Source organism: Streptomyces sp. NPDC051104, assembly GCF_040682835.1.
Taxonomy (GTDB): domain Bacteria; phylum Actinomycetota; class Actinomycetes; order Streptomycetales; family Streptomycetaceae; genus Streptomyces; species Streptomyces cynarae.
In genome coordinates, this window is record NZ_JBFBBS010000006.1 from 112,412 (window position 1) to 308,567 (window position 196,156).

Annotated in this window: 175 protein-coding genes, 1 tRNA gene and 4 pseudogenes (1 of these 180 only partly in view); 79 read left to right on the top strand and 101 right to left on the bottom strand. The window is 71.5% G+C overall.

Annotation, left to right across the window (positions count from 1 at the left end; genetic code table 11):
* The 6 genes from pheS to infC all read right to left on the bottom strand — a co-directional run.
* Window positions 1–1,112: the 5' portion of a phenylalanine--tRNA ligase subunit alpha gene (gene pheS, locus AB0N14_RS11800; RefSeq protein WP_366025497.1), read on the bottom strand. The gene continues 10 nt to the left of window position 1, outside the view; the window shows 1,112 of its 1,122 coding nt (coding positions 1–1,112); it begins with the start codon at window positions 1,110–1,112; the stop codon falls past the left edge of the window.
* Between the two features lie 139 nt (window positions 1,113–1,251).
* On the bottom strand, window positions 1,252–2,388 hold the full coding sequence (locus AB0N14_RS11805) for an ATP-binding protein (protein WP_366025498.1): 1,137 nt from the start codon (window positions 2,386–2,388) through the stop codon (window positions 1,252–1,254).
* A 50-nt stretch (window positions 2,389–2,438) separates the two neighbouring features.
* Complete coding sequence (locus AB0N14_RS11810; RefSeq protein WP_366025499.1) at window positions 2,439–3,299, bottom strand: RNA methyltransferase; 861 nt, start codon at window positions 3,297–3,299, stop codon at window positions 2,439–2,441.
* A 455-nt stretch (window positions 3,300–3,754) separates the two neighbouring features.
* Window positions 3,755–4,138 (bottom strand): 50S ribosomal protein L20, encoded by a 384-nt coding sequence (gene rplT / locus AB0N14_RS11815; protein ID WP_189309714.1) that lies wholly within the window; start codon window positions 4,136–4,138, stop codon window positions 3,755–3,757.
* A gap of 113 nt (window positions 4,139–4,251) precedes the next feature.
* Window positions 4,252–4,446 carry a 50S ribosomal protein L35 gene (gene rpmI / locus AB0N14_RS11820; protein WP_007829094.1) on the bottom strand — a complete coding sequence of 65 codons (195 nt, stop codon included), beginning with the start codon at window positions 4,444–4,446 and terminating at the stop codon, window positions 4,252–4,254.
* A 185-nt stretch (window positions 4,447–4,631) separates the two neighbouring features.
* Complete coding sequence (gene infC / locus AB0N14_RS11825) at window positions 4,632–5,285, bottom strand: translation initiation factor IF-3 (protein ID WP_366025651.1); 654 nt, start codon at window positions 5,283–5,285, stop codon at window positions 4,632–4,634.
* Window positions 5,286–5,655: 370 nt separating this feature from the next.
* Between infC and AB0N14_RS11830 the strand changes: the two genes are divergently transcribed.
* Window positions 5,656–6,051: a DUF1844 domain-containing protein gene (locus AB0N14_RS11830; RefSeq protein WP_366025500.1), complete on the top strand. Its 396-nt coding sequence runs from the start codon at window positions 5,656–5,658 to the stop codon at window positions 6,049–6,051.
* Between the two features lie 27 nt (window positions 6,052–6,078).
* Here AB0N14_RS11830 and AB0N14_RS11835 read toward each other — a convergent pair whose 3' ends face one another.
* A complete protein-coding gene (locus AB0N14_RS11835; RefSeq protein ID WP_366025501.1) occupies window positions 6,079–6,810 on the bottom strand; it encodes an SseB family protein in 732 nt (243 codons plus the stop codon).
* Between the two features lie 151 nt (window positions 6,811–6,961).
* Between AB0N14_RS11835 and AB0N14_RS11840 the strand changes: the two genes are divergently transcribed.
* Window positions 6,962–7,915, top strand: coding sequence for a serine hydrolase (locus AB0N14_RS11840; protein ID WP_366025502.1), 954 nt, complete (start codon window positions 6,962–6,964; stop codon window positions 7,913–7,915).
* A gap of 24 nt (window positions 7,916–7,939) precedes the next feature.
* On the opposite strand, the gene mycP is transcribed toward AB0N14_RS11840, so the two are convergent.
* Together mycP and AB0N14_RS11850 are read right to left on the bottom strand one after the other, a co-directional pair.
* Window positions 7,940–9,112 (bottom strand): type VII secretion-associated serine protease mycosin, encoded by a 1,173-nt coding sequence (gene mycP / locus AB0N14_RS11845; RefSeq protein WP_366025503.1) that lies wholly within the window; start codon window positions 9,110–9,112, stop codon window positions 7,940–7,942.
* A complete protein-coding gene (locus AB0N14_RS11850; RefSeq protein WP_366025504.1) occupies window positions 9,109–10,845 on the bottom strand; it encodes a hypothetical protein in 1,737 nt (578 codons plus the stop codon). The genes mycP and AB0N14_RS11850 overlap by 4 nt, the downstream gene beginning before the upstream one ends.
* A 290-nt stretch (window positions 10,846–11,135) precedes the next feature.
* Here AB0N14_RS11850 and AB0N14_RS11855 point away from each other — a divergent pair, with 290 nt between their 5' ends.
* Window positions 11,136–12,338 carry an amino acid deaminase/aldolase gene (locus AB0N14_RS11855; RefSeq protein ID WP_366025505.1) on the top strand — a complete coding sequence of 401 codons (1,203 nt, stop codon included), beginning with the start codon at window positions 11,136–11,138 and terminating at the stop codon, window positions 12,336–12,338.
* 89 nt (window positions 12,339–12,427) lie between these two features.
* Here AB0N14_RS11855 and AB0N14_RS11860 read toward each other — a convergent pair whose 3' ends face one another.
* Genes AB0N14_RS11860 through AB0N14_RS11870 form a run of 3 tightly spaced genes read right to left on the bottom strand, consistent with a single transcriptional unit; the run spans window position 12,428 to window position 15,995 of the window.
* Entirely contained in the window at window positions 12,428–13,219 is a 792-nt protein-coding gene (locus AB0N14_RS11860) for a 3-oxoacyl-ACP reductase (protein WP_366025652.1), read from the bottom strand.
* Window positions 13,220–13,221: 2 nt separating this feature from the next.
* Window positions 13,222–14,613: an aldehyde dehydrogenase family protein gene (locus AB0N14_RS11865; protein ID WP_366025506.1), complete on the bottom strand. Its 1,392-nt coding sequence runs from the start codon at window positions 14,611–14,613 to the stop codon at window positions 13,222–13,224.
* Between the two features lie 11 nt (window positions 14,614–14,624).
* Window positions 14,625–15,995: a glutamine synthetase family protein gene (locus AB0N14_RS11870; RefSeq protein WP_366025507.1), complete on the bottom strand. Its 1,371-nt coding sequence runs from the start codon at window positions 15,993–15,995 to the stop codon at window positions 14,625–14,627.
* Window positions 15,996–16,071: 76 nt separating this feature from the next.
* On the opposite strand from AB0N14_RS11870, the gene AB0N14_RS11875 reads away from it, so the two are divergent.
* Both AB0N14_RS11875 and AB0N14_RS11880 read left to right on the top strand, forming a co-directional pair.
* The gene (locus tag AB0N14_RS11875; RefSeq protein WP_366025508.1) at window positions 16,072–16,818 is read left to right on the top strand and encodes an FCD domain-containing protein; all 747 of its coding nucleotides are present in this window, start codon (window positions 16,072–16,074) and stop codon (window positions 16,816–16,818) included.
* Window positions 16,819–16,872: 54 nt separating this feature from the next.
* Complete coding sequence (locus AB0N14_RS11880) at window positions 16,873–17,565, top strand: gamma-glutamyl-gamma-aminobutyrate hydrolase family protein (RefSeq protein WP_366025509.1); 693 nt, start codon at window positions 16,873–16,875, stop codon at window positions 17,563–17,565.
* Between the two features lie 306 nt (window positions 17,566–17,871).
* Here the strand turns inward: AB0N14_RS11880 and AB0N14_RS11885 are convergent, their stop codons facing one another.
* The gene (locus AB0N14_RS11885) at window positions 17,872–18,807 is read right to left on the bottom strand and encodes a LysR family transcriptional regulator (RefSeq protein ID WP_366025510.1); all 936 of its coding nucleotides are present in this window, start codon (window positions 18,805–18,807) and stop codon (window positions 17,872–17,874) included.
* Window positions 18,808–18,877: 70 nt separating this feature from the next.
* On the opposite strand from AB0N14_RS11885, the pseudogene AB0N14_RS11890 reads away from it, so the two are divergent.
* A pseudogene (locus AB0N14_RS11890) lies at window positions 18,878–20,076 on the top strand (TDT family transporter).
* On the opposite strand, the gene AB0N14_RS11895 reads toward AB0N14_RS11890, so the two are convergent.
* The 4 genes from AB0N14_RS11895 to AB0N14_RS11910 form a co-directional block, all read right to left on the bottom strand.
* Complete coding sequence (locus AB0N14_RS11895) at window positions 20,003–20,722, bottom strand: helical backbone metal receptor (RefSeq protein WP_366025511.1); 720 nt, start codon at window positions 20,720–20,722, stop codon at window positions 20,003–20,005. The pseudogene AB0N14_RS11890 and the gene AB0N14_RS11895 overlap by 74 nt on opposite strands.
* 37 nt (window positions 20,723–20,759) lie before the next feature.
* Complete coding sequence (locus AB0N14_RS11900) at window positions 20,760–21,335, bottom strand: XRE family transcriptional regulator (RefSeq protein ID WP_366025512.1); 576 nt, start codon at window positions 21,333–21,335, stop codon at window positions 20,760–20,762.
* 433 nt (window positions 21,336–21,768) lie between these two features.
* A complete protein-coding gene (locus AB0N14_RS11905; protein WP_366025513.1) occupies window positions 21,769–24,384 on the bottom strand; it encodes an ABC transporter permease/substrate binding protein in 2,616 nt (871 codons plus the stop codon).
* A complete protein-coding gene (locus AB0N14_RS11910; protein ID WP_366025514.1) occupies window positions 24,377–25,465 on the bottom strand; it encodes a betaine/proline/choline family ABC transporter ATP-binding protein in 1,089 nt (362 codons plus the stop codon). The genes AB0N14_RS11905 and AB0N14_RS11910 overlap by 8 nt, the downstream gene beginning before the upstream one ends.
* A gap of 191 nt (window positions 25,466–25,656) precedes the next feature.
* Between AB0N14_RS11910 and AB0N14_RS11915 the strand changes: the two genes are divergently transcribed.
* The 4 genes from AB0N14_RS11915 (at window position 25,657) to AB0N14_RS11930 (ending at window position 30,312) form a co-directional block, all read left to right on the top strand.
* Window positions 25,657–26,595 (top strand): 5'-3' exonuclease, encoded by a 939-nt coding sequence (locus AB0N14_RS11915; RefSeq protein WP_366025653.1) that lies wholly within the window; start codon window positions 25,657–25,659, stop codon window positions 26,593–26,595.
* Between the two features lie 112 nt (window positions 26,596–26,707).
* Window positions 26,708–27,553, top strand: a complete 846-nt coding sequence (locus AB0N14_RS11920) for a siderophore-interacting protein (protein ID WP_366025515.1) — start codon at window positions 26,708–26,710, stop codon at window positions 27,551–27,553.
* A gap of 219 nt (window positions 27,554–27,772) precedes the next feature.
* A complete protein-coding gene (locus AB0N14_RS11925) occupies window positions 27,773–29,329 on the top strand; it encodes an amino acid permease (RefSeq protein WP_366025516.1) in 1,557 nt (518 codons plus the stop codon).
* A gap of 41 nt (window positions 29,330–29,370) precedes the next feature.
* Window positions 29,371–30,312: an RluA family pseudouridine synthase gene (locus AB0N14_RS11930; protein ID WP_366025517.1), complete on the top strand. Its 942-nt coding sequence runs from the start codon at window positions 29,371–29,373 to the stop codon at window positions 30,310–30,312.
* A 4-nt stretch (window positions 30,313–30,316) separates the two neighbouring features.
* Here the strand turns inward: AB0N14_RS11930 and AB0N14_RS11935 are convergent, their stop codons facing one another.
* From AB0N14_RS11935 to AB0N14_RS11960, 6 genes are all read right to left on the bottom strand, one after another.
* The gene (locus tag AB0N14_RS11935; RefSeq protein WP_366025518.1) at window positions 30,317–31,846 is read right to left on the bottom strand and encodes a cytochrome P450; all 1,530 of its coding nucleotides are present in this window, start codon (window positions 31,844–31,846) and stop codon (window positions 30,317–30,319) included.
* Between the two features lie 182 nt (window positions 31,847–32,028).
* Window positions 32,029–32,649, bottom strand: a complete 621-nt coding sequence (locus tag AB0N14_RS11940; protein WP_366025519.1) for an ATP/GTP-binding protein — start codon at window positions 32,647–32,649, stop codon at window positions 32,029–32,031.
* A complete protein-coding gene (locus AB0N14_RS11945) occupies window positions 32,630–33,049 on the bottom strand; it encodes a DUF742 domain-containing protein (RefSeq protein WP_366025520.1) in 420 nt (139 codons plus the stop codon). The genes AB0N14_RS11940 and AB0N14_RS11945 overlap by 20 nt, the downstream gene beginning before the upstream one ends.
* Window positions 33,046–33,453 (bottom strand): roadblock/LC7 domain-containing protein, encoded by a 408-nt coding sequence (locus tag AB0N14_RS11950; protein ID WP_200421319.1) that lies wholly within the window; start codon window positions 33,451–33,453, stop codon window positions 33,046–33,048. Before AB0N14_RS11950 ends, AB0N14_RS11945 begins: the two co-directional genes overlap by 4 nt.
* Window positions 33,450–35,075: an ATP-binding protein gene (locus AB0N14_RS11955; protein WP_366025521.1), complete on the bottom strand. Its 1,626-nt coding sequence runs from the start codon at window positions 35,073–35,075 to the stop codon at window positions 33,450–33,452. The genes AB0N14_RS11950 and AB0N14_RS11955 overlap by 4 nt, the downstream gene beginning before the upstream one ends.
* Before the next feature lie 408 nt (window positions 35,076–35,483).
* A complete protein-coding gene (locus AB0N14_RS11960) occupies window positions 35,484–36,110 on the bottom strand; it encodes a helix-turn-helix domain-containing protein (RefSeq protein WP_366025522.1) in 627 nt (208 codons plus the stop codon).
* A gap of 192 nt (window positions 36,111–36,302) precedes the next feature.
* On the opposite strand from AB0N14_RS11960, the gene AB0N14_RS11965 reads away from it, so the two are divergent.
* From AB0N14_RS11965 to atzF, 4 genes are all read left to right on the top strand, one after another.
* Window positions 36,303–37,127 (top strand): urea amidolyase associated protein UAAP1, encoded by an 825-nt coding sequence (locus AB0N14_RS11965; RefSeq protein WP_366025523.1) that lies wholly within the window; start codon window positions 36,303–36,305, stop codon window positions 37,125–37,127.
* Entirely contained in the window at window positions 37,124–37,741 is a 618-nt protein-coding gene (locus tag AB0N14_RS11970) for an urea amidolyase associated protein UAAP2 (RefSeq protein WP_366025524.1), read from the top strand. Before AB0N14_RS11965 ends, AB0N14_RS11970 begins: the two co-directional genes overlap by 4 nt.
* Complete coding sequence (locus AB0N14_RS11975) at window positions 37,738–41,259, top strand: 5-oxoprolinase/urea amidolyase family protein (RefSeq protein ID WP_366025525.1); 3,522 nt, start codon at window positions 37,738–37,740, stop codon at window positions 41,257–41,259. Before AB0N14_RS11970 ends, AB0N14_RS11975 begins: the two co-directional genes overlap by 4 nt.
* A 65-nt stretch (window positions 41,260–41,324) precedes the next feature.
* Window positions 41,325–42,977, top strand: coding sequence for an allophanate hydrolase (atzF, locus tag AB0N14_RS11980; protein WP_366025526.1), 1,653 nt, complete (start codon window positions 41,325–41,327; stop codon window positions 42,975–42,977).
* Between the two features lie 94 nt (window positions 42,978–43,071).
* Here atzF and AB0N14_RS11985 read toward each other — a convergent pair whose 3' ends face one another.
* From AB0N14_RS11985 to AB0N14_RS12035, 11 genes are all read right to left on the bottom strand, one after another.
* Window positions 43,072–45,924, bottom strand: a complete 2,853-nt coding sequence (locus AB0N14_RS11985) for a DEAD/DEAH box helicase (RefSeq protein ID WP_366025654.1) — start codon at window positions 45,922–45,924, stop codon at window positions 43,072–43,074.
* A gap of 111 nt (window positions 45,925–46,035) precedes the next feature.
* Window positions 46,036–46,986, bottom strand: coding sequence for a twin-arginine translocase subunit TatC (gene tatC / locus AB0N14_RS11990; RefSeq protein ID WP_366025527.1), 951 nt, complete (start codon window positions 46,984–46,986; stop codon window positions 46,036–46,038).
* A gap of 47 nt (window positions 46,987–47,033) precedes the next feature.
* Complete coding sequence (gene tatA, locus AB0N14_RS11995) at window positions 47,034–47,315, bottom strand: Sec-independent protein translocase subunit TatA (protein ID WP_200421327.1); 282 nt, start codon at window positions 47,313–47,315, stop codon at window positions 47,034–47,036.
* A 465-nt stretch (window positions 47,316–47,780) separates the two neighbouring features.
* Window positions 47,781–47,975 carry a hypothetical protein gene (locus tag AB0N14_RS12000; protein WP_200421328.1) on the bottom strand — a complete coding sequence of 65 codons (195 nt, stop codon included), beginning with the start codon at window positions 47,973–47,975 and terminating at the stop codon, window positions 47,781–47,783.
* An 11-nt stretch (window positions 47,976–47,986) separates the two neighbouring features.
* Window positions 47,987–48,247, bottom strand: a complete 261-nt coding sequence (locus AB0N14_RS12005; protein WP_366025655.1) for a hypothetical protein — start codon at window positions 48,245–48,247, stop codon at window positions 47,987–47,989.
* A gap of 77 nt (window positions 48,248–48,324) precedes the next feature.
* Window positions 48,325–49,353 carry a WYL domain-containing protein gene (locus tag AB0N14_RS12010; protein ID WP_366025528.1) on the bottom strand — a complete coding sequence of 343 codons (1,029 nt, stop codon included), beginning with the start codon at window positions 49,351–49,353 and terminating at the stop codon, window positions 48,325–48,327.
* 17 nt (window positions 49,354–49,370) lie between these two features.
* Window positions 49,371–50,324: a WYL domain-containing protein gene (locus AB0N14_RS12015; RefSeq protein ID WP_366025529.1), complete on the bottom strand. Its 954-nt coding sequence runs from the start codon at window positions 50,322–50,324 to the stop codon at window positions 49,371–49,373.
* 351 nt (window positions 50,325–50,675) lie between these two features.
* Window positions 50,676–51,047, bottom strand: a complete 372-nt coding sequence (locus AB0N14_RS12020; protein ID WP_103839080.1) for an FKBP-type peptidyl-prolyl cis-trans isomerase — start codon at window positions 51,045–51,047, stop codon at window positions 50,676–50,678.
* A gap of 70 nt (window positions 51,048–51,117) precedes the next feature.
* Window positions 51,118–52,122, bottom strand: coding sequence for an FKBP-type peptidyl-prolyl cis-trans isomerase (locus AB0N14_RS12025; protein ID WP_366025530.1), 1,005 nt, complete (start codon window positions 52,120–52,122; stop codon window positions 51,118–51,120).
* 139 nt (window positions 52,123–52,261) lie between these two features.
* The gene (gene pafA, locus AB0N14_RS12030) at window positions 52,262–53,623 is read right to left on the bottom strand and encodes a Pup--protein ligase (RefSeq protein ID WP_019754142.1); all 1,362 of its coding nucleotides are present in this window, start codon (window positions 53,621–53,623) and stop codon (window positions 52,262–52,264) included.
* 9 nt (window positions 53,624–53,632) lie between these two features.
* On the bottom strand, window positions 53,633–54,892 hold the full coding sequence (locus AB0N14_RS12035; RefSeq protein ID WP_366025531.1) for an MFS transporter: 1,260 nt from the start codon (window positions 54,890–54,892) through the stop codon (window positions 53,633–53,635).
* 151 nt (window positions 54,893–55,043) lie between these two features.
* On the opposite strand from AB0N14_RS12035, the gene AB0N14_RS12040 reads away from it, so the two are divergent.
* A complete protein-coding gene (locus AB0N14_RS12040) occupies window positions 55,044–56,057 on the top strand; it encodes a LacI family DNA-binding transcriptional regulator (protein WP_366025532.1) in 1,014 nt (337 codons plus the stop codon).
* 79 nt (window positions 56,058–56,136) lie between these two features.
* On the opposite strand, the gene prcA is transcribed toward AB0N14_RS12040, so the two are convergent.
* The 6 genes from prcA to arc form a co-directional block, all read right to left on the bottom strand.
* The gene (gene prcA / locus AB0N14_RS12045; RefSeq protein ID WP_366025533.1) at window positions 56,137–56,898 is read right to left on the bottom strand and encodes a proteasome subunit alpha; all 762 of its coding nucleotides are present in this window, start codon (window positions 56,896–56,898) and stop codon (window positions 56,137–56,139) included.
* 61 nt (window positions 56,899–56,959) lie between these two features.
* Window positions 56,960–57,805 (bottom strand): proteasome subunit beta, encoded by an 846-nt coding sequence (prcB, locus tag AB0N14_RS12050; protein ID WP_366025534.1) that lies wholly within the window; start codon window positions 57,803–57,805, stop codon window positions 56,960–56,962.
* Window positions 57,757–58,350, bottom strand: coding sequence for an endonuclease VII domain-containing protein (locus AB0N14_RS12055; RefSeq protein ID WP_366025535.1), 594 nt, complete (start codon window positions 58,348–58,350; stop codon window positions 57,757–57,759). The genes prcB and AB0N14_RS12055 overlap by 49 nt, the downstream gene beginning before the upstream one ends.
* Before the next feature lie 45 nt (window positions 58,351–58,395).
* The gene (locus AB0N14_RS12060) at window positions 58,396–58,614 is read right to left on the bottom strand and encodes a ubiquitin-like protein Pup (protein WP_366025536.1); all 219 of its coding nucleotides are present in this window, start codon (window positions 58,612–58,614) and stop codon (window positions 58,396–58,398) included.
* 188 nt (window positions 58,615–58,802) lie between these two features.
* Entirely contained in the window at window positions 58,803–60,314 is a 1,512-nt protein-coding gene (dop, locus tag AB0N14_RS12065) for a depupylase/deamidase Dop (protein WP_366025537.1), read from the bottom strand.
* 234 nt (window positions 60,315–60,548) lie between these two features.
* Entirely contained in the window at window positions 60,549–62,315 is a 1,767-nt protein-coding gene (arc, locus tag AB0N14_RS12070; RefSeq protein ID WP_366025538.1) for a proteasome ATPase, read from the bottom strand.
* A 243-nt stretch (window positions 62,316–62,558) separates the two neighbouring features.
* Here arc and AB0N14_RS12075 point away from each other — a divergent pair, with 243 nt between their 5' ends.
* On the top strand, window positions 62,559–62,864 hold the full coding sequence (locus tag AB0N14_RS12075; protein WP_103839089.1) for a ferredoxin: 306 nt from the start codon (window positions 62,559–62,561) through the stop codon (window positions 62,862–62,864).
* Window positions 62,865–62,943: 79 nt separating this feature from the next.
* Here AB0N14_RS12075 and AB0N14_RS12080 read toward each other — a convergent pair whose 3' ends face one another.
* From AB0N14_RS12080 to AB0N14_RS12090, 3 genes are all read right to left on the bottom strand, one after another.
* Window positions 62,944–63,519: a hypothetical protein gene (locus AB0N14_RS12080; RefSeq protein ID WP_366025539.1), complete on the bottom strand. Its 576-nt coding sequence runs from the start codon at window positions 63,517–63,519 to the stop codon at window positions 62,944–62,946.
* Between the two features lie 298 nt (window positions 63,520–63,817).
* Window positions 63,818–64,720: a tRNA (adenine-N1)-methyltransferase gene (locus AB0N14_RS12085; RefSeq protein ID WP_366025540.1), complete on the bottom strand. Its 903-nt coding sequence runs from the start codon at window positions 64,718–64,720 to the stop codon at window positions 63,818–63,820.
* A 38-nt stretch (window positions 64,721–64,758) separates the two neighbouring features.
* Window positions 64,759–66,453 (bottom strand): site-2 protease family protein, encoded by a 1,695-nt coding sequence (locus AB0N14_RS12090; RefSeq protein WP_366025541.1) that lies wholly within the window; start codon window positions 66,451–66,453, stop codon window positions 64,759–64,761.
* A gap of 206 nt (window positions 66,454–66,659) precedes the next feature.
* Between AB0N14_RS12090 and AB0N14_RS12095 the strand changes: the two genes are divergently transcribed.
* Together AB0N14_RS12095 and AB0N14_RS12100 are read left to right on the top strand one after the other, a co-directional pair.
* On the top strand, window positions 66,660–67,646 hold the full coding sequence (locus AB0N14_RS12095) for a RecB family exonuclease (RefSeq protein WP_366025542.1): 987 nt from the start codon (window positions 66,660–66,662) through the stop codon (window positions 67,644–67,646).
* Between the two features lie 14 nt (window positions 67,647–67,660).
* On the top strand, window positions 67,661–68,332 hold the full coding sequence (locus tag AB0N14_RS12100; RefSeq protein WP_366025543.1) for a response regulator transcription factor: 672 nt from the start codon (window positions 67,661–67,663) through the stop codon (window positions 68,330–68,332).
* A 66-nt stretch (window positions 68,333–68,398) separates the two neighbouring features.
* Here AB0N14_RS12100 and AB0N14_RS12105 read toward each other — a convergent pair whose 3' ends face one another.
* From AB0N14_RS12105 to metH, 4 genes are all read right to left on the bottom strand, one after another.
* Complete coding sequence (locus AB0N14_RS12105) at window positions 68,399–69,982, bottom strand: ABC transporter substrate-binding protein (protein WP_366025656.1); 1,584 nt, start codon at window positions 69,980–69,982, stop codon at window positions 68,399–68,401.
* 167 nt (window positions 69,983–70,149) lie between these two features.
* Window positions 70,150–71,754, bottom strand: coding sequence for an ABC transporter substrate-binding protein (locus AB0N14_RS12110; RefSeq protein ID WP_366025544.1), 1,605 nt, complete (start codon window positions 71,752–71,754; stop codon window positions 70,150–70,152).
* Window positions 71,755–72,191: 437 nt separating this feature from the next.
* Entirely contained in the window at window positions 72,192–72,890 is a 699-nt protein-coding gene (locus AB0N14_RS12115) for an HAD family phosphatase (protein WP_366025545.1), read from the bottom strand.
* A 290-nt stretch (window positions 72,891–73,180) separates the two neighbouring features.
* Window positions 73,181–76,705 carry a methionine synthase gene (gene metH / locus AB0N14_RS12120; protein ID WP_366025546.1) on the bottom strand — a complete coding sequence of 1,175 codons (3,525 nt, stop codon included), beginning with the start codon at window positions 76,703–76,705 and terminating at the stop codon, window positions 73,181–73,183.
* A gap of 278 nt (window positions 76,706–76,983) precedes the next feature.
* Between metH and AB0N14_RS12125 the strand changes: the two genes are divergently transcribed.
* From AB0N14_RS12125 to AB0N14_RS12160, 8 genes are all read left to right on the top strand, one after another.
* On the top strand, window positions 76,984–77,748 hold the full coding sequence (locus AB0N14_RS12125; RefSeq protein WP_366025547.1) for an IclR family transcriptional regulator: 765 nt from the start codon (window positions 76,984–76,986) through the stop codon (window positions 77,746–77,748).
* A gap of 389 nt (window positions 77,749–78,137) precedes the next feature.
* Window positions 78,138–78,932: an MIP/aquaporin family protein gene (locus tag AB0N14_RS12130; protein ID WP_366025548.1), complete on the top strand. Its 795-nt coding sequence runs from the start codon at window positions 78,138–78,140 to the stop codon at window positions 78,930–78,932.
* 87 nt (window positions 78,933–79,019) lie between these two features.
* Window positions 79,020–80,558 (top strand): glycerol kinase GlpK, encoded by a 1,539-nt coding sequence (gene glpK, locus AB0N14_RS12135; RefSeq protein WP_366025549.1) that lies wholly within the window; start codon window positions 79,020–79,022, stop codon window positions 80,556–80,558.
* A 6-nt stretch (window positions 80,559–80,564) separates the two neighbouring features.
* Complete coding sequence (locus tag AB0N14_RS12140; protein ID WP_366025550.1) at window positions 80,565–82,172, top strand: FAD-dependent oxidoreductase; 1,608 nt, start codon at window positions 80,565–80,567, stop codon at window positions 82,170–82,172.
* Between the two features lie 140 nt (window positions 82,173–82,312).
* Window positions 82,313–83,074, top strand: coding sequence for a nucleoside phosphorylase (locus AB0N14_RS12145; RefSeq protein ID WP_366025551.1), 762 nt, complete (start codon window positions 82,313–82,315; stop codon window positions 83,072–83,074).
* The gene (locus AB0N14_RS12150) at window positions 83,071–84,372 is read left to right on the top strand and encodes an amidohydrolase (protein ID WP_366025552.1); all 1,302 of its coding nucleotides are present in this window, start codon (window positions 83,071–83,073) and stop codon (window positions 84,370–84,372) included. The genes AB0N14_RS12145 and AB0N14_RS12150 overlap by 4 nt, the downstream gene beginning before the upstream one ends.
* 161 nt (window positions 84,373–84,533) lie before the next feature.
* Window positions 84,534–85,205, top strand: a complete 672-nt coding sequence (locus AB0N14_RS12155; protein ID WP_366025553.1) for a FadR/GntR family transcriptional regulator — start codon at window positions 84,534–84,536, stop codon at window positions 85,203–85,205.
* A 179-nt stretch (window positions 85,206–85,384) separates the two neighbouring features.
* Entirely contained in the window at window positions 85,385–86,359 is a 975-nt protein-coding gene (locus AB0N14_RS12160) for a PAC2 family protein (protein ID WP_366025554.1), read from the top strand.
* A gap of 52 nt (window positions 86,360–86,411) precedes the next feature.
* Here the strand turns inward: AB0N14_RS12160 and mshC are convergent, their stop codons facing one another.
* The 4 genes from mshC to AB0N14_RS12180 form a co-directional block, all read right to left on the bottom strand.
* Complete coding sequence (gene mshC / locus AB0N14_RS12165) at window positions 86,412–87,641, bottom strand: cysteine--1-D-myo-inosityl 2-amino-2-deoxy-alpha-D-glucopyranoside ligase (protein ID WP_366025555.1); 1,230 nt, start codon at window positions 87,639–87,641, stop codon at window positions 86,412–86,414.
* A gap of 284 nt (window positions 87,642–87,925) precedes the next feature.
* Window positions 87,926–88,744, bottom strand: coding sequence for an SCO1664 family protein (locus AB0N14_RS12170; RefSeq protein ID WP_366025556.1), 819 nt, complete (start codon window positions 88,742–88,744; stop codon window positions 87,926–87,928).
* A complete protein-coding gene (locus AB0N14_RS12175; RefSeq protein WP_200421355.1) occupies window positions 88,708–89,298 on the bottom strand; it encodes a DUF3090 domain-containing protein in 591 nt (196 codons plus the stop codon). Before AB0N14_RS12175 ends, AB0N14_RS12170 begins: the two co-directional genes overlap by 37 nt.
* Window positions 89,299–89,420: 122 nt before the next feature.
* The gene (locus AB0N14_RS12180) at window positions 89,421–90,107 is read right to left on the bottom strand and encodes a histidine phosphatase family protein (protein ID WP_366025557.1); all 687 of its coding nucleotides are present in this window, start codon (window positions 90,105–90,107) and stop codon (window positions 89,421–89,423) included.
* A gap of 71 nt (window positions 90,108–90,178) precedes the next feature.
* Here AB0N14_RS12180 and corA point away from each other — a divergent pair, with 71 nt between their 5' ends.
* A complete protein-coding gene (gene corA / locus AB0N14_RS12185; RefSeq protein ID WP_366025558.1) occupies window positions 90,179–91,186 on the top strand; it encodes a magnesium/cobalt transporter CorA in 1,008 nt (335 codons plus the stop codon).
* Here the strand turns inward: corA and AB0N14_RS12190 are convergent.
* Both AB0N14_RS12190 and AB0N14_RS12195 read right to left on the bottom strand, forming a co-directional pair.
* Window positions 91,164–91,949 (bottom strand): ferritin-like domain-containing protein, encoded by a 786-nt coding sequence (locus AB0N14_RS12190; protein WP_366025559.1) that lies wholly within the window; start codon window positions 91,947–91,949, stop codon window positions 91,164–91,166. The genes corA and AB0N14_RS12190 overlap by 23 nt on opposite strands.
* A 222-nt stretch (window positions 91,950–92,171) precedes the next feature.
* Entirely contained in the window at window positions 92,172–93,227 is a 1,056-nt protein-coding gene (locus AB0N14_RS12195; protein WP_366025560.1) for an LLM class F420-dependent oxidoreductase, read from the bottom strand.
* A gap of 147 nt (window positions 93,228–93,374) precedes the next feature.
* On the opposite strand from AB0N14_RS12195, the gene AB0N14_RS12200 reads away from it, so the two are divergent.
* Window positions 93,375–94,358, top strand: coding sequence for an aldo/keto reductase (locus AB0N14_RS12200; RefSeq protein WP_366025561.1), 984 nt, complete (start codon window positions 93,375–93,377; stop codon window positions 94,356–94,358).
* Window positions 94,355–96,607 carry a helix-hairpin-helix domain-containing protein gene (locus AB0N14_RS12205; RefSeq protein ID WP_366025562.1) on the top strand — a complete coding sequence of 751 codons (2,253 nt, stop codon included), beginning with the start codon at window positions 94,355–94,357 and terminating at the stop codon, window positions 96,605–96,607. Before AB0N14_RS12200 ends, AB0N14_RS12205 begins: the two co-directional genes overlap by 4 nt.
* Window positions 96,608–96,691: 84 nt before the next feature.
* On the opposite strand, the gene AB0N14_RS12210 is transcribed toward AB0N14_RS12205, so the two are convergent.
* Window positions 96,692–97,396: a hypothetical protein gene (locus AB0N14_RS12210; protein WP_366025563.1), complete on the bottom strand. Its 705-nt coding sequence runs from the start codon at window positions 97,394–97,396 to the stop codon at window positions 96,692–96,694.
* 47 nt (window positions 97,397–97,443) lie between these two features.
* Here AB0N14_RS12210 and AB0N14_RS12215 point away from each other — a divergent pair, with 47 nt between their 5' ends.
* Entirely contained in the window at window positions 97,444–97,632 is a 189-nt protein-coding gene (locus tag AB0N14_RS12215) for a DUF5703 family protein (protein ID WP_030053310.1), read from the top strand.
* A gap of 94 nt (window positions 97,633–97,726) precedes the next feature.
* Here the strand turns inward: AB0N14_RS12215 and AB0N14_RS12220 are convergent, their stop codons facing one another.
* The 3 genes from AB0N14_RS12220 to AB0N14_RS12230 all read right to left on the bottom strand — a co-directional run bounded on the left by AB0N14_RS12220 (window position 97,727) and on the right by AB0N14_RS12230 (window position 100,341).
* A complete protein-coding gene (locus AB0N14_RS12220; RefSeq protein WP_366025564.1) occupies window positions 97,727–98,461 on the bottom strand; it encodes a chaplin in 735 nt (244 codons plus the stop codon).
* A gap of 169 nt (window positions 98,462–98,630) precedes the next feature.
* On the bottom strand, window positions 98,631–98,864 hold the full coding sequence (gene chpH / locus AB0N14_RS12225; protein WP_103839114.1) for a chaplin ChpH: 234 nt from the start codon (window positions 98,862–98,864) through the stop codon (window positions 98,631–98,633).
* Window positions 98,865–99,015: 151 nt separating this feature from the next.
* Window positions 99,016–100,341, bottom strand: coding sequence for a M20/M25/M40 family metallo-hydrolase (locus AB0N14_RS12230; RefSeq protein ID WP_366025565.1), 1,326 nt, complete (start codon window positions 100,339–100,341; stop codon window positions 99,016–99,018).
* A gap of 183 nt (window positions 100,342–100,524) precedes the next feature.
* Here AB0N14_RS12230 and AB0N14_RS12235 point away from each other — a divergent pair.
* The 3 genes from AB0N14_RS12235 to AB0N14_RS12245 all read left to right on the top strand — a co-directional run bounded on the left by AB0N14_RS12235 (window position 100,525) and on the right by AB0N14_RS12245 (window position 102,984).
* Window positions 100,525–100,609: transfer RNA gene (locus AB0N14_RS12235), tRNA-Leu, on the top strand.
* A gap of 88 nt (window positions 100,610–100,697) precedes the next feature.
* Window positions 100,698–102,425 carry a DNA polymerase/3'-5' exonuclease PolX gene (polX, locus tag AB0N14_RS12240; RefSeq protein WP_366025566.1) on the top strand — a complete coding sequence of 576 codons (1,728 nt, stop codon included), beginning with the start codon at window positions 100,698–100,700 and terminating at the stop codon, window positions 102,423–102,425.
* Between the two features lie 88 nt (window positions 102,426–102,513).
* Window positions 102,514–102,984: a DUF5709 domain-containing protein gene (locus tag AB0N14_RS12245; protein WP_366025567.1), complete on the top strand. Its 471-nt coding sequence runs from the start codon at window positions 102,514–102,516 to the stop codon at window positions 102,982–102,984.
* A 1-nt stretch (window position 102,985) separates the two neighbouring features.
* Here AB0N14_RS12245 and AB0N14_RS12250 read toward each other — a convergent pair whose 3' ends face one another.
* The 3 genes from AB0N14_RS12250 to AB0N14_RS12260 form a co-directional block, all read right to left on the bottom strand.
* Window positions 102,986–104,101 carry a CapA family protein gene (locus AB0N14_RS12250; protein WP_366025568.1) on the bottom strand — a complete coding sequence of 372 codons (1,116 nt, stop codon included), beginning with the start codon at window positions 104,099–104,101 and terminating at the stop codon, window positions 102,986–102,988.
* A gap of 62 nt (window positions 104,102–104,163) precedes the next feature.
* Window positions 104,164–105,450, bottom strand: coding sequence for a phosphoribosyltransferase family protein (locus AB0N14_RS12255; protein WP_366025569.1), 1,287 nt, complete (start codon window positions 105,448–105,450; stop codon window positions 104,164–104,166).
* A 12-nt stretch (window positions 105,451–105,462) separates the two neighbouring features.
* Window positions 105,463–105,774, bottom strand: coding sequence for a dsRBD fold-containing protein (locus AB0N14_RS12260; RefSeq protein ID WP_366025570.1), 312 nt, complete (start codon window positions 105,772–105,774; stop codon window positions 105,463–105,465).
* A gap of 133 nt (window positions 105,775–105,907) precedes the next feature.
* Here AB0N14_RS12260 and AB0N14_RS12265 point away from each other — a divergent pair, with 133 nt between their 5' ends.
* On the top strand, window positions 105,908–106,324 hold the full coding sequence (locus tag AB0N14_RS12265) for a YchJ family metal-binding protein (RefSeq protein WP_366025571.1): 417 nt from the start codon (window positions 105,908–105,910) through the stop codon (window positions 106,322–106,324).
* Window positions 106,325–106,359: 35 nt separating this feature from the next.
* Here the strand turns inward: AB0N14_RS12265 and AB0N14_RS12270 are convergent, their stop codons facing one another.
* The gene (locus AB0N14_RS12270; protein ID WP_366025572.1) at window positions 106,360–107,061 is read right to left on the bottom strand and encodes a FadR/GntR family transcriptional regulator; all 702 of its coding nucleotides are present in this window, start codon (window positions 107,059–107,061) and stop codon (window positions 106,360–106,362) included.
* Window positions 107,062–107,191: 130 nt separating this feature from the next.
* Here AB0N14_RS12270 and AB0N14_RS12275 point away from each other — a divergent pair, with 130 nt between their 5' ends.
* The 4 genes from AB0N14_RS12275 (at window position 107,192) to AB0N14_RS12290 (ending at window position 111,076) form a co-directional block, all read left to right on the top strand.
* A complete protein-coding gene (locus tag AB0N14_RS12275) occupies window positions 107,192–107,722 on the top strand; it encodes a gluconokinase (RefSeq protein WP_366025573.1) in 531 nt (176 codons plus the stop codon).
* A gap of 135 nt (window positions 107,723–107,857) precedes the next feature.
* Complete coding sequence (locus tag AB0N14_RS12280; protein ID WP_366025574.1) at window positions 107,858–109,255, top strand: gluconate:H+ symporter; 1,398 nt, start codon at window positions 107,858–107,860, stop codon at window positions 109,253–109,255.
* Window positions 109,256–109,268: 13 nt separating this feature from the next.
* Complete coding sequence (locus tag AB0N14_RS12285) at window positions 109,269–110,030, top strand: glucose 1-dehydrogenase (RefSeq protein WP_366025575.1); 762 nt, start codon at window positions 109,269–109,271, stop codon at window positions 110,028–110,030.
* Window positions 110,031–110,044: 14 nt separating this feature from the next.
* On the top strand, window positions 110,045–111,076 hold the full coding sequence (locus AB0N14_RS12290; protein WP_366025657.1) for an L-idonate 5-dehydrogenase: 1,032 nt from the start codon (window positions 110,045–110,047) through the stop codon (window positions 111,074–111,076).
* Here the strand turns inward: AB0N14_RS12290 and AB0N14_RS12295 are convergent.
* Window positions 111,073–111,423 (bottom strand): MerR family transcriptional regulator, encoded by a 351-nt coding sequence (locus AB0N14_RS12295; protein ID WP_366025576.1) that lies wholly within the window; start codon window positions 111,421–111,423, stop codon window positions 111,073–111,075. The genes AB0N14_RS12290 and AB0N14_RS12295 overlap by 4 nt on opposite strands.
* A 59-nt stretch (window positions 111,424–111,482) precedes the next feature.
* Between AB0N14_RS12295 and AB0N14_RS12300 the strand changes: the two genes are divergently transcribed.
* Window positions 111,483–112,388 (top strand): NAD(P)-binding domain-containing protein, encoded by a 906-nt coding sequence (locus tag AB0N14_RS12300; protein ID WP_366025577.1) that lies wholly within the window; start codon window positions 111,483–111,485, stop codon window positions 112,386–112,388.
* Here the strand turns inward: AB0N14_RS12300 and AB0N14_RS12305 are convergent.
* The 5 genes from AB0N14_RS12305 to AB0N14_RS12325 all read right to left on the bottom strand — a co-directional run bounded on the left by AB0N14_RS12305 (window position 112,342) and on the right by AB0N14_RS12325 (window position 118,299).
* Entirely contained in the window at window positions 112,342–112,977 is a 636-nt protein-coding gene (locus AB0N14_RS12305; RefSeq protein ID WP_366025578.1) for a cytochrome b/b6 domain-containing protein, read from the bottom strand. The genes AB0N14_RS12300 and AB0N14_RS12305 overlap by 47 nt on opposite strands.
* On the bottom strand, window positions 112,961–113,710 hold the full coding sequence (locus AB0N14_RS12310; RefSeq protein WP_366025579.1) for a molybdopterin-dependent oxidoreductase: 750 nt from the start codon (window positions 113,708–113,710) through the stop codon (window positions 112,961–112,963). The genes AB0N14_RS12305 and AB0N14_RS12310 overlap by 17 nt, the downstream gene beginning before the upstream one ends.
* Before the next feature lie 128 nt (window positions 113,711–113,838).
* Complete coding sequence (locus tag AB0N14_RS12315; protein ID WP_366025580.1) at window positions 113,839–115,389, bottom strand: APC family permease; 1,551 nt, start codon at window positions 115,387–115,389, stop codon at window positions 113,839–113,841.
* 82 nt (window positions 115,390–115,471) lie between these two features.
* A complete protein-coding gene (locus tag AB0N14_RS12320) occupies window positions 115,472–116,425 on the bottom strand; it encodes a hypothetical protein (protein ID WP_366025581.1) in 954 nt (317 codons plus the stop codon).
* 218 nt (window positions 116,426–116,643) lie between these two features.
* Window positions 116,644–118,299 carry an FAD-binding dehydrogenase gene (locus AB0N14_RS12325; protein ID WP_366025582.1) on the bottom strand — a complete coding sequence of 552 codons (1,656 nt, stop codon included), beginning with the start codon at window positions 118,297–118,299 and terminating at the stop codon, window positions 116,644–116,646.
* Between the two features lie 367 nt (window positions 118,300–118,666).
* Between AB0N14_RS12325 and AB0N14_RS12330 the strand changes: the two genes are divergently transcribed.
* From AB0N14_RS12330 to AB0N14_RS12360, 7 genes are all read left to right on the top strand, one after another.
* Window positions 118,667–119,560, top strand: a complete 894-nt coding sequence (locus tag AB0N14_RS12330) for a DMT family transporter (protein ID WP_366025583.1) — start codon at window positions 118,667–118,669, stop codon at window positions 119,558–119,560.
* Between the two features lie 78 nt (window positions 119,561–119,638).
* Entirely contained in the window at window positions 119,639–120,157 is a 519-nt protein-coding gene (locus tag AB0N14_RS12335; protein WP_366025584.1) for an NUDIX domain-containing protein, read from the top strand.
* Window positions 120,158–120,195: 38 nt separating this feature from the next.
* Window positions 120,196–120,588, top strand: a complete 393-nt coding sequence (locus AB0N14_RS12340; protein WP_366025585.1) for a DUF202 domain-containing protein — start codon at window positions 120,196–120,198, stop codon at window positions 120,586–120,588.
* Window positions 120,585–120,908 carry a DUF202 domain-containing protein gene (locus tag AB0N14_RS12345; RefSeq protein ID WP_366025586.1) on the top strand — a complete coding sequence of 108 codons (324 nt, stop codon included), beginning with the start codon at window positions 120,585–120,587 and terminating at the stop codon, window positions 120,906–120,908. The genes AB0N14_RS12340 and AB0N14_RS12345 overlap by 4 nt, the downstream gene beginning before the upstream one ends.
* A gap of 100 nt (window positions 120,909–121,008) precedes the next feature.
* Entirely contained in the window at window positions 121,009–121,920 is a 912-nt protein-coding gene (locus AB0N14_RS12350) for an MBL fold metallo-hydrolase (RefSeq protein WP_366025587.1), read from the top strand.
* A 176-nt stretch (window positions 121,921–122,096) separates the two neighbouring features.
* The gene (locus AB0N14_RS12355; RefSeq protein WP_366025588.1) at window positions 122,097–123,119 is read left to right on the top strand and encodes a phosphotransferase family protein; all 1,023 of its coding nucleotides are present in this window, start codon (window positions 122,097–122,099) and stop codon (window positions 123,117–123,119) included.
* A gap of 6 nt (window positions 123,120–123,125) precedes the next feature.
* Window positions 123,126–124,349 (top strand): acyl-CoA dehydrogenase family protein, encoded by a 1,224-nt coding sequence (locus AB0N14_RS12360; RefSeq protein ID WP_366025589.1) that lies wholly within the window; start codon window positions 123,126–123,128, stop codon window positions 124,347–124,349.
* 75 nt (window positions 124,350–124,424) lie between these two features.
* Here AB0N14_RS12360 and AB0N14_RS12365 read toward each other — a convergent pair whose 3' ends face one another.
* From AB0N14_RS12365 to AB0N14_RS12375, 3 genes are all read right to left on the bottom strand, one after another.
* Window positions 124,425–125,018: a TetR/AcrR family transcriptional regulator gene (locus tag AB0N14_RS12365; RefSeq protein ID WP_103839136.1), complete on the bottom strand. Its 594-nt coding sequence runs from the start codon at window positions 125,016–125,018 to the stop codon at window positions 124,425–124,427.
* Window positions 125,019–125,188: 170 nt separating this feature from the next.
* Complete coding sequence (locus tag AB0N14_RS12370; protein ID WP_366025590.1) at window positions 125,189–126,838, bottom strand: AMP-binding protein; 1,650 nt, start codon at window positions 126,836–126,838, stop codon at window positions 125,189–125,191.
* On the bottom strand, window positions 126,835–127,599 hold the full coding sequence (locus AB0N14_RS12375; RefSeq protein ID WP_366025591.1) for an SDR family oxidoreductase: 765 nt from the start codon (window positions 127,597–127,599) through the stop codon (window positions 126,835–126,837). Before AB0N14_RS12375 ends, AB0N14_RS12370 begins: the two co-directional genes overlap by 4 nt.
* Before the next feature lie 148 nt (window positions 127,600–127,747).
* Here AB0N14_RS12375 and AB0N14_RS12380 point away from each other — a divergent pair, with 148 nt between their 5' ends.
* The gene (locus AB0N14_RS12380; protein ID WP_366025592.1) at window positions 127,748–128,980 is read left to right on the top strand and encodes a DUF1343 domain-containing protein; all 1,233 of its coding nucleotides are present in this window, start codon (window positions 127,748–127,750) and stop codon (window positions 128,978–128,980) included.
* A gap of 88 nt (window positions 128,981–129,068) precedes the next feature.
* Window positions 129,069–130,412 carry a serine-threonine protein kinase gene (locus tag AB0N14_RS12385; RefSeq protein ID WP_366025593.1) on the top strand — a complete coding sequence of 448 codons (1,344 nt, stop codon included), beginning with the start codon at window positions 129,069–129,071 and terminating at the stop codon, window positions 130,410–130,412.
* A gap of 26 nt (window positions 130,413–130,438) precedes the next feature.
* On the opposite strand, the gene AB0N14_RS12390 is transcribed toward AB0N14_RS12385, so the two are convergent.
* On the bottom strand, window positions 130,439–133,237 hold the full coding sequence (locus AB0N14_RS12390; RefSeq protein WP_366025594.1) for a penicillin acylase family protein: 2,799 nt from the start codon (window positions 133,235–133,237) through the stop codon (window positions 130,439–130,441).
* Between the two features lie 225 nt (window positions 133,238–133,462).
* Between AB0N14_RS12390 and AB0N14_RS12395 the strand changes: the two genes are divergently transcribed.
* Window positions 133,463–134,065 (top strand): hypothetical protein, encoded by a 603-nt coding sequence (locus tag AB0N14_RS12395; protein WP_366025595.1) that lies wholly within the window; start codon window positions 133,463–133,465, stop codon window positions 134,063–134,065.
* Window positions 134,066–134,344: 279 nt separating this feature from the next.
* Here AB0N14_RS12395 and soxR read toward each other — a convergent pair whose 3' ends face one another.
* Window positions 134,345–134,809, bottom strand: coding sequence for a redox-sensitive transcriptional activator SoxR (gene soxR, locus AB0N14_RS12400; protein WP_366025596.1), 465 nt, complete (start codon window positions 134,807–134,809; stop codon window positions 134,345–134,347).
* A gap of 115 nt (window positions 134,810–134,924) precedes the next feature.
* Between soxR and AB0N14_RS12405 the strand changes: the two genes are divergently transcribed.
* Window positions 134,925–135,386, top strand: coding sequence for a MaoC family dehydratase (locus tag AB0N14_RS12405; RefSeq protein ID WP_366025597.1), 462 nt, complete (start codon window positions 134,925–134,927; stop codon window positions 135,384–135,386).
* A 25-nt stretch (window positions 135,387–135,411) separates the two neighbouring features.
* Here the strand turns inward: AB0N14_RS12405 and AB0N14_RS12410 are convergent, their stop codons facing one another.
* The 3 genes from AB0N14_RS12410 to AB0N14_RS12420 form a co-directional block, all read right to left on the bottom strand.
* Entirely contained in the window at window positions 135,412–136,038 is a 627-nt protein-coding gene (locus AB0N14_RS12410; protein ID WP_366025598.1) for a TetR/AcrR family transcriptional regulator, read from the bottom strand.
* Window positions 136,039–136,107: 69 nt separating this feature from the next.
* The gene (locus tag AB0N14_RS12415; RefSeq protein WP_200421396.1) at window positions 136,108–136,395 is read right to left on the bottom strand and encodes a YiaA/YiaB family inner membrane protein; all 288 of its coding nucleotides are present in this window, start codon (window positions 136,393–136,395) and stop codon (window positions 136,108–136,110) included.
* Window positions 136,396–136,455: 60 nt separating this feature from the next.
* Window positions 136,456–137,607 (bottom strand): acyl-CoA dehydrogenase family protein, encoded by a 1,152-nt coding sequence (locus AB0N14_RS12420; RefSeq protein WP_366025599.1) that lies wholly within the window; start codon window positions 137,605–137,607, stop codon window positions 136,456–136,458.
* A gap of 87 nt (window positions 137,608–137,694) precedes the next feature.
* On the opposite strand from AB0N14_RS12420, the gene AB0N14_RS12425 reads away from it, so the two are divergent.
* The 3 genes from AB0N14_RS12425 to AB0N14_RS12435 all read left to right on the top strand — a co-directional run bounded on the left by AB0N14_RS12425 (window position 137,695) and on the right by AB0N14_RS12435 (window position 140,384).
* Complete coding sequence (locus AB0N14_RS12425) at window positions 137,695–138,336, top strand: TetR/AcrR family transcriptional regulator (RefSeq protein ID WP_366025600.1); 642 nt, start codon at window positions 137,695–137,697, stop codon at window positions 138,334–138,336.
* A gap of 56 nt (window positions 138,337–138,392) precedes the next feature.
* On the top strand, window positions 138,393–139,094 hold the full coding sequence (locus tag AB0N14_RS12430; RefSeq protein WP_366025601.1) for a winged helix-turn-helix domain-containing protein: 702 nt from the start codon (window positions 138,393–138,395) through the stop codon (window positions 139,092–139,094).
* Window positions 139,095–139,451: 357 nt separating this feature from the next.
* Window positions 139,452–140,384 (top strand): DMT family transporter, encoded by a 933-nt coding sequence (locus AB0N14_RS12435; protein ID WP_366025602.1) that lies wholly within the window; start codon window positions 139,452–139,454, stop codon window positions 140,382–140,384.
* Window positions 140,385–140,406: 22 nt separating this feature from the next.
* Here AB0N14_RS12435 and AB0N14_RS12440 read toward each other — a convergent pair whose 3' ends face one another.
* The 7 genes from AB0N14_RS12440 to AB0N14_RS12470 form a co-directional block, all read right to left on the bottom strand.
* A complete protein-coding gene (locus AB0N14_RS12440; RefSeq protein ID WP_366025603.1) occupies window positions 140,407–141,492 on the bottom strand; it encodes a Zn-dependent alcohol dehydrogenase in 1,086 nt (361 codons plus the stop codon).
* A 5-nt stretch (window positions 141,493–141,497) separates the two neighbouring features.
* Window positions 141,498–142,895: an aldehyde dehydrogenase family protein gene (locus AB0N14_RS12445; RefSeq protein ID WP_366025604.1), complete on the bottom strand. Its 1,398-nt coding sequence runs from the start codon at window positions 142,893–142,895 to the stop codon at window positions 141,498–141,500.
* 106 nt (window positions 142,896–143,001) lie between these two features.
* Entirely contained in the window at window positions 143,002–144,258 is a 1,257-nt protein-coding gene (locus tag AB0N14_RS12450; RefSeq protein ID WP_366025658.1) for an MFS transporter, read from the bottom strand.
* 37 nt (window positions 144,259–144,295) lie between these two features.
* Window positions 144,296–145,708 carry a citrate:proton symporter gene (locus AB0N14_RS12455; RefSeq protein WP_366025605.1) on the bottom strand — a complete coding sequence of 471 codons (1,413 nt, stop codon included), beginning with the start codon at window positions 145,706–145,708 and terminating at the stop codon, window positions 144,296–144,298.
* Between the two features lie 123 nt (window positions 145,709–145,831).
* Window positions 145,832–148,111, bottom strand: a complete 2,280-nt coding sequence (locus tag AB0N14_RS12460; RefSeq protein ID WP_366025606.1) for a molybdopterin oxidoreductase family protein — start codon at window positions 148,109–148,111, stop codon at window positions 145,832–145,834.
* A gap of 345 nt (window positions 148,112–148,456) precedes the next feature.
* Entirely contained in the window at window positions 148,457–149,077 is a 621-nt protein-coding gene (locus tag AB0N14_RS12465) for a TetR/AcrR family transcriptional regulator (protein ID WP_366025659.1), read from the bottom strand.
* Window positions 149,078–149,161: 84 nt separating this feature from the next.
* Complete coding sequence (locus AB0N14_RS12470) at window positions 149,162–149,809, bottom strand: nuclear transport factor 2 family protein (RefSeq protein ID WP_366025607.1); 648 nt, start codon at window positions 149,807–149,809, stop codon at window positions 149,162–149,164.
* Between the two features lie 184 nt (window positions 149,810–149,993).
* Between AB0N14_RS12470 and hmgA the strand changes: the two genes are divergently transcribed.
* Genes hmgA through AB0N14_RS12485 form a run of 3 tightly spaced genes read left to right on the top strand, consistent with a single transcriptional unit; the run spans window position 149,994 to window position 153,262 of the window.
* Window positions 149,994–151,313, top strand: coding sequence for a homogentisate 1,2-dioxygenase (gene hmgA, locus AB0N14_RS12475; RefSeq protein WP_366025608.1), 1,320 nt, complete (start codon window positions 149,994–149,996; stop codon window positions 151,311–151,313).
* A gap of 26 nt (window positions 151,314–151,339) precedes the next feature.
* Complete coding sequence (locus tag AB0N14_RS12480; protein ID WP_366025609.1) at window positions 151,340–152,089, top strand: GntR family transcriptional regulator; 750 nt, start codon at window positions 151,340–151,342, stop codon at window positions 152,087–152,089.
* Window positions 152,090–152,101: 12 nt separating this feature from the next.
* Complete coding sequence (locus AB0N14_RS12485) at window positions 152,102–153,262, top strand: type ISP restriction/modification enzyme (protein WP_366025610.1); 1,161 nt, start codon at window positions 152,102–152,104, stop codon at window positions 153,260–153,262.
* Window positions 153,263–153,352: 90 nt separating this feature from the next.
* Here AB0N14_RS12485 and AB0N14_RS12490 read toward each other — a convergent pair whose 3' ends face one another.
* Window positions 153,353–154,069: a TetR/AcrR family transcriptional regulator C-terminal domain-containing protein gene (locus tag AB0N14_RS12490; RefSeq protein ID WP_366025611.1), complete on the bottom strand. Its 717-nt coding sequence runs from the start codon at window positions 154,067–154,069 to the stop codon at window positions 153,353–153,355.
* Window positions 154,070–154,131: 62 nt separating this feature from the next.
* Between AB0N14_RS12490 and AB0N14_RS12495 the strand changes: the two genes are divergently transcribed.
* The 3 genes from AB0N14_RS12495 to AB0N14_RS12505 are packed head-to-tail and all read left to right on the top strand — an operon-like array spanning window position 154,132 to window position 157,093.
* Complete coding sequence (locus AB0N14_RS12495) at window positions 154,132–155,076, top strand: ATP-binding cassette domain-containing protein (RefSeq protein ID WP_366025612.1); 945 nt, start codon at window positions 154,132–154,134, stop codon at window positions 155,074–155,076.
* Window positions 155,073–155,852: an ABC transporter permease gene (locus tag AB0N14_RS12500; RefSeq protein ID WP_366025613.1), complete on the top strand. Its 780-nt coding sequence runs from the start codon at window positions 155,073–155,075 to the stop codon at window positions 155,850–155,852. The genes AB0N14_RS12495 and AB0N14_RS12500 overlap by 4 nt, the downstream gene beginning before the upstream one ends.
* Window positions 155,853–155,896: 44 nt before the next feature.
* Entirely contained in the window at window positions 155,897–157,093 is a 1,197-nt protein-coding gene (locus AB0N14_RS12505; protein ID WP_366025614.1) for a CaiB/BaiF CoA-transferase family protein, read from the top strand.
* 31 nt (window positions 157,094–157,124) lie between these two features.
* On the opposite strand, the gene AB0N14_RS12510 is transcribed toward AB0N14_RS12505, so the two are convergent.
* From AB0N14_RS12510 to AB0N14_RS12520, 3 genes are all read right to left on the bottom strand, one after another.
* Window positions 157,125–157,394, bottom strand: coding sequence for a hypothetical protein (locus AB0N14_RS12510; RefSeq protein WP_103845391.1), 270 nt, complete (start codon window positions 157,392–157,394; stop codon window positions 157,125–157,127).
* A gap of 126 nt (window positions 157,395–157,520) precedes the next feature.
* Complete coding sequence (locus AB0N14_RS12515) at window positions 157,521–158,345, bottom strand: anti-sigma factor (RefSeq protein ID WP_366025615.1); 825 nt, start codon at window positions 158,343–158,345, stop codon at window positions 157,521–157,523.
* Window positions 158,342–158,884: a sigma-70 family RNA polymerase sigma factor gene (locus tag AB0N14_RS12520; protein WP_366025660.1), complete on the bottom strand. Its 543-nt coding sequence runs from the start codon at window positions 158,882–158,884 to the stop codon at window positions 158,342–158,344. Before AB0N14_RS12520 ends, AB0N14_RS12515 begins: the two co-directional genes overlap by 4 nt.
* A 205-nt stretch (window positions 158,885–159,089) precedes the next feature.
* Here AB0N14_RS12520 and AB0N14_RS12525 point away from each other — a divergent pair, with 205 nt between their 5' ends.
* The 4 genes from AB0N14_RS12525 (at window position 159,090) to AB0N14_RS12540 (ending at window position 165,908) form a co-directional block, all read left to right on the top strand.
* Entirely contained in the window at window positions 159,090–160,610 is a 1,521-nt protein-coding gene (locus AB0N14_RS12525; protein ID WP_366025616.1) for a DUF4331 domain-containing protein, read from the top strand.
* 103 nt (window positions 160,611–160,713) lie between these two features.
* Complete coding sequence (locus AB0N14_RS12530) at window positions 160,714–162,606, top strand: tetratricopeptide repeat protein (RefSeq protein ID WP_366025617.1); 1,893 nt, start codon at window positions 160,714–160,716, stop codon at window positions 162,604–162,606.
* The gene (locus tag AB0N14_RS12535; protein ID WP_366025618.1) at window positions 162,603–164,234 is read left to right on the top strand and encodes a sulfite exporter TauE/SafE family protein; all 1,632 of its coding nucleotides are present in this window, start codon (window positions 162,603–162,605) and stop codon (window positions 164,232–164,234) included. Before AB0N14_RS12530 ends, AB0N14_RS12535 begins: the two co-directional genes overlap by 4 nt.
* A gap of 72 nt (window positions 164,235–164,306) precedes the next feature.
* Window positions 164,307–165,908, top strand: a complete 1,602-nt coding sequence (locus AB0N14_RS12540) for a serine/threonine-protein kinase (protein ID WP_366025619.1) — start codon at window positions 164,307–164,309, stop codon at window positions 165,906–165,908.
* 39 nt (window positions 165,909–165,947) lie between these two features.
* Here the strand turns inward: AB0N14_RS12540 and AB0N14_RS12545 are convergent, their stop codons facing one another.
* Window positions 165,948–166,748, bottom strand: coding sequence for an SGNH/GDSL hydrolase family protein (locus AB0N14_RS12545; protein ID WP_366025620.1), 801 nt, complete (start codon window positions 166,746–166,748; stop codon window positions 165,948–165,950).
* A gap of 320 nt (window positions 166,749–167,068) precedes the next feature.
* On the opposite strand from AB0N14_RS12545, the gene AB0N14_RS12550 reads away from it, so the two are divergent.
* The 6 genes and pseudogenes from AB0N14_RS12550 to AB0N14_RS12575 all read left to right on the top strand — a co-directional run bounded on the left by AB0N14_RS12550 (window position 167,069) and on the right by AB0N14_RS12575 (window position 174,332).
* Complete coding sequence (locus tag AB0N14_RS12550) at window positions 167,069–167,398, top strand: hypothetical protein (RefSeq protein ID WP_366025621.1); 330 nt, start codon at window positions 167,069–167,071, stop codon at window positions 167,396–167,398.
* A 94-nt stretch (window positions 167,399–167,492) separates the two neighbouring features.
* A pseudogene (locus AB0N14_RS12555) lies at window positions 167,493–167,700 on the top strand (cellulose biosynthesis protein CelD); the annotation flags it as partial.
* Window positions 167,701–168,069: 369 nt separating this feature from the next.
* Window positions 168,070–168,888 carry a glycosyltransferase family 2 protein gene (locus tag AB0N14_RS12560; protein WP_366025622.1) on the top strand — a complete coding sequence of 273 codons (819 nt, stop codon included), beginning with the start codon at window positions 168,070–168,072 and terminating at the stop codon, window positions 168,886–168,888.
* Window positions 168,885–169,880 (top strand): glycosyltransferase family 2 protein, encoded by a 996-nt coding sequence (locus tag AB0N14_RS12565; RefSeq protein WP_366025623.1) that lies wholly within the window; start codon window positions 168,885–168,887, stop codon window positions 169,878–169,880. Before AB0N14_RS12560 ends, AB0N14_RS12565 begins: the two co-directional genes overlap by 4 nt.
* Window positions 169,877–170,677, top strand: coding sequence for a polysaccharide deacetylase family protein (locus AB0N14_RS12570; RefSeq protein ID WP_366025624.1), 801 nt, complete (start codon window positions 169,877–169,879; stop codon window positions 170,675–170,677). Before AB0N14_RS12565 ends, AB0N14_RS12570 begins: the two co-directional genes overlap by 4 nt.
* Window positions 170,670–174,332: a lipopolysaccharide biosynthesis protein gene (locus AB0N14_RS12575; protein ID WP_366025625.1), complete on the top strand. Its 3,663-nt coding sequence runs from the start codon at window positions 170,670–170,672 to the stop codon at window positions 174,330–174,332. The genes AB0N14_RS12570 and AB0N14_RS12575 overlap by 8 nt, the downstream gene beginning before the upstream one ends.
* Window positions 174,333–174,389: 57 nt before the next feature.
* On the opposite strand, the gene AB0N14_RS12580 is transcribed toward AB0N14_RS12575, so the two are convergent.
* Window positions 174,390–175,811: a xylan 1,4-beta-xylosidase gene (locus tag AB0N14_RS12580; protein ID WP_366025661.1), complete on the bottom strand. Its 1,422-nt coding sequence runs from the start codon at window positions 175,809–175,811 to the stop codon at window positions 174,390–174,392.
* A 177-nt stretch (window positions 175,812–175,988) separates the two neighbouring features.
* On the opposite strand from AB0N14_RS12580, the gene AB0N14_RS12585 reads away from it, so the two are divergent.
* Both AB0N14_RS12585 and AB0N14_RS12590 read left to right on the top strand, forming a co-directional pair.
* On the top strand, window positions 175,989–177,083 hold the full coding sequence (locus tag AB0N14_RS12585) for a DUF5925 domain-containing protein (protein ID WP_366025626.1): 1,095 nt from the start codon (window positions 175,989–175,991) through the stop codon (window positions 177,081–177,083).
* 83 nt (window positions 177,084–177,166) lie between these two features.
* Window positions 177,167–177,955, top strand: a complete 789-nt coding sequence (locus AB0N14_RS12590; RefSeq protein ID WP_366025627.1) for a DUF72 domain-containing protein — start codon at window positions 177,167–177,169, stop codon at window positions 177,953–177,955.
* 161 nt (window positions 177,956–178,116) lie between these two features.
* On the opposite strand, the gene AB0N14_RS12595 is transcribed toward AB0N14_RS12590, so the two are convergent.
* Window positions 178,117–178,485, bottom strand: a complete 369-nt coding sequence (locus AB0N14_RS12595) for a GntR family transcriptional regulator (RefSeq protein ID WP_200421426.1) — start codon at window positions 178,483–178,485, stop codon at window positions 178,117–178,119.
* Between the two features lie 71 nt (window positions 178,486–178,556).
* On the opposite strand from AB0N14_RS12595, the gene AB0N14_RS12600 reads away from it, so the two are divergent.
* Together AB0N14_RS12600 and AB0N14_RS12605 are read left to right on the top strand one after the other, a co-directional pair.
* Window positions 178,557–179,486 (top strand): GNAT family N-acetyltransferase, encoded by a 930-nt coding sequence (locus AB0N14_RS12600; RefSeq protein WP_366025628.1) that lies wholly within the window; start codon window positions 178,557–178,559, stop codon window positions 179,484–179,486.
* Window positions 179,467–179,967 (top strand): DUF402 domain-containing protein, encoded by a 501-nt coding sequence (locus AB0N14_RS12605; RefSeq protein WP_366025629.1) that lies wholly within the window; start codon window positions 179,467–179,469, stop codon window positions 179,965–179,967. The genes AB0N14_RS12600 and AB0N14_RS12605 overlap by 20 nt, the downstream gene beginning before the upstream one ends.
* Before the next feature lie 48 nt (window positions 179,968–180,015).
* Here the strand turns inward: AB0N14_RS12605 and AB0N14_RS12610 are convergent, their stop codons facing one another.
* Complete coding sequence (locus AB0N14_RS12610; RefSeq protein ID WP_366025662.1) at window positions 180,016–180,441, bottom strand: class I SAM-dependent methyltransferase; 426 nt, start codon at window positions 180,439–180,441, stop codon at window positions 180,016–180,018.
* Between the two features lie 91 nt (window positions 180,442–180,532).
* Complete coding sequence (locus AB0N14_RS12615; protein WP_366025630.1) at window positions 180,533–181,444, bottom strand: helix-turn-helix transcriptional regulator; 912 nt, start codon at window positions 181,442–181,444, stop codon at window positions 180,533–180,535.
* Window positions 181,445–181,660: 216 nt separating this feature from the next.
* Between AB0N14_RS12615 and AB0N14_RS12620 the strand changes: the two genes are divergently transcribed.
* The 3 genes from AB0N14_RS12620 to AB0N14_RS12630 are packed head-to-tail and all read left to right on the top strand — an operon-like array spanning window position 181,661 to window position 184,612.
* Window positions 181,661–182,638, top strand: a complete 978-nt coding sequence (locus AB0N14_RS12620; protein ID WP_366025631.1) for an aldo/keto reductase — start codon at window positions 181,661–181,663, stop codon at window positions 182,636–182,638.
* 55 nt (window positions 182,639–182,693) lie between these two features.
* Window positions 182,694–183,722, top strand: a complete 1,029-nt coding sequence (locus tag AB0N14_RS12625) for an alcohol dehydrogenase catalytic domain-containing protein (protein WP_366025632.1) — start codon at window positions 182,694–182,696, stop codon at window positions 183,720–183,722.
* Window positions 183,723–183,760: 38 nt separating this feature from the next.
* Window positions 183,761–184,612, top strand: coding sequence for an aldo/keto reductase (locus AB0N14_RS12630; protein WP_366025633.1), 852 nt, complete (start codon window positions 183,761–183,763; stop codon window positions 184,610–184,612).
* 218 nt (window positions 184,613–184,830) lie between these two features.
* Here AB0N14_RS12630 and AB0N14_RS12635 read toward each other — a convergent pair whose 3' ends face one another.
* Entirely contained in the window at window positions 184,831–185,457 is a 627-nt protein-coding gene (locus AB0N14_RS12635; RefSeq protein ID WP_366025663.1) for a class I SAM-dependent methyltransferase, read from the bottom strand.
* A gap of 172 nt (window positions 185,458–185,629) precedes the next feature.
* Here AB0N14_RS12635 and AB0N14_RS12640 point away from each other — a divergent pair, with 172 nt between their 5' ends.
* The gene (locus tag AB0N14_RS12640) at window positions 185,630–185,764 is read left to right on the top strand and encodes a hypothetical protein (protein ID WP_366025634.1); all 135 of its coding nucleotides are present in this window, start codon (window positions 185,630–185,632) and stop codon (window positions 185,762–185,764) included.
* A 43-nt stretch (window positions 185,765–185,807) separates the two neighbouring features.
* Window positions 185,808–185,918, top strand: a pseudogene (locus tag AB0N14_RS12645) (VOC family protein); the annotation flags it as partial.
* A gap of 10 nt (window positions 185,919–185,928) precedes the next feature.
* On the opposite strand, the gene AB0N14_RS12650 reads toward AB0N14_RS12645, so the two are convergent.
* From AB0N14_RS12650 to AB0N14_RS12660, 3 genes are all read right to left on the bottom strand, one after another.
* Window positions 185,929–186,402, bottom strand: coding sequence for a GNAT family N-acetyltransferase (locus AB0N14_RS12650; RefSeq protein ID WP_366025635.1), 474 nt, complete (start codon window positions 186,400–186,402; stop codon window positions 185,929–185,931).
* 174 nt (window positions 186,403–186,576) lie between these two features.
* The gene (locus AB0N14_RS12655; RefSeq protein WP_366025636.1) at window positions 186,577–187,434 is read right to left on the bottom strand and encodes an alpha/beta fold hydrolase; all 858 of its coding nucleotides are present in this window, start codon (window positions 187,432–187,434) and stop codon (window positions 186,577–186,579) included.
* A gap of 192 nt (window positions 187,435–187,626) precedes the next feature.
* Window positions 187,627–188,073, bottom strand: coding sequence for a MarR family winged helix-turn-helix transcriptional regulator (locus tag AB0N14_RS12660; protein ID WP_366025637.1), 447 nt, complete (start codon window positions 188,071–188,073; stop codon window positions 187,627–187,629).
* Window positions 188,074–188,172: 99 nt separating this feature from the next.
* Between AB0N14_RS12660 and AB0N14_RS12665 the strand changes: the two genes are divergently transcribed.
* Window positions 188,173–188,547, top strand: coding sequence for a cupin domain-containing protein (locus tag AB0N14_RS12665; protein WP_366025638.1), 375 nt, complete (start codon window positions 188,173–188,175; stop codon window positions 188,545–188,547).
* Window positions 188,548–188,550: 3 nt separating this feature from the next.
* On the opposite strand, the gene AB0N14_RS12670 is transcribed toward AB0N14_RS12665, so the two are convergent.
* The 6 genes and pseudogenes from AB0N14_RS12670 to AB0N14_RS12695 form a co-directional block, all read right to left on the bottom strand.
* Window positions 188,551–189,525: a hypothetical protein gene (locus AB0N14_RS12670; protein ID WP_366025639.1), complete on the bottom strand. Its 975-nt coding sequence runs from the start codon at window positions 189,523–189,525 to the stop codon at window positions 188,551–188,553.
* A complete protein-coding gene (locus tag AB0N14_RS12675) occupies window positions 189,522–192,953 on the bottom strand; it encodes a DNA polymerase III subunit alpha (RefSeq protein WP_366025640.1) in 3,432 nt (1,143 codons plus the stop codon). Before AB0N14_RS12675 ends, AB0N14_RS12670 begins: the two co-directional genes overlap by 4 nt.
* A 238-nt stretch (window positions 192,954–193,191) precedes the next feature.
* Window positions 193,192–193,362 carry a hypothetical protein gene (locus AB0N14_RS12680; RefSeq protein ID WP_366025641.1) on the bottom strand — a complete coding sequence of 57 codons (171 nt, stop codon included), beginning with the start codon at window positions 193,360–193,362 and terminating at the stop codon, window positions 193,192–193,194.
* A gap of 188 nt (window positions 193,363–193,550) precedes the next feature.
* A pseudogene (locus AB0N14_RS12685) lies at window positions 193,551–194,441 on the bottom strand (slipin family protein).
* Between the two features lie 173 nt (window positions 194,442–194,614).
* The gene (locus AB0N14_RS12690) at window positions 194,615–195,520 is read right to left on the bottom strand and encodes a S1 family peptidase (protein WP_366025642.1); all 906 of its coding nucleotides are present in this window, start codon (window positions 195,518–195,520) and stop codon (window positions 194,615–194,617) included.
* Between the two features lie 228 nt (window positions 195,521–195,748).
* A partial coding sequence (locus AB0N14_RS12695) for a DUF1684 domain-containing protein (protein WP_366025643.1) occupies window positions 195,749–196,156 on the bottom strand: 408 nt, incomplete at its 5' end.

Here is a 196,156-nt window from a genome sequence, read left to right on the forward strand (position 1 = left end):
ATCCCGAACGGCCGGGTGAACCGGACGTCACCCTCGACCATGTCTCGCATGTCTTCGACGTTGTGGCGGAACATCAGCATCCGCTCGATGCCGAACCCGAAGGCGAAGCCGCTGTACTTCTCCGGGTCGACGCCGCAGGCGGTGAGCACCCGCGGGTTGACCATGCCGCAGCCGCCGAGCTCGATCCAGCCCTCGGACGAGCAGGTGCGGCAGGGCCGGTCGGGGTTGCCGACGGACTCGCCGCGGCAGACGTAGCACACCATGTCCATCTCGGCGGACGGCTCGGTGAACGGGAAGAAGTTCGGCCGCAGCCGGGTCTTCATGCCCTCGCCGAACAGCGACTGGACCATGTGGTCCAGCGTGCCCTTCAGGTCCGCCATGGTCAGGCCCTCGTCGACGGCGAGCAGCTCGACCTGGTGGAAGACCGGGGTGTGGGTGGCGTCCAGCTCGTCGGTGCGGTACACGCGGCCGGGGCAGATCACGTAGACCGGCAGCTCGCGGTTGAGCAGGGAGCGGATCTGCACGGGTGAGGTGTGGGTGCGCAGCACGACACCGGACTCCGAGCCGCCGTCGGGCGCCTGCACGAAGAAGGTGTCGGCCTCGCCGCGGGCCGGGTGGTCCGGGCCGATGTTCAGGGCGTCGAAGTTGAACCACTCGGCCTCGACCTCGGGGCCCTCGGCGACCTCGTAGCCCATGGCCACGAAGACGTCCTCGATGCGCTCCGAGAGCGTGGTCAGCGGGTGGCGGGCGCCCGCGGGCACGCGGTCGTAGGGCAGCGTGACGTCCACCGACTCCTCGACCAGCACGCGGGCGTCCCGCTCGGCCTCGAGTTCGGCCTGGCGGCCGGCGAGGGCCTTGTTCACGGCGCCACGGGCCTGGCCCACGCGCTTGCCGGCGTCGGCCTTGGCGTGCGGGGGCAGGGCGCCGATCTCGCGGTTGGCGAGAGCCAGCGGCGAGGTGGGGCCGGTGTGGGCGACCTTGGCCTCGTGGAGCGCGTCGAGGGAGTCCGCGGCGGCGAAGGCGGCGAGCGCCTCGTCCCGCATGCGCTCGATCTCTTCCGGTTTCAAGGCCTCGACCTCGACAGGGTCGTACGACTTATTGGGTGCCGACATCTCTTCCCGTGCTTCCGATTGGCTGGCTGACGGTCCCCGTCACCGACTCGTGGACGAATCGTCTCCGGATATTGGGACGCAAAGGTGCCAATGGCCGAGTCTAACGGGGCTGGGGAAAGTGAATGCGCCCGTGGGTTGCTCAGGCCAGATAAGCCGGTGCCCCCACGGGCAACGTAAATCGGAACTCGGCGCCGCCGCCGCGGGCGCGGCCGACCGTGATGGTGCCGCCGTGGGCCTCGACGATGCCCTTGACGATGTAGAGCCCGAGACCCGTGCCCCCGCGCTTGCTGCCCCGCCAGAAGCGGGTGAAGACGCGGTTCATGGACTCCTCCGGGATGCCGGGGCCCTCGTCGCTCACCGTGACCGACGTGCCGGTGTCCTCCCCTTCGCGGGGCGACACCGAGGGCGTGATGTCAATCGTGACGGTTCCCTCCCCGTGGCGCACGGCATTTTCGAGGAGGTTGCTGAGCACTTGGTCGATCTTGTCGGGGTCGGCCCACAGGGTGGGCAGGGGCTGCTCGATGCGCAGCAGGAAACGGTCGGCGGGCTGCCCGGCGGCGACGTATGCCTGGATGTGCCGTCCGACGGCCGCTCCTATGTCGACGGGCTGGCGGCGCACCTCCAGCCGCCCGGAGTCGATCCGTGAGATGTCCAGCAGTTCGGCGATGAGCCGGGTGACCCGGTCCGCGTCGGCGTCGACGGTCTCCAGCATGAGCCGCTTCTGGTCGTCGGTGAAGCGTTCCCACTTGGCCAGGAGGGTGGCGGTGAAGCCCTTGACGGAGGTGAGCGGGGAGCGCAGTTCGTGGGCGACGGTGGCGATCAGTTCGGCGTGGCTGCGTTCGGTACGTCGGCGGGCCTCGGTGTCGCGGAGGGTGACGACGACGCGGCGGATGGGCCCGGTGGGGCGGGTGCGCACATAGCGCGCGGAGACGAGGACCTCGCGCCCCCCGGGCAACAGGAGGTTGCGCTCCGGCTGCCGTACGCGGATCGTGAGCCCCCCGTAGGGGTCGGTCAGCTGCCACCAGCGCCGCCCCTCGAGATCTTCCAACGGCAGGGCTTTGTCGAGCCGCTGCCCGAGGGCGTCGGCGGCGCGGACGGCGGTGATGCGCTCGGCGGCGGCGTTGAAGCAGATGACGCGCGCGTGCTCGTCGGCGATGACGAGCCCGTCGGGGAGTTCGTCCGGGTCGATGCCGAGCTCGGCGAGATCGCCGTACCGGGACCCGGGGGCGCGGTGCGCGTCCCGTGCCTCCGGTACTCTGCTCGTGCCGACCCTCATCCCCGTACCCCACCTCTCGTCAGGCCGTGGGCCCCGAGCCCGCCACCCTACTAGCCGTGAGTGACGGAGCGGCACCCTCCGGGGGCGCGCTGTGCACGGGCGGACGCGTAGAGACATACGGCCGCGGCGGTCGCGAGGTTCAGGCTCTCGGCCCTTCCGTGGATGGGCACACGGACGACGGCGTCGGCCAGCTCCCGTGTCTCCTCCGGCAGTCCCCATGCCTCGTTGCCGAACACCCAGGCGGTGGGCACGCCCATCGTGCCCTTGTCGAGTTCGTCGTCGAGGTCGTGATCGCCCGCGCCGTCGGCGGCGAGGATGCGCACGCCGGCGTCCTTGAGCCGGGCCACGGCCCGCTCGACGGGGACGCCGACGGCGACGGGCAGGTGGAAGAGGGAGCCGACGGATGCGCGGACGGCCTTGGGGTTGTACACGTCGACGGAGGCGTCGGTGAGGACGACGGCCTCGGCACCGGCGGCGTCGGCGCAGCGCAGGACGGTGCCGGCGTTGCCCGGGTCGCGCACGTGGGCGAGGACGGCGACCAGGCGGGGGCGGGCCCTGAGGATCGAGTCGAAGTCGGTGTCCAGAAACCGGCAGATCCCGACGAGGCCCTGCGGGGTCACGGTGGTGGAGATGTCGGCGATGACCTGCTCGGCGGCGAGGTGGACGCGGGCGCCGGCGTCACGGGCCGCCCCCACGATGTCCGGGTACCGCTCCGCCGCCTCCGGGGTGGCGAACAGCTCGACGAGGGTCGCCGTGCCCCCGCTCCGGTGCGCCGCGCCCTCCCGCACGGCCTGCGGCCCCTCCGCGAGGAACAGCCGCTCCTTGCCCCGGGAGTTCCGCTTCGCCAGCCGCCGCGCGGCGCTGACGCGGGGGGAGCGGGGGGAGATGAGCTCGGGGGTGGCGGGGGGCATGCGGTTCACTTTCGGAAGCTCAGGGGTCTTTGTGGCGTGACAGCCGGCTCTTTTCCGCCGCGACGGCGTTCAGCCACGACGGCGGTTTTCGGCGGTGCCGGACTGTCCCTCGCGACGCGCAGCGTGTCGTGCCGTACCGCAGGGGGTTGTCGCTCACCGGCGCTCGCAGGGCGCCTCCCCCAAGCTCTTCGAGCAGGGAGTGCCCCCAGCGTCCACCCGTGCCGCCCTGGGGTCCCCCCAGGCCGTCAAGGCTCTGGGGGAGGCACGACTGCCCGCGGCTGCGGCGGCTGCGGTGCTGCGGCCGCCGCGGTACTGCGGCGGCTGCGGCTGCGGCTGCGGCTGCGGCTGCGGCTGCGGCTGCGGCTGCGGCTGCGCAGACACAACCGGACCCGCAGGCCGTCGTAAGCCTGCGGGTCCGGTTCACATCCGGCTGAAGCCGGCGCAGCGCCGTCGCGTCACGCAGCCTTGGGCGCGTTCACGTCCGCCGGCAGCGCCTTCTGCGCGGCCTCGACGAGCGCGGCGAACGCGCTCGCGTCGTTGACGGCCAGCTCCGCCAGGATCTTGCGGTCGACCTCGATGTTCGCGGCCTTCAGACCCTGGATGAAGCGGTTGTAGGTGATGCCGTTGGCGCGGGCAGCGGCGTTGATGCGCTGGATCCACAGCTGACGGAAGTCGCCCTTGCGCTTCTTGCGGTCGTTGTAGTTGTAGACCAGCGAGTGGGTGACCTGCTCCTTGGCCTTGCGGTACAGGCGCGAACGCTGACCGCGGTAGCCGGAGGCCTGCTCGAGGATCGCCCGGCGCTTCTTGTGGGCGTTGACTGCCCGCTTGACGCGTGCCACTTGTTAACTCCTTGTAGCGGGGCCGTGGTGGTCCTCACACGGCCCGAAACGATTGGGTCCCGGTCCTGACGTACGTACGGCGCGGACTGATCAGAAGATCGAGCGCCGTGGCGTCACTTGCCGAGAAGCTTCTTGATCTTCTTGGCGTCGCCCGGGGCCATCTCGGCGTTGCCGGTGAGGCGACGCGTCAGACGGGACGACTTGTGCTCGAGCAGGTGGCGCTTGCCGGCGCGCTCACGGAGCACCTTGCCGGAGCCGGTGACCTTGAAGCGCTTGCTGGCACCGCTGTGCGACTTGTTCTTCGGCATAGCGCCGTTCTCTCCTCGTCGGTGGCACTCCGGTGCCCGGTCGCAACAACCGGGCACGATGGAGTGTCGCTCTTGTATCGGTTACATCCTGGGACTGGCGTCCCGGGCTTTCCGGGGTCCGTACGTCCGCCCTGCGGCGGTCGTACGTCCGTACGTCCGGCTCCCCCGGGGCTCACGCCCCGGGATCAGGCCTCGGCGGAAGCCTCGGCCGGGGCCTCGGCGGTCTCAGCCTCGGTGTCGGCGGGGTTCTGCGAGCGGCCGGGGTTGGCCTTCGCTTCCGCCTTGCGGGCTTCCTGCGCCTGGCGAGCCTCGGCCATCGCCTCGGTCTTCTTCTTGTGCGGACCGAGAACCATGATCATGTTGCGGCCGTCCTGCTTCGGGTTCGACTCCACGAAACCGAGGTCCTGGACGTCCTCCGCGAGGCGCTGCAGCAGTCGGTAGCCCAGCTCGGGGCGGGACTGCTCGCGGCCACGGAACATGATCGTGATCTTGACCTTGTCGCCCTGCTTGAGGAACCGGACGACGTGACCCTTCTTGGTGTCATAGTCGTGCGGGTCGATCTTCGGCCGGAGCTTCATCTCCTTGATGACCGTGTGCGCCTGGTTCTTGCGCGCCTCACGGGCCTTCATGGCCGACTCGTACTTGAACTTCCCGTAGTCCATGAGCTTGCACACGGGCGGACGGGCGTTCGCCGCGACCTCGACCAGGTCCAGGTCGTACTCCTGCGCAAGCTCCAGGGCCTTGGCAAGCGGCACGATGCCGACCTGCTCGCCACTGGGACCGACAAGTCGCACCTCGGGAACGCGAATCCGGTCGTTGATGCGGGGCTCGGCGCTGATGGATCCTCCTCGGTAGCACCTACGGCCGCCTGGCGGACGGCCGCGTATATGTCTGGTTTGACATGACGACCAACCATCGCGGCGCATGAAAAATGCCCCGGACGGGACACAGGCGGGACTCCGAGCTTTCCGGAGCACCGCCGCGGTGGACCGCGGGGCGCGATTTCGGGCGACTCCACCGTCCGTACGGAACGGTGGTGGCCGCCTGACCGGTGACCCGCCGCCCCTCGGGGCGGCCAGGTGGGAGATCGGAGCCTCCACTTGTGGGCCGGGCAATCAGGTGTCCGGCCGGTCGTCAGTCAAGGCTAGCAGCTTCGGTCGGCCAGGGCTAATTCAGGCGAACGCACGTCCGGCACCTATCGTGTGGTGCATGAGTGACACCTCCCCCTCGGAATCCGATGCCCCCGCGGAGTCCCCGGATTCCGCCGTGCAGCCCGACTTCGACGCCATGGCCCGTGACATCGCGGAAGTGCCCGCGGTCGAGGTGATCGTGACGGTCGCCGTCAACCTGATGAGCGCAGCCGCCGTGAAGCTCGGTCTCACCGAGGAGGGCGACAAGTACAAGGACCTGGACGAGGCCCGCAAGCTGGTGCACGCCCTCGCCGGGCTGCTCGACGCGAGCGCGACGGAGATCAGCTCCTTCCACGCGGCGCCGCTGCGCGACGGCCTGAAGTCGCTGCAGCTGGCGTTCCGCGAGGCGTCCGTCGTCCCGGACGAGCCGGGCCAGGGCCCGGGCGAGAAGTACACCGGGCCGGTCTACGGCTAGAGCCGACCCGCGACCGTACGAAGATCGTCAAGAACGCACGAACAAGGGCTCGCCCGGGGGCGTCGCTCCGGCCGGCAGGACTGCCAGGTCGAGGCCGCGCACCAGGCGGGCCCTCAGTGTGTCGTCGGCGGCCATCCGCTCGGCCACGGCGCGCGCGGCCTCGGCCGGGCTCGCCGCCGGGTCCAGGACGAGCGCGAGGATGCCGTCCGCCCGGCCCGGGCCGAGGTAGGCGCGCCGCACGGCGGGCTCGGCGGCCACGGCGGCGCGTACGGCACCGGTGACGGCCGGGTCGGCGAGCGGGTCGGTCGTCGTACGGCCCTCGGCGAGGGCCAGCAGCGCGGGGCCCGTCAGTTCGAACGGCACCGGCCCGGACAGGTCCAGCACGATCGTGTCTGCCTTCTCGTGCGCGGCGGCCTCGAGGGCCTGGTGCAGCGGGACGGCGACCGGGCGGGCCGCGGGGTCCCAGCGGGCCAGCGCGTCCGTGGAGGTGAAGGCGGGCAGGGCGGTGCGGCCGCCGGCCTTCAGGGTCGGTACGGCCATCTCGCTGGTCTTCTCGCGGCGCAGCCCCTTCTCGTCCTCCTCCACCTCGCCGAGGATCGCGACGACGGGGACGAGGAGCCGTGCGCCCTTCAGTGCGTCGAGGACGGGCCCCACGGCGGTGCGGTCCTCGGCCCAGGCGGCGAGCGCCACGCTCAGCCGGGGGTCGGCCGAACCGTCGTCGTCGGAGAAGCCGGAGTCGGGAATGTTCTTGTTCGCCACGGTCACCGACCCTATCGGGGGGTCTTCGCCGGGGTCGTGCCGCCCCTGAGACACGGCGGTCACCGCTCTCACCGGTTTCTCAGCGTCTCCTGACACACCTCTCACGCCCGTCCCACGGCGTGCACAGCGCGGGTGATGACCATCGGCGGCCATGGAGTCCCCGAGAACCCACCGTCGCCGCCGCGCCCGCGCCCGCGCCTGGCGCCGGTCGTTCGTCTGTACGGCGCTGGCGGCAGCCGTCGTGGCCGGCGGTACGGCGACGGGGACGGTGTACCTGAGGGAGCGGGCGCACGCCGACGCGGGCGCCGTATCGTCGGCGTCGTCCGTGACGCCCTCGGCGTCGGCCTCGTCGAGCCAGGAGGCGTCGGTGGAACCTGCCGCGGGACCCTCGGTGGACCGGGACGCGCTGCTGAAGCGGGCGATGACGTCGGTGGCCGTCGAGGACACGGCGCACGTGGCCGTGGCGGTCCTCTCGATGGATTCAGGGGAGAGCGCCGCGTACGGAGACGGCACCTTCGACACGGCGAGCATCGTGAAGGTGGACATCCTGGCGGCGCTGCTGCTCCAGGCGCAGGACGCCGGCCGGCACCTGACCGCGCAGGAGAAGGCGTACGCCACCGCGATGATCGGGAACAGCGACAACGCGTCCGCGTCGGCTCTGTGGACCGCGATCGGGGGCGCCGACGGCCTGGACAGCGCGAACAAACGCTTCGGTCTGACGGACACGGTCGGTGGTGAGGGCACGCTGTGGGGGCTCACGCAGACCACGGCGGCGGACCAGCTGACCCTGCTCCGGCAGGTGTTCGGGGACGACTCGCGGCTGAGCGGGGCCTCGCGGTCCTACCTGCGGGGGCTCATGGGCGACATCGCCGAGGATCAGCGGTGGGGGGTCTCCGCGGCGGCGGACGGCTCCGCGTGGGCGTTGAAGAACGGATGGCTGGCGCGGAGCACGACCGGGCTGTGGGACGTCAACAGCATCGGACGGGTGACGGCCGGCGGGCGCGACTTCCTGGTGGCGGCGCTGTCCGACGGGAACTCGACGAAGGAGAAGGGGATTTCCGTGGTGGAGGCCGCGGCGCGAGCGGCCGTCGCCGTCTTCGGGTGAGAGCGCTGTAGCACCGCGGGTCGCCTACGGGGCGCTTCTGCGGCCCCTCCACAGCAGTACCGAAGCCACCAGCAGCGCCACGCCCAGGGCGCCCGCCAGGGGGCCCGCCCAGCCCGGGGAGTCCGAGGCGGCGCCGGCCGTGTCCGGGCCGGAGCCGAAGTACTCCTTGCCGTACGCCGCCGGGTGCAGGTTGTCCGGCCTGAGGCCGGCCGCCGCCTTGATGGCTGCCGCGGGGTCGATGAAGCCGAAGCCGCGGGAGTCGTCCCGTCCGCCGGTGGGGGGGTTGCGGGCCGTCTTCGCCAGGAGTTGCTTGATCTGGGCAGGGCTGAGTCCCGGATGGGCCGCCTTGATGAGCGCCACGGCGCCCGAGACGAAGGCGGAGGCCGCGCTCGTGCCCCAGCCCTCGTAGTACTTGCGGTCCGGTTCGGCGATGACGACGTCGACGCCGGGGGCGCTGACCGTGGCGTACCAGCGGCGGGTGGAGAAGGAGGCGCGGGTGCCGTCGCTGTCGACGGCGGTGGCGGCGATGACGCCGGGGTAGGCCGCCGGGTACGAGGTGTGGTCGCCGAGCTCGCCGCCGTTACCGGCCGAGGCGACGACGACCGTGCCCTTCTTCAGCGCGTACTGGATCGCCTCGTCCTCGGCCGCTTCGGGGTGCGCGGAGCTGGAGTCGTCGCCGAGGGAGAGGTTGATGACGTCGGCGCCGTGGTCGGCGGCCCAGCGGATGCCTTCGGCGAGTGCGCTGCCGCGGGTGTTGCGGGCCTTCGTACGGGCCGGGTCGCCGTCCTCCAGGATGACGCGGACGGGGAGGATCTTCGCCTCGGGGGCGACGCCGATGACGCCGTCGGAGTCGTCGATGCCGTGGCCGTGGCCGTGGCCTGCGATGATGCCGGCCATGGCGGTGCCGTGCACGGCCCAGGCGGGGTCGCCGCGGTGGGCGCCGAAGCCGACCAGGTCCTTGGCGGGGAGGACGTTGCCCACCAGGTCGGGGTGGGTGTCGTCGACGCCGGTGTCGAGGACTGCGACGGTGATGCCCTTGCCCTTGGTCGTCTGCCAGGCCTGGTGGACGTGCAGGGCGTCGAGGGCCCACTCCTGGGCTCGTATGCCGTCGGCGTGGGCGGCGGTGGCGGGCAGCACGGCGAGGGCGGCGGCGATGAGGGGGGTGAGCAGGCGCGCGCCGGTCGTACGGGCGCTCATGAGGGCTTCTCCGTGGCCGAGGTGAAGGTCTTGCGCAGGGCCACCTCGATGCGGTCGGCGAGGCCGGCCGCGTCATTGCCGAGCCCCGCCTGGGCGGGGGCCGTGGTGGCGCCCGTCTTCATGGCGTTCTCGGCCGGCTCGGGTTCGGTGACGGTGCGGCCGTCGGCGAAGCCGGAGACGGCGTAGACGACGACGGGGGCGTCCGTGAGGACGGATATCGTCCAGGACGCGCGCTGGGCGTCGCCGAAGCCCGCCGCGACGGTGCCCTCGGCCGCGTACGGGCGGGGCATGAGGTCGGTGCGGCGGTCCAGGCCCTCGTCCTTGAAGCGGCTGGCGAGGGCGCCCATGGCGGCGGCGTCGGCCCGTGTGAACAGCAGTCCGACGGTGGTGACCTGACTGCTGGTCGCGTCGGTGTAGGTGGCGCGCAGCAGGCGCAGGCAGCCCACAGGGGCGAGGGCCTTGCGCAGGAGGGGGTCGAAGGCGTCCGTGCAGCCGCCGTCGGGGGCGACGGCGATACGGGTCCAGGTGCGGTCGGCGGCGCCGGGGCCGGCGCCCGGGCCGTTGACGGTGGGCGGGAAGAGCCGGTCGACGGAGACGCTGTGCCACAGGGTTCCGGCGAGGGCGTACGCGCCCCGCGCACCGTCCGGTGAGTCGTCCCCGGTGAGCCAACTGCCGGTCACGGCACCGCCGATGAGGCCGAGCCCGAGGACGAGGCAGGCGGCGGACGCGGCGACCCGGGGGCGGATGCGGGCGCCCAAGTGCAGCCGCGGCCCGGAGGGTTCGACACCGCGCGTGTCGGGGTGGGCGAGGGTCACGAAGGGCCGCGCCGGTTGGACGGGTCGCAGCCGCGCAGTGGTCTCCACGATGCCGGGGGCGTCGGCGGCGTGGGCGGCGCCGACGGCCGGGGGCGCGTCGGGGAAGCGTGCGGTGGCCGCCGGCGGGGGCGGGCCGGGGGTCTCGGCGTGCGGGTCGCGCCGGACGTCCGCGAGCCGGTGGGACTCGGGGGCGGGCCGCGCCGACGGTTCGCGGTCACCACCGGATGCGCCCTCGGAGACGCCGGCGGGCCGCTGGGGCGCATCCACGCCGAGCCTGAACGGCCGCGCGACGGCACCGGTTCGGGCGGACGCACCGGCCGCACCGGGACCGGCCGGGGGACGGCCCGCACCGAAACGGGCCGGGTGCCCGGCTGCGGCGGAGCGCCCGGGTGCGTCCACCGTGTCCGGCCGGCGAGAGCCGCCCTCCGCACCGGAAAGCCCGAAGAACTCGTCCGCGCCCGGCCGCACCGTGGCCGCGGCGGCGCCGGACCCGGTCGCGGTCCGCGTCCGGGGCGGCTGCTCGGGGCGAGGCGGGACCGGCGGGAAGAGCGTGCGGGCAGGCGGAGTTCGCCGCGGCGCGGCTGGGGCCTGCGGGCCGGAGAGGGGTGCCGCCGCGGGCGGCTGCTCCGGGCGGGGCGGGATGGTTCCGGTGGAGCCGTTGCGCTGCGTGGGCCGAGGTCGGTCGCCTTCGGGCGCGGAGGTGCCGTTCGCCTCCGCGGGAGGGACACCCGGCGGCGTCGACGGGCGCGGCGGAGGCACGGAGGCGTCGGAGTGCGTCGCCGGGCGGGGCGCAGTCGCCGGCTCGTCCGGTGCCGTCGACGGACGGCGTGGAGTCACGGGGTCGCCCGGCTGCGTGGCCGGGCGGGGCGGGGTCGAGGGGCGCGGAGGGATGGAGGCGCGGTGCGCTTCCGTGCTCATGCACCCCCCGTTTCGTTGTCGCCGGGCCTCCCGGGAAGTCCCGGGTGTTCGACCGCCCAGGGCGGACGGCCGGTAGGCGTGGTGCGGACGCCGGCCCGTCCTGGGCAGACATACCCGCGCGAGCGAGCGCCCATCCCAGGCGTACGCGCCCGAGCGGAGCAGCCGCTTGCCCACGTGCGCGTCACTCTACGGGTTGATCCACCTCGAACGGGAACCGGTCCGCGTCACCGGCGGCATCTGCCCGGATCGTCCCCCTACCCTGCGGTAATCACATCTGGCAGGCTGCGTCCATGACTGCCCGCGCCGCAGACCGGGCCCGCTACGACCGGGCCACCGCTCATCTCGACGCCCCTGTCGCGATCGTGGACCTGGAGGCGTTCGACGCGAACGCCGACGACCTGCTCCGCCGGGCCGGCGGCAAGCCGATCCGGGTGGCCAGCAAGTCAGTACGCTGCCGCGCTCTGCTCGAACGCGTGCTCGCCCGGGACGGTTTCGCCGGCATCCTGTCCTTCACGCTCGCCGAGTCCCTGTGGCTGGCCCGCTCCGGTTTCGACGACGTCCTGCTGGCCTACCCCTCGGCCGACCGCCAGGCGTTCGCCGAACTGACCAGCGACCCCAAGCTCGCCGCCGCCGTCTCGGTGATGATCGACGACCCGGCCCAGCTGCGTCTCATCGACGACGCCCGCCGGGGCGGCACCGAAGAGGTGCGCGTCTGCCTGGAGTTGGACACCTCGCTGAAGCTGCTCGGCGGCCGGGTCCGCGTCGGCGCGCGCCGCTCGCCGCTGCACTCCCCCGAGCAGGTCGCCGAGATGGCCCGCACGGTGCTCCGCACCCCCGGTTTCCGGCTGGTGGGCATCATGGCGTACGAGGGCCATGTCGCCGGTGTCGGCGACGCGGTGGCCGGGCGTCCGGTGCGGTCGCGGGCCATCCGGCTGATGCAGGCCACGGCGCGCAGCGAGCTCGGCCGGCGGCGCGCGGAAGTGGTGCGCGCGGTCCGGGCCGTGGCACCTGACCTGGATTTCGTCAACGGCGGCGGCACGGGCAGCGTCCAGTACACGGCCGCCGAGGACGCGGTGACCGAGATAGCGGCGGGCTCGGGGCTGTACCAGCCGCGGCTGTTCGACAACTACACCTCGTTCCGCGGCCGTCCGGCCGCCCTGTTCGCCCAGCCGGTGGTGCGCAGGCCCGGCGTCGGGGTGGTGACCGTGCTGGGTGGCGGCTACCCCGCGTCGGGAGCCGCGGGCCCCGACCGGCTGCCCGTGCCGTATCTGCCCGAGGGGCTGAAGTACGACCCGCAGGAGGGGCCGGGCGAAGTGCAGACGCCGCTGCTGGGCTCGGCCGCCGACGACCTGCTCATCGGCGACAAGGTGTGGTTCCGGCACGCCAAGGCGGGCGAGCTGTGCGAGCGTTTCGACGCGCTCCACCTGGTCGAGGGCGACCGGGTCACGGCGACCGTGCCGACGTACCGCGGCGAGGGGCACACCTTCCTCTGACGCGACCACCGGCACCGGCGCCAGGCGCCGGTGCGCCCTTGGGCCGCCCCTGATGCCGCCGTGACCCGGGGTCACGAGGCCAAGGCCCGCTACAGGGGCGTGACGTACGCGCCCGCGATTCCGCCGTCCACCAGGAAGTCGGTGGCGTTCACGAAGGACGAGTCGTCGCTGGCGAGGAACGCGACCGCCGCGGCGATCTCCTCCGCCTCCGCGAACCGGCCGACCGGGATGTGCACCAGGCGGCGCGCGGCCCGCTCGGGGTCCTTGGCGAACAGCTCCTGCAGGAGCGGGGTGTTGACCGGCCCGGGGCACAGCGCGTTGACCCGGATGCCCTCCCGCGCGAACTGCACGCCCAGTTCGCGGGACATGGCGAGGACGCCGCCCTTGGAGGCCGTGTACGAGATCTGCGAGGTGGCCGCGCCCATGCGGGCCACGAACGAGGCCGTGTTGATGACGGAGCCCTTGCCCTGGCGCCGCATGTAGGGGATGGCGGCCTTGCAGCACAGGTAGACGGAGGTCAGGTTGACCTCCTGGACCCGCTTCCAGGCCTGAAGGCCGGTCTCGAGAATGGAGTCGTCGTCGGGCGGCGAGATGCCCGCGTTGTTGAAGGCGACGTCGACGGACCCGTAGGTGTCGTAGGCCGCCTTGAACAGCGCCTCCACCTGCTCGGGGTCGGTGACGTCGACCTTCACGAACAGCCCGCCGACCTCCTCGGCGGCGGCCTTGCCGCGGGTCTCGTCGATGTCGCCGCAGACGACGTTCGCGCCCTCGGCGGCGAGGCGGCGCGCACTGGCGAGACCGATGCCGCTGCCGGCACCGGTGACGACGGCGGTGCGGCCGACCAGGCGGCGGCAGATGTTGTCAGAGGTCTGCGAGGTCACTGTCACTGTGCGGGGCCCTCCGTGCTGATGAAGACGTTCTTGGTCTCGGTGAAGGCGGTCAGGGCGTCCGGGCCGAGTTCGCGGCCGATCCCCGACTGCTTGAAGCCGCCGAAGGGGGTCCAGTAGCGGACGCTGGAGTGGGAGTTGACGGACAGGTTGCCCGCGCGGACGGCCTGGGAGACACGCAGCGCGCGGCCGACGTCCCGGGTCCAGATGGAGCCGGAGAGCCCGTACGGCGTGTCGTTGGCGAGCCGGATCGCGTCGGCCTCGTCCTCGAAGGGCAGGACGACGGCGACCGGGCCGAAGACCTCCTCGACGGCCACGCGCGCGTGCGGCTCGACCCCGGTGAGGACGGTCGGCGGGAACCAGAAGCCCCGCCCCTCGGGTGCCTTGCCGCGGATCCCTTCGGCGTCCGCGGAGACGTACGAGCGGACGCGCTCCAGCTGGGTCCTGGAGATCAGCGGGCCCATCTGGGTGTGCTCGTCGGCCGGGTCACCGACGAGGACCGACTCGACGGCGGGGGCGAGGAGGTCGAGGAAGCGGTCGTAGGCGGAGCGCTGGACGAGAATACGGGTGCGGGCGCAGCAGTCCTGGCCGGAGTTGTCGAGGAACGACATGGGGGCGGTCGCCGCGGCGGTCTCCAGGTCGGCGTCGGCGAAGACGATGTTGGGGCTCTTGCCGCCGAGTTCGAGGGTGACGCGCTTGAGCAGGGCGGAGCCCTTCGCCAACACCTGTTTGCCCACGGCCGTCGACCCGGTGAAGACGATCTTCGCCACGCCCGGGTGCTCGACGAGCGCGGCGCCCGCGACCGGGCCGTGGCCGGGCAGCACCTGGAACAGTCCTTCGGGCAGGCCCGCCTCCAGGGCCAGTTCGGCCAGGCGCAGGGCGGTGAGCGGGGTCGTCTCGGCGGGCTTGAGGAGCACCGCGTTGCCCGCCGCGAGTGCCGGGGCGGTGCCCCATGCCGCGATCGGCATCGGGAAGTTCCAGGGCGCGATGACGCCCACGACGCCGAGCGGTTCGAGGATCGTGACGTCCAGGCCGCCGGGGACGGGGATCTGACGCCCTGCCAGGCGCTCGACTCCGCCGGCCGCGTAGTCGAGCAGATCACGGACGTTGCCCGCCTCCCAGCGGGCGTTGCCGATCGTGTGCCCCGCCTCGCGGACCTCCGACTCGGCCAGTTCCTCGAGGTGTTCGTCGACGGCTCGGGCGAACCGGCGCAGCAGCCGGGCCCGGTCGCCGGGCGGGAGCGCCGCCCACCGTGACTGCGCCCGCGCGGCCCGTACGACGGCGGCGTCCACGTCGGCCGCGGTGGCGGCGGGGACGGTGGCGACGACCTCCTCGGTGGCCGGATTCAGCACCTGCAGCTCGAGCTCGTTCGACACGACGTTCGGCACGAAAGAACCCCTCACATGCGTTCGAAGGAGCGGCGCAGCTCCCAGTCGGTCACCGCGGCGTCGAAGGCCGCCAGTTCGACGCGGGCCATGTTGCTGTAGTGCGCGACCACCTCGTCACCGAAGGCGGCCTTGGCGAGGGCGCTGTTCTCCCAGAGTTCGGCGGCCTCGCGCAGGGTGGTGGGCACGTGCGCGTACTCGGCGGTGTAGGCGTTGCCGGGGCACGGCTCGGGCAGTTCCAGCTTCTGCTCGATGCCGTGCAGTCCGGCCGCGACCAAACCGGCGACGGCGAGGTGCGGGTTGACGTCGCCGCCGGGGACCCGGTTCTCGAAGCGCGTCGAGCGGCCGTGGCCGACGACCCTCAGGGCGCAGGTGCGGTTGTCGTACCCCCAGGCGATCGCGGTCGGGGCGAACGATCCCGGCTGGAAGCGCTTGTAGGAGTTGATGTTCGGCGCGTACAGCAGCGAGAAGTCGCGCAGGGCGGCCAGCTGCCCGGCGAGGAAGTGCCGCATGACCTCCGACAGCCCGCCGGGGTCGCCGGGCCCGCCGGCCATGGCGTTGCGGCCGTGCTCGTCGGCGAGCGAGAGGTGGATGTGGCAGGAGTTGCCCTCACGCTCGTTGTACTTCGCCATGAAGGTGATCGAGACGCCTTCCTGGGCGGCGATCTCCTTGGCTCCGGTCTTGTAGACGGCGTGCTGGTCGCAGGTGACGAGCGCGTCGTCGTAGCGGAAGGCGATCTCGTGCTGGCCGGGGTTGCACTCGCCCTTGGCGGACTCGACGGTCATCCCGGCGCCGGCCATCTCGTTGCGGATGCGGCGCAGCAGCGGCTCGATGCGGCCCGTGCCGAGTACGGAGTAGTCGATGTTGTACTGGTTGGCCGGGGTCAGGCCCCGGTAGTTCGCGTCCCAGGCCTGCTCGTAGGTGTCCTTGAAGACGATGAACTCCAGCTCGGTGCCGACCTGGGCGGTGTAGCCGAGAGCGGCCAGGCGCTCCAGCTGGCGGCGCAGGATCTGGCGGGGGGCGGCGAGTACGGGCGAGCCGTCGTTCCAGGCGAGGTCGGCGATGACCATGGCCGTGCCCTCGTGCCAGGGCACCCGGCGCAGGGTGCTCAGGTCCGGGTGGAGGGCGAAGTCGCCGTAGCCGCGGTCCCAGGAGGACATGTCGTAACCGTCGACCGTGTTCATCTCGGTGTCGACGGCGAGGAGGTAATTGCAGCCCTCCGTGCCGTGCTCCAGCACCTCGTCGAGGAAGAAACGCGCGGCGAACCGCTTGCCCTGGAGGCGCCCTTGCATGTCGGGGAAGGCCAGGACGACAGTGTCGATCTCGCCGCCCGCGACGAGGGTGTGCAGCTCCTCGAGGCCGAGCGGGGACGTGCGGTCTGCCACAGGAGGTCTCCTTCGGGTCCGCCGGGAGTCATAAGGTATTTCCCAGAACCATTGCTTGGGAAGGGGGCACGGCCGGATGTCGCAGGCGGGACCCGACGGCCTTACCGCAGGCGTGCGGGACCGGTTGACGCCGGTGCTGCGGCCGGTGCGGGCGGGCAACGGCTTCGAGGAGGCGCTGGAGCAGATCCTCCAGGTGGTCCGCCTGGGGCTGGTGCCGGGCGGCGAGCGGCTGCCCGCGGAGCGGGAGCTGGCGGAGCGGCTGGGGATCAGCCGGGTGACGCTGCGCGAGGTGCTGAAGGTGCTCCAGGACCAGGGCCTGGTGGAGTCGCGGCGCGGGCGCTACGGCGGCACGTTCGTCCTGCCGCGCGTGGACGCGGGCGGCGAGGACGAGCTGCGCCGGCGCATCGAGGAGGTCGACATCGAGGACGTGCTGCGGTTCCGTGAGGTGCTGGAGGTGGGGGCGGCGGGCCTGTGCGCGACGCACGGCCTCACGGACGAGCAGGCGGCACGGCTGCGGGAGGCCCTGGTTCGCACCCAGGACGCACCGCTGACGGAGTACCGGCGCCTGGACACGCTGCTGCACCTCACACTGGCCGAGCTCGCCGGGTCGCCGTCGCTGACGGCGCAGTACGCGTCCGTACGGGCCACGGTGAACGAACTGCTGGACTGCATCCCGCTGCTGGTGCGCAACCTGGAGCACTCGCAGCGGCAGCACGAGGCTCTGGTGGAGGCGGTGCTGGACGGGGACGCCGACGGGGCGCGGGAGATGATGCGGGAGCACTGCGCGGGGACGGCGGCGCTGCTGCGGGGCTTCCTGGCCTGAGCACCGCCCTTGTAAAGGTATTACCGTTGACCATTGTAGCTCTGGGAGGCCCCTATGACCGGACGGCCGCTGATCGGCGTGAGCACGTATCTGGAGGCCGGGGCGCGCTGGGGCGTCTGGGAGCTGGAGGCGGCGCTGCTGCCGGCGGGTTATCCACGACTGGTACAGCGGGCCGGCGGGCTCGCCGCGATGCTCCCGCCGGACGATCCGGCGCAGGCGGCGGCGACGGTGGCCCGGCTGGACGGTGTGGTGATCGCGGGCGGCCCGGACGTGGACCCGGCCCGCTACGGCGCGGAGCGCTCCCCGCGCACCGGGCCGCCCGCGCCCGAGCGGGACGCCTGGGAACTGGCGCTGATCGGGGCGGCGCTCGCGTCCGGCACGCCGCTGCTCGGCGTCTGCCGCGGGATGCAGCTGCTCAACGTCGCCCTGGGCGGCACACTCGTGCAGCACCTCGACGGGCACGTCGTCCAGGTCGGCGCGTTCGGCGGGCACACGGTCGAGCCGGTGCCTGGCACGCGCTACGGGGAGGTGGCACCGGAGTCGGTGTCGGTCCCGACCTACCACCACCAGGCCGTGGACCGCCTCGGGGACGGACTGGTGATCTCGGCGTACGCGGAGGACGGCACACCGGAGGCGGTCGAAGTGCCGGGTGCGGCCTGGGTGCTGGGTGTGCAGTGGCACCCGGAGATGGGCGAGGACGTCCGGGTGATGCGGGCGCTGGTGGAGGCGGCGTCCGCCCACGCCTAGGCCGCGCGCAACCCTGGCGCTCATCTTCCGCGTCAGGCCTGGCCTCGTCCCCGCGTCAGGCCTGACCTCGTCCCCGCGTCAGGCCTGACCTCGTCCCCGCATCAGCCCTGGCCTCGTCCCCGCATCAGCCCTGGCCTCGTCCCCGCGTCAGGCCTGGCCTCGTCCCCGCGTCAGGCCTGGCCTCGTCCCCGCGTCAGCCCTGGCCTCGTCCCCGCATCAGCCCTGGCCTCGTCCCCGCATCAGGCCTGGCCTCGTCCCCGCATCAGGCCTGCCCTCTGTGCCGGTCAGCCCTGCCCTCTGTGCCGGTCAGCCCTGCCCTCTGTGCCGCGTGAGCCCCAGCAGATCCCGTCCCGGGCCCGTCGGACGGTGCCCGGTGCGCCATACGGCTCGCAGCGCGCGGTTCAGGCGTACGCCGTCGACCGGGACGCTCACCAGGCGGCGGGCCGAGAGCTCCTCGCCCACGGCGAGTTCGCTGAGGACCGCGGGGCCCGCGCCGCTTACCGCCGAGGCCTTCACCGCGGTGGTCGACGACAGTTCGAGCAGGGGGCGGGCGAGGCCGCCAAGGGCCGCGTCCAGGACCTGACGGGTGCCCGAGCCCTCCTCCCGGAGGATCAGGGGGGTCGAGGCGAGTTCCCCGGCCGTGAGCGGCCTGCGGCGGCGTGCCCACGGGTGTCCCGGCGCCGTCACCACGATGAGCCGGTCCCGGGCGACGACCGCCTCGTCCAGGCCCGCCGGCACGGAGAGCCCCTCCACGAAGCCCAGGTCGGCCTCGTCCGCGAGGAGCCGTTCCGCGACCGCCGCCGAGTTCCCGGCCAGCAGCGACACCGCCGTGTCGGGCCGCTGGGCGCGCAGGGCGATCAGCCAGCCGGGCAGCAGGTACTCCGCGATCGTCATGCTCGCGGCCACGCGCAGCCGTGAGTCCCGCCGGCCCCGGAGCGCCTGTACACCCGCGTCGAACGCCTCCGCCGCCTCCACGATCCGCCGCGCCCAGTCGGTGACCAGCGCCCCCGCGGCGGTCAGCCGGGACCCCCGGGGCGAACGGTCCACCAGCGCCACCCCGAGCTGCCGCTCCATCGACCGGATCCGGCTGCTGGCCGCCGGCTGGGTGATCCCCAGCTCGCGCGCGGCCCGCCCCAGGCTGCCCAGCCGGGCCACCGCGAGCAGCAGCTCCAGTGCCCCCAGATCCGGTACCCGGTGCGCCAGACCCGCCCCCGGAAGCCCTGCCTCGACACCCTCAGCCATAAACACAGCTTATGCCCACATAGAGGCGCGGTCCCTGGTGCCGGCCTCTGCCCGGCGGGACCGTGTATCCATGGTCACCGCAGCTCAGCCCCCAGGGCCCGTCTCACGGAGATCCGTGAGGAGCGCCCTCCCCCTGCCCGCCCGCCCCCGGCGTGCCGCCGCCGTCCGCCACCTCGGACCGAACTGGTACGCCTCCGTGATGGGCACCGCAATGGTGGCGACCGCCGGCGCCGGTCTGCCCGGCGCCGTGCACGCGCCGGGACTGCGGACCGTCTGCACGGCCGTCTGGGCGCTGGCGTCGGCTCTGCTCGCGGCCCTGCTCGTCGGCCGCGCCCTGCACTGGGTCCACCACCGCGACCAGGCCCGCGCCCATCTCCTCGACCCCGCCGTGGCCCCCTTCTACGGCTGCCTGGCCATGGCCCTGCTCGCCGTGGGCGGCGCGCCACCCTGGCCGTCGGCCGGGACTGGATCGGTGCGCGCCCCGCCGTCGCCGTGGACGCCGTCCTGTTCACCACGGGCACTGTCATCGGTCTCGTCGCCGCCGTCGCCGTGCCGTATCTGATGGTCGCCCGGCACCGCATCGAGCCGCACCAGGCGAGCCCTGTGTGGCTGCTGCCGCTGGTCGCCCCCATGGTCTCCGCGGCCCAGGGTCCGCTGCTGGCCCCGCATCTGCCCACCGGCCGGCCCCGCGAGACGCTGCTGCTCGCCAGTCTCGCCCTGTTCGGGCTGAGCCTGCTGGCCACGCTCGTGACCCTGCCGCCGATCCTGACCCGGCTCATCACCGCGGGACCGCTGCCGCTCCCCCTGACACCGGCCCTCTTTCTGGTGCTGGGCCCGCTCGGCCAGTCCACCACCGCCGTCGGAACCGCCGCGGACGTCGCGCGCGGCGCCGTACCGGCCCCGTATGCCGAGGGCTTCGCCGTCCTGGCCGTGCTGTACGGCGTCCCGGTCATGGGCTTCGCCCTGTTCTGGCTGGCGCTCGCGGCCGCGCTGGTGGTGCGGGCCCTGCGGCAGGGCATGGGCTTCGTCATGACCTGGTGGGCGTTCACGTTCCCGGTCGGCACCTGTGCCACCGGCGCGGAGGTGCTGGCCCGGCGCACGGGGCTCGGCGCCTTCGACGGGCTCGCGGTCGGCCTGTACGCGCTGCTCGTCGCCGCGTGGGCCGTGGCCGCCGTCCTGACCGGTCGGGGTGTCCTCAGCGGCGAGCTGCTCGCAGCGCCCGGGCGAGGACGTGTGGCGCCTGCGTCAACGAGGGTCCGTACCAGGTGAGGTGACGCCCGCTGACCAGCGCGCACGGCAGCCCTTCGAATGCCTCCGGACCGTCGTCGGCGGTGAAGCGGTACGGCTCGTCGGGCAGCACCACCAGGTCGGGGGCGGAGTCCCGCAGCTCCTGAAGGGGCACCTTCGGATAGCGCTCCGGGTGCGTCCCGTACAGGTTGCCGATGCCGAGCCGGGCCAGGACGTCCCCGGCGAAGGTGTCCCGGCCCAGCACCATCCAGGGCCTGCGCCAGACGGGGACGACGGCGGTCCTCCGGGTCCCCGGCTCCGGCAGCCGTGACCACGCCGCCTCCGCCTCGTCCAGCCAGCGGGGCCGGGCCGGCGCGCCGCACGCCGCCACCACCCGCTCCAGTTCGCGGAAGGCCTGGGGCACGTCCCGCACTTCGGTGACCAGGACGTTCAGGCCCGCATCGCGCAGGGCGGCGAGGTCCGGTTCACGGTTCTCCTCCTCGTTGGCGAGCACCAGGTCGGGGGCGAGTCCGACGATCCGGTCGACCTTCGGGTTCTTCGTGCCGCCGATCCGGACGACGTCGAGGTCCGCCGGGTGGGTGCACCAGTCGGTGGCGCCGACCAGGGCGCCCGGCACGGAGGCGGTGACGGCCTCGGTCAGCGACGGCACCAGTGAGACGACCCGCATCCTGCCTCCTCGGGCCCAGGCGGTGACGGCAAGCAGGTCAGCGGCGGCGCGACCGGTCCTCGACCGCCTCGACGTGGTCCGCGACCGCGACCACCACCACGCGGGTGTCCGGCACGGTCGCCCGCCAGCGGTGCCGCACTCCCCCGCTCAGGTACAGCGTGTCTCCCCGCCCGAGCCGGTGCGCCCGGCCCTCCGCCTCTATCTCGACGGCGCCCTCGACGACGTACATCAACTCGTCGTTGCGGTGCTGGAATTCGCGTCCCTCGTCGTGGTCCCCGATGAACTCCATCGCGTGCAGCTGGTGGTGCCCGCGCACCAGCGGGCGCACCCGGGCCTGCCCCGGCGGGACCGCTTCGTCGTCGGCGCGCAGCACGTCCACGCTGCACGCCGGGTCGGCCGCGGCCAGCAGGTCGACGGCGGTGGTGCGCAGGGCGTCGGCGATCCGCTCCAGGGAGGGCCGGCTGGGACGCGCCCGCTCGTTCTCCACCTGGCTCAGGAAGGGCACCGACAGGCCGCTGCGCTCGGCGACGACGGCGAGGGTGAGCTCCAGCGCGCGGCGCCGCCGCCGTACGGCCGCGCCCACCCGAAGGGGCTGCTCTTTGTGGTCGCCCATCGCTCCGGCTCCCTCCCTCGCTCGTCGGTCCACTGCTTCTTCTGAGTTGTCTGCACCCTACGCATGTTCGGCAAACCGTTTCATGCGCCCGTCACATCGGTGTCATATACAAGAGTGGTGAAGGTCAGGGTTCGCGCCACCGGACGAGCCGTCCCGCCTCCCCGCGCACGCCGCGCTCACCTGCGAGGAAACGGCTGACCAGAGGCGCGGGGCGGCCCGCGCGAGGTACCGGAGGCGTCGCGGACCGGTCAGGGAGGAGAGCCGTACGGTCACGATCGGTGAATTGGGCCGTTGCGGGGTTGTCCGGATTCTTCTTGTACGGCCTCGTACGGCGCTCGTACGGGAGTACGGAGCCGCCCGGCGCGGTGAGGGCGCCGGGCGGCTCGCGGTCCTGGGAGTGCTCCGGGTGTTCTCCCGGAGCACTACGGGCGGGTCACTGCGGGGTCATCCGCTGCACGATGTCCGGGTGCTGCTGCACCCACGCGGCCACGGCGGCCTCCTCATGGCCCTGGCCGCGGTTCTTGATCGCGCTCTCCAGGCTGCCCAGCTCCGCCTCGCTCATCCTGAAGTTCCTGATCCACTTGGTGAGCTGCGGGTACCGGTCCGGGAACGCCCGGGCGGCGATGGTGCGGATCGTGTTGCCCTCGCCGAACAGCTTCCTGTCGTCCGCCAGCTTGGTGAGCTTGAACTCGCTGTACGCCCAGTGCGGCGACCACAGGACGACGGCGACCGGCTTCTTCTGCGCGTAGGCACGCTTCAGCTCGGCCAGCATCGCGGGCGTGGAGCCGTCGACGACCTGGTACTCCTTGTCGAGGCCGTAGCCGGGCAGGACCTTGGTCTTGAGCAGGTTCATCTCGCCGGTGCCGGGCTCGATGCCGATGATCTTTCCGCCGAAGGTGCTCGCCTTGCCCTTGAGGTCCTCCAGGGACTTCACGTCCTTGACGTAGGAGGGCACGGCGATCTCCAGGGAGGTCGGCTGATACCAGGTGCCCAGGTCCGTGAGCCTGTCCTTCGTCTTGTCCCAGTAGTTCTTCTGGGCGTACGGCAGCCAGGCGTCGAAGTTGAGGTCGAGGTCGCCGCCGGCCAGTCCCGTGTACACCGGGCCGACGTCCATCTGCTTCAGGTTGAGCTGGTAGCCGCGCCGCTGAAGGACGTTCTTCCACAGGTAGGTGACTGCGACGTCCTCGTCCCAGGGGAACCAGGCGACGTTCAGCGGCCGCTTGGCCTCAGCCGGCCCGCCGGCCGTGGACTTCTGCACCGGGGCGAGCTTGTCGACGACGCCCGGGTTCTTCTTCAGCCAGGCCCGCACGGCGTCCTGCTGCCTGCCCTTCCCGGCCTTGTTGATCTCGGCTTCCAGGCCGGTGACCTGCTTCTCGTCCATCTTGAAGTTCTTCAGCCAGGTCCCGACGACCGGGTTGTCCTGGGCGAATCCCTTGCGGGCGAGCGTGTGCACAGAGTCGCCCTTGCCCCAGGCGCCCTTGGGGTCCTTGAGCTTCTTCAGGGCGTAGTCGTTGTAGGCCCAGTGCGGCGACCAGAGCGTGACGACGAGCGGCTTCTTCTGCTCGTAGGCGCGCTTGAGCTCGGCCAGCATCGCGGGCGTGGAGCTGTCGACGACCTGGTACTCCTTGTCCAGGCCGTACTTCTTGAGGACCGTGCTCTTGAGCAGGCTCATCTCACCGGCGCTGGACTCGATGCCGGTGATCTTCCCGCCGAAGGTGGCGGCCTTGCCCTTGAGGTCCTCCAGCGAGTCGATGCCCTTCATGTAGGAGGGCACGGTCAGCTCCAGCGACGTCGGGCCGTACCAGGAGCCCAGGTCGTCGAGCCGGCTGCCGTACTTCTTCCAGTACTGCTGGTGCGTGGTGGGCAGCCAGGAGTCGGTCTCGAAGTCGATGTCGCCCTGCGCGAGCGAGGTGTAGAGCGGACCGGCGTCGAACTGTTTGACGTCGACCTGGAAGCCGCGCCGCTCCAGGACCTCCTTCCACAGGAACGTGGAGGCGACGCCCTCGTCCCAGGGGATGTAGCCGATGGTGATCTTCTTGCCCTGGCCGACGTTCTGCGCATCGGCGGCGGTGGCGGACTTGCCGCCGCCCGCGAAGACGCCCATGCCGCCGGCGACCAGCGCGAGCACCACCACGCCGATCACGGCCACGGCGGGCCGGGGCCGGTAGGACCAGATCTTCAAGGCCTGCGCGGCGCGCAGCCGGGCGGCGGCGCGGCGGCCCAGCGGGGAGACCTGGGTGCCGAGGGCGCTGGTCATGCGGTCCAGGTAGATCGCCAGGATGACGATGGCGACACCGGCCTCGGAGCCGAGGCCCACGTCGAGCTGGCCGATGGCCTCGTTGACGTCGCCGCCGAGGCCGCCGGTGCCGACCATGCCGGCGATGGCCGCCATGGACAGACCCAGCATGATCACCTGGTTGACGCCGGCCATGACGGTCGGCAGGGCGAGCGGGAGCTGGACGCGCAGCAGCGTGTCGCGCGGGGTGGTGCCGAACGCCTCCGCGGCCTCCACCAGCTCCTTGTCGACCTGGCGGATGCCCAGCTCGGTCATGCGGACGCCGGGTGCGAGGGCGAAGATCAGGGTGGCCACGATGCCGGCGGGCGCACCGGTGCCGAAGAACAGGATCGCCGGGATGAGGTAGATCATCGCGGGCAGCGTCTGCATGAAGTCGAGCACCGGCCGCACGAGGCCGCCGACCCGGCTGGAGCGGGCCGCCCAGATGCCGACGGGCACGGAGACGACGAGCGCGATGAGCGTCGCCACGAGGACGAGCGACAGGGTCACCATCGCGTCGCCCCACAGCTGAAGGGAGTCGATGAAGGCGAAGCCGGCGAAGGCGAGGACACCGGCGGCCGTGCCGCGCAGCCAGAACGCGATCACCGCGAAGATGCCCGCGAGCAGCAACGGCTCGGGGGCCTGCAGGACGGCGTTGATGCCGTCGAAGGCGCCCAGGAAGACGGTCTTGCAGAAGTCGAACAGCCACGCCATGTGGTGCAGCAGCCAGTCGACGAGGGAGTTGACCCAGTCGCCGAACGGGATCCTAGGCACGGGCGACCACCTTCCCGCCGTGGGCGTCGCGCCTGTCGTCGCAGGGGGCGGGGTCGGCGGCCTCGTTGCCGAGGAAGCCCACCAGCCGCTCCTGCGGTACGACACCGATGAGCCGGTTGCCCTCGTCGACCACTGCGACGGGATGGGAGAGCCGGGCGCTGATCGCGCACAGCTCGGCGAACGGCGTGTCGGGGGTCGCGGTCTCACAGCCGCAGCCCGGGTCGTCGCCGGTGACGGTGGTGTCCATGACCGCGCCGGCGGTGAGCACCCGGGAGCGGTCGACGTCCTGGGTGAAGGAGGCGACGTAGTCGTCGGCGGGCCGGACCAGGATCTCCTCGGCGGTGCCGATCTGCACGATGCGGCCGTCCCGCATCACGGCGATGCGGTCGCCGAGGCGCATGGCCTCGTTGAGGTCGTGCGTGATGAAGACGATGGTCTTCTTCAGGGTCTGCTGCAGCTGCAGCAGCTGGTCCTGCATGTCGCGGCGGATCAGCGGGTCGAGCGCGCTGAACGACTCGTCCATCAGCAGCAGGTCGGCGTCCGTGGCGAGCGCCCGGGCCAGGCCCACGCGCTGCTGCATACCGCCCGACAGCTCGTCGGGCCACGACTTCTCCCAGCCGGCCAGGCCGCACAGGGCGAGCGCCTCGTCGGCGCGCTTCAGGCGCTCGGCGCGGGGCACGCCTTGGACTTCCAGGCCGTACGCGGCGTTCTCGCGGACGCTGCGGTGCGGGAAGAGCGCGAAGTGCTGGAAGACCATGCTGATCTTCCGTGCGCGGACCGCGCGCAGCTCACGGGGGCCGAGGGCGGTGAGGTCCTGGCCGTCGAAACGGACGTGTCCGGCGGTCGGCTCGAGCAGGCCGTTGAGCATGCGCAGCAGCGTGGACTTGCCGGATCCGGACAGGCCCATGACGACGAAGATCTGGCCCGGCTCCACCTTGAAGGACGCGTCGATCACAGCCGCGGTGGACCCGTCGGCGCGTAGTTCCTCACGGTCGGCCCCCTGCCGGAGCCGTTCCACCGCCCGATCCGGTCGTCTGCCGAACACCTTGTACAGGTGCTCGGTCTCAAGCCTGGAAGACACAGGTACCTCTCGTCTCGAAGCCTCCGAGCCGCTGCAAACGTTGAAACTGCAACTGGCATCGCTTCGAAGCGCCCCTGCCCCCGGTCGCCAAGGCCAAACGCAGGGGTGGCCCAGTTCACAAGGCGTTTACTTCTGCCACGTATGTGCACGGCACGCCCACGGAAGGGGCATTGTCGGCGCCGTACGGCATGATGCGGAACGTGACGCAGAGAACTCGACGGCTCATGCTCCTCGACACCGCCTCGCTGTACTTCCGCGCCTACTACGGCGTGCCGGAGTCCGTGAAGGCCCCCGACGGCACGCCCGTGAACGCCGTACGCGGGCTGCTCGACTTCATCGACCGCCTGGTGAAGGACCACCACCCCGACGACCTGGTGGCCTGCATGGACGCGGACTGGCGCCCGCACTGGCGGGTGGAGCTGATCCCCTCCTACAAGGCGCACCGCGTGGCCGAGGCCCACGAGGCGGAACCGGACGTGGAGGAGGTGCCGGACACGCTGTCCCCGCAGGTGCCGGTGATCGAGGACGTCCTGGACGCGCTGGGCATCGCGCGCGTGGGCGTCGCGGGGTACGAGGCGGACGACGTGATCGGCACCTTCACGGCGCGCGCCAAGGGTCCGGTCGACATCGTCACCGGCGACCGCGACCTGTACCAGCTGGTCGACGACGCGCGCGGGGTGCGGGTGCTGTACCCGGTCAAGGGCGTCGGCACGCTGCAGCTCACCGGCGAGGCGACGCTGCGCGAGAAGTACGGCGTGGACGGGCGGGGTTACGCGGACCTGGCGCTGCTGCGGGGCGACCCCAGCGACGGGCTGCCGGGTGTCGCGGGCATCGGCGAGAAGACGGCCGCGAAGCTGCTCGCCGAGTTCGGCGACCTGGCCGGGATCATGGCCGCGGTCGACGACCCGGCGTCGAAGCTCACACCGGCCCAGCGCAGGCGGCTCACCGAGGCACGGCCGTATGTCGCCCTCGCGCCCTCGGTCGTCCGGGTCGCCGAGGACGTACCGCTGCCGGAGGTCGACACGGCGCTGCCGCGCACACCGCGCGACCCGGCCGCGCTGGACGTCCTTGAGGCCCGCTGGGGTCTGGGCGGCTCACTGCGGCGGCTGCTCACCACGCTCGGGGCGTGACGGTTCCGGGAGGAAGTGTCATCCCGTTCTCAGGGGAGAGTCGGGAATGAGGTGTTGACTGGCGGGAGATGCTAACTTAGGTGAACCTAACTCAGGGAACCGGGAGGCCGTCATGGCAGAGCGCCCCGCAGGCAAGGCGCGCAGGGCCCACACCGCGCAGGTCGTCCGCACGCAGCGGCTGACCCCGCACATGCAGCGGGTGGTGCTCGGCGGCGAGGGGCTCGCCGGCTTCGCGGCGGGCGGCTGCACCGACCACTATGTGAAGCTGCTCTTCCCCCCTGCCGAGGGCATCACCTATCCGGAACCCTTCGACCTGCAGCGCATCCGCGAGGAGTTGCCGCGCGAGCAGTGGCCCGTGACACGGACGTACACCGTGCGCGCCTGGAATCCGGATCACCGCGAGCTGACCCTGGACTTCGTGATCCACGGCGACGAGGGGCTCGCCGGGCCGTGGGCATTGCGGGTGCAGCCGGGCGAGACCGTGCGGTTCTTGGGGCCGGGCGGTGCCTACGCACCGGACGCGAGCGCCGACTGGCATCTGCTCGCCGGTGACGAGAGCGCGCTGCCCGCGATCGCGGCGACCCTGGAGGCACTGCCGGACGGCGCCCGGGCGCACGCGTTCGTGGAGGTCGCCGGCCCCGAGGAGGAGCAGAAGATCGACTCCGATGTGGAGGTGGTCTGGCTGCACCGCGGGAACCGGCCGGTCGGCGCGGCGCTGATCGAGGCCGTACGGGCGCTTGAGTTCCCCGAGGGCCGGCCGCACGCGTTCGTGCACGGCGAGGCCGGTTTCGTGAAGGAACTGCGCCGGCTGCTGCGCGTCGAGCACCGGGTCCCGCGCGAGGACCTCTCCATCTCTGGCTACTGGCGACTCGGGCACAACGAGGACGGCTGGCAGGCGTCGAAGCGGGAGTGGAACGCGCGTATGGAGGCGGAGCAGGAGGGTGCCTCCGCCGCGTAGGACACCGCGGCCGGACACTCAAGGCGGCGGCACTCCGGATGCCCGGGGTGCCGCCGCTTTGTCGTGCGGTGCTCTCACGAGGGCGTGAGGACTTGGGTCCGGCCCCGACACCGCGGCGTGACGCCGGTGAAACAGGTGCTCCCTACGTTCGGTCGCCCGACAGCAATTTCTGTCGCCCGACAGGAACTCTCGCGCGCAGTGCGAAAGCAGGTTGCCGCCATGACGAGCACCGCCCCCGCCGACGTCCGCCCCGACCCTCCGGGCCCCGAGGGAGCCGCCGACCTGGCGCGCTTCGGCTACCGCCAGGAACTGCACCGCAGCCTGGGCCGGTACGCCTCCTTCGCGGCCGGGTTCTCCTTCATCTCCGTCCTGACGACCGTCTTCCAGTTCTTCGCGTTCGGGTACGCGTTCGGCGGGCCCGTCTTCTTCTGGACCTGGCCCGTGGTGATGGCGGGCCAGGTGCTGGTGGCCGCGTGCTTCGCCGAGCTGGCCGCCCGCTACCCGATCTCCGGCGCCATCTACCAGTGGTCCTCGCGCCTGTCGAACGCCACCTTCGGCTGGTTCGCCGGCTGGATCATGGTGATCGGGCAGGTGGTCGTGGTCGCCGCGGCTGCGCTGGCGCTGCAGATGGTGATGCCGCCGCTGTGGTCCGGCTTCCAGCTGGTGGGCGGCGACCCGTCGCCCACCTCGCCCACCGGCGCGGCGAACGCGGCGGTCCTCGGCGTCGTCCTGCTGGCGCTCACCACGCTCGTGAACGTCGTCGACAACCGGGTGATGTCCGCGGTCAACCGCATCGGGGTCACCGCCGAGATCATCGGCGCCTGCCTGATCGTCGTGCTGCTGCTCACCCATTCCCGGCGCTCCCCCGGCATCACCTTCCACACCGGCTCCGGCACGGGCGGACTGCTCGGGGCGCTGCTCGTCGGGTCGTTCACGGCGGCGTACGTGATGATCGGGTTCGACAGCGCCGGCGAGATGAGCGAGGAGACCCACAACCCGCGCCGCACCGCGCCGCGCACCATCCTGACCGCGCTCGGCGCGGCGGGCCTGCTCGGCGGGCTCATCGTCCTCGGCGGCATTCTCGCCGCACCGAGCCTGACGGACGGCCGGCTCGGTACCGACGGTCTCAGCTACGTCCTGACCAGCAGCCTCGGCGACGGGGTGGGCCGGGTGCTGCTCGCCGACGTCGTGGTGGCGATCGCGGTGGCGACGCTGGCGATCCAGACGGCGGCCTGCCGGATGCTGTTCTCCATGGCCCGCGACGGCCGGCTGCCGTTCGCGCGGCGGCTCGCACGGGTCAACCCGCGCACGGGCATGCCGAGCGCGCCCGCCCTGGTGGTCGGTGTCCTCGCCGCCGCCCTCCTGCTGCTCAACTTCGCCTCTCCGGACGCCTTCCTGGCGATCGGCACCACCTGCATCGTGATGCTGTACCTGGCCTACGCGATGGTGACGGGCCCCCTGCTGCTACGGCGCCTGCGCGGCGGCTTCCCGGCCGGCGGCACGGACGAGGAGGGGGCCCCGCTGTTCTCGCTGGGCCGCTGGGGCATCCCGGTGAACGCCCTCGCCCTCCTCTACGGCCTCCTGATGACCGTCAACCTGGCCTGGCCCCGAGCCGCCGTGTACGACCCCGCGGGCGGGCACTGGTACTTCCGGTGGTTCACGCTGCTGTTCCTCGCGGCGACGGTCGCCGCCGGCGCCGCCTACCGGGCGTACCGGAGGCGGACCCACGCTTCCGCTCCCGTACCGGAGGCGGCGGTGCAGGAGGCGACCGCCTAGGCCTTCGCACCCCCTCCGGCCGCCTCGTACGCTGGAGCCCCATGAGACGCCGACCCCGTACCCCGCCCTCTCCCCTGCCGCAGCGCCGCGGGGTGGATCCCGTGCGGGTGCGGTTGCCGTTCGACGGGGGATGGGCCACCGTGCGCGAGCATCTCGTGGCGCGGCTCGCGGCCGGGGACGGGGTGATCGACGGGATGCTCGCGGCGGGGCTCGTCGTCGGGGCGGACGGGCGGCCCGTCGCCCCGGACGCGGCGTATGTGCCGGGCATGTATGTGTGGTTCCACCGTGCGTTGCCCGACGAGCCGCGTGTGCCGTATCCGGTCGACGTGGTGTACCGGGACGAGCACATCGCCGTCGCCGACAAGCCGCACTTCCTGGCCACCACCCCGCGCGGCAGTCATGTCGCCGAGACCGCGCTCGCCGGGCTCCGGCGCGACCTGGGCATCCCGACGCTGACCGCCGCGCACCGGCTGGACCGGCTCACCGCCGGGCTGGTGCTGTTCACCGTGCGGCCCGAGGAGCGCGGCACCTATCAGTCGCTGTTCCGGGACCGCCGCGTCACCAAGGAGTACGAGGCCGTCGCCCCGTACGACCCCGAGGTCGCCCTGCCCCGTACCGTGCGCAGCCGGATCGTGAAGGAGCGCGGGGTGATGACGGCCCGGGAGGTGCCGGGCGAGCCCAACGCGGTCAGCCGGATCGAGCTGCTGGAGCACCGCGCCGGGCTCGGGCGCTACCGGCTGCTGCCGTACACCGGACAGACCCACCAGCTGCGCGTGCACATGAACGCGCTGGGCCTGCCGATCCTCGGAGATCCGCTGTATCCGGTGGTGGACGCCCCCGCGCCGGCCGGTGACTTCCGGCGCCCGCTGCAACTGCTGGCGCGGGTGCTGGAGTTCACCGACCCGGTCACGGGGCGCGCTCACCGCTTCGTCAGCGAGCGGGTGCTCAAGGCCTGGTCCTCCTACGAGGCGTGGGCGGGGTAGCGGCTCAGCGGCTCCGCCACCAGCGCAGCACGCGGCGCCACAGTCCCGGCCGGGGCCGCGGCTCGGCGGCCGGCTCGGAGGGCGCCGGCGGGGCGGCCGGCGGGGCGGCCGGCGGCGGGGGCGGAGCCGGCAGCGGGTCCGGGGCGGCAGTGGCGCTCCCGGCAGCGGACGCCGTCGTGATCTCCCAGTCGGTGCGCTGCGCGGGCGCCGGCCGCAGCGACGGCTGCTGCGTCACGTCCTGCGGCGGCTTCGGCTGGAACCGCACCGGCAGCTGCACCAGGTGCCGCGACGCGATGGACGCGGTCCAGTTCAACTCCTCCTCGTGGCAGTCGAGTTCCAGGTCGGGCAGCCGCGTCAGCAGGGCGTCGATGCCGGTGTCGGCGATGGCACGCCCGATGTCCTGGCCGGGGCACTCGTGCGGGCCGCCGCCGAAGGCGAGGTGGGAGCGGTTGCCCTGCATGTTGGCCGAGAGGTCGGGCCGCACCCGGGGGTCGACGTTGCCGGGCGCGATGGCGAAGAGCAGTCCGTCACCCTTGCGGATGCGCTGCCCGCCCAGTTCCGTGTCCTGCTTGGCGAAGTAGCCGAGGATGCTGCTGAACGGCGGCTCGTCCCACAGGGACTGCTCGACCGCCTCGGGCACCGTCATCTGGCCGCCCCTGAGCTGCGCCCGGAAGCGCGGATCGGTGAGGATCATCCGCAGCACGTTGGCGAGGAGGTTGGCGGTGGCCTCGTAGGCGGCGATCAGGACCACCCGCAGGTGCTCCCTGATCTCGTCGTCGGTGAGCCGGGCCGGGTGGTTGATGAGGTGGGTGGTGAAGTCGTCGTCGGGATCGGTCCTGCGGCGGGCGACGAGCCGGCCGAGGGCGTCCACGATGTACTGATTGCTGGCGATCGCGGTCTCGGTGCCCTTGAGCATGTCGCGGGCGGCGTGCACGATCCGGTCGCTGTACTCCTCGCCCATGCCGAGCACCTCGCACATCACCGCCATCGGGAGGTGGTCGGCGAACTGGCCGACGAGGTCTGCCCGGCCCTGTTCGCAGAAGCGGTTGACGAGGTACTGCGTCGCGCGGTTGATGAACCGGCGCAGGCCCCGGTAGTCGATGGTCGACATGGCGCCGGTGACCGCGCCGCGCAGCCGCAGGTGCTCGTCGCCCTCGGCGTACGAGCAGATGGGCTGCCAGGCGAAGTGCGGCGTCAGCGGGTGGTCGGGCTTGACCTCGCCGCTCACCAGCGGAGCCCAGATGCGGCTGTCGCGGGTGAAGTGCGCGGGGCTGCGCACCATGTGCAGGTTCTCCGCGTGCCCCAGCACCACCCAGATCGGCACGTCGTCGTGGAGCAGCGCGGGCGCCACGGGGCCGTGTTCGGCGCGGAGTCTCTCGCACAGGGCTCCCAGGTCCTCCGCCTCGGGACCGTAGAGTCGGCGCACTCCGCCGGGGCCGAGGCCGTGGGCCGGACAGCCGGGCGGCGGGACGGCCGAGGAGGCGTCCGTGCCGGTGTGGTCGCTGCCGGTCAGGGAGGGGGATTCAGGCGTCACGATGGTCGCTCCGGAACGTCAGGTCGAACCTGTGTCTTGGGGTCAGGGTGGGGAGGGGAATGGGCACGAGACATGGGGACGGCGACGCGGGCGCTCTCAAGCGGTCGCGATCGCCTTCACGCGGGGGCGCGGGCGCCTTCACGCGGGGCGCGGGCGCCTTCACCCGGCGGCGGCGAGCGTCTTCACGCGGGGGCGCGACGCATCGCCAGGGAGTGCAGGAAGCGCATCAGCGTCATCAGGACCTCGCGGCTGGAGGCCCGGCGCCGGGCGTCACACTCCGTGATCGGGATCTCGATCGGCAGGTCGAGTGCCCCGCGCAGCTCCTCGAGGGGGTAACGGGGCGCGTCGGGAAAGGAGTTGACGGCGATCACGAAGGGCACGCCGCGCTCCTCCAACCGCCCGATGACATCGAAGCTGACCTCGAGGCGGCGGGTGTCGAGCAGGACGACGGCGCCGAGCGCGCCTTCGAACAGGCCGTTCCACAGGAACCAGAAGCGTTCCTGGCCCGGAGTGCCGAACAGGTACAGCACCAGCTGCTCGGTGATGCTGATCCGGCCGAAGTCCATGGCCACGGTGGTGGCCGTCTTGCTGTCGGAGCCGTAGTTGTCGTCGACTCCGATGCCCGCCTGGGTCATGGTCTCCTCGGTCGTCAGCGGCCTGATCTCGCTGACGGAACCGACCATGGTGGTCTTGCCGACCCCGAATCCGCCCACGATGACGATCTTGACCGCGGCCTGCGTGGTGTGCGGCAGGTGGTCCTCGGGGGGCGGCCCCGGGACGGTGTCAAAGCTTTTGAAGTCCATGCATCACCGCTTCGAGGAGGGAACGGTCGGGCACCTCCGCCTGCCGGACGATCGGGGCGCGCGCCTGGACCAGTTCGGCCGCCAGCAGGTCGGTGATCAGCATGGTCACCACACTGAACGGCAGACTGAGGTAGGCCGAGATCTCGGCCACGGACAGGGGGGCCTGGCAGAGCCGGAGCAGCGCCGACTGCTCCGGCGTGGCGGCGGGCGGCGGGTCGGCGCTGGTCACGATCAGGGTGACCAGGTCGATGGGGGCCCGTTCGCCCCCGTCGGCCGCGCCGGCGAGGATGTACAGCCGCTCGGGCTGTTTCCCCTCGCCTTCCGCCGCGCCGCCTTCGGTGACAGGCTCCGGGGGAGGCTGTTCCTGGGGATGGCGCCGGCGCCGTTGCGGAGGAGTCATACGGTCTGCCCGGTCCGTCGCGGCGGACTCGTCAGGTGGTCGCCGATGCGGACGACGAGATCGCGCATGCGGTTGCTCATCAGGCCGGCCTCGGCGACCACGTCGGAGAGCACCGCCAGATAGGCGTTCGGACCGGCCTCCATCATGTAGAAGTAGCCGCCGTCGATCTCGATGATGACCATGCGCATCCGGCCGTCGCTGTCCGGCATCTCGGCCGCGACCGCCCCGGCCAGGCTCTGCAGTCCGGCGCAGGCCGCGGCGACACGGTCGGCGGCGTCCGGGTCGCCGCCGTAGCGGGCGATGCGCAGTCCGTCGGCGGAGAGCACCACGATCTGGTGGATGCCCGGCACGCCGTCGGCGAGTTCCTTCAGCAACCAGTCCAGGTTGCCTCGCTGCTGGATCACTTCGGGTCCCCCTCGTCGTCGGCCTGGGCAGCGGCCGGCTCGTCGGTGCTGGTGGTTGCGTGCGCGTCGTCGTCCGGCGGCCCGGAGGAGAAGGCGTTCGGGTCCGGGTCGGCCTTGAGGCCGGCGAAGAACGCCTCCACCCACATGCCGGGCGGCGGCTCGTCCTTCTTCTTGCGTTCGCGCTCGGGCCTGACGGGCGCGTGGCTCCTGGCCTGGATGGCCTGGGCGGCGGCTTCCGCGGCGGCCGCCTCGGCGATCTGCTGGCTCAGCGGGATCTTCACCCGGCTGCGGCGCTGCGGCAGACCGTTGGCCGTCCACTCGGTGACCACGGGAACGTCGTCCTCCAGGGACAGCCGCTCCCTGACCCGAGGCCCGGTGGTGGGGCGGCGGGGCTTCTCCTTGCGCTTGGGCCCCTCGACGCCGTCGTTGTCCAGGGTCGGAATGGAGGTGATGCCGATGCCGTGGGCCTGCCCGGGGGCGGGGTCGGTGGTCGTCATGTCGTTCGGGACGACGAGGATGGCGCGGACACCGCCGTACGCCGACTTCCGCAGCGAGACCTCCATGTTGAACATGGACGACAGGCGGCCGACGACGGCGAGGCCCAGGCGCGGGGCCTCACCGAGCTGCTGGACGTCCACGCCGGCCTGGGCCTCGGCGAGCATCCTCTCGACCTTGGCGCGGCTCTCCCCGCTGAGGCTGACTCCGCCGTCCTCGATCTCGACGCAGACACCGGTCTGCACCTCGGTGGCGGTGACGTGCACCTTGGTGTTGGGCGGCGAGTAACGCGTGGCGTTGTCGAGGAGTTCGGCGGCGGCGTGGATGATCGGCTCGACCGACTCGCCGCTGATGTTGACCTTGGCGATGGAGTGCAGCTCGATGCGGCGGTACTCCAGGATCCGGCTCATCGCGCCGCGCAGACAGCTGTACAGCGGCACGGGCTGGGGCCACTTGCGGCCGGGGCGGCCGCCGCCGATGACGGCGATGGAGTCGGCGAGGCGGCCGATGAGCGCGTTGCCGTGGTCGAGGCGCAGCAGGTCGTCGAAGACCTCGGGGGTCAGGCCGTGGTCCTCCTCCATCTCCCGCAGCTCGTTGGCCTGCTGGTGGACGATGGCCTGGACGCGGCGGGCGATGTGGACGAAGGCGCGCAGCGCGGAGTCGCGCCGCGCGATCTCACGGTCGATGACCTGCAGCACGGTTTTCAGCAACCGGCGCTGCGCGTCGGGGATCCCGCGGAACTCCGGGGTGCCGTCGACGAGCTGGGTCAGCACCTGTCCGGGCGAGATGGCTTCGCGCAGCTTGGCGACCGCCCTGGGCACGATCTCGGTGCGGAGGTAGTCGAGGTCGTCGTTCTGCGAGGCGATCCGCCGCTCCAGGAAGGTGGTGCGCTCCGCGCACTCGGCGCGCAGCGCACGCAGGGCGCGTTCACGGTGGACCGTCACGGCCGCGACGGCGGTCACCAGGACCGTGGCGATGGCCCCGCACCAGCCGACGGCGGTCCGGGCCGGCCCGGTGAGCACGGCGACGGCGGCCCCCGTCGCCGCGCACATCAGTATGAACGGCATCAACAGCGCGCGTGCGTAGGGAAGTTCGCGGCCACCGGGAGGCGATTGAACACTCACCATGTATGCCCTCTGAGACGGAATCGGCTGGATCGGGGGATGCTTACGAGGAAAAGACGGGTAGGTACCGGATCGAAACGGGGTGACAACTGGATCTTCGGTATGTTTGGGAACAGGCGCACGAATACCCCTCAACTCGGTGCGCCGCGGGCGAGCTTAGTCCGACCGGATCATCGCCATGTCATATTCGGCAAGCACCTGAAATGCCCATCGCGGCAGGAGTACGCTCGGCATTTTTCATACGGTGTGCTGCGATTCGAACACGCATCGTCACCACGTACGGGCAGGCGAGACGGCTCCCCCGCGTAGGTGAATCCCCCCCTGCGATGCAGTGGACTTGATGACCTGAGACCGAGACCCCGAGACCTCGAGGCCCTGAGGCCCTGAGGCCCTGAGGCCCTGAGGAAAGCCTCAGATTCCGGCGATGCGCAGCGCCGCGTCCGCCGTGGCCTCCGCGAAGACGGACACCGGGCGGTCCGGGTCGGAGCGGTGGACCAGGATGACGCCCTCGATGAGCCCGAAGACCAGATCCGTCCGCAGATCCAGCTCACCCTTGGCGAGGCCGGAGCCCGCACGGGTGGCCGCGATCAACTGCCGGTAGGAGTCCCTGAGTTCCGCGCGCACCGCGTGGAAGCCGGCGAACCGCTCGGAGCGCACCTCGGGCAGCAGGTAGAGACCGCCCAGGTTGTGCGGGCCGCCGCACAGCAGCTCGACGTCGGTGCGGCACAGCTCCCACAACCGGTCCTCGGCCGGGGCGGTGTCGTCGGCGAGCAGGTCGCGCGCACAGGACAGCGAGGGCGTGACGGTGGACTCCAGCAGCTCGGCGAGCAGTTCCTCCTTGCCGGACACGTAGTGGTACATGGAGGCCTGCCGCATCCCGGCCCGCTCGGCCACGGCGCGCGTGGTGGTGGCGGCATACCCGCGGGTGGTGAACAACTCGGCGGCGGCCGTGAGGAGCTCGTCGCGCGGCGACAGTCCGCTGTCGGGCCGCCGCTCCGCCCGCGGCCTGCCGACCCGCCGCCCACCGCCGGTTCCCATGCGGTCGATCCTCGCACATGACGCCGTACGGCGATCTCGGCGCGGTGCGACGACAGCACCGCCCGGTGCCCGCCGTGAGGGACCGGAAACCAACCCGCAACGCCCGGGACACGGCGGCGACCCGGCCCCCGCCTAATTTCTGTCGGGCGACAGAAATCACCGCAGCAGTCACCCGACCCCGGAGGTCCCGCGATGGCGACAGCGACCACCTACGGAGCACGCGACCACGCCCGGGCACAGGAGGGCGCCCGTGCCGAGGCCATGCCCGTCGTGCCGGCGAGCGCCTGGCCCGCGCCGCCCTGCGAGGCGGGCCACCTGGTGTGGGCGGAGACCGTGGCGGGCGGCAACTACACGCACCGGGTGCTGGCCCGCGGCACCGAGCTGCGCCTGACGGATCTGCGCGGCGACGCCTGCGCCCATCTGCTGCTGTTCGTCGCCGACCGCCCGTGGGAGCGGCTGAACGTGGCCGACACGGTCAAGGTGCAGTGGAACGCGTACCTCGGTGAGGGGCAGCTGCTCCTGTCCGACCAGGGCCGCGTCCTCGCGTCGGTCGTCGCCGACACCTCCGGGCGGCACGACGCCCTGTGCGGCACCTCCACGCTCGCCCGCAACACCGAGCGCTACGGGGACGGCACCCCGCAGTCCGCGTCCCCCGCCGGACGCGAGTTGTTCAAGCCGGCCGCCGCGAAGAACGGGCTGGAGCCGCGCGACCTGCCGCCGTCGCTGTCGTTCTTCCAGGGCGTGGAGATCCGCGAGGACGGCGCCCTCGACTTCACGGGCTCCGTCGGCCCCGGCGGCAGCGTCACCCTGCGCGCCGAGCAGGACGTCACGGTACTCATCGCCAACGTCCCCCACCCGGTCGACCCGCGCCCGGACTACGTGTGCACCCCGCTGGAGGTCCTCGCCTGGCGCTCGGAGGCGACCCGACCCGGCGACCAGCTGTGGGAGGCCACCCCCGAGGGCCGCCGTGCCTTCCTGAACACCGCCGAATTCCTCGCCGCGAGGGGGCTCGCATGAAGAACGTGAAAACCGTCGTTCCGGCCCGTGCCGCCTGGTCGTCCGTCGTACGCACCGGCGAGACGCTGACCGTCACCGACCTGTACGGCAACCAGGCCGTCGACTTCCTCGTCTACGACGCACACGACACGTCCGTGCGCTACAGCGCCCCCGACACGATCCAGGCGCAGGGCACCATCTTCCTGACCACGGGCAGTGTGCTGCTGTCCAACGAGCACACCCCGCTGATGACGGTCGTCGCGGACGACGTGGGCCGCCACGACACGGTCGGCGGCGCCTGCTCCAAGGAGTCGAACACCCTCCGGTACGGCCACCACACCTGGTCGCAGCACGCCTGCGTGGACAACTTCCTCGCGGAGGGCGCCAAGTACGGCCTCGGCAAGCGCGACCTGGTGTCCAACATCAACTGGTACATGAACGTACCCGTCGAGAAGGACGGCACCCTCGGCATCGTCGACGGCATCTCGGCCCCCGGCCTCTCGCTGACCCTGCGGGCGGAGCGGGACGTCCTCGTGCTCGTCTCCAACTGCCCCCAGATCAACAACCCGTGCAACGGCTTCGAGCCGACGGCGGTGGAGATGACGATCGGAGCCGACCGGGGGGACACCGCATGAGCTTCGGCACGCTGCTGGTCGCGAACCGGGGCGAGATAGCCGTCCGGATCCTGCGCACGGCCCGCGAGCTCGGCCTGCGCACGGTCGCGGTGTACTCCGACGCGGACCGCTCGGCACCCCACGTCCGTCTCGCCGACCAGGCGGTACGGCTGGGTCCGGCGCCCGCGAAGGAGTCCTACCTCGATCCGGACCTGGTCCTGAAGGCCGCCAAGGACACGGGCGCTGGTGCGATCCATCCCGGCTACGGCTTCCTGTCCGAGGACGCGGCGTTCGCGCGCCGCTGCGAGGACGCCGGGATCGTGTTCGTGGGACCGACCCCCGGACAGCTGGAGCTGTTCGGCACCAAGCACACCGCGCGGGCGGCGGCCCAGGCGGCGGGAGTCCCGCTGGCACCGGGCACGAGCCTGCTCGCCTCCCTGGCGGAGGCGCTGGACCAGGCCGAGGTGATCGGCTATCCGGTGATGCTCAAGGCCACCGGTGGGGGCGGCGGCATCGGTATGTCGGCTTGCCGATCCGCCGACGAACTGACCGAGGAGTGGGAACGGGTGCAGCGGGTCGCCGCCGCCTCCTTCTCCACGGCCGGCGTCTTCCTGGAGCGGCTCGTCGAGCACGCCCGCCATGTCGAGGTGCAGATCTTCGGGGACGGCGCGGGGAAGGTCGTCGCCTTCGGCGACCGCGACTGCTCCCTCCAGCGCCGCAACCAGAAGGTCGTGGAGGAGGCACCGGCGCCGGGACTCCCGCCCCACATACGGCGGCAACTGACCGACTCCGCCCGCGACCTGTGCGCCTCCGTCGGCTACCGGTCCGCCGGCACCGTCGAGTTCGTGTACGACGCGGCCCGCGAGGAGGCGTACTTCCTGGAGGTCAACACCCGCCTCCAGGTCGAGCACCCGGTCACCGAGGAGATATACGGCGTCGACCTGGTCGCCTGGATGCTGCGCCTGGCGCGCGGCGACCACGGCGTCGTACGGGACCCGGGCCCGCCCCGCGGCCACGCAGTCGAGGCCCGCCTCTATGCCGAGGACCCCTCCCGCGACCACCGGCCCGGCGCCGGACTGCTCACCCGGGTCGAGTTCCCGCAGGGCGTGCGCGTGGACGGCTGGATCGAGACGGGTACGGAGGTCACCACCTCCTACGACCCCCTGCTCGCCAAGGTCATCGCCTACGGTCCGGACCGGGAGCACGCGCTGCGGCGGCTGGACGAGGCCCTGGCCCGCACCCGGGTCGACGGCATCGAGACCAACCTGGGCCAGATCCGGGCGGCCCTCGCGGCCGATGCCTTCCGGTCGGCCACGCACTCCACGGCGACCCTCGCCACCGTCACGGACCCGACCCCGCGTATCGAGGTCGTGTCGGCCGGAACCCTCACCACCGTGCAGGACTGGCCGGGCCGCACCGGCTACTGGCAGGTCGGCGTGCCCCCGTGCGGCCCGATGGACGACCTCTCCTTCCGGCTCGGCAACCGGGCGCTCGGCAACCCGCAGGGCGCGCCCGGCCTGGAGTGCACGCGCCAAGGGCCGACGCTGCGCTTCACCCATGCCACCACCGTGTGCGTCACGGGCGCCCCGGCACCGGTCACGGTGGACGGTGCGCCGGTCGCGCAGTGGGAGCCGGTGACGGTGCCGGTGGGCGCGGTCCTGGAGATCGGGGCGCCGTCCGAACACGGGCTGCGGACCTACGTCCTGTTCGCGGGCGGCGGCCTGGACGTGCCCGCCTTCCTCGGCAGCGCGGCCACCTTCACACTGGGCCGGTTCGGCGGCCACGGCGGCCGGGCGCTGCGCACGGGAGACGTCCTGCACGGCGGCACGGTGACGACGGGCTCCCCGGTGCCGGCCGCCGACCGCCCGGCCTTCACCTCGTCGTGGCTGCTGGGAGCCCTGGAAGGCCCCCACGCGGCACCGGAGTTCCTCACCGAGGACGACATCCACGACTTCTACGGCGCCGAGTGGAAGGTCCACTTCAACTCGGCCCGCACCGGAGTACGCCTGGTCGGCCCAAAGCCGCGCTGGGCCCGCCCGGACGGCGGCGAGGCGGGCCTGCACCCGTCCAACATCCACGACACGCCGTACTCGGTCGGCGCCGTCGACTACACGGGCGACATGCCGGTCCTGCTCGGCCCGGACGGCCCGTCGCTCGGCGGCTTCGTCTGCCCGGCGACCGTGCCCACCCGGGAACGCTGGAAGCTCGGCCAGCTGCGCCCGGGCGACACCGTCCGCTTCGCACCGCTGGCCGACGACGGCACGCCCCGGCCCGCCATCGTGGACGGCGGCGTACTGGCCCGGGACGGCGACGTGACGTACCGGCGCAGCGGCGACGACAACCTGCTGGTCGAGTTCGGGCCCATGCAGCTGGACCTGGCGCTGCGGATGCGGGTGCACGCGCTGATGGAGGCGGTGTCGCAGGCGTGCCTGGAAGGAGTCACCGACCTCACCCCCGGTATCCGCTCCCTCCAGATCCAGACCGACCCGCGCCGGCTCGCCCAACCCGAACTGCTCGCGTTCGTCAGGGAGATGGTCGCGTCCCTGCCTCCCACCGACGAACTGGTCGTCCCCTCCCGCACGGTCCACCTCCCCCTGTCCTGGGACGACCCGGCCACCCGTGAGGCCATCGCCCGCTACATGGCGGGCGTCCGCGACGACGCGCCCTGGTGCCCTTGGAACATCGAGTTCATCCGCCGCGTCAACGGCCTGCAATCGGTGGAGGACGTCCACCGCACGGTCTTCGACGCCGAGTACCTGGTCCTGGGCCTGGGCGACGTCTACCTGGGCGCCCCGGTGGCCACACCGCTGGACCCGCGCCACCGCCTGGTGACCACGAAGTACAACCCGGCCCGCACCTGGACCGCCGAGAACTCGGTCGGCATCGGCGGCGCCTACCTGTGCGTGTACGGCATGGAGGGCCCCGGCGGCTACCAGTTCGTGGGCCGGACGACACAGGTCTGGTCGGGATGGCAGCAGCGGGGCGCCTTCGAGCCGGGCTCCCCGTGGCTGCTCCGCTTCTTCGACCGCATCAAGTGGTACCCGGTGAGCGCGGAGGAACTGCTCGAACTCCGCGCGGACATCGTCTCGGGCCGCTTCGTGCCGCGTATCGAGGAGGGCGTGTTCTCCTTGGCGGAGTACGAGGCGTTCCTCACGGGGAACGCCGCGGCGATCGCCGAGTTCAGGTCGCGTCAGCAGGCCGCCTTCGCCGCGGAACGCGCCGCCTGGGAGGCGTCGGGCGAGTTCACCCGAGCGGAGACGGCGGCCGCACCAGCGCCGCGGTCCGAGGTGACGGTTCCGCCGGGTGGCCGGCTCGTGGAGGCCGACTTCGCCGCGTCCGTGTGGCAGGTGAACGTGGAGCCGGGCGACGAGGTGACGGCAGGACAGCCCCTGCTGGCCCTGGAGGCGATGAAGATGGAGTCGAGGGTGCACGCGCCGATGCCGGGCGTGGTGACGGAGGTCCTCACCAAGCCGGGCGCCCAGGTGGAAGCGGGAGCCCCCTTGGTGGTCCTCGGCCCCCTGCAGCCGACGGCAACGTAAAGGAGCCCGGTGGTGTGTACCCACCGGCGGCAGGCCGACGAACCCGCACCAGCCCAGGAGCACAGATGTCCACCCTGACCCGAGTCCGCCAGGCATACGCCCGCATCCAAGCCGCCAACCGCCCCGAAATCTGGATCGACCTCCGCCCCCAGGAAGCGGTGGAAGCCGAAGCGAGCGCCATGGACGCCCGAGTGGCCGCAGGCGAACACCTCCCCTTGGCCGGCAGGCTCTTCGCGGCGAAGGGCAACATCGACGTCAAGGGCCTGCCCACCACAGCAGGCTGCCCGGCCTACGCGTACGCACCCGAAGAGGACGCCCCGGCCGTGGCACGCCTGCGCGAAGCCGGCGCCATAGTGATCGGCACAACGAACCTGGACCAGTTCGCAACCGGTCTGGTGGGGACGCGCTCCCCCTACGGCGCTGTCCGCAATGCCTACGATCCGGCGAGGATCAGCGGCGGCTCCAGTTCCGGCTCAGCCGTAGCGGTAGCGCTGGGCATCGTCGACTTCGCCCTGGGCACCGACACCGCGGGCTCGGGCCGCGTCCCGGCCGCCTTCAACGGCATCGTCGGTCTGAAGCCCACCCGCGGCCTCGTCCCCACGTCCGGTGTCGTCCCCGCCTGCGCCTCGATCGACTGCGTGACGGTGTTCGCCCGTACGCTCCCGCAGGCCGAGCAGGCCCTGGCCCACATGGCCTCCCCGCCCGACCGCGCGCTCCCGCCGCTCCCCCAGCGGGCTCCGGGTCCGTGGCGCATCGCGGTGCCACCGCTCGCCGACCTCGGCGAACTGGACGAGGGCTGGGCGGAGGCCTACGACGCCGCGGTCGGCCGGCTCGCCGACGCGGGCGCCGAGGTGCGCAACATCGACCTGGCTCCCTTCACGGAGGCGGCCGCGATGCTGTACGAGGGCGCGTTCGTGGCGGAGCGCTATACGGCGATCGGGAGCTTTGTCGACAAGTTGATCGCCGAGGGTGGTGCGGGCCTGGACCCGACGGTCGCCGGCATCCTCACCCGTGCCCGCGACATCCCGGCCCACCAGCTCTTCACCGACCAGGTCCGACTGGCCGCCCTGCGGGCCCGCGCCCTGGCGGAGCTGGCCGACGCGGACGCCCTGTTGCTGCCCACCGCGCCCGGGCACCCCACCCTCGCCGAGGTCGCCGCGGACCCACTGGGCGCCAACGCCCGCCTGGGCCGCTTCACCAACTCCACGAACCTGTTCGACCTGGCGGCGGTGGCCGTCCCGGCGGGCGAGGTGAACGGACTGCCGTTCGGCGTGATGCTGATCGGCCCGGCGTTCACGGACGAACGGCTGGCCCGGATCGCCCGAGTGCTGGAACCGGAGACGTACGTGGCCGTGGTGGGCGCACACCTGTCGGGCCAGCCCCTGAACCCCCAACTCCTCGCACTGGGCGCCCGGCTGGACCATGCGACGACCACAGCCCCCGTCTACCGCCTGCACGCCCTGCGCACCGACCCGCCGAAGCCGGGCCTGGTGCACGTCGGCGAGGGCGGAGCGGCGATCGAGACGGAGGTCTGGCGCCTTCCGGCAGAAGGCCTGGGGCGCCTGCTCGCCACCCTGCCCCGCCCGATGGCACTGGGCAGCGTGGAACTGGCCGACGGAACGCACGTACCGGGTTTCCTGTGCGAACCGAGCGCGCTGGCAGGCGCCGATGACATCACTGCGTACGGCAGCTGGCGGACGTATGTGGACCGAGCGTAGGGCGACGGGGTCAACGGGCGCGGGGCTGTGACACTGTGCGGCTCCGAGGCGTGAGCGCGACCAGCCACAGCGAACCCGCACCCGCCAGACAACCTCACCCCACCGACGAGTAGGCCACCACACCCCGCAGCAACTGATCAACTGCCTTCCGCGCAGCCTTGGCCACTGTCGAGCCCTCCACAGGAGAAGCCGCCGCGATCTGCCCCAGGACGTCGATCACCTGCTTGCACCACCGCACGAAGTCACCGGCCGGCATCTCCGCCTCGTTCAGGACCTCGTCCAGGCCCTTCCCACTGGCCCACATGTACGCGGCCCAGGCGAACCCGAGGTCGGGTTCGCGCTGGCCGACGCCCTCGGTCTGGTTGATGCGGAACTCCTCCTCCAGGGCGTCCAGACGGCCCCAGATCCGCACCATCTCGCCGAGCGCGGCCTTGGCCTTGCCCGAGGGCAGCTTCGGCGCCAGCGCGTCGTCGCCGACCCGGGCCTCGTACACCAACGCGGAGACGCACGCGGCGAGTTCGGCCGGGGCGAGCCCCTCCCAGACACCGGCGCGCAGGCATTCGCTGGCCAGCAGGTCGAGTTCGCCGTAGAGCCGGGCGAGCCGCTTGCCGTGCTCGGTCACCTCGTTGCCGCGCAGGTAGTCCAGTTCCGTCAGCAGAGCCACGATCCGGTCAAACGTGCGCGCGATCGTGTTCGTGCGGCCTTCGATGCGATGCTCCAGCTGCTTGGTGTCGCGCAGCAGCCGGTGGTAGCGCTCGGCCCAACGGGCGTGGTCCTCACGGTCGTTGCACCCGTGGCAGGGGTGGGCGCGGAGCGCGGCGCGCAGCCGGGCGATCTCGCGGTCGTCGGCCGCCTGGGAGCGCCGCTTGCGTTGCCGCTCCGGCGGGATGTGCCCGGCCTTGGTGCGCAGCGCGGAGGCGAGGTCCCGGCGGGACTGCGGGGAGCGCGGGTTGAAGGACTTGGGGATCCGCATCCGCTCCAGCGGTTCGACGGGCACCGGGAAGTCCACCGCGGCCAGCCGCTTGACCTGCCGTTCGGCGGTGAGGACGAGCGGGCGCGGGCCGTCCTGGTACTCCAGGCCCCGGTGGCCGTTGGAGCGGCCGGCGGGCAGACCGGGGTCGAGGACCAGGGCCAGGCCCGCGTACTTGCCGGTGGGGACGTGGATGACGTCGCCGGGCTTGAGCTTCTCCAGGGCGACGGCGGCCTCCGCGCGGCGCTGGGCGGCGCCCTGCCGGGCCAGTTCGGTCTCGCGGTCCTTGAGCTGGCGGCGCAGCCGGGCGTACTCCTCGAAGTCGCCGAGGTGGCAGGTCATGGCCTGCTTGTAGCCCTCGAGGCCCTCTTCGTTGCGCTGCACCTGGCGGGAGATGCCGACGACCGACTTGTCGGCCTGGAACTGCGCGAAGGAGGTCTCGAGGAGTTCGCGGGAGCGGTGCCTGCCGAACTGTTCGACCAGGTTGACGGCCATGTTGTACGACGGCTTGAAGCTGGAGCGCAGCGGGTAGGTGCGCGTCCCGGCGAGGCCCGCGAGGTGCTCCGGGCTCATGCCGCGCTGCCACAGCACCACCGCGTGGCCCTCGACGTCGATGCCGCGGCGGCCGGCGCGGCCGGTGAGCTGGGTGTACTCGCCGGGGGTGATGTCGGCGTGCTGTTCGCCGTTCCACTTGACGAGCTTTTCCAGCACCACGGAGCGGGCGGGCATGTTGATGCCGAGCGCGAGGGTCTCGGTGGCGAACACGGCCTTCACCAGGCCGCGGACGAACAGTTCTTCGACGACCTCCTTGAACGTCGGCAGCATGCCCGCGTGGTGGGCCGCTATGCCGCGCTCGAGGCCTTCCAGCCACTCGTAGTAGCCGAGGACGTGCAGGTCCTCGGGAGGGATGGAGGCCGTGCGCTCCTCGACGAGGGCGCGCACCTGTTCCCGCGATTCCTCGTCGTTGAGCCTGAGGCCGGCGTAGAGGCACTGCTGGACGGCGGCCTCGCAGGCGGCGCGGCTGAAGATGAACGTGATCGCGGGCAGCAGGCCCTCGGCGTCGAGCCGCTCGATGACCTCGGGCCGGCTCGGTGTCCACACCCGGGCGCGCTGTCTGCGCTCCCGCTCGCGGTCGGCCTCGCGCATGGCGCGGCCCCGCCTGCGGTCCTGGAACATGGGGCGGCTGGCCTCCATGCGGGCCAGGCGCGTGAGGTCGGGGTTGACGGCCTTCCGGTGTCCCTCGCCCTCCTCGAACAGGTCGTACATCCGGCGGCCGGCCAGCACGTGCTGGAACAGCGGCACGGGCCGGTGCTCGGAGACGATCACCTCCGTGTCGCCGCGGACGGTGTCCAGCCAGTCGCCGAACTCCTCCGCGTTGGACACGGTCGCCGACAGCGACACCAGCGTCACCGACTCGGGGAGGTGGATGATCACCTCCTCCCAGACGGCCCCGCGGAAGCGGTCGGAGAGGTAGTGCACCTCGTCCATGACGACATAGCCCAGGCCGAGGAGGGTCTGCGAGCCCGCGTACAGCATGTTCCGCAGGACCTCGGTGGTCATCACGACGATCGGCGCGTCGGAGTTGACGCTGTTGTCGCCGGTGAGGAGGCCGACCTTCTGTGTGCCGTAGCGGCGGCACAGGTCGTTGTACTTCTGGTTCGACAGCGCCTTGATGGGTGTCGTGTAGAAGCACTTCTTGCCCTGTCGGAGGGCGAGGTGGACGGCGAACTCGCCGACGATCGTCTTGCCGGAGCCGGTGGGCGCGGCCACCAGCACGCCCTTTCCGGCCTCGAGCGACTCACAGGCCTCGATCTGGAAGGGGTCGAGGCCGAAGTCGTACATCTCGCGGAAGGAGGCGAGCGCGGTGGCCTGCTCGGCAGCGCGCCTACGGGCTGCCGCGTACCGCTCGGCCGGGGAGAGGTCCTCTGTCATCGTGCTTTCGAGCGTACCGGGAGCCACTGACAACAGGACGATCATTATGCGGATCACGGACGCGGACCGGGGCGCGGACGGCCGTGGGGCCCCGCCGATGTCCTCGGCGGGGCCCCACGGCCGTCGATCAGCACCTCACATGCCGCGTCCCCGCGGTCACGTCACGTCGTCATACCCGTTGACCCGGTCCGTGCTCGGCGCCTGGGGCAGTGCCCGGCTCGCGGTGACGCTCTCGACCTCGTCGATGTCCTCGGGCGTGAGATCCAGTTCGGAGGCCTCGTCGTCGGCGGGTCCCTCCGCTTCGCGCCGCTGCTTGCGCCGGTCGTTGAGCAGCGAGAAGGCGACCGCGCCGAAGTACAGCACCCAGATCGGCCCGGCCAGCGCCAGCATGGAGAGGGGGTCGGTGCTGGGGGTGGCCACGGCCGCGAAGACCGTGATGCCCAGGATCATGGCGCGCCACCAGCCGAGCATGCGCGTGCCGCTGAGCACCCCGGTGAGGTTGAGCATGATCAGCAGCAGGGGCAGCTCGAAGGACAGCCCGAAGACGACCACCATGCGCGTGACGAGCTGCAGCAGGTCGTCCAGCGGCAGCAGGTTGTCGACGCCGGACGGCGTGAAGTCGATCAGCACCTTCGCGGTGGTGGGCAGCACCTTGTAGGCGAAGAACCCGCCGCCGAGGAAGAGCGGGACACCGGTGCCGACGAACCCGTAGGCGTACTTCTTCTCGTGCCGGTGCAGACCCGGCGCGACGAACGCCCACAACTGGTAGAGCCAGACCGGTGAGGCGAACACCACACCGGCCATCAGCGAGACCTGCAGGGCCAGGGTGAAGGGCGCGAGCAGACCGTTGATCGTGATCCGCGCACACTGCTGGTTGTGGCTCGAGGTCCTCGCCAGTTCCTCGAAGCTCTTCCCGCACCCGACCGAGTCGAGGATCGGCTTGGTGAGGAAGTTGATGATGTCGTTGTAGAAGAAGGCGGCGACGACCGTGACCACGATGATGGCCAGCATGGCCTTGGCGAGCCGGTTGCGCAGTTCACGCAGGTGCTCCGCGAGTGGCATCCGCCCCTCGGGGTCCCTCTCCTGTTTGCGGGCAGACTTGAGCAACCCACATCCTCATCTCGTGCAGTGGACCGGGAACTCCGGTCCTCCCGTCAGCGCTGGGTGGTGTCCGTCGGCTCGTTGACCGGGCGGGCGCTGGTCACGTCGCCGGGAGCGGCCTGGATGGTGCGCTGGGCCGGGGGCTGCTCGTCGTTCGGCGGGCCGGCCGGCGCGGAGGACTTGCCCTCCTCCTTCATCGCCTTGGCCTCGCTCTTCAGGATGCGCGCGGACTTGCCGAGGGAGCGCGCCATGTCCGGAAGCTTCTTCGCGCCGAACAGCAGGATGATGACGACGAGGATGAGAATGATCTCGGGGGCTCCGAGCCTTCCGAACATAAGTCTTTACCTTCTCACCGAGGCGGCATTGGGTGGGGGTGCTGTTCGATCAGTCGGACAAATGTCCGACAACCGTGCAGCGATCGTAACGCTCAGGGGTGAACGTGAGGCAATCCCTGTGCGTACTCCCGGTCTGCGGACCGCGCCTCGTTCTCCGGCCGCGACCAGCAGCGTACCTGTACGCGGTGGGAAGTAGACAGGGCGAAGTGCCTCATTGCGCCTCTTGCGGCCCCCTCTTACCCGATCCACGGGACACCGTCGCGGTACGGCGTGCGGCGGAGCAGGGCACGCGCCGGAGTACCGGCGTCAGGCGGATCGCCGTCGTGAAGGCGGATCGCCGTCGTGAAGGCGGATCGCCGTCGTGAAGGCGGATCGCCGTCGTGAAGGCGGATCGCCGTCGTGAAGCGGATTGAGGGCGTGAGGCGGATTGCCGAGCTGCGGCGGGATTGCCGAGCTGCGGCGGATTCATATCCGGTCCGCGGCCCGCGCCGCGCCCACGGCCGCCCGCTCCAGGTCCTCCGCGGCGCGGTTGATCCGGCGCGCCGAGTCGGCGACCTGCCGCCCGAGGCGCTGGGCCTCCAGGAAGACCCGGACGGCGAACACACCCAGAACGGCGAGCCCCAGGAACCCCAGGGCGATCGCGAGCATCGGCCAGAACATGACGTAAGAGCCTAGAGGGTCGAGTGCAGCCGCAGGGTCCGCACCCCGCCGCCGGTGAGCAGTTCGACGATGCGCTCCCCGGCCGGCTTGCGGACGGACGCGCCGCACTCGGGGCACGTGAAGGAGTAGAAGGTGGTCTTGCTGGTGGCGCCGACGGCGAGCCGCAGGGCGCTCGCGCCCAGCTCGAAACGGGCCCGGCAGTCCGGGCAGCCGGCCCGGAACACCACGTCGGCCACCCGCCTCATCCCGGCGAACGCCGTCCGCACCGACATCTCCGCGGCCCCCGGCGCCTGCGGCGCACCGGCCGACGCTTCCGACTGCTCCGACGCACCAGACATCGCCGACGTGCTCACAACTGCTGCTCCTGCCTGTCGTACAGCCCGTCCTGAACCGGATCCGGCCCGTCGTACGCCGCGAGCGCCTCGCGGGCCGCCCGGCGGGCGCTGTCCGCGAGGTCCTGCGGCGACACGATCCGGCCGTCCCGTCCGAGCCGCAGCGCCAGCCGTCTGAGCGACGCCGGCTCGGGGGTCCGCAAGGTGATACGCAGCCCGCCGTCCGGCAGCTCATCCGCGCTGTCGTGCGGGTAGTACTCGGCGACCCAGCGGCCGCCCGGTCCTACCTCGACGACCACCTCGGGGTCCTCGGCGGCGGGCTGGACGAGCCCCTCGGACAGGTCCCGCAGCTCGACCTCCGGGGGCGCCGACTGCTCGTCGAGGATCTTGATCTCGGCGACCCGGTCGAGCCGGAAGGTGCGGCGCGCCTCGGAGCGGCGGCACCACGCCTCCACGTACGTGTGGCCGACGCTGACCAGGCGGATCGGGTCGATCTCGCGCTCGGTGACCTCGTCGCGGGCCGGCGAGTAGTAGCGGATCCACAGGCGGCGACGCTCGGAGATGGCCCGGTCGACGTCGGCGAAGACACCGCCCTCGGACTCGAACGTCACCGACAGCCGGGAGCTGGCTCCCGCGGCCTCGCCGGCGGCGGTCTCCACCTTGGCGGTGGCGCGCAGCAGCGCCTGCCGGTCGCTCTCCCGCAGCCCCGGCAGGGTGGCCACGGCCCGCGCGGCCACCAGCAGCGCGGTCGCCTCGTCCGCCGCCAGCCGCAGGGGTTCGGCCGCCTCCGCGCCGAGAGCGGCCGGGTTGTGCCACCAGATGCGCTCGCCGTCGGTGTCGATGTCGAGGAGGTCGCCGCCGCGGAAGCTGGTGCCGCACATGGGCAGCACGTCGAGGTCCGAGACCAGCTCCTCCTCGGTGATCCCGAACGCCCGGGCGACGTCCTCGACGCGCGCGCCGGGGCGCTCCCGCAGATACGTCACCAGGGACAGCATCCGCCGGGTCTGGTCGATGGCGTTCGCCGGCCTGGCCGGTTTGCCTGCCACGGTCGTACCTCTCCCCCTCAGCCCTTGGCCACGGCACGCAGCCGGTCCACGACGTCGGCCCGCAGCTCCGCCGGCTCCAGGACCACCACGTCGGGCCCGAACTCCACCAGCCAGGCGTCGAGGCCGTGCCCGTACGGAATCTCCAACTCGTCCCAGCCGTCACCGAGTTCCCGCACGGAGGTGGCCTTCGCCCGAAGGGGGTACCCCGCGTCCTTGCGCAGCCGGATCCGCGCCGAACGGTCGGCGGTCTCCCCCGCCCAGCTCGCCACGGTCTCACGGACGGTGACCACGTCGGGCACCGGGGCGGTGAAGGCGCCACCGCGGCTGCGCACCTTGCCGGTGATCCTCGAGAGCCGGAAGACACGCTCGGCTCCCCGGTCGCGGTCCCAGCCCGCCAGGTACCAATGGCCGCGCCAGCACTCCAGCGCCCAGGGTTCGACATGGCGCTGTTCGGGGTGGGCGGCGGTGGCCTTGCGGTAGTCGAAGACCACGGGGCGGCGGTCCCGGCAGGCCAGCATCAGCGGCTCGAACGCGGCCTCGTGCACGGGGATGCGGGGTTCCAGGGCGCCGTGGGCCTCGTAGGGGTCGACGTCCTCGGGCAGGCCTGCGGCGCGCAGCTTCTGCAGGGCGCCGCTCGCTGCACCCGCGAGCCGGGCCTGCTGCCACACCTTGGCGGCCAGGCCGAGCGCGGCGGCCTCCTCGGCGTCGAGGGTGATGGGCGGAAGGCGGTTGCTGTCGCGGCGGGCCAGGTAGCCGACCTCGCCGTCGAGGTTCTCCACGGTCTCGATCACGAGCCCGAGCTCACGCAGGTCGTCCTTGTCCCGCTCGAACATGCGGTTGAAGGAGTCGTCGGACCCTGCTTCCAGATAGGCCTCGACGGACTGGCGCAGCTCACGCTTGCTGAGCGGCCGCCGCGTCCCGAGCAGACACAGCGCCAGGTTCATCAGCCGCTCGGCCTTGGCAATGGCCATCGACGCCCTTCGCCTCCCCATGGTGCTTACGACGGACGACCGTACCGCCCGCAAGCACCCCGGCAAAAGCCGAGGGCCCACGCCCGCACAGGCATGGACCCAGCCGATCGTTTCCGATCGCCTCCAGGCAGCCGCCGAGACCGTCCGCGGCAGACCCGGCCTCGGCCGCCCCGGAGCCCGCCGGAGGCACTCCGCGAAGCGCCCCCACCGGGTAGGCGGCCGGATCACCTTCGCAGCCGCCGGGTGACCGCTTCTGCGGCCCCGCACAGCGGCTGGCGGACGGCCCCGGTGGCCGGCAGGGGTTCCGCCGCCGGGCCCCGGCCCGGCGGCGGTCGGCCACTGGTGCCTCGGTCAGACCGCGACCAGGTCGCAGACGAAGATCAGCGTCTCGCCCGGCTTGATCCGGGCGCCCGCGCCACGGTCGCCGTAGGCCAGGTGCGGGGGAATCGTCAGCTGGCGGCGGCCGCCGACCTTCATGCCCTGGACGCCCTGGTCCCAGCCCTTGATGACCTGGCCGACACCCAGCTGGAACTTCAGCGGCGTACCGCGGTTCCAGGAAGCGTCGAACTCCTCACCGGTGGAGAAGGCCACGCCCACGTAGTGGACGGAGACGGTGTCGCCCGCCTTGGCCTCCGGGCCGTCACCCTCCCAGATGTCCTTGATCTCGAGGTCGGCCGGGGGCTCGCCGCCCGGGAAGTCGATCTCGGGCTTCTCGATGCTCACGTCAAAAGCTCCTGCTGTTTCGTGTTGAGGCCATTGCGGCACCACCGACACTCTCACATCCCCGCAGGGCTTACATCTTCGCCAGGATGTCGACCACGAAGACCAGCGTGGAGTCCTTCTTGATGCCGCTGCCGCTCGGCGGGTTGTCCCCGTACCCCAGCTTCGGCGGGATGACGACGAGCACACGGCTGCCCACCTTCTTCCCGGTCAGCCCCTGCGCCCAGCCCTTGACGACCTGCTGGAGCGAGAACGACGCGAGCTGGTCACGGCCGTACGTGGAGTCGAACTCCTTGCCGGTGTCCCAGAGCACGCCCTTGTACTGCACGAGAACGGTGTTGTCCGCCTTGACCTCGTCGCCGTCGCCCTCGATGACGTACTTCGCGACCAGCCCCGTCGGCGGCTTCACCTTCGGCACGTCGATGGACGGTGCCTTGCCGTCGGTGTTCGTGCCCACCTTCGGCAGGTCGGAGTCGCTCTGCGCCACCGCCTTGCCCTTGGCGGAGCTCTTCGCGTTGAACGTGTTCCGCACGTCCACCACGAACACCAGCGTGTCGGTGCCCTTGATGCCCGCCTGCGGGTTGCCCTGCGTGCCGTACCCCCAGGTCGGGGGCACGGCCATCAGCACCCGGCTGCCGACCTTCTTCCCCGCCAGCGCATACCGCCAGCCGTCGATGATGCCGCCCTGGGCGAGCTGGATCACCAGCGGCGTCTTGCGGTCGTAGGAGTTGTCGAAGACCTTGGCCGTGTCCCAGATCTGGCCCAGGTAGTTCGCCTGGATGTAGTCGTTCTCCGCGACCGTCTGCCCACCGCCGGCGATCACCGTTTTGACCGCCAGGTCCTTCGACGGCGAGCCGGACCCCTTCGCCACAGTCGGCTTCTCGTCGAACTTCGTCCCGGCGGTGATCGCCGGCAACGGCCCCTCGACGATCTTCGGCGGCGGCGCGGCCGACGTCGCCGAGGGCGCGGGGGACGAACTGGTACCACCCGCACCCTTGCCGGACTTGTCGTCACCGCATCCGGCGACGGTCACCAGCCCGGCGGGCACAGCGGCAAGAAGAAGAGAGCGTCGGCGCACGATGGGGCCTCAATCGGTCGATCTTGATGGATGGCGTGCGCGCAACTCTACGGCGAAAGAAGGGCGCCGTACGGCAAACGTACGGCGCCCGTGTGGCGTTCCGGTGACACACGCGAAACGCGCGTCTCAGATTCCGGTCTCACATTCCGGCGATCAGCTTCTCCACCCGGTCGTCCACCGAACGGAACGGGTCCTTGCACAACACCGTCCGCTGTGCCTGGTCGTTGAGCTTCAGATGCACCCAGTCGACCGTGAAATCACGGCGCTGTTCCTGCGCCCGCCGGATGAAGTCGCCGCGCAGCCGCGCGCGAGTGGTCTGCGGCGGAACCGACTTGCCCTCGAAGATCTTCAAGTCGTTGCAGATCCGGGCCGCCTGGCCCTTCTTCTCGAGCAGGTAGTACAGGCCACGACGACGGTGGATGTCGTGGTAGGCGAGGTCTATCTGCGCCACCCGCGGATGCGACATCGTCATGTTGTGCTTGGCCCGGTACCGCTCGATGAGCTTGTACTTCATCACCCAGTCGATTTCGGTACCGATCCGGTCGAGATCCTCCGACTCGATCGCATCCAGCGTACGGCCCCACAGCTCCAGCACCTGCTCGACCGTGCCCGTCCGGATACCGCGGCGCTCGCAGAAGTCGACGGCCTTCTCGTAGTACTCCCGCTGCACCTCCAGCGCGGAGGCCTCCCGGCCGCTCGCCAGGCGCACCTTGCGGCGGCCCGTGATGTCATGGCTGACCTCGCGGATCGCCCGGATCGGGTTCTCCAGGGTCAGGTCACGCATCACCGTCCCCGCCTCGATCATGCGCAGCACCAGATCGGTCGCGCCGACCTTCAGCAGCATCGTCGTCTCGGACATGTTCGAATCACCGACGATGACATGCAGACGGCGGTAACGCTCCGCGTCCGCGTGCGGCTCGTCCCGCGTGTTGATGATCGGCCGGGAACGGGTCGTCGCCGAGCTGACACCCTCCCAGATGTGCTCGGCCCGCTGACTCACGCAGTACACCGCCCCGCGCGGGGTCTGCAGCACCTTGCCGGCACCGCACAGCAACTGCCTGGTGACCAGGAACGGAATCAGGATGTCCGCGAGCCGCGAGAACTCCCCGTGCCGCGCCACCAGGTAGTTCTCGTGACAACCGTAGGAGTTGCCCGCCGAGTCCGTGTTGTTCTTGAAGAGGTAGACGTCGCCCGCGATTCCCTCCTCGTGCAGGCGGCGTTCGGCGTCGACCAGCAGTCCCTCGAGAATGCGCTCGCCGGCCTTGTCGTGGGTGACCAGTTCGATCACGTTGTCACATTCGGGTGTCGCGTATTCCGGATGCGAGCCCACGTCGAGATAGAGACGGGCCCCGTTGCGCAGAAACACATTGCTGCTGCGGCCCCATGACACGACACGGCGGAAGAGGTACCGCGCCACCTCGTCAGGCGACAGACGGCGCTGTCCCCTGAACGTGCACGTGACGCCGTACTCGTTCTCCAGCCCGAAAATGCGGCGGTCCATGACTGAACATTACGCCCGATCCCCCGAGCTGAAACGGGGTTCGACAGCACGGTTTGGATCATTTTCCGGTGAACCCGCAACCACCCCGCCCCCGGCGGGAGCTGCGAGGACCCGCCCCGCGACCACCAGGACCAGCAGCGACACGGCCCCCGCGGCCCCCGGCACCGCGAAACCCCACAGCGCGCCACCCGCCTGCACCACCGGCCCCGCAACGCCCGTCCCGACCGACGCACCCACCGTGAACGTCGTCACCAGCCACGAGAACGCCTCCGTCACCGTACCGCTCGGCGCATGCCGGTCCACCAGTACAAACGCACACGCGATACACGGCGCCAGGAACACGCCCGCCAGTGCGGTCAGCCCCGCCATCGCGACCACACCCGGCATCAGCATCAGCGGCAGATAACACAGCGCCAAAAGGCCCACCAGCACACGCAGCCGCCGCTCCGGCGCACCCGGCCACCGCCGCGCCCCGTACACCGAACCCCCGACCAGAGCACCCAACCCGATCGCCGCCATCAACCACCCGTACACCCCGTCGCCCCCGTGACCATCGGCGTACGACACGGCCGCCACCGTGATCGAACCCAGCGCCATCCCCACGAACAGGAACGCACCGAGCAGCACCAGCAGCCCCCGCGAGCGCAACGCCCCCAGCCAGTGCGCCTCACGCGGCGCCGACCGCCACGCACGCGACGGCGGCGACACCACCACAGACAAGGCGCCCAGGACCCCGACGACATTCAGCACCACCACCGCCACCCGCGCCGACCACAGCGACGCGCACAACGTCACCAGCAACGGTCCGACGGTGAACATCACCTCCTGCGCCACCGCGTCCATCGCATACGCCGTGTGCACCTGCTCCTCCCGGCGCAGCACCACCGGCCACAGCGCCCGCAGACCGCCCTCCAGCGGCGGCGTGAACAGCCCCGCGACCACCATCGCCGCATACGCCACGGCGATCGGCTCAAGACCCGCCAGCGCGAACACCGTCATGGCGGCTGCCGACACCACCGCCGCCGGCAGCTGCACCCGCGGCTGCCCGTGCAGATCTACCAGCCGCCCCAGCACCGGCTGCCCCACCGCGTTGGCCACCCCGTACACCGCGGCCAGCGCCCCCGCGAGGCTGTACGTGCCGCCCTCGGCCCGCACGAACAGCACCACGGCGATCGCCGCCACCGCGTTGGGCAACCGGCCCACCAGCGTCCCCACCAGCAGGCGGGCCGCATGCCTCGCCCTGAGGATCTCCACGTATCCCGCGGCCATGCGCGTCCCTTCTCCCGGCCCCACCCCGCTTCTCCCTACCCGCGACGGGGGAAGTTTTACGTATAACCTCGCCTGCCATACGTACCATGAGCGCTGACCAGCAGTCCACACGACGCCGCCCCACCAGCCCGCACGAAGGAGCACGCCCACCGTGCCACCAGGTAGCACGCGACCCACCAGCCGCGATGTCGCCCAGGCCGCCGGCGTCTCCCAGGCAGCCGTCTCCCTCGTCCTCGGCGACAAATGGCGCGGACGCGTCTCCGAACCCGTCGCCGAGCGAGTCCGCGAGGCGGCCCGGGAACTGGGCTACCGGCCCAACCTCGCGGCACGCAACCTCCGCCTCGGCCGCACCCGCACGGTTCTGCTGGTGGTACCCGCCCTCACCACCGAATTCTTCGCCGGCGTCTACACCGGCGCCGCCCGCATCGCCGCCGACCACGGCTTCGGCGTCGTCCTCTACCCCTCACCCGAAGGCGTCGGCCCCGTCAAAGACCCCTTCCACTCCGCACAAGCCGCCCTCGACGGCGTCATCGCCTCCTCCATGGCCGCCGACGCCCTCACCGCCATCCACGGCGACCAACTCCCCCTCGTCATGCTCGACAGCGACCCCGAGGGCAGCCCCGGCGCCGCAACCGTCAACCTGGACATCACCGACGGCGTACGCCAAGTAGCCGAACACCTCCTCGGTCTGGGCCACCGGCACTTCCTCCACCTCGCCGCCGACGTCCCCTCCTGGACCTTCCGGATACGCGCCCAGGAACTCGCGGCACGCGTCGGCACCGTCCCCGGCACCACCCTCCGCACCACCCACGCCCCCATCTCCATCGAAGGCGCCCTCACCGCCGCCGAAACCGCCCTCGCCGCCCCCGGCCCCCGCCCCACCGCTCTCGTCTGCGACGACGACAAACTCGCCGCCGGCGCCTACAAAGCCGCCCGCCGCCTCGGCCTGCGCATCCCCGACGACCTCTCCGTCACCGGCCTCGACGACCTCGCCCTCGCCACAGCCATCGACCCCGAACTGACGACCGTACGACTGGACGCGGAACTCTTCGGGGAGCGAGGCATGGAAGCCCTGCTGGCCGTCCTGGAAGGCCGCACACCCGAGCAGGGCGACATCCCGGTGGAACTCGTCGTACGCGGCTCCACAGCACCACCGCGCCAGTGACCCGGGAGCACAACGCTGCGCGCCCCGACCCAGGACGGGCGGGGCGCGCAGCGTCATACCGTCATACGAATGAGGCGACCTACTCCTCCGACTCGGCGTCGGCGTCCGCGTCGGCCTCCGCCTCCGCCGCCGTCGACGCACCGTCCGTCTGCAACAGACGCGACAGCTGACGACCGGTGATCCGCCTGAACTTGCGCTTCTGCGGCCGCATACGGTCCAGCACCGCGACCTCCAGACGCTCCGCCGGAATCTCCCGCTCACTGCCGTTCGTATCCCGCGACAACGCCTGCACGGCCAGCTTCAACGCCTCCGCCAACGTCATCCCGTCGCGGTGACGCTGATCGAGAAAACTGCTGATCTGCTCGGCATTGCCACCGACCGCCACCGAACCGTGCTCATCCACGATCGACCCGTCATGCGGCAGACGGTAGATCTGATCACCCTCCGGGGTCTCCCCCACCTCGGCGACCACCAGCTCCACCTCGTACGGCTTCTCCGCCGCACTCGAGAAGATCGTGCCCAGCGTCTGCGCGTACACGTTCGCCAGACCACGGGCGGTCACGTCATCACGGTCATAGGTGTAACCCCGCAGGTCGGCATAGCGGACCCCACCGATGCGGAGATTCTCGTACTCGTTGTACTTGCCGGCGGCCGCGAAACCGATCCGGTCGTAGATCTCACTGAACTTGTGCAGCGCACGGGACGGGTTCTCACCGACGAACACGATGCCGTCGGCGTACTGCATCACGACCAGACTGCGGCCGCGCGCGATGCCCTTGCGGGCGTACTCCGCCCGGTCGGCCATGGCCTGCTGGGGGGAGACATAGAACGGCGTCGACACCGGTTATCCGTCCCTTTCTGTCGAAGTCACACGATCACCCTGATAACAACCGGTCCCGCCGTCAGAGCAGCGCGGCCCGCGGACCGTCGGGCTGCTCCAGACGCCGGTCCAGAACGGAACGGGCGATCTCCGACGACTCGTCCTCGGTCAGTCGGCGGAAGCCGTCCTCGGTGATCACGGTGACGATCGGATAAATCCGGCGAGCGACATCGGGACCACCGGTCGCCGAGTCGTCGTCCGCCGCGTCGTACAGGGCCTGAACCACCAGGGTCGTGGCCTGCTCCTCAATCAGATCCTCACGGTAGAGCTTCTTCATGGCGCCGCGCGCGAAGATCGAGCCGGAACCCGTGGCCGCGAAGCCGTGCTCCTCGGAACGGCCGCCCGTCACGTCGTAGGAGAAGATGCGGCCCTTGCCACGATCCACGTCATAACCGGCGAAAAGCGGGACCACGGCAAGACCCTGCATGGCCATGCCCAGATTGGAACGGATCATGGTCGACAGGCGGTTCGCCTTGCCCTCCAGGGACAGCTGCGCACCCTCGACCTTCTCGAAGTGCTCCAGCTCCAGCTGGAACAGCTTGACCATCTCGACGGCCAGACCCGCCGTGCCGGCGATGCCGACGGCCGAGTACTCGTCCGCCGGGAACACCTTCTCGATGTCCCGCTGCGCGATCACATTGCCCATGGTCGCCCGGCGGTCACCCGCGAGCACGACGCCCCCCGGGAACGTCGTGGCCACGATGGTGGTGCCGTGCGGAGCCTCGATCACGCCCTGCGTGGGCGGCAGCTGCCGCTTGCCGGGCAGCAGCTCGGGCTGGTGCTCCGACAGGAAGTCCATGAAGGACGACGAGCCAGGCGTCAGGAAGGCAGCTGGTAGACGCCCGGTGCTACGAGGATTGGCTTCCACGCGTTTCCTTCCACGTATGTCGCAGCCCGCCTTATCACGTCGGGCCGATCCTTGAACTGCCCCAGTGCGGCATTGCAGCTGAAGCACAGTACGCCACGGACCCTACCCGTCTCATGGCAGTGATCCACATGCGCTGCCGGGGCAGACAGACATATGCAGCAGACGCCTCCCTGGGAGGCGGTCAACTCGTCACGTTCGGCTTCGGTGAGGCCGTACTGGCGCTTCAGATCGCCCGCTCGCGACTTCGTCGCCCGGCACGCCTTGCAGCTCGTCGAGAGGCCGTCGGAAGCCGTAGCGTTCCGATGCCACTCGCTGTGCGGCTTGACCTCCCCACAGCTCCGGCAGAATTTATGGCCCTCGGGCGTCTCCACCCGCGGCCGGACGTTCTTCCCCTTCGCCAACTGCCGGGCCTGGTGGTACTCCGCCCAGCACTCCCGGCAGTAAGCCTGAAGCCCATCCCGGGCCGCTCTATTACTAGCGAAGGCTGCTCGCGGCTTGGACTCCTTGCACCGCGAGCAACGCTTCACCGTCGGCTCCCCGACCACTTACACCCCCGAGCCTCCGAATCTTGGATTCGAAGGAAAAGCGGCCTACTGACCACCCTTCTGAACGAATGAGCGTACGAAATCCTCTGCATTCTCCTCGAGGACATCGTCGATCTCGTCCAGGACGGAGTCCACGTCGTCGCTCAGCTTCTCCTGCCGCTCCTTGAGATCCCCCGAAGCCTGAGCCTCCTGCTCCTGCTCCTCGATCTCCTCGGTGGAACGCGTGGCCTTCTGCTGGCCGCCGCCGGTGTCCTTGGTCGCCATAACCCTCACCCCGCTCAGTTCGCCCGACATGGTCGACAGGTCGGCTTTCCTGCCGATCGGTGGTGATCAGACCCTACTAGCCGGGTCCGACAATGGCCCCGCAGTTACTCCAACGTGCGGGGACCACCTCGATGATTCCCGGCCGCCGGGATTTACACCCCGGGCGGCCGGGCTGGTCCGAGTACCCCTCAGCCGCCTGACAGGACCCTGACCAGGTCCTCGGCCGTGCGGCAGCGGTCCAGGAGCTCCTTGACGTGATTACGCGTTCCGCGTAGCGGTTCCAGGGTTGGAACGCGTTGGAGGGAGTCCCGGCCGGGGAGGTCGAAGATGACCGAGTCCCAGGAGGCGGCGGCGACGTCGTCCGCGTACTGCTCGAGGCAGCGGCCGCGGAAGTAGGCGCGTGTGTCCTCCGGTGGCTTTGTACGGGCCCGTTCGACCTCGTTCTCGTCCAGGAGGCGCTTCATGCGCCCGCGGGCCGCGAGGCGGTTGTACAGGCCCTTCTCGGCGCGTACGTCGGCGTACTGGAGGTCGAGGAGGTGGAGCTTGGCGGCGTCCCAGTCGAGGGCGTCGCGACGCCGGTAGCCCTCCATGAGTTCCCGTTTGGCGACCCAGTCGAGTTCGCCGGCGAGGCTCATGGGGTCGCGCTCGAGGCGGTTGAGGGTGTCCTCCCAGCGGGACAGGACGTCCTTCGTCTGGTCGTCCGCATCGGCCCCGTAGCGTTCCTCGACGTACTTGCGTGAGAGCTCGTAGTACTCCATCTGGAGCTGGACCGCCGTGAGTGTGCGGCCGCTGCGGAGCGTGATCAGTCGCTTCAGGGTCGGGTCGTGGGAGACCTGGTGCAGCGTCCGTACGGGCTGGTCGACCGCGAGGTCCACCGCGATGAAGCCGTCCTCGATCATGGACAGGACCAGAGCCGTCGTGCCCAGCTTCAGGTATGTCGAGATCTCCGACAGGTTCGCGTCGCCGATGATCACGTGGAGGCGGCGGTATTTCTCCGCGTCCGCGTGGGGTTCGTCGCGGGTGTTGATGATGGGCCGCTTGAGTGTCGTCTCGAGGCCCACCTCCACCTCGAAGTAGTCGGCGCGCTGGCTGAGCTGGAAGCCGTGTTCGTGGCCGTCCTGGCCGATGCCGACGCGGCCGGCTCCGGCGATGACCTGGCGGGAGACGAAGAAGGGGGTGAGGTGGCGCACGATGTCGGAGAAGGGGGTTTCCCGCTTCATCAGGTAGTTCTCGTGCGTGCCGTAGCTGGCGCCCTTGTTGTCGGTGTTGTTCTTGTAGAGGTGGATGGGTTGGGCGCCGGGGAGCTGGGCGGCTCGTTCTGCGGCTTCTGCCATGATGCGTTCGCCGGCTTTGTCCCAGAGGACGGCGTCGCGGGGGTTGGTCACCTCGGGGGCGCTGTATTCGGGGTGTGCGTGGTCGACGTAGAGCCGTGCGCCGTTGGTGAGGATGACGTTGGCGAGGCCGATGTCCTCGTCGGTGAGCTGGCTGGCGTCGGCGGCCTCGCGGGCGAGGTCGAAGCCTCGCGCGTCCCGCAGCGGGTTTTCTTCCTCGAAGTCCCAGCGGGCCCGGCGGGCCCGGTGCATCGCCGCGGCGTAGGCGTTGACGATCTGGGATGAGGTGAGCATGGCATTGGCGTTCGGGTGGCCGGGGACGGAGATGCCGTACTCCGTCTCGATGCCCATTACTCGCCGTACGGTCATGCGGCCCTCCTTGCCCGGCGGCGCCCTCGGTCGGGGGCGGCGCTCAGATACCGCTGGTGCTCCGGTGCGCGTGCGGTACCCGTCCCCGCACGGCGCGACGCGGCGGTAACAAAGAGCCTAGAACGCCTTTGCGCTGGTGGGGAGATCATTTGCGTCATTGCTGTGCTCCAGCCGTGGCCTGAAAAGCAGTGGGCTGCGGGTACCCGGTGGGGGCACCCGCAGCCGCCCTTGCTTTTACAGGTACTGACCGGTGTTTGCCACCGTGTCGATGGAGCGTCCGGTGTCTGCACCTTGCTTTCCGGTGATGAGGGTGCGGATGTAGACGATCCGTTCGCCCTTCTTTCCGGAGATTCGGGCCCAGTCGTCGGGGTTGGTGGTGTTGGGCAGGTCCTCGTTCTCCTTGAACTCGTCCACGCACGCCTGGAGGAGGTGGGAGACGCGGAGGCCTTTCTGGTTGTGTTCGAGGAAGTCCTTGATTGCCATCTTCTTGGCGCGGCCGACGATGTTTTCGATCATGGCGCCTGAGTTGAAGTCCTTGAAGTAGAGGACTTCCTTGTCGCCGTTGGCGTAGGTGACCTCAAGGAAGCGGTTTTCGTCGGACTCGGCGTACATCTGTTCCACGGCGGTCTGGATCATGGCCTGGACAGTGGCGCCCTTGTCGCCTCCATGTTCGCTGACGTCGTCGGCGTGCAGGGGGAGGTTTTCGGTGAGGTACTTTCCGAAGATGTCCTTGGCTGCTTCGGCGTCCGGACGTTCGATCTTGATCTTCACGTCGAGGCGGCCGGGGCGCAGGATGGCGGGGTCGATCATGTCCTCGCGGTTGGAGGCGCCGATGACCACGACGTTCTGCAGGCCTTCCACACCGTCGATCTCGGCGAGGAGCTGGGGGACGATGGTGTTCTCCACGTCCGAGCTGACGCCGGAGCCGCGGGTGCGGAAGAGGGATTCCATCTCGTCGAAGAAGACGATGACGGGGGTGCCCTCGCTGGCCTTTTCGCGGGCTCGCTGGAAGACGAGGCGGATCTGTCGTTCGGTTTCGCCGACGTACTTGTTCAGGAGCTCGGGGCCCTTGATGTTGAGGAAGAAGCTCTTGCCGGCGGCCTGGCCGGTCACTTCGGCGACCTTTTTGGCGAGGGAGTTCGCCACGGCCTTGGCGATGAGGGTCTTGCCGCATCCGGGGGGTCCGTAGAGGAGGACTCCCTTGGGTGGGCGCAGCTCGTGCTCCTTGAAGAGGTCGGGGTAGAGGTACGGGAGCTCGACCGCGTCGCGGATGGCTTCGATCTGGCCGGCGAGGCCGCCGATCGCCTCGTAGCCGATGTCGGGTACCTCTTCGAGGACGAGTTCTTCGACCTCGCTCTTGGGGACGACCTCGTAGACGTAGCCGGAGCGGGGTTCGAGCAGGAGGGCGTCGCCGGGGCGGATGGTGACGTCCAGCAGCGGCTCGGCGAGCCGTACCACCCGTTCCTCGTCGGTGTGCCCGAGCACCAGGGCGCGCTCGCCGTCCTCGAGGATCTCCTTGAGGGTGACGATGTCCCCGACGCGCTCGAACTCCATGGCTTCAACCACGTTGAGCGCTTCGTTGAGCATTAGTTCCTGGCCGCGGCGGAGCTCGTCGAGGTCCACGCTGGGGCTGACGTTCACGCGGAGCTTGCGGCCTCCGGTGAAGATGTCGGCGGTGCCGTCCTCGTTCGCCTGCAGGAAGACACCGAAGCCGGCCGGTGGCTGTGCGAGCCGGTCGACTTCTTCCTTGAGGGCCACGATCTGGTCGCGGGCCTCACGGAGCGTGTTGGCGAGCCGCTCGTTCTGCGCGGACACGCCGGCCAGGTTGGTCTGCAGCTCGACGATCCGCTCTTCGAGAATTCTCGTGTGTCGCGGAGAGTCGGCGAGCTTGCGTCGCAGGACGGCGATCTCCTGCTCAAGGTAGGCGATCTGCCCGGCAGGGTCGTCGGACCCTCGTCCCGGGCGGATGCCGCGGTTCATGTCGTCGTCGTGGGCTGCCACGGTCCTCACCTCCTCCAAGGGGAGCTGGACGCTTCCAGACCCTACCTGGGTGGGTGTCGATTGAAACCCCTAGATCACAAAGACTGTCGGAGTGTGTCCGATCTTCACCCTTGCGCTCTCCCTCACGCCAGGGGAATACCCACCGAACATGATTGGGAAGCGGCCGAAGGTAGGGTCGAGGTGTTCAACACCCGTCAGAGCTGGCCGGATTCCCGGGGCTCTGCGCAGTCAACGGCAGAGGAGATGACCGTGCAGCAGGAGGCCGGTGTCGGCGGCGAGGAGCTGGAGGTCTGGATCGACCAGGACCTGTGTACCGGTGACGGTATCTGTGCCCAGTACGCGCCGGAGGTCTTCGAGCTGGACATCGACGGTCTGGCTTATGTGAAGGGGCCGGACGAGGAGCTTCTGCAGGTCAGGGGTGCTGCGACGCGGGTGCCGTTGCCGCTGGTGGGGGACGTGGTGGATTCGGCGAGGGAGTGTCCTGGCGAGTGCATCCATGTGCGCCGGGTTTCGGACAGGGTGGAGGTGTACGGCCCGGACGCTGCGTGATCACACCGCCACCTCAGGTCAGCTGTGTCTCTTTTCTCACAGTCTCTGGGCTGTGCGTCACCCTGTCCGGGCCGTGGGGTCAGACGTCGCGGCTGCCGCCGGCGGTGGTGCGGAGGAATGCGCCGTTCTTCCACTGCCACTTGGCGTTGTCTTTGACGTCGGGGCAGCAACTCGGCACGTCGGGCGAGGAGTAGCCGAGGAGGGTGGCGGTGACGGCTGCGTCGCGGACGGCGAAGTCGGTGACGGTGTTGCGTTCCTTGGGGTCGACGAGGGTGGCGACGACGCGGGGTGTGGTGGTGCCCGCCGCCTGGGTGAGGACGTAAAGGCCGTCGGGTGGGGTGCCCATGCCGGCGTCGCAGTGGACGACGACGACGGTTTCGGGGCGGCCGTCGCCGTCGAGGTCGCCGGTGACTTTCTTGACGACGAGGAGCTTGGTGGGGCCGCAGTCGAGGGGGAAGTCGGCCTTGGCGGGGTCGGGGGGTGCGGTGGCGACGGGGGCGGCCTTGGTCTCGGTGTGGGGTTGGGCCGCCGTTGCGGCGCCCGGCTGCAGCACGGAGGACAGGGCGATCACGCCGGAGACTGCGGTGGCGGTGGCGACCCAGTGGATGGGCCGGGTGGTGGTGTGAGCCAGTTCCGGGACGGCGGAGTGCTGCACGGGGGAGGTGTCTCCTGTGAGGGCTGTGCCGGTGGGGGTGCCCCGCATCGTGCCACACGTCACAGTACGGGGGAACGGCGGGGTGGGCACTGCTGGTGGCGCGTCAGTTTCCGCGTGTGCCGGGGGTGGAGAGGGATGGTCGCGCCCGTGGGTGGGTGTGTGCGCGTGTGTGTGCTTCGGCGGGTGGGGGTGTGCGCGTGTGTGCGCTTGAACGCGTGAGCGCCGTGGCCGAGTTACGCGAGATGTGCGGGAACTCGGCCACGGCGCTGGTGTGTTGGGGGCTGTGTGGGGGCCGGGGTCAGCGGCCGGTGCCTCCGTCGGCGTTGGGGCCGGTGTAGTCCTCGCCGTAGGCACCCTTGGCGGGGCGGCGGCGGCGCATGGGCGGCTCGACGCCGTCGGCGAGGCGGCGGGCGGTGAGGAGGAAGCCGGTGTGGCCGATCATGCGGTGGTCGGGGCGGACGGCGAGGCCCTCGATGTGCCAGTTGCGGATCATGGTTTCCCAGGCGGTCGGCTCGTTGAAGCAGCCGATTTCGCGGATGGACTCGACGGTCCGGGCGAGCTGGGTGGTGGTGGCGACGTAGCAGCAGACGATGCCGCCGGGGACGAGTGCCTTGGAGACGGCCTCGAGGCATTCCCAGGGGGCGAGCATGTCGAGGATGACGCGGTCGACGTCGGTGTCGGACAGGTTGTCCTGGAGGTCGCCGACGGTGAGCTGCCAGGCGGGGTGGGGGCCGCCGAAGTAGCGTTCCACGTTGGCCTGGGCGATCTCGGCGAAGTCGGCGCGTCGCTCGTAGCTGTGCAGCGTGCCCTGGTCGCCGATGGCGCGCAGCAGGAAGGTGCTGAGCGAGCCCGAGCCGACGCCGGCTTCCACGACGCGGGCGCCGGGGAAGATGTCGGCGAAGGCGAGGATCTGCCCCGCGTCCTTGGGGTAGACGACGGCTGCCCCGCGGGGCATGGACAGGACGTAGTCGGGGAGCAGGGGGCGCAGCGCGAGGTAGGCGACGTTCCCGGTGGTGCGGACAACGCTGCCCTCGGGTGCGCCGATCAGTTCGTCGTGCGGGAAGGAGCCCTTGTGGGTGTGGAAGTTCTTTCCCGCTTCGAGTGTGAACGTGTAGTGGCGGCCCTTGGGGTCGGTCAGCTGTACCTGGTCCCCGACCTTGAAGGGCCCGCGACGGCGGGCGGCACCGGTCGGTTCGGACATGTGACCAGCCTACCGGCAGTGGAGGGGGCCGCCGACCACTAGGACGTGGGGCGGGCCATGGCCTTGACGAAGGCGCGTTCGACGTCGGCGGCGGAGAGGACGCCGTAGATCTCGCCGGTGTCCTCGATGACGAGGTATTCGGTGGCGGGGGTGGCGCGCAGGGCGTCGAGGAGGTCTTCTCCGGCGAGTTCGGCGGAGACGCGCATGCCGTCGGTGAGTTCCTGGGCGAGGCCGCTGACGAGGACCCAGGGGCGGCGGTGTTCGGGTACGCCGACGATGGCGGCCTCGCGGACGAGGGAGAGGGGTTCGCCGTGGGCGTCGACGACGACGAGGGCGCGGGCGCCGACGGCGTTGGCACGGCGCAGGGCCTCGGAGAGGGGGGTGTCGGTCTCGACGGGGACGGCGCGGCGGGTGAGGGTGCGGGCACGCAGTTCGGGGAGGTGTTCGCGCAGGCGGGCCATGCGCAGGCTGTTTCCGGCGCCGGTCCAGATGATCGCGGCGAGGATGGCGGCGAGCAGGGCGTCGGTGACGGTGTCCATGCCGACGTTGTCCTCGGCGGTGGAGCCGAGGGCGCCGGACTGGGTGAGCAGGGGCAGTCCGATGAGGACGGTGATGGCGAGGGCGCGGCCGACCCAGGCGGCGGCGATGGTGCCGCTCATGGGGCGGCCGGTGATCTTCCAGACGACGGCGCGGAGCATGCGGCCGCCGTCGAGGGGCAGGCCGGGGAGCAGGTTGAAGGCGGCGACGATGAGGTTGGAGACCATGAGGCCGGCGAGGAGGACGCCGGGGACGGTGCCGGGTTCGACGGGCTGCAGGGCGAGGTAGAAGATCGCGGCGAGGGCGAGGGAGAGCAGTGGGCCGACGAAGGCGAGGACGAATTCGCGGCCGGGGGTCTCGGCTTCTTTCTCGATCTCGGAGGCGCCGCCGAAGAACTGGAGCTGGATGCGGCGTACCGGGAGTTTGAAGCGGAGGGCGGCGACGGTGTGGGCCAGTTCGTGGACGAGGACGGAGGCGTAGAAGGCGACGGCGAAGAAGAGGGAGACGAGGTAGCGGGCGGCGCCGAGTTCGGGGAGCACGCGGTCGAGCTGTCCGCCGAACACCCAGGTGATCAGTGCGGCGACGAGGAACCAGCTGGGGGCGACGTAGACGGGGACGCCGAAGGGCCGTCCCATGAGGATGCCGCCGCCGGGGTCCTTGGGGCGCTTCGGGGAGCGTCCTCGGCCGGGGGTGGCGGAGTGGGCGGTGGTGCGGGTGGGGGTGTGACTGTGCGGGTTCTGGGGGGTGGGGTGGGTGTCCGCGGGGGGTGCCTGGCGGTGGTCGGTGTGCGGCTGGGGGGTGGTTGGGCCGTCGGAGTGAGGGGGTGCCGGCCGGGGTGCGGGGTGGTTGTCCGCCGGAGTGTCGGGGCCGCCCGCCGGGGGCTGCGGGGTGCTCGGGTCGCCTGTGGCGGGCGGCTGGGTGGGGGCCGGTGTCGTGGCTCCGCCGCCGGGTGGGGGCGGGGTCGGCGGTCCGGTGGGGGCGGGGTGCTCGTCGCCGGGCGTGCCTGTGGCTGCGGTGGGTGCGGTGGGCCTGTGGCTGGACGACGTGTGCTCGTCATCGGGCCCCGGGGTCGCGGCGGTGGGTGCCGCGGGCTCGGTGGGGGGCTGTGCGGGACTGGGTGATTCCTCGCGGGGCGTGTCGTGGGGCGCCCCGTTGTTGCCGGGGCGCGGCTGTGCGCTCCCGCCGCTCTCGTCCACGCTGTCCCCTCGATCGATACGTCTCCCCGGCCCCGGTCGTGCCGGGTGGGAGGGTCCGGTGTCGATGGTATGCGGCCGTCGCGTCGCGTTCCGCCCCGGCACCCCTCTGTTCTGCCCGTGGTCGGGTCTTCCCCGGCCCGTCGGTGGGTGCTCGGGTCGGGCCGTGGCTGGGTCACTGTCAGTGGTGGGCCGTATGGTCTGTGGTCATGGAATCCAGCACCGACGGCGCCGCCGTGCCGTCCGCAGTGGCCGCCGCGCCCCCGGTTTCGCTGTCGCCGTCGCGCGCCGGCGATTTCATGCAGTGCCCGCTGCTGTACCGGTTCCGGGTGATCGACAAGCTGCCCGAGAAGCCGAGCGAGGCGGCCACGAGAGGCACGCTGGTGCACGCGGTGCTCGAGCGGTTGTTCGACGCACCCGCCGCCGAGCGGACCGCGCCGCGCGCCAAGGCGCTGCTGCCCGGCCAGTGGGACCGGCTGCGGGAGAGCAGACCGGAGGTCGTGGAGCTGTTCGCGGACGATCCGGACGGTGAGCGACTGGCGCGCTGGCTGGATGAGGCGGAGCGGCTCATCGAGCGCTGGTTCACGCTGGAGGATCCGACGCGTCTGGAGCCGGCCGAGCGCGAGCTGTTCGTGGAGGCGGAGCTGGAGTCGGGGCTGAGGCTGCGCGGGATCATCGACCGCGTCGACGTGGCGCCGACGGGTGAGGTGCGGATCGTCGACTACAAGACGGGCAAGGCGCCCCGGCCCGAGTACGCCGAGGGCGCGCTGTTCCAGATGAAGTTCTACGCCCTGGTGGTGTGGCGGCTGAAGAAAATCGTCCCGCGGCGGCTTCAGCTGGTGTATCTGGGCAGTGGAGACGTGCTGACGTATGACCCGGTCCTTGCCGACCTGGAGCGTGTGGAGCGCAAGCTGCTCGCGCTGTGGGAGGCGATCCGGGTGGCGACGGAGACGGGCGACTGGCGGCCGCGCCGCAGCAAGCTGTGCGGCTGGTGCGACCACCAGGGGGTGTGCCCGGAGTTCGGTGGCACTCCCCCGCCGTATCCGCTGCCGGTCCGCGCGGCCGCCGGTGTCCCGGCGGCGGCGCAGTCGCTGCCGGCTCAGCGGGTGGACGGCGCTCCGGACCCGGAGGTGTCCGCGTCGGTCAGGGTGCCCGAATCGGGCGGTGACGCGCAGGGCAGAATGGGGCCGGACTAGCGAAGGAGACTTACGTGGCCATCCGCGTCCTACTGGTCGACGACCAGCCGCTGCTGCGTACGGGCTTCCGGATGATTCTGGAGGCCGAGCAGGATCTCGCGGTCGTCGGTGAGGCCGGAGACGGCCTCCAGGCCCTCGACCAGGTGCGTGCCCTGCAGCCCGATGTGGTTCTGATGGACATCCGCATGCCTCGTATGGACGGCGTGGAGGCGACCCGGCAGATCACCGGGCCGGGGCGGGACGGCCCGGCGAAGGTGCTGGTGCTGACGACCTTCGATCTGGACGAGTACGTGGTGGAGGCGTTGCGTGCCGGTGCGAGCGGGTTCCTGCTCAAGGACGCGCCCGCCAACGAGCTGGTGCAGGCGATCCGGGTCGTCGCTGGGGGCGAGGCGATGCTCGCGCCGAGCATCACGAGGCGGCTGCTCGACAAGTACGCCACGCATCTGCCGTCCGGTGACGAGCCGGTGCCGGACACCCTGCACACCCTCACCGAGCGTGAGGTGGAGGTGCTGAAGCTGGTGGCGCGCGGGCTGTCCAACGCGGAGATCGCCGCCGATCTGTTCGTCAGCGAGACCACGGTCAAGACGCACGTCGGCCACGTCCTGACGAAGCTGGGGCTGCGGGACCGGGTGCAGGCGGCGGTGTACGCGTACGAGAGCGGGCTGGTGCGTCCCGGCGCCCAGTAGTCGGCGCACTGTGACGGTGAGGGCGCCCCTTGCGCGGGGGCGCCCTTCGTGCGTGTGGGGCCCGGCTCAGCCCTTGCTGATCTCCCAGAACCGGAACACGGTGGAGGCGTCGAGGCAGTACTCGAGTCCGTAGACGTTGTCCCGTGTGACGGCGTACTGCTTGGCCTGCCAGACGGGGATGACCGGGACGTCCTCGGCGACGATGTGCTGAAGGGTGCGGTATTCGTCGTCGGTGGCGGAGCGGTCGCTCTGGGCGGCCGTCTTGGGGATCAGTTCGCCCGTGATGGTGCTGTTGACGTAGTGGTTGTCCAGTACGTTGCCCTTGCCGAAGAACGGCGCGGTGAAGTTGTCGGGGTCGGGGTAGTCGGGCACCCAGCCCTTGACGTAGACCCCGTACTTGCCGGCCGCGATGTCCTTCTCGTACTGGTCGAAGGGAACGGACTTGACGCTCGCGTCGAACAGTCCGCTGTCGTTCAGCTGCCGGGCGATGGTGTTCAGTTCCTCGTCGGTGGCGGGCCCGTAGCGGGAGGGCGTCGACCAGAGGGTGAGCGTGACCTTGCCGGTGATGCCCTCGGCGCGGAGCGCGGCGGCCGCCTTGGTCCTGGAGGGGCGGGCGCCGTAGGTGTCGAAGAAGGACGTGTCGTGGCCGGTGATGCCGGCCGGGATGATCGAGTACAGGGGCGTCGCGGTGTCGCTGTAGACCTTGTTGACGAGGGCCTCGCGGTCGAGGAGGTAGGCGATGGCCTTGCGGACGCCGAGCTTGCCGGTGACCGGGTCGTCCATGTTGAAGACGAGGTGCTGGACTTCGGCGCTGGAGCCCTCGACGACCTCGATGCCCTTGCCGGTGGAGGTGTCCTTGTCGATGCCGGCGATGTCGGCCGCGGCCAGGCCCCGGTAGGCGAGGTCGATCTTCCGGCCCAGGAGGGCGTTCTTCAGGGCGGACTGGTCGCCGTGGAAGAGGGTCAGGGTGATGCCGGAGTTGTGCACCTTGGCGGTGCCCTGGTACTGCGGGTTGACGGAGAAGACGGCCTTGTCCTTGCCGAAGGAGTCCAGCTTGTAGGGGCCGGAGCCGACCGCCTTGCCGTCCGTGCGCAGCTTGTCCGCGAGGTAGGCGTTGTGGTCGACGATGGAGCCGGCGCCGGAGGCTATCTTGCTGGGGAAGGTGGCGTCGGCGTACTTCAGTTTGAAGACGACGGTCTTGGTGTCCGGTGTCTCGACCGAGCCGAGCATGGGGAACATGATGGCGGGGCCGGCCGAGTCGTTGATCTTCAGCATGCGGTCGAAGGAGAACTTGACGTCCTTCGAGGTGAGCGGGTCACCGTTGCTGAACTTCAGCCCGTCCCTGAGGGTGCAGGAGTAGACCTTGGTCTGCGTGTCCGTGAACGTGCACTCCCTGGCGGCTTCCGGCTCCGGTTCCGTGCCGCCCTTGGGGAAGCCCAGCAGTGACTGGAAGACATTGTTGAACAGCAGCCAGGACCCCGGGTCGTAGCCGGAGGCCGGGTCGGTGGCCAGGACGTCGTCGGACATCCCCACCACCACGGAGGAGCCGGTGCCCGAGGAGTCGTCGGTCGAGGTGCCGCATCCGGTGAGCAGGCCGGCGGCCAGCCCCGTCGCTATGGACAGAACCGGCCACTGGGTGCGCATGTTCACGTGCATGTGCCTTGTCTTCGGTTGTCGTTCGCCCCGGACTCCGCGCGTTCCGGGCCGTGCGGAAGTTCCCGGATCGTACCGCGAACGCGGCAGGCCCCGGGCGTGTGCCCGGGAGCCTTGAAGAACCGCTGGTCACATGGTCGGCGGGAAACCGCCCGGCTGACCGGTCAGCTGCCGACGCCGCGGCTGAGCTCCCACAGCTGCAGGGTGGAGGAGGAGTTCATCGCGTACTCGCTGCCGGTGATGTCGTCGCGGGTGGCGACGTACTGCTTGCCCTGCCACAGCGGCAGGATCGGCACGTCGTCGGCGACGATGTCCTGCATGTCGGTGAGGCTCTTCGACGCGGTGAGGCGGTCCGCCTCGCGGCGGGACTGCGGGATCAGCGTGTTGATGATCTCGGGGTTGGCGTACGGGGATCCAAGGGTGTTGTCCTTGTCGAGGAACGGCGCGAGGTAGTTGTCGGCATCCGCGAAGTCCGGGAACCAGCCCATGCCGTAGACGTCGTACGCGCCCTTCTTCTCGGCCGGGCGAAACTTGTCCCAGGGGGTGCCCTGGACGGTGACGTCGAACAGACCGCTGGCGTTGAGCTGCTGCTTGAGCACCTCGAACTCCTTGGCGGTGGCCTGGCCGTAGTGGTCGGTCGTGTAGTGCAGCGTCAGCTTGACCGGGGTGGTGATACCCGCCTTGGACAGCAGGGTGCGGGCCTTGCCCACGCTGGGGTTGCCGTACTTGTTGAAGAACGAGTTGGAGTGGCCGGTGATGGTGGCGGGGACGAGCGAGAACAGGGGCTCGGCCTCGGTGCCGTACACCTTGGAGACCAGCTCGCCGCGGTTGATGACCTGTGCCATGGCCTGGCGGACGGCCTTGCTCTTCACCGTGGGGGCGTCGGTGTTGAAGGCCAGGTAGCGGATCTCGAGGCCCGGCATCTCCACCAGGTTGACGTTGCCACTGGTGTCGTTCTGGAGCTTGCGGATCTGGTCCGGGTCCATCGTGCGGGTCATGACGTCGATGTCGCCCTTGTCGAGGGCGGAGCCCATCGCGTCGGCGTCGGGGAACGACTCGAGGACGACCTTGTCGTTCTTCGGCGTCAGCAGGCCCTTGTAGTTGGGGTTCTTGGTGAAGGTGGCCTTGACCAGCTCGTTGTTCTTGACCTCGGCCTGCATCGTGTACGGCCCGGAGCCGTCGATGTCGAAGCCGTCGCGGAGCTTGTTCTTCTCGTAGCCCTTGGGGTCGACGATGCCGGCGACCGGCGTCGACAGCTTGAACGGGAAGGTGGCGTCCGCGGTCTTGAGGTGGAAGATGACTTCGTTGTCACCCTGCGTCTCGACGGTGTCGATGGTGGACAGCAGGGCGAAGACGCCGCTGTCGGCCTTGAGGGCGCGGGCGCGGTCGATGGAGTACTTCACGTCGGCCGCGGTCACCGGGTCGCCGTTGGCGAACTTCAGGTCCTTGCGCAGCTTGCAGGCGTAGCGCTCGTTGCCGGTGTCGGTGAAGCCGCAGCTCTCGGCGGCCTCGGGCTGCGGCTCGCCGTCGCCGCGGGGCTGCACCATCAGCGTCTGCACGGTCTGCCGGAGGATGTTCCAGGAGCCGACGTCGTAGGCGTACGCCGGGTCGACGGGGGCGGGGGCGTCACTTGAGGCGATGAACCGGTCGGTGGTGCCGACGACGATGGCGTCACCGCTCTTGCCCCCGCTGCTGGACCCGCCGCAGGCAGCGAGGACGGGGGTGAGCAGACCGGCGACGGCCGGCAGCACCAAAGTCTTGCGGTTCATGCTCGAGTTTCTCCAGAGCTGTTGGGTCCGTGTATCCGGCATGCATGGGTGGTGCGGCGGATCACGGGGAAGTGGTGATGTTCTCGCGCTGAGATTAGTCCGCACCTGCACGAGGGCTGACAGCCACCGGAGTTGAGTTCCCATCACGCTGTGAAACCGGCTGTGAACGGACCGGAAAACCGGTCGGGGGAAGGATTCGTGCAGCGTTTCACCAATCGGGACACAAGGGCACGTCGGGGCCGCCTGAATGGGGTGGAACAGCATACGCCGAGCCCGCTGTCAACCCCTCCGAATGTGGGGAACGTCACATACTGACGGGCGCTCACTGCCCCGGAATTCACTCGCCCGGGCCGGTATTAATTCATTCGGCTGGACAGCCGGAAGTAATCCGTCCATTCGCTCTGCACGCTGAGTGAAGGATCAGCGCATGTGCGTCATCAAACGCGCGCCACCAAACGCTGCAGAAATGGCAGGTCGACCTCTTCGAGCGAGGTGACCACGGTGCGGCGGGCGGCCGGTTCGATGGGGGCGACCGAGGGCACGGCCACCACGCGGCAGCCCGCGGCCTCGGCGGCCGCCACTCCGGTCAGCGTGTCCTCGATGACCGCGCACCGCGTGGGGTCGGCGCCGAGGCCGGCGGCGGCCCGCAGATACGGGTCGGGGAACGGCTTGGTGCGCTCGACCTCGTCGCCGGCGACGGTCAGGGCGAAGTACTGCGGGCCGACGGAGGCCAGGATGCGGTCGATGATGCGCCGGTGGGAGGCGGAGACCAGGGCGGTGGGGATGTCGTGGGCCGCGAGTTCGGCCAGGAGTCGTGCGGCGCCAGGCATCAGGGGCAGTCTGCGGTCGATACGGTTCTCGAACCCGTCGTTGAGCAGGACGGTGAGTTCGTCGAGGGTGATGTCCGCGCCGGTGGCCTCGATCAGGAATCCCGCGCTGCGCGTCATGGGACCGCCGACCACGACATGGCGCCAGGAATCGTCGAGCGTGTGGCCGAGGCCGGCGAAGACGTCGACTTCGACGTCCCACCAGAACCCCTCGGTGTCCACGAGGGTGCCGTCCATATCGAGGAGCACGGCCTGCAGGGCGGAGCCTTCGGCCGTACGGGTTCCGAGTGCGGGAACCGTGGTGGTCATCCGGCATACCTCCTTCAAGGGACGACCAGGCCGGTTCCCGGGAAGGGAACCGGCCTGCGGTGGATCGACCAGTGTACGACGCACGTGGGAAAAGTGCCTCTCGGTGCGGGGGCGCCACGCCGTGCGGGCGTAGGAGGACCTGCGGAGGCCGCCGGGCGGCACCCACCCGACCACCAGGACGCCCGGGGCGCTCGGCAGCGAGGGAAGACGCTCCGACGGGGCTCGCCGGGGCACACCCCGCCCGCGCCGGAAGACGCGCCACGGGGGCCGCCGGGGCCCGCGGACGGACGCTACCGCGCGTTGAAGTACTTGGCCTCCGGGTGGTGGATCACGATCGCGTCCGTGGACTGCTCCGGATGCAGCTGGAACTCCTCGGAGAGGTGGACGCCGATCCGCTCCGGCTCCAGGAGCTGGGCGATCTTCGCGCGGTCCTCCAGGTCGGGGCAGGCGCCGTAGCCGAGGGAGAAGCGGGCACCGCGGTACTTCAGGGCGAACATGTCTTCCATGTCGGCGGGGTCCTCGCCCGCGAAGCCCAGCTCGGCGCGCACGCGCGCGTGCCAGTGCTCGGCGAGCGCCTCCGCCAACTGCACGGACAGGCCGTGCAGTTCGAGGTAGTCGCGGTAGGAGTTCGACTCGAACAGTCGCGCGGTCTCCTCGCCGATCCTCGAGCCGACGGTGACGACCTGGAAGCCGACGACGTCCCTCTCCCCCGACTCCTCCGCACGGAAGAAGTCGGCCAGGCACAGCCGGCGGCCGCGGCGCTGGCGCGGGAAGGTGAACCGGGTGCGCTCGTTGCCCTCCTCGTCCAGGATGATCAGGTCGTCGTCCTTGGACACGCAGGGGAAGTAGCCGTAGACGACGGCCGCTTCGAGGAGGTTCTCGGTCTGCAGCCGGTCCAGCAGGCCGCGCAGCCGGGGCCGGCCCTCGGTCTCGACCAGCTCCTCGTACGTCGGCCCCTCGCCGGTGCGGGTCTGCTTCAGGCCCCACTGGCCCTTGAACAGCGCGCCTTCGTCCAGCCAGGAGGCGTACTCCTTGAGCGGGATGCCCTTGACGATGCGGGTGCCCCAGAAGGGCGGGGTGGGCACGCGGTTGTCGGTGGCGACGTCGGAGCGGACGTGCCCTTCCTCGGGCCGCTCCTCGATCTCCACGGTGGCCGCGCGCACCCGCCGCTGCCGCAGCTCCGGCAGCTTCGCCCCGGGCACGCCCCGCTTGACCCCGATCAGGGCGTCCATCAGCCGCAGGCCCTCGAACGCGTCGCGGGCGTAGCGGACCTCGCCCTCGTACAGCTCGTGCAGATCCTGCTCGACGTAGGCGCGGGTGAGAGCGGCGCCGCCGAGGATGACCGGGTAGGTGGCGGCCAAGCCGCGCTGGTTGAGCTCCTCCAGGTTCTCCTTCATGATCACCGTGGACTTGACCAGGAGCCCGGACATGCCGATGACGTCGGCCTTGTGCTCCTCGGCGGCCTCCAGGATCGCGGAGACGGGCTGCTTGATGCCGAGGTTGACGACGTTGTAGCCGTTGTTGGACAGGATGATGTCGACGAGGTTCTTGCCGATGTCGTGCACGTCGCCGCGCACGGTGGCGAGCACGATGGTGCCCTTGCCGGCCTCGTCGGTCTTCTCCATGTGCGGCTCGAGGTAGGCGACCGCGGACTTCATCACCTCGGCGGACTGCAGTACGAACGGCAGCTGCATCTGGCCGGAGCCGAACAGCTCGCCGACGACCTTCATGCCGTCGAGCAGGGTCTCGTTGACGATGGCGAGGGCCGGGCGCTGCTGAAGGGCCTCGTCGAGGTCGGCTTCCAGGCCGTTGCGCTCGCCGTCGATGATCCGCCGCTTCAGGCGCTCCTCGAGCGGCAGCGCGGCCAGTTCCTCGGCCTTGCCCGCCTTAAGGGACTTGGCGGTGGCGCCCTCGAACAGCGCCATCAGCTTCTGCAGCGGGTCATAGCCCTCGCCGCGGCGGTCGTGGATCAGGTCCAGGGCCGTCCGCACCTCTTCCTCGCTGAACCGGGCGATCGGCAGGATCTTCGAGGCGTGCACGATCGCCGAGTCCAGTCCGGCCTTGACGCACTCGTCGAGGAAGACGGAGTTGAGCAGGATACGGGCGGCCGGGTTGAGGCCGAAGGAGATGTTCGACAGGCCCAGCGTGGTCTGCACCTGGGGGTGGCGCTTCTTCAGCTCACGGATGGCCTCGATGGTGGCGAGGCCGTCCTTGCGGGACTCCTCCTGCCCGGTGCAGATGGTGAAGGTCAGGCAGTCGATGAGGATGTCGTCCTCACGGATGCCCCAGTTCGCCGTCAGGTCGGCGATCAGCCGCTCGGCGATCTCCACCTTCTTCTCAGCGGTGCGGGCCTGGCCCTCCTCGTCGATGGTCAGCGCGATCAGCGCCGCCCCGTGCTCCCTGGCGAGCCGGGTGACCTTCACGAAACGGGACTCGGGGCCGTCGCCGTCCTCGTAGTTCACCGAGTTGATGACCGCACGGCCGCCGAGCTTCTCCAACCCGGCCCGCAGGACGTCGACTTCGGTGGAGTCCAGGACGATCGGCAGCGTGGAGGCGGTGGCGAAGCGGCCGGCCAGCTCCTCCATGTCGGCGACTCCGTCGCGGCCCACGTAGTCGACGCACAGGTCGAGCATGTGGGCGCCCTCGCGGATCTGCTCCCGGGCCATCTCCACACAGTCGTCCCAGCGGCCCTCCAGCATGGCTTCCCGGAACTTCTTCGACCCGTTGGCATTCGTGCGCTCGCCGATCGCCAGGTAGGAGGTGTCCTGGCGGAACGGCACCGACTGGTACAGCGATGCCGCACCGGGCTCGGGCTGCGGGCGCCGCTCGGGCGGGGTGAGGTCACGGACCCGCTCGACGACCTGGCGCAGGTGCTCCGGCGTCGTACCGCAGCAGCCGCCGACCAGGGACAGGCCGTACTCGGTGACGAACGTCTCCTGGGCGTCGGCCAGCTGGGGGGCGGTCAGCGGGTAGTGCGCGCCGTCCTTGGTCAGCTCGGGCAGGCCGGCGTTCGGCATGCACGACAGCGGGATACGGGAGTGGCGGGCGAGGTAGCGCAGGTGCTCGCTCATCTCGGCCGGGCCGGTGGCGCAGTTCAGGCCGATCATGTCGATGCCGAGCGGCTCCAGCGCGGTCAGTGCGGCGCCGATCTCAGAGCCGAGCAGCATCGTGCCGGTCGTCTCGACGGTGACCGACACGATCAGCGGGACCTCGTACCCGGCCGTCTCCATCGCACGGCGGGCGGCGATGACGGAGGCCTTGGTCTGCAGCAGGTCCTGGGTGGTCTCCACCAGCAGGGCGTCGGCGCCGCCGGCGAGCAGGCCCTCGGCGTTGCGCTGGTAGGCGTCGCGGAGGCCGGTGAAGGTGGTGTGGCCGAGGGTGGGCAGCTTGGTGCCGGGGCCGATGGAGCCCAGCACCCAGCGCTGGCGCCGGTCGCGCGCGGTGAACTCGTCGGCCGTCTCGCGGGCGATGCGGGCGCCGGCCTCGGACAGTTCGGCGACCCGCTCGGCGATGTCGTACTCGCCGAGAGCGGTGAGGTTGGCGCCGAAGGTGTTGGTCTCGACGCAGTCGACGCCCGCGTCGAAGTAGGCGGCGTGCACCGTGCGGACGATGTCCGGGCGGGTGACGTTGAGGATCTCGTTGCAGCCCTCGAGGCCCTGGAAGTCCTCCAGCGTCGGGTCCTGGGCCTGGAGCATCGTGCCCATGGCGCCGTCGGCCACCACGACGCGGGTGGCGAGGGCTTCCCGGAGGGCTTCGGTTCGGGTCCGGCTGTCGGTGGGGGCGGACGAAAGGGACGGGTTCGGCAACGAGGCCATGAAAGATGCTCCCTGGAGTGCGACGGCTGTCGGCTTTGCGTCTCCCTGGACCTTCCCACGGAAGACGCACGCGGCCAGGGTAGCCCGGAGCACGCCGTACGGTCAGGGGCGTCCACGGGGCGGGACGGGCGGGGCCCCGCATGGCCTCTGCGGGGATTTCCGCCGAACGGATGGCGACCACCCATTAGCGGGAGGTCGGCAAAGACCGGTAGTGTTCGGCATTGCCGAACGGCGTGTAACTCAGCCGACGGTCGAAGTGGACGGAGGGCAGGACGGCGATGGCACGGAACATCCAGTCGCTCGAACGGGCGGCCGCGATGCTGCGGCTGCTCGCGGGCGGCGAGCGACGGCTCGGCCTGTCGGACATCGCCTCATCCCTGGGCCTCGCCAAGGGTACGGCCCACGGCATACTCCGCACGCTCCAGCAGGAGGGGTTCGTCGAGCAGGACACGGCCTCCGGCCGCTACCAGCTCGGGGCGGAGCTGCTGCGCCTGGGGACCACCTACCTGGACGTGCACGAGCTGCGGGCGCGCACCCTGGTGTGGACGGACGACCTGGCCCGCTCCAGCGGGGAGAGCGTCTACCTCGGGGTCCTGCACCAGCAGGGCGTCCTGATCGTGCACCACGTGTTCCGGCCCGACGACAGCCGGCAGGTCCTGGAGATCGGGGCCATGCAGCCGCTGCACTCCACGGCCCTGGGCAAGGTGCTGTCGGCGTACGACCCGGTCGCGCACAGTGAGGCGCTGGAGGCCGACCGCAAGGCGTTCACCGACCGGACCGTGTGCGACCCGGACGACTTCGAGCACGTCCTCGACCTCACCCGGGCGCGCGGGTACGCGGCCGACGTGGAGGAGACGTGGACCGGGGTGGCCTCGGTCGCCGCCCCCATCCACGACCGGAGGCGGATGCCGGTGGGCGCCGTGGGCATCACGGGCGCCGTGGAGCGCGTGTGCCTGGACGGGGAACTGCGCCCGGAGCTGATCGCGGCGGTGCGCGACTGCGCCCGCGCGGTGTCGCGGGACCTGGGCGCCGGACGGTTCTGAGCCTCGCGGCCACCACGGGCCCCGTCCTCCCCGAAACCCCGCACTCCCGGAAACCGGTACGGCATTGCCGTACCGGGCCCTCGGCCTGCCCGGGTGCGGGTGCGGCCACCGCCAAACGTGCCTGTTCGCACGCGGTGCGCACGCATCGAGAAGGTCGTGGGCACATGTCGATCAGTAACGATCCCGCTTCGTGCAACAGGACTCTTGACGACCCTGCGAACAGGAAGCAAGACTCCCGTCCATCGGTCGGCATTGTCGAACACCTACCGGCAATACGCGCTAGAGTCTGACAACGCCAAGGGCCGGCATCGCTCTCACCCCCGAGGGCGCGGACCACCGGAGGGACCCGGGGTTCGCCTTCCCCTGGACGAAGGACAAAGGAGTCGCGGGTGTCCAGCTCCGACATCTTCATCGGCGAGACCATCGGTACCGCCATACTCATTCTGCTCGGCGGCGGCGTGTGCGCCGCCGTGACGCTGAAGGCCTCCAAGGCCCGTAACGCCGGTTGGCTCGCCATCGCGTTCGGGTGGGGTTTCGCCGTTCTGACGGCGGTCTACACCTCCGCACCGCTCTCCGGTGCACACCTGAACCCGGCCGTGACCCTCGCACTCGCCATCAAGACCGGCGACTGGAGCAACCTCCCGGTCTACTGGGCGGGACAGCTGCTCGGCGCGATGATCGGTGCGACGCTGGTGTGGGTCGCCTACGCGGGCCAGTTCCAGGCCCACCTCACCGACAAGGAGATCGTGGGCGGGCCGGGCGCGCAGGCCACCACCGCCAAGGCGGTCGAGGCCCAGGAAAAGGGCGCCGGCCCCGTGCTCGGCATCTTCTCCACCGGCCCGGAGATCCGGAACACGGTGCAGAACCTCGCCACGGAGATCATCGGCACGATCGTGCTGGTGCTCGCGGTCCTCACGCAGGGCCTCAACGACAAGGGCAACGGTCTGGGCACCCTGGGCGCCCTGATCACCTCGCTGGTCGTGGTCTCGATCGGCCTCTCCCTGGGCGGACCGACGGGCTACGCGATCAACCCGGCCCGTGACCTCGGTCCGCGCATCGTGCACGCCCTTCTCCCCCTGCCCAACAAGGGCGGCTCCGACTGGGGCTACGCCTGGATCCCGGTCGTCGGTCCGCTGGTCGGCGCGGCGATCGCCGCAGGCATCTACAACGTCGCTTTTGCTTGAGATCGAGTGAGCTGTACAAGGCTCCCGCACATCAGCACCGCGCCGTAAAGACAGCCCCTTTTAACCATGGAACTCCAGGAGCACACCGTGACCGACGCACACACCGCCGGCCCCTTCATCGCCGCCATCGACCAGGGCACGACCTCTTCGCGCTGCATCATCTTCGACCGGGACGGCCGGATCGTCTCCGTCGACCAGAAGGAGCACGAGCAGATCTTCCCGAAGCCGGGCTGGGTGGAGCACAACGCCACCGAGATCTGGACCAACGTCCAGGACGTCGTGGCCGGAGCCGTCGAGAAGGCCGGCATCACCAGAGACGACATCAAGGCCATCGGCATCACCAACCAGCGCGAGACGACCGTGCTGTGGGACAAGAACACCGGTGAGCCCGTCCACAACGCCATCGTCTGGCAGGACACCCGCACCGACGCGCTGTGCAAGGAGCTCGGCCGCAACGTCGGCCAGGACCGCTTCCGCCGCGAGACCGGCCTGCCGCTGGCCTCGTACTTCGCGGGTCCCAAGGCCCGCTGGCTGCTCGACAACGTGGAGGGCCTGCGGGAGCGCGCCGATGCGGGCGACATCCTCTTCGGCACCATGGACACCTGGGTCATCTGGAACCTGACCGGCGGTGTCAACGGGGGCCACCACGTCACCGACGTGACCAACGCCTCCCGCACCCTGCTGATGAACCTGCACACGATGCAGTGGGACGAGAAGATCGCCGAGTCCATCGGCGTCCCGCTCGCGATGCTGCCCGAGATCCGCTCCTCCGCCGAGGTCTACGGCGAGATCACCGGCGGCCGCCTCGGCGAGCTGCTCGGCGGCATCCCGGTGGCCTCCGCGCTCGGCGACCAGCAGGCGGCCCTGTTCGGCCAGACCTGCTTCTCCGAGGGCGAGACCAAGTCCACCTACGGCACCGGCACCTTCATGGTGATGAACACCGGTGACAAGATCATCAACTCCTACTCGGGCCTGCTGACCACGGTCGGCTACCAGATCGGCGACAACAAGCCGGTCTACGCCCTGGAGGGCTCGATCGCGGTCACCGGCTCCCTGGTGCAGTGGATGCGGGACCAGATGGGCCTGATCAAGACCGCCGCCGAGATCGAGACCCTCGCGCTCTCGGTCGAGGACAACGGCGGCGCCTACTTCGTGCCGGCCTTCTCCGGTCTGTTCGCCCCGTACTGGCGCTCCGACGCCCGCGGTGTGATCGCCGGTCTGACCCGGTACGTCACCAAGGCGCACCTCGCGCGCGCCGTCCTGGAGGCCACCGCCTGGCAGACGCGGGAGATCGCCGACGCCATGACCAAGGACTCGGGTGTCGAGCTGGCGACCCTCAAGGTCGACGGCGGCATGACCTCCAACAACCTGCTGATGCAGACGCTCTCGGACGTCTTGGACGCGCCGGTGGTGCGCCCGATGGTCGCCGAGACCACCTGCCTCGGCGCCGCCTACGCCGCCGGTCTGGCCGTCGGCTTCTGGACCAGCACCGACGACCTGCGCGCCAACTGGCGGCGGGCCGCCGAGTGGACGCCCCACATGGACGCGGAGACCCGCGACCGTGAGTACAAGAACTGGCTCAAGGCCGTCGAGCGGACCATGGGCTGGATCGAACACGAGGAGTAATTCGCGATGACCACCCTGCAGAGTGTTCCGGCTCTGGGGACCCACCCGGCCCACGGCTCCAACCCGAGCCGTGCCGAGACCCAGGAGCAGTTGTCCAGGGCGACCTACGACCTCCTGGTGATCGGCGGCGGGATCCTGGGCATCTCCACGGCCTGGCATGCCGCGCAGTCGGGCCTCAGGGTGGCTCTGGTGGACGCCGGCGACTTCGCCGGCGCCACCTCCTCCGCCTCCTCCAAGCTGCTCCACGGCGGTCTGCGCTACCTGCAGACCGGCGCGGTGAAGCTGGTGGCGGAGAACCACTTCGAGCGCCGTGCGGTCTCCCGTCAGGTGGCCCCCCACCTGGCGAACCCGCTCACGTTCTACCTCCCCGTGTACAAGGGCGGGCCGCACGGCGCGGCGAAGCTCGGGGCGGGCGTCTTCGCCTACTCCGCGCTGTCGGCGTTCGGCGACGGCATAGGCCACCTGCTGTCGCCGGCCAAGGCGGCGCAGGACGTGCCGGAGCTGCGCACCGAGAACCTCAAGGCCGTGGCCGTCTACGGCGACGACCAGATGAACGACGCGCGCATGGCGCTGATGACGGTTCGTGCGGCCGTCGACGCGGGCGCCGTCGTCCTGAACCACGCCGAGGTCACCGGGCTGCGCTTCACCAAGGGCCGGGTCACCGGCGCCGAGCTGCGCGACCGGGTCTCGGGCGAGGAGTTCGGTGTGGACGCGCGGCTGGTGCTGAACGCGACCGGGCCGTGGGTCGACCACCTGCGTCGTATGGAGGACCCGAACGCGGCGCCGTCCATCCGGCTGTCCAAGGGCGTGCACCTGGTCCTCAAGCGCACCTCCCCCTGGAAGGCGGCGCTGGCGACCCCGATCGACAAGTACCGGATCACCTTCGCCCTCCCGTGGGAGGACATGCTGCTGCTCGGCACGACCGACGAGGAGTACGAGGGCGACCCGGCCGAGGTAGCGGTCAACGAGAAGGACATCGCCCAGATCCTGGACGAGGCCGCCTTCTCCGTCCGCGACCAGCAGCTGCGGCGGGAGCTGATCACCTACTCGTTCGCCGGCCTCAGGGTGCTGCCGGGCGGTCCCGGCGACACCGCCAAGGCCAAGCGGGAGACCGTGGTGACCGAGGGCAAGGGCGGCATGCTGTCCGTCGCGGGCGGCAAGTGGACCACGTTCCGGCACATCGGCCGTACGGTCATGCAGAAGCTGGAGTCGCTGCCGGGTCACCCGCTGGGTGACGACTTCGAGCCGATCTCCTCGCTCCCGAAGAAGCTGCCGCTGCCGGGCATCGCCAACCCGCGCGCGGTCGCGCACCGGCTCGTCGTGGACGGCCCGGCGCCCGGCCCGCGCATGGCGCCCGACACGGCCAAGCACCTGGCGACCCACTACGGTTCGCTGGCCTTCGACATCGCGCGGCTGGCCAACGACGACCCGGAGCTGGGCGAGCGCGTCCACCCGGACGCCCCGGAGATCTGGGCGCAGGTCGTCTACGCCCGGGACCACGAGTGGGCCGAGAAGGTGGACGACGTGCTGCGCCGCCGCACCACCCTGACGATCCGCGGCCTGGCCACGGACGAGGTGCGCGGCAAGGTGCAGGACCTGCTCGACAAGAAGTAGGTCGAGGCGCGGGCCCCACCGGGTCCCACACAGCGAGGGGCGGCTTCCCGCACGGAGCCGCCCCTTTCGTGTGCGCGTTTCCTGTGCGCGACTCCGGGCTGCGTACGGTGTTCGTACATCCGTCCCCCTGGAGTCGCCGCATGACGCAGGAGCTGTCCCCCATCGCCCGCATCCGACGCACCGGGCTGCCGCCGTACGCCGTGGTCGTGGGCGACCCGGCGCGTGTCGCGACCGTCGCCGCGCTGCTGGAGGGGGCCGAGGAGGTCTCGTACCACCGCGAGTACCGGGTGTTCACCGGGAGTTGGAAGGGCCTGCCGGTGACGGTGGCCTCGCACGGGGTGGGCGCGCCGGGCGCGATCCTGCTGTTCCAGGAGCTGGCGGACGCGGGGATCCACACCGTCCTGCGGTTCGGCACGGCGGGCGCGATGAGGCCGGGGATCGGCGACGGCGACCTGGTGATCGCGGAGGCGGCCGTGCGCGACGACGGGGTCACCCAGCAGTTGCTGCCGCCGGAGTACCCGGCGGTGGCCGCGCCCGAGGCGGTCTTCGCCCTCCAGCGCGCGGCGCGCGAGGCGGGGGTGCCGCATCACCGGGGGATCGTCTGGACGCGGGCGGCGTTCCAGCCGGGACTGATCCCGCTCGACGCCTATGACGGGGCGGGTCTGGTGGCGATCGAGATGGAGCTGTCCGCGCTGCTGGTGACCGCCTCGCTGCGCGGGCTGGTCGCCGGTGGGGTGCTCGTGGTGGACGGCGTCAACGCCGATGAACTCGTCGACGAGGCGTCCCCGTTCTCGGCGGGCGCCTACGACCCGCACCGCGAGGTCGTCGCCCGGGGCGTGGAGCGCGGCGCGGTGGTCTCGCTGGAGGCGCTGCGGCTGCTGGCGGAGGGGGAGGCGGGATGAGCGAGCCCGTCGATCTGCTGGTGCACGGCGGTGACGTCCTGACGGTCGACGACGCAGGAACCGTGGTCCGGAAGGGCGCCGTCGCCGTCCGGGACGGGGTGATCATCGCGGTCGGGCCGGCCGGGGAGCTGCGGGCCCGGTACGCGGCGGAGGAGGAGATCGACGCCGGGGGCTGTCTGGTCCTGCCGGGCCTGGTCAACGCCCATACACACCTGGCGATGACGCTGCTGCGCGGCAGCGCCGACGACGTCACCCTGCAGGGCTTCCTGGAGCGAGTGCTGCGCCGGGAGGCCGAGCTGCTGTCGCCGGAGCACGTGGCGGCGGGGGTGCGGGCGGCCGTCGCCGAGAGCGTACGGGCCGGGGTGACCTCGGCGCTGGACATGTACTGGTTCCACGAGGCGGCCGAGCGAGTGGCGCTGGAGGCGGGCTGGCGGCTGCTGGCCGGGCCCACCTTCGTGGACGTCCCGGACTCCCCCGACGGCAGGGCATACGGGGAGCGCATGGAGTGGGCGCGCCGGGACCTGGCTGCGCGGACCGGGGAGCGGCCGGGGTTCCGGCCGGTCGTGTTCGCGCACTCCGCCTACACCCTGAGCCCGGATCAGCTGACCGGGATCGCCGCGCTGGCACGGGAGTTCGGGGCGCTGTTGCACCTGCACGCCGCGGAGAACGCGACGGAGGTCGCCACCGTGGAGACGCGGTACGGCAGGCGGCCGGTGGAGCTGCTGGACTCGATCGGCGTGCTCGGCCCCGATGTGCTGCTCGCGCACGCCGTCGATCTGACCGGCCCGGAGATCGCCGCGCTGGCGCGTACGGGGACGGCGGTCGCGCACTGCCCGGTGTCCAACCTCAAGCTGGGCTGCGGGATCGCGCCGGTGCCGCGGCTGCTGGACGCGGGTGTGACCGTCGGGCTCGGCACGGACGGGGCGGTCAGCTCCAACACGCTGGACGTGTTCGACGCGATGCGGCAGGCGGCGCTGGTGCACAAGGCCTCCGGTGACCCCACCGCGGTGGGTGCCGAACAGGCGGTGCGGATGGCGACGATCGAGGGCGCCCGCGCACTGGGGCTCGGGGATCGGCTGGGCTCGCTGGAGGCGGGCAAGCGGGCCGACCTGATCGTGGTCGACGTCGGCCGGCCGCACTTGCGTCCCCGGCACGACGTGTGGGCGACGCTCGCGTACGCGGCGCACTCCGCGGACGTGCGGGACACGGTCGTCGACGGGCGGATCCTGATGCGGGACCGAGCGCTGACGACGCTCGACGAGGCGGCGGCGCTGGCGGAGCTGGAGGCGGTGGGCTGAGCGGCCCACAGCGAGCCCACGGCGAGCGGCCCACGGCGCGACCCCGGCGAGCGGCCCCCTGTGTTTCGTGAGGTGACATGGGAAATCCTGGTTCCGTTCGGCCCGCTGACCCCCATAATGACGCCGAGACATCGGATGTCTGAGCACCTGGGAGGCACGCCATGGCAGTCACCGACGAGGCGATCGAGAAGATCAAGGAAATGATCGTCTCCGGTGCGCTGCGCCCGGGCGACCGCCTGCCCAAGGAGAGCGAGCTGGCCGCGGAGCTGGGGCTGTCACGCAACTCCCTGCGCGAGGCCGTGCGCGCCCTGTCGCTGATCCGCATCCTGGACGTGCGGCAGGGCGACGGCACCTATGTCACGAGCCTCGACCCAAAGCTGCTGCTGGAGGCGATGAGCTTCGTCGTGGACTTCCACCGCGACGACACCGTGCTGGAGTTCCTCGCGGTGCGCCGCATCCTGGAGCCGGCCGCGACGGCCATGGCGGCCTCCCGCATCAGCGAGCAGCAGCTGGACGCGCTGACCGCCCAGTTGGACAAGCTCGGCCCCGAACCCTCGGTGGAGGAGCTGGTCGCCTCCGATCTGGAGTTCCACCGGGGGATCGTGCAGAGCTCCGGCAACTCGGTGCTGTGCTCCCTGCTCGACGGCCTGTCCGGGCCCACCACCCGGGCCCGTATCTGGCGCGGCCTCACCCAGGAGGACGCGGTCGGCCGCACCCTGCGCGAGCACCGCGCGATCCTCGGCGCCCTGCGCGACCGCGACGCCGAGGCGGCCCGGTCCTGGGCGACCGTGCACATCGCGTCCGTCGAGCAGTGGCTGCGCTCGACCCTGTGAGGCCCCACCGGTGTGGGCCGCCCGTGCGGCGTGCCGGACCGGTAGGCGATCATGGGTGTTCGACGGCCCCGGACGGGGCAGTCATCCGTTCACTCCCCCGTGGCAGGGGACTGCGGGCGCCCCCGCCGCACGCCGTAAGGTTGGGGCGTACGTGAGGGAACGTCGGAAGGAGGCGCTGGGTGATCGAGCTCGAGGGGGTTCCCGAGCTGATCGACCCGGTCATGGTGGCCGCGTTCGAGGGCTGGAACGATGCCGGCGACGCCGCCTCCACCGCGGTCGCGCATCTGGACAGGGAATGGAAGGGCGAGGTCTTCGCGGCGCTGGACGCCGAGGACTACTACGACTTCCAGGTGAACCGCCCCACAGTGTTCATGGAGGCCGGGGTCCGCAAGATCACCTGGCCCACGACCCGGCTCTCGGTGGTCCGCGTCGGCGGTGAGAAGCCCCGCGACCTGGTGCTGGTCCGCGGCATCGAACCGTCGATGCGCTGGCGCTCGTTCTGCAACGAGCTGCTGGGCTTCGCCCATGAGCTGGGCGTGGAGCTGGTGGTGATCCTCGGCGCCCTGCTCGGAGACACCCCGCACACGCGTCCGGTCCCGATCAGCGGGACCACGTCCGACCCGGACCTGGCCCACCGCATGGACCTGGAGGAGACCAAGTACGAGGGCCCCACGGGCATCGTGGGTGTCCTGCAGGAGGCGTGCACGCACGCGGGGGTGCCGGCCGTGTCGCTGTGGGCGGCGGTCCCGCACTACGTGTCGCAGCCGCCGAACCCCAAGGCCACGCTGGCCCTCCTCAACCGCTTGGAGGACCTCCTCGACCTGCGCATCCCGCTCGGCGAACTGCCGGAGGAAGCGCGCGCCTGGCAGGTGGGCGTGGACCAGCTGGCCGCCGAGGACAGCGAGGTCGCCGAGTACGTGCAGACGCTGGAGGAGGCCCGGGACACCGCCGAGCTGCCGGAGGCGTCGGGTGAGGCGATCGCCCGCGAGTTCGAGCGGTATCTGCGGCGACGGGACGTCAGCCCGCCCGGCGGCCACGCCACGGCGGACGGCGGCGAGGGCGGCCCCTTCCTGCGGGACAACCCCGGCGGTCGTCCGCGTCCGCCCAAGCCGCCGCGGCCGGGCGGCGACGACGAGGACTCGCCGGAGGACTGAACGGGGCGGTGCGCAGTTGCGCACCGCCCCGCTCCATACCGGCGCAAGCGGCTCAGAGAGCCACGCCCAGCAGCGCGTCCACGGCCCGCGACACGACACCGGGCGCCCCGGTGTCCGTGCCGCCGCTCTCCTGCTGGAGCGTGACCCAGCGGTCGACCGCGGCGAGCGCGGAGGGTGCGTCGAGGTCGTTCGCGAGGGCGTCGCGGATCTCCTCGACGAGCGCGTCGGCGGACGGGCCGTCGGGCCGGGAGACGGCGGCACGCCAGCGGCCGAGCCGTGCCACGGCGTCGTGGAGGACCTGGTCGGTCCACTCCCAGTCGGACCGGTAGTGATGGGCGTGCAGGGCGAGCCGGATGGCGGCCGGGTCGACGCCGTCGCGGCGGAGCCGGGAGACGAAGACGAGGTTGCCCTTGGACTTGGACATCTTCTCGCCGTCCAGGGCGACCATGCCGGCGTGGACGTACGCCTTGGCCATGGGGAACTCGCCGGTCAGCACCTGGGCGTGCGAGGCTCCCATCTCATGGTGCGGGAAGGCGAGGTCGGAGCCGCCGCCCTGGACGTCGAAGCCCATGCCCAGGTGGTCCAGGGCGATGGCCACGCACTCGATGTGCCAGCCGGGGCGGCCGCGGCCGAGCGAGCCGCCGTCCCAGCTGGGCTCGCCGTCGCGGGCGGCCATCCACAGCATCGGGTCGAGCGGGTTCTTCTTCCCGGGCCGGTCGGGGTCGCCGCCGCGCTCCGCGGAGAGCAGGCGCATGGCGGCGGCGTCCAGGCGGGAGACCTTGCCGAAGTTCGGGTCGGACTCGACGGAGAAGTAGACGTCGCCTTCGAGATCGTACGCGGCTCCGAGGTCCCGGAGGCGCTCGACCAGCGGGACGATGCCGGGTATCGCCTCCACGGCGCCTATGTAGTGCCACGGGGGCAGCATCCTGAGGGCGGTCATGTCCTCGCGGAACAGGGTGGTCTCCCGCTCGGCGAGAGCCACCCAGTCGACGTTGTCGCGCTGGGCGCGCTCGAGGAGGGGGTCGTCGACGTCGGTGACGTTCTGGACGTAGTGGACCTGGCGCTTGGTGTCGAGCCACACGCGCTGAACGAGGTCGAACGCGTTGTAGGTCGCCGCGTGACCCATGTGGGTCGCGTCGTACGGGGTGATCCCGCAGACGTAGATACGGGCGACGGGACCGGGGTCGAGGGTGACGAGGCCGCCGGTCGCGGTGTCGTGGATCCTCAGGTCGCGGCCCTGACCAGGCAGGGCGGGGACCTCGGAAGCGGGCCAGGCATGCATGTCATGAGCGTAACCGGCGGGAAGTTCTGTCCACGAACCGGATCGGGCGGAGGGGCGGCGAATGACCGGGAAGACGCTCTTGCGGGAGCCCAGGTCATGTGTATTCCGCCCGGCCACAGCCGGGCGGGCGTGGGTTTCGCTCACCGGCGCCGGCAGGGCGCGCCTGTCCCAAGTTCTTCGAGCAGAGGGCCGCAGCGCCCACCCGTGCCGCCCCTGGGGGGTACCTCCAGGCCGTCAAGGCACTGGGGGAGGCACGACTCTGCCCGCAGCGGTGCGCACGTACGTCACACCGGCGGCCAAGGAATCGCCGGCCACTCCCCGCTCGGTTCCGGGTGCCGGCCCGACTCCAGCAGCGCCTCCACACGCGCCCGCGTCGCCCGGACCTCCGCGGAAGTGATCAGTGCGGCCAGGCGGGTGGCAAGGGCGCCCCCTTCGGAGAGCCCGTCCTTCAGTCCTTTCAGCACCTCCACCGCCTCCCCCGTCAGCGGCTCCCCCGCCCATCCCCACAGCAGCGTCCGCAGCTTGTTCTCGACGTTGAACGTGACCCCGTGGTCGATCCCGTACAGCCGCCCCCCGGCCGCCGGCAGCAGATGGCCCCCCTTGCGGTCCGCGTTGTTGACGACCGCGTCCAGGACGGCGAGCCGCCGCAGCCGCTGGTCGTCGGCGTGCACGAGCAGCGCCGTCTCGCCGTCGCCGACGTCCGCGAGACCGATCGCCTTCCAGCCCGGCTCGGGTTCCTCGCCCTCCACCAGGGCGAGGAGCTCACCGTCGGGCACGACCTCCACCCACAGCTGGCACATGCCCTCGCCGTACGGGCCGTCGCGTAGCACGGTGGGCGGCACGAGCCCCCAGCCGGTCGCCTCCGACACCTCGTACGCGGCGACCTCGCGCTGGGCCAGCGTCCCGTCCGGGAAGTCCCACAGGGGCCGCTCCCCGGCGACGGGCTTGTAGACGCAGGTGGCTTCCCGGCCGTCGTAGGAGACCGTGCAGTACAGCGCCGCGTTGGACGCGTCGCGGATGCGGCCGCGCACGGTCAGCTCGCCCTCGGCGAGCAGTTCGGCCGTGGTCACGCTCCGCGGCGGTATCCGTTCTGGCGCGGACATACGTGTCCTTCCGGGTCGAGCGGGAGGCTGCACAGCGGGCACGGCGGCCGCCCGGCGTTGACGACGTCGAGTGCGCGCTTGGCGAAGGCTCTGGCCTGCGCGCCGGTGAGCCGGACCCGGAGCATCGGCGGACCGTTCTCCTCGTCCTGCAGCAGCCGCTCCTCGGCCTCGGCGAGGTCCTCCTCGGAGTCGGCGTCCAGCTCGACGAGGGCCTGGGCCTCGACGATCATGCGCTGTTCCTCGGCGTCCCAGGCGAGCGCCATGGTGCCGACGCGGAACTCCTCCTCGATGGGGGTCTCCAGGGGGGCGGTGTCGGCGATCTCCGCAGGGGCCACGGCGGGGACGGCGGCGCTGCCGCCGCTGCGCCGCACGACCTCGTCGAGCAGTTCGTCCATGCGCTCGGCGAGTGCCGCGACCTGGGTCTTCTCCAGGGCCACGCTGGTCACCCGGGGTCCGGCCGAGGCCTGCAGGAAGAAGGTACGGCGCCCGGGCAGCCCGACCGTACCGGCCACGAAGCGGTCCGGGGGGTCGTAGAGGAACACCTGACGGGACACGTCCTGTCTCCATTGGATCGGGGTCGGGACCGACGGACCGCGCCGGTCCTATGGGCTTGCTGACAACTACGCTGAACGACTACTGCGCTCGTTCGACCGCTTCACCCTACTGCGCTCGACGATCACGGTGCGCCCGCACCGCCCCCTACCGTGGCGTCCGGATCCGAGGCTTCCGGACGCGGCACGAGGGAGGAGAAATCGCCGCTGTCGCCGAGACGAACGAGAAATGGCCTCAGCCGGGTGTAACGGATCGCGGTGATGGAACACGGTTCCACGGAGATCCGCTGGAAGAGGTCGAGATGAAGTCCGAGTGCGTCCGCGACGAGAGACTTGATGATGTCGCCGTGCGAGCACATGAGGTAGACGGCGTCGGCGCCGTGGTCGCGCTCCACGCGCGCGTTCCACTCCCGTACGGCCTCCGCGGCGCGGGTCGCCATCGCCCGCATCGACTCGCCGCCGGGGAACGCGGCCGCCGACGGGTGCGCCTGGACGACCTCCATCAGCGGCTCGTCCTTCAGCTCGGCGAGCTTGCGGCCGGACCAGTCGCCGTAGTGGCACTCGCCGATCCGGTCGTCGGTGTGGGCGCGCAGTTCGGGACGGGCGTCGAGGAGCGGCTGGACGGTCTCCTGGCAGCGCTGCAGGGGGCTGGTGACGACTTCGGCGATCGGCAGCTCGGCGAGCCGCCCGGGCAGGGCCGCGGCCTGCGCGGCGCCGCGTTCGTCGAGAGCGACGCCGGGCGTCCAGCCGGCGAGGAGTCCCGCGGTGTTGGCGGTGGAACGTCCGTGCCGGACGAGGAGCAACGTGGGCATGACGACCAGCCTAGGTCTTGTCGTCAAACCCCCGCCGGTGCCCGGGTACGACTGAGAGGAGAGTGCGCTCGGTGATCGTCGACTGCGCCGTCTACCGCGACGGGCGCCGCAACGAGGGGGACAAGGGGCCGGAGGACCTCTCCACCGCGCTGGACCAGGCGCGCGCCTCGTTGGACACGTTCTTGTGGGTCGGCCTGTACGAGCCGACGGAGGACGAGTTCGAGCTGGTCACCGAGGAGTTCGGGCTGCATCCGCTGGCCGTGGAGGACGCCCTGAAGGCGCACCAGCGGCCCAAGCTGGAGGTGTACGAGGACTCGCTGTTCATGGTGCTCAAGCCGGTGTCGTACGAGGCGGAAAGCGACACCGTCTCCACCGGCGAGCTGATGGTGTTCCTCGGTGACTCGTTCGTGGTGACCGTGCGCCACGGTGTGGACATGCCGCTCGGGGACGTCCGCCGTCATCTGGAGCAGCAGCCCGAGATGCTGCGGCACGGGCCCACCGGGGTGCTGTACTCGATCACGGACTCGATCGTCGACCACTACCTGGACGTGGCGACCGAGCTGGGCACCGATCTGGAGGAGCTGGAGACGGAGGTCTTCTCGCCGTCCGTCGGGGGCTCGCGGCACACGGCGTCCCGGATCTACGCCTTCAAGCGGCAGGTCCTGGAGTTCCGGCGGGCGACGGTGCCGCTGGGACCGCCGACGGCCCGGCTGGCGGGGCAGGGAACGTACGGTGCGGCGGTGCCGTTCGTGCAGGAGAGGTCGCGGCCTTTCTTCCGGGACGTCAACGACCATCTGACCCGGGTGAACGAGTCGGTGGAGGGCCTGGACCGGCTGGTGTCGGACATCCTGTCGGCGCATCTGGCGCAGACCAGCGTGCGGCAGAACGACGACATGCGGAAGATCTCGGCGTGGGCGGCGATGGCCGCCGTGCCGACGATGATCGCGGGGATCTACGGCATGAACTTCGACCACATGCCGGAGCTGCACTGGGTGTGGTCCTACCCTGCGGTGATCGTGGTCATGGCAGTGCTCGAGGTGCTGCTGTACCGGCTGTTCAAGCGGCGGGGCTGGTTGTAGCCGGACCGCCGAGCGCGTTGCGCCGCTCGGGCGTCCGCAGGGTCACCATGCGCCGGCGGCCGACGAGCCGCTCGTACGCGTAGACGAGGCGGATTCCGGTCGCGAGCAGCGCCGACCTCGCTCCGGACCAGCCGAGGATGCCTGCCATGTGGGCCGTGACCGCGAGGCTGACGTCCCGGTGGACGCGGATCTCGGCCAGCGCGCACGCGCGCAGGGTGCGCCGGATGAACCGGCCGTGTCCGGCGGCGGTGAGGCGCAGCAGTTCCTCGTGGGTGTACGCGAGGTGGTTGTCCTCGTCGTCGGAGATCATCCGGACGGCCCGGCCGATGTCCGGGTGGTCCCCGAAGTGCTTGCGCAGCATCAGCATCTGCTCGGCGGCGCGCTGTTCGGTGACCCGGCTGTGCGCCAGGTACACCATGATGTCCCGCCTAGTGAGCGGCTGGTCCGCCTTGAGCCTCGCGTGCGCGAGACCGATGCCCCGGCGCTCCAGGAGCATCGTGTAGTCGGTCTCCGGGGGCACAGGTACGGGTTGCAGGCCACGCTTCTTGAGCAGGGCGTGGAAGATGCGTCCGTGCTTGTCCTCGTCCGCGCCGTGGCGGGAGATCTTGGGGGCGAGCCCGCGTTCGCTCTCCGGCACCAGTTGGGCGATGCGCCCGTTCTCCCAGCCGCCCTGTGCCTCCCCGCCGGCCGCGATGGAGCAGAACAGCCGGAACGACTCGTCGTGGTCGAGGATCTCCTGGAACAGGCTCTTGACCGGCAGCATGGGCGCACCTCTCTGCAGGACCCGGGACGATCGAGTCAAACCGAGTCAAATGGGGCCCTGGAGGTGCTGCAACAGCTGCGTGGGGGCTACTCGGCCGAAAGGAGGAGGGGCGTGGGGCCGTAACCGCGCGGGCGGCCGCGCGTTGTTCCCGGTGACGGCCGTGGCGGGGAAGACCCCCCGAGCCCCCACCACGGCCGCAGAGACCTCTTCGCCCGCTATCCGCTACGCGAGCCCGGCCCGCTCCAGGGCCTCCATCCCGGCCCTGAGCCCCGCGATCCGCTCCTCGAGGGTGAAGCCCGCCGGTGCCAGGCTGAGCGTGGTGACTCCGGCCGCGGCGTAGGCCTTCATGCGGTCGGCGATCCGGTCCACGGAGCCGAGCAGGGTGGTCCGGTCGATCAGCTCGTGCGGGATCGCGGCCGCCGCGCCCTGCTTGTCGCCGGACAGGTACTTCTCCTGGACCTCGGCAGCGGCCTTCTCGTAGCCCATGCGCTGGGCGAGCTGGTTGTAGAAGTTCTGCTTGGCGCTGCCCATGCCGCCGACGTACAGGGCCGTGTAGGGGCGGAAGGTGTCGGCGAGCGCGGCCACGTCCTTGTCGTCGCCGAGGGCGAGCGGCAGCGTGGGGCAGACGTCGAAGCCGTCGAGGGTCTTGCCGGCCTTCTCGCGCCCGGCGCGCAGATACCGGATCGCCGTCTCCTCGAGGTGGTCGGCGGAAGGGAAGATCAGCAGCGCGCCGTCGGCGATCTCGCCGGTCTGCTCCAGGTTCTTGGGGCCGATGGCTGCGATGTAGAGCGGGATGTGCTCGCGCTGCGGGTGCACGGTCAGCTTGATCGGCTTGCCGGGGCCGCCGGGCAGCGGCAGCGTCCAGTGCTCGCCCTCGTACGTCAGCCGCTCACGGGTCATCGCCCTCCGTACGATCTCCACGTACTCGCGGGTGCGGGCGAGCGGCTTGTCGAACTTGACGCCGTACCAGCCCTCGGAGACCTGCGGACCCGACACGCCGAGGCCGAGACGGAAGCGGCCGCCGGACAGGGAGTCGAGGGTGGCGGCGGTCATCGCCGTCATCGCGGGCTGGCGCGCCGGGATCTGGAAGATGGCGGAGCCGACATCGATGCGCTCGGTCTTGGCGGCGACCCAGGACAGCACGGTGGCCGCGTCGGAGCCGTACGCCTCGGCGGCCCAGCACACCGCGTATCCGAGCCGGTCGGCCTCCTGGGCCACGGCGAGGTTGTCCGCGTCCATTCCGGCGCCCCAGTAGCCGAGGTTGATCCCGAGCTGCATGGCCCATTCCCCTTACCGATCAGTAACGTCCCTTGGTGCCCGACCTTAGCGTGGGGGCGGGCCCCCCGGAAATCCCCTCACCGACGGGGGAAACGCGTTGTCCACAGGCCCCCCATCAGCCGAGTTCAGGCCGTAATCTCGGCGTTCATGGAGCAGAGGCATCTCGGCCGTACCGGCCTTCGTGTGTCGCGGATCGGGCTCGGCACCCTGACGTGGGGCCGCGACACGGAGGAGCACGACGCCGCGGACCAGTTGAAGGTGTTCTGGGAGGCGGGCGGGACCCTCGTCGACACGGCGGACGTGTACGGGGACGGGGAGGCCGAGTATCTGCTCGGACGGCTCATGGACGGGCTCGTGCCCCGCCGGGACCTGGTCATCTCGACGAAGGCGGGCAGCGTGCCCGACCCGGACCGCCGCTTCGACTGCTCGCGCGGTCATCTCCTCGCCGCGCTGGACGCCTCGCTCGCCCGCCTGGGCACGGACTACGTGGACGTCTGGCACGTCCACGCCTTCGACCCGTACACCCCGCTGGAGGAGACCCTGCAGGCGCTCGACCTGGCGGTCGCCAGCGGCCGGGCGCGGTATGCGGGGGTGTCCAACTTCTGCGGCTGGCAGCTGGCGAAGGCGGCGACCTGGCAGCTCGCGGCGCCGGGCGTGAGGACCCGGATCGCCGGCACACAGATGGAGTACTCGCTGCTGCAGCGGGGAGTGGAGCGGGAGGTGCTGCCCGCGGCGCTGGACCTGGGGGTCGGGCTGCTGCCGTCGTCCCCGCTGGGCCGGGGTGTGCTGACCGGAAAGTACCGGCACTCGACACCGGCCGACTCGCGCGGGGCGTCGGATCACATGGGACCGTTCGTCGCGCCCTACCTCGACGACACGGCGAGCAGCATCGTCGACGCGGTGCAGACGGCCGCCGACGGGCTCGCCGCGACGCCCTTGCAGGTGGCACTCGCGTGGGTGCGGGACCGGCCGGGAGTCGTCGCGCCGATCGTCGGCGCGCGCAACGCGCAGCAGCTCACGGCGGCGTTGTCAGTGGAGACGCTTAGTCTTCCGGACGAGATCTGCCGGGCGCTGGACGATGTGTCGGCCCCGGTGCACCGCTATCCCGATCACGACTGGAGCACGCTGTGACCACGGACCCGGAGACGACGGAGACGGCCCCTCGGGCGGAGGACGGGGCCGGGACCGCCGGGGGCGGCGGTGCGGGGAGCGACAGGGCCGCGGACCCGATGCCCGTAGAGGGGCTCGCAGAGGGCTCCGGGGACGAGGCGCCGACGGCCGGCGGCCCGGACCCGGCGGACGGCTCCCCTGGTCCCTCGCAGGACGCCGGCGACGGCGACGGCGACGGCGGCGAGGGTGCCGTGTCCAAGATGTCCGAGGCCGAGGCCGAGCTGGCCGCTCAGCGGGTGGAGCGGGAGCGCATCGAGCGGCGGAAGGCCGCGAAGCAGAGTCCCGTCGAGGCCGGTGGGAAGCTCAGCGGGAAGGCCGCCGACCTGCTCGCCGCCGTGCGGGCCGTGGAGAGCGGTGAGAAGCCGGTGGCGAGCGCCTTCAGCGAGCCCACGCCCGCACCGCGCCGCCCCACCGCCCCCGAGCCGGTGCGGCGCCCCCAGCCCGTGGCGGCCGCCGCGGCACCTCCCGCCGCCGAGACGGTGGCGGCGGTGCGGGCCGTCCTGGCCGAGGGCGGCGCCCCTGACACGCTCGCCCCCCAGGTCGCCGAGGCGCTCGGCGAGGGGGCGGAGGCACGGCTGCGCTCCGACCCCTGGCAGTTGCTGCGCGTCCTCGGAGTGCGCCCCGAGCAGGCCGACACCTTCGCCCGGGCCCTGCTCGGCGCGGATTGCCGCCCGGACGACGAGCGCCGGGCCCGTGCGATGACGGTCTGGCTGCTGGAGCAGGCGGCGCTGGCCGGGCACACCGCCCTGGAGGGCCCGGCCCTGGAGGCGGCGCTCGGCCGGCGCCAGGTGCCGGACCCGGAGGCGGCCCTGCGCGACACCGTCGCCGAGGGCGAGGCCCTGGTCTTCCAGGACGCCCTGGAGTCGGCCCCATCGGGCGGCGACGAGGAGCAGGAGCGCCCGGTGCGCGTCCTGATCGGCCTGGAGCGGTACGCGCTCGCGGAGGAGAGCCTCGCCGACGGAGTGGCCCGGCTGGTCAACTCCGTGCCGAAGGAGGACCGCGCGGCGGAGGACTGGCAGCGGGCGGCCCGGTCGGCGGCGGGTTCCGCGGCGGAACTGATCGGTGCGGTCGCGGGCCACGGCCTGGTGCTGCACACCGGGTCGGAAGCGTCCCGCATGGAGCCGGCGACGCTGCTGCGTGAGGCACGTCGGCTCGGGCTGCGCGCCTGGGCCGCCACGCACGGCCCGGCCGGCCGCGACCAGCTCGGCGCGCTGCTCGCCCGCCTCGGCCTGCCGGACGACGAGCGAGCACACCCGCCGCTCGCCACCGTCGCGGGTCTCCTCTCCGGTGGCGAGGGCCCGGGACGGGACGCGGACGGCGCGCTGGACCTCGATCTGCTCATCGTGCTGGACGCGCCCCAGCTGGGTGTCGAGACGGCGGCCCTGCTCGTCGAGTCGCTGCCCGACGGGGCCCGGCTGGTGCTGAGCGGTGACCCGGGCGTGCTGTGGTCGGTCGGCCCCGGACGCGTGTTCGGGGACCTGCTCGCGGCCCGCGTGTGCCCGCAGATCGCCTCGCGGACCCCCGACCCGGGCCCGCTCGGCGAACTGGTCTCCGCCATCGGCATCGGTGAGCTGCCGCAGGTCGATGCGCCCGGCAAGGAGGTCGTGATCGTGCCGGTGCGGGACGCCGGGGAGGCGGTGCACCGGACCGTGCAGCTGGTCGCGGACTCGGTGCCGCGGGCGATCGGGGTTCCCGCGGAGGAGACGCAGGTGATCACCCCGGGCCACGGCGGCGCCGCGGGCACCCGCGCGCTGAACGCGGCACTGAAGGAGCGGCTCAACCCGGGCCCGGGTCGCTTCGGCGGCTTCGACCCGGGCGACCGGATCGCCTACTCCCCCGCGCCGGGGCGTACGCTGCCGGGCCGTGTCGTGAAGGGCGACGCCGAGGGGTTGCACGTGGAGTGCGCGGGCGTCTCCGTGGTCGTGCCGAAGGAGCGGGTGGAGCAGACCCTGCGGCACGGCTGGGCGCTGACCGCGCACCAGGCGGTGGGGCAGCGGTGGCCGGCGGTGGTCGTGGTCCTGCCGGGCGACGCCGCGCAGAGCCTCACCCGGCCGTGGGTCTACACGGCCTTCGGCCGAGCGGTCCGCCATCTGTCGGTGGTGCACGGCGCGGACCAGGCCCTGCCGCGGGCCGTGGCGGAGATCCAGGCCAAGCCGCGTACGACCCGCCTGCTCGCGCTGCTGAGGCCCCAGGTCCCGACGTCGGACTGAGAGGGGCACCTCACTGCGGCGGGGCCTGGTGGTGCCGTGCTGCCCCAGGTCACACGGCACCACCGGGGAAGCCCCTGCCGACGATCAACGATCCAACGGTTCCAGGTCCTCGTCGTCGTCCAGCTCGAGCTCCTCCTCCAGTTCCTGGTCCGGCAGCTCCTCGTCCCGCAGTTCCTCGTCGTCCGCCTCCTCGTCGAAGACGGAGCTGACGTCGAAGCGGCAGATCACCCGCTGGGGATCGACCTGCTCGAAGGGCGCCTCCAGCCACTCCCCCGGCTCGGCCGGTTCCTCGGCGGCCACCACCCACAGCGTGGAGTCGCCCTCCTCGAGGCCGAATTCCTTGTGCCGGGAGGCGATCTCGTCCGGTTCGAACTCCCCGAAGAGTACGCCGAGCGCGCCGTGGACGGTGCCGGCCGACGACGCCGGCGCGGGCTCCTCGTCCGCGGCCTCCACGCGCTCCGCCTGTGCCAGCAGCCGCTGGGGCTCCGCCACCGCGTAGTCCCGGCGGATCAGGACGCTCAGCGCGCTCGGTTCCTCGGGGCCCGTGTACGGCGGAAGGGGCTCCTCCGCACCGGGGATCTCGAAGGGGGTGACCTCGTCGTAGCGGTCGTAGAGCAGCTCGTCGTACTCCTCGGCCGCCGCGGCCAGCTCGTTGAACGCCTCGTAGACGGCCGGGTCGTCCTCACCCGTCCTGCGCTCGACCGCGGCAAGGTGGCGGTCGAGCGCGGTCTTGACCGCCTCGGCGGCGGCGCGTACCTCGGCAGCGGTGGGCTGCGCAGCATCAGACATAGTGCAGACGCTATCCGTACCGGGCCCCAGCCCGCACAATAGATGCGATGCCGGAATACGAATTTGTCGACGTGTACGTACCGCGCGGGGTCTCCCGCAAGGACGCCACACGCCTGCTGACGGACCATGCCGAGTACGGACACTGGGAGTTGGACCGCCTGAGCCTGCTGCGCGACGGGAGCCGCAAGGTGCGGTTGCGCCGGCGGATCATCCGCCAGGTGCGCGCCACGTGGTGAGCAATGTGACTGAAACGGATCGGGCCCCCCACGGACGGGGCCCGATCCGTATCGCCCGCCACGGGGGAAGCAGGCGGAGCCGGTGCCGGTGCGGTTACGCGTGCGCCCGCGCCCTGCGGTAGAGCAGCGCGCCGCCGAGCAGGGCTCCCGCGCCGACCGGCGCCAGGAGGCCGAGCGGCAGGTCGCTGCCGGTGTGGGCGAGCTGTGAGGTGGCCGCGGGCTGGGTGACGGACTGACCGCCGGGGTGGTTGACGTGGGCGCCGCCGCCCGGCTGCTGCGGCGTGCCGGGGTGACGGGGCGTGCCGGGAGGCGTGGTGGTGCCGCCGCCGGGGGGTGTGGTGCTGCCCCCGCCACCGGGAGGCGTGGTGCCGCCACCGCCACCGGGCGGGGTGGTGGAGTGGCCGCCGCCCGGGTTGGCGCAGTCGTTGCCGCCCGCCGGATTGCCGATCCCACCCACGTTGACGGAGTTGCCGCAGACGTTCACCGGCACGTCGACCGGCACCTGCGCGGTGTTGCCGGAGCCGACGCCGGGCGAGTCGCTGGTGTGCCCGCCGGCCTGGGCGCCGCCCCCACCGCCGGACTGGCTGCCGGTGTTGGCGCACGTGTTGCCGGCCGCCGGGTTGAGCAGCCCGATGACGTTCACGGTGTTGCCGCAGACGTTCACCGGGACGTGGACGGGCGCCTGGATCAGGTTGCCCGACAGCACGCCGGGCGAGTTGGTGGCGGAGCCGTTCGCTCCGGCGTCGGCGTGCGCGTAGCCGCCGGTGACGGCGAGGACTCCGGTCGCCGCCGCCATGGTCATCAGGCCCTTGCGGGTGACCTGTCGCATTGCTGATTTCCCTGTCTTCGAGCTGATCGTGGACCTTCGGAACGCGTCCCGCGGGGTAGGCGCGGACGCGGGGGGAACCGGTCGGCCCCGGAGCGCATGGCACGCACTCCGGGGCCGACGGACTCACACCCTCGTGGGGTTCGGGCCCCTCTTGGGGTGAGGCACCACGTCAGTGGTTGATGCAGGTGTTGCCGAAGGCGGGGTTCAGCAGCCCGATCACCGAGATCGTGTTGCCGCAGACGTTCACCGGGACGTGCACCGGGACCTGGATCACATTGCCCGACACGACACCCGGGGAGTGCGTGGCGGCACCCTGGGCGCCGGAGTCGGCGACAGCCAGACCCGCACCCGCGAGAACCAGACCACCGGTGGCAGCCGCAGCAGCGACGACCTTCTTGATCATTATTCCTCCTTGTTGGCAAAGCGATCCAAGCCTCGGACCGCATCACGTGTAACGAGGAGGGAGTAATGGAGCTACGAGCGTATGGTCGCATTCACTCGTCCCGGCGTGTTCTCGTACACGCTGGCGAATAGCACACGCGACCGGCGCCGGCTCAGGACGCGTCGATGAACCGGTCCAGCACCCGCACGCCGAACTGCAGCGCGTCCACCGGCACCCGCTCGTCCACCCCGTGGAACATGCCCGCGAAGTCCAGCTCCGGCGGCAGCTTCAGCGGCGCGAAGCCGAAGCCCCGGATGCCGAGGTCGTCGAAGGACTTGGCGTCCGTGCCGCCGGAGAGCATGTACGGGATCGCCTTCGCGGCCGGGTCCTCCGCCAGCAGCGCCGACTGCATCGCCTCCACCAGCGCACCGTCGAAGCCGGTCTCGACGGCCTTGTCGGCGTGCACGTCCTCGCGCCGCACGTTCGGCCCGAGGATCCGGTCCACGTCGGCGAGGAACTCCTCCTCGAAGCCGGGCAGGAAGCGCCCGTCGACGTGCGCGGTGGCCTCGCCGGGAATGACGTTCACCTTGTAACCGGCGTTCAGCTGGGTGGGGTTGGCGGTGTTGCTCAGGGTCGCGCCGATGAGCTTGGCGATGCCGCCGAGCTTGGCGAGGGTGCCCTCCATGTTCTCCGGGTCGAGCTCGGTGCCGAGCGCGTCGCCGAGTTCGTCGAGGAAGGCCCGCGTCGTCTTGGTGACCCGTACCGGGAACGTGTGCCGGCCGAGGCGTGCCACGGCCTCCGACAGCTCGGTGATCGCGTTGTCCCGGTGGATCATCGACCCGTGGCCCGCGGTGCCGGCCACGGTGAGCTTCATCCAGTGCATGCCCTTCTCGGCCGTCTGGATCAGATAGAGCCGCCGCTGCTCGTTCACCGTGAACGAGAAACCGCCCACCTCGCTGATGGCCTCGGTGACTCCCTCGAAGAGGTCCGGGTGGTTGTCGACCAGGTACCGGGCGCCGTAGGTGCCGCCCGCCTCCTCGTCGGCGAGGAAGGCGAGGACGATGTCGCGCGGCGGCCTGCGCCCGCTGCGCAGCCGGTCGCGGACGACCGCCAGGGTCATGGCGTCCATGTCCTTCATGTCGACCGCGCCGCGCCCCCACACGCATCCGTCGGCGATCTCGCCGGAGAACGGGTGGTGCGTCCAGTCGTCCGCGTTGGCCGGTACGACGTCGGTGTGGCCGTGGATGAGCAGCGCGGGCCGCGAGGGGTCCTCGCCCTCGATACGGGCCACCGTGGAGGCACGGCCCGGGTGCGACTCGAAGATCTTCGGTTCGAGCCCCACGTCGGCGAGCTTCTCGGCGACGTACTCGGCGGCCTTTCGCTCGCCGGGACCCGAGTGGTCGCCGTAGTTGCTGGTGTCGATCTGGATCAGCTCACGGCAGAGGTCGACGACCTCGTCCTCGCCGGTGACGCTCCTGGCCGTGCCGGTGTCGGTCACGCTGCTTCCTCCCGGTTCCCTGCTGGTGTCCTCCTCATCCTCCCCCCGACCCCCGCCGCGCCCCAAGGTGGTGTACGGCCCGTCACATGCCGTTCACGCGGGAACGGGGCTGATCGAACGCCGCCGAAAGCCTGGTAATGTTTCCTTCGTCGCAGCGGGGGAAGCCCGCACGACAGACACCTTGTCCGGGTGGCGGAATGGCAGACGCGCTAGCTTGAGGTGCTAGTGCCCTTTATCGGGCGTGGGGGTTCAAGTCCCCCCTCGGACACTTGACTTGACCCGCAGGGTGCCGACCGGTTCCGGTCGGCACCCTTTCGCGTGTGGCCCACCTCTCGGGCGGTTCCTAGACTCGAGGTGTGGCCCGGGCCAACGAAGAGGTCGAGGCACTCCTGCAGGAGTACGCGGACCTCGTCGCGATCACGGGAGGCGACGCCTTCAAGGTGCGCGCCTACGAGAAGGCCGCGCGTGCCATCGGCGGCCACCCGGCCGACATCTCCCAGCTGGACGCCGACGGGCTGCGGGACATCCCGAACGTGGGCAGGTCGATCGCCGAGAAGGTCATCGAGTATCTGCGCACCGGCACGGTCGCGGTGGTCGAGGAGCGCCGGGCGAAGATCCCCGCCGGGGTGCGGGAGCTGATCACGATCCCCACGCTGGGTCCGAAGAAGGCGATGCGGCTCTACGAGGACCTGCACATCTCGTCGGTGAACGAGCTGGCGGCCGCGATCGAGGCGGACGCGCTGGCCGATCTGAAAGGGTTCGGCGAGAAGACGCAGGAGAACATCCTGCACGGGATCCGGCTGATGCAGCAGGCGGGCGGCCGTATCCCGATCCATCTGGCGCTGGACACCGCCGAGGAGATCGTCGCCGAGCTGTCCCAGGTCACCGGCTGCAAGCGCTGCACGTACGCGGGATCGCTGCGGCGGATGAGGGAGACGATCGGCGACATCGACATCCTGGTCGCCGCGAAGCGGTCGGCCCCCTTCATGGAAGCCCTGGAGGCGCTGCCCTCGACCGCCGAGGTGATCGCGCACGGTGAGAAGAAGACGTCGATCCGCACCACCAAGGGCGTGCAGGTGGACCTGCGGGTGCTGCCGCCCGACTCGTGGGGCGCCGGGCTGCAGTACTTCACCGGCTCCAAGGCGCACAACATCCGGACCCGCACCATCGCCGTACGCCAGGGTCTGAAGCTGTCCGAGTACGGCCTGTTCGACACGGGCAGCGGGGAGTCGGTCGCCTCCCGCAGCGAGGAGGAGGTGTACGCCCGGCTGGGCCTGCCGTGGATTCCGCCGACGCTGCGCGAGGACCGGGGGGAGATCCAGGCGGCCGTGCGCGGGGAGTTGCCCGAGGTGGTGACGGAGCGGGACGTGCGCGGCGATCTGCACACGCACACGGACCTCACCGACGGGCTGGCCTCCCTGGAGGCGATGGTGGAGGCGGCGGCCGAGCGCGGTTACGCGTACTACGCGGTCACCGACCACGCGCCGAACCTGTACATGCAGCGCATGACGGACGAGAAGATCGTCGCCCAGCGGGAGGAGCTGCGGGCGCTGGACGGCGCGCACCACGGGATGCGGCTGCTGCACGGCACCGAGCTCAACATCAGTGCCGAGGGGGACGTGGACTGGCCGGGCGCGTTCCTGGCCGGCTTCGACCTGTGCGTGGCCTCGCTGCACTCCCACTTCGACCTGGACCGCAGGGCGATGACGCGGCGGCTGGTGCGGGCCTGTGAGAATCCGCACGTCAACATCATCGGACATCCGACCACGCGCCTGATCGGCAAGCGGCCGGGTGTGGACGCCGACTGGGACGAGGTCTTCGCGGCCTGCGCCCGCACCGGCACCGCGCTGGAGATCAACGCCCAGCCGGACCGGCTCGACCTGTGCGACGAGGACATCCTGCGGGCCCGGCGGCACGGCGTGAAGTTCGCCGTGAACACCGACGCGCACTCCGTGCTCCACCTGGCCCACCTGCGCTACGGCGTCGGTACCGCGCAGCGCGGCTGGCTCACGGCGGACGACGTGATCAACACCTGGCCGCTGCGGCGGCTGCGCCGGTTCCTGGCCAAGGACGGGTCGGGGTGAGATGGCACGCGTTTGCCGTAGGGCGGACCGGAGACCCGACAGGTGGTCGCCGCAACTAGTGGGACCCGATATGTGAGGGGGTGCGGCAGTGACTGAGAACAGCATGGGTGACGAGGTCTACCAGCCCCAGCAGGACGAGGACGTCGTGGAGGACATGAGCCCGCTGGAGTCCCCGGACAGCCTGGAGGACCGGGTCGTGGAGCCCATGGAGGAGGGCTACTCGCCGCCGGAGAAGCCTCTCGCGGTGAACGACGTGGGCACCACCGCGGCCGAGCAGCGCGACGGCGAGTCGCTGGGCGAGCGGCTGGCCCGGGAGGTGCCCGAGGACACGGCCACGGTGGGCGACGGGATCGGGGACCTGCCCGGCGGTGAGGGCGAGCCGAGGGACGACGAGGTCGGCGGCCCGGACGCCGGGCGGCTGGTCGCGCCGGACGAGGGCGCGCACGAGGAAACCGACGCGGAAGCCGTCGCGAACGACGTCGGCTTCGACAGTGGCGCCCGCACGGCCGAGGAGGCCGCGGTGCACGTCGTGCCGGAGAACGGAGAGGAAGAGCTGTAGGTCAGCGCAGGGGGCGGAGCGTGAGCGTGCCGTCGGGTTCGCGGTCGACGCGGGTGCCGAACTCCCGGCTGAATCCGTCGAGGGCGGTGCGCAGCCAGGCGGTGTCCTCGTCCGAGGCGTGCTCCAGCCGCATTCTGCGCGCCTGGAGGGTGACGATGCGGGCGCCGGTCGTCCGGCCGGTGTCCGGGTCGACCGTCACCAGGTACAGCAGGCGCAGGTCGTCGCGGTAGCGCTCGTAGCCGCCGATGCCCTCGTAGTCGTCGACGAGGTCCCCGCAGCCGTACAGGACGAGCCTGCCCTGGTAGATCTCCAGTGGGCGCGGGTGGTGCGAGGAGTGCCCGTGGACGATGTCCACGCCCGCGTCGACGAGCGCGTGGGCGAAGCGGATCTCGGCGCGGGAGACGTCGTAGCCCCAGTTGGGGCCCCAGTGGACCGAGGCGACGACGATGTCTCCGGGATGCTTGAGCTGCCGCAGCCGGGCGGCGAACCCGGCGGCCACGGCGACGGTCGGGCCCGCGACGAAGTCGACGCCGGACCGGTCCTCGGAGGCGGCCCAGTCCTCCGGGATCCCGCTGGAGGGCATGCCGAGGGAGAACACCAGCACGCGTCCGCCACCGTCGAGGGGGACGATCGCGGGCCGCCCGGCCGCGGTCGCGTCCCGGCCCGCCCCTGCCGTGCGCAGCCCCGCTGCCGCGAGGGAGTCGAGGGTCTCCTCGAGGCCGCGCCGGCCGAAGTCGAGGACGTGGTTGTTGGCGAGGGCGCAGGCGTCCGGGCGCAGGGCGGCCAGGCACGGCAGGTTGGCGGGGCTCATCCGGTAGTGGACGCCCTTGCCGCGCGCGAACTCCCCCTCGCCGGTGACGGCGGTCTCCAGATTGACCACCCGCACGTCGGGCGCGGCGTCCTGCAGGACCGCCAGCGCCTCGCCCCAGGGCCAGGAGTAGTCGACCGGCTGGGGAATCGGCCCGTTGGCGGCCTCGGCCAGCCCGACGTAGGCCCGGGCGTCGTGGATGTAGGTCTCCCGCAGCGCCGGATCGCCGGGGTGCGGGAGGATCTGGTCGACGCCCCGGCCGAGCATGACGTCCCCGCACAGGAACAGGGTCACCGCGCCCGTGTGCACTCTTCCACGCTAAGGCGGTATCGGGCGTCACGCGAAGGGTCGCGGCTCCACGCGGGTCCCGATCATACGTGCGCGGGGGCCATGTGGTCGGTGAACCAGTCGCGGGCCAGGTCGGTGACCGCCTCCAGGGCGCCGGGTTCCTCGAACAGGTGGGTGGCGCCGGGGACGACCGCGAGGTGGTTCTCGCAGCGCAGCCGGGCCTGGGCCTGACGGTTGAGGTCCAGGACGACCGGGTCGGCGCCGCCGACGACGAGCAGCGTGGGTGCCGTCACCTCGGGCAGGCGCGGTCCGGCTAGGTCGGGCCTGCCGCCGCGGGAGACGACCGCGGCGATGTGCGTCCCCGGTTCGGCGGCCGCCCACAACGCGGCGGCGGCGCCGGTGCTGGCGCCGAAGTAGCCGACGGCGAGGCCCTCCGTCTCCGGCCGGGTGCGCAGCCAGCCGGTGGTGTCGGCGAGCCGCCGGGCCAGCAGCTCGGTGTCGAACACGTTGGCCCGGTCGCGCTCCTCCTCCTCGGTGAGCAGGTCGAACAGCAGCGTGCCGAGCCCACCCCGGTTCAGACCCTCGGCCACGAACCGGTTGCGCGGGCTGTGCCGGCTGCTGCCGCTGCCGTGGGCGAAGACGACGATCCCGGTCGGATCCTCGGGCACGGTCAGCCGTCCGCCGAGGCGTACGGCACCGGCGGCCACCTCCACCTCGCGGTCCACGGTGCCCATGTGCCCCGCGGTCCGTTGCAGGCAGGCGGCCACTTCGGCGTCGTCGACCTGGGCGAAGTCGGCGTAGAACTGGCCGACCGCGAAGAAGACCCGCGGTGTGTCGAGGCAGACCAGCTCGTCCGCCTCGTCGGCGAGCCGCTCGATCCAGTCGTGCGGCGCGACGGGCACCGCCAGCACGATCCGTGCCGCTCCCCTGACCCGGGCGATCCGGCAGGCGGCACGCGCGGTGGACCCGGTGGCCACCCCGTCGTCGACGACCACCACGGTCCGCCCCTCGACGGGGACCGGTGAGCGCCCGCCCCGGTAGCGCCGGGCCCGGAGTTCCAGCACCTCTCGCTCGCGCTCCTCGACCTGTGCCAGTTCCTCCGGGGTGACGCGGGCCTCCCGCACCACCGCGTCGTTGATCACGCGCACGCCGTCCTCGCCGATCGCACCCATCCCCAGCTCCGGCTGGAAGGGCACGCCCAGCTTGCGGACCAGGCACACGTCCAGCGGTGCCCCGAGCGCTTCGGCGACCTCGGCGGCGACCGGCACCCCTCCTCTGGGCAGCCCCAGCACCACGAGGTCCCGGCCCCTGAGATGCCTGAGGCGGGCGCCCAACTGCCGTCCGGCTTCGAGACGATCGGTGAAGACCACGATGCGGCCTCCTCACTCCCGGGGGGACCAGAGCGGTGCGGGCGGGGGCTCCTCGGGCGCCCCCGCCGCCGTGATGTCACCGACGGCGGCGCGGACCAGCCGGCGGCCCAGGGCGATCAGGGCTCGTCCGGCGGCGAGTTCGTCGCCGACCTCGGGCATCGCCGTGTCGTACGGGCTGCGGTGTGCCTCCGCGTGGCTCTCGAGCATGTTCTCGCCGGTGTCCAGGACGGCCCGGGCCGTGGTCGCCGGGTCGTGTTCGGACAGGTACAGGTGCAGCGTCCACTCCTTGGCGGACACAGGCCGGCTGTCGGCGGCTCGGGTCATCGTCCGTCCCTCCTCACTCGCGTGCGAGGCAAGAGGACTGAAAGGGATGCGGCCCTCTTCCACTGTGACTCCGATGGGGGCGTGCCGCACAGTCCCCGCGGGGCGCGTCGCCGGGCCGGGCAGAATGGCGGTCATGACCACGCGTTCCTGCCCGTGCGGGCTGCCCGAGGCCTACGAGAACTGCTGCGGCCGCTTCCTCCCCCAGCCTCGAACGCGCTCGGCCGGGGGGACCCCCATGGGGGCTGCCGCCGCGCCGACCGCCGAGGCGCTCATGCGGTCCCGGTACAGCGCCTTCGTTCGGCGGGACGCGGAGTATCTGCTGCGCACCTGGCATCCGCGCACCCGCCCGGCGCGGCTCGACCTCGACCCGCGGATGCGGTGGACGGGGCTGGAGATCCTGGGGACGACGGAGGGGTCCGCGTTCCACACCACGGGGACCGTGACGTTCCGCGCCTCCTACCGGGGTGGCTCGCTGCACGAGCGCAGCCGGTTCGAGCGGGTCGACGGGGCGTGGGTGTACGTCGACGGGGACTTCCTCGACCGAGACTGACGGCTCCTGACGGCTCCTGACGGCTCCCGGCGCCGTCACGGCGCCAGGATGTCCAGTTCGTGCAGCGCGCCCACGGTGATCTCGCGGGTCAGCTGCTCGGCGCGGGCGGCGTCGCCCTCCCGTACCGCCTCCGCGACCTGGACGTGCAGGGTGACCGCGGCCGGGTCGGGGTCCTCGAACATGACGTCGTGCTGGGTGCGGCCCGACAGGACCTCCGCGACGACGTCGCCGAGGCGGGCGAACATCTCGTTGCCCGACGCCTGGAGGATCACCCGGTGGAAGGCCACGTCGTGGACCAGGTAGGCCTCCAGTCTGTGGCCGCGTGAGTTGGCCACCATCCCGAGGGCGCACTCGGTGAGTTCGGCGCACTGCTCGGCGGTGGCGTGGCGCGCGGCCAGGCCCGCCGCGACCGGTTCGATCGCCGAGCGCAGCACGGTCAGCGAGCGCAGCTGCCGGGGACGGTCGGCGCCGGCCAGCCGCCACCGGATGACCTGGGGGTCGTAGACGTTCCACTCGGACGAGGGCAGGACCGTCACGCCCACCCGGCGGCGCGATTCCACCAGGTGCATGGACTCCAGGACGCGCACCGCCTCGCGCATCACGGACCGGGACACCTCGAAGTGCTGGGCGAGTTCGTCGGTGCGCAGGACACTGCCCGGCGGGTACTCGCCCGCGGTGATCGCGGGGCCGAGGGTGTCCAGTACATGGCCGTGCAGCCCCCGGCCCGGTGTTCTCATGCACTCAGCGTACGAGGAAGGTCACGACAAGAAAAAGTCAGACTTATATGTCACAGGGTCTTGAATTCGTCGTACCTAATCGGTTTCAGTGACGTCGACACCAGATGTCGACGAAGACAGCGAGGCAGCGATGAGTACCCCCCACGTCGTCGTGGTCATGGGCGTCGCAGGCACCGGCAAGACCACCATCGGTCCCCTGCTTGCGGCCCGGCTCGGCGTCCCGTACGCCGAGGGCGACGACTTCCACCCCCCGGCCAACATCGCCAAGATGTCGGCCGGAGTCCCCCTCGACGACGAGGACCGGTGGCCCTGGCTGGACGCCATCGGCGCCTGGGCGCACGAGCGGGCGGGGCTCGGCGGGGTGGTCAGCAGCTCGGCGCTGAAGCGGGCGTACCGCGACCGGCTGCGGGCCGCGGCTCCCGGCGTCGTCTTCGTTCATCTGACCGGCGGCCGGGGGCTCATCGAGGAACGGATGGCGCACCGCCAGGGGCACTTCATGCCCACGGCGCTGCTGGACTCCCAGTTCGCCACGCTCCAGCCGCTGGAGCCTGACGAGCGAGGGGTCGCGGTGGACGTCTCGGGCAGCCCCGAGGACATCACCGCCCGCGCCGTGAACGCCCTGCGCGACCTCGAGCGGTCCTCCGCGCGGTCCTCGCAGTAACTCCCCCCGCCCTCGGCGCGAGTCCTCCCCCAGGGGCCGCGGCCTCGGCACGCCCTCTCTCCCCAGGGGGACGGCCGACGAGGGCCTTCCTCATCCGAAACCGAGAGTTCCTCTCCTCACTCCAAGGGAACACCCGTGACCAGACTCAGCGTCGAGATGCTGGCAGCGGCCCCCGTCGAGCCGATCACGTCGGCGGGCCACGCTCAACTGGGCATCGCGGCGGTGGCGGGCATCGCCGTCATCGTGCTGCTCATCACCAAGTTCAAGCTCCACGCCTTCCTGGCCCTGACCATCGGCTCGCTCGCGCTGGGCGCGTTCGCCGGGGCGCCGCTCGACAAGGCGATCACCAGTTTCACCACCGGGCTCGGCTCGACCGTGGCCGGTGTGGGCGTCCTGATCGCGCTCGGCGCGATCCTCGGCAAGCTGCTCGCCGACTCCGGCGGCGCGGACCAGATCGTCGACACGATCCTCGCCAAGGCGCAGGGGCGTGCGATGCCCTGGGCGATGGTGTTGATCGCCTCGGTGATCGGGCTGCCGCTGTTCTTCGAGGTCGGCATCGTGCTGCTGATCCCGGTCGTGCTGATGGTCGCCAAGCGCGGCAACTACTCGCTGATGCGGATCGGCATCCCGGCGCTCGCGGGCCTGTCCGTGATGCACGGTCTGGTCCCGCCGCACCCCGGTCCGCTGGTCGCGATCGACGCGGTCAAGGCGAACCTCGGTGTGACGCTGGCACTCGGCGTGCTGGTCGCCGTCCCGACGGTGATCATCGCGGGCCCGTTGTTCTCGAAGGTCGCCGCCCGCTGGGTGGACGTCCCGGTTCCCGACCGAATGATTCCCGCGCGTGCCTCCGAGGAGCTTCGGAGGCGTCCCGGGTTCGGCCCCACGCTGGCCACCGTGCTGCTGCCGGTCGTGCTGATGCTGGCGAAGGCGCTGGTGGACATCGTCGTCGACGACCCGGCCAAGATGGTGCAGCGCGTCTTCGACGTGATCGGCTCGCCGCTGATCGCACTGCTCGCGGCCGTGATCGTGGGCATCTTCACGCTGGGCCGCCCGGCCGGGTTCGGCAAGGAGCGGATCTCCCGGCTCGTCGAGAAGGGCCTCGCACCCATCGCGGGCATCCTGCTGATCGTGGGCGCGGGCGGCGGCTTCAAGCAGACGCTGATCGACTGCGGTGTGGGCCAGATGGTCCTCGACATATCCAAGGACTGGTCGATCCCCGCGCTGCTGCTGGCCTGGCTGATCGCGGTGGCGATCCGGCTGGCGACCGGTTCCGCGACCGTGGCGACCGTCTCGGCCGCCGGTCTGGTCGCGCCGCTCGCGGCCGACATGTCGACCACGCACACGGCCCTGCTGGTGCTGGCCATCGGCGCCGGCTCGCTGTTCCTGAGCCATGTCAACGACGCCGGGTTCTGGCTGGTGAAGGAGTACTTCGGGCTCAGCGTCGGCCAGAACCTGAAGACCTGGTCGGTCATGGAGTGCATCATCTCCGTGGTCGCCGGCGGACTGGTCCTCCTGCTCTCCCTCATCATCTAGGAGTGGTACGGCGATGACGGCTCACCCCCTCTTCGACATCGGCGGCCGTACGGCACTGGTGACCGGCTCCAGCCGGGGCATCGGCCTCGCGCTCGCCCGCGGGCTGGCGGAGGCCGGCTGCACCGTGGTCCTCAACGGGCGCGACGCCGACCGGCTCACCAAGGCCGCGGCGGAACTGCCGGGTGACGTGCACACGGCCGTGTTCGACGTGACCGACGGCGCCTCGGTCGCCGCCGGGGTCGCGGATGTCGAGGAGCGGGTGGGCCCGCTCGACATCCTGGTCAACAACGCCGGCATGCAAGTGCGCGCGCCCTTGCTGGAGTTCACCGACACCGACTGGCACCGGATCCTGGACACCAACCTGACCAGCGCGTTCCTGGTCGGCCGTGAGGCGGCCCGGCACATGACCGAGCGCGGCCACGGGAAGATCATCAACATCTGCTCGCTGCAGAGCGAGGTGGTCCGCCCCGGGATCGCGCCGTACGCGGCGACCAAGGGCGCGCTGAAGATGCTCACCAAGGGCATGTGCGCGGACTGGGGTCCGCACGGCGTGCAGGTCAACGGGCTCGGCCCCGGCTACATCGAGACGGAGCTGACCCGGCCGCTCGTGCAGGACGAGGAGTTCAGCGCCTGGGTGCGGGCGCGCACTCCGGCCGGGCGCTGGGGGCGTACGGAGGACCTGGTGGGCGGGGTGCTGTTCCTCGCCTCCCCCGCGGCGGACTTCGTCAGCGGGCAGGTGCTGTACGTCGACGGCGGCATGACGAGCGTGCTGTGAAGAAGGGTTCGGCGATGCTGGGTTGTGTCATCCACGGCCAGGGTGACCTGCGGGTCGACGACCTGCCGGTCCCGGAGCCGGGGCCCGGGCAGGCCCTGGTCGCCGTCCGCTTCGGCGGGGTGTGCGGCTCGGATCTGCACTACTGGCGGCACGGCGGGGTCGGGGACTTCCGGCTCAGGGAGCCGATGGTGCTGGGGCACGAGGTGGTGGGGACGGTGGTCGCGTACGGCGACGGCGCGTCAGGTCCCTCGATGGGTACGGCGGTCGCGGTGCACCCTGCCACTCCGTGCGGGGTGTGCCCGGAGTGCGCGGGCGGCCGGCGGAACGTGTGCCGGGACACCCGCTACCTGGGCAGCGCGGCCCGTTTCCCGCATGCGCAGGGTGGCTTCGCGGCGCGGACGGCCGTCCCGGCCGAGCAGCTGAGGCCGCTCCCGGCCGGTCTTGAGCTGCGCCGGGCGGCGCTGGCCGAGCCGTTGTCGGTGGCGCTGCATGCCGTGCGGCGGGCCGGTGAGTTGGTCGGCCGGCACGTCCTGGTGACCGGTGCGGGCCCGATCGGCTGCCTGGTGGTGGCGGCCGCGAAGGCGGCGGGCGCGGCGCGGGTCACGGTCACGGACCTGCTGCCCCGGGCGCTGGAGTTCGCCGCGGCGGCGGGCGCCGACACCCTCGTACGGGCGGACGACCCGGACGATGCGGGGTGGCCCGCCGAGGTGGACGTGGCGGTGGAGGCGTCGGGGGTCGCCGCCGGGCTGGACACGTGTCTGCGGCTGGTCCGCCGGGGCGGTGTGGTGGTCCAGCTCGGCATGCTGCCCCCGGGTCAGAGCCCCTTCGCGGGCAACCTGCTGGTGAGCCGGGAGATCGACCTGCGCGGCGCGTTCCGCTTCGACACGGAGTTCGACGACGCGCTGGGGCTGCTCGCCTCGGAGCCGACGCTCGACGCGCTGATCAGCGAGGTGGTCCCGGTGCGTGAGGCCGAGTCGGCGTTCGCGCTCGCGGCGGACCGGAGCCGCTCCTGCAAGGTGCTGCTGGACTTCGGTAAGCCCGGCTAGAGAGGGCGCCCCACCAGCGAGTCGAGGATGTCGCGGGCGGCGGTCAGGTCGTCGATCGCCGCCGTGATCCGCGCCCGTTCCTTCGCCAGTCCTTCGAGGAGTTCCGGGCACCTGCCGGCCAGGACGACGTTCTCGTCCTCGACGCAGGGCACGATCTCGGCGATGACGGACGTGCCGAGCCCCGCGGACAGCAGGACCTGGATGCGCCGCACGCTCGTCACGTCCCGTTCCTCGTACTCGCGGTATCCGCTCGGCCGCCGCACCGGGGACAGCAGCCCTTGCTCCTCGTAGTAGCGCAGTGCGCGGGGGCTGGCACCGGTGCGGCGCGAGAGTTCGCCGATCCTCATGTCGCCGAGTACAGCAGGTACTTGACTCTCACGCCAATGTGAATGTCTAGCGTCGCGGCATGACGAACTCGAGCACGCGCACCTCTGTTTCCGTTCTCGGCCTCGGCCCCATGGGCCGGGCCCTCGCGTCCGCCTTCCTGAGCGCGGGCCACCCGCTGACCGTGTGGAACCGCACCCCGGGCCGAGCCGGTGACCTCCTCGAACGGGGCGCGACCGTCGCGTCCTCGGCCGAGGACGCCGTGCGTGCCGGGGAGGTGGTCGTCGTCTGCCTGCTGGACTACGACGCCGTGCGGGCCGTGCTGCCGACGACCGGCTGGGCGGGGCGCACGCTGGTCAACCTCAGCAGCGGGGAGCCCGCTGAGGCCCGGGCCCTGGCCGAGTGGGCGGCTGGGCGGGACATCCGCTACCTGGACGGAGTCGTCCTCACGCCCACCCCGGTGATCGGCACCCCGGCCGCCGCGGTCCTCTACAGCGGTGCGCGGGACGCCTACGACGCGGTACGGGAAACGATGGCGGCACTCGGCGGTACAGGCAGCCATCTCGACGCCGACCCGGGACGTGCGGCGGCGTACGAGGTGGCGTTGCTCGATCTGTTCGCCACCTCCGTGCACGGAGCCGCGCACGCCTTCGCTCTCGCCTCCGCAGAGGGCATCGCGCCCGGCGATCTCGCGCCGTTCGCCGTCGGGATCAGCGGTCTGCTGTCAGAGATGATCCCCCGGTGGGCCGAGCAGTTGCGGACCGGCCGCTTCCAGGGAGAGCGCTCCACGGTGGCATCGGCGGCGGCGACGCTCACCCGGCTCGTCGAGGCCGCTGCGGCGCACGGCCTGGACACCGGTGCCCTGGCGGCGGCCAGGCGGACCGCCGACCGGGCCGTCGCCGCCGGGTACGGTCAGGACGGGCTCGCGCGGCTCGTGGCTGCTACGGGCGCCACAGAGGGTGTTCCCGCTCCGCCCAGTCGCGGCTGACCAGGCCGGTGCGCAGGCCCCGGCGGGACTCCGGGTCGCCGAGGGCCATGCCGATGTGGCCGGCCAGGACCACGCCGATCGTCAGGGCGAGCCAGTCGTGGACGAACGTCGCCGAGGTGCGCCACATCAGCGGCGTGAGATGCGTGAACCACATCAGCAGTCCGGTGCCGAGCATCACCAGGGTGGCGCCCGCGATCCAGGCCGCGTACGTCTTCTGCCCCGCGTTGAACTTGCCCGCCGGCCGGGACTCGCGGCGGTGGTCGCGCCGGAGGGCCGCACGCAGCCAGACCCGGTCGTGCGGCCCCCAGCGGTTGAGGTGGCCGAGGTCCGCGCGGAAGGCCCGGGAGGCGAGGCCCAGCAGGACCGGGACCGGCAGCAGCACGCCCGCCACCTCGTGGACACGCACGACCAGTTCGCGGCGCCCCACCAGTTCCGCGAACGCGGGGATGTAGAGGCAGGCCGCCGTCACCACGCACACGCTCATCAGGACAGCCGTCGTGCGGTGGACCCAGCGCTCCGCGCGCGTGAAGCGGCGCACCCGGGCCGGGGCGGCGACGGGCGGCTGCGGGGCGTCAACTCGTGGGGGCATCGTCGCGTCCGTTCGACCGGCCGACCCAGGCGTCGACGTCGTATCCGCGCTCCTCCCAGTACCCGGGGCGCACGTCCCGGGTGACCGTGATGCCGGAGAGCCATTTCGCGGACTTGTAGAAGTACATGGGGGCGACGTAGAGCCGGACCGGGCCGCCGTGCTCGTGGGTCACCGGTTTGTCCTGCATCTTCAGCGCGACCAGGACGTCGTCGCGGCGCGCCTGGTCGAGGGTGAGGCTCTCGGTGTACGCCCCGTCGAAGCAGGTGAAGCGGACGGCGCCGGCGGAGGATCGCACGCCCGCGGCGTCCAGCAGGGCGGACAGCCGTACGCCTTCGAACGGCGTCCTCGCCACCCGCCAGCCCGTGACGCACTGGACGTCGTGCACGAGCCGGGTCTGGGGCAGGGCGCGCAGGTCGGCCAGGGTGAACGTCTTCGGGTGGTCGACCAGGCCGTTCACCGTGAGCCGGTAACTCGCCTCGCCGAGGTGCGGGACGGACGCGGTCACCGAGTAGTAGCGGAAGCCGCCGCCGTTGGGCAGCAGTCCGGTCAGGCCCGTCGGGTCCTTGCCGGAGACACCGCCCAGGAAGGACTCCAGGCCGCGCTGGAGCGTGGGCGCCCCGAGCACGCCGAGCGCGCCGAGTCCCAGGGTGCCCAGCAGCACCCGGCGGCCGATCGGAGTACCGGTCGCCGGGGGCTCGGGTGCGTCCGGCTCGTGTGGTCGTTCAGGGTTCACACAACGATTCGAGCACCCGGCACCCCCTCGATGCCAGGGGAACCGGGTGCCCGTCAGGATTCCGTCACCTCTTCTCACCGGGTTCTCAGGAAGCCGGACCAGCGAGGTGGATCAGCGGTGTGCGCCGGTCATGCCGTCGACTCGGCCGCCTTCTCCAGCTGGAATGCCTCGTTGCCCAGGCCGATGCGGGCGTGCGTCTGGGGCTTGCGGGAGCGCAGAAGCAGGCCCTGGGCCAGGCCGAGCAGCAGGGCGACGCCGATGATCGCGGGGAGCAGCCATCCGGGTTCCGAGTCCGGGCCCGTGCCGACCAGGACGTCGAAGTCCTTGACCGTGTAGGCGGCGATCACCAGCAGGGCGAGTCCTGCCACCGCGGAGGTGGCCAGCCGCCAGGCCTGGGCGCGGGCGGAGCCACGGCGGGCGAAGAAGACGATCACGGAGGCGGAGGCGGCCACCATCAGCACGGTGACGCCGAGCGCTCCGACGCTGCCGAACCAGGTGAACAGGTGCAGCACCGGCGTGGTCGGGTCGCCGTTCGGCCTGTCGTCGGCCACCGCGAACGCGATCACGACCACCGCGGACACCGCGCTCTGCAGCAGCGAGCCGGTGCCGGGCGCGCCGCTGGTGCCGGTGGTGCGTCCGAAGGCGGCCGGCAGCAGTCCCTCGCGGCCCATGGCGAACGCGTACCGGGCGACCACGTTGTGGAAGCTGAGCATCGCCGCGAACATGCCGGTGACGAACAGCACGTGCAGCACGTCCGTGAAGGTGTGCCCAAGGACGGATTCGGTCAGCCAGAACAGCAGGCCGGCGCTCTGCTTCTGCGCGGCCGGCACGATCTGCGAGGGGCCGGCGGCCACGGTCAGCGCCCAGCAGCTGAGCGCGAAGAAGACGGCGACGAAACCGACCGCGAGGAACATCACCCGGGGCACCAGGACGTCCGGGCGGCTGGTCTCCTCCGCGTAGACGGGCGCCTGTTCGAAGCCGAGGAAGGCGGCGACGCAGAAGCAGAGCGCGGTGCCGACGCCCGCCCCGGTGAGCGTGTCCGGGTTGAAGGTGTGCAGCGACAGGCCCTCCTTGGCCGGGTCGGCCACGGCCGCGACGTCGAAGATCACGACGAGCGCGACCTCGATCAGCAGCAGGACGCCGAGCACGCGCGCGTTGACGTCGATCTTGAGCCAGCCGAGTGCGCCGACGACGAGGACGGCGGCCAGCGCGGGGATCCACCAGGCCATCTGAACGTCCAGATAGGTGGCGAACAGCCCGGAGACCTCGAAGCCGAAGATGCCGTAGATCGCGAACTGCAGCGCGCTGTAGGCGACGAGGGCCACCGCCGCCGCGGCCGCGCCCGCCGTGCCGCCGAGCCCTCGGGAGATGTACGCGTAGAACGCGCCGGCGTTGTGGACGTGGCGGCTCATCTCCGCGTATCCGAAGGAGAACAGGGCGAGCACCACGCCGAGGACGACGAACAGCAGGGGCTGGCCGACGATGCCCATCACCCCGAATGTGGTGGGCATGACACCTGCGACGACCATGAGAGGGGCGGTCGCCGCCAGGACGGACAGCAGCAGGCCCGTCGTGCCGAGCCGGTCGGCGCGCAGGGCGCGTTCCTGCCCCTTGAAGGTGGGGATGGCGCCGCCGTCGGCGGCAGCCGGTCTGCTCGTGCTCGAACTGTCGGTCGTCATCGCGCGGTTGTCCTTTCGGATGCCTTGGACGGGACTGTCGGGGTTGTCGGGACTTCAGAGGCTTTCGGGGCCGTCGGTGTCGTCACGCCGTACCCAACGCCGTGTCGCGTGCCGTACGGAACGCCGTGTACGGGTCGCGGTCGGGGTACGACCACGGCGCCGGGGTCGCGTACGACCCGATGCGGTGGAACAGGGCGGCGGCCTCGGCGTCCCGGCCCTCGCAGTACTTGGCGTGGGCCAGGAAGTTGAGGTCGACATGGCGGCGCGGGTGGTCGTCGCGCTCCCACTCCAGCCACCAGTCGAACGCCGCCTTCATCACCTGGCGGGCGCGCCGCCCCACCCAGTGCCCGGAGGCCACGGGGTCGGGCGGCTCGCTGCCCGTGGCGGCCAGCACGCGGTAGCGCTCGGCGTGCGCGACGACCGGGAGGATGGCGAGCGGCGAGTCGGCGGGGGCCTGTTCGGCAGCCCAGTTGGCGAAGTCGTAGACCTCGTGCAGCGGGTCCTGGCCGGCGTCGGCGCGGCGCTCGGCGAGCCGGGCGACCACCAGGTGGTGCGCGTGGTGGTGGTCCGGGTAGCGGGCGCGCACCTCGTCGAAGAGGCGGACCACGTCCTCCTCGGTGCCGAGCGACCGCTCCAGGATCAGCAGGCCGAGCCAGGGCGTGGGGTCCTCGGGGGCGAGCGCGGCGGCGGCCCGGCAGACCTCGCGGGCCGCGTCCGGGCTCTCCTTGCCGTTCAGTGCGCGGTGGACGACCGCGTGGGCGACGAGGACGGCGGCGCAGGGCGACTCCGGTTCGGCGAGCTGCCAGTCGCGCGCCCAGGCGAGCGCCGCGGGCTCCTGGGCGAGGACGGTGACGCGGTGGCCGCGGCGGTCCCAGTCGTCCCGGGTCGCGGCGAGCAGGGCACGCACGGTCGCCCATCGTCCGCGGGCGAGCGAGGCCCGGGCAGCGATGAGTTCGGTGTCGTCGAGCGCGGCGTCGAAGAGCCGGTCCGCGCGCTTGCGGGCACGGCCGAACGCCGGTGGGGGTGGGGGTGGCACCGCGGTGATTCCTTACCGAACGCGGCTCGTCAGAGTGCGGTCACGCACAGCAAACCCTCCGCCGACGGTGTGCGTCAAGAGCGGACCCGAAGGCCTACACGTGTCAACTGCGCTCAGATGCAAGCGCGTTGAACACGCCAGTTGAGCGCGCGCCGGGGGGCGGGGCGGTGGTCGGGGGACGCTGCTCCCGTCCCGCGGCGCTCGGCCCACCGCTTGGCTCAGCCGACCGCCTTGGCAGCCGCCCGTCCGGCGGTGCGTCCCGAGAACAGGCAGCCGCCGAGGAACGTGCCCTCCAGGGAGCGGTAGCCGTGCACCCCGCCGCCGCCGAAGCCCGCCGCCTCCCCGGCCGCGTACACGCCCGGCAGCGGGTCGCCGCCCTCGGTCAGCACCCGGGAGGACAGGTCGGTCTCCAGGCCGCCGAGCGTCTTGCGGGTGAGGATGTTGAGGCGCACCGCGATCAGCGGGCCCGCCTTGGAGTCGAGGATGCGGTGCGGTGCCGCCGTACGGATCAGCCGGTCGCCGAGGAAGCGGCGGGCCCCACGTATGGCGGTCACCTGGAGGTCCTTGGTGAAGGGGTTGAGGATCTCCCGGTCGCGCGCGACGATCTCGCGGCGCAGCTCGGCCTCGTCGATGAGCGGCTCCTTGGTGAGCGCGTTCATGCCGCGCACCAGCGCGCCCAGGTCCTTCTCGACGACGAAGTCGACGCCGTGGTCCATGAACGCCTTCACCGGCCCGGGCACGTCGGCGCGGGCCCGCACGATCACGTCCCGGACCGACTTGCCGGTGAGGTCGGGGTTCTGCTCGGAGCCGGAGAGCGCGAACTCCTTGCCGATGATCTTCTGGTCGAGCACGAACCACGTGTGGTCGTACCCGGTCTTCATGATGTGCTCGAGCGTGCCGAGGGTGTCGAAGCCGGGGAAGAGCGGGACGGGCAGCCGCCGGCCGCGGGCGTCCAGCCAGAGGGAGGACGGGCCGGGCAGGACGCGGATGCCGTGGTTGTCCCAGACGGGGTTCCAGTTGTGCAGGCCCTCGGTGTAGTGCCACATGCGGTCGCGGTTGATCAGGCGGGCGCCCGCCTCCTCGGCGATGCCGAGCATCCTGCCGTCGACGTGCGCGGGCACGCCGGAGACCATGCGCTCCGGCGGGTTGCCGAGACGCCTGGGCCAGTTGGCGCGGACCAGGTCATGGTTGCCGCCGATGCCGCCCGAGGTGACGATCACCGCCTGGGCCCGCAGCTCGAAGGCGCCGGTGACCGTGCGGCTGCTGGCCTTGCCCCGCGGCGCGTCCGAGGGCTCCAGGATCTCGCCCGTGACGGTGTCGACGGTGCCCGCGCTGCGCGCGAGGCCGGTGACGCGGTGACGGAACTTCAGTTCGACGAGGCCCCGCGCGACGCCGGCCCGCACCCGCCGCACGAACGGGGCGATCACCCCGGGCCCGGTCCCCCAGGTGATGTGGAAGCGGGGGACGGAGTTGCCGTGCCCGGTGGCGTCGTAGCCGCCGCGTTCGGCCCAGCCGACCACCGGGAAGAAGCGCACGCCCTGCCCGTGCAGCCAGGCCCGCTTCTCGCCCGCCGCGAAGTCGACGTACGCCTCGGCCCACTTGCGCGGCCAGTGGTCCTCCGGGCGGTCGAAGGCGGCCGTGCCCATCCAGTCCTGGAGGGCGAGCGCATGGCTGTCGCGGATCCTGAGGCGGCGCTGTTCCGGGGAGTCCACGAAGAAGAGGCCGCCGAAGGACCAGAACGCCTGGCCGCCCATCGACTGCTCGGGCTCCTGGTCGAGCAGGATGACCTTCTGGCCGGCGTCCACCAGTTCGGCGGTCGCGGTGAGCCCGGCGAGGCCTGCCCCGATCACGATGACATCAGCGTCGTAGGCCATGCGCCCGTCCTCTCGCGGTGACGACCGGTCCGTTTCCTTGTTACCGACGGGTCAGATCCTTCGGCAGAAGAGTTACGGCGTCAACCGCATGTTTCCGGGTACTCGCCGCTGTCGGCAAACTCACGTCGTCCGCCGCGCGGACGCGTGCGCCGCCGTGCGGCAGCGGGTCTCACCTGGGGCGAAATGGAGCCCCTGGCAGCGTCGTCGGGGCCTTCCCGGTGCCGGGCGGGGGTGCGGGACATCCGGCGTGTCGTACGGGCGGGAAGCGTGCCGGGAAGTTGTCAAGCACGGGCAGGTCACAGCTGGGAGCGCTACAGTCAGCGTGATACGCATCCCGTGACCCCGCTGAATCATTGAGGTACGCAGCGTGTCGGTACTGGTTCTGGCTCTCGCCGTGAGCGCGGCCTTCTGTCTGGGCACCGGGTTCGTCCTGCAGCAGAACGCCGCCCAGCAGGCACCGCTCAGCGACTTCCTCTCCCCTCGGCTGCTCCTTGACCTGATGAGGGTGCCGCGCTGGCTCGGCGGTATCGGCCTGATGGTGGCGGGCATGATCCTCAGCGCGGTCGCGCTGTCCCAGGGCGAGATCTCACTGGTCGAGCCGCTGGTCGCCACCAACCTGCTGTTCGCGCTCGCCCTCTCCCGCTGGCAGACCAAGCAGCCGCTGGGCCGTCAGGGCTGGACCGGTCTGGTGCTGCTGGCCGGCGGTGTCACGGCGTTCATCGTTGCGGGCCGGCCCAGAGCGGGAGACGCGGTCACCGATCCGGTACGGCACTGGGTGATCATCGGGGCGATGGTCGGCGCAGCGCTGGTGCTGACGACGTATGCGAAGAAGTCCCGGATGATCATCGGACCGTTGCTGCTGGCGCTGGCGGCCGGTCTGCTGTACGGCGTGCAGGACGCGCTCACCCGGGTCAGCGGGCAGCGTCTGACGACGGGCGGGTGGACGGAGTTCATCACGGGCTGGCAGCCGTACGGGGTGCTGGTGCTCGGGGTGACCGGACTGGTGCTGGTGCAGAGCGCGTTCGAGACGGCGCCGCTGCGGATGTCCCTGCCGGCACTGACCGCGGCCCAGCCGCTGGCCGGGATCGCCTGCGGGGTGGGCTTCCTCGGCGACCGCCTGCGCACCGACACGGGAGCGCTCGCCTGGGAGGCGGCCGGTCTCGCGGCGATCGTGCTGGGCATCGTGCTGCTCGGGTTGCACCCGGCGATGCCGCGGGGGTTGGGCGAGGTCGAACCGGAGAAGGACCTGCAGCCGGGATGAGGCGGCGGCCCCTTGCGGCGGGAAGAAGAGCGCCGTCCTCGGCGGTCGGCGGGCGGGAGCGCCTGGTTGGATGGCCGTATGAGTGCCGCTGATGAGCTTCTTGACATCGTGGACGAGGAAGACCGGGTCGTCGGGCGGTCGCCGCGCGGCGAGGCCTACGCACGGGGGCTGCGGCACCGGTGCGTGTTCGTGCTGGCGCGCGATGGCGACGGGCGGGTCTTCGTGCACCGCCGCACCCCCACCAAACTCGTGTTCCCCTCCCTCTACGACATGTTCGTCGGCGGCGTCGTCGGCGCGGGAGAGAGCTACGACGACGCCGCCCTGCGCGAGGCGGAGGAGGAACTCGGCGTCAGCGGGCTCGCCCGGCCCGAGCCGCTGTTCAAGTTCCTGTACGACGACGGAGCCGGACGGACCTGGTGGTCCTCGGTCTACCAGGTCCGCTGCGACCTGCCGGTGAACCCCCAGGCGGAAGAGGTCGCCTGGCACGCCTTCCTGCCGGAGGACGAGGTGGAACGGCGGCTGTCGCAGTGGGAGTGGGTCCCGGACGGGCTCGCCGCATACCGGCGGCTCAAGGAGTACCGCCGGTCCGCCGACTGAGCGCGGCGCGGCACGGCGCCCCCGGTAGGGTCCTGCCCGTGATCGAATTCGTACGGAACGTCCGGCTGTGGTTCGCGCCCCAGGAGGTCCGTGAGGAAGGCCGTACACCCGACTACCGCTTCTCCCTGGCCAACGAGCGCACCTTCCTGGCCTGGTTGCGCACCGCGCTCGCGCTGATCGGCGGCGGCTTCGCCGTGGACCAGTTCCTGCCCGGCCTGCGCTGGGCCTGGCGCGTGGGGCTCGCCCTCGCGCTGCTCGGCTCCGGGGTGCTGTGCTCGCTGCGGGCCGTCAACCACTGGGTGCGCTGCGAGCGGGCGATGCGGCGCGGCGAGGACCTTCCCGCCTCCCGCTTCCCGGCGGTGCTCAGCCTCGCCATCGCCGTGGTGGCCGTCGCCATGGTCGTGGTCGTCCTCCTCGGCTGGGCCGGATGAGCGCCCCGGCCGGTCAGCGCGACCCGGGGCTCCAGCCGGAGCGCACCCGGCTCGCGTGGCGCCGTACCACCCTGTCCTGCACCGTGGCCGCCGTTCTGGCCGCGAAGACGGCACTGCACGGCGGGACGGCGGGCGGCTTCGTCGCCGTCGCGCTGTGCTGCCTGCTCTGGCTCGGTTTCCTGGCTCTGGCCGGGCGCCGCATCCACGCCCTGGCGACCGCCGAGCCCGGCCACCCCCCGCGGCTCACGCCCCGCCACGCCGCGGCCGCGACCCTGTGCACGGCCGCGCTAGCGGTGTGCGCGGCGGCCCTGGTGTTCTGAAGGCACTGACCGAGGACTGCACGAGGAACCCCCGGTACGGGAGGCTCGTTGTCGACTGGCAGGCTGTCCCGCACCAGTTGGCAACGCAACAGGGGGTTCCATGGCCGCGGCTGAGCCGTACACGGTCGCACTCGCCGACGACGTACACGCCTATGTCCAGCCGGACGGCGGCTGGTGCCTGAACAACGCCGGGTTCGTGAGCGACGGGACGGCCACCCTGCTGGTGGACACCACCGCGACCGAACGCCGCACCCGTGCCCTGGGCGCGGCGATCGCGGCGACGGGAGCCCCCGCGCCGCGGGTCGTGGTCAACACCCACCACCACGGCGACCACACCTACGGCAACGCCTTCTTCGCGCCGGCCGCGATGATCGTCTCGCACGCCGACTGCCGCCGGGAAGCGCTCGCCGCCGGGCACAACCTGCCGTTGATCTGGCCCACGATCGACTACGGGGACGTCCGGATACAGGGTGCCGACCTGACGTACAGGGACCACACGACGGTGCACACGGGGGCGGTGGACGCCGAGGTGATCCACCCCGGCGTCGGGCACACCGTCGGCGACTCGGTGGTCTTGCTGCCGCACCGGCGCGTGCTGTTCACCGGCGACCTGGTCTTCGAGGGCGGCACGCCGTTCTTCCTGATGGGCTCGCTCAGCGGCTCCCTGCGCGCGCTGGAACGGCTGCGCGCGCTCGGCGCCGAGACGGTGGTGCCCGGGCACGGGCCGGTGACCGATCCGTCGGCGTTCGACCGTACGGAGCGCTATCTGCGGTTCGTCGCCGAGGTCGCGCAGAAGCACCACGCGGCGGGCCGTACGCCGCTCCAGGCGGCGCGGTCCACGGATCTCGGGGAGTTCGCCGAGTGGCGGGAGAGCGAGCGGCTGGTGGCCAACCTGCACCGCGCCTATGCCGAACTGGACGGCCTGGCCGAGGGGGCGCCTCTCGATCCGCTGCCCGGCTTCCGGGACATGGCGGTCATGAACGGCGGAGAGATGATGGCCAGCCACGCGTGAGGGCCGCGTCCGTGTCACGGCGGCGGCGCCCCGCCGCCGTGACACCCGCGACCGCCGGCGCCACGATGGCACCGTGGCGCCGATCACGTTCGCCCCGCGCACTGGACGACATACCGACCGGTCGGCATCATGAGGCAGGTCCTGTTTTCCGCGCACGTCGCACGTGAGGAGCAACGATGAGCCCAGACCACCCGCCGGGTCTCGATCTCGGCCGGCTGCGCGGCCTGCTCGACGCCGAGCGGCCCGGCCTGGTGAACGGCCCCCTGACCGGGCGGCTGATCGAGGGCGGGCGGTCCAACCTCACCTACGCCGTCTCGGACGGCACGGCGCGGTGGGTCGTACGCCGTCCCCCGCTCGGCCACGTCCTGGCCACCGCGCACGACATGAGGCGCGAGCACCGGGTGATCAGCGCGCTGCACCCGACGCCGGTGCCGGTGCCGCGCCCGGTGCTGCTGTGCGAGGACGAGTCGGTCCTCGGCGCCCCCTTCTACGTGATGGACTTCGTCCAGGGCACCCCCTACCGCACCGCCGAACAGCTGGCGCCGCTCGGCCCGGAGCGCACCCGGAACGCGATCCTCGGCCTGGTGGACACGCTGGTCGAGCTGCACGCGGTGGACCCCGAAGCGGTGGGTCTTGCGGGCTTCGGCCGCCCGGAGGGCTTCCTGGACCGTCAACTGCGCCGCTGGGGCAAGCAGTTGGACGCCTCCCGCAACCGGGAGCTGCCCGGCATCGACGAGCTGCACGCGGCGCTCGGCCGCGCGCTGCCCGGCTCCCCCGCGCCGGCCGTGATCCACGGCGACTACCGCCTGGACAACGTTCTCCTCGGTGACGACGACAGGATCACCGCCATCCTGGACTGGGAGATGTCCACGCTCGGCGACCCGCTGACCGACCTGGGTCTGCTGGTGATGTACAGCGTTCCGCTCGGCACGCCCGACTCCCCCGTCTCCACGACGGCCGAGGCCCCGGGTCACCCCGATCCGGCCGAGCTGATCGAGCGGTACGCGGCCCGCTCGGGGCGCGATGTCTCCGCCGTCTCCTGGTACACGGCGTTCGCCTGGTTCAAGCTCGCCGTGATCCTCGAGGGCATCCACTACCGCTACACGCTCGGCCAGACGGTCGGGCGGGGCTTCGACCGCATCGGCGAGCTGGTGCCCGTCTTCATCGAGCACGGCCTGACCACCCTGCAGGAAGGCTGATCCGTCATGGACTTCGCGTTCGACGCGCGCACCGAGGAGCTGCGCGCCAAGCTGCTCGCCTTCATGGACGAGTACGTCCATCCGGCGGAGGCCGTCGCCCACGAGCAGCGTGAGCGGCTCGCCTCGCCATGGGACACCCCGCCGGTCGTCGAGGAGCTGAAGGCCGAGGCGCGCCGGCAGGGTCTGTGGAACCTGTTCCTGCCGGACGCCGAGTACGGCGCCGGGCTCACCAACCTCCAGTACGCCCCGCTCGCCGAGATCACCGGCCGCTCCCCGCAGCTGGCGCCCACCGTGACGAACTGTGCGGCGCCCGACACCGGCAACATGGAGGTCCTCGCGCAGTTCGGCGACGAACAGCAGAAGAAGCAGTGGCTGGAGCCGCTGCTGGCCGGGGAGATCCGCTCGGCGTTCGCGATGACCGAGCCGGAGGTGGCCTCCTCGGACGCCACGAACATCACCACGCGCATCGACCGAGCCTCCGATGGCACAGACGAGTACGTCATCACCGGCCGCAAGTGGTACATCTCCGGGGCGATGAACCCGGACTGCAAGATCTTCATCGTGATGGGGAAGACGGATCCGGACGGGCCGGACATCCGCCGCCAGCAGTCCATGGTGCTGGTCCCCCGCGACACGCCGGGTGTCACGGTCAAGCGCGCGATGCAGGTGTACGGCTACGAGGATCACTACCACGGCGGCCACGCCGAGGTCGTCTTCGACCACGCGCGCGTGCCGGTGACCAACCTGATCGGTGAGGAGGGCGGCGGGTTCGCCATCGCCCAGGCGCGGCTGGGTCCGGGCCGGATCCACCACTGCATGCGGCTGATCGGCATGGCGGAGCGGGCCATCGAGCTGATGTGCGAGCGGGCCGTCTCGCGCACCGCCTTCGGCAAGGCGCTGGCCCAGCAGGGTGTGGTGCACAACTGGATCGCCGACGCGCGCGTGGCCGTGGAGCAGTTGCGGCTGCTGGTGCTGAAGACGGCGTGGATGATGGACACGGTGGGCAACAAGGGCGCGCACACCGAGATCCAGGCCATCAAGATCGCCACTCCGCGCACGGTCGTCGACATCATCGACAAGGCGGTCCAGCTGCACGGCGCGGGCGGGGTGAGCCAGGACTTCCCGCTGGCCGAGCTCTGGGCGGCGGCCCGCACCCTGCGGCTCGCGGACGGCCCCGACGAGGTGCACCAGCGGTCGCTGGCACGGCGGGAGCTGAAGAAGTACCTGTGAGACATGGGTGAGGGGCGGACGCCGTGGCGTCCGCCCCTCACCCATGTGCGTCGATCACCCCTGTGCGCCGATGGGCTACGGCCGCAGCGCCCTCAGCAACAGGTCCGCCAGGTGGTCGGCGACCTCCCGGGGGCTGAGCGGGCCGTCGGGGCGGTACCAGGTCGACAGGTGGTGCACCGAGCCGAAGTGGTAGTCGACGACCAGGTCGGCCGGGGTGGCGGTGGAGAACACGCCCTCCTTCTGGCCCTCCTCGATCAGCGCGCGGAACCGCTCGTGGTAGCGGCGCCGCTCCGCGCGGACCTGCTTGTCCTTCTCCGGGCTGAGGTGGTGCATGGACCGGAAGAAGATCATCGCGTCGTCGAGGTTCTCGATCGTGGTGACGACGACGTCGGCTGCCGCGTCCCTCAGGCGCTTCTCCACCGGCTCGTCGGCGTCCGCGAAGGCGTCGAGCCGCTCCTGCTGGACACGCAGCACGCGCGCGTACACCTCGTGCAGCAGATCGTCCTTGGAGCCGAAGTAGTGGTACAGCGCGCCCTTGGTGACGCCTGCCGCCTCGACGATCTCCTGCACGGACGTGCGGTCGTAGCCCTGCTCGGCGAAGAGCCGCGTGGCGGCGGCCAGGAGCCGCTGCGGGACCGGCGTCCCGTCCCCGTCCGTCGTTCTGGGCACTGCCGCCACCTGCCTTTCCGTGATGTACCGGCGATCTCTACTGGCTCGTCTGCGCCTTTTCTCGGGTCGTTCGCCTCCGGAGCGCTCAAGCCGGTGTCGAGACCCCGACCGTGCTCAGCCCTTCGGGCATCCGCGCGGTCGCGCTCTCGACACCGGCGCGCCCCTTCGGCTCACTCCCGGCGGGAACGCAGTTCCCGACGGAGGATCTTCCCACTCGCCGTCTTCGGCAGCTCGGGCAGGATCTCCACCTGGCGCGGGTACTTGTAGGCGGCCAGTCTCTCCTTGCAGTACGCCGCGAGCGCGTCGGGGTCCGTCTCGGCGCCCGGGCGCAGGCTGATGTACGCCTTGACGGTCTCGCCGCGGTACCCGTCCGGCACCCCCACGACGGCCGCCTCGCGCACCGCCGGATGCGTGTAGAGGACGTCCTCGACCTCGCGCGGCCACACCTTGAAGCCGGACGCGTTGATCATGTCCTTCTTGCGGTCCACGACGTACAGCCAGCCCCGCTCGTCCATGAACCCGATGTCGCCGGTGCGCAGCTCGCCGTCAGGGAAGGTCTCGGCGGTGGCCTCGGGGCGCCGCCAGTAGCCGGGCACGACCTGGGGGCCGCGGACGACGATCTCGCCCTGTTCGCCGAACGGCACCTCCTCGCCCCTCTCGTCGACGATGCGGACGACCGTGTCCGGCCCGGGCACGCCGACCGCCAGAGTCCCGGAGACCGGGTCCACGGGGGCCTCCTGACCGGGCGGGACCGAGGCGCAGGGTGCGGTGCACTCGGTCAGGCCGTAGCCGTTGCGGATGTACGGACCGAAGCCGGCCCGGAACTTCTCCACCAGGGCGGGCGGCAGCGGCGCGCCACCGGAGGAGATGACCCGGAAGGAGGAGAAGTGGTCCGGGGTGACGGACGGGTGGGCGGCGAGCGCCATGAAGGCGGTGGAGGGGCCGACGGTGTAGTGCGGGCGGTGCTCGGCGAACGCGTCGAGCACGACGCCCGGCTCGAACCGGTAGGCGAGGAGGAGCGTGCCGCCGCTGGTGAGACAGGCCACCAGCTCGCACACCATCCCGGTGATGTGGAACAGCGGTGCCAGCGCGAAGTAGACGGGCGCCTCGGGCAGGCCGAGGCCCGTGCGCTGCCGCTCGGCGTTGTACATGATGTTGCCGTGCGTGTTGGTGGCGCCCTTGGGGGTGCCGCTGGTGCCCGAGGTGTAGCTGATCAGCGCGATGTCGGACGGGCCCACGTCGCGGCCCTCGGGCGCCTTGTGGCCCTGCCGGGCGACGGTGACCAGGTCGTCGGCGTCGGCGGCCTGCTCCAGCCGCTCGAAGGTGAGCACCCGTGCGTCGTCACGGGTCTGGAGGTCCCGTTCGCAGGCGGTCAGCACGATCCGCACGGGCGATGCGGCGGCCGTGTCCCGCAGGTACGACTCCCAGGCGCGGTCGGAGCACACCAGGGCGGTCACCTCGGCGTCCTTCAGGACGTGCGTGACCTCCCCCGACTTGTACATGGGGTTGACGGGCACGACGGTGGCGCCGGCCTTCCAGGCGCCGAGCAGGGCCAGCACGAAGTGCGGGGAGTTCTGCAGCAGGATCGCGACCCGGTCGCCGCGCTCCAGACCGCGCGAGGCGAGGAACCCGGCGACGGAGTCGGTCAGCGCGTCCAGTTCGGCGTAGCTGATCCGGCCGTCGAAGTAGGCCAGGGCGGTGCGGTCCGCGGGCACCTCGCGCAGGGCGTGCGGGAGCGAGTCGGCGGGGCTGACCGGCGCGCGCTGGGCATCGTCGAGCAGGGTGAGCCAGGGCTTGGCGGCGTAGGGGGAGGCGGTCACCGGCCGGCCTCCCACTTCTGCTGGATGTGGTTCATGCTCGTCAGCCAGCGGTCCGGGTCGGTGGCGCGCGCCTGGTAGTAGGCGGCGGCCTCGGGGTGCGGCAGGATCAGGAACCGGTCCTCCTCGATGCCCTTGAACAGGGCGTCGGCGACGTCCTCGGGGTCGATCGCGGTCGGTGCCAGCACCAGGTCACCCGCGCTGCCGGAGGCGGTCAGCATGTCGGTGCGGACGCCCTGGGGGCAGATCGCGTGGACCTTCAGGCCGCGGTGGCGGTACGTCAGGGACAGCCACTCGGCGAAGGCGTACGCGCCGTGCTTGGTGACGCTGTAGGGGGCGGCGCCGATCATGGTGAGCAGTCCGGCGGCGGAGACAGTGGAGACGAAGCGGCCCGCGCCGCGCTCCAGCCAGGCGGGCAGGAGTTCCCGGGCCGCGCGGACGTGGGCCATCACGTTCACATCCCAGGCCCGCGCCCAGACCTCCTCGTCGGCGGCCTCGGTGCCGCCGGAGCCGAGGCCCGCGTTGGCGCAGTAGACGTCGATCGTGCCGCCGAGGGCGTCCCGCGCCTCGGACACGATCGCGGACGCGTCGCCCGGGACGGCGATGCCGCCGATCTCGCCGGCCACGGCCTTGGCCTTCTCGGCGTCCAGGTCGTTGACGACGACCCGGGCCCCCTCGGCGGCGAAGCGGCGGGCCAGCGCGGCCCCGATGCCGCCTCCCGCCCCGGTGACGACCACTCCCGCATCCTGCACGGCTTCCACCATCGGTCTCCTTCGACGCGACACGCACCGGCTCTGCTGCCGTCGGCTCTGTACGGCGGTCAGACTAACCAGTCGGTATGTACGAGGGAAGAGGCTGCTTCGTCGGCCATTACGCGGGCATGACAGTTCCATCGAACAGGGAGGTCATCGCATGAGGCTGTCCAGACGAGGGCTGCTCGCCGCCACCACGGCGGCGACCGTGCCGTTCCCCGCAGCGTCCGGGGCCGGCGGCGGCAGGCGGCTGCGCACCGGTTTCGAACGGCTGGCGGCGGACGGCTACGCGCCGCTGGCGGGCCGCCGGGTCGGCATCGTGACCAATCCCACGGGTGTGACGAGGGACGTGCGCCACATCGTGGACGTGATGCACGCCGACCCCCGGGTGAACCTGGTCGCGGTCTTCGGCCCCGAGCACGGCTTCCGCGGCACCGCCCAGGCCGGCGGATCGGAGGGCCGCCACGACGACCCGGCGACCGGGCTTCCCGTCTACGACACGTACCTGAAGAGCGGCCGGCCGCTCGCCGACATCTTCACCGCGTCCGGTGTGGACACCGTCGTCTTCGACGTCCAGGACGTGGGCGCCCGTTTCTACACCTACATCTGGACCCTTTACGACTGCATGGAGGCCGCCGCGCTCGCCGGCAAGCGGTTCATGGTCCTGGACCGGCCGAACCCGGTGACCGGACGCGCCGCCCTCGGCCCGGTCCTGCACACGGAGTCCGCGACCTTCGTCGGCCGGCAGCCGATCGCGCAGGCGCACGGGATGACGGTCGCGGAGCTGGCGCGGCTGTTCAACGAGGAGTTCCTGACCACGCCCGTTCCGCTCGACACCGTCCTGATGACCGGCTGGAGGCGGTCCGACTTCTACGACGTCTCCGGGCTGCCCTGGGTGCCGCCGAGCCCCAACATGCCGACACCCGACACCGCGCTGGTCTACTCGGGTACGTGCCTGTTCGAGGGCACGAACCTGTCCGAGGGACGCGGCACCACCCGCCCCTTCGAACTCCTCGGCGCGGAGGGCGTCGACGGCCGGTGGGCAGCGGAAGCGGAGCGACTGGGGCTGCCGGGCGTGCACTTCAGGGAGGCTTACTTCGCGCCCACCTTCTCCAAGTTCCAGGGGAGGACGATCGGTGGAGTGCAGGTCCATGTGCACGACCGGGCCGCCTACGACCCCGTCCGCACCGGGATCGCGCTGCTCGTGACCGCGAAGAAGGTGTGGGGCGGTTTCGCCTGGCGCTCCGACGACTGGATCGACAAGCTCACGGGCTCCGCGCGGGTGCGCACGATGATCGACGCCGGCGCCACGGCCGACGAGGTGGTGGCCGCGTGGCAGGACGAGCTGGCCGCCTTCCGGCGCATCCGCAGGGAGTACCTGCTGTACGGATGAGTCATGACGTATGGCCAACCGTGTCCGCCCGCAGGACGATGCGCGCACTGCGCACAGCGCACTCGAACTCGGGGCAAGGGGGCCCGTCATGGCGGTACCGGCAGTGAGCGTGAGTCCCTACTGGGAGCTGACCTTCGACGCGGACGGCGACGTCGACGGGCCGGAGCGGGACCGGCTGCTCGCGGAGGTGACACGGCGGGGAGTGCGCGACCTGCTGGTCTTCGCGCACGGCTGGAACAACCAGCGCTCCGGCGCCACCCGGCTCTACAGCAGCTTCTTCGCGCCGGTGCCCCTGATCGCGCCCAGGGCCCGCCTCGGGTACGTCGGCGTGATCTGGCCGTCGATGATGTTCGCGGACGAGCCGATCCCCCATTTCCCGCCGTCGGTCGCGGCCGAGGTTCCGGTGGCTCCGCTGCTGGACAATGACAGCCGCCACGCGCTGCTCGAGGTGTTCCCCGGCCGTGCGACCGTGGTGGAGCAGCTCTCACGGCTGCTGGAGCAGCACCCGGACGACGGTGCCTCGCTGGAGGAGTTCGGGCGGCTGGTACGACTGCTGGTGGAGGTGCGGCCGCAGGGGCCGCAGGCCGCGTTCGCCGCGGACACCCTGGCGCAGGGGGCGCCCGAGGACGAGCCCGGGATGCTGACCGGGGACACGGCCGAGGTGTGCCGGAGCTTCGCGCGGGCGCTGGAGCAGGTCCAGTCGGCCGGCGGGGAGTCCCCGGAGGGGTTCTCGTTCACGCCGAAGGGGGTGTGGGACGGGGCCCGCGAGCTGCTCAGACAGGCCACGTACTACGCGATGAAGCGGCGCGCGGGGACGGTCGGCGAGCGGGGGCTCGGGCAGGTGATCGGGCAGCTGGCGCAGGCGGCGCCGGGGGTGCGGGTGCACCTGGTCGGGCACAGTTTCGGCGGGCGGCTGGTGTCGTTCGCGCTGCGCGGGCTGCCGGAGGGGGTGCGCACGGTGAAGTCCGTGACGCTGCTGCAGGGCGCCTTCTCGCACTACGCGTTCGCGGCCCGGCTGCCGGAGGACCCGCATACGAGCGGGGTGCTGCACGGGCAGCAGAACCGGGTCGACGGTCCCCTGGTGTGCTGCTACTCCCACTTCGACGCGGCACTCGGCACGCTCTACCCGCTGGCGTCCCGCATGGCGAACGACGACCGGTCGCTGACCGGGGACTTCGCGGCGGACTTCGACATCGGCCGGCTCCTCGGCCCGCGGTGGGGGGCGATGGGGCACGACGGGGTCCAGGCGGTGGACGGTACGCGCCGCCTGACGCTCGCCGACGCGCTCAGCGGCGGACTGCCGGCGTCCGGCTGCGTCAACGTCGACGCCTGTGCGGTGGTCTGCCACGGCGGTCCGCCGGCGGGGGCGCACAGCGACATCGTGCATCCGGAGCTGGCCCGGGTGGTGCTGGCGGCGGGCCGGGTGAGCTGACCCGCCGCCACTCGTCACCTCCCGGCCTACCGGTGCGAGGTGTACTCCACCACCTGCTGGAACGTCGGCCGGTTCTGCCAGCTGATCCTGCCGTGCTTGATGCCGCCCAGGGTGCGCTGGACGATCGAGTCGGCGCACCACTGGTCACCGGCGGAGCACTGGTCGTCGCCCGGGTAGACCTGGGACGCGGTCATGCCCGCCGCCTGCTTCAGCGTGCTGATCAGGGTGTCACGGCAGGCGCTCAGGCTGCCGCCGCCGCAGTACTTCTGCGTGAGCGGCCCCTGCACCGATTCCCCGAGGACCGCCCGGATGTCCTTGTCGACATAGCTCCACCAGCCGTACTGGAAGGAGCTTCCGGCGTGCGAGCCGGTCGGGCCGTGCGCGGCCGACGGGGACTCGTCGATCGGCAGGTTGTTGCCGAAGGCGGTGTACAGGTCGCTGCCGAGGCCCGGCTGGAACTCGGCCTTCACCAGCAGCGGCCACCAGGCGTCCAGGATGCGGACGGCGTCGGCGTCGGCGTACGTCTTCGAGCCGGCCGAGGTCTCCGTGCGCTTGGCGCCCGCCGTCACCCAGGCCTGCAGCTTGCTGACCGCCGCCGCGGCCGTGGAGTCCGTCACCGTACTGCTGTTGACGACCTTCAGCAGCTTCGGCAGCACGTCCTCGGCCCGCAGGTCGGCGAGAGCCGCGTCCGCCATCGCCTTCGCCAGGGACGACCTGGTCACCCCGCCGGCCGCGACCAGCTTCCTCACCCGGTCCTCGAGCAGATTGCCGCGGTGGACCGAGCCCTCGCCCCAGGGAGCGGCCGTGTAGTCCTTGGCCTGCTTGTTGTTCCAGGAGATGTAGTAGTCCTGATCGATGGAGTTGGGGTGCTGGGACGGCGGGGTGTAGTCGGCCGTGTTGGTCGCCGGGTCCCAGTCGCGCCACTCGTACGCCGCCTGCGCCCACACGGGGAACTCGGCGTCGACACCGCTCGCCCGCACCGGGTTGTCGCCGCTGTTGTAGTACGCGGTGTGCTGGGAGTCGGCGTAGAACCAGTTGAAGGTGTAGTTGATGTGCTGGACCGCGCTCTGGAAGTCCTTCGGGCCCTTGACGTAGTCGGGATCGTTCAGCATCTGGAAGCCGATGATCGAGTCGGCCTCGTGCAGGTAGGACGAGCGCAGGGTGGTGTAGGCGACCTTCTTGCCGCCGACCGTGGCGCGGTACTCCACGGGACCGTACTTCGTGCGCCACACGCGCATGGTGTAGGAGCCGGCCGGGGTCGAGTCGGCGGTCGTGGGTGACCAGGAGTTCTTCTGCTCGATCTTGTCCATGGCGGTGCAGGTGCCGTGGTACAGGTAGTGGTAGTCGTCCTGGCACAGCTCGACCGCGTAGGTGTCGATGATGTCCTGGCCGGAGGTGGTCGCGCTCCACGAGTAGTCCTGGCCGCGACCCAGTTCGACGTACATGCTCAGGCCGGCGAAGGAGGCGCCGCGGGCGCTGATGCCGGGCCCCTGGATCTCCTGGAGCATGAGGAGCTGGGGCGCGAAGTAGCCGGTCTGCGGGCCGAAGACGGCGATGGGGCGGCCGCTCGCGGTGTACTTGCCGCTGACCACCAGGGCGTTGGACATGCCGCGCTTGGCGGAGGTCAGGGCGGTAGTGGCCGCGGTCTTCGACGCACTGGTCGCGCTCGAGGTCGCCGCGCTGCCGGTGCGGTCGTGGACGAGTGGCTCCTGGGTCACCGAGCCCGCCTCCGGCAGCGCCTCGCCCTGGGGGCTGGAGGGCTTGGTCGCGTACGGGAAGCTCTCGCCGTTGTGGACGGTGAGGACGGCCTCGGGGTCGTTGCGCTCGCGGAAGGACTCCCAGACCTTGGTGCCCTCCTCCACACCGTACTTGGACTGGGCGGCCAGCAGGGAGATCGCGTTGTTGACCTCGCCGCCCCCGCCGGAGCCGAAGAGCGCGCCGATGACGGAGGCGAGCGCGACCAGGTCGGTGACCTTGAAGTGCTCGATGGTGCCGGCGTTGGTGATGGCGTCCTTGTGGCCGGTAAGGACGTACTCGCCGGGGAAGGAGCGGCCGCTGTCGGAGGCGTCGATGTAGGCGTTGACGCCGGCCAGATAGGCGTTCACGTCGGCGAGGGCCTGCTTGCCGCGGTCGCCGGCGGCGGCCACCGCATTGTCGATCTGTGCCTGGAGGTCCGCCTCGGTGTAGGGCGCGTCGCGCCAGAACTCCTGCTCGAGGCCCTGGTTGGCGGCGGCGCCGCCCGCGAAGGAGGTGAGCTGTCCGCGGCCCACGTGCCGGAAGACGTCCATCAGCCACAGCCGGTCCTCAGCCGCGGCATACCCGGCGCCGAACTCCGTGCCGTACCTGGTGGTACCGGTGATGTGCGGGACGCCCGTCTTCTTGTCGCGGACGATCGACACGTCGCCGCGGCCCGCGGGCTTCTCCGTGGAGGCGACTTGATCGGACGGGACGCCGAACGAGGCGTCGTTGAAGAAGCTGTTGATCTTCGCGTCGGTGAGCGTGGAGTAGCCGGTGGCCAGGTTGGCGTAGGGGCCGAGCTGGTCCTCGGCGTGGTCGGGCTGGGTGCCGAAGGCCTGGTTGAGCAGGATCTGGGCGAGGGTGGCGTTGCCGTTCTCACCGGGCGGGAGGATGTCCGAACACTGGCCGCCGCAGTAGTCGTTCGACGCGGCCGCCTCCGCGGTGTTGGCCGCCTGTGCCGTGGTCGCGGCGGTCGGGGACAAAAGCCCCGCGATGAGCACGCATATCGACGCGGCCTTGAGGAACTTGGGGGTTCTGCGAGGAGTTCTCAGTCTGTCGAGGGCGGTGCGTGGGGTGCGCCGTGGCATGGCAGCTCCTCCCGACGGGGTATGGGCGGGTGGACGTTACCGCCGGTATCCCCGCGATTGAAGATGAACATGCGTCAGTTTTTCAACCGTCCGGCAAGTGCTTATGGAGGTCATCGGAAATCCGATGGAGCCGAATCGCGTGTCGATACGTCTATTCGGCGACGTCCCCAGGACGACGCCGAAGTGACCGAAGTACAGGTGCAGTTGTGACGGAGGTGCAGGGCGATGGCCGGTTTCCGGAGTCTGGCGAGACAGGTCCGTGATCCGAGGTGCGATCTGGCACTACGGCGCTACTCACTGCGCAAGTGCCTTGAGAAGTTCGCCCCCTACGGGCACAGGGCGACCTGGGACCATCTGTGCTCCCGGGCCGGGTTCGGCCCCGAGGACCGCTCCCCCGATCCGGCGCGGCTCGTGGCCGCACTGGAGGAACTGGAGGAGGCCCGGTCCGTCTGGCTCACCTACGAGGCCGAGTTCACGGAGCGCCGCAAGAAGGAGAAGCACGACGGGCTGCGCCGGCCGGGCAGTGTGGACGACTGGCACCGGCTGACGTGGGGCGGTTTCGGGGTCGCGTGGTGCGATGACCCGCGGGTCCACCCTCATGAACCGCTGGCGGAGGTGCTGCGCCGACTCATCGCCGCACTGGAGCGCGAGCCGGGCTCATCGTGTCCGGTGTGCGCCGGTGAGCGCCTCACATGGAGATACGACCTGGCCCATGAGCCGTCGTCGGGCCCGGTCTGCACGGACTGCGGCATCCTGGTGCCGTCGCACGTGCTGACACCCGGGGCTCTGGCAAGGACCAGGCGCGCGCGACTGCTCGTGTCGGCCTAGGGTCTCTCGTTTGGCTCATGGGGGTGCGCCGGGGGATGCCGCACCCCCGTGATCAGCGGCTCCTGACCCATCGGGACAGGGTGCGGAAGTGAGCCGCTGACCGACGGGTGCCCGGTGCCGGGGTGGACCGAGAGGACGTGCGCAGCCCGGCGCCTGCGGGGCGCCTCCCCAAGCTCTTCGGGCAGGGGGTACCCCCAGCGCCCACCGTGCCGCCCTGGGGTACCCCAGGCCGTCAAGGCTCTGGGGGTGGAGGCAGACTGCCCGCAGGGGGCCGGGGGGCTACCGCTTGCGGCGTTCCACCAGCAGGCGGGAGCCCGACTGCCGTTCGCCGAACTCATCGTCCGGGTTGGACAGCACGCACGTCTCCAGGGACAGGCACCCGCAGCCGATGCAGTCGGTCAGGTGGTCCCGCAGGCGGCTCAGCTGCTGGATGCGTTCGTCCAGTTCGGAGCGCCAGGCCGCGGAGAGGCGGGCCCAGTCCTCGCGCGTGGGTGTGCGCTCCTCGGGGAGCTGCGCCAGCGCCTCGCGGATCGTGGCCAGCGGGATGCCCACCCGTTGCGCCGCCCGTACGAAGGCGACCCTGCGCAGTGCGTCCCGGGAGTAGCGGCGTTGGTTGCCCGCGGTGCGGCGGCTGCTGATCAGGCCCTTGGACTCATAGAAGTGCAGGGCGGAGACGGCGGCGCCGCTGCGGGCGGACAACTGGCCGACGGTCAGCTCGTGGATCTTCTCCGGGATCTGGGGCACCTTCCAGAGCCTACCCACCGCGGCACAGGCGCCGTCCGTTGACACCGGTGCCGCGCCCGACCATGCTAAGCAGTTGCTTAGACATCGTGATTTCGTGACGCGAGAGGCCGGGAACATGGCAGAGCCGAGGACCTTCACGTCCGCCGACGAGCTGAAGGCGGCGGTGGGCGAGCAGCTGGGGTACACCGACTGGCTGGAGATCGACCAGAAGCGGATCGACCTGTTCGCGGAGGCGACCGGCGACCACCAGTGGATCCATGTCGATCCGGAGAAGGCGGCCCAGGGCCCCTTCGGGACCACCATCGCGCACGGCTACCTCACGCTGTCGCTGCTCCCGCTGTTCGGGCCGCAGCTGATCAAGGTGGAGGGCGTGAAGATGGGCGTCAACTACGGCACCAACAAGGTCCGTTTCCCCGCCCCGGTGCCGGTCGGCTCCCGGGTGCGCGCCACCGCGACGATCTCCGGCGTCGAGGACGTGCAGGGCGGCGTGCAGGTGACCGTCGCCTTCACCGTGGAGCGGGAGAACGGCGACAAGCCGGTGTGCGTCGCCGAGTCGGTCGCGCGCTACTACCTCTGACCCCGGACTTTCTCGGCGGGGGCGCCTACTTCCGCGCCCCCACCATCCGCAGCACGAGGTCGGCGTAGAGCGCGCCGACCTCCTCCGGGGTCCGGGACCCGTTGACGTTGAACCAGCGGGCGACGTCGATGCACAGGGAGAGGATGGCCAGCGTCGTCCCCTTCACGTCCAGCACGTCGAACTCGCCCGCGGCCACGCCGTCCTCGACGATCCCGCGCACCTCGGCGTCCACCTGGCGGCGCAGGGCCTGGATCTCGGCGCGGGCGTCCGGGCCGAGCGCGTCCAGCTCGTACTGCACGACCCGCGCGGTGGTGCGCCGCCCGGCGTGCCAGCGGACGAAGGAGCTCACGGCGTCGGCGAGCCGCTCGGTCGCGCTGCCCTCGCGCCGGGCCGCCGTGCGCAGGATCTCCAGGGCCTTGTCGTGGCCGATGCGGCTGATGCGGTGAAGCAGCTCTTCCTTGGTCTTGTAGTGGATGTAGAGCGCGGCCGGGCTCATACCGGCGCGTCCCGCGATGTCACGGGTCGTCGTGGCGTGGTAGCCGCGTTCGGCGAAGGCCTCGACCGCGGCGACCAGCAGCCGCCGGGCCGCGTCCGGGGTCACCTCGGCCCACGGCTCCACCTCGCCGCCGGCTGTCTCCTCCGCCGTACTCATCGCTCGCCCCTTCCACTGGCAGGACGAACACCATACCTCCGAAGGTGAGCGGGCGCTTAGCGTCCCCGCTCAGAGCTTTTCGAAGGGGTCGTGCTCGGCGAGCAGCTTCTCCAGCCTGGCCTGGTCGACCCGGCTGACGATCTGCCCGGCCTCCTGGCGGTCCCGGATCACCTTGGCGAGGGTGAAGGCGGAGGTCACCAGGTACAGGACGGCGATCCCGAGGAAGGCCCGCACCCAGGCGTCGGCGTGCAGTCGGAAGATCCCGACGGCGGTGGCCACCAGGGCGATGGCGAAGGACGCCACGGCCTGCCCGTAGAAGGCGGCCGTGTTCTGCTGTCTGACCGGAGTCTCACTCATGCGGACCAGGGTCGGCGGACGGCGGCGCCGGCACATCCGCACACGTACTCAAAGCGGTACTCAGAACGCCGAAACCCCCGTCAGCGCCCGCCCGATGACCAGTTTCTGGATCTGGCTGGTGCCCTCGTAGAGGGTCATCACACGGGCGTCGCGCAGCAGTTTGCCCACCGGGTACTCGTCGATGTAGCCGTAGCCGCCGAAGACCTGCAGGGCGTTGTTCGCGGCGCGGACGGCGGCCTCGGAGGCGAACAGCTTCGCCTTGGAGGACTCGACGGCGAAGGGCAGGCCGCGGTCGATCAGGTCGGCGACGCGCCAGGTCAGCAGCCGTGCGGCGTCCACGTCCACGGCGATGTCGCTGAGGAGTTCCTGGACGAGCTGGTGGTGGGCGATCGTCCTGCCGAACTGCTCCCGTTCGCCGGCGTACGCCACCGCCGCCTCCAGCGCGGCCCTGGCTATGCCGACGCAGCCCGCCGCCACCGACATCCGGCCCTTGGCGAGCGCGGACATGGCGACGGAGAACCCCTTGCCCTCCTGGGCCAGCATCGCGGAGGCGGGGACGCGTACGTCCTGAAGGACCAGTTCGGCGGTCGCCTGGCCGCGCAGGCCGAGCTTGCCGTGGACGGTGCGGCGGGTCAGGCCGGGGGTGTCGGTGGGGACGAGGAAGGCGGAGACGCCCTTGTGACCGGGGGCGTCGGTGGAGCGGGCGAAGAGGAGGACGACGTCGGCCCAGGTGCCGTTGGTGATGAACATCTTGGTGCCGTTGATCACGTAGTGGTCGCCGTCGCGTACCGCCCTGGTGGCGAGGTTGCCCGCGTCGGAGCCGGTGCCCGGTTCGGTGAGCCCGAAGCAGCCGACGTACTCCCCGGACGTCAGCCCCGGCAGCCAGCGGCGCTTCTGCTCCTCGCTCCCCCAGGCGGCGATCGTCTTGGCGACCAGGCCGAGCGAGACGGACACGATCCCGCGCACGGACGAATCGCCGCGGCCCAGCTCCTCGGTCACCAGGCAGTACGCGAGGTGGTCGCCGCCCGAACCGCCGTACTCCTCGTCGATGGTGAGCCCGAGGAAGCCGACCTCGCCGAGCTTCTTGACGATCGAGCGGTCCACTTCCTCGGCCCGGTCCCAGGCGACGACGTGCGGGGCGATCTCGCGGGCCACGAACTCCTCGGCCAGCCGTCGCACGGCCACCTGTTCCTCGCTGAGCTCCAGGTTCACGACGCGTCACCCCTCGGGCAGATCATTGAAAGCGGCACATTTAAATTAGCACTGCTAGTTTGCCAGTGCAGCCCTACTATGTGCGCCATGGCCCGACCGCGCAAGCCCCTCCTCAGCACCGACCGCATCGTCTCCACGGCGCGGGCGTTGGTGGACGCGGAAGGCCTCGCGGCCGTCTCCACGCGCCGGCTCGCCGCCGAACTCGGGGTCAGCGGGCCGTCGCTGTACAACCACTTCCGCACCAAGGACGAGATCCTGGAGGCGGTCGCCGACTCGGTGAGCGCGCAGGTCGATCTGTCGATGTTCGAGGACGGCCGGCCCTGGCGGACCGCGCTGCACGACTGGGCGGTCTCCTACCGGGCCGCGCTGCGCGACCACCCGAACATCGTCCCGGTCCTGGCCCGCGGGCCCGGCCGTCGCCCGGCCGCGCTTCGCCTCGCGGACGCGGTGTACGGGGCGATGGTCGAGGCGGGATGGCCGCCCGCGCAGGCCACCTCCATCGGCGCGCTGATGCGCTACTTCGTGATGGGCTCCGCGCTCGGCTCCTTCGCGGCCGGTTTCGTCGGCGACGCGACGGCGTACGATCCGGCCGACTATCCCCACCTCGGGCAGGCCCACCTCCTTGCCGAGCGGCAGGAGAAGATCGACGAACGGGCCTTCGAGACGGGGCTGGCGGCCCTGCTGGACGGACTGGAGCGGCAGTACGAGCAGGTGAAGCGCCCCGTATAGGACAGTCGGGGCACCCTTCGGTGGGCGCCGAAGTGTCCGTGGTCGATGCTGGACGCATGACGACGAGGAAGGACGGCACGGCGGCCGGGCTCGCCGGGCTCGCGGGGCTGATCGGCGACGAGACACGGGCCGCCTGTCTGCTGGCGCTGCTCGACGGCCGGGCGTGGACCGCCAGTGAGCTGGCGCGGCACGCCGGGGTCGCCGCCTCGACGCTGAGCGAGCACCTGGGCAAGCTCCTCGCGGGCGGGCTGCTCGCCGAGGAGCGGCAGGGACGACACCGGTATGTGCGGCTCGCCGACGCGCGGGTCGCCCAGATCGTCGAGGACCTCGCCGCGCAGGTGGCGCCGGACGCCGGGGCCGGGCGTCCGCGCACGCTGCGGGAGGCGAGTGCCGGGTCCGCGATGGCCCGCGGGCGCACCTGCTACGACCACCTCGCGGGGCGGCTCGGCATCGCCGTCACGGATGCGCTGACCGCGCGTGGCCTCTTGCGTCAGGACACGGGCTTCGCACTCACGGACTCGGGCCTGGCCGGTATCCGCCTCGACCGCGAGGGCCGCCGGCCCCTGGCCCGCGCCTGCCTCGACTGGACCGAGCGTCGCCCCCATCTCGCCGGTGTCGCGGGCGCCGCGCTGTGCCGGCACGCCCTGGACGCGGGCTGGTGCGTCCGCATCGGCTCCGAGCGGGCCGTGAAGGTCACGACCGAGGGCGAGCACGCGCTGTCGCAGTGGCTCGGCATCAAGGCGACGGCACTGCGCTGAGCCCGCCGTCCCGGCGGAAATCCGCGAGCGCCACCGCCCCCTGCCCTCCTAGCCTCTGGAGAATGTTGACCTCCTCCCCGCCGAGACGACGGGGATTCCTTCCCTCGCGGGTCGGGATTTCTGCTTCGCAGCCCGCTGCCGCCTGGGGTTACCAGCGAAGGGACGGTGTGCCGCCCACGGTCTTGCACAAGCTCCACAGACCTGACTTCCCGCCAGCCCGGCGGTAGACCCGGCAGCCCGGTGTCCCCGCCGGATGTGACAAAGCGCAGCGCAATCAGAACGCTACGCGCCCGGCGATCGCCGGATGCGTTTCCTCCCCGGGCCGAAGGCGCCAGGGTTTCCACGCAAGGAGTTTCGATGAACGCCTCCCCCTCCCGTCTGGCCGCCGGCGCCGCCACCGTCACCGTGCTGCTGTGGGCCTCCGCCTTCGTCTCGATCCGCAGCGCGGGCGCCGCGTACGCGCCGGGCGCGCTGGCGCTCGGCCGACTGCTGGCCGGGGCACTGGCGCTGGGAGTGATCTGCCTCCTGCGGCGGGAGGGGTTGCCGCCGCGTGCGGCGTGGCGCGGGACAGCGATATCCGGGCTGCTGTGGTTCGGCTTCTACATGGTCGTGCTCAACTGGGGCGAGCAGCAGGTCGATGCCGGGACCGCCGCGCTGGTGGTGAACATCGGGCCGATCCTGATCGCGCTGCTGAGTGCGCGGCTGCTGGGGGACGCCATGCCGCCGCGGCTGCTCGCGGGCATGGCGGTGTCGTTCGCCGGTGCCGTGACCGTGGGCCTGTCGATGTCGGGTGACGGGGGTTCCTCGGTGCTCGGGGTGGTGCTGTGTCTGCTCGCCGCGGGCGCCTACGCGGCCGGTGTCGTCGCGCAGAAGCCCGCGCTGGGTGCGGCGAGCGCGCTGCAGGCGACGACCTTCGGGTGTCTGGTGGGTGCGGTCGCCTGTCTGCCGTTCGCCGGACAGCTGGTGCACGACGCAGCCCGCGCGCCGGTGTCCGCCACGCTCAACATGGTCTACCTGGGCGTCTTTCCGACCGCGCTCGCCTTCACCGCCTGGGCGTACGCCCTGGCCCGTACGACCGCGAGCCGCATGGGCGCGACGACGTACGCGGTGCCCGCGCTGGTGGTCCTGATGTCCTGGCTCTTCCTCCAGGAGGTCCCGGGGCCGGTGACGCTCGGGGGTGGCGCGCTGTGCCTGGCCGGAGTGGCGGTGTCACGGTCGCGTCCCCGTAAGTCGCCTCCGGCCCCGGAACCGCACACCGCGCCCGAGCAGGTACCGGCCGCCGAGTCCTAGGACACAGGACGAACACAGGACTTCAGAACACCACCATCGCCCGGCCGCCCTTGCCCGCCAGCATGTTCTCGAAGGCGGCCGGGATGCCCTCCAGCGCGATCCGTTCCGTCACCAGCGCGCCCAGGTCCAGGCGGCCCGCCCGGACGTGCTCGGCCAGGACCGGCAGGTCCTCGGCCGGGTTCGAGTTGCCGTAGACGCAGCCCGTCAGCGTGCGGCCCCAGTGGAAGATCTCCAGGGCGTTGAAGGTGACCTGCTGGTCCTTGCCGCCGATGCCGACGACCGTCGTACGGCCGCCGCGGCGGGTGGAGTCCCAGGCGCCGCGGATGGTGGCCGCCCGGCCCACGCACTCCACCGCCACGTCGACGCCCTGCTTGCCGGTCAGGCCGCGGATCTCGCGGGGCGTGGTGTCGGAGGCGAGCAGGAAGTCCGTCGCGCCCGCCCCTCGCGCCAACTCCTCCTTCGCGGGGGACACGTCCACCGCGACGATCCTCTCGGCGCCCGCGATCCGCGCCGCCTGGAGGGTCGCCAGGCCCACCCCGCCGACGCCGAACACCGCGACCGTCTCCCCCGGCCGTACCTTCGCCGCGTGGTGCACGGCCCCGTATCCGGTGAGGACCGCGCAGCCCAGCAGGGCCGCGTCGGTCAGCGGCACGCCGTCCGGGGCCGGGAGCACACAGGACGCCGCGACCACGGTCTCCTCCGCGAACGCGGCCACGTTCAGACCGGGGTGCAGATCCGTGCCGTCGTCCGCGCGGCGGGCGTGGACGGCACCGGCGCCGGTGAGCGCGTCGGCGCACAGCCACACCTCGCCCCGTGCGCAGGCGTGGCAGCTCCCGCAGGACGGCGCCCAGTTGAGCACCACTCCGTCACCGGGGGCGACATGGGTGACGCCCTCCCCCGCCGACACCACCGTGCCCGCGCCCTCGTGACCGAGGACGGCGGGCACCGGCACCCGCATGGTGCCGTTGGACAGGGACAGGTCGGAGTGACAGACCCCGGCGGCGGCGAGCCGGATCCGGACCTGGCCGGGGCCGGGCTCGGGCAGCTCGATCCCGGTGACCTCCAGCGGGGCACCGACGGCGGGCAGTACAGCGGCACGGACGACCATCTGGCTCAACGCTCCTGGAACTGGAGGGACTTGGTCTGCAGGTACTCGGCGAGGCCGTGGTCGCCCAGCTCGCGGCCGACCCCGGACTGCTTGTAACCGCCGAAGGGGGCGCGGGGGTTGAAGCGTCCGCCGTTGATGTCGACCTGCCCGGTCTCCATGCGCCGCGCGAACGCGACCGCCTCCGCGTCGTCCCCGGCCCATACCGCGCCGGCCAGCCCGTACACCGTGCCGTTGGCGATCCGCAGGGCGTCCTGCTCGTCCTCGTAGGGGAGGACCGCCAGTACGGGGCCGAAGATCTCCTCCTGCGCGATCGTCATCTCGGGGGTGACGTCGGCGAAGACGGTGGGCTGCACGAAGTAGCCGCGTTCCCGGGGGGATTCGGGGCCGCCCGCGACCAGCCGGGCGCCCTCCGAGAGGCCCTTCTCGATGTAACCGCGCACCCGCGCCTGCTGCCTGGCGTTCACCACCGGGCCGATGCGGTCCCCGTACTTCGCCGCGGCCGTCGCGGCGAGCTCGACCGCCTCCTCGTACCGGTCCCGGTGCACCAGCATCCGCGTCCATGCGCTGCACGTCTGGCCGGAGTTGGACATGACGTTCGCGACGCCCACGTTGACCGCCCTGGCGAGGTCCGCGCTCGGCAGGATGACGTTCGCGGACTTGCCGCCCAGTTCCAGGGCCACCTTCTTCACGGCCGCTCCCGCCGTGGCGCCGATCCGCCGGCCGACCGCCGTGGAGCCGGTGAAGGAGACCAGGTCGACGCCCGGGTGCTCGGCGAGCGCCTGGCCCGCGACCGGGCCGAGGCCGGTGACCAGGTTGAAGACCCCGGCCGGCACACCCGCCTCGTGGACGGCCTCCGCGAAGAGCTGGGCGGTCAGCGGGGTGTCCTCGGCCGGCTTGAGGACGACCGTGCAGCCAGCCGCCAGCGCCGGGGCGACCTTGGCCACGATCTGGTGGAGGGGGTAGTTCCAGGGGGTGATGGCGCCGACGACGCCGACCGGCTCCTGGTAGACGGTGGAGTTGCCGACCTTCTCCTCGAAGGAGTGGGTGGCGGCCAGTTCGGCGTACGATCCCGCGACCGCGATCGGCAGGCCGACCTGCACGTTCTGCGAGAACGGGAGCGGGGAGCCCAGCTCCGCCGTCACGGTCTCGGCGATCTCGTCCTTCCGGGCGACGAGCACGTCGCGCAGGGCGGCGAGCCGGGCGGCCCGCTCGGCCGGAGCGGTGGCGGCCCAGTCGGGAAAGGCGGCGCGGGCGGCGCGTACGGCGGCGTCGACGTCCTCGGCGGTGCCCGCCGGGACCCGGCCGATGACCTGCTCGTCGGCGGGGTTCACGACCTCGATGGTGTCCGCGCCGACGGCGGGGCGCCAGTCGCCGTCGATGTACATGCCGTCATGTGCCTTCATCGTCTTCCTCCCGGGCGGGGCAGCGTCGTCCGCGCCCCAAACTAGCGCCGGTAGTTTTGTGGCGCCAGGGGGCTCCGGAAGGTCAGCGTAGGGCCTGTCCTCCGGATCAGGCCGGCCGTGAGGGACGGTCCGGAGGCGGCTTCAGATCCGGTCGGGCCGCCGCGCCCCGCCGCGCGGACGAGTCCGCCCCGTGCGGTTCTCTCGCCGGCGAGCGCAGCGCGATCCCGGAGGAGACCAGCAGCAGCGCGCCCAGCATCACGAACGGCGCGGCCACGCCGGCCACTCCGGCCACCAGCCCCGCGGCGGCGGGCGCGGCGACCTGGCCGAGGCGGTTGCCGGTCAGCCGCAGGGCGAGGGCGGTGGAGCGGGCGTCGTCGGGCGCGGCCTGCACGACGGTCGTCATGGACAGCGGCTGCCCGACACCCAGGCAGAACCCGAGCACGGTGAGCATCGCGCCGAGCACCCACACCGGCACCGGCAGCGCGATCCCGGCACACAGCAGCGCCGCCACCAGGCAGGTCAGGGCGAGCAGGAGGGTCCGGCCCAGCAGCCGCAGCAGCTGCGTGAGGACGAGACGGCAGGCGATGGTGGCCGCCGCGCGCAGGCTCAGCAGCAGGCCGACGAGCGCCGGGGCGATGCCGCGGTGGTCGCCGACGACCGGCAGGTACGCGGTGAGGATGTCCGTGGCGGACAGCACGGCGAGACTGATCAGGATGCCGGCCGGTACACCGCGGGCGCGCAGGATGCGGTGCAGGGGGACGCGGTCGCCGCGCGCGGTACGGGTCGTCGTGGCCGTACGGCGCTCGATGCGCCACAGCGAGGTGAACGCGACCGCGGCGCCCGCGCCGGCCACCAGCAGGGCGAGCGCGCTGGTGGCCGCCCGGTCGGGGCCGTGGATCAGGGCGCCGGCGGCGATCGGGCCGACGAGCTGGCCGAGGGAGGCGCCGATGGTGAAGTGACCGAAGTTGCGGTCCTGTTCGTGGGGCTCCGACTGGCGGGCCACGATCGACTGGGCGCCGATGACGAAGCAGAGGTGGCCGAGGCCCATCACGCCGCTCCAGGCGGCCATCGCCGCGAGGGAACCCGCGGCCCCGCTGAGCGCGCAGCCGCCGGAGATCAGGGCCACACCGGTCACCAGCAGCGGCATGCACCGGCCGTGGTCCGTACGGCGGCCCAGCGGTACGGCGGCGAACAGCGGCAGCAGAGCGTACACACCGGCGATCACCCCGACCGCCCGGTCGTCCGCGCCCAGCGCGAGGGCCCGGTAGGAGACGGCGGGCCGGGCCATCGACACCGCCCCCTGCGCGAAGCCGAAGGCGATGACGAGGCGGAGCAGCCAGCCGCGGTTCCCACCGGGCCCCATGAGGACGTCCTCCAACGAATGATCGGACAACGAGTGATCAGATGATGCCGAACAGGATTCCCGCCCCGAGGACCACCAGCGATGTCAGCGCGGCCCACTTGACCACGAACCGCGTGTGGTCGCCGAACTCCACCTTGGCCATGCCGACGAGGACGTAGACGGCGGGCACCAGCGGGCTGGACATGTGCAGCGGCTGGCCGATCAGCGACGCGCGGGCGATCTCCAGGCTGGAGACACCGTGCGCCTGGCCCGCCTCGGCGAGCACCGGCAGGATGCCGAAGTAGAAGCCGTCGTTGGACATGAAGTACGTGAGCGGGATGCTCAGCACGCCGGTGACCAGGGCCATGTGCGGGCCCATGCCGTCCGGGACGTTGTTCACCAGCCACTTGGCCATGTGCTCGACCATGCCGGTGCCCTGCAGGACGCCGGTGAAGACGGCGGCGGCGAAGACCATGCCGGAGACGTTGAGGACGTTCTCGGCATGCGCGGCGAGGCGGGCCTTCTGGTCGGGCATGTGCGGGAAGTTGACGGTGAGCGCGAGCGCGGCGCCGAGCAGGAACAGGACCGGGATCGGCAGCCACTCCATGATCATGGCAGTGAGCAGGGCGACCGTGAGCAGCGCGTTGAACCAGTACAGCTTGGGGCGCAGGGTGGGTCGGTTCGGGTCGAGGCCCTGGAAGCCGTCCTCGGCGGCGGACTCGGGAGCGTCGGCGTCCGTGCCGGAGCCGGAGGCGCCGGTGGCCGTGCGTCCCTTGCCGGTACCGCCGCCGGAGCCACCCGCCCCGACGAGCACCGTCTCGGCCTCCTGCGGTTCGAGGACCTCGTCCAGCGTCAGCGTGCCGAGCCGCTTGCGCTCACGGCGACCGAGGACGTACGCGAGGGCGAAGACGCCCAGCAGGCCGACGGCGAGGGCGGGGATCATCGGCACGAAGATGTCGCTGGCGTCCAGCTTCAGCGCGGTCGCGGCGCGGGCGGTGGGACCGCCCCACGGCAGGGTGTTCATCACGCCGTTGGCCATCGCGGCGACACCGGTCATCACGACCAGGCTCATCTTCAGGCGCTTGTACAGCGGGTACATCGCCGAGACCGTGATCATGAAGGTGGTCGAGCCGTCGCCGTCGAGGGAGACGATCGCGGCGAGGACCGCCGTGCCGACGACGATGCGGAGCGGGTCGGCCTTGCAGAAGCGCAGGATGCCCCGCACGATCGGGTCGAAGAGACCGACGTCGATCATCACACCGAAGTAGACGATCGCGAACATCAGCATCGCCGCGGTGGGGGCGAGGCCGGTGACGCCGTCGATGACGTAGTCACCGAGCTTGGCGCCCTTACCGACGAACACGCAGAACAGCGCGGGGATCAGCACGAGCGCCGCGATCGGCGACATCTTCTTCACCATGATCAGGACCAGGAAGGTCGCGATCATGGCGAAGCCGAGGATGGTCAGCATGAGTGGATACCTAACGTTCGCCCTTGAACACCCCCACGGGGGCCGGGGGTGCGTTGACGTTAGGTCGGGTAAAGAACGGTTAACAAGTAGTTGACGTGCGAGCAATAAGCGCAAAATTCCAGGTCAGCGTGGTGCGGGGAGCGGCGAGAGCTCGACGGGCACGCCGTTGAGCACCGCGTTGCCCGACAGCGGGTCGAGCAGACTGCCGTCGAGGAGCTGGTTGACGTTGACGCCGGGGTCGAGGGCGGCGTGGCTCATCCGGGTGCCAGGCCGGTCGTGGCCCCAGCCGTGCGGAAGGCTGACGACACCGGGCCGGATGCCGTCGGTGATCTCGACGGGTGCGGTGACCGCTCCCCCGGCGCCCTTGACCCGTACGGGAGCGCCGTCCAGGAGTCCGAGCCGCTCGGCGTCCTCGGGGTGGATGTGCAGGGTGCAGCGGTTGGAGCCGCCGGTCAGGGCAGGCACGTTGTGCAGCCAGCTATTGTTGGACCGCAGATGACGCCGCCCCACGAGCACGAGCTCGTCGGCGCGCTCACTCAGCGCCTGCTTCAGGCGCGGCAGGTCGTCCACGATGGGCCGCGGCAGCAGCTCGACCTTGCCGCTGACGGTCTTCAAAGGCTGCGGCAGCCGGGGTTCGAGGGGGCCGAGGTCGATGCCGTGCGGGTGGGCGAGCAGCTTATCGAGGGTGAGCCCGTCGGGTCGGGCGCCGAACCCGTCGCCGTACGGGCCGAGGCGCAGCATCATGTCCAGCCGCCGTTCGGGGCCGTTGTCGCCGCTGAGCTGCGCGGCGAGCTCCTTCGGGTCCCGGCCGTGGACGGGCGAGTGGGCCTCGGTGACGGCCTTGCCGAGGGTCTGGGCGATGATGAGGTCGTCGACGGCGGACGGGTCGGCGCCCTGCTTCCCCGAGCTCTCGGCTTCGCTCGAGCAGGGGAGACCCCAATCGGTCGCGGCGAGCACGAGTCGGGCCAGGATCTCGGTCTCGGCCATACGTCCGGGCTCCAGCGGAACGGCGGCGCGGGTGTAGCGGACCTGGTTGCGCACGGCGAGGGTGTTGAAGGCGAAGTCGAAGTGCGGTGCCTGGGAGGGCGGGGGCGGCGGCAGCACGACGTGCGCGTGGCGCGAGGTCTCGTTCAGATACGGGTCGACGCTGACCATGAAGTCGAGCGAGCCGAGCGCCTTGTCGAGGCGGTCGCCGTCCGGGGCGGAGAGCACGGGGTTGGCGGCGATCGCCATGACGGCGCGGATCGGGCTGCCCTCGTCGGTGGCGGTGTCGATCTCCTCGGCGAGCGCGGAGATCGGCAGCTCGCCCTTGGCCTCGGGGTGCCGGCGCACCCGCGAGTGCCAGCGGCCGAGTACGAAGCCGCGTCCGGGTCCGGCGGGCCGGGGCGGCTTGTCGGTGGCCGACAGCGGGAAGAGGGCGCCGCCGGGCCGGTCGAGGTTGCCGGTGAGGACGTTGAGGACGTCGACGAGCCAGCTGGCGAGGGTGCCGTGCGGGACGGTGCAGCTGCCGATGCGGCCGTAGACGGCGGCGGTGGGGGCGGCGGCGAGCTCCCGGGCGAGGGTGCGGATGGTGCCGGCGTCGACGCCGCACGCCGCCGCGGCGGCCTCGGGCGTGAAGTCCCGTATGCACGCGGCGAGTTCGTCGACTCCCTGGACATGCGGGGCGAGGTCCTTGAGGTCGACGAGCTCTTCCTCGAACAGGACGTGTGCCATCGCCGCGAGCAGCAGCGCGTCGGTGCCAGGGCGGATCGGAACGTGCCGGTCGGCGAGCCGGGCGGTGCGGGTGCGGCGCGGGTCGATCACGGTGAGGGTGCCGCCTCGGGCCTTGAGGGCCTTGAGCCGACCGGGGAAGTCGGGGGCGGTGCACAGACTGCCGTTGGATTCGAGGGGGTTGGCGCCGATCAGCAGCAGGTGGTCCGTGCGGTCGAGGTCGGGCACGGGGATGGCGCCCGCGTCCCCGTAGAGCAGCCCGCTGGAGACGTGCTTGGGCATCTGGTCCAGCGTGGAGGCGGTGAAGACGCTGTGGGTGCCGAGACCGGCGAGCAGGACGGGCGGGTAGAGGCCACCGGCCATCGTGTGCACGTTGGGGTTGCCCAGGACGACGCCGACGGCGTGCGGCCCGTACTGCTCGACGACCGGTCGCAGCCCGGCGGCGACGGCGTCGAACGCCTCCTCCCAGGTGGCCTCGCGCAACTCCCCGTCCCGGCGCACGAGGGGCCCGCGCAGCCGGTCCGGGTCCGAGTCGGCGGCCCCGAACGAGGCGCCCTTCGGGCAGATGAACCCCTTGCTGAACACGTCCTCCCGGTCGCCGCGCGCGCCGGTGACCCGGGTGTCCTCGATGGTGAGCGTCAGCCCGCAGGTGGCCTCGCAGAGGGGGCAGATACGCAGGGCGGTGCGGGACACGGGTCCTCCCGGTGGGACGGCGACGGCGATGACGCACGAACGGGGCGAGCATACCGACCGGTATGCACGCTGGGGAGCCCCAGGACCGCACGGTGACGCCCGCCACAGCGCACCACGGTCCTAGTGCCGCAACAGGCAACGTTCGCCCCGTCGCGACGCCCGGCACTCCCCCAAGCTCTTCGAGCAGGGGGGACCCCCACTCGCCGCACCGGCCGAAAGCCCAAGTACGTCCAGTACGAGGACTTCCGGCCGGCACTCCCCCAAGCTCTTCGAGCAGGGGGTACCCCCAGAGCACGCACCGGACGCCGCTCCTTGACGGGCGAACGTTGCCTGCCGCGGCACTAGCTAGTCGAGCGCCCTGGCCAGATACGCCCGCAGCAGCTCCCGCACCTCCGCGATGATCTTCTCGTCTCCCTCCGGGGACACCCTGAAGGCCAGGTGGACCAGGGTGTCCGCGGTTTCCACGGCGATCAGCAGCGTGCGGCGCAGGGCCTCGTCCGGTTCTCGGCCGAGGTATGCCGACAGCAGTTCGGTCAGGCGGTCGGCGACGCGGTGGTTCGGTTCGGCGTCGCGGGCGCCGACCGGGATCTGGTTGCCGAAGTCGACGAGGGAGAACCCGGGTGCCGTGCGCTTCATGTCCAGGTACTCGTCGAGCATGGCGTCCAGGGCGGTGCGCCAGCCGCCCTCGCCCTGCGCCTCGGCCAGGCGGTGGGTGACGCGCTCGGTGTAGCGCTCCAGGTTGCGTTCGGCCAGGGCGTCGACCATGGCCCGCTTGTTGCCGAAGAAGCGGTAGACGGAGCCTATGGGGACGCCCGCGCGCTGGGCCACGGCCCGGGTGCTGAGGGCGTCGTAACCGACCTCGTCGAGCAGGTCGGCGCAGGCGTCGAGGATTCTGGTCAGTCGTTCGGCGCTACGGCGCTGGACGGGCGCGCGGCGCAGCGATGTCGCTTGGGGCACGGGCTTCATCATGCCTTTCCGCCGGGTGCAGGTGAACCTCACTTCTCTGTACGGGAATCGGTGGCCTCTGCACTCATCGGGCGTGCGCCGAGTTCATCCCGCGCTCGCGGGGCTCGGCGTCTCCTCCGCGCCGGACGCCGGGTTCGGCGTCTCCTCCGCGCCGGACGCCGGGTTCGGCGTCTCCTCCGCGCCGGACGCCGGGTTCGGCGTCTCCTCCGTCCCGGAGACCGCGTTCGGGGTCTCCTCCGTCCCGGACGCCGTGATGTCCGCCGTGCTCCCCACCGGCTTGCCGTCCACCGCCCAGACCGTCTGGTCGTCCGCGTACAACCGGGCCGTGACGTGATGTGTGCCGCGCGGGACCAGCCGACTGGGCAGGCGGTAGTCGGGGGTGCGCAGCCGGGTGAGGGCGTGGCCGTCCAGGTAGAGCCGGGCCGTGCCGCGGCCCGCCACGGCCACCGGGCGCACACCGGGAGGGGAGAAGCGGAAGTGGCGGACCGTCAGCCGCACGTCCCAGGCGCCACCCGAGGCCGGCTGCACCTCGATCGCCACCTGAGGGGCGTCCTTCTTGCCGATCTCACGGTAGTGCCGCCCTTCCTCGTCCGTGTCGTCCAGTACCTTGCCCACGGGCGAGGCCGACACCTCGCCCTTCCGCTCATGCGCCTCGCTGGAGGCGCAGCCCGCCGAGCCGCCGAACAGGGCACCCACCGCGAGCGCGACGAGCAGTCCGCGCGTCCACGACATGCCGGAGAGCGTATTGCGCCCTCACGGACGGCCGGATCCTTCTGAAGTCGGGTTCTCGTGTCCCCCGCCAGTTGCACTCGACCTCCACCCGCTTCTCCACCTCCGCTCCACCCCTTCCCCCCCTTGCGCACCCGCCCACCGAATCCTACGGTGATGCATAGGAATCAGCGACGAGGGAGCGGTGATGAGCGGGGACGCGAGGAAGATCGCGGAGGGGCTGTCCTATCTCTCCGGGTTCGGCAACGAGCACAGCTCGGAGGCGGTCCCGGGCGCCCTGCCCGAGGGCCGCAACGCGCCGCAGCGCGCCCCGCTCGGGCTGTACGCGGAGCAGTTGAGCGGTACGGCGTTCACCGAGCCGAGGGCGCACAACCGCCGCTCGTGGTTGTACCGGATCCGCCCCTCGGCGGCGCACCCGGCGTTCACCCGCACGGACAACGGCACGATCCGCACGGCCCCGTTCACCCAGTCGGTGCCCGACCCCAACCGGCTGCGCTGGAACCCGCTGCCGGAGCCCGCGGCGGGGACCGACTTCCTCGCGGGCCTGTGGACCCTCGGCGGCAACGGCGACGCCACCCAGCGCACCGGCATGGCCGTGCACCTGTACCACGCCAACGCCTCCATGGAGCGGGTCTTCAGCGACGCGGACGGCGAACTCCTGATCGTTCCGGAGCGCGGCGGGCTGCTGCTGCACACCGAGTTCGGGATGTTGCACGGGGAGCCCGGCCATGTGGCGCTGATCCCGCGCGGGGTGCGTTTCCGTGTGGAGCTGCTCGATGAGTCGGCGCGCGGCTATGTGTGCGAGAACTACGGCGCACCCTTCCGCCTCCCCGACCTCGGCCCGATCGGCGCCAACGGCCTCGCGAACGCCCGGGACTTCCGGGCGCCCGTCGCCGCGTACGAGGACGTCGACGGTCCGGTGGAGGTGGTGAACAAGTTCTGCGGCAACCTCTGGACGGCCACCTACGACCACTCACCGCTCGACGTCGTCGCCTGGCACGGCAACCATGTGCCGTACATCTACGACCTGCGCCGTTTCAATGTGCTCGGGACCATCTCGTACGACCATCCGGACCCGTCCATCTTCACGGTGCTCACGTCCCCGTCCGACACCCCCGGTCTGGCGGGCGTCGACTTCGTGGTCTTCGCGCCGCGCTGGCTGGTGGGTGAGGACACGTTCCGGCCGCCGTACTTCCACCGGAACGTGATGAGCGAGTACATGGGCCTGATCGAGGGTGCCTACGACGCGAAGGCGGAGGGCTTCGTGCCGGGCGGCGGCTCGCTGCACAACATGATGTCGGCGCACGGCCCGGACCGCGAGACGTTCGAGAGGGCGAGCGCGGCGGAGCTCGAGCCGCAGAAGATCGACGACGGGCTGGCGTTCATGTTCGAGACGCGCTGGCCGGTGACCCTCACCCCGCAGGCCGCCCGGGCGGATCACCTGCAACGCGGGTACGACGACGTGTGGCAGGGCCTCGAACGCCACTTCCGCTCGCCCTTGCACTGAGGACTCCCTACCGGTACGGATGGCCCGTGACCTCCTTCGCCCCCGACTCGATCGTCCTGAACCGCAAGCTGCCGCTCTGGTACCAGGTGTCGCAGTCGCTGCGTGCCTCGATACTCGGCCGCGCGCCCGGGGATCCGCTGCGCCTGCCCACCGAGGAGCAGTTGGCGGGGCACTACGGGGTCAGCGTGCTGACCATGCGGCAGGCGCTGAAGGAGCTGGAGGACGAGGGCCTGATCACGCGCCACCGCCGGCGCGGCACGTTCATCGAGCCCAGCGCGCAAAGGGGCGCCCCGGTGCGGCTGCTGGGCTCGGTGGACGCGATCGTCGCCCAGCAGTCCGGCATGACGACGGAACTGCTCGACCACGGCGGGCGCCCGGTGCCGGGCGAACTCGCCGAGCACTTCCCGGATCTGGTCGAGGTGGCGACGTACCACCGGCTGCGCAGCGACGAGAAGACGGGTGAGCCGACCAACCACGCCCGCAACTACGTACGCCCCGAACTGGCCGAGCGCATCGACCTGGACGACCTGGTGCGCTGGCCGATGACCAAGGTGCTGCGGGACGTCGTGGGCGCGGACATCAGCCGCATCACGGACACCGTGGAGGCCCGGCTCGCCGACCCGGAGACGGCCCAGCTCCTCCAAGTCCCGCTGCTCAGCCCGATCCTGCACTACACGGGGGTGACCTACGACGCCGACGGGCGCGCGCTGGACGTGGCCGTCATCCACTACCGGGGGGACCGTTTCTCCTTCACGGTCACCCTCGAGGCCACCTGACCACGTCGTACGATGCCCAGCGTGACGCACGACGACGCTCCGCTCCTCGCGGACCTCATGCCGTGGTCCGTCGCACCCCTGCGGCCGGGCCGTGCCTGGCCCTCGGCGCCCGACGCGGCGTCCCTCAAGGCCCGCTGGGACGCCCTCATGAAGGCCGACGGCCCCGACCGGGAGGCTTTGTTCGAGCCGACGCGCTCGCGCACCCTGCACTCGGCGGTCGGCCGGCTGCCCGGCCAGACGAGCGGCACGGAGAAGCTGTCGCGCGCGTCGGGACCCTGTTCGGAGCCGATACGCGTCCTGCTGGCCCCCTTCGACGAGCAGTGGCTGATCCCCGACCACCGCCTGATCGACACCGCGCGGCCGGAGCTGTGGCGGGTGGCGGACGAGCACCAGATCTTCGCCGTGGAGACGGCCACGGACGCGGGCGGCCCCCTCCTGCTCGCGACGTCGCTCCTGCCGCTGGTCCGCCCCGGCCGCATCCGCCCGCTGTACCGCCGCCCCGGCGCCGGGGAACCCAACCTCGCCCCCGGCCTCCTGGAGCACCTCACGTCCCGCCTCGGCCACTCCCCCGCTCCCGTGGACGTCCTGGCCTGGATCGTCGCGACGGTGCGCCCCGGTCTCACCGTCCCCCTCACCGCGGACCCCGATCTGTGGACCCGGGGCGTCGAGCTGGGCCGCCGCATGCTGTGGCTGATGCGCCGCGACGGCGCCCGCCCCAAGCTCCCGGGCGGGCGCCGCCCCTACGTCCGCGCCCCGCTCCCCTCCCGGCCCCTGACCCTCAACTACGACCGTGACGAGGGGACCCTGCACCTCGACGAGGGCCGCATCGCCCCGGTACCACCGGAGGCCTGGGACTTCGAGGTGGCCGGTGTCCGGGTGCTGGAACAGTGGTTCGCGGCCCGTACGGCGGGGGGAGAGCCGGGCGCGCTGACGGCGATCCGCCCGGCGACCTGGCCGCAGAACTGGACGTCGGAGCTGCTGGAACTGATCACGATCCTGGCCCTGCTGGCGGAAGTACGGCCGCGGCAGGCGCAGCTGAGCGTCACGACGCCCATCACGGCCACCGAACTGCGCGAGGCGGGGCTGCTGCCGGTATCGGAGGCGGCACACCGCCCGGCCTCCGTGCTGGACCACCACGAGGAGGGCCCGGAGGGGCAGTTCACGCTGATTTAGTGCTGCTTCAGTGCTGCGGCCCTGGGGCTAGGGTCTTTCGTTCGGATCAGGCCGGCCCCGCGAGCTTGGCATGATCCAAACGAGAGGCCCCTAGCTCCTGGCCGGATCGAAGGCGTCGAGAACTCTCCCCAGCGTCCGCTCGAACGCGGCCTCCAGATCAACGGCCCCGGAATACTCGGCGAGGGCCGCCGCCATCCGCGGATAGGCGCCGCTCGCCAACTGCCCCCCGAGATAGGCGGCCCGCACCGCATGCTCCTGGTCCGCCGACCACGGCAGTGACCGGGTGCGTTCCGCGGTGGACAGCTCGGTCGCCGCATGCATGGTCATCACGGCGTTGATCATCGCGATCAGTTCCATCTTCGTGCCGGAGGGCACCGCGACCGGCTCCAGGCAGGCCAGGCAGTGTTCCAGGTGGCGCAGGGCGTTCGGACTGAACCCGTACACCGGGGACATCAGGCTCGGCAGCCAGGGATGGCGGTGCATCAGCGCACGGGTCTGGTGGGCGACCCTCAGCATGTCCGCGCGCCAGTCCCCCGACGGCTCCCACAGCTCGTGCTCACCGCTGACGGCGTCCATCATCAGCTCGTACAGGTCCTCCTTGCGGGGGACGTAGTTGTACAGCGACATCGTGCCGCAGCCCAGCTCCGCGGCGACGCGCCGCATCGAGACCGCGTCCAGCCCCTCGGCGTCCGCGATCCGCACGGCGGCGGCCGCGATGTCGGCCCGGCTGTACCCGGGCTTGGGCCCTCGGCCCGTGCGCTCGGGACGCGCCCAGATCACTTCGGGTTCGGCCGCTCGGCCCGCCATCGGTCATCACCTCGACCACCATCCTAGAACGTACAGCGTACGTAGTGCGCTATGGTCCACCCATGACTTCTACGTACACTGTACTTAGTGAGGGTCTGGAGAAACGCTTCGGTGAGGTCCGGGCCGTGTGTGGGCTGGATCTCGCGGTGGCACAGGGCACGGTCTGCGGGCTGCTCGGCCCCAACGGCGCGGGCAAGACCACGGCCGTCCGGCTGCTGACCACCCTGCTGCGCCCGGACGCCGGGTCGGCCCGGGTCGCGGGCCACGATCTGGTGCGGGAGCCGGACGCCGTGCGCCGGCGGATCGCCGTGACCGGGCAGTACGCGTCGCTGGACGGCGACCTCACCGGACGTCAGAACCTACGGCTCTTCGCCCGTCTGCACCGGGTGCGGGGACCGGCCGAGCGGGTCGGCGAGCTCCTGGAGCGCTTCGGCCTGACCGAGGCAGCCGACCGGCCCGTGTCCACGTACTCGGGTGGTATGCGGCGCCGTCTCGACCTGGCCGCGAGCCTGGTCCACCGCCCCGACGTGCTGTTCCTCGACGAGCCCACCACCGGTCTCGACCCGGCCGGACGCAACCGCATCTGGGAGGCCGTGCGCGCCCTGAAGGAGCAGGGCACGACCGTGCTGCTGACGACGCAGTATCTGGAGGAGGCCGACCACCTGGCCGACGACATCGCCCTGGTGGACCGGGGCCGGATCGCGCACACCGGCTCGCCCGCCCACCTCAAGGCACTCATCGGCTCCTACGCCGAGGTCGTCGTGGCCCACCGGGACGACCTGACGAAGGCCGCCGGCGTCCTGGACCACCTCACCGGCGCGGAGCCGTCGTTCGACCACGACCGGGGCGCCGTCGGCGCCGTCACCACCGACCTGACCCTCACCCTTCCGCGCCTCGTGCGCGAACTCGACGCGGCGGGCGTGCCGCTGCTCGACGCGAGTCTGCGCCCGCCGACTCTCGACGACGTCTTCCTCCGTCTCACGGCCGGCAAGGAGCTGGTGGCATGACCGCGCTGATGTACGACGGCACCGCGATGGTGGGCCGGCAGCTGCGCCGGGTGCGGAACAACCCCGGGCTCGCGATCCTCAGCCAGACCATGCCGATCACGATGCTGCTGTTCTTCGGGTACGTCTTCGGCAGCGCCCTGGCGATGCCCGGAGCGCAGTACCGGAGCTTCCTGGTGCCGGGGCTGCTGGTGGCGACCGCCGCGGGCGGGGTCATGACCGGGATGTTCCAGGCGGCCCAGGACTCCCACCGGGGCGTGATGGACCGCTTCCGGACGCTGCCGGTGAGCCGGGCCTCCGTGCCGGTCGCGCAGGCGGTGGCCGACCTCGTCGTCACGGCCGCCGGGACGGTTCCCCTGCTGCTGGTGGGGCTCGCCGTGGGCTGGCGGGTCGAGGGATCGGCGGCAGGGGCACTGGGTGCGGTGGGACTGCTGCTGCTCTTCCGGTTCGCGTCGACCTGGATCGGGATCCTCCTCGGGCTGCTCACCCGGAGCGAGGAGGCCGCCGGGCAGCTCGGCGGCGCGACCTTCGTCCTGCCGCTGCTGTCCAACGCCTACATCCCCACGGACAACCTGCCGGGCTGGCTGCGCACCCTCGCCGAGTGGAACCCGATCAGCGCGGTCACCACCGCCCTGCGGGACCTCTTCGGGAACGCGCCCGTGCCCCGGGGCGCCGCCTGGCCGGTGGCGCATCCCGTCGCCGGAGCACTCGCCTGGTGCGTGGTGCTGATCGCGGTGTTCGCGCCGCTCGCCGTCCGCCGGTACGCGCGGCCCCGGTGACCGCCTGCTGACAAGGACGCCGCCGGCGGGTCATGATCCCGCCCATGGACCGTCTGCCGCTGCCCCTGGAGGGCATCACCGTCGTCGCCGTCGAACAGGCCGTCTCGGCCCCCTTTGCGACCCGCCAGCTCGCCGATCTCGGTGCCCGGGTCATCAAGGTCGAGCGGGTCGACGGCGGCGACTTCGCGCGCGGCTACGACACCGCCGCCCGCGGCCTCGCCTCCCACTTCGTGTGGTGCAACCGCGGCAAGGAGTCGATCGCGCTGGACCTGAAGGACCCGCGCGGACTGGACGTCGTACGACGGCTGATCGCGGACGCGGACGTGTTCGTGCAGAACCTCGCGCACGGGGCCGCGGCCCGGCTCGGCCTGGACGCGGCCACACTGTGCGCCGCCCATCCACGACTGGTCGCCGTGGACATCTCGGGATACGGGGCGTCGGGGCCGTACGCGGGCAAGCGGGCCTACGACATGCTCGTGCAGTGCGAGGCGGGACTGGTGTCGGTGACCGGCACGCCGGAGCAGCCGGTCAAGGCGGGGATCCCGGCGGCCGACATCGCGGCGGCCATGTACGCGTTCTCGGGGGTGCTCGCGGCGCTCGTGCGGCGGGGCACCACCGGGCGCGGCGGGCCGGTGGAGGTCTCGATGCTGGAGGCGCTCGCGGAGTGGATGGGGCATCCGCTGCACCACGCGATGCACGACGGCACTCCCCCGGCGCGTACCGGCCTCGCGCACGCGGTCATCGCGCCCTACGACGCCTATCCGACGGCGGACGGCGGACGCGTGCTGCTGTCCGTGCAGAACGACCGGGAGTGGCGGCGGCTCGCCGAACAGGTGCTCGGGCAGCCGGAGCTGGCGGACGATCCCTCGCACGCCACGAACGCGGCGCGGGTCGCCCACCGGGACCGCACGGACATGCTCGTCGGCAAGGCGCTGGGCGCTCTGGACGCCGATGAGGCGATGGCCCGGCTGGAGGGCGCGGGCATCGCGTGCGCGCGCCTGAGGGACCTGTACGAGGTGGCGGAGCACCCTCAGCTGGCGGCCCGGGAGCGGTGGCGGGAGGTGGGGACACCGGTGGGGCCGCTGCGGGCGCTGCTGCCGCCGATCACGCTGCCGGGCGGTGCGGAGGCGCTGATGGGGGACGTGCCCGCGCTCGGGGAGCACACCGAGGCGCTGCTGCGTGCCGTGGGGATGACGGACGAGGAGATCGCAGCGCTGCGCCGGGACGGTGTGACGGCCTGAGCGCGGGCCTTGAAGGGAACGCGGGTGACGCTCAGCGCCCGCCGAACAGCGAACGACGCAGCCGGCGCAGCGGTGCGAAGAGCGAGACACCACTCATGCGGCCGCCCCTGCCGCTACGGCCGTGCGCGGCGTCACGCGCGGTGAGCTCACGCATCAGCGAGGTCGCCTCGGCCGCCTCGCGCTGCGGGACGGCGGGGCCGGCCAGCACCGAGAGATGGCGGTCGAGGCGCGAACTGGTCGCGCTGCTCCCGCAGGTGATCGCAGGGATCCTGGCCCTGCTGCGCACTGTTATCTGTTCCATGTCACTCCCCACCCGTACGAGTCCACCCGGCCCGGGCAGAGTAACCCTATCGCTCTCTCGTGGCACGCGTGTATCGCGGGCACAGGATTCACCTTCCCCATAAGGCCGTTGACGAACCGTTGACGACTACCCTCCGAAACCGATGGGGTGCAGGGCGAGTTGGACAACGGGCTGGCCGGTGGGCTGAGGTGACCCTCCGTCGGGTTCGACGGTCACGGCCAGTGATGTCGCCGACTTGGTCAGACCGCTCGCGACCAGGAGCGTGTCGCCGTCGAAGAGTCCGAGGGAGCGTGGTGGCACGCCCGGGCGCATCAGCCAGAGTTGGTGCACACGGCCGCTGGGCGGTGCGCCCAGTCCGCGGAGGGTGACGACGGCGCGCCCCTCGGATGCGGAGGCGATCACTCCGATTCCTCGGCCCCTGGCATCCCGGTCGCTGGTCGCACGGGCGTCCGGGGCGGCCAGAACGTGGGCGATCTCACGTGCCTGGGCGCGCTCGGCGTCGAGTCGGTCCTGCGTCCGCGTGGCCTGCACGGCGAAGAGCGCGGCGACGACGAGGGCCGCCGCGGCCGTGGCGGTGGCCAGCGGGGCGAACAGGGGGCGCAGCCGGGGCGCACGGGTGCGCGGCGGCGGTGGCGCCGTGCCCCAGACGTGCGGTGGCAGGTGCGGTTCATGGGCGCGGGACGCTCCCTGCGCGGGCACGGGGTCCTGCGGGGTGTTCCGTACGGCGGTCAGGACCCGGTCCCGCAGGCCGGGCGGGGCCAGGGCCGTGGTCGACCAGGCGAGCCGCACCGCGTCCTCGGACAGGTCCCGGACCTCGGCGGCGCAGCGGTCACAGCCCTTCAGATGCCTCTCGAAGCGGACGCGTTCGGCGGGCTCGAGGGCGTCCAGGGCATAGGGCGCGGCCAGGGAGTGCAGGTCCTCGCGGCGCAGCAGTCGGCCGAGGATGCTCATGCGACCCCTCCCAGGCACTGGCGCAGCCGGGTGAGTCCGTCACGCATCCGCGTCTTGACCGTGCCGAGCGGCAGTGAGAGCCGCTCGGCCACCTCACGGTAGGTGTAACCGTCGTAGTAGGCGAGCGTGACCGACTGGCGTTGCAGGGCGGTGAGGCGGTCCAGGCAGCGGCGCACCCATTCGCGTTCCAGGCCGGCCTCCACCTCCTCGGCGACCTGGTCGAAGGCGGGGTGGTGCGCGCGCCGGGCCTCGCGCTGCTCGCGTTCGCCGGCCGCGCGGGCGCTGCGCACCCGGTCGACGGCGCGGCGGTGGGTGAGGGTGAGGATCCACGACAGGGCGCTGCCGCGACGGGGGTCGAACCTGGTGGCGGAGCGCCACAGTTCGAGCAGCACCTCCTGGGCCACCTCCTCCGACTGCGCCGGATCCCGCAGGACGCGGCGGACCAGGCCGAACACCGGCCCCGACACCAGTCCGTACAGCTGCTCGAAGGCCTTCTGGTCGCCTCCGGCCACGAGCACCAGAAGTTCGTCCGCCTCCACTCGTACCCCCCTCACCGACGCCGTGCACGGCATGCTCGCTCCACTGGGCGTTCGCTGCTGACTCCCCTTCGGAAGGGATACGGATCAGCGGGGCCGAAACGCGGGTCGAGCAGGCAAGAAAAGTTTTTTGGGATCCGACCAAGCCGTCCGGGCGGTCGCTCCGTATCCCTGTGCGTCAGGCAAGTTGGCACTGAGGACGGACGGCATGACACCTATCTCCAGGAGCGGCGTGGGTCGTAGGGGTATCGCGACCCTCATCTGTGGTGCGCTGGCCGCGGGCGGGCTCGCGGCCGCCGGCGTGACCGCGCTGGAACCGGGGGCGGCCTCCGCCTCCTCCCACCGGGAGGCCCCGCTGATCTCGGGGCAGCCGCAGTACGACAACACCGACCTGTACGCGTTCGTCAGCCCGGACAAGCCGGACACGACGACGATCATCGCGAACTTCGTCCCGTTCGAGGAGCCGGCGGGCGGTCCGAACTTCTACACGTTCGCGGAGGACGCGCAGTACGACCTCCACGTCGACAACAACGGTGACGCGCAGAGCGAGCTGATCTTCCGCTACACGTTCAAGACGCACGTCAAGAACAAGAACACCTTCCTCTACAACACGGGTCCGGTCGACAGCCTCGAGGACCCCGACCTGAACGTCACTCAGACCTACGACATCGACCTCATCAAGCTGCACAAGCAGAAGCTGGTGGCGAAGACGAGGATCGCGGACAACGTGCCGGTAGCCCCGTCGAACGTCGGCAAGGCGTCGATGCCGGACTACGGCAAGCTGCGCGACGAGGCGGTGTACAAGCTCGCGGGCGGGGCGACGACCTTCGCCGGGCAGGCCGACGACCCGTTCTTCGCGGACCTCAGGGTCTTCGACCTGCTGTACGGCGGGAACCTCTCGGAGGTCGGAAACGACACCCTCAAGGGCTACAACGTCAACTCCCTGGCCTTGCAGGTGCCGAACGACCTGATCCGCGAGTCGTCGTACCAGCCGGTCGTCGGCATCTGGGGGACGGTCCAGCGCAAGGACGCGCGCGGGCACTGGTCGCAGGTCTCTCGGCTGGGCAACCCACTTGTCAACGAAGTGGTCAACCCGCAGAAGGACAAGGACAAGTTCAACGCGTCCTCGCCGTACGACGATGCCCAATTCCTGAACGTGACGAACCCGGAGCTGCCGAAGCTCATCGAGGCGATCTACAAGATCAAGGCGCCGTCGGAGCCGCGCAACGACCTCGTGGACGTGTTCCTGAAGGGCGTGAAGGGCCTCAACCAGCCGCCGCACGTGCGGCCGGCGGAGGAGCTGCGGCTCAACACCTCGATCAAGCCGAGCGCCGGCCCGAAGCGGCTGGGCGTGCTGGACGGCGACAACGCGGGCTTCCCGAACGGGCGCCGGCTCACCGACGACGTGATCGACGAGGCGCTGCAGGTCGCGGAGGGCGAACTGGTCGGCTCCAAGAACGACCTGGGCGACGGTGTCGACGAGAACGACCAGAAGTTCGGGCACTCCTTCCCGTACCTCGCCCAGCCGACGTCCGGGTCGCGCGGCCCACTGGCGAAGGGCACCGGCAACAACGTGCGCAACCAGCTGGGTGACGGACTGCAGGTGGCGGGTGCCGGCGCGAACACCACGCTGATCGCGACGTCCGCCGCCGGTGGCGTCGCGGGGGCCCTGCTGATCGGCACCGCCCTGATGTGGTGGCGCCGCCGCACCCGCTACCGCGCGTACTGACGGCCGGTCGCCGTCCCCCGAACCGGCGCGGCCCGCACTTCCCCGTCCCCCACGGCGCGGGCCGCGCCACCCCGTTTTCCGCCCAGCACATCGAGGAGAGGGCATGTCCCCGCGTACGAACGACAGCGCGCCGGAGACCGGCCACAGCGACCGTGAGCAGGCCGCCCCCGGGAGGCCGACGCTCCGCACCGCGGAGACCGGGCCCGAGAAGGCCGTCAGGGAGGCCTGGGAGCGCGCCTTCGGCGCCGGGGGCGCCGACGCGCCGGCCGGACGAGCCGACGACCTGGGCCCGGCTCCGACTCCAGCGGCCGACTCCGCCCGGGACGGCGCTCCGGTCACCGAGTCGGCCGCGCCGAAGGCCGAGGAGGCGGCTCGCGGCGCCCGTAGGACGGAGCCGACGCCCGAGGAGCAAGCATCGGCCGACACGCGGGGCGGTGGACGGACGGCACCTTCGCCACCGGCCGACGGACCCGAGGCGACCGGAGCGACCGGAGCGACCGGGGCCACCGGGGCCACCGGGGCCACCGGGGCGACCGGGGCGACCGGAGCCACCGGGGCGACCGGGGCGACCGGGGCGACCGGGGCGACCGGGGCACAGGCTGCCGCGACAGCGGAGTCCCCCGGCGCAACCGACGAGCGGGTGGCCGCTGTGCGGCGGTTCTCCGCTGCCGGGCGGCGGCGGGGTGCGCGGCTCGTGGTCTGTGCCGCTTCCCTGGCCGTCGCCCTCACGGCCGGGGCCGTGGTCGTCGGGGCCGTGCGGGACAGCGGTACGGCGCCCGTCGCCTCGATGCCCAGCGGGGTGTCGCCCGAGCTCCTCGCCGGTGGCGACCTGGACAGCGGCATCCGGGCGCTGCAGGCCCACCTCCGTGCCCAGCCCCGCGACTACGGCAACTGGGCCACCCTCGGTCTCGCCTACGTCGAGCAGGGCCGGACCAAGGGCGACCCCTCCCGCTATCCGCAGGCCCAGGCCGCGCTGGAGCATTCGCTGCGGGTCCGGCCGGACAACGACGCCGCGCTCGCCGGCCGCGCCGCCCTCGCCGCCGCACGGCACGACTTCACCGGCGCCCTGGACTACGCGGATCAGGCCCTGAAGCAGAACCCGTACAGCGAGCGCGCCCTGTGCTCCCGTATCGACGCCCTCGTCGAACTCGGCCGCTACGCCGACGCCTCGAAGGCCGCCGACCTGGCCGACTCCCGCCACCCGGGCGTCCCCGTCTTCACCCGCTACGCCTACGTCCACGAACTGCGCGGCGACGTGGGCACCGCACGCAGCGTCCTGGAGCAGGCCCTGGCCACGGCCACCTCCCGCGGCGACATCGCGTACGTCGCCACCGCGCTCGGTCAGCTCGCCTGGAACCAGGGCCGGTACAAGACCGCCCTCGACTTCTACGCCCGAGCCCTCGCCGCCGACGACACCTACCTCCCCGCCCTGGAGGGCCGCGCCCGCGCCCAGGCCGCGCAGGGCGACACCGCCGACGCCGTCCACGGCATGGAGCAGGTGGTCGAGCGGTATCCGCTGCCCCAACCCCTCGTGGAGCTGGGGGAGTTGTACGAGGCGCGGGGCACGTCCGGTGACCCGGCCAAGGCCCACGACCAGTACGCTCTCGTCGACGCCTGGGTCTCACTGGCCTGGGCCTACGGCGTCAACGCCGACCTCGACACCGCTCTCGCCGCCGCCGACCACGGCGACCGCGCGGCCGCGCTGAAGACCGCCCGTGCCGAGTGGGCGCGCCGCCACACCGTGCACACCGCCGACGCCCTCGCCTGGGCCCTGCACGTCAACGGCCGCGACCAGGAAGCCCTTCCCTACGCCCGTCAGGCCACGGACACCGGCTACCGCAACGCGGCCTTCCTCTACCACCGCGGCATGATCGAGCGCGTCACCGGTGACACCGACCAGGCGCGGGCCTCGCTCACCGTCGCGCTGAAGCTGAACCCCGCCTTCTCCCCGCTGGGCGCGCGCGAGGCCCGTAAGGCCCTGGAGGCGATGCGGTGAACACCCGTCGTATCGCCGCCTCGGGCGCGGCCCTCCTCACGGCCCTGTGCGTGCTCGTCCTCGGCCCCGCCTCTGCCGCGAGCGCCCACCCGCTCGGCAACTTCACCGTCAACCGCTACGACGGCCTGGTCGCCGCGCCCGGGCAGATGCGCGTCGACCACGTCGAGGACCTCGCCGAGATCCCCGCCACCCAGGCCAGGCCCGACATCACCAGGCTCGGCCTGACCGCGTGGGCCCGGCAGCGGTGCGCGAAGGCCGCCGAGGGCAGCACGCTCACCGTCGGCGGACACCCCGCCCCGCTGAGCGTCCGTACCAGCCGCGCCCAGCTGCGGCCCGGGCAGGCGGGGCTCAACACCCTGCGCGTGGAGTGCCGGCTGATCGCACCGCTGCCCAAGGGCGACACCCTCACCGTCGGCTTCCACAGCGCGGGGGCCACCACCGGGCCCGGCTGGAGGGAGATCACCGCGCGCGGCGACCGTATGACGCTGACCGCGTCCGACGTGCCGAAGACATCCGTGTCCCGCGAACTGACCAGCTATCCGAAGGAGTTGCTCTCCTCACCGGCCGACACCGTCAAGACCTCGCTCCGAGTGCGCCCGGGAGGCGCCGCCCTGGCCGGGGACCAGCGGGACGCGCCCGCCGCGTCGATCCTTCCGCGCGGCGCGGACCGCTGGACGCGCGCGCTGGACAACCTGGTCGCCCGCCACCACCTCACGCTCGGTTTCGCCGCGCTCGCCCTGGTCGTCGCCATCGGCCTCGGCGCGATGCACGCGCTCGCGCCGGGCCATGGCAAGACCCTGATGGCGGCGACGGCGGCGGCCCGCGGGGGCCGGGCCAGGCTCCGGGACGTGCTTCCCCTGGCCGCGTCGGTGACGGTCACCCACACCCTGGGCGTGATCGCCCTCGGCCTGCTGGTCACGGCCGGTTCCGCGGCGGCGCCGTCGGTGATCGCCTGGCTGGGGATGGCGAGCGGCGTCCTGGTCACCGTGGTGGGCGCGTCCCTCGTACGCCGGGCGTGGCGCAACCGGGGCCACGGGCACGCGCACGACCACGGACACGGGCACGCGCACGACCACGGACACGGGCACGCGCACGACCACGGACACGCGCATGCACACGACGACGGGCACGCGCGTGCACACGACGACGGGCACCCCGATGAGCACGACCACGAGCACGAACATCACGCCCACGGTCACGGTCACGGTCAGGAACACACCCACACCCACACCCACACCCACACCCACACCCACGGCGGCATCCCCCACACCCACCCCACCGCACCCACCCTCCGCGGCACGATCCTCCTCGGCTTCGCCGGCGGGCTGGTCCCCAGTCCCTCCGCCGTCGTCGTCCTCGTCGGTGCCGCCGCGCTCGGCCAGGCCTGGTTCGGGCTGCTGCTCGTCGTCGCGTACGGCGTCGGGCTCGCCCTGACGCTGACCGCGGCAGGGTTCGCCGTGGTCAAGCTGGGCAGTGGGATGAACCGCCTCCTGGACCGGCGCCCGCGCTGGACCCAGAACCCGGCGGCCGCCCTGGTGCGCAGGACCGCACCCCTCGGATCCGCCTTCGTGGTCCTCGCCCTGGGCGCCGGACTGGTGTTCAAAGGGGCGGCATCCGCACTCGGTTGAGCTACTTTTGGGGAGAAATCACGCGGAGTGGATACGTGGATACATCGCGCGGATGCGAATGGGGGACGGCCCGTGTCCGAAGAACCGGGCAGTGAACGTGTGATCGCCGGGCGCTACCGTCTGCTGTCCCCCCTCGGCCAGGGCGGCATGGGGACGGTCTGGCGGGCCCGTGACGAGGTCCTGCACCGCGAGGTCGCCGTCAAGGAGGTGCGCGCACCGGCCGGGCTTCCCTCGCCCGAGGTCCAGCGCATGTACACCCGGCTGGAGCGGGAGGCCTGGGCGGCGGCCCGGGTGGCGAACCGGAACGTGGTGACGGTCTACGACGTGGCCCACCAGGACGGCCGCCCCTGGATCGTGATGGAACTGGTCCGCGGCATCGCCCTGTCGGACCTGCTGGACGCGGAGGGACCCCTCTCCGCGCAGCGGGCCGCGCACATCGGCGCCGAGGTGCTGGCGGCCCTGCGCGCCGCGCACGCCGCCGGAGTGCTGCACCGCGATGTGAAACCGGCCAACGTGCTGCTGGCGAACGACGGCCGGGTGGTCCTCACGGACTTCGGGATCGCCATGGTCGAGGGCAGTTCCGCGCTGACGATGACCGGCGAGGTCATCGGCTCCCCCGAGTTCCTCGCTCCGGAGCGGGCACTCGGGCGTACGCCCGGCCCGGAGTCCGACCTGTGGTCGCTCGGTGTGCTGCTGTACGCGGCGGTCGAGGGCAACTCGCCGTTCCGGCACGACACTCCGCTGAGCACGCTCCGTGCGGTCGTCGACGAGGAGCTGCCGCCGCCGCGCCGCGCGGGCCCGCTGGCCCCGGTGATCGAGGGGCTGCTGCGCAAGGACCCGGCCGAGCGGATCCCGGCCGACCGGGCCGAGCGGGACCTGCGGATCATCGCGGCTGGCGGTACTCCGCGCACGGGTGCCGCCGCTTACACGCCGACGGTCGCGGCGTTCCCAAGTCCGACGGAGCCGCCCACCGCGCCGCTTCCTCCGCCGGCCACCACCCGGCCGGCGCCCGCCCCCGCGTACGCCGCTCCGTCCGAGCCGCCGCCGCGCAACCGCCGGGCCGGCATCGTGCTGGTCGCGGGCCTGGCCGCGCTCGTCCTGGCGGTGGCGGGGCTGACGTACGCGCTGGTGAACCGGAACGGCACGGACGGTACGAACAGCGGGGCCGCGCAGGGCGGCACGGTCAGCGGCGGGCCCCCGAGCAGCCCGGAGGTGAGCACGTCGCGGGCCGCTTCCCCCACCCACAGGACCTCGACCGGCGGCGGGGGCGGGGGCGGTCGTACGTCGGGCCCGCCCACCCAGTCGGTCCAGGTGACGGTCACGGGCGCGCACACCGACTACGCGGGGGCCTGTCCGCCGCCGGACGCGAAGGCGCCCACGTTCACGGCGACGTTCACCGTGGGCAGGGTTCCGGTCGACGTGTCCTACCGCTGGGTGACGAAGACGGGACAGGTCTCGGACCCGGGTTGGAAGACGCTGTCGTTCGCGGCGGGTGACGCGAAGACCAAGCAGCGGCAGGTCGTCGTCACCACGTACGAGGAGGGCGGTTCCGTGCGGAACGCGATCGGCGTGGAGGTGCGCAGTCCGGTCGAGGTCACGTCCGAGTCGGTGCCGTTCTCGGTGACCTGTGAGGCGGAGACCCCGTCGGGCGGGGCCTCCCCCTCTTCTTCGTGACGTTCGTGACCGTCGGGTTCCTCGTGAGGTTCGTGACCGTCAGGCCGCGGCGGTGAGCACCGGCAGATAGCCGCCGGACTGGCCGGCCGCGGTCGGGTGGTACGACTGGCCGATGTTCAGCCAGTCGACGCTGTGCAGCCAGGAGTCGCCCGAGCAGATCTCGTGGCCGCTGAAGGTGGTGCGGACGTCGCCGAAGGTGAAGCCGTGGTCGGCGGCGCGCTTGGCGATGGCGGCGTCCAGGTGGTCGGCGGCGCCGTTGATCGCCGACCGCTTGGTTCCGGACAGTCCGAGGCAGGTGGTGCCGAGCTGGTAGAAGCGGGGGTAGCCCAGCACGACCACGTGGGCCGAGGGGGCCTTGGCGCGGATCGCCGAGTAGACGGTGTCCAGTCGGCCGGGCAGGGTCGAGTCGACGTACGCCTTCGCCGTGGCGATCCGGGAGAGGCAGGCGCTGTCGGACTGGAGCACACAGGTCGTCATGACGTCGGAGAAGCCGGCGTCATTGCCGCCGATGGTGATCGAGACGAGCCCGGTGGAGGCGCCGAGGGTGCCGAGCTGATTGTTCAGCACATCGGTGGTCTTGGCGCCGGAGCAGGCCATGAAGCTGAACGAGGCGGGTGCGTGGGTGGCCTGCCACAGGTACGGATAGGCCTTCGTGCTGCGGTCGCAGTCGCCGCTGGAGCTGATGTAGCTGCCGGAGCCGACACCGGAGGAGTAGGAGTCGCCGAGCGCCACATACCCGGTGGCCGCGGCGAGGGGGGACGCCTGCGCCGCGGCGGCCCCGGTGAGGGCGAGGGCGAGGAGGAGCGAACTCATAAAGGTCGCATATCGGGAACGTCTCATGGAACCTCCCTTTAGCAGGATCTCTGCCACAACCGGCATAGCAGTTACGCGTGTTGACAGGAAGTGTCCATGCCAAGACTGGTCGGGATCAGCCGATTCGCCCCCACAGAACGGATGTTTGAAGCGGGCCGAGAACCTGCGCGGGCGGTTTTCGCATCTTGACGCCCTCCCGCTCACTGCGCGACATTGAAGCCCGGCATCCGGCGCTTCGGGGGGCAAAGTCGCCAATGCAGACCTTAGGTATCAAGCCACCTTCACCAGAGAGAGACGAGTGGCCGGGGCGGGGTCCGGGGAGGGACCTGCTTCCGCTGCTCGCGGGCGTGGCCGTCGCGGTAGCGGCGGTCGGCGCGATCCTCGCGCCGAGCGGCTCCGACTCTCCGCTGCGCGGCCCGTTCGCTCTGTTCTTCCTGCTCGCCGCGCCGGCGACGGCCGTGGGAGCAGCCCTGAGGGGGCTGAAACCCTATCCCCGCACGGTGGTGTCCGTGGCGGGAGCGACCGCGATCGACCTTCTGGTCGCCCAGGGCATGCTGGCGGTGCACCGGTGGTCCGTCACCGGCGGGATCGTCGCGGTGACCGTGATCAGCGCCCTCGTCCTCGTGCCGGTCCTGGTACGGCGGCACCGCGGCCGCGCGGCACGAAATCGGGGCTGACGACGTGGACATCGGCGCGCACGGCCCCGGCGAGCCCACGCAGGCCGGCCGGGTGGCGCGGACGGCTCCGCCGTCGACGCCGAAGCCTCCGCCCCGAACGGAATACAAGGACTCCCTGAAGGCATGGGAACGTTCCGTGGGCCAAAGGGTGGGTGACAGCTCGTCACCCTGTCGTGTTCGGACACGGGGCCCGTCGCGCCCCGGTCCGGGCGCCGCACGATGCGGTGCTGCCGCGGCCGGAACTCTTCGAGCCGGCCGTTCGGACACTCAAGCGGATCGGACAAATCCGTTCGAGGAGTTGAATTACGGCCATACCAATAAAAATGCGGACCTTGTCGCAGGTCTTGCCATATCGTCGTAATCGTCAATACCGTCATACATCAACCCGCATCGGTCCATCATCATGCGGTCCAGGGGAGGGCTCAGGTACCGCGATGGTTCCGGCGCGGGGCGCGGTAGGGGGGGTGCCGTGCTCGGCGACCTGAAAGGTCGTACGAGTCGTGCCGCGCGACCGGCTGCCGATCTCCCGGCAGACGGCCACTTTGCCAGCTCACCCGGCATGCACGGAGATCCATGTCGCATGCCGTCGGTGAGTACCCCCCTTTCGAACCGGACACAGAGCCGGACCGTCCAGGGGCGGACGGTCCGACCGGACGAGAGGGACAAGACTCATGAGTTCTGTTCTGCGCCCTGCCTTTTCGGATCAAGGTCCGTTAGCGCAGGGGAAGTACCGGCCGATCTCCTCCCACCTGGCCATCGCGCCGCCGGTGAGCGTGGTGATCCCCGCCATGAACGAGGCGGAGAATCTCCCCTACGTCTTCAAGACCCTTCCGGACTGGATTCACGAAGTGGTTCTTGTGGACGGCAATTCCACCGACAACACCGTGGAGGTGGCGCGCGAGCTGTGGCCTGACGTGAAGGTCGTCGAGCAGCGGGGCAAGGGCAAGGGTGACGCCCTGATCACCGGCTTCGCGGCGTGCACCGGCGACATCATCGTGATGGTCGACGCGGACGGCTCGGCGGACGGTCAGGAGATCGTCAGCTATGTCTCCGCGCTGGTGTCCGGAGCCGACTTCGCGAAGGGCTCGCGGTTCGCGAACGGCGGCGGCACCTCCGACATGACGCCGATCCGCAAGCTGGGCAACCGGGTGCTGTGCGCGATCGTCAACGCCAAGTTCGGCGCCCGCTACACCGACCTGTGCTACGGGTACAACGCGTTCTGGCGGCACTGCCTGGACAAGATCGACCTCGACTGCACCGGCTTCGAGGTCGAGACGCTGATGAACATCCGGGTGGTCACGGCCGGCCTGAAGGTGCAGGAGATTCCCAGCCATGAGTACCTCCGCATCCACGGCACCAGCAATCTGAGCGCGGTGCGCGACGGGCTCCGGGTGCTGAAGGTGATCCTCAAGGAGCGCTCGAACCGGCGTGCGCTGCGCCGCCGTCCGCGCGCGGTGGCGCTCAACTTTCGCCAGGGAGAGCTGTCTTGAGCGATCCGGACATCTCCGTGGTGATCTGCGTCTACACCGAGGACCGCTGGGGGGACATCCTCGCGGCGGTCGCCTCGGTCCGGGCGCAGTCCCGGCCGGCGCGCGAGACGCTGCTGGTCGTGGACCACAACGAGACCCTGCTGGAGAGGCTGACCCGGGAATACAAGGAGGCCCGGGAGGTCCGCGTGCTCGCCAACGCGGGCCCCCGCGGCCTGTCCTCGGGCCGCAACACCGGGATCGACGCCTCGCAGGGGGAGGTCATCGCCTTCCTCGACGACGACGCGGTGGCCGAGCGGGACTGGCTGAAGCACTTCGCCGAAGCATATGAGGACCCGCGGGTCATGGCCGTCGGCGGCCGTACGATGCCGATCTGGGCGTCGGGCCGCCGCCCGGCCTGGTTCCCGGAGGAGTTCGACTGGGTGGTGGGCTGTACGTACAAGGGGCTGCCGCCCGGCCGGGTCCGGGTGCGCAACGTCCTCGGCGGCAACGCCTCCTTCCGCCGCAGCGCGTTCGACGCGACGGGCGGCTTCGCGACGGGCATCGGACGGGACGGCGACAAGCGTCCCCTCGGCTGCGAGGAGACGGAGCTGTGCATCCGCCTGACCCGGGCCAGGCCCGACGCGATCCTGCTGATCGACGACCGGGCGGTGATCCACCACCGGGTGCCTCAGCCGCGCGAGCACTTCGCGTACTTCCGCACCCGCACCTACGCCGAGGGCCTGTCCAAGGCTCTCGTGGCCCGCAGCGTGGGTGCCGAGAAGGGCCTGGAGTCCGAACGCCGCTACACCACCCGGGTGCTGCCCGCCGGGGTGGGCCGCGGCCTGCGCGACGCGCTGCTGACCCGCCCGGGGGGCGCGGGCCGGGCGGGTGCGATCGTCGCCGGGGTGCTCACGGCGGCCGGCGGGTACCTGGTCGGGAGCGTCCGGGCGCGCAGGAGTGGCGCGACCTTCGCCGTGGCCGGCATCCCGGACGGTGAGGGGGCGGCCGCATGAGCGACCAGCCCGTGCCGATCCTCATGTACCACTCGGTGGCGACGGCCCCCAACGAGGCGACGCGCGCGCTGTCGGTGGCGCCCGAGGCGTTCCGCGAGCAGATGGCCCTGCTCGCCGACCTCAAGTTCACGCCCGTCACCACGGCCGACCTGGCGAGGAGCTGGCGGGAGGGCGGCCCGCTGCCCGAGCGGCCCGTTCTCATCACCTTCGACGACGGCTATGAGGGCGTGCACCGGCACGCGCTGCCCGTGCTCGCGCGGCACGGCTTCGCCTCCACGCTGTTCGTCTCCACCGGCTGGATCCGGGGCGCCCACCATATCGGCGGCGGCCTGGACACGATGCTCGACTGGCACCAGGTCCGCGACCTCGTGGACGCCGGGGTCGAGATCGGCGGGCACAGCCACACGCACCCGCAGCTCGACCAGCTCCCCGACGACGCGCTCTGGTTCGAGCTGCTGCGCTGCAAGGAGATCATCGCCGACGAACTCGGCGCCCGCCCGGTGTCGTTCGCCTACCCGTACGGCTACTCCAGCCGCCGGGTGCGCCGCATCGTGCGCGAGGCGGGCTTCGGTCAGTCGCTCGCCGTGGGAAACGCTCTCGCACGCCGCCGCCAGGGCCCGTACGCGCTGCAGCGGGTCACCGCGCGCCGCACCACCGGTGCCGAGGAGTTCGAGCGGCTCGTCCAGGGCCGTGCGATCACCCGCACCTTCGCCAGGGACCGCGCCCTGACCAAGGGGTACGCCATGGTCCGACGAGCACGCAAGGTCCGCCGGAAGGCCATCCGTTCCCGTGTCTGACACGACCACCACGACCCAGGCCGGTGAGGCCACGACCGCGGAAACCGGGCAGCCGTCGGGCCGCCGCCGCCTGCCCGGAAGGGGCGGCGTCCCAGGAGGCGGCAACCAGCTGTTCCGCAACGCCTACGCGCTGATGCTCAACACCGGGATCTCCGCGGTGCTGGGCCTCGGCTACTGGCTGGTCGCGGCCCGCTACTACTCCGACACCGCGGTCGGCCAGGGCTCGGCCGCGATCGCCGCGATGAAGCTCCTCGCCGGGCTCACCGCGGTCACGCTCACAGGTGCCCTGGCCCGCTTCATACCGGTCGCGGGACGCGCCACCGGGCGCCTCATCCTCCGCACCTACGCGGGCAGTTCGCTCGTCGTGGCGATCGCCGCGGGCGTGTTCCTGCTGACGCTGGACCTGTGGGGGCCGTCGTACCGCTTCCTGCACGGTCCCGGACCCGCCCTGGTCTTCGTGGTGGCCGTGGTCTCCTGGAACCTGCTCACGCTCCAGGACGGTGTGCTGACCGGGCTGCGCAGCGCGCTGTGGGTGCCGGTGGGCAACACCGTCTTCTCCGCGGTGAAGCTGCTGCTGCTCGTCGGTTTCGCGGCGGCGATCCCGACGCTGGGCGTCTTCGTCTCCTGGGTCGCGGCCATCGCCACGTCCGTGGTGCCGCTGGGCTGGCTGGTGTTCCGGCGCCTGGTGCCGCGGCACGTCATGGCGACCGAGGACCACGCCAGTCCGCCGTCGATGAAGGAGACCGGGCGGTTCCTGGCCGGCGACTACACCGGCTCGCTGTTCTCGCTGGCCGTTGTCTACCTGGTGCCGGTGATCGTGGCCTCGCAGGTCAGCGCCGCTGACAACGCGTACTTCTACATCACCACCACCATCGGCGGCACGACCAACCTGCTCGCCATCAACATGGGCGCCTCGCTCACCGTCGAGGGCTCGCACGACCCGGCGCGGCTCGCCGCCAACACCCGGGCGGCACTCAAGCGCATGGCCCGGATCATGCTGCCGGTGAGCGGGCTGCTGTTCCTGGGCGCGCCCGTCATCCTGCACGTCTTCGGCGACGGCTACGCGCACGCGGCGACCCCGCTGCTGCGCTGGTTCGCGGTCGGCGCGCTGCTGCGGGTCGTGATGGAGACGTACTTCGCGGTGCTGCGCGCCCAGAGCCGTACCTCCGGGCTCGCCTACCTCCAGGGCCTGCTGTGCGTCCTGGTGCTCGGACTGACCATCCTGCTGCTGCCCCGTATGGGGCTGACCGGGGCGGGCGTCGCGGAGATCTCCAGCCTGGCGGTGATCGTGGCGATCGCCGCACCGAAGCTGCTCAAGATCGTGCGCACGGCCCCGGCGGACGCGGTGCCCGAGGACGCGGCACCGGACGGGGACCTCGCCGACCTCGAGGTCCCCGAGCCGAGGAACGGCCCGTCCTGGGCGAAGAAGCTGGACGCGGACACGCTGGCGCTGGGCATCCATGTGGACTTCGACCACCAGGAACGCAGGCCGGATGTCCGGCGGGGGCCGGGAACGCCGCCGACCGGAACACCGGCCGCGTACAGCGCCATGTCGGGGGCGCGGGACGTGACATCAGCCGGCTACGCCGCGGGGGAGCGAGAAACCACGGACGATCCGCGGTCGAAGGACACTCGGAGCTGTCCCACCGGGCCGATTCTGCCGGGCTGTTTGCTCGTGTCCGCCCTGCTGCTGTACTGGCTGCCCGCCCTGCGACTCGACGACGCCTCCCTGGAGCACATGGGCGGCCTGGGACTGATCTCCGTCCTACCGCTGCCCACCCTGCTCGGCGCGGCCCTCCTCGTCGTGGTGTTCGCCGCCCTGCTCTGGCGCGCCCGCGAGCACAAGGTCCTCTTGCTGGCCACCCTGGTGGCCACCGTCGTGTCGCTGCACGCGCTGCCCGCCGTGATCGAGAGCGAGCCGCGGTTCCCGACGGCCTGGCAGCACCTCGGCTTCCTCGACTACATCGACCGCACCGGGTCGGCCGTGCCGTTCCTGGACGCCCGCTGGAGCTGGCCGGGGTTCTTCGCGGTGGCCGCGTTCGTCGCCAAGGCCTGCGGGGTCACCGACCTCACCGAGGTCATCCGCTGGTGGCCGCTGACCATCCAGCTGCTCTACCTGGCGCCGATGTTCCTGCTGGTCCGCTCGATGCGGGCGAGCTGGCGCGCCAAGTGGACCGGCATCTGGATCTTCGTGCTCAGCGGCTGGGTCGGCCAGGACTACTTCTCCCCGCAGGGCTTCACGTATCTGTTCTATCTCGCCTTCGTGGCGATCCTGCTGATCTGGTTCCGCGTGCCGCGCGTGCTCTGGACCGGGCGGCGCCCCGGCGAGGCCGAGGTGGAGCCCACCAGCCGCGGGCAACGCGCCGTGCTGCTCATGGTGCTGATCGCCCTGTACGCGGCGAGCGTCCCGGCCCACCAGCTCACCCCGTTCATGATGCTGGGCGTGCTCGCGGTGCTCGTCCTGGTGGGCCGCTCCGAACTGCGTGGGCTGCCGGTCCTGTTCGCGGTGCTGGTCATGTTCTGGCTGGCCTTCATGGCGGAGCCGTACTGGTCCGGGCACTTCGACGAACTCTTCGGCGGCGTCGGCGGCGTCGGCAGCAATGTGTCGACGTCCGTCTCCGGCCGTATCCAGGGCGGCGACTCGACGCACAAGCTGGTGCTGTACACACGCGTGCTGCTGGCCGGCGTCGTGATGGCGTTCGCCTGCTGGGGCTGGTGGCGACGGCGCGAGCACAAGTACCGGGAGCGGTCGCTGCCGGTGCTCACCTTCGTGCCGTTCCTGGGCTTCGGCATGCAGTCCTACGGCGGCGAGATGGCCCTGCGCGTGTTCATGTTCGCGGTGCCGGGCGCGGCGCTGCTCTGCGCGCTCGCCCTGTTCCCGCGCACCGGGGTGACGGCCGAGGAGCGGGACAAGGACCGGGCGAGCCTCGCCCCGCTCGCCGCCCTGATGGCGGGCCTGCTGCTGATGGGCGGCTTCCTGGTGGCCCGCTGGGGCAATGAGCCGTTCGAGCGGATCCGCCCCGGCGAGGTCGCGGCCATGGACTATGTGTACGCGCACGACAAGCCGACGGTGCGGCTGCTGTGGCTGAGCAACGACACGGTCAACGACGTGACACCGGCGATGCCGTGGGGCGCCAAGGACATGGAGAAGGTGAACTACGTGCCGACCTTGGCGCCCACCGATCCGGTCCTGGTGTCGGGCCTGGTCAAGTCGCTCAAGGACGCGGGCCCCAATTCGTATCTCATGATCAACCGCAGCCAGGTGACGTATCTCCAGATGGACGTGGGCTACTCGGCGACCTGGGAGTCCCGGCTCATCAAGAACCTGGACGACCGGCAGGAGCTGAAGAAGGTCCTGGTCAACGACGACGTGACCATGTACGCGCTGCGCAAGCAGCCCGCCGACGAGGTCCCACAGCCGCGTCCGGGCCCGATCGGCCCGCGGGTGACCTGGACGCCGTGGTCGGTGGTCGGGGGGCTCGCGGCCGTGGCGCTGGTGCTGATGCTGACGGCGCGGGAGCTGGTGCGGGTCGCGGTACGGCCGGGCGTACGGCAGCTGCGGGTGCTGCAGTCGAGCCTCTGGTTCTCGCTACCGCTGCTGGCGGTGCTGCTGGCCTCGCTGGTGCAGCGGTTCCTGACCATGGGGAAGGGCTGAGCCTCACACGGCCTGCGGAGGCGTACGGAGGGACGCGGGCGTACGAGGTGAAGCGGCTCAGCGCGGGAGCCACTTCACCTCGTACGCCTTCATGTCGAACCGCTTGCCGTCGACCTGGGCGCTGATCGTGCGGCCCAGGGTGTTCACCACCAGCACGACCTTGTCGGTGGCCAGGACACGGACGTTCGGGACGTCGTCCGGGGCCACCGTCACCGTCCGGTACGCGGTGCCGGGCGGGAACTCCTTGGAGAAGCGGGACACCAGGCCGTACATCGGCAGTGCCCGGCCGCCCTCGGCGGTGTCGGTCGGCGTCCACAGACAGCCGGGGCAGTCGGTGCCCTTCTCGTCCTCCGGGTTCCAGTAGAAGCCCGAGGACGCGCCGCCCTCGGCCAGGGCGATCATTCCGGCGGCCTGGACGGCGACGCGGCGGTCCTCGCTCCAGCCCCTGCGCTCGTCATTGCCGTCGGCGGGCTCGACGTAGTACTCGGCCCACCACAGCGGCAGGCCGTGGGTCTGCCGGCGCACCCACGCGCCGACGGCGGTGAACTTGTCGGTCGCGGCGAACTCGTTCGGAAGCAGCTCGTCGTCGTTGGTGTAGCTGGAGCCGTCCACCACGACGAAGTCGGCGCCCGCCTTGTGCGTGTTCCAGTACGTGAAGGCGTCGATGATCCGCTTGTCCATGGCGCCCCAGGGGCCCCGCAGGGCGGTGGAGGCGTTCTCCTTCTGCCGCGGGTCGACGCTGTCCGTGACGAGGTACGGGCCGCCCACCATGTTCTTGGGGTTGACCTGCTTGAGCGCCTTGTAGACCAGGTTGTACAACTCGGTGTAGCCCTCGTAGTCCCAGCGGGCCTGGGAGTCGTTCCAGAAGCCCTTGAACTCGTTCCAGACGATGAAGTGGCGCACGTCCGGGTAGCGCCTGGCCACGGTCGCGGCGAGGGCGGCGTAGTCCTTGAAGTGGTCGGGCTTCGGGGCGGTCTCGAGGGCGGTCCGGCTCCAGTCGGTGTCGTCCGCGCCCGCCTTGCCGCCCTTCATCCAGTCCGGGGCGCAGCACAGGGTGACGACCGGGGTGCCGCCGGTCTTGCGGACGAAGTCGATACGGCGGTCCATCGCCGCGAAGTCGTAACGGCCCTCGACCGGTTCCGGGTTGTCGGCGCCCCACCCCATGATGGCCTGGTTCTGCGGCAGCCCGGCCCCCGACAGCAGCCCCTCGACGCGCTCGGTGGCGGCGTCGCTCCCCTGGTCGGCGCTGTACTGGGTGTGGGTGAAGCCCCAGCCGACGTCCGGTTTCGTCACCTCGGGCGGGGTGGCGGGGGTGCCGTGCACCTTGTCGCCGTCGCGTGTCGTGCCTCTGATGCTCGCGCCGTTCCCGGGCAGTGTGCTGATCAGGGTGACCACCAGGGCCAGAGCGGCCACGGCCACGCCGAGCAGTGCGGTGAGTCGCCACCGCCGTTCCCCCGAATTCCACCCATGACGTCCCATCATGGGCCACACTAACGGCGCTCCTCGGGCCGCGGACGGATTCCGGCGTGCGACAGCCAGGTAACAGCGCGTACCGGAAGGGGCTGATCCGGTGGGTATACACCAGGCAAAGGCGACACATCCGGCGCACCACGGAAAGCGGATGCACCAGGCGGCCCCGTGACAGATCATGGCGGCATGTCTGCGAACCCATACGACGCTCTGCCGGTCCGGCTCAACGTCGACGACAGCGACTCACCCTCCGACGTCGTCGACGCGCTGTTCCTCGGCCGCTTCGCGACGGGCGAGCAGCCCTACTCCCACGCCGCGAACATCGACCGGGTACGGTCCGGGGCCACACTCCTTCCGCCGGGCGCCCGGGTGCTGCGGGTCGCCCGCGACGACGACCGCAGCGCGACGCTCGCCGAGGGCGACGGCTGGACGCTGCTGGTGTCCCGCTGGAACCGCGGCGCGGACGTCACGGTGACCGCGACCAGCGCCGAGCTGGCGGAGAAGGTGCTGGGCGAGGCCACGGACGGCGCGTCCGACGAGCCGGAGCCGCAGCCGGAGAACGTGACGATGGGGTTCTGGTACGTGTCGCCGCGGCGCGGCCCGCACCGTACGACACGGCAGATCTCGGCGGGCACCTGGGAGGAGGTCCGCCCGAACTACACGGCGCCGGTGGCGGACGCCATGGACCGGCTGATGAAGACGACCCCGGAGGACATCGCGGGCCGTCTGCTGCTGCTCCACGGCCCGCCGGGCACGGGCAAGACCTCGGCGCTGCGGACGCTGGCCCGCTCGTGGCGGGACTGGTGCCAGGTGGACTGCGTACTGGACCCGGAGCGGCTCTTCAGCGACGTCGGCTATCTGATGGACATCGCGATCGGCGAGGAGGACACGGCGGGCAAGGGCCGCTGGCGGCTGCTCCTGCTGGAGGACTGCGACGAACTGATCCGCGGAGAGGCGAAGCACACGGCGGGCCAGGCGCTGTCCCGCCTGCTGAACCTGACGGACGGACTGCTGGGACAGGGCCGCAACGTGCTGGTGGGCGTGACGACCAACGAGGACCTGCAGCGCCTGCACCCGGCCGTCGTCCGCCCCGGCCGCTGCCTGGCCCGTATCGAGGTCGGCCCGCTCACCCGCACGGAGGCGGTGAGCTGGCTGGGCCGCGAGGAGGGCGTGGGCCGCGAGGGGGCGACGCTGGCGGAGCTGTACGCGCTGCGGCGGGGCACGTCCCCGGCGTCGGTGCCGGACCAGCGGGCGGGAATGGGCGCGGGGCTGTACCTGTAGGGGCCGCGACACCCGCGGCGGGCACGACACCTGGAGCGGGCCACGACCGGTGCCTCGACGGCCACCGGTGCTTTGATGGACATATGACCCTGTTCGTCGGTACGTCGGGGTGGCAGTACCGGGACTGGCGGGACGTCCTCTACCCGGCGGACGTCCCCATGCGGCTGTGGCTGGAGGAGTACCCGACGCGGTTCGCCACGGTCGAGATCAACAACGCGTTCTACCGGCTGCCGTCGCGGGAGACGTTCGAGGCCTGGCGGCAGCGGGTGCCGGCGGACTTCGTGGTGGCGGTGAAGGCGAGCCGCTATCTGACGCACATCAAGCGGCTCAAGGAGCCCGAGGAGCCGGTTCACCGTCTGATGAGCCACGCGGCCGGGCTCGGCAACCGCCTGGGCCCGGTGCTGCTTCAGCTCCCGCCCACCCTGCGCGCGGATCCGGCCCTCCTGGACGACTGCCTCTCCTGCTTCCCGCCCGGCACCCGGGTCGCGGTCGAGCCACGCCACGACTCCTGGTGGACACCCGAGGTGCGCGCGGTGCTGGAGGCCCGGGGCGCCGCCCTGTGCTGGGCCGACGTCCTGTCCCGCCCGGTCACCCCGCTGTGGCGCACCACGGACTGGGGCTACATCCGCTTCCACACGGGGCGGGCCCGCTCGTGGCCCCGCTACGGCCGCCGGTCCCTGACGACGTGGGTCCAGCGGATCGGGGCGGTGTGGCCGGAGGAGGTGGACGTCTACGCCTATTTCAACAACGACCCGCACGCGGCGGCGGTCCTGGACGCGACGGTGTTCGCGCGGTTGGCGACCACGGCGGGCATGCGGGTGACACGCACGCCTCGAAAGCTGCCCGCCCCCTCCACGGGTGCGGCAACGTGACGGTCTCCCGCCGCCGCAGCGGTGCGTCCCCTCTTTCCGCCGGAACGGCGATCAGCCACGACGGCGGAGACCGAGGGTCCTCCCACGCCGTTGAGGCAGTGGGGAGGTGCCGAACCCTCCCCCGCCACCCGGCGGACCCGGCAGGCAGCCGACCGCACTGCTCAACCCCCGTAAGCCGCCCGCAGGGCATCCCGCACGGCGGCCAACGCCGCATCCTCGCCCAGCCCCAGCCGCCGCGCCCTTTCGGCGTAGGCGGAGGCGGCGGCAGCCGCCTCTCGCTCCGCGGCCGAGCCGGCGGCAGCCACGAACGTTCCGTTGCGCCCCCGCGTCTCGATCACCCCGTCCTCCTCCAGCGCCCGGTACGCCTTCGCCACCGTGTTCGCCGCGAGGCCGAGGGACTCGGCCAGCCCCCGTACGGTCGGCAGCCGGTACCCCACCGGCAGCACCCCCGCCCGGGCCTGCTCGGAGATCTGCGCCCGCACCTGTTCGTACGGCGGCGCGCTCCCATCGATGTGGATCTTCAAGGTCACGGCCCGATTGTCCCGCACCCACCGGAAAATGAGAGGCACCCCCGCGTCCGACCCGGATACCGTGCGCCCCCATGACAGTGATCGTGCGCGACCTCCGTCCCGACGTGCGAGCCGACACCGAGGGCTTCGCCCGGGTCCGGCACCTCGCCCTCCCCTTCATCCTGTTCACCCCGGAGTCCATCGCCTACGACGCCGCCCACATGCATCCCGACGCCCACTACCGGCCGCTCGTGGCCGAGGAGGACGGCGAGATCATCGGCACGGCCCAGGTTCACCTCGCCCATGAGAGCCGGGAGCCCGGCCAGGGCAACCTCAACGTGTACGTGCACCCGGGACGCACCCGCCGCGGGGCCGGCTCGCTCCTCGTCCGCGCCGCCGAGGAGTACCTGGCCTCCGTGGGTGCCACCAGGCTCTTCGCCTGGGTCCTGGACGAGCCCGGCAACCGTGCCTTCGCGGAACGGCACGGCTACAAGAGCAGCCGCTCCGCCCACTTCCTCCGTCTGGATCTGGCGAACGGCACCCTGCCCCCGCTCCAGGACCCCCCGCCGGGCGTCGAGCTGCGCACCGGCGCGGACTTCGCCGACGACCCTCGCTCCCTGTTCGCACTGGACGCGGAGACGATGTCCGACGAGCCGAGCGACATCGCATACGAGTTCAGCGACTACGAGGCCTGGCTCGTGGAGACCTGGTGCCACCCCCTCTTCAGCCCCGAGCTGACCTCGGTGGCGGTGGTCGACGGCCGCCCCGCCGCGTTCAGCGCGGCCCGCACCGACGGCGGCACCCGCTACGGCACCGTGATGACCGGCACGGCCCGCGCCTTCCGCGGCCGGGGCCTCGCCAAGCTCGCCAAGAACCATTCCCTGCACCGCGCCCGCGCCGCCGGGTTCACGGAGGCGTTCACGGGCAACGACGCGGGCAACGGCCCGATGATCGCGATCAACAAGTGGTTCGGCTACGAGATCTGCGGCACGGAGGTGCGCCATGTCCGCGAACTCGGCTGAGACGGCGGCCCGGGTGGACGTCGTCCTGGTCAAGGCGGGCCGTACGAAGATCCGTTACAGGGGAGAGCTCGTGGCCGACGACGGCAACCGGATCGCCGTACGCGCTCCCTGGGCGGGCGACGGCGTCCGCGACTTCGGCTTCGTACGGTTCGCGCCCGGTGATGTCTTCACCGAGTACTACTGGCGCGACCGGTGGTACGCGGTGAAGGAGGTCAGGGACGCGCAGGGCACGCTCAAGGGCTGGTACTGCGACATCACCCGCCCGGCCACGGTCTCCGGCTCCGAACTCGTCGTGGAGGACCTCGACCTGGACCTGTGGCGCTCGGGGGACGGCACGGCCGTGCTGCGCCTGGACGAGGACGAGTTCGCGGCGAGCGGCCTGGCGACCAGGGACCCGGAGGCCGCGGCGGCCGCCCTGAGCGCCCTGGACGACCTCGAACTCCTGGCCAAGGAGGCAAACTTCGAGGCTCTGCTGCACTGACCCGCATACGATGACCCCGGCACCGAGCCGCCCGCACCGGGCCGCCCGTCAGACGACCGCCACCACCGCATACCGCTCGTCGTCCACCTCCCTCCCCCACAGCCGGGCGTCGTCCGACAGCCGCTCGAGGCTTATGTCCCGGGCGAGGGGCGCGAGGAGAGCGGTCAGGCGGTCGGCGGGTATGCCGACCGGGCTCACCGTCCCCCACACGCCCTCCACCAGCACCAGGCGGCCGCCCGGGCGCAGCAGTCCCCGCCAGTGGCGCAGGACGCGGCCGGGGTCGGGCAGGGTCCACAGCACATGGCGGACGAGGACGGCGTCGAAGAGCTGTTCACCGACCGGCGGCGTCGCCGCGTCGCCGACGAGGAACACCGCGTCGCGGCCGGCGAGCTTGGCGCGGGCACGCGCGGAAGCGCGCGGGTTCGCACAATCCGGGACGGCTTCGTGGGCGAACTCGTACGCCGATGGCCGCAGTGTGGCGCTTCGGCGTCGGGTTCACCTTTATGGCCGCCCAACAGGTGCGTGCACCAGGTGCTGCATCCGCTGATCGAGCCGGGTGCTTCGCTTACGGCTGCTGGCGGTGCTGTTCCGCGTCCGACCGCGCCGAGCGCTGTTCAGCTTGGGGAGCGGTCATGTCGAGCAGGAGCAGGGCGTCGTGGTCGGGGGTGCCGGGTTCGGCGGTGTAGACGCCGATGCGCTGGCCGGGGGTACCTTCCAGCTGCATGGACTGGGAGGTGAGCGTGACCGTGCCGACGCGGGGGTGGTGGAAGGTCTTCTGCGCGGGCTTGCGGCCGGTGACGTCGTAGCGCTCCCACAGCCGGGCGAAGTCGGGGCTCTTGAGGAGGAGCTCACCGACCAGGTTGGTCAGGTCGGGAGCGTCGGGGGCGGTGCCGGCGACGGCGCGCAGCCGGGCGACGCAGCCGGTGATCTGGCGGTCCCAGTCCGGGAACAGATCACGCGCGGCCGGGTGGAGGAAGAGGTAGCGGGCGAGGTTGCGGTGCTTGGCCGGCCAATCCTCCAAGCCCGCGTACAGCGCGAGGCCGCCGGGGTTCCAGGCCAGCATGTCCATGCTGCGGCTGATCACGTAGGCGGGGTTCGGCCGCAGCGACTCCAGCAGCAGCTTCAGGTGGGGGCGCACGGTGCGGCTTGGCGCCGGGGGCGGTTCGGGCGCGTAGCGGGCCGCACGGGCGGCGAGCTCGCGCAGGTGCTGGTGTTCCTGGCCATCCATGTGCAGGGCGCGGGCGAGGGAGTCGAGGACGGCAGGGCTGGGGCGGGTCTCCTTGCCGCGCTCCAGACGCACGTAGTAGTCGATGCTGATCCCGGCGAGGGTGGCCAGCTCCTCGCGGCGCAGACCGGGGGTACGGCGGATGCCGGCGCCGACGGTGAGGCCGACGTGTTCGGGGCTGGTCTGGGTGCGGCGGGCGCGCAGGTAGCGGCCCAGCTCGGCACCTTCGCTGTGCGCGCTCTCGGATGCCATGACTCCAGTCTCGCCCGAAGGGCACCCGCCCCGCAGACGGGAGGGGGGCCCTGTCATTACCCCTGAAGAACCCGCCCTGCCACACCGGAGCAATCCGGGCGAAGGTGAATGAGGAAGACGCCGGCCCCCTCGCCGTCGCCCGGGCTCCAACCGGCACGACCTGCCGGGCCGGGCGAGCGTGAGGGTCGGGTAACGCCACCAACCGGAGAAGGCGAGATGCGGTACATCAAGCTGCGTGACCTGGAGGTTTCCCGGATCGGGCTGGGCGCCATGGGCATGTCCCACGGCTATACCGGCTCAGGCACCGACGACGCTGAGTCGATCAGGACCGTGCACCGGGCGCTGGAGCTGGGCGTCACGCTCATCGACACCGCCGAGATCTACGGGCCCTACACCAACGAGGAACTGCTGGGCCGGGCGCTGAAGGGGCGCCGGGACCAGGTGGTGCTGGCCACCAAGTTCGGCCTGGTCTCGCACGGCGGCGACGGCGCGTGGAACCTGGACTCCAGCCCGGCCAACATCCGGACCTCGGTCGAGGGCTCCTTGAAGCGGCTGGGCACCGACCACATCGACCTGTACTACCAGCACCGGGTGGATCCGAACACGCCGATCGAGGAGACCGCCGGCGCCGTCAAGGAGCTGATAGCCGAGGGCAAGGTGCGCGCCTTCGGGCTCTCGGAGGCAGGCCCGGACACGATCCGCCGCGCCCACGCAGTCCAGCCGGTCACCGCGGTGCAGTCGGAGTACTCCCTGTGGACCCGCGGTATCGAGGAGCGCGTCCTGCCCCTTCTGCGGGAGCTGAACATCGGCCTCGTGCCCTTCTCCCCTCTCGGACGCGGCTTCCTCACCGGCACCGTCCGCTCCACCGACCAGTTCGACGAGGACGACTTCCGGCGCGACAACCCCCGCTTCACCGGCGAGAACTTCCAGCGCAACCTGGCGCTCGCCGACGAGGTCAAGGCCCTGGCCACCGAGGTCGGCGCGACTCCGGCGCAGGTGGCGCTGGCCTGGCTGCTCGCCCAGGGCGACGACGTCGCCCCGATCCCCGGTACCAAGCGCGTCAGCCGGGTCGAGGAGAACACCGCCGCCGACGCGGTCACGCTGACCAGCGAGCAACTCCACAAGCTCAGCAGCCTGCCGCCCGCCGCCGGCGACACCCACACCGAGGCCCAGGCGCAGATGCTCGAACGCTGATCCCGCCCCCGGCACGCCGCGCCACCCCCCGCCCTCGATTGGAGTAACACCTTTCATGCGTGCAGCAGTGATGTACGGAGCCGGTGACGTTCGCGTCGAGGACCGGCCCGACCCGAAGATCGTTCAGCCGACCGACGCGGTGGTGCGCACGCTGGCCGTGTGCGTGTGCGGCAGCGACCTGTGGCCGTATCAGTCGATGCCTGCCACCGATACCGGCCGCCCCATGGGTCATGAGTTCCTCGGCGTCGTCGAGGAGACCGGCGCGGACGTGACCGGCCTGAAGGCGGGCGATCTGGTCGTCGCCCCGTTCACCTACAGCGACAACACCTGCGACTACTGCGCCAAGGGCCTGCACATCTCGTGCCGCAATGGCGGCCGGTACGGCTTCGACGGCGTCGACGGCGGGCAGGGCGAAGCCGTCCGCGTCCCGTACGCCGACGGCACCCTGGTCAAGCTGCCGGTGGCCGCCGACTCCGCGCTGCTGCCATCGCTGCTGGCGCTGTCGGACGTGATGACCACCGGCCACCACGGCGCCATCACCGCCGGCGTCGGCCGCGGTGACGCGGTGCTCGTCGTCGGCGATGGCGCGGTCGGCCTATGCGCAGTGCTCGCCGCGAAGCGGCTCGGCGCCGGACGGATCGTGCTCGCCGGCCGCCACGAAGCGCGCACCGGCCTGGGCCGGGAATTCGGTGCTACCGACGTGGTCGCCGAGCGCGGCGAGGAGGGCATCGCCCGTATCCGCGAGCTGACCGGCGGCGTGGACAAGGTGATCGAGGCCGTCGGCACCCGCCAGGCCCTCGACACCGCGCTCGGCGCGGTCCGGGACGGCGGCACCATCAGCCGCCTGGGCGTACCCCAGTACGAGCAGGGGCCGATCGGCCCGGCCGAGTTCATGCGCAACATCACCCTGACCGGCGGCGCCAGCCCCGCCCGCGCCTACATCGAACGGCTCCTGCCCGACGTCCTGGACGGCACCATCGCCCCCGGCCGCGTCTTCGACCAAACCTTCACCCTCGACCGGACACCGGACGCCTACCGGGCCATGGCCGACCGCCAGGTCCTCAAGGCCCTCATCCGCCCCTGACTCCCACTTACGCCCGCACAGCGAAGGACATTCCGCTCATGCAGACCGTCACCCTCAACAACGGCGTCGAGATGCCGCTCCTCGGCTTCGGCGTCTACCAGATCCCCGCCGAGGACACCGAACGCGCCGTCTCCGAGGCACTGGCCGCCGGCTACCGCCTGCTGGACACCGCCGCCGCCTACGGCAACGAAGAAGCCGTCGGCCGCGCCATCAAGAGCAGTGGCATCGCCCGCGAGGACCTGTTCGTCACCACCAAGCTGTGGGTGCAGGACGCCCCCGCCGAGGAGAACACGAAGCGCGCGTTCGAGACGTCGCTGACCAAGCTGGGTCTGGACTACCTCGACCTGTACCTGATGCACCAGCCGTACGGCGACGTCTACGGCCAATGGCGCGGCATGGAGGCACTCAACCGCGAGGGGGCGGCCAGGGCTATCGGTGTCGCCAACTTCTATCCCGACCGGCTGATCGACCTGATCGTCAACAACGAGATCACCCCGGCGGTCAACCAGATCGAGACGCACCCGTTCTTCCAGCGCGCCGACTACCAGGACCTGATGCGCGAGCACGGGGTGCAGATTCAGTCCTGGGGCGGCTTCGCCGAAGGCAAGAACGACCTGTTCACCAACCCGCTGCTCGCCGAGATCGGCAAGGAGTACGGCAAGTCGGTCGCGCAGGTCGTGCTGCGCTGGCTGACCCAGCGCGGCGTCGTCGCCATCCCCAAGTCGGTACGCGCCGAGCGCATGGCGGAGAACATCGACGTGTTCGACTTCCGGCTCACCGACGAGCAGATGGCCCAGATCGCCACCCTCGACACCGGCAGCTCCCTGTTCTTCGACCACCACGACCCCGAGATCGTCACCTGGCTCGCGCGGCGCCGCCTCGACGCCTGACCCACGCCCGCCCCCAGGGGCGAGCGGCAGGCCGCACCACTGGCCGCTGCTCGCCGTTCGTCGAGGTAGAGCGTGTGGCGCAGTAGGCCGCGACGCGCTTCGAGGGTGCCGGGAGAGGTCGAGGTCCTCGGTCAACAGGGCACCGATCTCGTGTCCGGGCAGCGCGTGAATGGCAGACGGGCTTGGCCGCGAGGTTCGCATCGAGCTGGGCCAGCCCGTCAGACGACCGCCACCACCGCATACCGCTCGTCGTCCACCTCCCTCCCCCACAGCCGGGCGTCGTCCGACAGCCGCTCGAGGCTTATGTCCCGGGCGAGGGGCGCGAGGAGAGCGGTCAGGCGGTCGGCGGGTATGCCGACCGGGCTCACCGTCCCCCACACGCCCTCCACCAGCACCAGGCGGCCGCCCGGGCGCAGCAGTCCCCGCCAGTGGCGCAGGACGCGGCCGGGGTCGGGCAGGGTCCACAGCACATGGCGGACGAGGACGGCGTCGAAGAGCTGTTCACCGACCGGCGGCGTCGCCGCGTCGCCGACGAGGAACACCGCGTCGCGGCCGGCGAGCTTGGCGCGGGCACGCGAGACCATGGCCGGCGACAGGTCGACCCCTGTCACCCGGTGTCCCTGTTCGGCGGCGAGCAGGGACAGGCTGCCGGTGCCGCAGCCGACGTCCAGGACGTCGCCGGCCCGCCGCGGCAGCCACGTACCCAGCCGGGCGGCCCATGCCTCGCGCACGGCGGGGTCGCGCAGTCCGTGGTCCGGTTCGGCGTCGAAGGTGGCGGCCTCGGCGTCCCAGTCCACGCCGGGTCCGGTGCTCGCGGAGGTTTGGGCTCCGCTGTTCCTGGCCATGTTCCTGGTCATGTCCGTGTTGATGTCGCGGTTCATGACGCCAGGGTGACAGCCGCCACTGACAGTCGAATCGTGACAGCCGCCACAGACATACCTCGACCGATGAGGAACCCTCGCCGAAAGGGTCTACCTCCGCGCGAACGCGGAACCCGGTAGGCACAAGGAGGCAGCCATGCGCCGAGTGACCGTGCACAAGCCCCTGAAGAGGACCGACTCCCGCCGGACGCGCGAGGAATCCGACGAGCGCCCCACGGAGCGCCCGGAGATCCGCAAGGACATCGCCCGCGTCTGGTGGCCGGACGGCTGACCCGGGGCGTACCCACCGTCACGGAGGTGCTGTGCCCCCGCACATGACACTGACAGCGATCACGCTCGACTGCTCCGACCCATTGGCGCCGGCTGCCTTCCACCAGCGGGCCACCGGGCTGGAGCTCCACCCCGAATCCAACGGCGACTTCGCCGTCGACGACCTCAGTCCAGCCGCTTGCGGTAGTGGACACGGTCGTACGGCCCGTCGACACGGCGCTCCACGACCTCGTATCCGTACTTCGGGTAGATCGTCCGGTTCTCCCACATCAGCGCGTTCGCATAGAGCCTGACCTCGGGCAGGCCGAGCGCACGCGCGTGTGCGTCCACGAAGGCGAGCAGCCGGCGCCCCACACCCCCGCCCTGGGCGCCGGGGTGCACGGCGATGCTGTCGAGGAAGAGATGGTCCTCGAACGCCTCCACCACCACAAGGCCGTTCACGGGCTCTCCCGACACGAACACCCGCCCCGCGGCCACGTCGTCCGCGTGGTCCGCCTCCATGGGCTTGGGCACCACTCCGATGCGCGCGATGTAGTGGTGGTACGCGGCATCCGTCACGGCCCGTACGGCCGGCATATCGGCCGCGAGGGCCGGCCTGATCCCCTCGGTCGTACCGGCGTCTTCCGTCGCATCTGTCATGGGCCGAACGGTACTTACCTGATCGCAGGTTCAGCACCCCCTTAACGGGACCATAAGGATCTCCACCACCCACCCTGAACAGGCGATTTCACGGCTTCCTGCGGCTAGCTTGCTGTTCGCCCCCCACTCCGGGACCTGTCCGGCGGCTCAGGCCGGACAGGCCCCGGCGGCGCTTCAGCTGAACGCCGACGCGCAGGTGGTGGCGGTGGCGTGGGCCGGGTCGAGGGCATTGGCCGCCTCATGGAAGGCGATCCGGTCGGACAACCCGATCATCACGTGCTCCGAGAGGTCCACCCCGCACAGGTCCTGCAACAGCACGTTGTGGACGTCGGATCCGCTCAGGAACTGGGAGCGGTACGGCGTGACCACCTCGTCGTACTTGGTGGCGATGACCGTGTAGTGGACACCGGCCACGGTGTCGCCTCCCGCGTTGAGCTTGGTGAGGAAGGCGGACCCGGCGACCTGGTCGGCGAGCCCGGGCGTGGCCGCGGAGAGAAGGTCCTGCGCGCCGGGGAAGTACGGCAGCAGGTTGGTGAGTCCGTCCAGGGTGGTGCCGTGGTTGTCGGGCGCGATGCCGACGAGGGCGTTCACCTTGGCGGCGCCGCCGAGGAACTTGAGGTAGTAGCGGGGCATCATGCCGCCCTGGGAGTGGCCGACGATGTCCACCTCGGCGGCGCCGGTCGCGGCGAGCACCTTGTCGACGAAGACGGACAGCTGCTGCGCGGACCGGTCGATGGGGCCGAGGCCGTGGAAGAGCGGGACGCCCGAGAGTTGGCCGTAGTCGAGCGAGAAGACGCAGTAGCCGCGGTCCTCCAGGTAGGGGGCGAAGGCCAGCCAGTTGTCGACCGAGTTCGCGAAGGTCCCGTGGACGAGGACGACCGGGCGGGGGTGGGCGGCGGACGGCTTGCAGGAGTAGTCGTTCCAGCCGGTGCTGGGGGCGGCGGCCTCGGCGGTGGCGGCGGGGACGAAGGCGACCGCGGCGGTCAGCGCGAGCGCGGCAAGCGGTCTGAGCAGGCGTTTCCAGGGCAGCATCGGGTGATCTCCTTGCGGCTCGGGGGAGAAGCGATGACCTTGCGCCCTGTGATCCGGATCACGGGATGCTGTTCACTCGTCAAGTTACGAACGAGTAGCAGACAAGTGAAGTTACGCGTCAGTAAAAACTTTCAGTGACAGCTGACCGGGGCAGCGATTCCTGGTAATGCCCTGACCGTATGCGGCGACTCGTCACCAGACGGGTTTGACCGGCCCATAGGGCGCGATACGCAGCAACTGGCGCTGCAACGAACGGATTTCACGCTCCCCGAGCAGCTCCACCCATGGCCGCACGGCGTCCGCCGCGGCCTCCTCGGCGGCCCGCGTACAGGCCCACCCGCGGTCGGTGAGCACGATCAGCCGCGCCCGCGCGTCGCCGGGATGCGGCCGCCGCTCGGCGTACCCCTTGCTCACGATCTCCTCGACGAGCTGACTCGCGGCCTGCTTGGTCACGCCCAGGTGGGCGGCCAACTCGGTGACCGTCGCGCCATCCGGAGCGAGCCGCGCGAAGGCGAACCCGTGCGCCGGCCGCAGCCCTTCGAAGCCGCGCGCGACAACCCCGTCATGAATGCGTTGCGTCAGCTCACCCGCGACGGCGAGCAGGGCTGCGGACAGGGACATGGCCTCGGAGTTCTGCACGAGGGCATTGAAACACCCTTGACGGAATGGTCAAGCAGCTTGACCATTGAGGGCGCAGTGTTTAGTCAAGCAGCTTGACCATGGCCACAGGAGGCACCCATGCCCGTCGTCCGCCCTTCCCAAGCCGTCACCCACGAACTGCATGGCGCCCGATTCGTCTCGTACGCCACCCCCCTGACCGGCAGCAAGGAGCTGTGCGCGTGGCGCGGTGAGATCCCGGCGGGGACCCGCGCCCCCCTCCACACAGTCGACCGGGAGGAGATCTTCCACCTGCTCAGCGGCGAACTGCTGATCACCCTCGACGGCCACGCCGAGCGGATCACCGCGGGTGACACGGTGATCATCAATCCCGGCGCCACCCTCGGTGTCGAGAACCCCACGGACGAGGTCGCCGTCTCCTGGGTCACCACCTCCATCGGTCTTGAGGCGGTGCTCGCGGACGGCACGCGTATCACGCCCCCGTGGGCGAGTTGACGCCTACGCGGCCAGCGACCCCCGTATCACCGCCCGGGGCCCGAACTTCGCCCGCGCGCGGTCCGCGACCTCCTCGATGCGGCGGACCTTCTCGTCCACCGGGTCGAAGGTGAGCTGGTGGGCCGCGTGTTCAGCGGAGCTCAGGTCCTCGGCGCGCAGGGCGATCGCACGGACGCGGGCGCGTTGCAGGCCGAGCGCCTCGTACATGCGGTACGCCTCGGCGGTGAGCACCGCGGAGCGCGCGGTCGGCTCGGCGAGGGTGCGGGTGCGGGTCGTCGCGGAGCGGTCGGCGTAGCGCACGGTGAGGGTGAGCCTGCCGCACACCCGCTCCACGGCGCGCAGCCGGGCGCCCAGCTCCTCGGTGGCCGACAGCAGGGCGCGGCGGTGCCGGTCCGGGTCCAGTTCGTCGCGCTGGAAGGTGCGTTCGGTGGCGAGGGAGCGGGTGACGGCGTTGGGCACGACCCGGCCGCGGTCGATGCCGTGCGCCTTCTCGTGCAGTTCGCGGCCGGCCCGGGCGCCGACGAGGCGCTGCACCGTCGACTGGGGCGCGGCGGCGAGCCTGCCGATGGTGTCGAGGCCGTACTCGCACAGGGTGCGGGCGGTCGCGCCGCCGACCCCGGGCAGCGCCCGCACCGGGCGGTCGGCCAGGAACTCCGCGATGGCGTCCGGGGCGTCGGGTACCACCCGGATCTCCCCGGGCGCCGCCTCCCCGAGGGCCATACGGGCCAGCATCGGCCCGGGCCCGGCCCCGATCGCGCAGTCGACCCCGTGGTGCGCGAGGGCCCGTACCCGGATCAGCCTGGCCAGCTCGACGGCGTCCCGCCCGAAGTACCGCTCCGCTCCCCCGAGGTCGGCGAGCGCGGCGTCGGGCGGCAGCGCCTCGACGACGGGCGTGAACTCCTCGAGGAGCCCGAGCAGCCCCGGCAGGGCCGCCTCGTACAGCTCGGGCAGCTGGAAACGTACGCAGAGGATGGTCATCCCGCACTCCCCGGACTCTGATGCCACAACTTCCTTCCGCCCGCCGGGCCCTCGCCCGCGGGACGCATGTCGGCCCAGGGGTTCATCTCGTACCCCGTGGGCATCCGGATGCGCCGGCCCCTCGCCGCGTCCCCGTCGCCGTCCGGCCGGTGCGCCGCGGGCTCCGCCAGCCGCTCCGCCACCACGTCGAGGCCGCCCTCGGCACGCAGTTCGACCAGTTCGGCGAGGTTCCAGGCGGCCGAGCCGACCACGCTGAGGCTGCGTGGTCCGCGCCGCTGAACCACTCCGCGCACCAGCAGCAGCCAGGAGTGGAAGACGGTGTGGGCGCAGGTGTCGTGGGAGTCGTCGAAGAAGGCGAGGTCGACCAGGCCCGTGCCGTCGTCGAGGGTGGTGAAGATGACCCGCTTGCCGGAGCGGATCGGCGGGGTCTGGGTGGCCGCCTTGGCGCCCGCGACCAGCACCGTCTCGCCGTGCCGGGCGTCACGCAGCCGGCGTGCCGAGATCACGCCCAGTTCGTCGAGGAACGTGCGGTAGTCGTCCATCAGGTTGCGCGAGGCGTCCATGGACAGCACGCCCAGCTCGGCGCTGAGCCGCTCCTGAGCGGTGAGGTCGGGCAGCCCGGCCGGGGCGGTCCTGCGTCCGCCCGCCAGGGGGAGCTGGCCGCCGCCCGCGCCCCGGGAGCCCCGGTGCAGCTCGGTCAGGTGCAGTTGCAGATCGCGGCGGTTGGCGCCGAACGCGTCCAACGCGCCGACCTGCGCGAGTCGCTGGGCGAGGGGGCGACTCGGCCGGGCCCGCTCCCAGAAGTCGAGGAGGGAGGCGTACGGCTGCCCGGCCTCGATCCGCCTGGCCTCGGCCTCGCTGATGCCGTGCACGTCGGAGAGGGCGAGGCGGAGGCCCCAACGCCCGCCGGAATCAGGTGATTCAGACACCAGTTCGATACAATGTGCGACGCCCGACTTGTTCACGTCCAACGGCAGGATCGGCACCCCCCGGCGCCGCGCGTCCGCCAGCAGCAGCCGCTTCGGGTACATCCCGGGGTCGTGGGTGAGCAGCCCCGCGTAGAAGGCGGCCGGGTGATGGGCCTTCAGCCACGCGGACTGGTACGTCGGTACGGCGAAGGCGACCGCGTGCGCCTTGCAGAAGCCGTAGGAGCCGAAGGCCTCGACGATCTCCCAGGTCCGCTGGATCGTTTCCGCGTCGTATCCGTTCGCCGCCGCCCGCTGCGCGAACCACACCCGGATCCGCCCCTGCGACTCCGGGTCGGACAGCCCGCGCCGCACCTGGTCCGCCTCGCCCCGCCCGCAGCCGGTCATGATGTCGACGATGTGGATGATCTGCTCGTGGAAGACGACGACGCCGTACGTCTCCTTCAGCGGCTCCTCCAGATCCGGGTGCGGGTAGCGGATGGGTGCCCGCCCGTGCCGGGCCTCGATGAACGGCCGCACCATGTCGGCCGCGACCGGCCCCGGCCGGAACAGGGAGATGTCGACGACCAGGTCGTGGAAGCCGGCCGGCTGGAGCCGCCCGACCAGGTCCCGCTGGCCCGGCGACTCGATCTGGAAGCAGCCCAGGGTCTCGGTGGAGCGGATGAGCTGGTACGTCGCCGGGTCGCCCGGCGCGAGGGAGTCCAGGTCGATCCGCCTGCCCTGGGTCCGCTTCACCTCCGCGACCGCGTGCGCCATCGCGGACTGCATCCGCACCCCGAGGACGTCGAGCTTGAGCAGCCCGAGCTCCTCCACGTCGTCCTTGTCGAACTGCGACATGGGGAAGCCCTCACCGCTGGTCGGCATGACCGGTGTACGGGACAGGAGGGAGGCGTCGGAGAGCAGGACCCCGCACGGGTGCATGGCGACCCCGCGCGGGAGGGCGTCCAGGGCCTCGACCAGCTCCCACAGCCTGCCGTACCTCTCCTTCTCCCCCGCCAGCCGCCTCAGCTCGGGCAGTTCCTCCAGCGCCGCGCGGGCGTCGCGGGCGCGGATGTGCGGAAAGGACTTGGCGATGCGGTCGATCTCGGCCGGGTCCATGGACAGGGCGGCGCCGACGTCGCGGATGGCGTGCCGCACGCGGTACGTCTCCGGCATCGCGACCGTGGCGACCCGCTCGGTGCCGAACCGGCCGATGATCGCCCGGTAGACCTCGAGGCGGCGCGCGGACTCCACGTCGATGTCGATGTCGGGCAGGGCGACGCGCCGCTTGGACAGGAAGCGCTCCATCAGCAGCCCGTGCTCGACGGGGTCGGCGTGCGCGATGCCGAGGAGGTGGTTGACGAGGGAGCCGGCGCCGGAGCCTCGCGCGGCGACCCGGATGCCCATCTTCCGCACGTCGTCCACGACCTGGGCGACGGTGAGGAAGTAGGAGGCGAAGCCGTGGTGGGCGATGATGTCCAGTTCCTCGTGCATCCGCTCCCAGTAGTCCCGGCGGCCGGCGTAGCCGCGCAGCACCATGCCCGCCGCCGCCCGGGAGGCGAGCGCGCGCTGGGCGGTGCGGCGGCCGGCGCCTACGAGGTGCGGTTCGGGGAAGTGGACGGTGCCGATACCGAGGTCGTCCTCGGGGTCGACCAGGCACTCGGCGGCCGTGGCCCGGGTCTGCTCCAGCAAGCGGTGGGCGGTGTCGCGGCGGAAGCCTGCCGCCTCCACCACCCGCTCGGCGATCTCGAACATCGCGCCCGCGTCCTTGAGCCAGGCCTCGCCGGAGTCCAGCTCCTTGGTGGGGTCGATGGGGACCAGACGGCGGGCGGCGTCCAGGACGTCGGCGACCGGGCCGAGGCCGGGGTCGGCGTACCGGACGGCGTTGGTGAGCACGGGCCGGACGCGCTGCTCGGCGGCGAAGCCGACGGTGCGGGCGGCCAGGCGCAGGGAGCCGGGGCCGGTGCCGGCGCGGCCGTGCCAGACGGCCTCCAGGCGCAGGGCGTCGCCGTAGGCCTCACGCCAGGGTGCGAGCAGCTTCGCCGCGCGGTCCGGTCGTCCGGCGGCGAGGGCGCGGCCCACATCGGAGTCGGGGCCGAGCAGGACGGTCAAGCCGTCGGCGTGGTTGTCGGCCCAGGGCAGCAGCGGGGTGCCCTCGTGCGTATGGGCGGCGGAGACGAGGCGGCACAGGTCGGCCCAGCCGCGGGCGCCGTCCCGGGCGAGGAAGACCGCGCGGGGTGTCGACTCGTCGATGAAGGCACCACCGCGCACCGGGACACGGCGCCTCTCGCGTCGTACGGGCTCGTATTCCGCCACCGCCAGCTCCGCCCCGAACAGCGGCCGGACCCCTGCCACCGCGCAGGCCCGGGCGAACCGGACCGTGCCCGCGAGGGTGTCCCGGTCGGTGAGCGCGAGGGCGTCCATGCCCAGCTCACCGGCGCGCTCGGCCAGCCGCTCCGGGTGCGAGGCGCCGTACCGCAGGGAGAACCCGGAGGCGGTGTGCAGATGCGCGAAACCCGGCACACGCACCTCCCGTACCCGTGAGCCACCCACACGACTCTCGAACGTCCGTTCCCATCCCCCTCGGCACCACCATAGACCAATTTTCGAACTGTCGTACGACAACCCTTCGGGCGCGCGTTCCTATACAGACACGGACAAAATACCCCCGCACAAGAGCTTGCGGACATACGGCCACCGCCTACGAATCGCGGGCACACGGGGACAGAGACGCCCACCCCCTCAAGGGCGTGAACGCGGCTCAGAAACTCCCGATGATCAGCCACGCCGCGACGCCGAGCACCCCCAGGTACCCGCCGACGGAGATGGTCCTGCCCAGGCCCTCGCGGCCGGCACCCTCGATCCATCGGCCGACGATCCCGACAAGCGGTGCGCCGAACATGATCAGGACTATGCCGATCAGGAAATCCATCGTCCCCCCTTGCCGGATCACTCCCCAGTGATCCGAGAGAGGTGATCGTAGGTCTCACGGCTCACTGGTGGAAGCCCTGCGCGATGACAGCCCCGGCGCCACACGGCGGCTCACCGCTGGCGTATGCGTCGACACGCCTGACCGACCCCCTGCGCACACAAGGGTTGTCCCCATGCGGGCGGCGTGGTCTAGTCCTGGCTGGATTTCGCCCCTTGGGGCTTTTGGTTCAAGCCGGTGACCGCGGGCGGGAGTTGGTCCTGCATCGATGACTCGGCCGCCTCCGGTGCCGCAGGAGCCTGCTGCGGCACCGCCGCCACCGGCTGCTGTGCCCGCTCCAGGAACCGCAGCAGCTCCACCGGGAAGGGCAGGACCAGCGTCGAGTTCTTCTCAGCGGCGACCGCCACCACCGTCATGCAGCAGCCGCAGTTGCAGCGCGGCGGGCGTCTCGGCCATCTGCTGTGCCGCCTCCGCCAGCTTCTTCGACGCCTGGAGCTCCGCATCGGCGTTGATGACGCGGGCCCGCCGCTCGCGGTCGGCCTCGGCTTGCCGGGCCATGGACCGTTTCATGGTCTCCGGCAGCGACACGTCCTTGATGTCGACGCGGTCGATGGTGACGCCCCACTCCACGGCGGGGCTGTCGATCATCAACTCCAGCCCCTGGTTGAGCTCTCCCGGTTGGAGAGCAGGTCGTCCAGCTCGCTCTTGCCGATGATGGACCCGAGCGAGGTCTGCGCCATCTGCGAGACGGCGAACCGGTAGTCCTCGACCCGGACGATCGCGTCGGCCGGGGAGGTCACCCGGAAGTACACCACGGCGTCCACCCGGACCGTGACGTTGTCCCGGGTGATGCCCTCCTGCGCGGGCACCGGCATCGTCACGATCTGCATGTTGACCCGGCGGAGCCGGTCGACGAGCGGCACGACCAGCGTCAGCCCGGGTCCCCGCACCTCGGGCCTGAGCCGCCCGAGGCGGAACACCACTCCCCGCTCGTACTGCTTGACGACCCGGACCGCCGCCAGCGCGTAGACGGCCCCGGCGGACGCGAGCGCCGCCCCCGCCGCCACCAGCTCCTCGACCATGCCGGCCCCCAGGGTCCGAAGTGGGCGCATCAGGTGCGTGCTTGGTGCCTGCCTCGACGGTAGACCCGGGACGCGACAAGGGCGAGCCCCCGCACGCGGGTCGCGTGCGGGGGCTCGCCTGCCGCCGGATGCAGGTCAGCCGTGCGGGTGTGCCGGCGTGGAGGTCCTCGGCGTCAGTAGACGTGGACGCCGTAGGCGCTCAGGGCCTCGGTGACCGGCTGGAAGAAGGTCGTGCCGCCGGAGGTGCAGTTGCCGCTGCCACCGGAGGTCAGACCGTAGGCGACGCCGCTGTTGGAGTAGAGCGGGCCGCCGGAGTCGCCGGGCTCGGCGCACACCGTGGTCTGGATGAGGCCGTAGACGACGTCACCGTTGCCGTAGTTGACCGTCGCGTTGAGCGCGGTGACGCGGCCGCTGTGGATGCCGGTGGTGGAGCCGCGGCGGTAGACGGTGGTGCCGACGGAGGGCGTGGCCGCGCTCGTGATGTCCACGCTGCCCACGGTGCCCGACTTGGTCACCGAGCTGTTGGTGTAGCGCACGATGCCGTAGTCGTTGCCGGGGAAGCTGGAGCCGGCCGTGGTGCCGAGCGTGGTGGAGTGCGACGAGTTCGACCACCAGGTGCCCGCGCCGTCGGTGCAGTGACCGGCGGTCAGGAAGTAGTAGTTCCCGCTGCTGTCCTGCACGTTGAAGCCGAGCGAGCAGCGCCAGCTACTCGCATAGATGGCGTCGCCGCCGGAGATCAGCTTGTTGAACCTGCCCGGGGTGTGCTTGATCGTGAGGGCACCGGCGTTGCCACCGGCCTCCTGCTTGATCTTCGCGATCTCGGCGTTCGAGACCGTGCTGTCGACGGTGACGACGACGCGGTTGGTCTTCGGGTCGACGGCCCAGGCGGTGCCCGGGACATCGGCCTTGAGCACCGAGTCGCTCGCCCTGGTGAGTTGGTTCGCACTGAAGGTCGGTGCGTTGCTCGCGTTCGCGCTGGGGACCGTGAACGCGGCCGCGGCCAGGAGTCCGGTGGCCACGGCGATCAGCCGGGTCCGTCTCGCGAGGCCGCTCGTGGGGTTGGTGCGCTTGATCCTCACTTGTCGTTCCCCTCCAAGGGAAGTCGGGGGCCCACGTGGGGGATGGGGCCGGTGAGTCGCAGCCGGGGGCCGTGCCATCCGGATTCCGGACACGCCGTGCCCCTGACAAGCGCTGTGGGGGAGTATTCGGCCGCCTGACCGAAGGACGCAAGGGCGCCTTTCGGCCGTGCAGTCTTTAACCTCTCTGGGGCTCCCAGGGATTGACAGCGACCCTGTGACGGCTCGTGTCTACAGCAGGGCCCGCTCTCCCGCCTCGATCGCGACGCCCAGCGTGTTGCCCGGCGGCGGGAAGGGGCAGACGAAGTGGTCCGCGAAGGCACAGGGCGGCAGCAGCGCGCGGTTGAAGTCCACGGTCGTGCGCCCCTCGGCGTCGGGCGCGGGCGGCCGCAGGAACCGGAAGCGGAAACTGGTGTCCCCGCTGGTGGCGTCGGCGAACACGGCCCACAGCGAGCCATCGCCCTCGACCGACACCTGGAGGGTCAGGTCCTGTCCGTCGAGGGTGAAGGCGAGCACTCCCCCGAGACCGAGCCCGCGGTGACGTCCGTCGGCGTTCTCGACGCGTACGGTGCGGCTCTCCCCGTACGGGGTGAAGTGCCCCTCGACGGACCAGCGCGGATCGTAGGGCGTGGCGTCGAT

Coding starts and splice junctions, on each gene's coding strand:
- AB0N14_RS11805 (WP_366025498.1), bottom strand. CDS start 2,388: ATGAGGGTCGGCACGAGCAGAGTACCGGAGGCACGGGACGCGCACCGC.
- AB0N14_RS11810 (WP_366025499.1), bottom strand. CDS start 3,299: ATGCCCCCCGCCACCCCCGAGCTCATCTCCCCCCGCTCCCCCCGCGTC.
- rpmI (WP_007829094.1), bottom strand. CDS start 4,446: ATGCCGAAGAACAAGTCGCACAGCGGTGCCAGCAAGCGCTTCAAGGTC.
- AB0N14_RS11830 (WP_366025500.1), top strand. CDS start 5,656: ATGAGTGACACCTCCCCCTCGGAATCCGATGCCCCCGCGGAGTCCCCG.
- AB0N14_RS11840 (WP_366025502.1), top strand. CDS start 6,962: ATGGAGTCCCCGAGAACCCACCGTCGCCGCCGCGCCCGCGCCCGCGCC.
- mycP (WP_366025503.1), bottom strand. CDS start 9,112: ATGAGCGCCCGTACGACCGGCGCGCGCCTGCTCACCCCCCTCATCGCC.
- AB0N14_RS11850 (WP_366025504.1), bottom strand. CDS start 10,845: ATGAGCACGGAAGCGCACCGCGCCTCCATCCCTCCGCGCCCCTCGACC.
- AB0N14_RS11855 (WP_366025505.1), top strand. CDS start 11,136: ATGACTGCCCGCGCCGCAGACCGGGCCCGCTACGACCGGGCCACCGCT.
- AB0N14_RS11875 (WP_366025508.1), top strand. CDS start 16,072: ATGTCGCAGGCGGGACCCGACGGCCTTACCGCAGGCGTGCGGGACCGG.
- AB0N14_RS11880 (WP_366025509.1), top strand. CDS start 16,873: ATGACCGGACGGCCGCTGATCGGCGTGAGCACGTATCTGGAGGCCGGG.
- AB0N14_RS11885 (WP_366025510.1), bottom strand. CDS start 18,807: ATGGCTGAGGGTGTCGAGGCAGGGCTTCCGGGGGCGGGTCTGGCGCAC.
- AB0N14_RS11895 (WP_366025511.1), bottom strand. CDS start 20,722: ATGCGGGTCGTCTCACTGGTGCCGTCGCTGACCGAGGCCGTCACCGCC.
- AB0N14_RS11900 (WP_366025512.1), bottom strand. CDS start 21,335: ATGGGCGACCACAAAGAGCAGCCCCTTCGGGTGGGCGCGGCCGTACGG.
- AB0N14_RS11915 (WP_366025653.1), top strand. CDS start 25,657: ATGCGGAACGTGACGCAGAGAACTCGACGGCTCATGCTCCTCGACACC.
- AB0N14_RS11920 (WP_366025515.1), top strand. CDS start 26,708: ATGGCAGAGCGCCCCGCAGGCAAGGCGCGCAGGGCCCACACCGCGCAG.
- AB0N14_RS11925 (WP_366025516.1), top strand. CDS start 27,773: ATGACGAGCACCGCCCCCGCCGACGTCCGCCCCGACCCTCCGGGCCCC.
- AB0N14_RS11930 (WP_366025517.1), top strand. CDS start 29,371: ATGAGACGCCGACCCCGTACCCCGCCCTCTCCCCTGCCGCAGCGCCGC.
- AB0N14_RS11940 (WP_366025519.1), bottom strand. CDS start 32,649: ATGGACTTCAAAAGCTTTGACACCGTCCCGGGGCCGCCCCCCGAGGAC.
- AB0N14_RS11945 (WP_366025520.1), bottom strand. CDS start 33,049: ATGACTCCTCCGCAACGGCGCCGGCGCCATCCCCAGGAACAGCCTCCC.
- AB0N14_RS11955 (WP_366025521.1), bottom strand. CDS start 35,075: ATGGTGAGTGTTCAATCGCCTCCCGGTGGCCGCGAACTTCCCTACGCA.
- AB0N14_RS11960 (WP_366025522.1), bottom strand. CDS start 36,110: ATGGGAACCGGCGGTGGGCGGCGGGTCGGCAGGCCGCGGGCGGAGCGG.
- AB0N14_RS11965 (WP_366025523.1), top strand. CDS start 36,303: ATGGCGACAGCGACCACCTACGGAGCACGCGACCACGCCCGGGCACAG.
- AB0N14_RS11970 (WP_366025524.1), top strand. CDS start 37,124: ATGAAGAACGTGAAAACCGTCGTTCCGGCCCGTGCCGCCTGGTCGTCC.
- AB0N14_RS11975 (WP_366025525.1), top strand. CDS start 37,738: ATGAGCTTCGGCACGCTGCTGGTCGCGAACCGGGGCGAGATAGCCGTC.
- atzF (WP_366025526.1), top strand. CDS start 41,325: ATGTCCACCCTGACCCGAGTCCGCCAGGCATACGCCCGCATCCAAGCC.
- AB0N14_RS11985 (WP_366025654.1), bottom strand. CDS start 45,924: ATGATCGTCCTGTTGTCAGTGGCTCCCGGTACGCTCGAAAGCACGATG.
- tatA (WP_200421327.1), bottom strand. CDS start 47,315: ATGTTCGGAAGGCTCGGAGCCCCCGAGATCATTCTCATCCTCGTCGTC.
- AB0N14_RS12000 (WP_200421328.1), bottom strand. CDS start 47,975: ATGTTCTGGCCGATGCTCGCGATCGCCCTGGGGTTCCTGGGGCTCGCC.
- AB0N14_RS12005 (WP_366025655.1), bottom strand. CDS start 48,247: ATGTCGGTGCGGACGGCGTTCGCCGGGATGAGGCGGGTGGCCGACGTG.
- AB0N14_RS12015 (WP_366025529.1), bottom strand. CDS start 50,324: ATGGCCATTGCCAAGGCCGAGCGGCTGATGAACCTGGCGCTGTGTCTG.
- pafA (WP_019754142.1), bottom strand. CDS start 53,623: ATGGACCGCCGCATTTTCGGGCTGGAGAACGAGTACGGCGTCACGTGC.
- AB0N14_RS12035 (WP_366025531.1), bottom strand. CDS start 54,892: ATGGCCGCGGGATACGTGGAGATCCTCAGGGCGAGGCATGCGGCCCGC.
- AB0N14_RS12060 (WP_366025536.1), bottom strand. CDS start 58,614: ATGGCGACCAAGGACACCGGCGGCGGCCAGCAGAAGGCCACGCGTTCC.
- dop (WP_366025537.1), bottom strand. CDS start 60,314: ATGACCGTACGGCGAGTAATGGGCATCGAGACGGAGTACGGCATCTCC.
- AB0N14_RS12075 (WP_103839089.1), top strand. CDS start 62,559: ATGACCGTGCAGCAGGAGGCCGGTGTCGGCGGCGAGGAGCTGGAGGTC.
- AB0N14_RS12085 (WP_366025540.1), bottom strand. CDS start 64,720: ATGTCCGAACCGACCGGTGCCGCCCGCCGTCGCGGGCCCTTCAAGGTC.
- AB0N14_RS12095 (WP_366025542.1), top strand. CDS start 66,660: ATGGAATCCAGCACCGACGGCGCCGCCGTGCCGTCCGCAGTGGCCGCC.
- AB0N14_RS12110 (WP_366025544.1), bottom strand. CDS start 71,754: ATGAACCGCAAGACTTTGGTGCTGCCGGCCGTCGCCGGTCTGCTCACC.
- AB0N14_RS12115 (WP_366025545.1), bottom strand. CDS start 72,890: ATGACCACCACGGTTCCCGCACTCGGAACCCGTACGGCCGAAGGCTCC.
- metH (WP_366025546.1), bottom strand. CDS start 76,705: ATGGCCTCGTTGCCGAACCCGTCCCTTTCGTCCGCCCCCACCGACAGC.
- AB0N14_RS12125 (WP_366025547.1), top strand. CDS start 76,984: ATGGCACGGAACATCCAGTCGCTCGAACGGGCGGCCGCGATGCTGCGG.
- AB0N14_RS12140 (WP_366025550.1), top strand. CDS start 80,565: ATGACCACCCTGCAGAGTGTTCCGGCTCTGGGGACCCACCCGGCCCAC.
- AB0N14_RS12145 (WP_366025551.1), top strand. CDS start 82,313: ATGACGCAGGAGCTGTCCCCCATCGCCCGCATCCGACGCACCGGGCTG.
- AB0N14_RS12150 (WP_366025552.1), top strand. CDS start 83,071: ATGAGCGAGCCCGTCGATCTGCTGGTGCACGGCGGTGACGTCCTGACG.
- AB0N14_RS12155 (WP_366025553.1), top strand. CDS start 84,534: ATGGCAGTCACCGACGAGGCGATCGAGAAGATCAAGGAAATGATCGTC.
- mshC (WP_366025555.1), bottom strand. CDS start 87,641: ATGCATGCCTGGCCCGCTTCCGAGGTCCCCGCCCTGCCTGGTCAGGGC.
- AB0N14_RS12170 (WP_366025556.1), bottom strand. CDS start 88,744: ATGTCCGCGCCAGAACGGATACCGCCGCGGAGCGTGACCACGGCCGAA.
- AB0N14_RS12180 (WP_366025557.1), bottom strand. CDS start 90,107: ATGCCCACGTTGCTCCTCGTCCGGCACGGACGTTCCACCGCCAACACC.
- AB0N14_RS12190 (WP_366025559.1), bottom strand. CDS start 91,949: ATGCTGCCGGTCAAGAGCCTGTTCCAGGAGATCCTCGACCACGACGAG.
- AB0N14_RS12195 (WP_366025560.1), bottom strand. CDS start 93,227: ATGCAGCTCGGGATCAACCTCGGCTACTGGGGCGCCGGAATGGACGCG.
- AB0N14_RS12200 (WP_366025561.1), top strand. CDS start 93,375: ATGGAGCAGAGGCATCTCGGCCGTACCGGCCTTCGTGTGTCGCGGATC.
- AB0N14_RS12210 (WP_366025563.1), bottom strand. CDS start 97,396: ATGTCTGATGCTGCGCAGCCCACCGCTGCCGAGGTACGCGCCGCCGCC.
- AB0N14_RS12215 (WP_030053310.1), top strand. CDS start 97,444: ATGCCGGAATACGAATTTGTCGACGTGTACGTACCGCGCGGGGTCTCC.
- AB0N14_RS12220 (WP_366025564.1), bottom strand. CDS start 98,461: ATGCGACAGGTCACCCGCAAGGGCCTGATGACCATGGCGGCGGCGACC.
- chpH (WP_103839114.1), bottom strand. CDS start 98,864: ATGATCAAGAAGGTCGTCGCTGCTGCGGCTGCCACCGGTGGTCTGGTT.
- AB0N14_RS12260 (WP_366025570.1), bottom strand. CDS start 105,774: ATGACCCGAGCCGCCGACAGCCGGCCTGTGTCCGCCAAGGAGTGGACG.
- AB0N14_RS12265 (WP_366025571.1), top strand. CDS start 105,908: ATGACCACGCGTTCCTGCCCGTGCGGGCTGCCCGAGGCCTACGAGAAC.
- AB0N14_RS12270 (WP_366025572.1), bottom strand. CDS start 107,061: ATGAGAACACCGGGCCGGGGGCTGCACGGCCATGTACTGGACACCCTC.
- AB0N14_RS12275 (WP_366025573.1), top strand. CDS start 107,192: ATGAGTACCCCCCACGTCGTCGTGGTCATGGGCGTCGCAGGCACCGGC.
- AB0N14_RS12285 (WP_366025575.1), top strand. CDS start 109,269: ATGACGGCTCACCCCCTCTTCGACATCGGCGGCCGTACGGCACTGGTG.
- AB0N14_RS12290 (WP_366025657.1), top strand. CDS start 110,045: ATGCTGGGTTGTGTCATCCACGGCCAGGGTGACCTGCGGGTCGACGAC.
- AB0N14_RS12295 (WP_366025576.1), bottom strand. CDS start 111,423: ATGAGGATCGGCGAACTCTCGCGCCGCACCGGTGCCAGCCCCCGCGCA.
- AB0N14_RS12300 (WP_366025577.1), top strand. CDS start 111,483: ATGACGAACTCGAGCACGCGCACCTCTGTTTCCGTTCTCGGCCTCGGC.
- AB0N14_RS12305 (WP_366025578.1), bottom strand. CDS start 112,977: ATGCCCCCACGAGTTGACGCCCCGCAGCCGCCCGTCGCCGCCCCGGCC.
- AB0N14_RS12315 (WP_366025580.1), bottom strand. CDS start 115,389: ATGACGACCGACAGTTCGAGCACGAGCAGACCGGCTGCCGCCGACGGC.
- AB0N14_RS12325 (WP_366025582.1), bottom strand. CDS start 118,299: ATGGCCTACGACGCTGATGTCATCGTGATCGGGGCAGGCCTCGCCGGG.
- AB0N14_RS12335 (WP_366025584.1), top strand. CDS start 119,639: ATGAGTGCCGCTGATGAGCTTCTTGACATCGTGGACGAGGAAGACCGG.
- AB0N14_RS12345 (WP_366025586.1), top strand. CDS start 120,585: ATGAGCGCCCCGGCCGGTCAGCGCGACCCGGGGCTCCAGCCGGAGCGC.
- AB0N14_RS12350 (WP_366025587.1), top strand. CDS start 121,009: ATGGCCGCGGCTGAGCCGTACACGGTCGCACTCGCCGACGACGTACAC.
- AB0N14_RS12355 (WP_366025588.1), top strand. CDS start 122,097: ATGAGCCCAGACCACCCGCCGGGTCTCGATCTCGGCCGGCTGCGCGGC.
- AB0N14_RS12360 (WP_366025589.1), top strand. CDS start 123,126: ATGGACTTCGCGTTCGACGCGCGCACCGAGGAGCTGCGCGCCAAGCTG.
- AB0N14_RS12375 (WP_366025591.1), bottom strand. CDS start 127,599: ATGGTGGAAGCCGTGCAGGATGCGGGAGTGGTCGTCACCGGGGCGGGA.
- AB0N14_RS12380 (WP_366025592.1), top strand. CDS start 127,748: ATGAGGCTGTCCAGACGAGGGCTGCTCGCCGCCACCACGGCGGCGACC.
- AB0N14_RS12385 (WP_366025593.1), top strand. CDS start 129,069: ATGGCGGTACCGGCAGTGAGCGTGAGTCCCTACTGGGAGCTGACCTTC.
- AB0N14_RS12390 (WP_366025594.1), bottom strand. CDS start 133,237: ATGCCACGGCGCACCCCACGCACCGCCCTCGACAGACTGAGAACTCCT.
- AB0N14_RS12395 (WP_366025595.1), top strand. CDS start 133,463: ATGGCCGGTTTCCGGAGTCTGGCGAGACAGGTCCGTGATCCGAGGTGC.
- AB0N14_RS12405 (WP_366025597.1), top strand. CDS start 134,925: ATGGCAGAGCCGAGGACCTTCACGTCCGCCGACGAGCTGAAGGCGGCG.
- AB0N14_RS12410 (WP_366025598.1), bottom strand. CDS start 136,038: ATGAGTACGGCGGAGGAGACAGCCGGCGGCGAGGTGGAGCCGTGGGCC.
- AB0N14_RS12415 (WP_200421396.1), bottom strand. CDS start 136,395: ATGAGTGAGACTCCGGTCAGACAGCAGAACACGGCCGCCTTCTACGGG.
- AB0N14_RS12425 (WP_366025600.1), top strand. CDS start 137,695: ATGGCCCGACCGCGCAAGCCCCTCCTCAGCACCGACCGCATCGTCTCC.
- AB0N14_RS12430 (WP_366025601.1), top strand. CDS start 138,393: ATGACGACGAGGAAGGACGGCACGGCGGCCGGGCTCGCCGGGCTCGCG.
- AB0N14_RS12435 (WP_366025602.1), top strand. CDS start 139,452: ATGAACGCCTCCCCCTCCCGTCTGGCCGCCGGCGCCGCCACCGTCACC.
- AB0N14_RS12440 (WP_366025603.1), bottom strand. CDS start 141,492: ATGGTCGTCCGTGCCGCTGTACTGCCCGCCGTCGGTGCCCCGCTGGAG.
- AB0N14_RS12445 (WP_366025604.1), bottom strand. CDS start 142,895: ATGAAGGCACATGACGGCATGTACATCGACGGCGACTGGCGCCCCGCC.
- AB0N14_RS12450 (WP_366025658.1), bottom strand. CDS start 144,258: ATGGGGCCCGGTGGGAACCGCGGCTGGCTGCTCCGCCTCGTCATCGCC.
- AB0N14_RS12455 (WP_366025605.1), bottom strand. CDS start 145,708: ATGCTGACCATCCTCGGCTTCGCCATGATCGCGACCTTCCTGGTCCTG.
- AB0N14_RS12465 (WP_366025659.1), bottom strand. CDS start 149,077: ATGAAGCCCGTGCCCCAAGCGACATCGCTGCGCCGCGCGCCCGTCCAG.
- AB0N14_RS12470 (WP_366025607.1), bottom strand. CDS start 149,809: ATGTCGTGGACGCGCGGACTGCTCGTCGCGCTCGCGGTGGGTGCCCTG.
- hmgA (WP_366025608.1), top strand. CDS start 149,994: ATGAGCGGGGACGCGAGGAAGATCGCGGAGGGGCTGTCCTATCTCTCC.
- AB0N14_RS12485 (WP_366025610.1), top strand. CDS start 152,102: ATGCCCAGCGTGACGCACGACGACGCTCCGCTCCTCGCGGACCTCATG.
- AB0N14_RS12490 (WP_366025611.1), bottom strand. CDS start 154,069: ATGGCGGGCCGAGCGGCCGAACCCGAAGTGATCTGGGCGCGTCCCGAG.
- AB0N14_RS12495 (WP_366025612.1), top strand. CDS start 154,132: ATGACTTCTACGTACACTGTACTTAGTGAGGGTCTGGAGAAACGCTTC.
- AB0N14_RS12500 (WP_366025613.1), top strand. CDS start 155,073: ATGACCGCGCTGATGTACGACGGCACCGCGATGGTGGGCCGGCAGCTG.
- AB0N14_RS12505 (WP_366025614.1), top strand. CDS start 155,897: ATGGACCGTCTGCCGCTGCCCCTGGAGGGCATCACCGTCGTCGCCGTC.
- AB0N14_RS12510 (WP_103845391.1), bottom strand. CDS start 157,394: ATGGAACAGATAACAGTGCGCAGCAGGGCCAGGATCCCTGCGATCACC.
- AB0N14_RS12515 (WP_366025615.1), bottom strand. CDS start 158,345: ATGAGCATCCTCGGCCGACTGCTGCGCCGCGAGGACCTGCACTCCCTG.
- AB0N14_RS12525 (WP_366025616.1), top strand. CDS start 159,090: ATGACACCTATCTCCAGGAGCGGCGTGGGTCGTAGGGGTATCGCGACC.
- AB0N14_RS12530 (WP_366025617.1), top strand. CDS start 160,714: ATGTCCCCGCGTACGAACGACAGCGCGCCGGAGACCGGCCACAGCGAC.
- AB0N14_RS12545 (WP_366025620.1), bottom strand. CDS start 166,748: ATGAGACGTTCCCGATATGCGACCTTTATGAGTTCGCTCCTCCTCGCC.
- AB0N14_RS12560 (WP_366025622.1), top strand. CDS start 168,070: ATGAGTTCTGTTCTGCGCCCTGCCTTTTCGGATCAAGGTCCGTTAGCG.
- AB0N14_RS12570 (WP_366025624.1), top strand. CDS start 169,877: ATGAGCGACCAGCCCGTGCCGATCCTCATGTACCACTCGGTGGCGACG.
- AB0N14_RS12580 (WP_366025661.1), bottom strand. CDS start 175,811: ATGGGACGTCATGGGTGGAATTCGGGGGAACGGCGGTGGCGACTCACC.
- AB0N14_RS12585 (WP_366025626.1), top strand. CDS start 175,989: ATGTCTGCGAACCCATACGACGCTCTGCCGGTCCGGCTCAACGTCGAC.
- AB0N14_RS12590 (WP_366025627.1), top strand. CDS start 177,167: ATGACCCTGTTCGTCGGTACGTCGGGGTGGCAGTACCGGGACTGGCGG.
- AB0N14_RS12600 (WP_366025628.1), top strand. CDS start 178,557: ATGACAGTGATCGTGCGCGACCTCCGTCCCGACGTGCGAGCCGACACC.
- AB0N14_RS12605 (WP_366025629.1), top strand. CDS start 179,467: ATGTCCGCGAACTCGGCTGAGACGGCGGCCCGGGTGGACGTCGTCCTG.
- AB0N14_RS12615 (WP_366025630.1), bottom strand. CDS start 181,444: ATGGCATCCGAGAGCGCGCACAGCGAAGGTGCCGAGCTGGGCCGCTAC.
- AB0N14_RS12620 (WP_366025631.1), top strand. CDS start 181,661: ATGCGGTACATCAAGCTGCGTGACCTGGAGGTTTCCCGGATCGGGCTG.
- AB0N14_RS12625 (WP_366025632.1), top strand. CDS start 182,694: ATGCGTGCAGCAGTGATGTACGGAGCCGGTGACGTTCGCGTCGAGGAC.
- AB0N14_RS12630 (WP_366025633.1), top strand. CDS start 183,761: ATGCAGACCGTCACCCTCAACAACGGCGTCGAGATGCCGCTCCTCGGC.
- AB0N14_RS12635 (WP_366025663.1), bottom strand. CDS start 185,457: ATGGCCAGGAACAGCGGAGCCCAAACCTCCGCGAGCACCGGACCCGGC.
- AB0N14_RS12640 (WP_366025634.1), top strand. CDS start 185,630: ATGCGCCGAGTGACCGTGCACAAGCCCCTGAAGAGGACCGACTCCCGC.
- AB0N14_RS12650 (WP_366025635.1), bottom strand. CDS start 186,402: ATGACAGATGCGACGGAAGACGCCGGTACGACCGAGGGGATCAGGCCG.
- AB0N14_RS12655 (WP_366025636.1), bottom strand. CDS start 187,434: ATGCTGCCCTGGAAACGCCTGCTCAGACCGCTTGCCGCGCTCGCGCTG.
- AB0N14_RS12665 (WP_366025638.1), top strand. CDS start 188,173: ATGCCCGTCGTCCGCCCTTCCCAAGCCGTCACCCACGAACTGCATGGC.
- AB0N14_RS12670 (WP_366025639.1), bottom strand. CDS start 189,525: ATGACCATCCTCTGCGTACGTTTCCAGCTGCCCGAGCTGTACGAGGCG.
- AB0N14_RS12680 (WP_366025641.1), bottom strand. CDS start 193,362: ATGGATTTCCTGATCGGCATAGTCCTGATCATGTTCGGCGCACCGCTT.